We start from the raw sequence: 229,566 nt of genomic DNA on the forward strand, positions 1-229,566 counted from the left end.
GGGGCATCCGGAAGTACCACTCCCCCACCCGCCCGAAGCAGTGGTGCATGAAGGCCACCAGCGCGTCGTCGTCCACGAGGTACCGCCCGTCCTCGCCGGAGGCGTAGACGAACCGGATCTTGGCCAGCGCCACGTACAGCTCCTCGGCCGTCAGCGCCGCCAGCCGGAGCACCGGCCCACCGTTGTTCACCGGCCCGGCGTGATCCATCAGCCCGGGCTCGGCGAAGGCGCGCGCACCCAGCCGCCGACGCAGCGGCACGTGGCTGAAAAGCCCGCTGTGCCCGTCCATGAGGAACTCGGGAGTGCCCCCGAACACGAACCCCAGATGCGGCACTCCCCCGATGATGATGCTCAGGATCTGCTCGTAGTTGGCGTCGCGGGCCTGGGGCGAGGCGAGCCTGAACAGGTTGACCAGCTCGTCCAGGAACACGAGCACCCCGCCGTACCCGGCCATCCGGACGAACCGGCTCATCAGCGCGAGATGGTCGAGCACGGTCGAGTCATCGATGATCGACCGCACGCCGAGCGCCGACCTGGCCTCCGCCGCGGTCGGGTACTCCGCGCGCAGCCAGCGCAGCGCGGCCGACTTGAGGTGCTCGTCGCCCGTGTCGTGGCCGCGCCAGTAGGCCCCGATGACCGCGGCGAAGTCGTGGCCGCCCGGACGTACCTCCAGATGGGCCAGGCGTTCCCTGATCGCCTCGCCGGGGTCGGTGCCCGCCTGGCCGGCCTCGTCGAGCGCGGTGGACAGGAAGCGTTCTACGACGGCGGCGAGCGCGCCGCCGGTGGGTCGGGCGCGGGTGGCCATGCTGCGGGCCAGTTCGGTGTAGAGGGCGCGGGCCTGGCCCTCCTCCGAGTGCAGCCGATGGTCGGCGGTGATGTCGGCGTGCAGGGTGACCAGCCGCTTGTCCAGCGCCACCGAGCGCGCCAGGTGCAGCAGGAACGTCTTGCCCGACCCGTGCTCGCCGATGACGAGCCGGACGGCCGAGCCGCCCACCACGACCCGTTCGATGTCGCCGGTCAGAGCCGCCAGTTCGGCGGTGCGACCGGCCTGGATGTGGCGCTGCCCGATCAGCGGGACCACCCCTGCCCGCAGCGCCTTGAGGACGGCGTCGCGTTCGCGGGCGCGAACGGTCACTTCAGCATCTCCCCCAGCAGTAGCCGGTCGACCAGGATCGGGTCGTCGCCGTCGAGCAGCGGATCGCCCGCGCTCTCGTAGGCGGCCTCGTTGACGCGGTCCATCGCGCCCTCCGGCAGCAGGTGCCAGGCGTCCGCGAGCATCTCGAACTGACCCCGGGTCAGCTGCGGCTGATCGACGGCGGCCAGGGCGCGGACCAGGCCGGAGTGGCGGCTGTCCAGCCCCGCGACCGGGGGCACCGGAGGGGGCGGGGCGGCCGTGGGGAGCGGCTCACCGCCGGCGAGCAGCGAATCGAGCAGCGTCCCCACCCTGGCCGTCTCGACCAGCCTGGCGACGGCGCGCCCGTTGGACACCGTCGGGGCGCTGAGGACGGGCACACCGAAGACGGGCGCTCCCGGAACGACCTGCCGAACAGGCATGTGGAACCCGGACGGGTAAGGCATGTCGGCGCGTGCCGGAGGCACCGGCTGGGCGGGCGCGTTCGGGAAGTACGCCAGCTGGATCGGCGCATGCCGCACGGCGACGTACGGGGAGCCCCCGGTACGCCCGGCCGGCTCGGGATCCCGATCCAGCCCCAGCAGCCAGTGGATCCGGGTGAGCAGTTCGGCCTCGTCCGGCGTGAGGTGCCCGTTGGCGCCGGTGACGTCCCTCAGGAACTCCGCCACATAGCCACGCTCGGACCGGTCGATCTCCTGGACGCGAGCGGCCAGGCCAGCCAGCGGCACATCGGCCGCGAGCACCCACTCCATATGCGCACGCAGCCGGGCCCGCTCACCGGGCGTGAGACTCAGCACCCGCTCGAGATGCTCGCTCAGCCGACGGTACGCGGCCTGACGTGCCTGGTCCCTCGCGTGATCCGGCGGATTCAGCGCGTCCTCGCCCGGGGCTCTCGCGACGGCGGCCAGGTGCAGCAGTACGGTGGCCGCCCGGTACACCTCGGACGCCGCCGCGGTCGGCCCGTCCGGCGCCGCGAACAAGGCCATCACCCCAGCGCCCGGCACCGGACCGCCCAGACGCGGGTCCGGCTCGATCCCCACCCCGGCCCGCCCGAGGATCTGGGCCAGCGCGATGACGTCCTTCCTGGCGGGCTCGGGCGTGGACAGCAGGGCGACGAACTCCTCGGCGGGCACGAGCGCGGTCTCCTGCCCCGCGAGCCCGCCCAGCGCCCACCGCACCGCCCGCCCGGCCCCGCCGGAGCCCAGGTCGAGCAGCTCGGCGGGCAGCAGTGCCTGGGCCCGAACGCTCTGCTTCGCGCCGGGCAGCCGACCCAGGAAGCGGCTGTACGCCTCCAGCGCGGAGCAGCACTCCTCGGCCAGCGCGAACAGCTGCCGGGTGGGCGCGGCGAGCGTGAGCACATCGGGTACGCCCGGCAGCACCGGCGGGGCCCCGGCGAACCCGGAGCTCGCGGGCCGATACTCGAAGGCCAGCTCTTTGGATCCGGGCCGGACGACGAGCCCTTCGCCGTGACGCGCCGCGTACCGCCGCTGGAACAGCGCCCCGAACTCCGCCGGACATCTCGTCGCCGGCGCGCCCGGCCGGTAGGCCGGGTGGCCGCGCAGCCAGGCCAGCGCCCAGTCGGCGGGCACCGGTTCGCCTCGCGCGGCCAGTTCCCCCAGCCGGGCCCGCATCGCGAACGCCGCGCCGGTCACCTCGGGCTCGCACAGAGCGGCCAGCAGCTCCGCGAACGGCCCCGCGTGCCGCTGGAAGGCGTCGTGCCGGGAATAGACGCCGAGAAGGCGGCGCACCTCCTCGTGGATGACCGGCAGCTCCTCTTGGGCCGTGGAGCGGTCCAGGTGCAGGTCGTGTAGCACGCGACGTTCGAGGCCGTAGAAGTAGAGGAAAACGTAGCCGAGGGGGGTCCGCGAATAGCATCGCCCGTCGGCGAGCCAGCTCAGATAGGCGGCCCGCGACGTGGGCGGGAGAGCGGCGTAGCTGGGCCAGCGGTCGAGCCCCTGACCGTCCCAGTCCGGCTGCGTCATGTCCACCGGCAGTTCAGGGTCGATCAGCGACGGCTCCACCGACATTCCGGACGCGGACGGCAGCTCGGAGCCCACGTAGAGCAGGCCGCCGATGATGTTCAGGCCGGCGAGATGGATGGCGCTGCCGGCGGGCAGCCACGGCCCCTCCGGCGACGCGGGTGAGGCGGTCTTGGCCTGGCCGGATGACGCATGGCGGCCACGCGCGCGGTACACCACCGGCCCTCCTCCGCCTCACCACGAAATAGACAGGGATTGCACCCTAACGCCCCTGCCATTGCCCGACATATCGCTCCGGCCCCTCGTTACAATCTTGAATCCCGACCCGCCTGGCCCTTTAGCGGACTGTCCGAAAAACCTTTTCTAACCACCCCGATGACCGGGGTCGGCGGCCATTGGTAATGGAGCTTCCACGACCAGGCGCTTCCCCCGCCAAAACGGCTTACACGCCCGGAGCCGGAGGGTCCGCCAACGGTCCCGACGCGCGCCGAGGACGGCACCGGCGAGACCGCTGACGCAGGGCCGCGCCACGCATCGCCCCGGCCCCTTGACGCAGGGCCGCACCGCGCGCCACCTCACCCCTGCCGACCAGCCGCCTTTTATAGTGGCCGGGTGACCGACGACCAGCACGGACTGGCGATGAGCGGCGCAGGGGGTGCCGCCGCCCGCCACTACGACCAGGCGATCGACGAGCTGCTGCACTTCCGTGTGGAGGTCGACGTCGAGGCTACCGCCGCCCTGGCCGAGGCGCCCGACTTTCCGATGGGCCAGGTCCTGGCCGCCTACCTCGGGCTCCTGACCACGGAGGTGGCGGACGCGCGCGCCGCCAGGCAGCGGTTCGCCGCCTGGCGCGGCCGTACCGGCGCCGCCGGGCTGCTGCCTCGCGAACGCGCGCACGTCGAGGCCGTTCAGGCGCTGCTCGACGGCGACTTCCTGACCTGCGGCAGGCTCCTCGGCGCGATCACCGAGCAGTACCCGCGCGACGCCCTGGCGCTGGCGGCGGGGCACCAGGTCGACTTCTTCACCGGCGACGCCCGCTCGCTGCGCGACAGGATCGGCGGCGCGCTCAACGCCTGGCACGAGGACGACCGGCACTACGGTCACGTGCTCGGGATGTACGCCTTCGGCCTGGAGGAGTCCGGGCACTACGACCGCTCAGAAGACGTGGGACTGCGGGCGGTCGAGCTGAACGCGCGCGACGTCTGGGGCATCCACGCGGTCGTGCACACCTACGAGATGCAGGGCCGGTTCGGCGACGGCATCCGTTACCTGGACGCCCGGCTCGGCGACTGGTCGACCGGCACGTTCTTCAACGTACACACCTGGTGGCACTACGCCCTCTACGCGCTGGAGGCCGGCGACACCGGCCGCGCCCTGGCCATCTACGACGCGGCGCTGGCGGGCGGCCGGGGCTCGATGGAGCTGCTCGACGCCGCCGCGCTGCTGTGGCGGCTGCTCCTGGAGGGCTCCACCCAGCACGAACGCTGGCGGGCGCTGGCCGAGGCGTGGCCCGCCAAGGTGGCCGAGCCGTTCTACGCCTTCAACGACATGCACGCCGTCATGTCGTACGTGGGCGCGGGCCGCGTCGCGGAGGCCGAGAGGCTCATCGCGAGCCGGGAGACCTACCTCTCCGAACACCACCCGAACATCACCAACCACGCCATGACCGCCCGCGTCGGCCTGCCGGTCTGCCGGTCGCTGGTCGCCTTCGGCCGGGGCGACTTCGACGCGGTCGTGGACCTGCTCTATCCGATCAGGCATCGGGTCAACGAGTTCGGCGGCAGCCACGCGCAGCGGGACGCCGTACAGAAGACCCTCCTGGAGGCGGCCCTGCGTGGCGGCCGCAGGGATCTGGCGCGGGTGCTGGTCAGCGAGCGGATCAGCGTGCGGCCGTGCAGCCCGTTCAACTGGCTCAAGCAGGGCGCGCTCGCCGAGGCGCTCGGCGACCGCGCGGCGGCCGCGACGGCCCGCCTCCGAGCCGACGAGCTGACCCGCCGCACCTGACCCTCGGAGGTACGGCTGTCCGCCTCGTGCGGAACTGTCGGTCCCGCGCAGTAGGGTCTCCACCATGGATCGGCAACTCACCCTGATGGCCGTGCACGCCCACCCCGATGACGAATGCCTGAGCACCGGCGGCGTCTTCGCTCGTTATGCCGACGAGGGCATCCGCACGGTCCTGGTCACCTGCACCAACGGCGAGCAGGGCGACGGACCCGGCGGCGTCAAGCCCGGCGACCCCGGCCACGTCGCCGCTGAGGTGGCCGAGCGGCGGCTGGCGGAGCTGCGCGAGTCGGTGGCGCACCTGGGCATCGACCACCTGGAGCTGCTCGGCTACCGCGACTCCGGCATGGACGGCTGGGACACCAACGCGCACCCCGACGCCTTCGCCAACGTGCCCGTCGACCTGGCCGCCGGCCGGCTCGGCGAGCTCATCAAGCAGTATCGCCCGCAGGTCGTGGTCACCTATGACGAGACCGGCGGCAGCGGCTACAACCACCCCGACCACGTCCAGGCCCATCGCATCACGGTCGCCGCCGTCGAGGCGACCGGCGTCGCCGACAAGCTCTACTACACGGCCCTCCCCCGCTCGGCGATGAAGCGCATGTTCGAGCTCGTCCGCAGCAGCGGCATCGACCTGGGCGACTTCGAGCCCTCCGACGACTTCGGCACCCCCGACGAGCTCGTGACCGCCGTCGTCGACGTCGCCCCCTACGTCGAGCGCAAGCTCAAGGCGCTGCGGTCGCACGCGAGCCAGGGCGACAACATCTTCCTGTTCCAGATGCCCGAAGAGGCCCAGCAGCAGGCCTTCTCCGCCGAGGCGTTCACCCGGGTCGTCAATCATGTGACGGCGGCACCGGACCAGGAGGACGACCTGTTCGCGGGGCTGCGCTGACCTGAAAGTCCCCGCCGAGGATGCCGATGTGGACGCTTCCAACTGAGGTCATTGACGAGACAGTGCGCGGGTGAGACCTGCCACGATGGTCGTCGCGAGGATCCGAGATCGGGTCGGCCGCTCGAGCAACCAGGATCCGGCTCAGGAGAGCGTCGGCAGTTCCCCCGACCCCCGGACGATCAGCCGGGTGGGCACCAGCGGCCGCCGGGCGCGGGAGCGGTCGCCGTCCAGGCGGGACAGCACCAGCTCCGCCGCCACCTCCCCGATGGCCGCCGGATCCTGCGCCACGACGGTGAGCGGCGGGTCCAGGACCTCCGCCAGCGGCAGGTCGTCGAACCCCACCAGCGCCACGTCTCGCCGCCCCGCCCGGGCCAGTGCGACCACCGCCCCCATGGAGGCCAGGTTGTTGGCCGCGAACAGGGCCGTGGGCGGGCGGTCGAGGGCGAGCAGGCGCAGGGTGGCCGCGCGGGCCGCCTCCTGGTCGTGGCCCGTCTCCACCAGGGCGCGGTCGAACGGCAGGCCCGCCTGCTCCAGGGCGTCGCGGTAGCCCTGGAAGCGTTCGCGGCGGGTGTAGAGGGTGGCCGGCAGGTCACCGATGAAGCCGATGCGGCGGTGGCCGTACCCGATCAGGTGCTCGATGCCGGCCTGCGCGCCGGCCCGGTTGCCGCTGACCACGCTGTCGGCCGTCAGGCCGACGGCCGGGCGGTCGAGGAAGACGATGGGCAGGCCGGCGACGCGCTCCGTACGCAGATAGCGGTGGTCGCTGCCGGCCGAGGGGACCACGATGAGGGCGCTGACCCGCCGGGCCAGGAAGGTGGCGATCAGGGACTGCTCCAGCTCGGCGGTCTCGCTGGAGGAGCCGACGATGAGGGTCAGGCCGCGGGCCCGGACGGCGTTCTCGATGCCGCCCGCCACCGTGCCGAAGAACGGGTTGCCCATCTCGGGGATGACCAGCCCGATCGCGGCGTCCCTGGCGCCGACCCGCATGTTGCGCGCCATCAGGTTGGGCTGGTAGCCCAGCCTGCGGACCGCGGCCATGACGCGTTCGCGCGTCTCGATGGCCACGGGTCCGTCGTCGTTGAGCACCCGTGAGACGGTCTTGGCGGTGACGCCCACCTCACGGGCCACGTCAGTCATGGTGGGACGCCGCATTTCGACCATGCTAGAGGCCGATCGCCTCCGCCGCGTCCTTGTCCGTCACGACCGACTTGCCCTCCGACACCTGGAGTGCTCCGGTCATGATGGCGACGACCTCGGCCATGCTGTGGTCGCCCGGCTTGATCTGGGCGACGCGGCGGCCGAGCCGCTGGACGTGGATGCGGTCGGCGATCTCGAAGACGTGCGGCATGTTGTGACTGATCAGGACGACGGGCATGCCGCGGTCGCGGACCCGCTTGATCATGTCCAGCACCTGCCCCGACTCCTTGACGCCGAGCGCGGCGGTCGGCTCGTCCATGACCACGACGTGGGAGGCCCACGCCACGGCCCTGGCCACGGCCACACCCTGCCGCTGGCCGCCGGACAGCGACTCGACGGGCTGGGTGAGCGAGCGCAGACCGATCTTCAGGTCGGCCATGTGCTTGGCCGACTCCTCGCGCATCCGCTTCTTGTCGAGCATCCGGAAGATCGCGCCGAGCGGTCCGGGCTTGCGGAGTTCGCGGCCGAGGAACATGTTCGTCGCGATGTCGAGCGAGGCGGCGACGGCGAGCTCCTGGTAGACGGTCTCGATGCCGAGCCGGCGCGCTTCCAGGGGGTCGCGGATGCGGACGGGCTTGCCGTCGAGCAGGATCTCGCCCTCGTCGGGCTGCAACGCGCCGGTCAGCGCCTTGATCAGGCTGGTCTTGCCGGCGCCGTTGTCGCCGATGACGGCGAGCACCTCGCCGGGCATCAGGTCGAAGTCGGCGCCGTCGAGCGCGACCACGTGGCCGTATCGCTTGACCAGGCCGCGGGCCTGGAGCACGGGGGTCATCGGGTCCTCCTGCGGGAGAGCTGGTCGACGGCGACGGCGAGGATCACCAGGATGCCGGTGATGAGCGTCTGGTAAATCGACGGTACGCCCATGAGCTGCAGGCCGTTACGGAAGACCCCCACGATGAGCGCGCCGATCAGCGTGCCGAGCACCAGGCCCCGGCCGCCGAACAGGCTGGTCCCGCCGAGTACGACCGCGGTGATGCTGTCGAGGTTGTCCGTCTGACCGGCCTGCGGGTCGCCCACGCCGGTCCTGGAGACGAGCAGCAGGGCGGCGATGCCGTACACGAGGCCCGCGACGGTGTAGACGCCGATCGTCAGCCGCTGCGTGCGGATGCCGGTCAGCCGCGCGACCTCCTGGCTGTTGCCGAGCGCGTACACGTGCCGGCCCCACGCGGTGTACCCGAGCAGGTAGGCGAAGAGCAGGAACAGCAGGATCGTGAGCAGCGACCCGTAGGTGACGTTCGTGCCGCCGACCCTGAACGTCTGCCCCAGGAAGGTCAGCGCGTTCGGCAGGTCGGTGACCGTCTGGTCCCCGGAGTAGATGTGGGTCAGCGCGAACACCACGTTCAGCATGCCCAGCGTGACGATGAACGGCGGCAGCGAGATCCGGGTCACCAGCAGCCCGTTGGCCAGCCCGAACGCGGCGCAGACGGCGAGTCCGGCGGCGACCGCGAGCAGCGGGGGCAGGCCGCTGCCGACGGCCAGCTTGGTCATCACGATGCCGCCGAACGCCATGATCGCGCCGTTGGACAGGTCGATGCCGGCGGTCAGGATGATGAGCGTCTGGCCGATGGCGAGCGTGCCGACGACCATCACCTGCTGGATGATCAGGGAGAAGTTGCCGCCGGTGAGGAACTGGTCGCTGTTGACCGCGAAGAACACGCAGGCCAGCACGAGCGCGGCCAGCGGTCCCGCCGTCGGTGTGGTGATGATGCGGCGCGGCAGCGTCGCTTCCATGACGGCCATGTCAGCCCCAGCAGTTCGCCAGGCCGAAGGTGGTGTCCTTGGACTCCACTCCCGGAACGGCCTTGTCGGTGATCAGGGTGACGCCGGTGTCGATGTAGCCCTTGGGCTTGGCCCCGCCCTTGGCGAAATCGGCGACGGCCTTGACGCCGTCCTCGGCCATCTTCAGCGGGTACTGCTGCGAGGTCGCGGCGATCTGCCCGCTCTTCACGGCCTTGACGCCGGTGCAGCCGCCGTCCACCGAGACGATCAGCACCTCCTTCTCGCGGCCCTTGGCCTTGAGCGCGGTGTAGGCGCCGAGCGCGGCGGGCTCGTTGATGGTGTAGACGAGGTTGATGTCGGGCGCCTTCTGCAGGCAGTTCTCCATCGCCTCCTGGCCCTTGGACTGGTCACCTCGGGTGTCCTGGGAGCAGGCGATGGACGGGTCGCCGTTGGCGATGCCGAAGCCCTTGAGGAAGCCGTCGTGGCGCAGCTGGCCGACCGTGATGCCGGGGGCCAGGTCCAGCGTGGCGATCTTGGCGGTCTTGCCGGCCATGGCGCCCTTGGCGTACTGGCCGATCAGCTCGCCCGCCTTGAGGTTGTCGGTGGCGAACAGCGCGTCGGTGGCGTCCTGCGGGTCCGTCGGCGTGTCCAGCGCGATCACCACGACGCCGGCGTCCCTGGCCTTCTTGATCGCGGGCACGATCGCCTTGGTGTCGTTGGGCGTGATGAGGATGCCCTTCACCCCGGCCGCGACCATGTTCTCAATGGCAGTGAGCTGGGAGGCGTTGTCACCGTCGAACTTGCCCGCCGCGGTCATCAGCTCCAGACCCGACGTCTTGGCGGCCTGCTGCGCGCCTTCCTTCATCTTGACGAAGAACGGGTTGGTCTCCGTCTTCGTGATCAGCCCGACCTTGTTGGTGCTGGTGGAGGCCTTCTGCTCGTTGCCGCCACAGCCGGTGACGAGGAGCGCGGCGGCCAGAAGTCCGGCCGAGAGCCTAGCAATCATGGTGGCTTCCTATCAGGGATGATTCAATGTCATCGTTGACATATGTCAACGTTGACATTCGCCGTGCTGCGATGATGGACTCCCTTTCTAGAAACGTCAATGCCCCCTGGGTGTAACAAATCTGCAAACATGGCTGAAAGGTTGGCCCTGATGATCGCTGTCCTGGGCGAATGCGTCGCGGACGCCTTCGCCGACCGGCGCCCCGGCGAGCTGGAGCTCCGGGTTCTGCCGGGCGGCGGACCCGCCAACACGGCGGTGGCTCTGGCCCGGCTCGGCACCCCGACGCGGTTCCTGGGGCGCGTGTCGGCGGACGTGTTCGGCGAGCTGTTCCGCGAGCACCTCGCCTCCTCCGGGGTGGACCTGTCGGCCTGCGTGCCGGCCGCCGAGCCGAGCACGCTGGCGGTGGCCTCGCTCGACGAGCGGGGCCAGGCGGCCTACAGCTTCCACGCCGAGGGCACCGCCGACTGGCAGTGGACGGCCGAAGAGCTGGCCGCCGTCGACCCAAGCGGATGGTCCTGCCTGCACACGGGGTCTCTGGCGCTGGTCAGGCAGCCGGGCAGCGCCGCGGTGGAATCGTTCGCGGCGGACGCCCGCGCGCACGCGACGGTCTCGATCGATCCGAACGTACGGCCCAGCCTGGCCGGCCGGGACGCCTACCCGGTGGAGCGGTGGTGCGCGGTGGCCGACATCCTCAAGCTCAGCGACGACGACCTGTCCTTCCTGATGCCGGATCAGCCGTTGGAACGTGCCTGCGACGCCTGGCACGCGGCCGGGGCCAAGCTGATCGTGATCACCCGGGGCGCGGACGGCGCGCTGGTGTCGCTGGACGGGGAGCGCACGACCGTACGGGCGCCCCAGGTCAAGGTCGTCGACACCGTGGGGGCCGGTGACTCCTTCACCGCCGGGCTGCTGCACCGGCTGGGCGTGCGAGGGCTGCTCGGCGGCCGGCTGGACGGGCTGGACCTGGAGACGGCCGCCGACGCCGCCGCCTTCGCGTCCCGGGTGGCGGCGCTGACCTGCTCGGTCGCGGGGGCCAACCCGCCGTGGGCGCACCAGCTCAACGAGACCGCCGGGCGGTGACGTCGTACGGGGCCCGGGAGTACAGAGGATCCGGCCGTACGGACGATCCGGCCCGGCGGCGCGGTCGGTTCAGGAACCGGCGGGCCAGGTGATCTGCCCGGAGTGGTAGTAGTTCACCCCCTGGACGCGCCAGCGCGGCCCCTGGGCGCCGAGCCGCTGCTTGAAGGCGGTCCAGTCGTGCTTGGCGTACGGGGACCAGCCCAGCTCGGCGATGGCGGGCAGGCGCGGGAAGGCCATGTACTCGATGTCGGCCGACGTCCTGATCGTCTCGGTCCACAGCGGCGCCTCCACGCCCAGGACCTGCTGGGCCGGCAGGCCGGTCAGGTAGGCGCCCGGGTTCCAGCCGTAGGCGTCCTTGACCTCGATCAGCCCGGCCCAGTCCTGGCCGAGCGGGGTGCGCCGGTTGTACTTCATGTCGAGGTAGGCGCGGCTGGCCGGGGACATGATGACCTTCCGCCCGGCGCCCGCGACGGCGCTGTCGTCCGGCGTGGTGCCCCAGTACTGGGCGACCGTGGAGGGCAGCGGCGTCGCCTTGACGATGTCGTGCCAGCCGATGACGGTCTTGCCGTGCGCGGCGGCGATGGCCTGCGCCCGGTTCATGAACGCGGCGTAGTCGGCCGGCTTGGTGGAGCTGGCCTCGTCGCCGCCGAGGTGCAGGTAGGGGCCGGGGGTGAGCGCGGCCAGCTCGCCGAGCACCTGGTCGAGGAAGGTGTAGGTGAGCTCCTTCGAGGTGCACAGCGAGCTGAAGCCGACGTCGGTGCCGGTGTAGAGGGGCGGCGCGACGCCGTCGCAGTTCAGCTCGGCGTAGGAGGCCAGGGCGGCGTTCGTGTGCCCTGGCAGGTCGATCTCGGGCACGACCGTGATGTTGCGGGCCGCGGCGTAGGTCACGAGCTCCTGGTACTGGGCCTTGGTGTAGTAGCCGCCCGGATCGCCGCCGACGGCGGTGCTGCCGCCGTAGGTGGCCAGCCTGGGCCAGGAGTCGATGACGATCCGCCAGCCCTGGTCGTCGGAGAGGTGCAGGTGCAGGTAGTTGATCTTGTAGAGGGCGATCTGGTCGATGTACCGCTGGACGGCGGCCAAGGGGAAGAAGTGGCGGGCGACGTCGAGCATGGCGCCGCGATAGGCGTAGCGCGGCGCGTCGGTGATCCGCCCGCCCTGCACGGGCCACGGTCCCGGCTGGACGCTCGCGCTGTCGGCCGCGTACGGCAGCAGCTGCCGCAGCGTCTGCACCCCGTTGAACAGCCCGGCGGCCGCGTTGGCCAGCACGGTGATCCCGGTGGCGGTCACGTCGAGGCGGTAGGCCTCCGCGCCGCCGCTCACGCTGCCCAGCCGCAGCGAGATGCCGCCGGCGGGCGGCGTGGCGACGATCGGCACGGGGTAGCCGGTCGAGCGCCGCAGCTGCCGGGCGAGCTGCTCGCCGACGGCGGGGACGTCGGTGTAGAGGCTGGTGGCCGAGGTGATCCGGTACGTGACTCCCGTGGCGGGCGTCGCGCTGACCGGCGCGGGGAGCACGCCGCCGAAGCTCAGGGGCGCGGCGGCGCGCGCGCTCGGGGAGGCGGAGACCGACGTGGCGACGAGCGCCGCCACCAGGATCAGCACTGTGCGCAGGCTCATGGCCTCACCATACGGACGTGATCCGCGCTAGTAAAGAAACTTTCCAAATAACGCTTGCACGCGCTCGGCCAGTGGTCTTTAAGAGCCTCGCAACCACCGCGCCCAACCATCGGAGAGTCACTAAGCGATATCCACTCGGCCGCCAGACGAGGACAGAGATATGCGACGCCTTCTCGGGGTCATCACCCCGTTAGTCATCGGCCTGCTCTCCGCGGGTCTGGTCGCCGCCGCGCCCGCGACGGCACAGCCCGCGCGGACGGCCGACACACCGCCCGGCCTGAGCGCCTACTACGGCCAGCGGCTCGCCTGGACCCCCTGCAAGCAGGGTTTCCAGTGCGCGAAGCTCAAGGTGCCGCTCGACTACACCAAGCCGTCGGGCAAGCGGATCGAGATCGCCGTGATCAAACTGCCGGCGAAGGGCGCCAAGCGCCTGGGCTCCGTGGTGATCAACTTCGGCGGCCCCGGCGGATCGGGCGTCGACCTGCTGAGAGGCACCGCGAAGGTGAAGTTCACCGCCGCCCTCCGCTCGCGCTTCGACCTGGTCAGCTTCGATCCGCGCGGCGTGGGCGCCTCCACCCCCGTGCGCTGCATGTCCACTCAGGTGGCCGACTGGTATCACTCCGTCGACTACACCCCGGACTCCAAGGCCGAGGTGAAGATGTACAACTACGCGCAGCTGCGGCTCGCGCAGGCGTGTCAGGCCGGCTCCGGCGCGCTCCTGCCCTTCCTGGGCACGCCGAACGCCGCGCGCGACATGGACGTGCTGCGCGCCGGTCTCGGCGAGTCGCGCATGACCTACCTCGGCTTCTCCTACGGCACCCTGCTCGGCGCCACGTACGCCAACCTGTTCCCGGCCAGGGTGCGCGCGATGGTGCTCGACGGCGCCGAGGACCCCACGACGACGGCGACGGAGTTCGGCGCGGGCCAGCAGGACGGCTTCGGCGTGGCCTTCGAGTCCTTCGCGCGGGACTGCTTCACGCACAAGGACTGCCCCTTCAAGAAGCACACGGTCACCGCGGTCACCAAGCAGATGCGCGCCCTGTACGACCGGACCGAGAAGGCGCCGCTGGTCAACACCTACGACGGCAGGCAGGCCACGCAGGCGATCGTGTACACCGGCCTCAACAGCCTCCTGTACGACCAGCGGTCGTGGCCGGCCCTGCGGCAGGCGCTCGGCACGGCCTTCAAGGGCGACGGCACGCTCCTGCTGCAGTACGCCGACCAGTACAACGAGCGCGGCCCCGACGCGACCTACGCCAACATGATGGAGGCGCACGCGGCCATCGACTGCCTCGACCACCCGACCTGGCGGCGAGCGGTGCGCCAGGCCAAGGCGATCGGCTCCGGCAAGGTCGTGGCCAGCGCGTGCGACTTCTGGCCGGTCAGGAGCAAGACGGTCAACAGGGCCATCCACGCCAAGGGCGCGCCGCCCATCCTGGTGGTCGGCACCCTGCGCGATCCCGCCACGCCGTACAAGTGGGCCAAGGCGCTGGCCGCCCAGCTGTCCTCGGGCGTGCTGCTGAGCTTCGACGGCGACGGCCACACCGCCTACGGCACCGGCTCGGCCTGCGTGAACACCTCCGTCGACCGCTACCTGATCACCCGGGTGCCGCCGCGTGACGGGAAGATGTGCCCGAAGATCTGACCCGGCCCCGGTCGTGCGCGACCGGGGTCAGCTACTGTCGTCGTCGCCCTTGGCCGAGCGGTCCATCGCCGGTTGGACGAACCAGGTCCACACGGCCAGCGCGGCGATGACGGCGGCCGTGATCAGCGCCACCGTGCTGTGGAAGAGGTAGTCGACCACCAGCATGGTGGCCGCGGTCATCGAGACGGCCAGGGCCAGCGCCCCGGCGATGCCGTACATGTTGGAGCGGCGGACCAGCATCTCCTTCAGCCCCTGGCGGAAGAGCACCCGGTGCTGGGCGGCCGGGGCGATGTAGCAGATCGACGCGACCGCGGCACTGACCAGCGCCACGTAGAACAGCCGCCGGTCGGCCAGGCTCAGCTTGTCGAACCCCTGCGAGAACGGGACCGTCAGCAGGAACGCGAACAGCACCTGTACGCCCGTCACCGCCACCCGTGCGCTCTGCAGCAGCTCCACGAAGTTGCGATCGGCCCGCTCCTTCTGAGTTTCCCTGTCCGGTTCCATGTGCCTTCATCTACCTAGATCAGGGAATTTCATGCGAAAGTTCGATCTATTCGCGCAAGACCAGCTTTAGGCGAGCAGGCGGGCAGGGGTGATCGGCAGGTCGCGCACGCGGATGCCGGTCGCGTGATAGACCGCGTTGCCGATGGCGGCCGCGGTGCCGACGATGCCGATCTCGCCGATGCCCTTGGTGCCCATCGGGTTGAGGTGCCGGTCGTCCTCCTCGATCCAGGCCGCGTCGATCCGCTCGATGTCCGCGCACACCGGGACGTGGTATTGGGCCAGGTCGTGGTTGCTGAACCCGCCGAACTCGTCGTCGATGACGCTCTCCTCCATCAACGCCATGCCCACGCCCATCGTCATGCCGCCGACGAACTGGGACGTGGCCAGCTGCTCGTCGATGATCCGCCCGGCGGCGAAGATGCCCAGCAGGTGCGACACGCGGATCTCACCGGTGTCCATGTCCACCCGCACCCGGGCGAACTGGGCGCCGAAGGCGTGCCTGGCCAGGTCCTGCTGCGCCTTGAGGGCGTCGGTGGTGTCGGCGGCCCCGTGCTTGCCGTCGCGCAGCGCCTCCTCGCAGGCGGCCACCACGGCCGACCCCCAGGAGGCGGTGCCCATGGAGCCGCCGGCCACCGGGGCCGGGGGCAGATCGCTGTCGCCCAGCTCGATCCGTACCTGGTCGGGCGGGACGCCGAGCGCGGTCGCGGCGATCTTGGTCAGCGCGGTGCGGGCGCCGGTGCCGAGGTCGACGGCGGCCACGCGGACGACATAGCCGCCGTTCTCGACGGTGGCGGTGGCCTGGGACGGGCGCCGGAAGGCCGGGAAGGTGGAGGAGGCGACGCCGGTGCCGATGAGCCAGCGCCCCTGGCGGCGGACACCCGGCGTCGGGTCGCGCCCCTCCCAGCCGAACCGGCGGGCGCCCTCCAGCAGGCAGGCCACCAGGTTGCGGGAGCTGAACGGCAGGCCGCTCTCCGGCTCGGTCTCCGCGTCGTTGAGCACGCGCAGCTCGACGGGGTCCAGGCCGGTGGCGATGGCCAGCTCGTCCATGGCCGACTCCAGCGCGTACATGCCGGGGCATTCGCCCGGGGCGCGCATCCACGACGGGGTGGCGACGTCCAGCCGGACCAGCCGGTGGGCCGTGCGCAGCGCGGGCGTCTCGTACATGGTGCGGGCCGGGGTGGCGGTCTGCTCGGCGAACTCGACCAGCGTCGAGCTCTGCTCGGCGACCTCGTGCTCGACGGCGGTGAGGCGGCCGTCGGCGTCGGCGCCGAGCCGGACCCGCTGGATCGTCGGCGTCCGGTAGCCGGTGACGTCGAAGAGCTGCTGCCGGGTCAGCGCCACCTTCACCGGCCGCCCGACGGCCCGCGCCGCCAGGACGGCGAGCATGGTGCCGGGACGGATGGTGCCCTTGGACCCGAAGCCGCCGCCGATGTGGCGGCACACCACGCGCACCCGCTCGGCGGGCAGGCCGAGCGTCTTGGCGATCATGGCGCGGGCCGTGGACACGCCCTGCGTCGAGTCGTAGACGGTCAGGTCGCCGTCACCGCTCCAGACGGCGAGCGTGGCGTGCGGCTCCATCGGGTTGTTGTGCACGGCCGGGGTCGTGTACGTCACGTCCACGGTGACGGCCGCCTCGGCCAGCCCGGCCGCCAGGTCGCCCTTCTCGGTGTCGGCCGGGTAGAACGGGTTCACCTTCTCCGGCCGGTAGAGCCCGGGATGATCCCCCCGCAGCCGTACGTCGTGCGGGTCCTCCTCGTAGGTGACCCGCACCTCCCGCGCGGCCGCGCGGGCGTTCTCGTAGGTGTCGGCGACGACGGCGGCGACGAACTGCCCCCGGTAGGCGACCTCGCGGCGCTGGAACAGCGCGAGCTCCGGGTCCGCGTCGGGGGCCAGCTCGGGCGGATCCTCGCTGGACAGTACGGCCAGCACGCCCGGCAGGACGAGCGCTCCCGCCGCGTCGATCGAGGTGATGCGCCCCCTGACGATCCCGGCCTGGACCGGGTAGGCGTAGGTGACGCCCTCGATCGGGTATTCGGCCGAGTAGGTCGCGCGGCCGGTGACCTTGTCGTGCCCCTCGATCCTGGTCATGGTGCCAGCTCCAGCAGGGTGCGGACGATGAGGTTGCGGGCCAGTGGCACCTTGTGCGCGTTGCGCGGCAGCGGGCGGGCCTGCTCCAGCTCGGCCTCGGCGGCCCGGGTGAAGCTCTCCTCGCCCGCCGGGGCGCCGCGCAGCGCCCGCTCGGCGCGCTCGCACCGCCACGGGGCGTGCGCCACCGCGCCGAGCGCGATCCGGCAGTCGCGTACGGTCCCGTCCGCCGCGACGTCGAGGGCGGCGGCGATCGACATCAGCGCGAACGCGAACGAGGCGCGCTCGCGGACCTTGCGGTAATGGGAGGCTCCCGGTGGCGGTGCGGGCAGGTGTACGGCGGTGACCAGCTCGCCGGGCTCCACCACGGTGTCGCGCTCGGGCTCGTCCCCGGGCAGCCGGTGCAGCCCCGGCATCGGGATCACCCGGTCGCCGCCGGGCCCGGTGACGTGCACGCGGGCGTCGAGCGCGGCCAGCGCCACCGCCATGTCGGACGGGTGAGTGGCCACGCACGCGGGGGAATGTCCGAGGATGGCGAGGTTGCTGTGGTCGCCGCCGATCGCCGGGCAGCCGGATCCGGGCTGCCGCTTGTTGCACGGTTTGGAGACGTCCTGGAAGTACGGGCAGCGGGTGCGTTGCAGCAGGTTGCCGCCCACGGTCGCCATGTTGCGGATCTGCCCGGACGCCCCGGCCAGCACCGCCCGCGCCAGCATCGGGTAGCGCTCGCGGACCAGCGGGTGGGCGCCGAGGTCGCTGTTGCGCACGGCGGCGCCGACGCGCAGCCCGTCGCCGTCGGGCTCGATCCGGTCGAGCGGCAGCCGGCTCACGTCCACCAGGAACTCGGGCTCGGCCACGCCCAGACGCATGAGGTCGACGAGGTTGGTGCCGCCGCCCAGGTACATCGTGCCGGGCCGGAACCTGGCCACGGCGTCGGCGGGGTCGCCGGCCCGCGCGTACTCGAAGGGTCTCATCGCGCCACCTCCGCGATCGCGGTGACGATGTTCGGGTAGGCGCCGCACCGGCACAGGTTGCCGCTCATCCGCTCGCGGATCTCCTCAGCCGTCAGCGCCGGGTCGCCGGCCAGGTCCTCGGTGACGGCGCTCGGCCCGCCCTCGGCCAGCATCCCGGCGGCCGAGCAGAGCTGGCCGGGGGTGCAGTAACCGCATTGGAAGGCGTCATGCTCGATGAAGGCGGCCTGGAGCGGGTGCGGCCGGTCGCCGTCCGCCAGGCCCTCGACGGTGGTGATGTCCGATCCGTCCTGCGCCACGGCCAGCGCCAGGCAGGCGTTGGCCCGCCGGCCGTCGATCAGCATGGTGCACGCGCCGCACTGGCCGTGATCGCACCCCTTCTTCGAGCCGGTCAGCCCGAGCCGCTCGCGCAGCAGGTCCAGCAGCGAGACGCGCGGGTCCACCTCCACGGTCCGCCGCGAACCGTTGACCCGCAGGGTGATCTCCATAGGCGCTCGCCTACCCGGTGCGCGGACGGCTCAACCTCACGTCGACCTCGTTCCCTTGGTCGGCTCTGCCCGGAGAAAGGCCCGGTGAGAGACTGAAAGGTGACGAAGGGGGACGTCATGATCGAAGTCAAGAGCATCGACAAGCCCGACGAGCGCCGGGACTTCCCGATGGGCCACTTCGAGGTGTGCAACCTGACGGGCCTGAGCTTCGGTGTGGCCACGTTCGAACCCGGATGGCGCTGGTCGGCGTCCATCAAGCCGATCGTCGGCACCGATTCGTGCCAGGTCCACCACAACGGGTTCGTCGTCCGCGGCCGGCTCCGCATCCGGATGGACGACGGCACCGAGGCCGAGATCGGCCCGGGAGAGGTCTTCGTCGCCCCGCCCGGACACGACGCCTGGGTGGTCGGGAACGAGCAGGTGGAGGTGTACGACTTCGCGGGCGGCGCCGCGGAGTACGCCAAGGCCCGGAGCATGTGAACCCTGCTCGCTGCCTCAGCGGGGGTTGCCGGCGCGCCAGGCGACGTAGTCGGCGACCTCCGTGGCGCTAGCGGACCGTGATGACGACCTTCCCCACGACGTGACCCTCTTCCTGGTAGCGGACGGCCGCCGGGATCTCCTCGAACGGGTAGGTGCGGTCGATGATCGGCGTGATCTCGCCGTCCTCGATGAGCCGGGTCAGCGTCAGCAGATTCTGCCGCTTCTGCCCGCAGGTGACCACGTCCGTCATGACCATTCTCTGGGACACGAACGGCGAGGACGCCACCGCCGCGAACACGTGACCGGCGGGTTGGAGCCATCGGCCGGGCGGTCCGCCGATGGCGACGTAGGTGCCCTTGCGGGTCAGCGCCCGACGGCAGGCCGATCCTGAATGGCCTCCCGCGATGTCCAGCAGGAGATCGTGACGCTGCCCGTTCCGGGTGAAGTCCTCTGTGGTGTAGTCGATGACCTCGGTGGCGCCGAGCGACTTGACCAGATCCACGTTCCGCGCGCCGCAGACGGCGGTGACCTCCGCGCCGAGCGCCCGGGCGATCTGCACGGCGAACGTGCCCACCCCGCCCGACGCCCCGTTGACGAGGACCCTCTGCCCGGCCTGGAGACGCCCCTGGTCGCACAGGCCCATCAGGGCGGTGTTGGCCGCCATCGGCACCGCCGCCGCCTGCTCGAACGACAGGTTCCCCGGCTTCGGCGCCAGGTCGCTCTCCCGGACGCACGCGTATTCGGCGAAGCCGCCCTGGTTGGACTGCGCGAAGACCTCGTCGCCGGGGCCGAAGCCCGTCACGTCCTTGCCGACCGCCTCGACCTGCCCCGCCAGGTCGGCGCCCAGGATGCCGATCTTCGGCCCGCGCAGCCCGAGGCTACCGGGCATCAGGCGCGCGATGTACGGCTCGCCTCTCATGTGGTGCCAGTCGTAGGGCTGTACGGAGGTGGCACGCACTCGGACGAGCACCTCGTCGTCGCCGGGGACGGGCTTGTCGATCTCGGTGATGGCCAGGTCGTCGGGTGAGCCGTACGTGCGTAAGACGATCGCCTTCATTGCGGGTGCCTCCGATTCGTACAACGTAAGTCGTACGTCGTAAGGTACTCTTACGGCGTAAGGCGGTCAAGGGCATGGTGAAGCGCCGTGAAGCGCCTTACCCGGCGATCGTGGAGGTCAGGCGGTCTCGCGCATCCTGTCGAGACCGTCGAGGATCAGATCCAGCCCGAACTCGAACTCGGTCTGGTCGTCGCACCACCCCAGCGTGGAGTCGGGGTCGTCGTGGGCGATCTCCCGCAGCATGCCGACGAGGTGGGGCAGTTGCTCGGCCATGGCGTCGAGCATGGCCGCGGATTCGTCACCGGCCCCGTCACCCGGATCGAACATCTCCTGGGTGAACCCCAGAGCCCGGCTTCCCAGGGCGTGCAGCGCGTGGTGGGCCAGGTCGTTGGAGAAGCCACCGTCTCTCATGAGCCCGATCAGGGCATCGAAGTACCGCACGACGGCCGGACGCACGTCGGCACGGGTCTCGAAGACGCGCGGCGCCCAGGGGTGGCGCAGGAAGATCTGGCGGGCGGTCAGGATCCGCTGCCGCACGGCCGTCTTCCAGGCGGCGCCCTTGGAGGGGACGTCGATCCGGCCGACCGCCTCGTTGATCTCGCCGGCGATGACGTCGACGACGCCGTCGAGGACGTCTTCCTTCTTGGCCACGTGGTAGTAGAGCGACATCGCCTCGGCGCCGAGCTCTTCCGCGAGACGGCGCATCGTGAGCGACTCGATGCCGCTTTCGTCGGCGAGCTTGACCGCGGCCCGGAGCACCCGGTCTCTGCTCAACGGGGTGCGGGGCTCGGTCCTTGGTCCGTTCCGGGTGGCCACCTAGATCAACCTCCGCGCCCTATCGTACAAGGTAAGTTTGGGCTCCATCGCTGCCAGGTCAGCGTTCGGCGGCGTACCGGCCGGCCAGCTCGGCGCCGATCCGGGCCAGCTCCGCCTGGACCGACCGCGGCTCGACCACCTCGATCATCGAGCCCCAGCCGGCCAGGTTCCGGGCGATGTCCAGCGGTGTCGGCGCGGCGAGGCGGACCCGGACCCGGCCGTGGTCGAGCTCGCCGTCGGCGTGGCAGTGCCGCCCGAAGTGGGTGCGCAGCACCGGCACGAACCTGGCCTCGATGATCACGGTCGCCCACGTACGCGAACGCCGCCGCTCCACCTCCCCCACGACCTGCTCCCACGCGGCGGCGAGCGTGAAGTCGTCCGGCCGTTCGGCGGCCTGGTCGGTCGGCTCGGCCGCGATGATCCGGTCGAGCCGGAAGGTTCGCTGTCCTCGTTCGGTCCCGGCGATCAGGTACCAGATGTCGTCCTTGTCGACCAGGCCCCACGGGTCGATCAGCCGCTCGGTCCGCTCCCGGGTGCTGCCGGCGTAGGTCAGGCGGACCTTGCGCCGGCGGACCACGGCGGCCTGCAACAGGTCGACCAGCTCCGGGCGGCGGCGATCACGCTCGCCCCACCGGGTGGGGTCGATCATCGTCGCGTCGGCGGCGGCCTCGGCGTCGGCCCGGAAGGTCTGCGGCAGCGCCCGTACGAGCTTGCGCAGCGCCGCCTTGGCCTCACCCGAGACGGCCGCGGCCGGTCCGACGAGCAGGAACAGCGCCTGCGCCTCGGTCGCCGACAGGCCGCTGAGATCGGTACGGGCGCCGCCGACGAGCGACCAGCCGCCGCCGCGGCCGGCCTGCGGATAGACCGGGATGCCCGCCGCGGACAGCGCCTCAAGATCGCGGCGGGCGGTGGCGACGGACACCTCGAGCTCGCCGGCCAGCTCGGCGGCGGTCACCCGGCCACGGCTCTGCATGAGCAGGAGCGTGGCAACCAGGCGGTCAGCGCGCATGTCCCCATCTTCTCCAAAAAAGTGCTCAATTGGTGAGCACTTTAGCTTGGAGGATAGTCCCTAGACACCGACCGAAAGTAGGAAAAACCCATGTTGCGTGGACTCACCACCGTCAGCTTCTTCGCCGACGACATCCCGGCCGCCCGGGACTGGTACACCGAACTGCTCGGCATCGAGCCGTACTTCACGCGCCCGGTCGAGGGGCCGCCCGCGTACGTCGAGTTCCGCCTCGGCGACTACCAGCACGAGCTCGGCATCATCGACAGCCGATTCGCCCCGCACAGCCGGTCCGGCGAGGCCGGCGGCGCGGTGATCTACTGGCACGTGGACGATGTCGAGGCCGCCTTCGAGCGGCTGCTGTCCCTGGGCGCCACCGTGCACGCCAAGCCGGTCGAGCGGGGGCCGGGATTCGTCACCGCGTCCGTGGTCGACCCCTTCGGGAACATCCTCGGCGTGATGTACAACAAGCACTACCTGGAGATCTTGACTCCGCGCCCTACGGGGTCCATCTGATGCTGGGATTGATGCCGCCGGTCCAGTTGAAGGTGGCCATGTTGTCCCACTGGTCGCCGGTGCCGTTGATGTTGGCCGGGTCCCAGCCGTTGCCGGAGATGGCGTACCAGGTCGGTTCCCAGTAGAAGACGCCGATCGCGCCCGCGCCGCGCGCTGTGTTCTGGACCGCGGCGAACTCGTTCGCCTGCCCCGCCCAGGTGGCCGGGTAGCCCGAGCACGGCGCCGAGCCGTTCACCACGTTCCCCTCGCTGTCGGCGTTGGCGGCGGTGAACGGGTAGGCGGTCTCCGCCACGATGACCGGCTTGCCGTAGCGGGTCCTCACGTCGCTGAGCACCGTGGACAGGGTGGACAGGGAGCCGTGCCACATGCAGTAGTACGACAGGGCGGTGATGTCCCACGGCACGCCCTTGGCCCTGATCCCGTCGTAGAACCAGCGGGCGTTGGCGAGGCTGTCGGCGTCCGCGGTGTGGATGATCACCTGGGTGCCGCCGTTGCACGCCTTGGTCGCGTTGTAACCGGCCTTGAGCAGCAGGCTGAGGTTGGTGAAGTCGTTGTTGATGACCTTGCCGTCGTTCCAGAGCATCCCGACGTTGATCTCGTTGCCGATCTGCACGCTGTCGGGTGTGGTGCCCTGCGCCTTGAGGCTGGTGCAGACGTCGTAGGTGTAGTTGTAGACGTCCGTCTGGAGCTGGCCGATGCCGTGACTCGCCCACGCCGCCGGCTTGAACTGCTTGCCCGGGTCGGCCCAGGTGTCCGAATAGTGGAAGTCGATCATCAGGCCGAGCCCCTTGGCCTTGACCGTCCTGGCGTAGGCCAGGACCTTCGCCTTGTTGTTGTAGCCGCTCACCGGGTTGTTCCAGACGCGCAGCCGGACGTAGTTGACGCCGACGCCGGCCAGGATGTCCAGCGGATCGGCGGCCGCCCCGGCGGCGTTGTAGTACTTGGCCCCGAGGTCCAGGCTCCGCTGGAGCGACGAGACGTCGGCGCCGCGCATGGTCAGCGTGGCGGCCGAGGCGGGGGCGGGGTTCACGAGTGCGACGGCGAGCAGCGTCGCCAGCGCGAGGAAGAGCGTGCCCCCGATCCTCCAGGGTCGGTCCAGGTGGTTGACGGCCATCCCGATCTCCTTGCTCAAGAAATGGGTGGGCTCCTCTGTGAACGTTCACAGACACTCTTGAGCATGAGGATAAAGAAGGATCTCGTAGCGGGAAAGAGCGGTCGCCCGGGAATTCACCCTTCGAAGAAGGTCATCTCAACTCCGGATACCGTGCGGCGGACGGAGGTGAACCCGTCCAGCTGGGCGCGCTCCCGTACGGCCTCGCTCAGATAGACCCGCCCGGGCCTGCCGAGATCCTGCGCCATCTTGGAGGCGAGATTCACCGGCGCACCCGCGACGTCCCACCCACCACCCGGCGTCTCCCCCGCCAGCACCGGCCCGGCGGCCACCCCGATCCGGCAGACGATCTCGTGCTCGGCCAGGCCGGCACGCAGGCACCGCGCGAAGCGCACGGCCGGCGCGGCCTCCTCGAACAGGTAGAGGGCCAGCGGTCCGGCGATCTTGATCTCCACGGCGCCCCGCGCGGGCATGAGCGCCAGTCCCGCCTCCCTCAGCACGGCCGACAGGGCCAGCCCTCGCAGCAGCCCGAGCTCAGGCGTCTCGGCCGCGGCGACGCTCCGCTCGACCAGGACCACCGTCCGGTCCTGGAGATGCTCGGCGGCGAGCCGCCCGGCCAACTCGACATCCTCGGGACAGCGCTCCAACCTCAGCAGGTCGGCGTAGAAGGCCGCGGAGTAGGGAATCGGGTAACGCAGGTCCTCGGCCGGGCGGGGGTCGTGCGGCCGATGTGCGGCTGACCGCACATCGGCCTGGCGGGGGCCGTCGAGCACGTGGTAGACGGCGCCGACCAGGCTCTCGGGACCGTCCTTGCGTCGTAGGACGAAGGAGTGACCAGGCGGCAACCGGTCGACGACCGCCCCCGTCACCACGAGCTCCCCACCTTCGGTGTGGTTCTCCGCGATGTCCTCGATCGCGTCGGCCTCCGGGCCGTACAGCCCGCCGGCCAGGCCGTAGAAGCTCCCGCGGTGCGCCCCGATGCCGATCCGTACGCGGCAGGAGCGTTCGATCTCGTCCTGGACCTTCAGCAGGGCAGACAGCAGCACCCCCGCGTCCGCCGATTCCGGGTGGAACATCTGGGCGTTGTCCGCCGCCCACACACCCACCGCCGTACCGCCGATGGCCGTGGTGCGAGCGTGCAGGATCCGCTTGGGCCGGTCGATGAGCGCCAGCACCTCCAGCAGGCCCAGCCGCTGACTGAGCTTCGTCAGCCCGGCCGAGTCGGACACCACGCTGTAACCGCGGGTCGCGTATCGGCCCAGCAGCCGCCGCGCGTCCTCGTGGCTTTGACCGGTGTCACGCCACTGCTCGATCAGGGCCAGGGGCAGACCGGCCGCGGAGCGCGGCTCGGCGTCGAAGGTGCCCGGGATGTACGCGCCCGTGGGGGGTTCGGAAGCCACCCGACCACCGTATATCACTCAACGCGCTCGCATACATGCTCTGCGTGACGACAATGTACGCGGCGCGCCCGGCCGATCGGCTCACCGTTGAGCCGCCTCGAACGACCCGAGCGCGTCGCGCGCCTCATGGGCGGTCAGCCGGTCCTGAGCCGGGTCCCCCGACCGCACCGGCAGCAGGGGAACGACCATGGCGTTTCCCGCGCGGACCTTCGGATGGCGGCGGGCCAGCCGGCTGAGCATCTGGCCGGGTCCCGCCTCCACCAGCACCAAGCCGTCCCGTTGCAGGAGTGCCTCGATCGCCTGCCAGAACAGGACCGGCGTCGCCGCCTGCATCGACCAGAACTCCGGATCCGCCGCCGCCCGCCCGTCCAGCAGCGCGCCGGTGCGTGTCGAGTAGAGCGGGATCCGGGGCGGCCGCGGCTCCAGGGCGGCGAACAGGCCGGTCGTCGCCCGCGCCGGCGCTGCGAGCAGCGAGTTGTGGAACGGCGTCTGTGACGCGACCGGCCGGCAGGTGATGCCCGCTTCCGTCAGCGCCTCGACGGTCGCGGAGAGAGCGGGCCATGGTCCCGAGAGGATCACCTGGCGGGGCGCGTTGTACGCGGCCACCTCCACGCCGCCGGTGAGGAAACGGGCGATGTCCCCTGGCGCGGCGGCGACGGCGAGCATGCCGCCCTGCGGGGCGTCCAGCAGCGGCGCGAGCCGCCGCCAGCACACGCGGGCCGCGGCATCGGGCTCGAAGACGCCCGCGATGACGGCCGCGACCAGCTCGCCGACGCTGTGCCCCAGCACGGCCGAGGGACGTACGCCCCAGCTCCGCACCATGCGGCCGAGCGCGTAACCGACCGCGTACAGCAGCGGCTGCGAACGGAGCGTGGCGTCGACGCCGACCTCCGGCGACTCCGACAGCCAGTCGTCGAGCAGGCTCTGCCCCACCTCGCCCATGGCCCGGCAGGCCCGCACCATCTCCTCGGTGAAGACCGGGTCGTGTTCGAACAGGCCCTTGGCCATCTGTGCCTGCTGCGCTCCCTGCCCGGGGAACAGCAGCGCGACCGGCCGATCCATGGTGAGCCCCCATCCGTCGACGCGCTCTCGCCGACAGGCTGGCGCGCGCCGATCCAGGACGGCTCGCGCGGCGGTTGGGCGTACGTGGGGTTCGGTGGCTCGGCGTACGTGGGGTTCGGTCCAGAATCGAGCCATCCACGACCCCGGGCTTCTACGGTCCTGCACTCATGAGGCTTTTGGTCACCGGCGGGGCCGGGTTCATCGGATCCACCTACGTTCGCGGCCTCCTCGCGGACCCGGACGGAGCGACCGTGACGGTCCTCGACAGCCTCACCTTCTGCGGGAACCTGAGCAATCTGGAGCCCGTCATGGGCGACCCGCGGCTGACGTTCGTCGAGGCGGACATCTGCGACGGCGCCGTCCTCCAGGACCTGCTGCCCGGCCACGACGCGATCGTGCACTTCGCCGCCGAATCCCAGGTGGACCGCTCGATCGCCGACCCGGCCCCCTTCGTGCGCACCAACGTGGTGGGCACTCAGACCCTGCTGGACAAGGCCGTCGAGCACCGGATCGGCAGGTTCCTCCAGGTCTCGACCGACGAGGTGTACGGCTCGATCGCCCACGGGTCGTGGACCGAGGAGTCCCCGATGCGGCCCAACTCGCCGTACGCGGCCAGCAAGGCGGCGGCCGAGCTCCTGGCCCAGGCCTACCACCGGACCTACGGGCTCGACGTGGTGGTGACCCGCTGCTCCAACAACTACGGCCCCTACCAGTTCCCCGACAAGATCATTCCGCTCTTCCTCGCGTGCCTGTTCGAGGGGCGGGAGGTGTCGCTGTACGGCGACGGCGAGCACGCGCGCGACTGGCTGCACGTGGACGACCACTGCGCCGCGCTGCACCTCGTCCTGACGAAGGGACGTCCTGGCGAGGTGTACAACATCGGCGGCGGCACCGAGCTCACCAACAACGAGCTGACGGGGCTCCTGCTGGAGGCCGGCGGAGCGGGGTGGGACCGGGTACGGCGCGTTCGCGACCGGAAGGGGCACGACCGCCGCTACTCGATGAACATCGACAAGATCTCCACCGAGCTCGGCTACACCCCGCGGATCCCCTTCTCCTCCGGCCTGGCCGACACGGTCGCCTGGTATCGGGCCAACGGCCACTGGTGGCGTCCGCTCATGGAACGGGCCGCGCTGCCCATCCCCGTCACCTGACCTAAGGAAGAGAGCATGGCCACTTGGGCGAGCTGGACACCGGCACCGACCAGAATGCGGGGGATCATCCTCGCCGGAGGCAGAGGATCCCGGCTCTGGCCGGTCACCCTGGCCGTCTCCAAGCAGCTCATGCCGATCTTCGACAAGCCCATGATCTACTATCCGCTGTCCACGCTCATGCTGGCGGGGATCAGGGAGATCCTCGTCATCACCACCCCGCACCACCGCACGCACTTCGAGGAGCTGCTCGGCAACGGTGACGGGCTCGGCATCGAGCTGCACTACAAGGAGCAGCCCCATCCGGACGGCGTGGCGCAGTCGCTGGTGCTGGGCGCGGGGTTCGCCGCTCAGCGGCCGGTGGGGCTGATCTGGGGCGACAATCTCTTCTACGGCGACGAGCTGCACCGCGGCCTGCCCGGTCACACCGACCCGCAGGGCGCGCACATCTTCGCGTACGCGGTGCCCGACCCCCGCTCGTTCGGCGTCGTGGAGTTCGACGCGGCGGGCCGGGTCCGTTCGCTGGCCGAGAAGCCCGCCAGGCCGCGCTCGAACTACGCCGTCCCCGGGCTGTACTTCTACGACGAGCAGGCCGTGGCGATCGCCGGGGACCTGCGGCCGGGCAGCACCGGGGAGCTGGAGATCAGCCAGGTGAACCAGGTCTACCTCGATCGCGGGCAGCTCAGCGTGACCCGGCTGGGGCCGGACACCGTGTGGTTCGACACGGGCACGTTCACCTCCATGGCCGCGGCGGCGCGATTCGTCGAGACGACGCGTACGCGGCGGGGGATCAGCGTGGGATGCGTCGAGGAGATCGCCTGGCGGGCCGGGTACATCGACGACAAGCAGCTGGACAAGCACGCGAAGGCGTTCTCCAGGAGCGACTACGGGCACTATCTCCACGCGCTGCTCGACGGCGGGCCGGAGCGGGAGACCCGAGGCCGATGACCGACTGGCTGGTCACCGGTGGCGGCGGAATGCTGGGGCGCGAGCTGCGCGAGGCCCTGGGCGCCGCCGACGCCCGCGTGCTCACCCGGGCCGACCTCGACGTCCTCGACCGGGCGCGGATCGCCGAGACGCTGGACCTGTTGAAGCCGCGCGTCGTGATCAATCTCGCCGCCGACACCCGGGTGGACGAGGCCGAGCTGACGCCCGGCATCGGCCACCGGGTCAACGCCCTGGCGCCCGGCTACCTGGCCGCCGCCTGCGTCCGGGCCGGGGCGGCGCTCGTCCACGTCTCGACGGACTACGTCTTCGACGGCGCACGGCGCACGCCGTACGGGGAGAGTGATCCGGTCGCGCCGCTCATGCGCTACGGCCGGGCGAAGGCCGCCGGCGAAGCCGCGGCACTGCGTGCCGGGGGGCAGGTCTACGTGGTGCGGACCTGCCGCATGTACTCCCGGCACGGGCCCAGCTTCGTCCGCGCCATCGGCTCGCTCCTCAAAGAGCGCGACATCGGCAGGCGGGACGCCAGGGAGCGGGACGCCAGCGGGCCGACCGCCGTCGAGGTCGTCGACAGTCAGGCGAGCGCGCCGGTGTGGGCGCCGTACCTGGCCTCACGGCTGATCGCCCTCGGGCTCCGGCAGCCGGCGCCCGGCCTCTACCACTGCACCAGCGCCGGGAGCGCCACGCTGTACGACTTCGCCCGCGCGATCGCGGCGGAGGTCGGCGCCGACCCGGACCGGATCCGCCCCGTCGGTCACGGCTCACCGCGATACCCGGCGCGGCGCCCGGCGTACAGCGTGCTGGACAACGCCAAGTGGGGCCGGGCCGGGTTGCCGGTGATCCCGGACTGGCGCGACTGCCTGCGCGAGGCCTTCCAGCAGGTGGGAGTGGCCTTGATCGAGGCGTCATAGCGGGATGTTGCCGTGAGCGCCCCGGCGCGGCGGCGCGCCGGCGATGGCACCCGCCAGCGCGCCACGGGTCAGGTCCGGGCGGATGATCTCGTCCACCACGCCCAGCGACCGGGCCCGGTCCAGACCGCCCACGGCCTGCTCGTACCTGGCCACCAGCTTCGCCGACAGAGCCTGGAGCCCTTCCTGCGAGGTGACGGAGGCCAGCTCCCGGCGATGGACGATACGGACCGCCGCCGCGGCGCCCATGACCGCGATCTCCGCTCCCGCCCAGGCGAACACCCTGGTGGCGCCGAGGGCACGGGAGTTCATCGCCACGTACGCGCCGCCGTACGCCTTGCGGGTGATCAGGGTCACCCGGGGCACCGTGGCCTCGGCGAAGGCGTGCAGGAGCTTGGCGCCGCGCCGGACCACGCCCTCCCATTCCTGGGTGACGCCGGGCAGGAAGCCGGGGACGTCGACCACCACGATCAGGGGCACGCCGAACGCATCGCACATGCGGACGAACCGGGCCGCCTTCTCGGCCGACGCCGCGTCCAGGCAGCCGCCCATGCGCAGGGGGTTGTTGGCGATCACGCCGACGCTCCCGCCGCCCAGCTCGCCGAGCGTGGTGGTGATGTTGGGCGCCCACTTGGCGTGCAGTTCCACGCCGGGCTCGTCCAGCAGCCCGTGGACCAGGGGGCGGACGTCGTAGGCGCGCCGCGGCGAGGTGGGCAGGCACGGCGCGAGGTCGGCCTCGGCGACCTCGGTCCGTCGCGCGCCGCCGCGCGCGCCGAGCAGACCGGCCAGCCTGCGCGCCTGTGACAGCGCGGACGTCGTGTCGGGGGCCAGGATGTGGGCCAGCCCGCTGCGCCTGGTGTGCGGATCCGGGCCGCCGAGCGCGGCCATGTCGACGTCCTCGCCGGTCACGGTCCGCACGACGTCGGGGCCGGTGACGAAGACCCTGGCCTGCGGCGTCATGATCACGATGTCGGTGAGCGCCGGGCCGTAGGCGGCGCCGCCCGCCGCCGCGCCCAGGACGACCGAGATCTGCGGGACGACGCCGGAGGCCCGGGTCATGGCGGCGAAGACCGTGCCGACGCCGTGCAGCGAGGCGACGCCCTCGGTGATGCGGGCGCCGCCCGAGTGCCAGATCCCCACGATCGGCAGCCGCTCCCGGAGGGCGGCCTCGTACGCGGCCACGATGGTCCCGCAGCCCGCCAGGCCCAGCGCACCACCCTGGGAACGGGGATCGCTGGCGAACGCGACGGCCGGGGCGGCGCCGATCAGGCCGCGCCCGGCCAGGACGCCGCTGTCGTCGGCCGGGCGCAGCAGGTCCAGGGTGCCCGGCTCGAAGAGCGCCGCCAGCCTGGTCAGGGGATCTCGCTGAACGTCGCCGCCGGTTCTCGTCTCAAGAGAGGTCATAGGTGGCCCAGCGCCACACCGGCCAGGTCGTCCCGGGTGACGGCACGGTGGCGTACCAGCAGCCGTCCGTCCGCCCTGACCAGGGTGTCCTCGCAGACGCAGACGCGGTGCAGCCGGGAGTCGCCGCCGTGCCGCGTGGCGATCACCAGCGCGTAGCATCGCACGCCGATCGTGCCGTCGGGCCGGGGCTCGACCGCGACCATGCCGTGCCAGTGCCGATGCGTCTCTCCCGCCGCCGCGAGGTCCTCGGCCGTCCGGCGCAGCCCGGCGGCGAGCGCGGCCCGGCCCTGGACCGGTTCGGGAAGCGTCGGCGGGGCGAACACCCCGTCGTCGGTGAAGGTCGCGGCCCAGCCCTCGGCGTCACCCGAGTCGAGCAGGTGCAGGTGCGTCGCGTAGAACTGCTGCACCTCCGCGTAGAGGCGCTCGAAGGGAACGTCGGAGGCGGACATGGCATCACCCCATCGATGGTCTGCTTGGTCGGCGCGGCCCACCATGACGCCGCCGACTAGAGCGCCGGTGGAGTCCGGTTCCCATGACGCCCCCGGCCGGAGCGCTGGTGGACGCCCTCGACTACGCCTCAAGCGGGCTCCTAGAGCGCGGCGGCATGCTCCGGCCATCGGACGAAGGAGAGCGTCGCCGTGACAGACAACGCCGTGACAGACGACAAGGTCCACGTGGTAGAGGAAGCGCAACGGGTGCGCGCACCCATGGAGACGGTTTACGGCCTGGTAGCCGATGTGATCGGCTGGACGCAGCACTTCCATCCCGCCGTGCACGCCGAGTACGTCTCGCGGTGCGAGAACGAGGACGTGGTGCGGCAGTGGTCGCTGGCCGGGGAGGACGGTGTCCGCGTCTGGACGGTCCGGCGCCGGCTGGACCCGGCCGGCCGCATCACGTTCGTCCACGAGCCGCCGGCGCCGCCCGCGACGGACGTACGGGGCGAATGGCTGTTCACCACGGACGGGCCGGACGTCACCGAGGTGCGGATGCGTCACGAGTTCCAGGTGGCGGGTGGCGCGCCGGTCGCCGGCCCGATCGCCGAGAACATCCGCGCCAACACCCTGCGGTACCTCGCGGCGCTCGCGGACACGGCGCAGCGTAAGGCCGAGGTGGACGAGCTCACCGTCTCCTTCGAGGACTCCCTGGTGATCGACGGTCCCATCGAGGCGGTCTACGCCTACCTGTACGCCGCGGATCGCTGGCCGGAGCGCATCCCCCATGTGACGCGCCTGGATCTGCGGGAGAGCACGCCCAATGTCCAGTTCTTCGACATGGACACCAAGGCAGCCGACGGATCCATCCACACCACCCGTTCGGTCCGGATCTGCCAGCCGCCCAACCTGATCGTCTACAAGCAGATCCGGCTGCCGGACCAGCTGGACGCGCACACCGGGCACTGGAAGTTCACCCAGACCGCCGAGGGCGTCATCGCCAGCGCCCGCCACACGGCCACGATCAAACGCTCCGCGCTGCCGTTGAAGAGCCCGGGTGAGACGCCCGCGGGTGCCCGCCGGTACGTGCGCAAGGTGCTGAGCGCCAACAGCATGTCGAACCTCCGCCTGGCCAAGCGGTTCGCCGAGGAGCAGGCCGGTGGCTGAGCGGGCGGGCGGACTCCCCCGAGGCCGGATCGACCATCCCCAGGGCCGCGTCGACGTGCTGCTGAGCGAGGCGGCGCTGCGCTCCCCCGCCCGGCCCGCGCTGCGGACGGAGTCGGGGGTGCTCTCCTACCGGGAGCTCGACGACGCCGTGGACCGCTGGGCCGCCTACCTGGGCGAACGCTTCGGCCCGGGGTGCCCGATCGCCGTCTGCACGGTCCTCGACCCCGCCTTCGCGATCGCCTTCTACGCGGTCTCGCGCAGCGGCAACGTCATCGTCACCGTCAACCCGCTGCTCCCCCAGGAGCGCCTGACGCACATGCTCGCCGCCACCGGGGCGCGGGCGGCGTTCGTACCGGCCGAACTGCGCGAGCGGATCGAGGCCGTCCGCGGGAAGCTGCCCGATTTGACGACGCTGATCGTCATCGACGGCCAAGGGGACCCGCCCGGTACGAGCGGCGACCGGCCGGAGGCAGGTCCGCCGGCGGACCTGCCCGGTACGAGCGCCGGTCGGCCGAAGGCGGGTCCGCCGGCGGATCCGGACTCGGTGGCCTGCCTGCAGTTCACCAGCGGGACCACCGGCGCCCCCAAGGCGGTGATGCTCTCCCATCGCAACCTGCTGGTCAACGCCGCCCAGGTGGCCGCGGCCCACCGGCTCAGCGCGAGCGCGATCACGCTCAACCACCTGCCCGCCTACCACCTGATGCACCTCAACTCGGGCGTCCACGCCGGCGTCACCCAGGTGCTGTGCCGCGACCCCGACCCGGTGGCCGCCGTCGAGCAGGCGGCCCGCCACGGGGTCACGCACTTCTACGGCCTTCCCGCCCGCCTGATCCACCTGTCCAGGGACCCGCGGCTGGCCGGGCTGCGGCTGGAGAGCGTGCGCGGCATCTTCTCGGGCGGCGCCGCCCTGCCGGTGGCCGCCGCGAAAGCCCTGTACCGCCAGTTCGGCATCCCCGTCATCCAGGGGTACGGCCTGGCGGAGACCTCTCCCCTCACCCACTGCGACGTGCTGACCGGTCCACGGTGGGGGTCGGTCGGCCCTCCGGTGGCCGCCACCGAATGCCGCGTCGTCGACGTGCGCGACCGGACCCCGCTGCCGCCGGGCTCGCCCGGCGAGGTGGAGGTACGCGGCCCGCAGGTGATGCTGGGCTACCGCGACGCGGACACGCCCGTGCGCGACGGCTGGCTGCCCACCGCGGACATCGGCTACCAGGACGCCGACGGCTGGCTGTTCATCGTCGACCGCATCAAAGACGTGTTCAAGTGCGACAACGAACTCGTCTCCCCCTCCGACCTGGAGCGCCTGCTGGACGAGCACACGGCGGTGCGTGACTGCGTGGTCGTCGACCATCCGGACGACGTCCACGGAGCCGTGGCGCACGCGCTGGTGGTCCTGGCCGAGGAGGAGCGGGACGGCACGCTCCTGGGGATCGCCTCGTCGGTGAACGACCGGCTCCCCTACTACCACCAGATCCGCTACATCCAGCGGGTGCCGGAGATCCCGCGGCCGCCGTCCGGCAAGCTCGAACGCCGGACCTTCCGCGGCTGGATGGATGCCCGCGCGACCTTCATCCCGTTCCCATCTGTGAAAGGAACAGATCATGGTGCTGCTCGTCAACAAGATGACGGTGACCGGTGATCCCGCCGAGTTCCTGCGCATCACCGAGGCGCTGACCGACTTCATGCGCAGGCAGCCGGGCTACATCCGCTACCAGCTCCTGCACTCCCTCAGGAACGAGAACGTCTACGTCGAGATCGCGCTGTGGGACAAGGCGGAGTCGCATCTGAGCGCCGTCCAGAGCGACGGTTTCCGCGAGCGGGTCAGCGGGCTGGGCGCGGTGGCCACCGTCGATCCCGACGTCTACGAAGTGATCCGCGAAGGCGAGACGATCCTGGCCTGACGCCTGGGACGGGTGCGGCCGAGCGAGGGAGACAGACATGCCGACATCGGCGGACGACTATCACGTCCTGGTCGCGGGCGCCGGCCCGGTCGGGCTGACGGCGGCCCACGAGCTGGCCCGGCGCGGCCTGCGGGTGCGGCTGGTGGACGCCCTGCCCGGCCCGGCCACGACGAGCCGGGCGATCGCCACCCATCCCCGCACGCTGGAGATCTACGACCAGATGGGACTCGTCGCCCCCATCCTGGAACGCGGCCAGCGGATCCACGCCTTCACGATCTTCAAGGAGGGCACCCGGCTGGCCCGCCTCGCCGCCGACTACTCGACCATGCCCACCCGCTTCCCGTTCAGCTTCATCATCGAGCAGACGGAGACGGAGGCGGTGCTGCGCAACGAGCTGAGCCGCCAGGGCGTGAAGGTGGAGTGGGGCACCCGCCTGGCCGGCCTGCGCCAGGACGGCGACGCGGTGCGCGCCGAACTGGTCCACCAGGACGGGACCGTGGAGCAGGCCAGAGTGCCCTGGCTCGTGGGATGCGACGGCGGGCACAGCGTGGTGCGCAAGGTGCTCCAGCTGCCGCTGATCGGGGAGTCGTCGGAGACCTGGATGATCGCCGACGCCCAGGTCGACACCGATCTGCCGCGCGACAGCATCTACTGGGTCCACTCCGGGGGCGAGGCGCTGATGCTGGCCCCCATGCGCGAGCAGGGCCGGTGGCGGATGCTCGACACGATCGACGTCGAGCGGGACGTCCCGGCGGCGGAGGCGGCGGCCAGGTTCAGCAGGAAGTTCAGCCGCGGGCTCGGCCGCCGGACCACGGTGTCGGAACCCTCCTGGACCTCGGTGTTCACCTTCCAGCAGCGCATGGTCCCCAGCATGCGGGTGGGCCGTTGTTTCGTGGCCGGCGACGCGGCCCACGTGCACAGCCCCGCCTCGGGGCAGGGGATGAACACCGGCATCCAGGAGGCGTACAACCTGGCGTGGAAGCTGGCGCTCGTCCACCACGGCCACGCGAGCCAGGAGTTGCTCGACACCTACAGCGCCGAGCGGGTGCCCGTCGGCGAGCGGCTGCTCAAGTCGACCAGGACGGCCACGTTCCTGGTCCAGCTCAGGAACTCGCTCGCCGGGCTCATGCTCCCCGTGGTCTTCGGGGTGGTCCGCAACGTGCCCGCGGTGCGGGTGCGGATGCAGCGCAAGATCCTCGGCGGCGTCTCGGGGCTGCGCCTGGAGTATCCCGGCAGCCCACTGACCGTTCCCGCGCCCCACGGCCGCGGGCCGCGACCCGGGCAGCGGCTCACCGAGGCCGCCGCGGGCCGCGGCGCGGGGGGCGAGGCACTGGCGGACGAACTGCGCGAGCTGCGCTGGACGCTGCTGGTCTGGGGGCTGTCACCGCAGGAGACCGAGCTGGCCACCCGCCTCGACGAGCGGCATCGCGCCTGGCTGTCGGTACGGACGCTGACCGGCCGGCCGGACGCGGGCGGCCCGAATCCCCTGCACGACCCGGACGGGCAGGTGCGGGACGGGCTCGGCGAGCGAGGCTGGATCCTCGCCCGGCCCGACGGGTACGTGTGCGCCCGCGGCGAGCCGCTGTCGGAGTCCCGCCTCCGGCCGGCGTTCGCGGTCATCGGGCAGGCGGTCATCGGGCAGGACCCCTGAACAGGCGCGACGTCCCAGGGCCTGACAGCGCCGTGCGCGCCGGTCAGGCCCTCAGCCCGCTTCTGCCGCCCGGTCAGCGCCTCAGCTCGCTTCTGCCGCCCGGTCAGGGCTTCAGCCCGCTTCTGATGCGGTGCCGCGGCGGGGCAGTCCGGCCGCCGTGTAGACCTCGTCGATCAGCCGCATGGTCGCCGCCGCGTCGCCCGGGTCCGTCGCCACCCGGCCCCCGTGCAGCACGGCGTCGGCGAAGGCCCGCAACTGGTAGTGGTAGGAGGGCTCGCCGCGCACCCGCTCGCGGATCGCGCCGCGGCCGGTCCGTACCTCGATGCGGTTGTAGACGTGCGGCATCAGGTAGCCCCGCACGCGCATGGAGCCGCGCTCTCCCGTCACGCGGATCGACATGGCGGGGCGCGGCCGCCATCCCAGTGAGCAGGCGAACCGGCCGCCGGCCCCGGAGGGGAACAGGAGGTCGGCCGTCATCGACCGGTCGACGCCGGGACGGCGCAGGGTGGCGCGGGCGGAGACCACCCTGGGCTCCGCGCCGCCGAGCAGGCGCAGGGCGTGCAGGGCGTAGCAGCCGTTCATCATGGTGGCGCCGCCGCCGAGCGCGAGGCTCGCCACCACGTCGTCGGAGCGCGGGACCGGGAAGCAGTTGGCCGCCTCGACGCGTTCGACGCCGCCCAGGATCCCCTCGTCCAGGAGCTCCATGGCCCGGCCGATGAGAGGGTGGTAGCGGTAGTGCATGGCCTCCATGACCACCAGGCCGCTCTCCGCGGCCTCCTTGGCGATCAGCTCCGCCTCGGCCGCGTTACAGGTGAACGGCTTCTCGCACAGCACGTGCCGCCCGGCCCGCAGGGCGCGCCGGGTCCAGGTGGCGTGGGCGGAGTTGGGCAGGGCGATGTAGACGGCGTCGATGTCCGGATGGTCCAGCAGTTCCTGGTAGCCGGGGAGCCAGGCGGGGATGCCGTGCCGGCGGGCGTACTTCCTGGCCCGCTCCGGATCACGGGCGGCCACCGCCACGACCTCCACCTCGGGGAGCCCGGCGGCCGGCTGGACGAGTGCGTCGGGCGCCACGCGGGCCGCGCCGAGAACGCCGATTCGCAGTGCCTTCACCCGATAAAGTCAACGCCTGCCCACTCGACCGCCGCTGGAGCACGAGATGAGAGAGGTGTGGCATGCGCTGGAAGGTCCACTCCGAGCGGCCTCTGTACACCGACGACTGGCTCCAGATCTCCATGGCCCACGTCGAGCTGCCCGACGGCCGCCATCTCGGCCACCGGCTCATCCGCACCCCGCACGCGGCCGGGGCGGTGGTCCAGGACGCGGGGCGGGTGCTGCTGCTCTGGCGGCACCGGTTCATCACCGGCACCTGGGGGTTCGAGATCCCCATGGGCAAGATCGAGGCCGGCGAGAGCCCCGAGGCGGCGGCGGCGCGGGAGGTCGAGGAGGAGACCGGGTGGCGGCCGGGGCCGCTGCGCAGGCTGGTCGGCGTCGAGACCGCCAACGGGCTGTGCGACTCGCGCCATCACCTCTTCTACGCGGCCGGTGCCACCTACATGGGCCCGCCGAGTGATCCGTCCGAGGCCGAGCGGGTCGAGTGGGTGCCGCTCACCCGGATCCGGGAGATGATCGCCCGCGGTGAGATCGTCAGCGCGCCGACCGCGCTGGGGCTGCTGTACGTGCTGGCCGAGGGCTGTGGTTGCTCCAGCGGCGCTTGACCTGCTCTCGAGATCCCCTTCCTAGGCTCTGCGCGATGGCTAGGAGAGGACCTCGCATGGCGCCCACCGGCAAATGTCTCGTCTATCTGGTCCAGCAAGGTGTTTGGGACATGCCGCTGGAGTCCATGCCGCTGGCTTCGGGATACCTCAAGTCGACCGCGCTCGCCGACCACCGCATCTACCAGAACGCGGAGCTGGAGATCCGGAACTTCCGGGGCGGCACCACGCTGTCCAGCATGGCCAACCAGCTCTTCGAGGACCGGGTCCCCGACATCATCGGATTCTCCGTGCTCGGCTGGAACCATCGGACGTTCGGCGCGCTCGCCGAGACGTTCAAGCAGCTGAACCCCGACGGCTGGGTGGTCTTCGGCGGGACCCACGTCTCCGACCAGGCAGAGCGGACCTTCCGCATGTTTCCCGAGGTGGACGTGGTGGTCAACGGCGAAGGTGAGTTCACCTTCCGCGACCTGCTCGGCGCCTATCTCGACCGCGTGCCGCGGCACGCGCTCGGCGCCATCCCCGGCATCTCCTACCGGGGCCCGGAAGGCGAGGTGGAGACCACCCCGGCGCGCCCGCGGATCGCGGACCTGGAGGAGATCCCCTCGCCGTTCCTGACCGGCTCCATCGAGCTGCTGGACGGGTCCAGCCGGTTCCGCTACGACGTGGCGCTGATGGAGACGAATCGCGGCTGCCCGTACAAGTGCGCGTTCTGCTATTGGGGCGGGGCCGTCGGGCAGAAGGTGCGGGCGTTCTCCCGCGACCGGCTCAGGGCGGAGCTGGAGCTGTTCGCCAAGCTCCAGGTGCACACGATCGTGCTGTGCGACGCCAACTTCGGGTTACTCCCCGGCGATCTGGACTTCGTCGACGATCTCATCGAGATCCGCGGGCGGCACGGCTTTCCGCGCGCCCTGGAGACCTCGTGGGCCAAGAACAAGTCCAAGACCTTCTACGAGATCGTCCGCCGGATGAGCCGGGCCGGGATGCGGAGCTCGTTCACGCTCGCGCTCCAGACGCTGGACCTCGACGCGCTGAAGCTGATGAACCGCCGCAACATGAAGGTGAACGAATGGGAGGACCTGTCGGCCTGGCTCACCGGGGAGGGACTCGACTGCTACGCCGAGCTGATCTGGGGAGCTCCGGGAGAGACCGTCGAGTCGTTCATGCGCGGGTACGACGAGCTGGCCAGGAAGGTCTCCCGGATCGCCTGCTATCCCATGCTCCTCCTGCCCAACACCGACTACACGGACAAGAAACGTGAGTACGGGATCATCTCCATCCGCGGGGACGGCGACGACTTCGAGTACGTGCTGCGCAACAACACCGTCACCTTCGCGGAGAACCAGGAGATGCAGCGGTTCCTGTTCTGGGCCCGGGTGGTGGCCGAGATGGCCGTGCTCCGCTTCACCTGGATCGGCCTGCGCGAGCTGTCCGGGCTCACCCAGTCGCAGGTCCTGCGCAACCTCGGCCGCTGGATCGAACAGGGCGCCGACCCCGTCGCCGAGCCGCTGCGCGCCGCCATGCGCGGCGCGATCGGCGGCACCGGTGACCTGGTGGCGGCCATCGCCTTCCTCTATGCCGACCCCGAGGCCAAGCCCATGCTGGCCCGCTGGTGGGCGGCCTCCGTACGCCCGCTGCTCCACGGCTCCGTCGCCGCCGTCCAGGACGAGATCTTCAGATTCGACCTGCTCACCCAGCCCGTGTGCGGGGGATCGGGCGAACCGGAGGGGCTGACCCTGGCCAGGATCAGGGGCGAGGACTACTACGTCCGCGAGAACGTACGGCTCGCCTACGACGTCCCGGCCATCCTCGCCCGCCTCCGCGCCGGGGAGGAAGCGGATCTGACGCCCCGGGAGACCGTCCTGGACCTCTACTACAGGACCGGCTCGGAGAGCGCGGTGCGCTCCACGAACCACGAGACCATCGTCCACTACATGGGGATGACCAGGCAGCAGGTCATGGACAACGCCGCGGCGGGCACGCCCCGGCCGGCGAGCGCGTCGCCGGGCGACCGGGGCGGTTGCGCCTGACCCCGGCGGCCCGTCAGGCCCGCTCCTCCACCAGGCGCGGGGCCGTCATGCTCGGCACGGTGAGCAGGTTCTGGTGCAGCCGCTGCAGCTCCGGCGAAGGCTCCAGTCCCAGCTCGTCGCGGAGGATGCGCCTGAGGTGCGCGTACGCCTGGAGCGCCTCGGCGCGCCGCCCGCTCCGGCCCAGCACCCAGATGAGCCGCTCGTGGAACCACTCGTTCAGGGGGTTGATGATGACCAGCGATCTGAGGTCGCCGACCACCTCGCGATGGCGGCCAAGCTGGATGTCGCACTCGATGCGCAGCTGCAGCGCCCGGAGGCGCTGTTCCTCCAGCTGGACGCACCACGCCTCCAGGCGCGGCCCGCGCGTCACCCCGAACAGGGGCGGTCCGGTCCACAGGCTCAGCGCCTCGGCGAGCAGGGCGACGGCGCGTTCGGGAACACGCCGCTCCAGCAGGTCGCGCGCCTCCGACACCAGCAGCTCGAACGTCTCGGCGTCGAGCTGGCCCGGCTTGACCTTCAACACGTAGCCGGGCAGCTTCGTGGCCAGCACGTCCTCCCCCGAGGCCGCGATGCCCTCCTTCTCGAAGATCTTCCTGAGCTGGTAGATGTAGGTCTGGGTGGTCGTGATCGCGCTGGACGGGGGCCGGTGCTCCCACAACTCGTCGATGATCGAGTCGATGTGGACGACCTGGTTGCCGTGCATCAGCAGATGTGCCAGCACCTGGCCCACCTTCGGCGCGGTGGGCGTGCAGACCTTCGCGCCCGCAAGGAGGTCGAACCTCCCCAGGACCTTGAAACGAACCACGATAGCCATCCTCTCCCGTATTCAAGAAATCTCGATTTCATACAGGAGACATTCTCTGGTATCAATCTAAAGACTATTGGCGATAAAGTCTTGAAATAGGCTACATGAGCTCTGCGCCGTCGATCGCTGACCACGCGTCACCGCCGGACAATCCGGCAGAGGCGCCGGATACGGGTGAGACTCCGCCTAACCTCGGAGGATAGCGCGCAGGTCAGGCTTGTATTACCAAGGAGACAAGCAAGGCCAACCTCACGGACAGTCGCGGTGGCACCAGATCTTTGATCCCATACCTTTTGTGGCCAAACTATAGAAAGTCCGGCAGGTACGCCGTCATTTCCGCGTACCACGAAAAGATGAGCCCGACTACTGGCCATTACGCTATCCAGGGGAAATGCACTGCCACCACGAGATACGTGGGACGGGGGCGATGGGTCCGATGGTTGCGAGTATCCGGCTGCTCGGCAACGTGGTCGCATGGAACGAGGGCCAGGAGGTGGGGCTCGGTTCGCCCAAGCAGCGGGCGGTACTGTGCGCGCTCGCGATGCGCGCCAACGAGACCGTGGACCGCGAGACGCTCATCGACGCCATCTGGGGTGACTCTCCACCGATCAACGCCGTCAGCAGCCTCTACTCCTACATCTCCGGGCTTCGCCAGGTGCTCGAACCGAACCACGCCCAGCGGGCATCGCGGATCCTGCCCGCCTCCCGCGGCGGCTACCTGCTCGACCTGGCTCGCGAGCGCATCGACGCCCTGCGCTTCAGCGATCTGTGCGGCCGGGCCAGGCGGCTGAGCGAGGCCGGCGACCACGCCCACGCGCTGTCGGCGATCGAGCAGTCCCTGGCCCTGTGGCAGGGCACCGCGCTGGCCGGTGTCGCCGGTCCCTTCGCGGAGATCGAGCGGGCGCGCCTGGGCGAGCTCCGGCTCACCGCCACGGAGGATCGCCTCGAACTGCTCCTGCACCTGGGCCGCCACCATGACGGCGTGGCCGACCTGTGCGGCCTGGTGCGGGAGTTCCCCCTGCGGGAGCGGCTGCGGTGCCTGCTCATGCTGGCCCTGTACCGGGGCGGCCGGCAGGCCGAGGCCCTGGACGTCTTCAGCGACGCGCGGCGGACGCTGATCGAGGAGCTGGGCATCGAGCCCGGATACGAGTTACGCCGCTGCCATCAGGAGGTGCTGGCCGGCTCCCTCCAGCCCGGCGCCACGGCGGCGGCCGACGGCGTTCCCGCGAGCCCCGTCTCCCTCTGCGAGGTCTCCTTCTGCGAGTCGCCGGTCCGGCAGCTGCCCTCCGCCACCCCGGACTTCACCGGGCGGCTGGCCGAGCGCGCGAAGATCATCGAGCTGCTGGACCAGGCGCGCACCGGTTCCGGCGTGCCGATCATCGTGATCGCCGGGGCGCCGGGCACCGGGAAGACCGAGCTGGCCCTCAACGTGGCCCACGAGCTGCGCGACAGATACCCCGGCGGCCAGTTCTACGCGGAGCTGAGAGGCCCGGCCGGGTCGCGCCGCCCCGAGGACGTCCTGTACTCCTGGCTGCGCTCCATGGGAGTCCCGGAGAACATGATCTCCGCGGGCCTGTTCGAGCGGGCGGCGCTGTTCCGGTCGTGGCTCGCGCTGCGGCGCGGCACGCTGATCGTCCTGGACGACGTGACGTCCATGGCGCAGCTGCGCCCGCTCCTGCCGGGCACGGTGGGCGACGCCGTCATCGTCACGGCCGGCACGCGCCTGATGACGCTGGCCGGCTCGCGGACCCTGATGCTGGACGTGCTCCCCCCGTCCGACGCCATCACCATGATCGAGAAGATCACCGGGGAGCAGGCCGCCACCGGTGACCGCACCGCCACCACCGAGCTCGCCCACGCCTGCGGCTACCTGCCGCTGGCCCTGCGCATCGCCGGCGCCAGGCTGGTGGACCGGCCGGACCTGTCGCTGTCGGCGTTCGCCAAGGCGCTGGCCGCCGCGGAGACGCGGCTCGACCTGCTCGAGGCGGGCGACCTGAGCGTCCGCGGCAGCCTGGCCAAGAGCTACGACGCGCTCGGCCCGGCGCAACAGCACGCCTTCCGACTCCTGGGCCTGCTCCAGCGCGACGACTTCGCCTCGTGGGTGATCGCCGCGCTGCTCGGCAAGCGGCACGTCGACGATGTCATCGACGCGCTGGTGAACATGTGCATCCTCATCCCGCTGGGCATCGACGAGGAGGGCTACCGCCGCTACTCCCTGCACTCGCTGCTGCGCGACTACGCGCGAGAGCGGCTCAAGGACGCGCCGGCCGAGGATCTGGAGCACGCGACGGACCGCATGCTGGCCACCTGGGTGGACCACGCCAGAAGGACGCAGTCATGGGCCCGCCGCCTCCCGGACCGCCTGCGCACCGACCCGACCATGGTCAGCGGCCGATGACCACGGTGTACCGATCCGAGGCGGTCCGCACGCTCCGATCCGAGCATGGTCAGCGGCCGATGACCGCCTGAGCGCCCTCAAGGCGGCGCGGCATGCCGTTGAGCTCCAGCCCGCCGTCGACGCTGAGCACCTGGCCGGTCACGTATCCCTCGCCGGGCGTGCCCAGGTGGAGCACCCACGTCGCGATCTCCTCCGCGCGGCCCGGCCGTCCCTGGACGGTGGCCGCGGCGAACATCTCCGTCGCGACGCGCACCTGCTCCGCGGTGAAGCCCTCACGCGGGGCGTCCTGGCTGTCCACCACGCCCGGCGCCACCGCGTTCACCCGGATGCCGAGATAGGCCAGCTCGATCGCCCAGGCGCGGGTGAGGCTCTCCACGGCCGCCTTGGAGGCCGCGTACACCGCTGTGCCAGGTGGCGGCGGCCGGTGGCCCACCACGCTGGAGACCAGGACGATCGTCGCGCCCGGCGAGCGCAGGTCGGGCAGGAGCCGCTGGGTCAGCTGGATGGGGCCGAAGACGTTGGTCTCGAAGATCGCCCGCACCTCCGCCATGCGCAGCGAGTCGATGGGCAGCCGGGTGTTGACGGCGGCGTTGTGCACCAGCACGTCGAGGGTTCCCGGTCCCGAACGTACGGCCCGCGCGATCGTGTCCGCCCCCTCGCCGGTGGTGACGTCGGCGACCACCGGGACGATGGCGGGATGCCCGGCCGCCACGGACAGCAGCGGCTCCAGCCGTCGCCCCACCACGAGAACGGCCGCCGCGTCCCGCCGCGCCGCCTCCAGGGCGACCGCCCGGCCGATGCCCGTGCCGCCGCCGGTCACCAGGACGTGGCGCCCGCCGTACCCGCTGTCCTGCGTGGAACTCATGACAACTCCCCTCCCATGGCAGATGAGACGACGAAGGGTCCTATGACACGTCAGACCCAGCCGATCAGCCGGGTTCGCCGGCTCGCGGCTGGGTCTGTCGCCGGTGGCCGATCGTGTCGGTCTCCGCCGCCACCAGTACTGGCGTCTGTGTGCGCGTTCAGCCTGTGCGCGTTCAGCCTGTGCGCGTGTTCAGTGGTCGCGTGTGTTCAGTGGTCGCGTGTGTTCAGTCGGTGACAGTGACGAACGGCCGGACCGGGAAACTGCCCATGCCCTCCACCGGAGTGGGGACGACGGTGAGCAGCGCGCCGGTCTCCGGGACCTCCTCGATCCTGCGGCTGACGCATTCCAGCAGGTAGATGTCCGCGCCCAGCAGCAGGTTCTGGGCGGGCTTGCTCTGGTCTGTCCCGCTGTCGATGTTCTGCGTGTCCGCGCCGAAGATGCCCGGGTGGATGTCGACGAGCAGCTTGGCCGCGTCGGCGGTCAGGTACGGGGAGTCCTGGAAGAACGCGCCCGTCCCCCAGGAACGCGAGTGACCCGTGTGGAGCAGGACGGCCTTGTCGGTGAGGTCACGTCCTTCGAAGATCTCCGGCCCGATCTCGCGCCCGCCCGGCAGGCTCGCCGTGTCGATCCGGATGACCACGACGGGCACGTCCACGAGGCGCTCGAGTGGCAGGCGCGCGACGTCGGACATGTCGACGTGGAACTGGAACGGCGCGTCGAGGTAGGTTCCCGTGTTGCCCGGCAGGCTGATCTGCGACAGCGCGAACGTCACGCCGGGGCTGAGGAAGGACGCCGACTGCTCGCGAGTGATGTACTCGTTGACCAGGGGCTTGGGCATCCACGGGTGGGTCAGCATCTCGTGGCTAACGGTGTGCCCGATGTCTATCAGGCGCTTGCGACCGGTCATGTTCACTCCCTCTGGGTTCGTGGTCGAGTCTCGCTCTCGCTGTTCGAGTGCTGCTCGACAGGTGCTCGACGCTTCACGGCCGGGCCAGCACCTGCCGGAGCACCTGGTGCAACCGCCTCTTGTGGTCGCCGACGCCACCGACGGAACGCCAGCAGACGACGCCGTCCGGCCGGACCAGCGCGGCGCCGTGAGAGCCCACGCCGTAGGCGTAGCGCCAGCGACCGCCCGGGTCGGTCAGGTCGAGGCCGATCCGGTGGCACGTCAGGCCGCCTTTCAGCCCGGTGGACAGCTCGGCGCACGCCTCGTGCCACCGGTCGCCCGCGGCCGCGTCGGTGAGCAGGACGAAGCGGTCCCCGAACAGGTCCAGGGTGGAGATCCGCCGGGTCCCGTCGAGCAGCTCGACGTGCGGGGCCCGTGTTCCCGGCTGGCCGGTGAGCCGTTCGGCGGGCACGACGGCCTCCTGGCCGGGGTCCTCCCGCACCACCGCGGCGGAGCGGTACCTGAAGCCGAACACCAGCGCCGCCTCGTCGATCAGGCCGCTCTCCGCCGATCCGCCGCCCTCCTTCTCCCGGCCGCGCAGCATGGCCTGCTCCATGGAGATCAGCCCGACCGGGCGGCGCTCGGCCTCATAGGTGTCCAGCAGCCGCTCTCCGGCGTCCGCGCGCAGCACCGCGGCGAGCTTCCACGCCAGATTGTGGACGTCCTGGATGCCGGTGCTCGCGCCGAGCCCGCCGGCGGGCTGCATGACGTGCGCGGCGTCGCCGGCGAAGAGCACGGGCCCCGCGCGGAACCGGTCGGCCACCCAGGAGCCGCTGTGCCAGATCTGGGCCGGCGCGGCTCTCCGCCCGGCCGCGGGCAGCACCTCGATCGCCACCTGCCCGCTGCCGACCGCACCGCGGACCATGGCCGCGCACGCCTCCGCGCTGGTCGCCGCGATCCGCTCACCCTCACCGGGCGGGTACGGGACCATCAGCACCCACTGGTCGGGCAGGCGCAGGGGTGTCAGCACCGACCCCGGCCGGGGATGGTCCACGAAGACCCAGCCGGGCCGGCGCTCGCCCAGCAGCGCCGAGAGGTCCGCGCGGAAGACGATGTTGAGCACCGTGGCGATGTCGCCCGCGCCCGTCTCGCCGACGCCCAGCGTGCGCCTGATCCCGGCCCGGTAGCCGTCCGCGGCCACCAGGTACTTGGCCCGCACCTGGCTCCTCTTCCCGCCCTGGGCCAGCTCGGCTCGTACGCCGTCACTCTCGACGCCGAAGGAGACCAGCTCCGTGCCGTAGCGGACGTTGGCGCCGTGGTCGCGGACGAACTCCTCGATCAGGCTCTCCAGCTCGGGCTGGTCGGCCGCGACCCACCAGCCGACGGGGCTGTGGCTCGCGGCCCTGGCCTCCGCCTCCTCCCTGCGCTGCCAGAAGATCTCCGGCCCGGCCACCGTCTCGGCTCTGACCACCTCGTTGAAGGTGCTCAGCGCCGAGCGGCCGGCGCAGGCCAGCATGGGCTCGGCCAGCCCCAGCGGCCGGAAGAGCTCGATGGTCCTGGGGCTGAAGGCCCGTGCCCGCGGGAGCGGGAGCGGCGCGTCACGCCGCTCCACCAGCATGGGTGAGACGCCCTGGTGCGACAGGAAGGCCGCGGCCGACAGACCGGCCAGACCTCCCCCGACGATCAGAACCTCCACGTCGGCGGCGGGCATGTCCCCTCACCCCCGGCAGACGAACGCGGTGAAGTACCGCTCCGCGCGGAGCTCGACCACCTGCGGGAAGACCCGGTACAGCAGACCCTCGACCTCGGCGCTCGAACGCAGCTGCGTGCGGTAGGCGCCCGTGGCCAGCCGTCCGCCGGAGGCCCGGATCAGCATCGCCGTGCCGAGGAAGGCGGCGGCGCCGAGCAGGTGCTTCAGCTCGCCGTGCCGCAGGCGCTGGAACTCGTGCCAGTGGTCGCCGGTCCAGAAGTTGCCGAGGAACAACCCGCCCGGCCTGACGTACGACCTGAGACTCTCCAGCACCTCCCGCGTGTCCCCCAGGTGGTGGATGGCGTCCACGCACACCACGAGGTCGGCCGTGCCGAGGCCGTGGTCGTCCCAGAAGTCGCCGTGGATCAGCCGCAGGTTGTCGTGGTTGACGCGCTTCCTGGCCATCCGCAGGGCCCGCTCCCCGATGTCGAGCCCGACGAGCTCCTTGACCGGGGTGTGGTCGGCGACCAGGCGGGTGATCTCGCCGGTCCCGCAGCAGAACTCGTACGCCTTCTCCACCTCCGAACCGTGCCGGTCGAGCAGGTCCACGAGCGTCGCCTTCTGCTTGAGCAGCTGACCGGCGATCAGGGGATGGCCCTCGTCCCCGTCTCGGTCCCAGAATCCGCGCTTCGCCCAGTGGGCCGCGCCGTCGGGCGGTATGTCGCCCAGGATCGCCTTGCCCGCGTTGGCCATGAGTTCGGCCAGCATGAAGCCCTCCTTAGAGCCGGGACGGCGGGATGGCCCTACTCGTCCCCGAGATGGATGATGCAGTCGTCGCCGACGATGAGCCGGTGCTTGCCCGAGGTCCGGATGACCCGCGTCCCGCCGCCGATGATCGACCCGTGGACGGCGCGCACTCCGGACAGATGAGCCCCGTCGAGCAGGATCGAATAGCCGACCTCCGAGCGGTGCACGACGCAGTCGGCACCGATGGACGTGGAGGAGGTGATGTCGCTGTCGCGGACCAGCGCGTTGGGGCCGATGTGGACCGGGCCGGTGATCCTCGACCGGATCACCCGGGCGCCGGGCGCCACCGTGACCGCCCCGTGCAGCTCGCTGTCCTCGTCCACCAGCCCCTCGATCGAGCCCTCCGCCCGATCGAGCAGCTCGCTGTTGCAGGCCAGCAGGTCGTCGAGCCGGCCGGTGTCCTTCCAGTACGCCCGGTAGGCCGAGGCCCGTACGTGCGCGCCCTGCTCGATCAGCCACTGGATGGCGTCGGTGATCTCGTGTTCGCCGCGCTCGCTGGCGGGCACGCTGCCGATCGCCTCGTGGACGGCGGGGGTGAAGAAGTAGACGCCCAGCATCGCCAGGTCGAAGCGGCTGCGCCGGTCCTTCTCGAACACCCCGGTCACGCGCCCGTCCGGGCGTACCTCCGCGGTGCCGTAGTCGCTGGGGTTGTCCACCTTGGCGACGGCGATCAGGGCGTCGGGCCGGCCGTCCGCGAACTCCGCGGCCAGGTCGGCGATGCCGCCGGCGAGCATGTTGTCGCCGAGGTACAGCACGAAGTCGTCGTCGCCGAGGAAGTCGCGCGCGATGGCCACGCCGTGGGCCAGGCCCAACGGGGCTTCCTGCCGCAGGTAGGTGACCTCCAGCCCGAAGGCGGCGCCGTCGCCGACCGCGCTCCGGATGCGCTCGGCGTGACTCCCGACGACGACCGCGGTCTCGGTGATCCCCGCCGCGCCGATGTTGCGCAGGCAGTGGAAGAGCACGGGCACGCCCGCGACGGGCACGAGTTGCTTGGGCATCGTGTGGCTCAGCGGCCGCAGTCGCGTGCCCCGGCCGCCGGCGAGCACCACGGCCTTCATGCCGCCGCCCCCCGCGCCGCCAGCCAGGTCTTCCGCACGCCCCATTCGAGCGGGGTACGCGGCCGCCAGCCCAGCGCCCGGCCGGCCAAGCCTGCGTCCAGCCAGACGTCGGGCTGGTCGAAGGGGCGCGCCTCGCACCGCTCGGCGGGCAACGGGCGGCCGGTCGTGCGCCGGAGCACCTCGACGAGCCGGCTGAGCGAGGTCGGCCGGCCCGTGGCGATGTTGAGCACGGCGGGCAGGTCGGGCCGCCGTCCGGTGCGGTGGGCCATCGCGACCTCCTCGTGGATGCGGGTCATGGCCGTTACCAGGTCGTCGATGAAGAGGTAGTCCCGCCTCGGGTCGCCGTACAGCCGCAGCGGCCGGCCGTCCAGCGCGGCCCGGATCCCATGGGCGACCACCCCGAAGCCGGGCACGATCCGCTGGCCGGGGCCGTACACGTTGCTGATCCGCAGGATGACGGGGATCACCCAGTCCGCGGCCAGCAGGTCCTCCTCCAGCGCGCGCTTGATCCGCCCGTAGACGCTGATCGGCCGCAGGGGCGCGTTCTCGGCGTGGGGCGGGGCCGCCGCGGGGTCGTAGAGGCTGCCGCCCGAGCTCGTCAGCACCACGACCGGTGGGCGCGGTGCCGAACGCTGGTGGTCGAGCATCCGCGCGAACGCCGCGCGATCGGCCGCCACGAGATCGGGGCGCCGCTCGGCGATGCCCGGGTTGACGCTGCTGACCAGCCAGAACATGGTGGCCGGCGGCTCGATGGAGGCCGGCGGCACGCGCCTGGTGAGGCTCGACACGGGCACGCCCGCCCGGCTGAGCGCCCGCGTCAGAGCGGCGCCGACGAACCCCTCGGCGCCCGCCACCGCGGCACGTGGCGCGGTCATCCGCGCGGCCAGGCTCGCCCCGAGCGTGGCGGCGTAGGCCTCGGCGCGTCGCCGCCCAGCGAGCTGGGCGGCGAGCGGGGCGCTCCCGATCCGCTGGCTGGCCATCGCACACCTCCGGTTCCGCGCAACGGCCCCCATCCCAGCAGCGGCGACTCAGGGCTCGGCAGAGGATGGCTGGACCCGGCCTTCGAGCGGGTCTTGAACGGGATCGAGTGGGGTGTCGTCACCTTTCCCGCGTCGCCTGGATCGAGGGAGTTGCCGGATGAGATGCGAGAGCCTGTACGTGGCCGCGGTGGCGAGCTGGTTGCCGCCCCCGATGCCCGTCGAGGAGGCGCTGGCCCGAGGTCTTTGCGATCCCGTCGTCGCCGCGCGGACCCGGGCCGTCTCCGTGACCGTGGCCGGCGAGGAGTCGCCGCCGGAGATGGCGGCCCGCGCGGGGCGCCTGGCCGTGGCGCGGGCCGGGGCGGCGGGCCGCTCGGTGTCGCTCGTGCTGCACGCGCGCGTGTACGACCAGGGCCACCACCTGTGGAATCCCGCCTCGTACGTGGAGCGGGCGGTCCTCGGAAACGGCAGCGCCGCGATGGAGATCGGCCAGAGCTCCAACGGCGGGATGGCCGCGCTCGACCTGGCCGCCGCCTACCTCGTGGCCGACCCCGCACGCGCCGCCGTCCTGATCACCGCGGCGGACACGTGGCGGCTGCCCGGCGTGGACCGGTGGCGCAGCGACCGGGGAACGGTGTACGGCGACGGCGCCGCGGCCCTCGTCCTGTCCCGCGAGGCGGGCTTCGCCCGGCTGCGCAGCCTGGCGCTGGTCGCGGACTCCAGCCTCGAAGGGATGCACAGGACCGGCCCCGCCGACGGCCCGGCTCCGATGTATCCCGGCCGCACCGTGGATCTCGACCTGTGCAAGCGGTCGTTCATGGCGCGGGCCGGGCGGTCCGGCACCGTGGCCAGGGCCGCGGCGGGCCAGCGGGCGGCGGTGGAGGGCGCGCTCACCGGCGCCGGGCTCAAGCTCGACGACATCGACTGGTTCGTCCTGCCGCACATGGGACACCGCCGCATGGTCGTCGGCTTCGCCGAGCCGCTCGGCGTCGACCTGGAGCGCACCACCTGGCCGTGGAGCCGCTCCGTCGGGCATCTGGGCGCGGGCGACCAGTTCGCCGGCCTCGCCCACCTGGCGGACACCGGGCGGCTGCGGCCGGGCCTGCGCTGCCTGCTGCTCGGCGTGGGCTCGGGGTTCAGCTGGTCGGCGGCCGTGGTGGAGGTGCTCAGCGAGCCTTCGTGGGCGGCGACATGACCGGCTCGAGCGTTGTTCGAGCGGCCGGTGCGAGCCTGCGTGCGTTCCGCACAACCACCATGGAGGCTGCGTTGCCTTTCCCAGTGAGCCCGACCCATGACGTTTTCACACTGCTCGACATGACCTCCGCTTACCCCAAGGCGCAGTATGTCCGGGCGATGGCCAAACTCGGCCTGGCCGACCTGCTCGCCCCGGGTGCCATGTCGCCCGCCGAACTGGCCAAGGAGCTTTCGGCCGATCTCGAGGCGCTGACCCGTTTCCTGCGGGCCTGCGGAGTGCTGGGGCTGGTCGCCGAGCACACTCCCGGCAGCTTCACGCTCACCGGGCTCGGTGAGCTGCTGAGATCGGACCATCGCCTGCACGCCGTCGCCAGGGCCAACGCCTCGCCCCAGATGTATCGGCCGTACGAGGACATCACGCACACGGTGCTCACGGGGCGGCCCGCGACCGAAGGCGTGCTCGGTATGGGTTTCTGGCAGTTCCTCACCGAGAACCAGGAGGAGGAACGCTACTTCGGCGAGCTGATGTCGTTCGTGTCGGCCGAGTGCGGGGCGGCCGTCGCCGAGCACTACGACCTGTCCGCGTACTCGAAGATCGTCGATGTGGGCGGCGGCCACGGCGCGCTCCTGACGGAGTTGCTCAGGGCCTCGCCGCACGCCTCCGGCGTCGTCTACGACCTGCCGGGCGTCGTCTCGCAGGCCACCAAGAAGCTGGCCGTCACCGACGTGGCCGACCGGATCAGCGTGGTGCCGGGCGACTTCCTCCAGGAGGTCCCGCACGGCGGCGACCTGTACGTGCTCAAGAGCGTCCTGTGCGACTGGGGCGACGGCCCGGCCGCCCGGATCCTGGCCAACATCGCCGAGGCGTGCGACGGGGCGCCGCTGCTGCTGATCGACTGGGCGCTGCCCGACGATCCCCGGCTGGTCGACCGGGACGACCCGCAGCGCGGCATGCTGCCGCTGATGAACTTCTCGGTCATGCTCCAGATCGGCGGCAAGGTGCGCACCCACACCGAATACCGCACGCTGCTGGCCGGAGCCGGGTTCGAGTCGGTCAACACCGTGTCCACCACCGGCTCGCGGATGGGCTGGGACCTGTTCGAGGCCCGCCGTTCATGAGGGCCTGAGCCATCCTCGACCGGACGTCGATGCGAGCGTACTTGTGTGGGCCCATGGGAATCGACACACTCGCCGGCAAGGTGGCCCTGGTAACCGGCGCGAGCAGGGGAATCGGCGCGGCCACCTCCCTCGAACTGGCCGGCCGCGGCGCCGCGGTCGCGGTCAACTACCGCACGTCCGAACAGCACGCGCTGGCCGTGGCCGACCGGATCGAGCGGGCGGGCGGCCGGGCGATCACGGCGCGCGGCGACATCACCTCCTCCACCGACGTGGTGGCCATGGCCGAGGTGGTCGCCCGTGACCTCGGCGAGCCGGACATCCTGGTGCTGAACGCGCACGGGTTCGACGAGGCCATCAGGGAGTTCCCCCTGGACATCGAGCCCGAGACGCTCGTGTCCGTCGTGTCGGGACAGCTCAGAGCCGTGATGCTGCCGGTGCGCGCCTTCGTGCCCGGGATGGTCAAGCGCGGGAGCGGGTCGGTGGTGTTCGTCTCGGCCGTCCTCGCCCGTGATCCCTGGATCCGCTCCATCGCGGCCGGTACGGCGAAGGCCGCCATGGAGGCGGTCGCCAAGTTCCTCAGCAGGTACACCGCTCCGCACGGCGTGCGGGTCAACACCGCGATCGTGGGCGTCACCCGTACCGACGCCGCCGCCCAGGTCCCCAAGGAACGGCTGGCCGAGGCGGTCCGCGACGTGCCCATGGGCCGGATGGGCGAGCCGGAGGAAGTGGCCCGCGCGATCGCGGCGCTGTGCACCGATGACATGTCCTACGTCACCGGCGCCTTCGTACCCACCTGCGGCGGATCGCTGATCCTGTGACGGAGGGGTCGTGAAACTCGGACTGGACGGCAGGATCGCCCTGGTCACGGGCGGTACCGGCGGCATCGGACGAGCGGTCGCGGCGGCGCTGGCCGCCGAGGGCGCGCGGGTGGCCATCACCTACCGCACGGACAGGGAGGGCGCGGAGAAGCTCGCCGCGGAGCTGGACCCGGCCGGGTCGGCGGCGATGGCCCTGCCGTACTCGCTGGAGGAACCGGACAGCCCCGCCGCCGTCCTCGGCCAGGTCGAGCGGCGCTGGTCCGGCGTGGACGTACTGGTCACCTGTGCCATGCGGTGGGGCGTCAGGAGACCGCCAGGCACTCGCTTCGAGGACGTGGCGGCGGCCGAGTGGGAGCCGGTCGTGGCCGAGAACCTGGCTCCCACGATCCGCACCGTGCAGCGGGCCGTTCCCGGCATGCGCGCGAACGGCTGGGGCCGCATCGTGCTGATCTCCTCGCACGTCGCCAGAGACGGTCATCGGGGTCAGGAGTTCTACGCCGCCGCGAAGTCCGGGCTGCACGGCTTCGCGCGGAGCCTGGCGTGGGATCTCGGCCAGTCCGGGATCTTGGTGAACGTGGTCAGTCCCGGGCTGACCGGCACCGATCGGGTGCTGACCGGCCTGCCGGAGCCGATCAGGCAGGGCGAGCTCGCGCGCACGCCGACCGGGCGGCTCAGCTCGCCCGCGGACGTGGCGGCGGTCGTGGCGTTCCTGGCCTCGGCCGCCAACGGCAACGTCACCGGCGAGGTGGTCACCGTGTCCGGCGGCCGATGAACGCCGCCGTGTGAACGCCAGCGTGTGAACGCCAGCGTGTGAACGCCACCGATGAACGACGAGGAAGGTGCCATGACCGACCAACCGTACGGACCCGGCTTCCAGCTGGACCCGTATCCCGTGCTCACCAGGCTGCGGGAGAGCCAGCCGCTGTCCCGCATGACCCATCCGACGCTCGGCGAGTGCCATCTCGCCCTGAGGTATGCCCACGTCCGGTCGCTGGTGGCCGATCCGCGCCTGGTCAAGCCGCTGGAGGAGGGGGACGAGAACTCGCTCAACAGCGCGCCGCCGACCCACACCCGGCTGCGCAAGCTGGTGCAGCAGGGCTTCACCCAGCATCGCCTGGTGGAGGCGTGGCCGCGGATGCAACGCGTCGTGTCGGACCTGCTGGACTCCTTCGCCGGCCGTGAGGTCGTCGAGATGGTGAGCGAGTACGCCAACCCCATGCCGATGGCCGTGATCAACATGATGCTCGGCGTGCCGGAGGCGGATCGCCCGCACGTCATCGAGGTGGCGACGAGCTTCCTGGACGGCGAGGACGAGGAGCGCAGGGCCAAGGCCTACCAGCAGGCCCACGGCTACGTGGTCGAGCTGGTGGCGGCCAAGCGCCGGCGGCCGGGTGACGACGTGGTCTCGGACCTGATCGCCGCCCGGGAGGGCGAGGACCGGCTGAGCGAGGACGAGCTGGTCAGGCTCGTGATGACGCTTCTGGTCAACGGGGTGATCACCACCACGAACGTGATCGGCACGGGCCTGGACCTGCTCCTGCGGCACCCGGACCAGCTGGCGATGCTGCGCGGCGAACCGGACCGCATGGAGGCGGCCGTCGAGGAGATGCTCCGCTTCGAGCCGCCCGTCAGCGCGGTGGTGTGGACCGCGACCGAGCCGATCGACCTGGGGGACGCCAGGATCGGGACGGGTGAGCACGTGGTGACCTCCTTCCAGGGCGCCAACCGGGACCCGCGCCAGTTCGACGACCCCGACCGCTTCGACGCCACCCGCGACCCGAACCCCCACCTGTCGTTCTCGCACGGCATCCACCACTGCCTGGGCGCCGTCCTGGCCAGGATGGAGCTGATCGCGGCGTTCCAGGGGCTGCTGGAGCGCTACCCCGTGCTGGAGCCGGCCGGCGAGCCGCGCTGGCGCGACAGCTACGTGGTCAGGGGCCTGGCGGAGCTCAGCCTTCGGGTGGGCGGAGCGCCGCGGTGAAGGCTGGGGAGTCCGCGGGCCGGCCGACCGGCGCCGAGACCTACACGAGAAAGGTGCTCTTCGCCTACGACGTGTTCGTCCTGGGCGTCATCTGCCCGCTGGTGTGGCGGTGCCCGCGAGCGGTGATGCTGGCGCTCTACAACCGCAACGTCGGCGCCCGGCATCTGGACCTGGGGCCCGGCACCGGCTACTTCCTCCACCGCTGCCGGTTCCCGGTCCCCGACCCGGCCATCACGCTGGTGGACCTCAACACGAACGTGCTGCGCACGGCGGGCGCCCGGCTGGCCCGCCACGAGCCCGACATCCGCCGCGCCGACGTACTGGCCCCCCTCGACCTGGACGGCGAGCCGTACGACTCGGTCGGCATGAACTTCCTGCTGCACTGCCTGCCGGGCGGGATGGAGCGCAAGGCGACGGTGTTCGACCACGTACGGCCGCATCTGCGGCCCGGCGCCCGCGTCTTCGGCAGCACGGTACTGGCGCACGGGGTCCGCCACAGCGGTCCGGCCCGCAAGCTGATCGCCTCCTTCAACGAGGACGAGACCTTCCACAACTCCGGCGACTCGCTCCAGGCGCTCCACACGGAGCTCGGCAGGCGCTTCGCCGACTACCGGATTCAGACACGCGGTTCCGTGGCTCTCTTCGAGGCACGCATGGACGAAAGGGCAGCGGTATGACCCTCCACACCGAGCAGGCGGCCGTGATCGGGCGGGCGCGCGAGATCATCGAGCTGAACAACGCCTACACCCGGTCCAAGGTCCTGCACAGCGCGGTCGAGCTCGGGGTGTTCACCACCCTGGCCGAGGCACCGGCGACGGAGACGGAGCTGCGCGCGGCACTCGGGCTCCACCCCCGGCTCGCCCGGGACTTCCTCGACGCCCTCGTGGGCCTCGGGCTGCTCGAGCGCGAGGACGGCCGCTACCACAACAGCGAACTGGCCAGGGAGCACCTCGTCCCCGGTGTCGCGTTCTTCCTCGGCGGCGTGGTCGCCCGCAGCGCCAGCCACCACTACCGGATGTGGGGCCGGCTGACCGAGGCGCTGCGCGACGGCAAGCCGAAGTCGGAGGGGCTGGGCGGCAGCAACGCGTTCAAGGAGAAGTACTCCGACCCCAACCTGATCAGGCAGCTCCTGGCGCACATGGACTCCTACAACAGCTACACGGGTGTGGAGATCGCCAGGACCGTCGACTGGAGCGGCTACCGCGACTTCGTCGACGCGGGCGGGGCGCGGGGCAACGTGGCCTGCCAGCTCGTACGGCGCTATCCGCACCTCACCGGGACCGTGTTCGAGCTGCCCCCGCTGGAGCCGTACTTCGAGGAGCACGTCCGTAAGCACGACCTGGCCGACCAGCTCTCCTTCGCCGGCGGCGACTTCTTCAGCGACCCGCTGCCCGAGACGGACGTGGTGATCATCGGCCACGTGCTGCACGACTGGCCGGAACAGGCCAGAGCCGAGCTGCTGGCCAAGATCTTCCCCTCGGTGCGGCCCGGCGGCTGCCTGCTGGTCTACGACCAGATGCTCGACGACGAGCACGGCGACGCCCACAACTCGCTGGCCAGCCTCAACGTGCGGCTGGTGCGTGAGGGCGGCTCGGAGTACAGCGCCAAGGAGTGCGGCCAATGGGCGGAGAAGGCGGGTTTCACCGTGCGCGAGGTGATCCCGCTCAACACGATCGCCCATGATCGGCTGCTGGTCGCCGACAAGCGCTGAGTGATGGAGACCGACTTCTGCGTGGTCGGCGGCGGCCCGGCCGGGCTGACCATCGCGCTCCTGCTGCTGCGTTCGGGCGCGCGGGTGACGCTGGTGGAACGGCACCGGCCGGGCTCCAGGGAGTTCCGCGGCGAGATACTCCAGCCGGGCGGCATGGCCCTGCTGGACCAGCTGGGCGTGCTGGCGGGCGCCAAGGCCAAGGGGTGCTTCAGGCTCGACCGCTTCCAGCTCGTCGACCGGGGGCGCCCGCTCCTGGACATCGACTACCGCCGCCTCCCGGCGCCGTACGACCACCTCCTCAGCCTGCCGCAGGAGCATCTGCTGGACGAGCTGCTCGCCCAGTGCGCCGGCGAGGAGGGGTTCACCTGCCTCATGCCCGCGCACGCCAAGGAGCTGATCAGGGAGTCGGGCCGGATCGCCGGCGTGGTGTGCGCGGGCGCCGAGGGGCGGACGGACGTCCTGGCCCACTGCGTGATCGCCGCCGACGGCCGCTACTCCAAGGTCCGGCGCCTGGCCGGCATCGACAACCTCCGGGCCGAGGCGTTCGACCTCGACGTCCTGTGGTTCAAGGTGCCGCTCGCCGGCGGCCGGGAGCCGAACGTGCGGATCTTCCGCGGCCGCGGCAACCCGGTCCTGGCCTACCCGTCCTATCCGGACCAGCTGCAACTGGGGTGGACGCTGCCGCACGGCTCGTACGGGGAGTTCGTCCGGCGGGGGCTGGGCCCGGTGCTCGACGAGGTCTGCGCCGCCGTTCCCCGTTACGCCGAGACGATCAGGGCGCGGATCACGGACCGGCGCCGGCTCAGCCTGCTGGACGTCTTCGCCGCCCGCGCACGGTCGTGGGCGCTGGACGGGCTGCTGCTGATCGGCGACAGCGCCCACACCCACAGCCCGATCGGGGCGCAGGGCATCAACCTGGCCATTCAGGACGCCGTCGTGGCCCACCCGATCCTCATGGAGTCGCTGCGGCAGGGCGACGCCAGTCGCGCCTTCCTCGACCGCTACACCCGGCTGCGCGGCCCCGACATCGACGCGGTGATGAAGATGCAGGTGATGCAGAGCAAGGGGATGCTGTCGCGGGGCCGCCGCGGCGCGGTGGCCCGCCAGGTCATGGCCAGGATCCTGCCGCACACGCCCGTACTCGACCGCATCACCCGGCGGATCGCCCTGGGGAACCCCGGCATCCGCGTGGCCACCGACCATCTCGTGGTGAACCGGTAGCTCGTAGTGAACCCGTCCTGAAAGTAGAACAGCAGGGAGCCAGACATGCGTGTCATCGACCTGTCCTCGCCGATAGACGCCCGCGCGTTCGAACCGGACGAGGTGCGGCACACGATCCTGTCACCCGCAGACGGCGCCCGGCACATGAGCCAGGGCGTCCGCGAGCACCTCGGCGTGGAGTTCGACCCGGCCGTCCTGCCCGATGGGGAGTTCCTGTCGCTGGACACGCTCACCCTCACCTCCCACACCGGCACGCACGTGGACGCCCCGTCGCACTACGGCAGCCGCGCCGCGTACGGCCCGCCCAAGAACGTGGACGAGCTGCCGCTCGACTGGTTCGTCCGCCCCGGCTGCCTGCTGGACGTCAGCGACGTGCCCACCGGAGCGATCGGCGCCGCCCGGATCAAGGCCGAACTGGACCGCGTCGGCTACCAGCTCCAGCCGCTCGACATCGTGCTGATCCGGACCGGCGCCGACCGCTGGGCGGGCACGCGGCGCTACTTCACCGACTTCGCCGGGCTGGCCGGCGACGCCGTCCACCTCCTGCTCGACATGGGGGTCCGGGTCATCGGCACCGACGCGTTCAGCCTGGACGCCCCGTTCGGCCACATCATCGAGCGCTATCACGCCACCGGCGACCCCGCCGTGCTCTGGCCGGCCCACCTCGCCGGGCGGGAGCGGGAGTACTGCCAGATCGAGCGGCTGGCGAACCTGGGCGCGCTGCCCGCCCCGTACGGGTTCACCGTGGTGTGCCCGCCCGTGAAGATCGCACGGGCGGGCGCGGGCTGGACGCGGGCCGTCGCGCTGGTCGACTGATCGGCGCGGGGGCAGGCTCAGGCGCGGGCGAGGGCGCGGGCGGCCAGTTCGCCCGCGATCTGGCCGTAGTCCTTCTGGGCGAGCATCTCTTCACGCAGGCGGGTCGCGGCCGCGCCGTAGCCGGGGTCGTCGAGCACCGCGGCCAGGTCCTTGCCCAATGCGGCCAGAGCGCTCTCGTCGGTGCCGATCTCACGGCCGGCACCGATCTCGGCCAGCTTGGCCGCGCCGATGTACTGGTCGGGCAGCTGCGGGAGGACGAGCTGCGGCACCCCCATCAGGGCGGCGGTCAGCGTCGTACCCCCGCCGCCCTGGTGCACGATGGCGGAGCAGGTGGGCAGCAGCAGGTTCAGCGGCAGCATCTCGACCACCCTGACGTTGCCGGGCACCGCCTCCAGCCTGGCCGCGGCGTTCGGGTTCACCGCGACCACGACCTCGACGTCGGTCCCGGCCAGGGCCTGGAGGATCTGCGGAACGAGGAACAGCTCCTCGCTGCTGACATGGGTGGTGCCGGTGCCCCAGGTCACGCAGACGCGCGGCCCCTCGGGCGGGGCCCACAGCCAGCGGGGCACGCCGCCCGGACCGTTGTACGGCACGTACCGCACGGGCAGCCGCTCCGGCATGTCGACCACCTGGAGGCTGTTGGGGCACGGGTCCACGGTCAGGTCGTCCAGCCCGTCCTCCTCGGCCACGCCGAACCGCCGGAACAGGTCCTGGAAGCCGGGAATCCACTGGCTGTCCAGCCCGGAGGCGCGGACGATGTCCGGGCCCCAGGTGTGGCGGACCGACAGGCTGCCGAGGTGACGGGCCACGACTCCGCCCGCGAACGTACCCGAGTCCCACACCACCACGTCCGGCCGCCAGCAGCGGGCGAACTCGGCGAGTTCGGGGACCATCGTCTCGGTGACCGCGAGCTGGATGCGCTGCATGACCGCGTTGGCGCCGTCCAGGCCCCGGTCACGGGTCTGCTCGTAGCTGCCGAGCGACGCCGTCTGCCCCTGCTCGGGATCGCGCAGCTCGCCCAGGACGGAGCGGTACATCGCGCCGAGGTCGACGTCCGCTCCCACGCGCACCGGCGCCATGCCGGAGGCGACGATCGCCTCGCTCAGCCCTTCCGTGCTGGCCACCCGTACCTCGTGGCCGGCGGCGCGAAAGGCCCACGCCAGGGGGACCATGGGGTAGTAGTGGGTGGGCCAGCCGATCACCGCGAACAGGACGCGCATGGTCAGGCTTCCGCGAGCTGGCGATTGACGAGCTCCACGAACTCCGCGGGGGTGCCGACCGAGGCCAGTTCCCCTTCGGGGATGGCGACGGCCAGTTCCTGGGTGACCCTGCTGGCCGTCTCCATCAGCGCCAGCGAGTCGTAGCCCAGCTCGTCGAAGGTGCTCTGGCTGATGTCGCCGTACAGCTCCGCCGCCTCGTCCTCGCCCGCGCACTCGCGCAGGATGCGCCGCAGGTCGGTGATCGTGAACGTGCCGTTCGTCATGGCGTGCTCCTATCCGAAGGACTGCTCGCGGACCACGATGGCCGCGTTGAAGCCGGGCCGGCCCCTGGCCAGCACGAGCGCGACCCGCACGGCCGCCTTGCGCGGCGTGTCCAGGACGAGGTCGAGATGGTCCTCTTCGACCGGTTCGCCGACATTGACCGTGGGGGGAATGACGTTGTCGCGGATGGCGAGCATGGCGGTCGCGACGTCCAGGACGCCGCCGCCCGAGCCGAGCCGTCCCGTCATGGTCTTGGGCGCCGTGACCGGCACGCCCCGGGGGCCGAACAGCTCGCGCAGGGCCTTGGCCTCGGAGCGGTCGGCGGGCGCCCACCCGGCGGCGTCGGCGAAGACCACGTCCACCTCGCCGGGCGTCACGCCGGCGTCGGCGAGCGCGATCTCGGCCGCCCTCCGCAGCCCGGGCTCACGGCCGCTGCCCTCGGGCGGGTCGAAGGTGGCCCCGTAGCCGGCCAGCTCGGCCAGGAAGCTGCCGGGTAGCCGGGCGACGGCCTGCTCCGCGCTCTCCACGATGAGCATGGCGCCGCCCTCGCCCGGCACGTAGCCGCTGGCGTCGGTGCCGAAGGGCCGGTAGGCGCGCCGCGGGTCGGTGCGGGGGCTCAGCCGGCCGCTCGCGTGGTGGGCGGCCAGGCCGTACGGGCACAGGGAGCTGTCCATGCCGCCGCACACCATGAGCCGGATGCCGCGCCGTACCTGCCGCCGTGCCTGGCCCAGCGCGTCGAGCCCGCCCGCGTGGTCGCTGACGACCACCCCGGACGGGCCGCGCAGGCCCTGCCGGATGGCGAGCTGGCCGGAGTTGACCGCGTAGAACCAGGCGAAGGACATGTAGGCGCTGACGTGCTCAGGACCCTTGCTCCAGAGTTTGCCGAGCTCCCGCTGACCGAAGTCGAACCCGCCGGAGGTGGCCGCGGTCACCACGCCCGCCTCCAGCGCGGGCAGCTCGTCCAGGTCGACCTCCGCGTCGGCCAGCGCGTGCTCGCCGGCGACCAGCGCGAGCTGGGTCATCCGATCCGTCTGCGGGACCAGCCGGCCCGGGATGCGCTCGCGCGGCACGAAGCCGCGGATCTCACCGGCGAGCCCCGACGGGAAGGCGTCGGCCGCGAAGCTGGAGATCGGCCGGATGCCGCTCTCGCCCCGCAGCGTGGCCGCCCAGAACTCCTTGACGCCGAGCCCGTTGGGCGCGGTGATCCCCAGCCCCGACACGACCACGCTGCCTTTCACCGGCGTTCCTCTCGCTCGGGATGGGTGAGCGCCATCGCCGTCTGGAAGCCGCCGAACCCGCTGCCCAGGCAGAGCACGGCCGACATCGGGCAGGACCGGGCCTCGATCGGCACGTAGTCCAGGTCGAGCTCCGGGTCGGGCTCGGTGAGGTTCGCCGTGGGCGGCACGACCCCGGTCTGCAGCGCCAGCGCGGAGGCCAGGACCTCTATCGCGCCGATGGCGCCCAGCGAGTGGCCCACGATGGGCTTGATGGAGCTGACCGGCACCTCGTAGGCGTGCGCGCCGAGCGCGTGCTTGATCGCGGCCGTCTCGTGCCGGTCGTTCTGCTTGGTGCCGGTTCCGTGGGCGTTCACGTAGTCGACGTCGGCGGGCGCCAGCCCGGCCTGCCCGATCGCGGCGCTGATGGCCGCGGCCATCTCCCGGCCGTCCGCGCGCAGACCCGTCATGTGGTAGGCGTTGTTGCGGTTGGCGAAGCCGGCGATCTCGGCGTGGACGCGCGCGCCGCGGCTCAGGGCGCGCTCCCGCTCCTCGAGCACCAGCACCGCGGCTCCCTCGCCCAGCACGAAGCCGGAGCGGCTGCGGTCGAACGGGCGAAGGGCCTGCCGAGGGCGGTCGTTGTCGGGTGAGGTGGCCCTGATCGCGTCGAAGCAGGCGACCGTGATCGGTGAGATGGGCGCGTCGGTGCCGCCCGCGATCACCACGTCCGCCTCACCGTCGCCGATCAGGTGGTAGGCGTGGCCCACCGCGTCGAGCCCCGAGGTGCATCCGGCGGAGACGACCGTGGCCGGGCCCTCGGCGCCGACCAGCCAGGCCACCTCGGCGGCGAACGAGCTGGGCACGAAGAAGTCGTACAGGTGCGGGACGGCGTAGCGCGGATCGACCAGCCACCGCCTGCCCTCGTCGCTCAGTACGAGGTACTCCTCCTCCAGCCGGATCGTGCTGCCCACCGCGGTGCCGATGCTGACCCCGACGCGGGCGGCGAGCTTGGGTTCGACGACCAGGTCCGCGTCCGCCACGGCCTCCTTCGCCGCGACCACCGCGAACTGCGCAGCCCGGTCCAGACGTCTGATCTGCTGGGCGGACAATCCCGCTCGGACCGGGTCGAAGTCGCACTCGGCGGCGATGCGGGAGCGGAACGGCGAGGCGTCGAAGGTGCTGATCGGCCGGATGGCGGAGCACCCGCTCGTCACCGTGTCCCAGAACGCACTCACGCCGATCCCGGCGGGAGCGACGATCCCCGCGCCCGTGATCACCACGCGGCGGTCCATACGCTCTCCCTTCACCGGCCCCCTGCCTTGTTCAGGGTCGCGGCCGTCGATGGTGTACGGCTCAAGTGATGCTGGAGCACAGGACCGACAGCGACGGCTCGGGGCCGTCGAGCGGCGTGGTGACCGCGTACAGGGCGGACCCGTCGGGCGCCCACGCCAGCCCGCGGTCGGCCAGCGTCGTCTGCCCGCCCACCTCGAGGACCGCCACCGGCTCGGCCAGGTCCCGCCGGTACACGCGGACGTCCGCGCCGCCGAGCGAGCGGCGGCCGACGGCCACGTACCGGCCGTCGGGCCGGATCGCGACCGCGTTGGGGTACGGGCCCGCGGCGTAACCGCCGTTCCGTGCCAGTCCGGGCAGGGTGAAGGCGGCGACCCGGTCGTGCGCGGCGCCGACGGCGAGCAGCGCGCCGCCACCCGGCACGAGGACCGCGTCGATGAGGTTGGGGCTCACCTCGTCCGTGGCCCGGCTCAGCCTGAGCACGTCCCCCGTCACCTCGTAGACGTGCACGGCCGACGGGGTGAGGCCGCCCTGGACGGCCAAGAGGACACCGTCGTCCGCCGCAAGTTCCGGAGCCCGCCAGTACCTGGTGGGGTGGGCCTCGGTCCAGAGCCTGCCGGTCAGCGGGTCGAGTCCGCCGATCCGGCCGTTCCAGGTGGTGGGGCCGTGGTAGCCGAACCAGAGCGTGTCCCCGGCCCTGGCCAGCGATTCCGGCTGGGCCTGGCCAGGGAGGTGGTGCCACCTGATCACCCCTAGTCCGGAAATATCCACTTCCGCGATCGCGCCCGCGTGCCGCAGCGCGACGTACAGCGTGCCGCCGTCACGGCTGACGGCCAGCCCGCACGCGCCGGGCAGGCCCTCGATCGCGCGTACGGGCGCGCCGGACAGGTCGAGGACCAGGACCCGGTCCCCGCTCGGACCGGGGCTGACGAACACCCGCTGGGACCGCCCATCGGCGAGCAGCCGGTGGAAGCCGGGAAGATCCAGGTTGTCTGCCATGCGGACCAGCCCAGCACGCCGCGCTCAACCGGCGCTTGAGGGCCGGGCCTTAGCGTCGGCATCTCCGCCGAACCGCCAGGAGATCACCATGTTCGCCGATCATGATCACCGTTACCTTGGGGTCCACGGGGTGGACTGCGGCGCCGGGCTCCGGCTGGAGGTGGACCCGCCGTCGGGCCGGCCGTCGCTGCGCTATGACCCCTTCGTCCATCCGGGACCCGGCTTCGACCTGCTCGTACGCCTGCGCTACCACCGTGACTGGGTGCTGTCCGTCTGCGGCGTTGCGCCGGCGGCGCGGCTGCGACGGCTGCCCTCCGGCGACGTCGCGGTCCCCGACGAGACCGGCACCGACCTGATCTTCCACAAGACGGCGACAGGGTATGAGCCGCCGCCGGAGGTGTACGCGACGCTGCTCGAGGGGACCCGCTGGCGTCTGACCTCGCCCGACGGCCTGCGCCGCGAGTTCGACGCGGACGGCCGGCCCGTCCGCGTCCGCGACCGCAACGGCAACGGACTGGCCTTCGTCTACGACCCGGACGGCCGGTGCGTCTCCGTGACCGACCGCTCGGGCCGGCGGGTGCTCGGCCTGGGCCATGCGGGCGGCCGGATCGTCTGCGTCATCGACCTGCTGGGCCGCCGCCTGGTCCTGCGTCACGACTCGTCGGGCCTGCTGCGCGAGCTCGTGGACGCGGACGGCACCCCCGACGCCAAGCTGATGTCCTTCGGCTACGACGACTCCGAGCGCCTGGTCCGCGTCGTGGATCCGCTGGGCGCCGCCACGGAGCTGCACTACGCCCGGGACGGCGGCCACCGGCTCGCGGGCATCCGCGACCGCTCCGGAAACTGGATCGGCTTCCCCCCGCCCCCGGCCGACACGGCGCAAGCGGCCGACCGCGATCCGGGGACGGAACGCACAGGGGAAGCGCCCACCTGCGATCCGGAGACGGGACGGCCGGTGGCGGCCGGGGGCGCCCGGTTGCGCTGGGCCCGGCACGGCGACGGCCATGACCTGGTCGAATGGGTCACCCCGGGCAACCGCAGGTGGACCTTCGGCCGCGACGAGCGCGGCAACCTCACCGAGGTCCGCGCGGGCGCCTGGCTGCTGGCCCGCCTCGGCTACGACAGCCGGGGCCGGCTGACGAGCCTGGAGGACGCCAAGGGCAACCTGACCAAGTACGCCGGCCACGACGCCAACGGCCTGCCCGGCAGCATCGTCGACCCCTGCGGCCAGGAGACCCGTTACACCTACGACCCGCTGGGCAACCTGCTGAGCACCCTCGACGCCCAAGGAGTCTCACGGCACCAGTGCTATGACCTCTTCCGCCGCCCCCTGGCCCTGGTGTCGGCCAAGGACGCCGCCAACGGGCAGTACGTCATCACCCCGGGTCCCACGTACGACGCCAACGACAACATCGTCCAGCTCACGGCCGGGAACGGCGCGATCACCCTGTTCGAGTACGGTCCGGACGACCGCCCGCGCGCCCTGGTGGCGCCGCCCGACCAGTTCGACGATCCCCCGCGCCGCGTCGAGCCCCTCCCGGAGGAAGCCGCGGACGGCGCCGGCCGGTCCTACGACGCCGACGGGTTGCTGGTCGAGTTCGCCGATGCGGACGGCCGCGTTTTGCGCTTCGACAGGGACGAGCGCGGCCTGGCCCGCACCGTCAGCAGCGACCGCGGCGACCGGCTGGACCTCGGCTACGACCTCGCGGGCCACCCGTCGTCGATCGTGCTGACCCGTGTCGACGGCTCGACCCGGGAGTGGCACTTCGAATGCGACGCCGTCGGCAGGGTGAGCGCGATCCGGTGGTCATTCGACGGCGACACCGTAGAAGACGCGAGCGCGATCCAGCCGCCGCTCAACGGCGACACCGTAGAAGACGCGAGCGCGGGCCGGTGCCCGGTGGGGTCGGGGCGCTGGTTCGCGCGCGACGAGCGGGGCCGGATCGTGGGCAGTGGCCCGTCCGGCGGCCCCGCCGACCGCGAGTACGCCTATCTGGACTCCGGCTGGCTCCTGCGGGTGATCGACCTGGCGGCCGGCGTCTCGACCGTCTACGAGTACAACCAGCTCGGGCAGCCGACGCTGCGGACCGAGACCCGGCGGGACGGCACGCGCCGTACCAGGTCATGGGAGTACTTCTGGGACGGCAAGCTCCGCTCGATCGCGGACGACGCCGACGGGACGCGGCGGGAGTGCCACTACTCCTACGACCCGAGCGGGCGCCTGCTGTCGGCGGCCGAGGAGTTCGCGCCGATCAGCGACACCGGGCTCCCGCGGCTGCCCGCGGACCTGGCCGCATGGGCGCCCGCGCTGCCCGCCGCGCTGCTCGCGCTCGACGCACTCGGCGCGCTCGACGCACTCGGCGCGCTCGACGCACTCGGCGCGCTCGACGCACTCGGCGCGCTCGACGCACTCGGCGGGCTCGGCGGGCTCGGCGGGCTCGGCGGGCTCGGCCAGGGGAGTCTGTCCGACTGCCCGGCCGGATGGCGGATCGACCCGTACACGGTGTGCGGCCTGCCGCCTTTCGGGCAGGCCGCCGCGCTGGCCAACGCCGGTTGGGCCTTCCCGGCCGACCAGCTCAACGGACCGGCGCGGGACTACGCCCTCCTCCTGCCGCTCCGCCACATCCGTCCGTCCGCGCGCACCACCGCCCCGGGGGTGCCGTTACGGCTGCCCGGCCCGTGGGCCGACCCGGGAGCCCCCTACGTGAAGATCGCGGGAGCGGCAAAAGCTATGGGCCAAAAATATCTGACTCCGTAATGTATGGCTGCCAACAAACCTGATATCGTACGACCATGACGTCTGAGCATTCGGCGGAGCCCGACCTCCAACAAGCACCGCTCCCCTATCTGGTGTCGATCGCGGGAAATGTGCTGAACAGCCGTTGGAACGCTCTGTTGAGCCAGGAGCATGGTGTGTCCGTCGCGGGGATGAACGTGCTGCTGGCCCTGAGCCGCGGGTCGGGCACCCACACCGAGATCGCCCGGCGCTGCTGGGTGCACGTCTCCACGCTGACGGGGATCGTGGACACGCTCGCCCGCGATCACCTGGTGGACCGTCTGCGCGACACCGTGGACCGCAGAAAGGTCCTGCTGGTGCTCACGCCGCGAGGCAAGAAGATCATCGAGCGCGTGGGGGGCGTCCTGAGCGAGGCACCCGCGCTCGCCCCCAGCCTGCCCGATCCCGAGCACGAGGCGATCATCCGCAAGTTCCTCATCGACACCATCCTCTTCGACGAACGGGAGGCCACTCGTGCCCGGATCGCAGACACAGACAACGGTGACCGCCGGCAAGGTCGATGACTCAGCAGTCGCCATCGACGCCCTGGTCAAGAGATATCCCGGGGCTCCGGCGAACGCCGTCGACGAGCTCTTCCTGGAGGTCCGCCCAGGAGAGATCTTCGGCCTGTTAGGCCCCAACGGCGCGGGCAAGAGCACCACGATCGGCATCCTCACCACCCGCGTCGTCCCCACCGGCGGCACGGCCACCATCCTGGGCGTGGACGTCGTGGCCCGCCCCGTGGCGGCCCGCCGGCTCCTGGGAGTCGTGCCCCAGGTCAACAACCTCGACCGCTCCCTGAACGCCTGGCAGAACCTGGTCTTCCACGCCGCCTACCACGGCGTGCCGCGCGCGGTCCGCAAGGCCCGGGCCACCGAGCTCATGGAGTCCTTCGGGCTCACCGGGCGGGGCCGCGACAACGTCAACACCTATTCGGGCGGCATGGCCCAGCGCCTGCTGATCGCCCGAGCCCTGATGCACGACCCTCGCGTGCTGTTCCTCGACGAGCCGACGACCGGGCTCGACCCGCAGGCGCGGCTCTTCGTGTGGGATCGGATCCGCGAGCTGCGCGCCGCGGGGGTGACGATCGTCCTGACCACGCACGACATGGACGAGGCCGCCGACCTGTCGGACCGGGTCGGCATCATCGACCACGGCAAGCTGCTCGCGCTCGACACGGTCCACGCGCTCACGCGCGGCCTGGAGGGGAAGAGCATGCTCGACATCACCCTCGCGCAACTCTCCGGACCGGCCGCCCAGGAGCTGCCGGACGTCCTGGCCGGTGTCGACGGCGTCGAACGCGTCGAACGCGTGGAGTCCGCACCCGCCGTACGCGGCGGACCGGGCGGCGCGCCGCCCTTCGGGCCGCCACCCCCGCCGGCCGCCCCCGCCGGGCCCGCTACGAGCGAGACGCGTTTCCGGCTCTACGTGAGCCACGATCCCGCCGCCGTGCTCGGGCCGGTGGCGCAACTGCTGGCCAAGCGCGACTGTCCCATCACCAACGTCCAGATCGGCGAGCCGAGCCTGGAGGACGTCTTCATCACCCTGACCGGGAGGAGCCTGCGATGAGCGTGTCCGCCCAGACGGCCGTCCGCAGGGGCGTCAGCCCGCTGCGCGTGGTCCTCGCGATCCTGTGGCGCGATGCCGTCGTGACGTGGCGCGACATCGTCTCGGTGCTCGCCCAGGTCGTGCTCCAGCCACTCGTCATGCTCTTCATCTTCGTCGGCGTGCTCGGCCGCCTGGCCTACGTCGACCCCTCCTACAACGACGTGCTGCTTCCCGGCGTGGTCGCGATGAGCGGCTTCGTGGCGGCGCTGCAGGCCGTCGCCCTGCCGCTGATGATGGAGTTCGGCTACACCAAGGAGATCGAGGACCGCCTGCTGGCGCCCGTCTCGATCTCCCTGGTCGGGCTGGAGAAGGTGCTGGCGGCGGCGCTGCGCGCGCTGTTCGCGGCCGCGGTCACGCTGCCCGCCGGCATGCTGATCATCCAGGACGCGACGTTCCGGGTCGACGGCCTTCCGCTGCTGGTGCTGTCGATCCTGCTCGGCGGCTGGGCGGCCGGGGCGATCGGGCTGATCATCGGTACGCTGCTGCCGCCCAACAAGGTCGGCATCATGTTCGCCCTCATCATCGCGCCGATGCTGTTCACCGGCGGCACCCAATACCCGTGGCCCTCGCTCGGCAAGCTGCCCTGGTTCCAGGTCCTGACGGCGCTCAATCCGATGACGTACTCGAGCGAGGGAGTGCGGGCGGCGCTGGAGCCGCAGGTGCCGCACATCGAGCCGTGGATCTCGATCGTCGTGCTCATCGGCTCCTGCGTGGTGCTGACCGCCATCGGGATGGTGAGCTTCCGCCGCCGGTCGCTGACCTGAGGACGCCGCCATGACCTCCGTGACCTCCATGACCACCCGCCCCCTGGCCGTCCCGGGCGCCTGGGCGTTCGACCCCGTGCACCACCGCGATCCACGCGGGCGGCTCGTGGTCTGGTACGACGAGCAGGCGCTCGCCGCGGCGACCGGCCACCCGCTGCGCCTGGGCCAGACCAACCACGCGGTCTCCCGCAAGGACACGCTCCGCGGCGTGCACCTGACCCGGCTGCCGCCCGGCCAGGGCAAGTACGTCTACTGTCCGCGCGGCTCGGCGCTCGACGTGGTCGTGGACCTGCGCCCCGGCTCCCCCACCTTCGGGCTGTGGGACGCGTTGCTGCTCAGCGAGTCCAACTGCCGCGCCGTCTACATCTCCGAGGGCCTGGGGCACGCGTACTGGGCGTACGAGGACGACACCACGATCGTGTACCTGTGCTCGGAGCGCTACGACGCGGACAAGGAGGTGGCCGTCCACCCGCTCGATCCCGCGCTCGCCCTGCCGTGGCCGGAGGGCCGCTCTCCCGTCCTGTCCGAGCGCGACGCGCGCGCGCCGAGCCTCGGCGAAGCCGAGCGGGCCGACCTGCTGCCCGGCTTCGCGGCCTGTCTCGAGCACTACGCCCGGCTGCGCACCGACGCGGCCAGTTCGGGCAGCCCGTCGGCCAGGCTCGCGTAGGTTCGCTGCCCCGCCATCTCGTCCCGGAGCCGCTGGGCGGCCGCCGTCATCGAGCGGTCCTCCAGCGCCGTGACCAGGGACTGCCTGATCGCCCCCGGGGACACCTCGTCCACGGGCAGGTGGTGGCCGGCCCCGCTCTCGGCCAGGCGCACGGCGCCGAGCACCTGGTCGGGGAACTCGGGGACGAGCAGCTGGGGGATCCCGGCCAGCGCGGCCGTGAGCATGGTCCCGGGACCGCCCTGGTGCACGATGGCCGAGCAGGACTCGAGCAGGGCGTGCAGCGGCAGCATCTCGGCGACCCGGACGTTCTCCGGCATCGCGGGTAACGCGTCCAGCTCGGTCCTGGTGACCGTCAGCACGATCTCCACGTCCAGGTCGGCGATCGCGTCCACCACCTTGGGCAGCATCTCCACGCCCCGTCCGGTCATCCGCGCGGTGGTGGTACCCCAGGTGACGCACACCCTGGTCCGGTCCTGCCGGTGAACCCAGCCCGGCAGGACCGCCGGGGCCGTATAGGGGACGTAGCGGACGGGCAGGGTCGCGGAGTCCGCGCACACCTGGAGGCTCGGCGGGCACGGATCCACGGTGCGGTCGGCCAGGGACGGATCGGGGCCGAGACCGTACCGGTCGAAGAGCTCGGCGAACTCCGCCACCCACCGTTCCTCGAGCGCGGTGTGCCGGACGATGTCCGGCCCCCAGAGATGCCGGAGCGAGGCGACCCCCAGACGCCGGGCCACGATGGGCGCCGCGTAGGTGCCGGGATCCCAGACGATCACGTCCGGCGACCAGCTCGAGCCGAAGTCCAGGAGGTCGTCGAGCATCGCCTCGGCGATCGCGGCGTGAATCCGCATGACATGCGGCCGCCCGCCCAGCTCCGCGCCTGCCCGCGCGTTCCACCGGGAGAACCTGGCCAGCCGCCCGTCCGACTCGTCCCGCAGCCGGTCCAGCCGCGCGCGGTACATGCCGTTCACGTCCAGGTCCTGGCCCACCACCACCGGTGAGAAGCCCGAAGCCATGATCGTGTCCGCGATCGCGGGCTGGCTGGCGACGCGGACCTCGTGTCCCGCCGCCCGGCAGGCCCAGGCGAAGGGCACCAGCGCGTAGTAGTGCGTGGGCCACGCCCACACCGCGAAGAGGACTCGCATCATCGCCTCCCAGGCTGTCGACCAGCCCGAGGCTGCCCCGCGCCGCTCGAGCGCGGGTCGTCCACCCGTCGAGACGGCCCGCCTACGGTACGGCCAGCACCCGGATCAGGGAGGGTCTCGATGAAGGCGCTCGTCGCCGCGAGCCGGACCGGCAGGAGACTGCGTCAGGTGAGCCCGGCGACCCACCTCCTGCCGCTCGCCAACCGGCCGATCCTGGGCCACGTCCTGGACGAGCTGGCCGCGAGCGACATCACCGACGTCGTGCTGGTCGTCGGGGACCACGCGACGGAGATCCGGCGCGTGCTGGGCGGCGGCTCCCTCTTCGGTGTCGCGGCCTCCTACCTCCATCAGCCCGCCTCCCGTGGCCTGGCCGAGGACGTCCTCGCCGCCCAGCACCTCCTGCACGACGACGGCTTCGTGGTCCACGAAGGCCACACCGTGACGCTCGGCACGCTGCCCACCATGGTCAAGGAATTCCGGGTCACCCGTCCCGAGGCGCTGGTGCTGACGGCGGGGCCGGCGTCCGCCTCCGAGTCGGGCTTCGTCTACGTGGACGACGACGGCGCCGTGCGCCGGGTCGAGGACGGCAGGCACCGGCCCGGCCCGCTCGCCGTCCCGCTGATGGGCGTCTACGCCTTCTCCCCCGTCGTCCTCCAGGCGCTGCACAGCCTGAGGCCCACCTGGGACCGGCGACTGGAGACCACCGATGCGCTGCGCTGGCTGATCGAGCGTGGCTATGCCGTACGAGCGCACGCCTGCCAGGGGTACGCGGCGCAGGTCACCCAGGTGGGGGACCTGCTGGCGGCCAACGCCACCATCCTGGAGACGCTGGGCGGCACGGTCGAGGGCGACGTGGATCCGGCCAGCGTGCTGAACGGGCCGGTGGTCGTCGGCGGCAACGCGCGCGTGGTCAGGAGCCGGGTCAACGGTCCCGCCGTCATCGGGCCGGACTCGGTGGTGGTGGACTGCGTGCTCGGCCCGTACACCAGTCTCGGGCCGGACTGCGCGGTCCTCGACGCCGGCGTGTCACGCTCCGTCCTCCTGCCGGGCGCGCGCATCCGCGCCGCCCGGATCCGCGACTCGGTGGTGGGCGGCGACGCCCTCGTGGAGGGGTACGGAAAGGCGGCCGCGCTGCGGCTGGTGGTCGGCGACAGAGCCCAACTCCTCCTCGAGCGCCCGTCGAGTGAGGACGCCGACACTCAGGCGACCGGCACTCGGACGACCGGGGCCCAGACAGCTGGTATTCGGACGCCGGCCGCCTTCGAGGAGCACGCATGACCACGTTGCCCGCACTGCCGTTCCCGCAGGAGCACCCGCTGGACGTCGCCCCGGAGCTGCTCACGCTCCAGGCCGAGTCGCCCATCAGCAGGATCCGTACGCAGGCGGGTGACGAGGCGTGGCTGGTGACCAGGTACAGCGAGGTGAAGCGGCTGCTGGCCGACGACCGGCTGGGCCGCTCGCACCGCGAGCCGGACAAAGCCTCGCAGATCTACACCAACAGCCTGTTCAACGGGGCGATGGACGGCTTCGACACCGAATTCGAGAACCATCGCCGGTTCCGTTCCCTGCTGCAACCGTACTTCTCCGCCAAGCGCATGCGAGCGCTGCGCCCGCGCGTCGAGGCCCTCGCGGACGAGCTGCTCGACGGGCTCGCCTCGCGGGCCGAGCGGCGCGCGGACCTGCACGCGGAGCTCTCGCTCCCGCTTCCCGTCCTGGTGATCTGCGAGCTGCTCGGAGTGCCGCCGGAGGGCCGGGACCTGTTCACCGGCTGGTCGACCGACATCGCGGACATGCTGGACCTGGAGCGGTCGCGGGCGGCGCTCTTCTCGCTGGTGGGCTACATGCGGGAGCTGGTCAAGGAGAGACGGGAGCACCTGGGCGACGACGTGATCTCCGGATTGTGCGGGGTCGAAGGGGTGGGGGACGATGAGGCGGCCTTCCTCTCCGCCACCCTGCTGTTCGCGGGGCACGAGACGACGACCGTCCGCGTCGACACCGGGGTCATGCTGCTGCTGACCCATCCCGACCAGCGTCAGGCCCTGCTCGAGCGGCCCGGCCTGCTCGACGACGCCGTGGAGGAGATCCTCAGGCACGGCGGTCACGGTGGCGGCGGCATGATCAGATACGCCCGGTCCGACCTGGAGGTCGCCGGGGTGCGGGTACGCGAGGGCGAGGCGGTGCTGCTCGACGCCAACGCCGCCAACTACGACGAGCGGGAGTTCGACTGCCCGCGACGCTTCGACGTGTCGAGGCGCCCCAATCCCCATCTGTCGTTCGGGCACGGCGTGCGCTATTGCATCGGCGCGCCCCTGGCCCGCATCGAGCTGCGAACGGTCTTCGGCCGCCTGTTCTCCCGGCTGCCCGGACTGCGACTGGCGGCGCCCTTGGCCGGCATCCCCAAGCGCGCCGCACTCACCGGCGGTGTGACGGAACTGCCCGTCACCTGGTAAGGAGCGATTCGATGGCAGACATCCGTCCCTTCCGCATCGAGATCCCGCAACAGGACCTGGACGACCTCCAGGAGCGGCTGGCCCGTACCCGCTGGAGCGGCGAGCTGCCGCCGGAACCGGCCGACGAACCAGCACAGACCGGCGCCGTTCCCTCGGGATGGGAGTACGGCATCCCCCTCGCTCCCCTGCGCGAGCTGGTGGCCTACTGGCGCGACGGCTACGACTGGCGCGCGTGGGAGCGGCGCCTGAACGGCCACCCGCAGTTCACCACCGAGATCGACGGCCAGAACCTGCACTTCGTCCACGTGCGATCGGCGAACCCGGGCGCCACCCCGCTGCTCATGATCCACGGGTGGCCCAACACGGTCATGCAGTACGTGGACCTCATCGACGCCCTCGGCGACGCCTTCCACCTGGTCATCCCGTCGCTGCCCGGGTTCGCCTTCTCCGGGCCCACGACGGAGCGGGGCTGGAACCGCCACCGCGTCGCCCGCGCGCTCGCCGAGCTGATGGCGCGGCTGGGCTATGACCGCTACGGCGTCCACGGGAACGACCTGGGCGCCAAGATCGCTCCGGACCTCGGCAGGATCGCGGCCGAGCGGGTCATCGGCGTACACGTGACCCAGGTGTTCTCCTTCCCCACCGGCGACCCGGCCGAGTTCGAGAACCTCACGCAGGAGGAGGCCGGGCAGCTGCGCTTCCAGCAGACCTTCGACACGGGCATGATCGGCTTCGCGGTGATGCAGGAGACGGCGCCGCAGAACGTGGCCCACGCCCTGGCCGACTCCCCCGTCGGCCAGCTGGCCTGGAACTACCAGCTGCTCGCCGGGCTCACCAGAGACCAGATCCTCACCAGCGCGACGATCTACTGGCTGACCAACACCGCCGCCTCGGCCGCCCGGCTGTTCTATGAGGACCACCACACGGAGCACCCGAAGGAGCCGACCAGCGTCCCCCTGGGCTTCGCCAGCTTCGCCTACGACTTCAGGCCGCTGCGGCGCTTCGCCGAACGCGACCACCACGCCATCGTCTCCTGGACAGAGTACGACCGGGGCAGCCACTGGGCACCGCAGGACGCACCCGACCTGCTCGCCGGCGACATCCGGCAGTTCTTCGCCCGCTTCGGGGAAGCCGCTCAGGGCGACGGACCCGGAGGCCGGTGACCGCGCGGCCGATGCTCCGCCGGCTTCGCCGGCTTCGCGGGCGTGTGAGCGCCTGATGGGATGACGTTTACGTCGTGAGCGGCGCGGGCACCGATGGCGAGGGTGATCAGATGCCTCTGCCTCGCAGGTACACACGCTCCACGGACGTGAAGGGCGCTCTGCCGCGCGTGTGGTCGGCCGTGCTGGCGATCGCGCTGGCCTTCGGAAGGGGCTATCTCGACGCCTACGGTCCGGGAGGCTGGGTCGGGGTCCTGCCGGCCCGGACTCGATGACGACCAGCACCTCCGTGGCGAAGCCGGGCGCCACCATCGCGGTCCTCTGGGACCCCACCGGACGAATCACGCCACGCCCGGCACGGCCCGGCGACACCCCGGCCGAGGACTTCCGCGCCGCCGGGCTGGCGGGCGGAGCAGGCGTCCTGCTGGCCCTGCTCGACGCGGTGCTCGACGCCACGGGCTTCCGTGTCAGATTGCCCGGCTGGCTGACCGCGCGGCGCTTCCGGCGACGCCGCTGATCGTCGGTAACCGCTGCGGGGATCCTGCCTTCGTGACAGCCGATCCCCCATTGTGTGATGAAACGATGACAACGCGGTCGGCCTCCGGAATCGCCTGCTTGCCTGATGGTCATGCAAGCGACGAACCTCTCTCCCGCTGTCTCCGCTGACCGTCATCGTGCCGGAGCGTTCCTGGCCATGGCCGTGGCCGTCGCGGTCGGGGCCACGCTCGCGGGGTGCGGCGCTTCCCCCGCTTCCCCCGCCTCCACCGCCTCCACCGGCGATGGACAGGCCGCGGCCGGCGTCAGGGTGTTATGGATGGGCGACTCCATCGCAGGCGCGCAGGCCCCCGCCCTGGAAGCGGCGCTGAAGGCCGGCGGTGTGGCGTTCAAGAACGCCACTTCCGACGGCGGTGGCAACATCGTCGCCGGTGACCATCCGGTGACGGCCATGGGGGCCCGGGACACGTGGAAGACGCTGAAGGCGAACCTCGCCTCCTTCCGGCCGACGGTGATCGCCTACCAGATCACCAGCTACGACTGGGGCGCGGCCCACCAGCAGCTGTCGGCCTACCAGAAGCTCGCCCGAACGGCCAAGGACGCCGGAGCCCGGCTCGTCCTGGTGTCCGCCCCGCCGTTCAAGATCGACGAATTCTTCAAACCGCACGAGAACGCGATCAAGAGCGCGCCCGCGATGGCCGCGAAGGCCGCTCACGCGAGCTACCTGGATGCCTCCGAGCTGTGGGGCGGCGACTACGCCGCCAAGAAGGCCCAGCGCGCCAAGGACGGCATCCACTCCTGCCAGCAGGGGTCGGCGGCCTTCGCCAACTGGTTCGCCAAGCGGCTCGGCAAGCTGGCCGGCTTCACCCCGGCGGCCCCCAGCGTCTGGGCCACCGGGCCGTGGACCGGCGATGAGCGCTTCGCCAAACTCGGCTGCGGCTGATGGTGCCAGCCCCTGGCGGCGAGGGACTGAAGATCCCCGGCCCTCACCGCGCGTACATCGGCGTCTCAGACCATCGCCGCGCGCACATCGGCGCGCTTGATGGGCTGCGCGGGCTCGCTGTCGTCGCGGTCCTGCTGTTTCACGCCGGGTGGATGCGCGGCGGGTTCCTGGGCGTCGACCTGTTCTTCGTCCTGTCCGGCTTTCTGATCACCGGCCTGCTGCTGGAGGATCTCGGCAGCAGCGGCCGTCTCGGCCTGATGGCCTTCTGGGGACGCAGGGCCCGCCGTCTCCTGCCCGCGCTGACCGTCATGGTCATGTCGACGCTGCCGCTGGCCTGGGCGTTCGCCAGGCCGGACATGCTGAGGTTCGCCCTCCAGGACGCGCCATGGGTGGCCGCCCAGAGTGTGAACTGGCACTATGTCCACGAGCAGCTCGGATACTGGGATGCCGCCGGCACCCGCCTGTTCGCCCACCTGTGGAGCATCGGCGTCGAATGGCAGTTCTACCTGGCCTGGCCGCTGTTGGTGGCATTGGCCGGGAAGGGGCCCGGCGGGCAGCGGCGAGTGGCGTTCGTCGCGGTCGCCGGTGCGCTCATCTCGTTGCTGCTCATGATCAGGCTCGGGGCGGCCGTGGACACCACCCGCGCCTACGAGGGCACCGACACCCGGGCCTTCTCCCTCCTGCTCGGCGCGGCCGCCGCCACGGCGCCCGTCCGAGATGCCGTGGCCGGTCTGCCGCGTCTGGTCGTGGATGTGATCTGCGTCCCGCTGCTGTGCGGGCTGTCCGTCTCATGGCTGCTGACCGACGGGGAGAAGGCCCCGGGGCTGTTCCAGGGCGGGATGTTCGCGCACTCCCTGGGCAGCGCCGTGCTGATCGCGCTCCTGGCCCGTACGCCGGACGGCCTGGTCGGCAGGGTGGTCGGCAGCGCCGTACCGCGTCGGCTGGGCGAGCTGTCCTACAGCCTGTACCTGTGGCACTGGCCGGTCTATCTGCTGCTGCCCCGGCCGGTGGCCGGGCTCGACGGCTGGGGCTGGACGATCACCGCGGTCGGACTGTCGCTGCTGGCCGCGCTAGTCTCGAAGGCCGCGGTCGAGGATCCGGTACGACTGCGCGCCCGGTGGGCCACCGGGCGGCGCGGATGGGCGACGCTGGCCGTCGCGGGGATGATGGCGGTGGGGCTGTGGGCGGTGATACCGCGGCCGGAACCCGGCGCCGGGACGGTCGATGTGAGCATGCTGAACCAGCCGTAGCCGGAGAGACCATGCCGAAGAACGAGAGCGAACACATGCCGGGGGTGCTGTGTCGCGTGGCGGCGATCCTTGTCGCGGCGGCGGCGCTGGCGGGCTGCGGGATCACCGACACCGACGCACGCCCCGCCGGTCAGCCGGCCCAAGGCGGCCTGACCGAGAACAGCAACCGTCTGCTGCGGGTGTACTTTGTCACGCCCCAGGGCACCTGGCCGGTGTCCCGGCCGGCATCGGACGGAGACCGGTTGCGACAGGCCATGGACGCGCTGCTCGCCGGGCCCACAGCGGCCGAGCGGGCCCGGGGGCTGATCACGCGGCTGCCGTCGGCGACCCGGCCGATCCGGGCCAGGACGACCGAGGGCCGGGTGGAGCTGCGTTTACCGTGGCTGGTGCGCGACCTGCGGCCGGAGGCGGTGAGCCAGCTGGTGTGTACGGCCGCCGCGGCCCCGGGCATCGGCGCCGACCCGGTCGTCGAGGTGTTCGAGCCCGGCCTGGCGGCCGACCCGTGGCCGGTCAGGTGCGATGAGAGCGGGTCGGCCATCCCGATCGAGCAGGGAGCCCCCTCATGACCCGCGTACTGCTGATAGAAGACGACCCGGCCGTACGCCGGGGCGTGAGCCTCGGCCTGCGCCACCGAGGCCACGAAACCCTGCTGGTCGCGACCGGCGAGGACGGGCTGGCCGAACTCATCGCGAGCGCTCCCGAGATCGTCCTGCTCGACCTGATGCTCCCCGGCATGAGCGGTCTGGAGACGTGCCGCCGTATCCGCGCCTTCAGCCAGGTGCCCATCGTGATCCTTTCCGCGCGCGACGATGACGTGGACGTCGTCGTGGGCCTGGAAGCCGGCGCCGACGACTACGTGATCAAGCCTGCCAGCAGCGAGGTCATCGAAGCCCGCATGCGCGCGGTGCTGCGCCGTACCACCCAGCCCGCCGCCCCCGGCCAGGCCCGCACCACCCACGGCGACCTGCTCATCGACCGGATCGCCTTACGCGTGCTCAAGCACGGTGCGCAACTCGCGCTGGCGCCGACAGAGCTGAAGCTGCTGCTGTTCCTGTCAGCCGCGCCCGAACAGACCTTCAGCCGCCAGCAACTCCTGGAGCAGGTGTGGGAACACAGCTTCCACGGCGACTACCGGCTGGTCGACGCGTGCGTGATGCGGCTGCGGGGCAAAATCGAGGACGACCCTCGCGACCCCCGCTACATCCAGACCGTGCGCGGCTTCGGCTACCGGTTCGGGCCGCTGTGATCCGGCTTCGGTTGCCGGTTCGGGCCGCTTCGATCCGCCCGCCCCTCGCCCGAGGCCTGCGGGCCCAGCTGGTCCTGGTGTTCCTGCTGGTCTCAGCGCTCAGCGCGCTGACCGCCGCCGCGTTCACCTTCCGCCAGGGCCGTACCGCGATCGTGGAACGCGCCCAGGCCGACGCCCTGCAGGAGCTCCGCGCCCACCTCACCGCACGGGCGCCCGACCTGCCCGCCGACCCCGCCGAGGCGGACCTGCGTACGCTGGCGCGGCAACTGGACCGCGCGGCGGGCACGCGCGGCGGGCGCACCGCCCTGTCCTATCGCGGCGGCCCGCTCATCACCGCCGGGGCACAGGCGCCGCCGCTGCCCGCGCAACTGCGCGCCCAAGCGGCCTCGGCGACCACCGCGCTGGCCCAGCGCTTCCACCACGCCCAGACGCCCTGGCTGGCCGTGGCCCTTCCCGTCATCGCCGCCGCACGCCCGGACAATCCCCCGCCGCTCATCGTCTACGCCTCCTTCTCCCTGGCCTCCCAGCAGCAGGACGTGGACACCCTGGCGGCCGCCGCCCGCTCCGGGGCCCTCCCCGTCGCCCTGGCCTCCATCGTCCTCGCGCTGCTGGCCGCGCGCAGACTGCTGCGACCGGTCCGGCAGTTACGGACGGCCGCCGAGCGGATGGCGGGAGGCCGTCTGGACACCCGCGTGAACGTCACCGGCGACGACGAACTCGCCGACCTCGGCCGCACCTTCAACACGATGGCGGCCACGCTCCAAGCCGACGCGGCCGCGCTGCGTGCCATGGAAGCGCGGGCGCGCCGGTTCGCCGCCGACGTCTCCCACGAGTTGCGTACGCCGCTGGCGGCCATGGCCGCCGTGACGGAGGTCCTCGACGCCGACGCCGCCTCCGGCCGCCTCGCGCCCCTCACCGCCGAAGCGCTGCACCTGGTCTCCGACGAGACACGCAAGCTCACCCGCCTGGTCGAGGACCTGATCGAGGTATCACGCTTCGACGCCGGTGCCGCCGTACTGAACCTCGACGAGGTCGACCTGGGCGAGTTCATCGCCAAGACGCTCGCGCTGCGGCACTGGCAGGACCGGGTCCGTATCGATGTGCCCTCAGGGCTGCGCGCCCGCCTCGACCCGCGCCGCGTCGATGTCATCCTCGCCAACCTCGCGGGCAACGCGCTGCGGCACGGCGGCGCGGCGGTGTCGGTGCTCATCCAGGTTCGGGCCGGTATCGACCAGATCACCATTGCCGTCTCCGACGACGGGCCCGGCATCCCCGCCGACCTTCTGCCCCACGTCTTCGACCGCTTCACCAAGGCCGACGCCGCCCGTACCCGAACCGACGGCAGCGGTCTGGGCCTGGCCATCGCCACCGAGAACGCGCGCCTGCACGGCGGCACCCTCACCGCAGCCAACGCGCCCCACGGCGGAGCCATCCTGACCCTCACCCTGCCTCGCCACCCACCATGAGGAGCGCGGCAGCGAGCGTGTAGTCGCCCGTCTCCTCTAACTGCTCCTGGGCGACCGTTCGTTTGAACGCCGGCGTAAACGCCTGCCAGATGCCGCCGTGAACGACCTCGGATTCGTCGACGATCTCGCAACCCAATTCCCGGAGCGCACCCTTGACTCGGTTCAGCGTCACATCGGTGGCGGCCGAGGGAAGGTAGACGATCGCCAGGGCCTCATGGCTTTCGGGACATCGGAGGTCCGCGATGCGCAGCCGACCATATGTCCGCCACAGCAGGTCCTGCAGTCGCCGCTCGATCAACGACCATCCCGCCACCGACTCGGCAGGCTTGAGGTATGTACGGTCGGCGAGCGGTTCCTGGTGGAGTGGCATGAGGCTCGTGCTCCCATCACGCGGTCCGATCGCGAAAGCCTCCTCGATGTCAGGCGGACGCGGCACGGGCAACTAACACTTCGTGGAAGTCGTCGCGGATCTCCTGCTCGGAGGTCAACGTGGGCGCAGGTCGTCTTGGTCGCGGCGTTCGGTCCGGACTTCGCCTTCCACCACGTAACCGACTACGCCGCTCCATCGCCCTTCGCCCGAGCGGTGCCACTCGAGGAGGAGCCCCGGTAGCCACTGCGCTCCGTGCCGAACGCTGCAGGGCTTGGCACCTGGCGGTACGTAATCCGGGAAACACAGGATGCAGGCCCCCCGCCCAGCCGACTCGGCGTCTCGCAGGGTGACCGGCAAGGGATCATGGATCTGCTGGCCGAATCGTAAGGCCTTTCGTTGCCCTTCCAGTAAGGCCGAACAGTCCGGTTGACGGTGAAAGACCGAGCCGCCCTTCGTGACGTAGACCATTTTGGTGAGGCCCCGCGGGATCGGCGCGCAGTCAGCGCATCGGCCCAGGATGAGTTCATGGATGCAGCGCTCGTCCGTCATTTCATCAGCGCCTCCCAAGATCGTCCGCCTGTCCAAGATAATCTCGTTCGCCCATACGTCCCGTCATTCCGCATCACTTACGGAATGACGGTGAACGACGCCGCCGGACCGGAGTTTCCAGAACGCCAAGATCAACACTTGTCAGCTGTATATGTTGTCACCCTCCAAAAGCAGGCGTTGCCAAACATGGCTTTCGCACGGCTGGACGGTCAACGACGTCAGTCCGCGGGTCCAATTCGAGGCCATGACCGAGTGGGCCTGCTCGCCAAGTGCGAAGGCCCCTTGGAGGACTCCGCAGCGTTGGCACCCGTTCGACAAGTACGAGTCGCCCCGGGTCTTACTGGCACGGATTTGGATGCTTCGCGTCAAGTCTGTTGGCCCGGCGCGCTGAAGTAGACCACGCGCGACTTCGAGGGCGTCACCTTGTTCAGCTCCCACTGCTGCCCGGTAACCCTTGGCCGCCCGTGCGGGATGCAGCACGACGACGCTCGTCGTCTGAGCGGCGCACTACCAGCAGGCGCGTGTCAGGCCGAACACTTCAAGATCAAGAGTCGGCTCGCAGCCTGGAGCCGGCCCGTTCGGGACCGGTAGCGGATCTTCGCCACGCGCGTCACGATGATCCGCATCGGAGCACACGGAACAATGGACAAGCCAACCTTTGTCGCCCTTGACGAGTTCCCCGCCCTTGGCCAACACCCCGACCGAGCAGCTCGCGCAATGACCCGGAAACTTGTTGGGTCGTACTCCGGAGCGCGTACGGGCGGTTTCTTGGGCGTTTGTGACCGCAGGTTGGTTACTGCCTGCTCCGGATCGTTCTGCATCCTGCGGCCGGGCCGCGGTCGCAGCGCTGACGGCGCCGGCGGTCGGAGCTCGCTCTGTTCGTGCTCGCGCCATGATCTGCTTGACTCGGGCGCAGGAGGCGCGACTCGTGATCCGCATCATGAGATCTGTGGGCCCGCTGTCGGTGAAGAGGTTGAGCGAGCCATGCCAAAGGATCTCATCATCGATGATCAGCACCTTCTCATGCATGTGGGCGTGTGCGATGAGAGCCCAGTCCCCTCGTAGAAGTATCCGACCTTGTCTGAGGCACCCGCCACCGTGTCAATGATGATCAGCGGCCGCTGGCTGCCCTGAAACCGATGGACCGTGTCGACGAGTCCGTCGAAGGAAGCGCCGAAACGGTCGGTGATGCTTCTCTGCAAGGCCGTTACCTGGTCCCGGTACGGAGCGATCACCGCGATGTTGTCTGTCGGCGGTCCCTCGCTGCGTCCTTGATACGCCGGGAGGACGGCGTCAGCCTGCAAGCCGCGAATCAGCTCGTGGATGACCGCCTCGTGGATCGCGTTGGCCTTGTGACCGTGGCGGGTTGGCTGGGGAGCCAGTGCTTTGCGTTGTTCACTTGTGTCGACCAGGATCAGCGGGCTCTCGATCAGGGGCGACGCCCGCAAACCGCTTTTATCGTCGCGACCAGTGATCAGGGGGCGTCAGGATAGGCAACGGTGTTGACCACCGCGCAGATGGCTGGGCGCATGCGGTACTGCTCCACGAGCGCGACGAGCCGATCGTCTCTACGGACCGAACCGGACGCGTCGACCAATCCAGCGGCGTGAAAGACGTCGCGGTCCATCCATTCGCGGGAGTGCGCTTGGTCCTGCGGACTGGCACGGCGATCTCCCGACCCCTTCGTCACCGCCGGAAGCTGTCGGAAGTCACCTGCGACCACGACCCGCCGCCCGGCGAGTCCGGCGATGTACCAAGCCGAGGGCAGGTCGACCATGCCCGCCTCGTCGATGACGACCACATCAACGGTATCGAGGAGTTTGCGTGACTGAACGGCCTTGGCCACCGTCGTTCCCAGGACCCGACAGCGACTACGAACAGCATCGCCGATCTTCGACAGTTGCTCATCGATCCCTTTCTGCTTCTCCGCCAGTTGCGTCGCGGCCCCTCTGAGGACCTCTAGCGGAGGCAGCCCGTTCAGCTGGTGTTGCGCCTCCCGGAGCGCTGGTTCGACCACGGCCAGCTCTTTGGCCGCAACCTTCTCGTCGCGACCGCTGGCTTGGAGGCGTTGACGCAGCTGCGCCTCTACGGCCTGGTCATTCGCGATCTTCCTGCGCAGCTCATCAAGGCGAAGCTGTTTACGGTGCGCGAAGATTCCGGCAGGAATTCCGATCTCATCGGCGTCACGCTGATCCTTCTCTATCTGAGCGTGAATTGTCCGGAGACCTCCAGCCAGTCGCTCGGACTCCTGGCCGCTGTTCGCGATTACGCTCTGAAGGCGGTTGCGCTCCTGGGCGAGTACCGTCGCTCGCTCGTGGAGATCCACCGCTGCTTGGATCTGAGCCAGGCGTTCAGCGATCTCCTCTCGCTGGCGGTACAGCGCGGCCGATAGGCGTTCAGCGATCCGCTTGGGCATCACGGCGTCGCCGAACTTTTCCGCCAGCGATTTGACTGCCAGGTCCCCGGCTCGCTGCACCAATCCGTCGCCAAAGCCCGCTTCTGCCGACAGCAGCTCGCAAATCCGCTCCAATGCCTGGTCGACGGCGACATTCGTGGGGGCGACGAACAGCACCCTATGACCCTGTCGGTAGCACCCCTCGATGATGCGACTGACGACCTTGGTCTTCCCCGTTCGAGGACCGAACAGCCGGGCGAAGAACGCCTTTTCCTGGGGGATCTCCATGCAGACGCCAGCCGCCCAGCATCGCGCCGATGCGTGCAGCTTCCTCACCGGTTCACTCCCGCCCGGGGCAAACTGTGACGAGTATCCGATGGCACACACCTATGAGGGCGCGTACACCAGCGGCGGCGACTACCCCGCCGACTTCTCCGTCGAATGGGTGAGTGAGACCCAGAACAGCAGCGCTGGCGGTAAGTTCGGCAGCTTCGCTAACAACCAACGCCTGCTGGACAAGGACCCGTTTTACGTCCTCCCCGACATGAATTCCTAACTCCGGAAAGGTCTTCTCCCCATGACCGGCACCGCACCGTCGTCCTATCGGGCGAACGTCTGGCTGTCCTACCACCAGGTGCAGATCCGAGATGCGAACGAGCTGGGTCCGCAGTTGCCGGAGCGTTGGGACAACGGCTTGATCGCAGTGGCGGATGAGCCGGATGGCGCGACGATTCTCACGGGCATCTCCATCGGTGCCGTTGACGTCACGGTGCAACTGGCCGAGGGGCCTCCGCCTCTCGACCTGGACAGCTGGGAGGAGATCGTCGAGGTCTCCATCGAATCCACCAGCGGATCACTCATCGTTTGCGGCTCGACGGAGACCTCCCTAAATTGCCGAACCTCGCCTGACAGGGGATGGGCTTCTACCGGCTTCGGGTACACGCGCGAGGGCGTGACACCAACCCGGACGGCTCGGCCGGCGCCACCCCGGTTGAGCACTATCTGATCGCCTCGTGACAGGCGGAACCCCAGCCGGACATGCCCTTTAAGTACGCTGACGTGTTCGGCGCAGGGATCCGCCAGCGGCACGGCGCCTAGCCGGCGTAGGTGCGCAGCGCGGCCAACACGATCTGCGCGGTGCTGACATTGCCGTCGCGGGCTCGGATGCGCCCAAGCAGGCGGCGCCAGTTAAAGAAGCTGACTAGCGCCTTCGTCTTCGCCCTGTCAAAGGGGGACAAGGAACACAAGATCCCTATGTCCCGATGGGTTGCGGAGTACCTGCGCGCACATCGACGTCAACGAGCCGCGGCCGTGCACAGACCCGGCTCTTACTCTCCGTGTCTATGCTCACATGCCGTCTCCGTCGCACGACCGCGTCCGCGACGCCATCGACCGGCAGTTCCGGTACCTCGAACTTCCTGAGACAGACCTGGGACAGAACTGAGGTCCGCGCACTGGCGAGGGAGCGGTGAAGAGCGGCGTGCCGCGCTGACGGTTCTGCGGTTACGCCACCCCCTTTGACGTGCGAAGTCCTCAGCGAACGGGCAGGCCGGTAACCGCCCTGCCGATGATCAACCGCTGGATCTCCGACGTACCCTCGAAAATGGTGTAGATCTTGGCATCCCGGTGGAAGCGTTCCACCGGATGTTCCCGCGTATACCCCGCCCCGCCCAGGATCTGGATCGCCTGCTCCGTCACCCACACCGCCGTCTCCCCCGCCACCAGTTTCGACATCGAGCCCTCCGCCTGCCCGAACTGCCGGCCCATTCGGGCCATCCAGGCCGCGCGCCAGGTGAGCAGGCGGGCCGTGTCCACGCGGGTCGCCATGTCGGCGAGGAGGAAGGCGATCGCCTGGTTCTCGCCGATCTTGCGGCCGAACTGCTCGCGTTCCCGCGCGTAGTCCCTGGCGTACTCGAAGGCGGCCCTGGCGATGCCGACGGCCATCGCGGCCACCGAGGGGCGGGTGGTTTCGAAGGTGCGCATCGCCGCCTGCTCGCCGGCGCGTCCGCCGTTGCGGACGCGGGCGAGGCGGGCGTCGAGTTTGTCCTTGCCGCCGAGGAGGCAGGAGCCGGGAACGCGGACGTCGTCCAGGACGACCTCGGCGGTGTGGGAGGCGCGGATGCCGTGTTTGCGGAACTTCTGCCCCATCGACAGGCCGGGGGTGCCGGGTGGGATGACGAAGGTGGCCTGGCCTCGGGTGCCCAGCGACGGTTCGACGGAGGCGACGACCACGTGGACGTTCGCGATGCCGCCGTTGGTGGCCCAGGTCTTGACGCCGTTCAGGATCCAGTCGCCTCCGGAGTACACGGCACGCGTACGGATCGAGCCGACGTCGGAGCCCGCGTCCGGTTCCGAGGCGCAGAAGGCGCCCAGCTTGACGTCGTTCTCCGTGCCGAACATCTGCGGGAGCCACTCCCCCATCTGCTCCGGCGTGCCGTTCGCGGACAGGGCGGCGGCGGCCAGGCCGGTGCCGACGATGGACAGGCCGATGCCCGCGTCGCCCCAGAAGATCTCCTCGAACGCCACCGGCAGCGCCAGGCCGCTCTCCTCGAACCACTGGGTGGCGAAGAAGTCGAGCGAGTACAGGCCGATCTTGGCGGCCTCCTGGATGACGGGCCAGGGGGTCTCTTCGCGTTCGTCCCACTCCGCGCCTGCTGGGCGGATCACGTCGCGGGCGAACGTATGCACCCAGTCCCGCACCTCGGCGACGTCATCACTTAACTCCGGACAGAAGCCGCCCATGCTGTTACTCCCTGAAAAATCCCGCCAAACACCCAAGACCACACTCACGGAACGGCCACACCCAGCCGGCCGTTACCACTGGTAACACCCTACCGGCCAGTAGCCCGTCACCGGAAGCCCGCCATGGCCAGTGCCGCTCGTCAGCGGCCGCGGGACAGGGTCGAGGCCAGTACGGCCGCGGCGGCCAAGGCCATCGCGATCGCCAGGCCGTACATGAGCGGCCCGAACCCGCCGAACGCGGCGGCCACCTGCGGGCCGACGCTGCCACCGACGGCCAGGGCGAAGGAGAACAGCGCCAGCGCCGTGCCACGCGCTCGTCCCGCCCGCGCGGAGACCGCTTCGTTGAGGCTCGGCAGGCCACCGGTGATCGAGGCGACATAGACGGCGAGCAGGAGCACCAGCCCGAGCGCGGCGGCGGCCGTCCAGCCGATGACGGCCAGCGCGACGGCCCCCGCGAACAGCAGCGACACGGCCCGCGTGGTCGCCGGGATCCGGCCCAGCCAGGGCATGAGCAGCGGTACGAGCACGATCGAGGGCAGGCCGCCGGCGCGCAGGAGGAGCAGTTCGCTCGGCGACGCCATGCCGTAGATCTGCAATCCCGTGTAGACGGCCACGAACCCGACCATCAGCACGATCGTCGCGACGTACCGCAGCAGCAGCACCCGGTCGAACAGCAGCCCCGGCACCGACCGGTACACCGACAGCAGCGACCCCGACCCCTCGCGCGGCAGGTCGGGCAGCATGACGGCGCGCAGCCCGAGCGCGGCCAGCGCGAACCCGGCCGCCGACAGCCCGAACAGCCCCCGCCAGCCGAGCACACTCACCAGCAGCTGGGCGGCGACCTGCAGAACTACGGCCGAGGCGAGGAACGCGCCGGTCACCGCGGCGATCGCCACGACCCGGCGTCTTGGCTCGACCCGCTCGGCCAGGTACGCCATGCCCGCCGGCGGGAACATCGCCACGGCCACCCCTTGCAGCGCCCGCAGGACGAAGGCCGCCTCCGGCGAGGGGCTCAACGCCACCAGCGCGGTGGTGACGGCGGCCAGCGGCAGTCCCAGCAGGAGCAGCCGCCTGCGCCCGAACCGGTCGGACAACGGACCGAACACCAGGAAGCCAACGCCGTATCCGACGCCGAAGGCGGTGACCAACCAGGTCAAGGCGCCGGTGGACGCGCCCCAACCGGCCGCCATGTCATGCAGAAGCGGGATCACGACGTACAGCTGGCCGCTGACCAGGATCGCGGTGAGCACAAAGGCCACCATCGTCCGCCCGAACCGCGCGACAGCCGGGGTGGGTTCGGCCCGCACGCGTTCACGGGCGACGACAGTCGAAAAGGGACCCACAGCGTCGCGGGGAACCGACGTCGGCGCGGCTCGATCGCAAGTGGCCGGCGCCGGACGCGGGCTTGGGCGGGCGGCGCGACGGCCGTGGATCACACGAGGAAAGGAGATAGCCATGTGCCGGGACGGTAGCCAACCAACTAGTTGGATGTCAACCAGGCAGTTGGATTGCAACCAACCAGTTGGTCATGGCAAGATGGACACCATGGCACCCAAGGTCTCGACCGCCGCCACCCGAGCCGCCCTGCTGGAGGCCGCGCGGGGGGAGTTCGCCGCGTACGGCGTCGCGGGCGCCCGCGTGGATCGCATCGCCGAGCGCGCGGGCGTCAACAAGGAGCGCATCTACGGCCATTTCGGCAGCAAGGAGAAGCTGTTCGACGCCGTCATCACCGAGGCGCTCGACGACCTGACCGCGCGGATCGCGCTACCGGGCGCCGATCCGGCCGACTACGTGGCCAAGCTGACCGACTACTATCACGAGCACCCCGACCTGGTGCGCCTGCTGATGTGGGAGGCGCTCAACTACCGCGGCCAGGACCTGCTGCCCGGTCAGGAGGCCCGCGTCGAGCGCTGCGCGCGCAAGACGGCCTCGCTCGCCGAGGGCCGGGGCGAGGAGCCGGACGCGGCGACGGCGCGCAGGTTGTTCTTGCTGACGGGGCTGGCGTTGTTCCAGTCGATGATGCCGCAGCTCGCGCGCATCATCCTGGGCGAGGACGCCGACTCCCCCGCAGGCCGCCGCGCCCTCCGCGACCAAGCCGCCGCCATGGCCGAGCACCGCGACAAGACGGCCCCCGTTACCTGAAGCGGCGCAGGCGCAGGCTGTTGCTCACCACGAACACGCTGGAGAACGCCATCGCCGCACCCGCGATCATCGGGTTGAGCAGCCCGAGCGCCGCCAGCGGCAGGGCGGCCACGTTGTAGGCGCCGCGTCGGTGCCGGTGCCCATGGCCGGCCCGAGGCCGGCCACAGGACGCGCGGGTCAAGCCGCCGATCGAGAGCTAGACGGCGTTGCCGTCGGCGAGGGAGATCATCACCGCTCCTAGGCGCAGAGTTTCGTCACTGGTTCGCCACCTCGTAGCCGGCCTCCTTGACGGCGGCGACGATCTTCGCCTCGTCGATCAGGTCCTCGCTGTCCACGGTCAGCAGTCCGCTGGCCAGGTCCACCTCCACGGCGGTGACTCCGGCGACCTCGCCGACCTCTTCCTTGACCGAGCTCACGCAGTGGCCGCAGGTCATACCCTTGACGGTGTAGGTGGCGGTGCTCATATCGATCAACCTTCCGGGTCAGGAACGAACAAGTCGGGCGATGGCGTCACTGGCCTCTTTGACCTTGGCCTGGGCCTCGGGACCGCCCTGGAGGGTGGCTTCGGCGACGCAGTGACTCAGGTGCTCTTCGAGCAGGGACAGGGCGAACGACTGCAGGGCGCTGGTGGCCGCCGAGACCTGCGTGAGGATGTCGATGCAGTATTTGTCGTCCTCGACCATCCGCTGCAGCCCACGCACCTGGCCTTCGACTCGGCGCAACCGCCGCTGGTGGTCCTGCTTGTTGTCGGTGTAGCCGGCCATTCGCCGCTCCTCTCCCGCGCTCCGCTGTGGATGTTACTATACCCCCCTACCCTATTGTTGCCGGACGCTACCGCCAGTTCGCGGGCGGGCCGGACGGGGTGCGGTGCAGGGCCGCCACAGCACCGCCAGTGTGTACGCGCACAGCACGGCGAAACCGGCCCAGCCAGGCAGCGGATAGTGCCCGGCGGACGGCGCGTAGTGCGCGACCACCTGCGGATACTCCACCGCCGTCTGCTGGACGGCGAAGCCCGCCGCCGGGGTGAGCCGCAGCAGCCATCGCGACACGGCGTCGGGCAGCAGCGGGAGCGCGGCCACCGTGTAGGGCACGGCGACGAGCGCCAGCGCGAGCAGGATCGCCGCCCAGCCGCGCCGCAGCAGGACCCCGAGCCCGTACGCCAGCACACCGCACAGTGCGAGCACCGCCGCGAGGCCGAAGACGACCCGGACGCCGGTCACCGGTGACATCGGCTGCAAGTTGACGCCCTTACCGGTCAGGATCGCGAAGCCGAGTGCCACCGCCACGCCGACGGCGACGAGCCCGGCCACGAAGATCGCGCCGCCGGCCACCACGGCCCGCGCGGCCAGGACCGGGCGGGAGGCGGGCGTGCCGGACCGGGCGCCGAACCGGGCGGCCACGACCAGGATGATGATCAGTGCGATCACCAGACCGAACAGCGTGGTCGTGACGGTCATGCCGCCCTCGCTCGGGCCGATGTCGCCGGTCCCGCTCACGGTGATGACGCCGTCCTTCTCGACCGCGCCGGAGGCGGTGTGGTACTTCTCCCAGTCGGTGTGGTTCATCCCGCCGACGGACTCGCTGCGCCACTTGCCGCCGGCCGCGCCCGCCGGGTTCGCGTCACCGGCCGCGTCCGTCACGTCGACGTGGTCGAAGACCCCGGTGGCCTGCGTGAACCGGACCTCCTCGATGGCACCGCCGAGTCCGACCTCCCGTAACGTGAGGTCGCCGGGTGAGGTGGCGAACAGTCCGGCCCGCACCGTCTCCGGCAGGCCCGCCAGGCGTACCGTGCCGACCGTCTGCCAGCTCCGGCCGTCGGCGGACTCCGCACCGGTGATGGTGTCCCCGGATCGCGTCAGCCGCAGCCAGCGCGGGGATCCCGGCGACAGGCCGCCCGCGCTCCCGGCGATGTCGTGCCGGTAGCCGTCCTGCATCCGTACGCCGTGGTGGCCGGTCATCATGAGCGCCGCGTACGAGGAGCCCTGCCGGACGCCGTCCTTGATGATGATCCCGGCCTTCGCCCACGGCACCAGGCCGGAGACGATCTGGTCGTGGTTCGGCGGAGGGTAGGTGATCGTGCCGGTCATCGAGGTCATCCGCACGGTGATGACACCGTTCGGGCCGAGGTCGCGGTGGTGGAACCAGAACTGGTCATTGACGATCGAGCCGTCCGCGGCGGTCGGAGCGACCGGGCAGGGATCGCCGCAGTCGACCGTGGAGCTGAAGACCAGGCCCAGGGCGATCACGACGAGGACCGCCACCGCCAGGGCGATCAGGCGGCCGGGACGGCGGAAGGCCGTCCATTCCCGGTGGAGGAGTTGAGTGCTCAGCATGCGCTCGTTCTATGAGCGCGGGCCTAACATCGCCCGAACCGGGCCTGTCATACCGTTGTTAGGTCCGTTCGGGCATGCTGGAGGCGTGATCAGGCTGCGTAAGGGGACGGTGGGGGCCCGGTTCACGATCTTGTACGCCGGGGTTTTCCTGCTGTCGGGCATCGTGCTGCTGGCCCTGACCTTCGTGTTGTCCGACACCGAGGTCGCCTCCGTGGGACCGCCCCCGCCGGGCGGCGACGGCATGACCGGGGCGCAGCGGCACATTCTCCAGTTGCAGCGGCAACTGGGCGACACGGAGGCGAACCAGTCCCGGCAGCTGCTGGTCGGCTCCCTGCTCGCGCTGGTGGTGATGGCGATCGTGTCCCTGCTGGTCGGCCGGGCGCTGGCCCGCCGGGTGCTGCGCCCGCTGCGGCTGATCACCGCGGCGACCCGGCGCATCTCCGCCGACAACCTGGACCGGCGGCTGGCCGTCAGCGGCCCGGCCGATGAGGTGAAGGACCTCGCCGACACCATCGACGGCCTCCTGGAACGGCTGGAGGCGTCGTTCGCCGCCCAGCGCCGGTTCGTCGCCAACGCCTCGCACGAGCTGCGGACCCCGCTGGCGACCATGCGGGCGTCACTGGACGTCGCGGTCGCCAAGCCCGGCGTGCCGACGCAGACGCTCGTCGTGGGTGATCGGCTGCGTACCCAGCTGGACCAGGTGGATCAACTGCTCGACGGCTTCCTGGTGCTGGCCAGGGCCCAGCACGGCGCCCTGGCCGCGGTCGCCGTCGTCGACCTGGACGATCTGGTCACCCGGGCGCTGACCGACCATTCCGCCGCGATCGCGGCGAAGGGGCTGGACGTGACCACGCGGCTGCGAGCCGCGGGCACCCGGGGCGATCCCGCGCTGCTCTCCCGGATGGTGCAGAACGTGATCGACAACGCCGTGGCGCACAACGAGGAGAGCGGCTGGATCAGCGCCGAGACCCTCCGGGAGGGCGCCGAGGTCCGGCTCGTCGTGCGGACCGGCGGACGCGTACTGGACCAGCGGGACGTGGACCGGCTCGCGCGGCCCTTCGAACGGCTCGGCGCCGACCGCACCGGCTCCGAGAACGGCTCCGGCCTCGGGCTGTCCATCGTGGCGGCGATCGCGGCGGCGCACGGCGGCCGGCTCGACCTGCTCGCCCGGCCGCAGGGCGGCCTTGAGGTCTCGATCGCGCTGCCGGCCGGGGCGACGGCATGAGGATCATGGTGGTCGAGGACGCGCGGCCGCTCGCCGAGGTCGTCGCCGAGGGGCTGCGCGATCAGGGGATGGCGGTCGACATCACCTACGACGGGCTGAGCGCCGCCGCCAAGCTGGAGCTCACGGAGTACGACGTGGTGGTCCTGGACCGCGATCTGCCCGGCCTGCACGGCGACACGCTGTGCCAGATGATCTGCGAGCGGCCGGACCGCCCGATGGTGCTGATGCTGACCGCGGCCGGGGCGCCCGGCGACCGGGTCAGCGGTCTGACCCTCGGCGCGGACGACTACCTCGCCAAGCCGTTCCACTTCCCGGAGCTGGTCCTGCGCGTCCAGGCGCTGGCCCGCCGCAGGCCGGACGCGCGCCCGCGGACCCTGCGCGCCGCCGGGATCGAGCTGGACCCGATCCACCGGACCGCCGTACGCGACGGGCGGCAGCTGAGCCTTTCGGTGAAGGAGTTCGCCCTGCTGCAGGCGCTGCTGCGGGCGAGCCCCGGCTTCCTCAGCGCCGAGGAGCTGCTGGAGCGGGTCTGGGACGAGAACGCCGACCCGTTCACCAACACCGTGACCGTGACCATCGGGCGGCTGCGCCGCAAGCTCGGCGAACCACCGGTCATCACCACCACCCCCGGCGTGGGCTATCGGCTCGCCTAGATCACGGCGGCGTGCCGTTCCAGGAAGGTGTAGACGTCGGCCTCGTCCACTCCCGGGAACGACCCCGGCGGGAGGGCGGCCAGGACGTGTGAGTTGGCGCGGGCCGACGGCCAGGCGTAGCCCTCCCAGCGTTCGGCCAGCTCAGTGGGCGGGCGGCGGCAGCAGTCGCCGGTCGGGCAGTTGGATTTGGTGCGGTTGGTGGTCTCCCTGCCCCGGAACCACCGCGACTCCCTGAACGGCACCCCGAGCGTGATCGCGAAGTCCCGCTCCCGCGACGGGTCCACGTGCGCGACGCAGAAGTAGGTGCCGGTGGGCGAGTCGGAGTACTGGTAGAACACCGAGAACCGGTCCGGCGAGGAGAACACCTGGCGGCCCGACCACTGCAGGCACATCCGCTGCCCCTCGATCGCCCCCTGCTCGTCGGCGGGGAAGACGATCCCGTCGTTCTCGTACGCCTTGTAGATCGTGCCGCCCGCGTCGTTGCGGACGAAGTGGCAGACCAGATCGAGGTGGTGGGTGGCCAGGTTCGTGAAGCGGTGGGCGGCCATCTCATAGGACACCGCGAACACATCACGCAGGTCCTCCACCGACAGCGCCCGGTCCGACTTGGCCTCCTGAAGGTAGAGGGCCGCGGCCTTCTCCGGTACGAGCACGGCGGCGGCGAAGTAGTTGGCCTCGGTGCGCTGACGCAGGAAGTCGGCGAAGTCGCGCGGCTTGCCGTGGCCGAGCGCGAGGTGGCCGAGGGTCTGCAGCAGGATGGTCCGAGGGGTGTGCATGCCGAGTTGCTCGTGCTTGACGTAGATGCGGCGGTTGCGGAGGTCGGTGATGGAGCGTACGGATCTGGGGAGGTCCTGGGCCGTGTGCACCGTGAAACCGAAATGGGTGACCAGGCCCTGGACCGTGCTCTGGGACAGGGCGCCGGTGCGGTAGCCGACCGAGTTCAGCGCCTCGGCGGCGGCCTTCTCGATCTCGGGGAAGTAGTTGCCGACCTCGCGCTGCCGGCGTCTCAGCTCGGCATTCGCGGCCCTGGCCTCTTCCGGGGTGGCGGTGCCTCGCGCCTGCCTGGCGCGCAGCTCTCCGTACAGGCCGAGGAGGTGTTCGAGCACGTCGTTCGGCACGCGGGCGGAGACCTTGAGCCGGGGCAAGCCGAGGCTCGCGTAGATCGGATCGCGCTGAGCCTCCTCCAGGGCGATCTCGAGCTGGGCGCGGCGGTTCGGCGGCTGACGGCGCAGCAGCTCCTCGACGGGGACGCCCAGCGCGGCCGCCAGCGACTTGAGCAGAGTGAGCTTCGGTTCGCGCTTGCCGTTCTCGAGCAGCGACAGCTGACTGGGCGCCCTGCTGACCCGCGTCCCCAGGTCGGAGAGGGTCAGGCCACGCTGTTTGCGCAGGTGACGAAGGCGTTGCCCAAACGCGATGAGATCAAGCTCCTGCGTCAAAGACAGCGGTTCTTCGCCTAGCAAGGACGCCATGCGAGCATCTTAGACAGAAATTCCGGCCATTTTCTAGACATCGGAGGTCGGAGTGCCGGGAGTGCCGCAGACTCCCGGAAGCCCATCACATTGGTCTAGTCCATATGGAAAACTTGCCGTTTATTCCTCGCTTAACAACGGACCAACCTTCATATTTCGCGAAATTTGCTGCTTCTTCTGCTTGATGGAGGCTATTGAGCCATGTCGGCCCGGGCACAGACTCGGCACAGGCCCCAGGGGACGACAAAGGAGTGAAAAATGAACGATCGCCTCAAGGGAGCTGCTGAGCAGCTGCAGGACGAATGGGACAACGACCCTCGCTGGGCGGGCGTCGAACGCACCTACAGCGCCGAGGACGTGATCCGGCTACGCGGGAGCGTCCAGGAGGAGCACACGCTGGCCCGGCGCGGCGCCGAGCGGTTGTGGAGCTTGCTGCGGAGCGAGGACTACGTGCACGCGCTGGGCGCGCTCACCGGCAACCAGGCGGTGCAGCAGGTGAAGGCCGGGCTGCAGGCCATCTACCTGTCCGGCTGGCAGGTCGCGGCCGACGCGAACCTGGGCGGCCAGACCTACCCCGACCAGAGCCTGTACCCGGCGAACTCCGTGCCCGCCGTCGTGCGCCGGATCAACAACGCGTTGCTGCGGGCCGACCAGATCACCTGGTCGGAGGGCCTCCAGGACGCCCCGCACTGGCTGGCGCCGATCGTGGCGGACGCCGAGGCGGGGTTCGGCGGCGTGCTCAACGCCTTCGAACTCATGAAGGGCATGATCGCCGCGGGTGCGGCGGGCGTGCACTGGGAGGACCAGCTCGCCTCCGAGAAGAAGTGCGGCCACCTGGGCGGCAAGGTGCTGATCCCGACCGGCCAGCACGTCAAGACGCTGAACGCCGCCCGCCTGGCCGCCGACGTGGCCGGGGTCCCGACTCTGATCATCGCGCGGACCGACGCCCAGGCCGCGACGCTCCTGACCAGCGACGTGGACCCCCGCGACCAGGCCTTCGCCACCGGCGAGCGGACCGCCGAGGGCTTCTACCGGGTCCGCAACGGCGTCCAGGCGTGCATCGCGCGCGGCCTGGCCTACTCACCGCACTCCGACCTGCTCTGGATGGAGACCGGTACGCCCGACCTCGACGTGGCCCGCGAGTTCGCCGAGGCGATCAAGGCCGAGTACCCCGACCAGATGCTCGCCTACAACTGCTCACCGTCGTTCAACTGGAAGAAGCACCTGGACGACTCCACGATCGCCAAGTTCCAGCGGGAGCTGGGGCACATGGGGTACAAGTTCCAGTTCATCACGCTGGCCGGTTTCCACTCGCTGAACTACTCGATGTTCAACCTGGCTCAGGGGTACGCCTCGGACGGCATGACGGCGTACGTGGACCTGCAGGAGGCGGAGTTCGCGGCCGAGTCGCGCGGCTACACCGCCACCCGCCACCAGCGCGAGGTCGGCACCGGCTACTTCGACCTGATCAGCACCGCCATCGCCCCCGACTCCTCGACGACCGCGCTGCGCGGCTCCACCGAGGAAGAGCAGTTCAGCCACTAGATCCGCTGATCTCGCCGGCCACCTCCAGGGCATGGGATGGTTCCCCCGGCGATGGGCCGCGCCAGTCTCTCCCCCCGGCCTGGCGCGGCCCACTTTCGTGCGCACCGTCCGCTCTGGGAACCGGACGAACCCGAGCACCGGGAGATCCGCATGATCACCTCTTGCCGGCACACTTGGCCGCCACTCTGGAATCGAGCGAGCAGGAAACTCGGCTCGTAGCCGCACGGCTGGACGTCGGACTCGCCGTAACGGGTCGCCGTAATAAGCCCGTCGCCGAGCAGGTCCGCGGATAGCAGGCGAACCGGCCCGGCTCGTGAGCGACGCGCACCAGCGGCGCGTCAGCCGTCCGGTAGGTGAGCCTGCCGATGACGAACCGCTCGGGGCCGTCTTCACGCCACAGGGGAAGGTCCGGGTGGGTTGGCTTGATCGTGAGCATGCCGGTGCCCAGCGTCGGTAGGGCGCGTTTTCGTTGAGACACGCCAATGTCAAAACTGCGCGAAAACGTGGGCTCGTACGGCAAGGCCCCGTATCGTGCCAGGTAGAGGGCCTTCTCCTACTGGATCCACCCCGGACGGCGTCCACTGCGCATGCCGCGCATGGAGCCTGCTTCGGATGGGGTTCTTCGTCGGATAGGAGTTGGTTCGAATGGACCTGCAACGTGCGCTTCTTATAGCGCTCGCGATAGTCGCCTCCACCAGCATCGCGACTGCTCTTATGCTCGCGGACGGCTCCACGTGGCCCGCCGCACTCCTAACTGGCCTCGCCGCCGGCGGCGCCGTTTTGTGGGGGCTGCTCGGCTGTTTCAGGCGCCACCCATAGACGCAAGGACGGGACCCGGCCGCGCCAGACGTCCCCCGGCCTGGCGCGGCCACCTCATGCTGTGATCATTTCCTGCTGTACCAGAGGGTGACCGCCTTGAGTTCCGTCGCGGGCCCCTCGGCCAGGACGCGCTTGGTCTTGCCGTCCAGGCCGGCCAGGACCAGCCGGGTGGTGCCTGCCTTGGTGACCGTGGTGAGAAAGTGCTCGGAGTCCAGCCAGCCGTTGAAGGTCGTGCTCTTGTCGCTCGGTATGACGGCTCGCCTGGCGCCGGTCGTCGCGTCCCACAGGCAGATGCCCTTGAGCGTGCCTGGGCAGACGGTGGCGAATACCGTGGCGGTTCCTGTGCCGATGCGCACCGTGGCGGTGCCCACGTTCATCAGGTCGCCCTTGTCGCGGAACGTGCGGACCACCGTGCCGTCCAGCCCGACGAAAGAGATCGCGCCGTCCCTCTCCTGGCGCATCAGCGTCGAGGCGTCCGGCCCCCAGGAATAGCCGCCCTTGCGGCCGCCGGGCGTCAGGCGGGACCGGACGCTCTTGGTGGCGGCGTCCACGATCACGAATCCCGCCGTGTTCTGCGAGCCCGGCCTGCCGTTGGAGAACGTCATGAGCAGGTGACGGCCGTCGGCGTTCCACCTTGCGTCCAGCGTGTTGCCGGGTTTGTCCGCGGTGCGGAGTTCGACGTCCTCGCCGGTGGCCGTCGTGACCAGTCTGATCGTGTTGTAGTCGGTCCGGGTCAGCGTGGTGATGGACAGGGCGGCCACGTAGGCACCGTACGGCGAGACTGTCGGCTGTTGGAAATTCCCGAAATACTGGAATTTGCCGGTCTTGGCGTCGCGGACATAGGCGGGAGAGCCCTCACCCCGCCGCACGGTCCCGTAGGCGGAGTTGACCCAGACGGGGTCGGCGGGGTTCTCGTGCAACGTGATCTTCGTACCGGGGACCTTTGCCGTGGTGGTCGAGGTCGTGGGCAGCACTTCGTCGGCCGTCGCCGCGCCGGACGGCGTCGAGGACGGGACACCGGTCTGGGCGGTGGCTGGGGCTCCGGTCGCTGGGACGCCGGTCCCTCCGATGCTGGTCCCTGGGGTGCCGGTTCCTGTGGCGCCCCGGACGGTCGTACCGGCCTGCTTGATCGCGACGGCCACCCCCGCGACCGCCACCAGCACCGCGGCGGTACCGATCAGCGCCAGCCGCCGCCCGGAGCGCCGACCCGGAACCAGCGTCGACGGGGACGGCCCAGAGGGCCCACCAGAGGCCGGCGGCACCGAATGCGACACCGACGGCGATCCCGCGGACGGGACCCCAGGCGATGAGGCGACAGCGGGTGGAGCGGCAGCAGGTGGGGCGGCGGATTTGGTGCCCTCGGTGAGCAGGCCCTGGGGTGGGACCGGATGGCCGAGCAGGGTGAGCAGTGCTCGGGCGGCCGTGGGCCGGGCGGCGGGGTCCTTGGCCAGGCAGCGGGCCACCAGGTCGCGCAGGTCGCCGCGCAGGTCGCCGAGGTCGGGTTCCGCGGACAGGATCCGGTTCAGTACGGACGGCAGGTCTCCCGAGCCGAACGGCGGCTTGCCGGAAGCCGCGCACACCACCGTGGCCGCCCAGGCGAACAGGTCCGCGGGCGGCCCGGCGCCGGCGCCGCCGAACTGCTCCGGAGCCATGTACGGCGGCGTGCCCGCCAGATGCTCGCCGGTGAGCTCGCTGGAGTCCAGCGCCCGGGAGATGCCGAAGTCGATCACCCGGGGACCGTCCCTGCCGAGCAGTACGTTGCCCGGTTTGAGGTCCCGGTGCACCACCCCGGCCTGGTGGATGGCGGTCAGCGCGGTCAGACTGCCGATCGCCAGACGGCGCAGCTCGGCCGGCCGCAGCGGGCCCCGCTCCGCGAGCACCCTGGCGAGGGAGGGGCCGTCGACGTACTCGCTGATGACGTACGGCACGCCGTTCAGTTCGCCGGTCGCCAGCACCGTCGCCGTACAGAACGCCTTGACCCGTCGCGCGAGCTCGATCTCCTTGGCGAACCCGGCCCGCCCCTCCTCCCCGGCCGCGTACGTCAGCAGCTTGATCGCGACCCGCTCCCCCGCCGCCGACTCGCCGAGGTAGACGACCCCCTGACCGCCCTGGCCGAGCCGGCCCGCGACGCGGTACGACCCCACCTGGGCGGGGTCGCCCGCGAGCAAGGGGTGCGGTTCCATGGTCACGGGGCCTTGGGTGCGAACTGCCGGGCGCTGTTGTTCGGGGCGACGTCCGCGAGGACGCGCTTGACCTTGCCCAGGAAGTCCACGATCTCGACGTGGGCTCTCTTCTTCTTGGCGGACTCCTGCACGAGGATGTTGTCCTCGTTGAACCAGCCGAGCACGTAGGAGTCGTCCTTGACGCCGGGCACGGTGGCCGTGCGGTCACCGGTCGTGGCGTCCCAGATGCAGATCTCCTTGTTGTTGGGACAGACCGTCATGAACTGCTTGCCTGACGGGGAGTACCAGGAGACGTCACGGGGCCTGCCCACCCAGTGCATGCTGCGGATGACCTTGCCCGACATGTCGTACGTCTCGATGCCCTGGCTCTTGGTGGCGCTGTAACCTCTGGCGATCTTGCCATCCGGGGTGAACGCGAAGGGCAGGCTGCTGGCGTCCTCGTACTGCGCTTCCACGACGGTGGCCGTCCGCGCCTGGACGTCGATGACCGCGAAACCCGTGATCAACGACCGCTTGGCGTTCGTGACCGACAACAGCAGCCGCCTGCCGTCCCGCGACCAGGCTGGGGACCAGGTCTGCGCGGGCTTCTTCACCGTGTTGACGGTGAAGGACTCCTTGGTGTCCAGGTTGGTGAAGCGCACCTGGTCCATGTCGGAGCTCTGGAACTTGACCCACGGGTTGAGCGCCACCCAGTCGCCCGTCGGTGACAGGCGCGGCTCCTCGGCCATGCCGACCTCCTTGAACTGGCCGGATCTGTCCCTGGCGAACGCCTTGTACGGGCTCTTGACCTGGAGGTAGGCGGCCAGCCGTACGGGGTCGGTGGAGTTCTCGTGCAGGATGGCGTCGATGTCGGGGAGCTTGACGTCCTTGTCGGCCTTGGGCGCGACGCTGGCGACCGGCGCGCTGGTCACGCTGGGGGTGATCGGGGGCGCGGCGGTGATGACCGAGGTGGGCGCGCTCGACGCGGCCCCGGAGCGTACGGGACCGGCGCCGCCGGGAGTGGAGCCTCCGGGGGTGGAGCCGCCGGGAGTGGAGCCGCCGGAACTGGTCGAACGGGGTGCGGACGGGCCGGAGACCGCCACGAGCCGCTGACCGGTCAGCGCGTAGACGCCGACGCCCGACACCAACGCCCCGGCGACGAACGCGGCCACGGCGATCAGCGCCGCCCGGCCCCGCCGCACCGGCAGAGTCGCCACGACACCGTCCGGCCCCTGTCTGTCCGGCCCGTGCCCACCCGGCGCCTGCCCGGCCGAAGCCTGCGGCTCCGGCGCCTGTCCGGCCGCCCCCTGCTCTGCCGCCCCCCACTCTGCCGACCTCTGCCACTCCGGTGCTTGCCCGGCCGACGACGTCCGTTGTGGCGACGGCGACGATTCCGGCGATGACGACGGCGGCAACTGGGACGGGGGCGACTGCGAGGAGGGCGGCCGCATGGCCGACGGCTGCGAGTGTGGCGGCGAATCCGGAGATGGCGGCTGCGGCTGCGAGTCAGGCGGTAGTCGAGGCGGCGGCAGGTTGTACGGCAGCCCGGACGGTGGCGGCAGCCGGGCGGTCAGGAAGCTGGTCTCCCCGACCAGCCGCAGCAGCACGTCGCTCGACGTGGGACGCGAGGCGGGATCCTTCGATAAGCAGGCCAGCACCAGATCGCGCAGGTCGCCGAGGTCGGGCAGGTCGGGCTCGCCGTTGGTGATCCGGTTGACCGTGCCCGCCATCGAGCCGCCGTCGAAGGGAGAGCGGCCGGACGCCGCCGACACCAGCGTCGCCGCCCACGAGAACAGGTCGGCCGGCGGTTCGGCCGCGGCCCCGCCGAGCCGTTCGGGCGCGGTGAAGGCGGGCACGTCCACCTTGCGGGTCGTGGCGGACGCCGTGCCCGCAATCGCCCGGCCGATGCCGAAGTTGATCAGCCGCGGGCCGTCGGGGCCGAGCACCACGTTGCCCGGCCGGATGTCGCCGTGGACGACGTTCGCCTGGTGGATGGCCACCAGCGCGGTGACGGTCCCGACGGCGAGCCGGTGCAGCGCCGTGTTCCGCAACCGGGTGCCGGACGCGGTCGTCCGCTCCAGCGTGGGGCCGTCGATGTACTCGCTCACCACGTACGGCCGGCCGTCGTGCAGTCCGGATCCGAGTACCTGGGCCGTACAGAAGGCGGAGACCTCCTGGAAGGGCTCGATCAGGCGCAGGAAGCGCTCCTGGTCGATCTCCGGGTGCAGCAGCTTCACCACGACAAGCTCCGCCACCGACGACGACGGCGGCGCCGATTCATCCGTTCCGGCGGGGTTCGGCGTGCCGACGAAGACGTCCGGGCTCAGCCGTCCGATCAGCCGGTACACACCCACCTGGACGGGCTCTTCCTCGCGCAGCGGTTCGAACTCCGGCATCCGGATTTCTCCTCCCGGCACAACCAGGCCGTAGATCACCGATTATGGTGACTTGTCGCCGGGATTTGCAGGGGTTGCCAGCTATCCGGGGCTCAGGAGGAGACGGTGGCCGGAGCGGTGACCGTTTCCGATACCGATGGGGTGATCGACGGGTCCGGTGACTCGCCTGGCCCGTCCTGCGGGATCGTGGTGATGGACGCCGACGGCTGCGGGCAGTCGCGCCGGGCCGAGCCGCCGCGTCTCTTTCCCGCAGGGCCGGCACAACCGCCGCCCGTGTCCGTGTCGCCCGGTTCGCCCGGTCCGTACGTGGCCGGCGGATGCCAAGCGGTCTTCCGCTCGGGCGACGGGTCGAGCACGATGACCGGGGCTGTCGTACGGGCCCGGGTGGCGGACACCGGCGGCGAGGTGATCGCCGTGCCCGCGACGGTGGCCGGGACGCTGGTCAAGGGGGTGACCGCGGGGCGCCTGGTGGAGTCGGCGGTCTCGTACGGCTGGACGGCGGGCTGGTTCTCCGGCACCGGAGAGGGGCCGCCGACACTCAGGCCGCTGCCGCCCGACGCCGCGATCACGGTGACGGCCGCGATGGAGACCGTGGCCAGCGCCGCGAAGGTGGCGTGCGACAGGTGCGCCCCGGCCTTGGCCCTGCGCCCGCGCTTCGGCGCGGTCGCCGCCTCCTCGCCGGTCCCGGGCACAAGCCGCACCCCATCGCCGGCCCCGAGCCCGAGCCGCACCCCATCGCCGGCCCCGAGCGCGAGCCGTACCTCTTCGCCGGTCTCGGGCGCGAGCCGCAACCTGCCCGCTCCCGGCGGATAGGGCACGGGCGTCCAGATCTCCGCGAGTACCCCCGCCACCGCGGCCCGCAGGTCCCACGGATCGCCCACGCCCCCGGCGGCGAGCAGGACGCGTAACAGGTCGGCGGCCCCGGGCCGGTCGCCGGGCGCCTTGGCCAGCGCCGCCTCGACCGCGGGCCGCAGCAGGGCGGGCACGCCCTCCACGCGCGGCGCCTCGAACAGGATGCGGCGGGTCAGCACGTCGGCCTCGCCGCCGCCGAACGGATGGTGCCCCGTGGCGGCGAACGCCACCAGGCAGCCCCACGCGAACACGTCCGACGCGGGCACGGCGGCCCCGCCGGTCAGCCGCTCGGGCGCCACCCAGCCCGGACTGCCCATGACCTGTCCCGCCTGCGTGTGCGCCGCCAGCGTGTCGACGTCGCGGGCGATGCCGAAGTCGATCACCCGCGGCCCGTCCTCGGACAGCAGCACGTTGCCCGGCTTGAGGTCCCGGTGGACCAGGCCCGCGTCGTGCACGGCGACCAGCGCCGCCGCCACGCCGAGCCCGGCCCCGTAGGCCAGGTCGGGCGTGAGCGGGCCGCGCGCCATCACGACCTGGGACAGGGCAGGGCCTGGAATGTACTCGGTGACCAGGTACGGGCGGTCCCGGTCGGTGCCGTCCTCGATCACCGCTGCGGTGCAGAAGGGTACGATTCGCCGCGAAAATGCGACTTCCTCCGCGAAACGGGCTCGCAACGTGGGATCGTTGAGGTGTACCGCGTGCGGCGTCTTCAGCGCCACCAGACCGCCCCGCGGATGTTCGGCCAGATACACCACCCCCATGCCGCCGATGCCGAGGCGGCCGAGGAGCAGGTATCTGCCGATGATGACCGGGTCGCCCACCGTAAGCGGTCGCACGCCTGGAGGCATGTCGCTCGCACCACGCGCCATCGGTTCTCCGCTCGCTGTCTGGGACACGGCCAAAGCACACTGTCGTCCCATCCGAGCGGGGTTTCCGCATGGTTTTCACAAGGGGTATCGGAGGTAAGGCGGTCGTGCCTCCAAGGTAAGTAAGCGGTGTGACTCGATGGCCTGAAGTGGCGTTTTACAAAGAACCGGCCTAGCCGAGCGCTGCGGCCTCCTCGGCCTCGACCTGGCGGTTCCAGTCGCGCTTCGCGGCCCGCCAGCCCTCGTCGTCGGCGCCGAGCCGCCAGTAGCCGGAGATCGACAGCTGCTCCATCGGCACCTTGCGCTCGACCCGGAGGTGGCGCCGCAGCTCCTTGACGAACCCCGCCTCGCCGTGGACGAACGCGTGCAGGTCACCGTCGGGGAACTCCAGCTCGCGCACCGCCTTCACCAGCGCCGCACCGACGGGAGCGCCGCCGCGGTGCAGCCAGACCAGCCGCGTGTCACCCGAGACCCGCAGCTTCTGCTCCTCCTCCGGCCCGTCGACCTCGATGAAGGCGTAGGCGGTGGCGCCGTCGGGCAGCGCCTCCAGGGCGGCCGCGATCGCCGGGAGCGCGCTCTCGTCACCGACGAGCAGATGCCAGCCCGCCTCCGGACGCGGCGCGTAGGCGCCGCCGGGGCCGAGCATGAACAGCTCGTCACCGGGCACGGCCCGCGCCGCCCACGGCCCGGCGATGCCCTCCTCGCCGTGATAGACGAAGTCGAGCGTCATCTCCCCGGCGTCGGGGTCCCAGGCTCGTACGGTGTAGCTGCGCAGCCGCGGCCAGACCTCCCGCGGCATGGTCTCGCGGACGTGCTGAACGTTGAACGGGACCGGATAGTCGACCCCCTCGTGCGGGAAGACGAGCTTGACGTAGTGATCGGTGAGACCCGAGGTGGCGAAGTCCCGCAGATCCTCACCACCGACCACGACACGGATCATGTGCGGCGTGATCCGCTCCGTACGTATCACTACGCCGCGATGGTGGTCTCTGGGCTTGTCAGCCATCGGAACACTCCTCGAAATATTAGGTATGCCTAACCTACACCCTGATCCCCGATCCGGTCAGGGCGAGCGGCCACGGGTAACGACGAAGACGTGATTCCTGCACACCATTCACTCGCCGCGACCCATCCAGCATCGCATCACGACGACCACCCTGGACCCCACGGGGTCAGGCCGCGTCCTCCAGCGAGGCCGACCGCACCCCCGCGACCGCGGCGAAGAACCTCGTCATGTGCCGGAAGGCCAGCCTGCCCTCGGGCAGCACGTCGGCCAGGATCGGGAACACGTGCGGCATCCGCCGCCACTCCTCGTACGTCACCGGCACCCCCGCCAGCCTGGCCTTGACCGCCACGCGCCGGGCCTCGTCCCGGAGCACCTCCGTCGAGCCGGTGACGATCATGAGCGGCGGCAGGCCGGTGAAGTCGCCGAGCACGGGCGACACGAGGGGGTCGCGCGGGTCCAGGCCGAAGGTCCAGCGCCGGGCCAGCCAGCGGATGCGACTGGCCGACAGCATCGGGTCCTGCCAGCGGTTCGCGCGCTTGGGCAGGTCCGTCAGGTCGGCCCAGGGCGACAGGCAGACGGCGGCGGCCGGAAGTGGCAGGCCGCGGTCGCGCAGGGCGAGCAGGGTGGCGAGCGTGAGGTGCCCGCCCGCCGAATCGCCGCCGAACAGGACGTCCTCGGGGGCGTACCCGCGCTTCAGCAGACAGTCGTAGGCCTCCAGCGCGTCGCTCAGGGAGTCGGCCAGCTTGTGGACCGGCCCCTGGCGGTAGTCGAGGGCGAGCACCGGACGGCGGGCCGCGACGGACAGGCGCCAGGTGATCGGCCGGTGCGTCCGGGGCGAGCAGGAGAAGTAGCCGCCGCCGTGGAAGTACAACAGCACCTTGCCCTCGTCGGGCGCCGCGCCCGCGCGTACCCACTCCCCGCCGCACGCGGAGAAGGCGGCCGGCTCGACGTCCACGTGGCCGGGCGGCCGTAACGGCACCAGCCGCCCCAGCTCGCCGAGCCGGGCGGCGCAGTCGATCGTCACGGGGTGGCGCATCAGGAGGTGAGAGGCCGGCTTGAGAGTCCCGCGCATCAGACCGGTGACCGCGCGAGCCTGCCAGCTCAGTGGATAGTCGGGAGCGACGTCCCTGTCCAAGTCCATATATCCCTCCGATGAATCTCCTTCCCCCTAGAACATCGCTCTACTCGCAAGTAAGTATCTCCTCGCTTACGGGACTATTTCGGCGACGTGTCACACCCGGCAGGCGCGTCGTTTATCGCGTTGCGGACCGCCGACCGGAAAGCAGATAATTCAAGGCTTCCATCGGCTGACCCGCGTGCGGGTCCAGGCACGGCTGGTCACCGTGCCATCACTCTCCGGAGGTGCACAACCATACCCCTCTATGCCCGGCTGGTCCGGTACGGCTTCCGCAAGCACGCCACCTACGTCTGGGCCGCGATCGCGGGCGCCTTCACCAACAGCGTCTTCGGCATCCTTCGCGCCTACATCCTCATCGCCCTCTGGCAGGCCAGGCCCGGCCTGGCCGGCTACGACGTCACCCAGGCCGTCACGTTCTGCTTCATCACCCAGGCCCTCATCGGCCCGATGCAGCTGTTCGGCACGGGCCTGGCCATCCCCGAGCGGATCCGCAGCGGCGACATCGCGCTCGACCTCGTCCGCCCCGCCTCGCTTCTGCTCTGGCACCTCGCGGAGGACCTGGGCCGGGCCGGCTACCTGGCGCTGGCGCGCGGCCTCCCGCCGATGCTGCTGGGCGCCGCCGTGTTCGGCGTCGTCCACCCCACGGAGCCGGGGCAGTGGCTCGCCTTCCTCGTCAGCTTCCTGACCGCCGTGATCGTCAGCTTCGCCTGGCGCTACCTGGTCTCGCTGTCGGCCTGCTGGCTGATCGACGACCGTGGCGTGCTGACATTCTCGCTGGTGCTCACCACGCTGTTCAGCGGGATGATGCTGCCGCTCAGCCTGTTCCCCGGCGTGCTCGGCGACCTGGCCAGGGCGCTGCCGTGGGCCGCGATGGTCCAGGCACCCACCGACCTCTACCTCGGCAAGGCGCCCGTCCTGGAGACCCTGGCCTTCCAGAGCTGCTGGGCCGCCGCGCTGCTCGTCGCCGGTGCGTTCGGCACGCGGGCGATCCGCCACAAGGTGGTGATCCAGGGTGGTTAGGACGTATTTCCTGCTGGCCTGGACCTGGACCCGCGCCGCGATGGCCTACCCGGCCTCGTTCGCCCTCACGACCGTGCTCGGCCTGTTCGTGGCGGGCACGGACGTGGCGGTGATCCTCATCATCTTCGCCAACACCACCTCCCTGGCCGGCTTCTCCCGCGAGGAGACGCTCTTCCTGTACGGCACGGCGAACCTGGCCTTCTGCCTGTGCGACCTGTTCGTCAGCAACATCGACCGGATCAGCCAGCACATCAAGGCGGGCACGTTCGACACCATCCTGATCAGGCCCGTGAACGCCTGGATCCAGCTGGCGGCCGACCGTTTCCTGCCGACCCGTGTCGGCCGCATCCTGCTGGCGGCGGCCGTGCTCGGCTACGCGATCAGGGCCCTCGACCTCGACTCCGGGCGGCTGTGGATGGTCCCCGTCATGATCGCGTCGGGAGTGGTCATCTTCGGGGCGCTCTGGACGCTGGCCGGGGCGCTGCAGTTCGTGCTGACCGACGCGCCCGAGGTGACCAACGCCTTCACCTACGGCAGCGGCCAGCTCACCCAGTACCCGTTCGCCATCTACGGCCGCGACCTGGTGCGCGGGGTGACCTACGTGCTGCCGCTGGCCTTCATCAACTGGCAGCCCGCCCTCTACGTGCTGGACCGGGACGACCCCTTCGGCACGCCGGGCTTCATGCGCTTCCTCGGGCCGGTCGCGGCCCTGGTCCTCGCCCTGCTCGCCGGGTTCGCCTGGCGCCTGGGCATCCGGCACTACAGATCCACGGGGAGTTAGGGATGATCGAGCTCGACCAGGCCGGGCGCTCGTTCAAGGTGCGCAGGAGCCTCAAGCTCAAGGGGAACATCGTGCATGCCGTACGCGACCTGTCGTTCACCGTGGCGCCGGGCGAGTTCGTCGGCTACCTCGGCCCCAACGGCGCCGGCAAGTCCACCACGATCAAGATGCTGTGCGGCATCCTGACCCCCACGTCAGGCCGGGTACGGGTGGCCGGGCTCGACCCCTCGCGCAAGCGCACGACGCTGGCTCGGCGCATCGGCGTGGTGTTCGGGCAGCGTACGACGTTGTGGTGGGACCTTCCGCTGCGGGACAGCTTCGAGCTGATCCGGCTCCTTTACAAAGTAGATCGCAAGGTCTTCAAGACGCGCCTCGACGAGCTGACCGAGACGCTCGACCTGGGGAGCTTCACCCGCACGCCGGTACGTCAGCTCAGCCTGGGCCAGCGCATGCGCGGCGACCTGGCCGCCGCGCTGCTGCACGCGCCCGACGTGCTGGTGCTCGATGAGCCGACGATCGGGCTCGACGTAGTCAGCAAGTCGAGCATCCGGACGTTCCTGCGCCGGCTCAACGCCGAGCAGGGCACGACCGTGCTGCTGACCACGCATGACCTGGGCGACATCGAACGGCTCTGCCGCCGGGTCATGCTGATCGACCACGGGCGGCTGGCCTTCGACGGCACACTCGACGAGCTGATGGCCACGGCGCCCGAGCAGTCCACGATCGAGGACGTGGTCACCCACCTCTACACCGGCAGCCGGTGAGAGGACGACGATCAGTAATAGCCGCCCTGGGGGCTCTCCTCGTAGTCCTCATCCTCGTCCTCGTGCCGCCGCGACCAGCGGGACGGCATCAGCACCGGGATGAACAGGGCGACCCCGAGCAGGGCGAACACGCCCGTGGTCAGCAGCAGCTTGTCGCCGGCGCCGACGTCCCTGACGATCTGGTTCACCGACGGCTCGGCGGGGATCAGGGAGATCGCCCGGTTCACGTCGAGGGAGTAGACCACGGTCCAGGCCAGCAGCACCATCGAGGGCACGAACGTGGCCATCGGCGAGACCCGGCCCGCCACCACGAGTCCCACGACCAGCCCGACCGCCGCCATCGCGCCGAGGGCGATCCACATCTTCTGCCCGCCCACGGGGTTGGCCGAGGCACTGGATAACGCCTGCTGGACGGCCCAGCCGCCGCCGCCCAGCACCGCTGCGGTCACCACGACTCCGATGAGCAATCCTGCAAAGTGCCGCAACGTTCTCACCTCAATGTCAACGTGTTCGGCACGACCCTAGCGACAATTGCCGCAAATCGACCAGGCATTGCGCGGCTTGAGAGGAGCGGTCTCCCCGAACCCTGCCCGCGTGAGAGCATGTGACACACCCATGCGCGCGGAACTTCCCCTCAGACTCGCGCGGACGGCCGCCTTCGCCGCCGTCTGCGTGGGGCTCGCCGCGCTCGCGCACGCGATGGGCGGCGGCTCGGTCCCCGCGCCGCACACGGCCGCGCTCGGCCTCGGCGCCGTGCTGCTGCCGGCCCTGGCGCTGAGCGCCCGGGAGCGCTCAGCCGCGACGATCAACCTCGCGCTGCTGTCCGCCCAGTTCGGGCTCCATGAGCTGTTCGGCGCCGACAGCACCGCCTACGTCATCTCGCACCCGCACGGCCGCGGGCTCGGCCAGGCCATCGGCATGCTGCTGGCCCACCTGACGGCCACGCTGATCACGGGGTGGTGGCTGGCGCGCGGCGAGGGCGCGCTGTGGGCGCTGCTGCATCGCCTCGGTCACCGTCTGGCGCTGCTGCGCCCGGTCGCCGTGCCCGCCGTGCGGCCGGCCGTCGCGATGGTGATCGTACGGATCGTCCCGGTCGATCCGCTGCTCCTGCACTGTGTCGCCAGGCGTGGTCCTCCACTGCCCGCCTGATCCTCTGACACCTTTTTCGATCCCCGCTCATCCCAGTGGAGCTGCATCATGTCCGTCATGCGTCGTACGGCCACGGTCCTGGCCGCCGCCACCGCCATCACCGCCGGCCTCGCCCTCCCCGCGCTGGCCCATGTCTCGATCAATCCGGGCACCGCCGAGCAGGGCGGCTTCAGCAAGGTCGCCTTCCGGGTGCCCAACGAGCGCGACGACGCCTCGACCGTCAAGGTCGAGGTCTCCTTCCCCACCGACCACCCGCTGGCGTTCGTCTCGGTCAAGCCGGTACCGGGGTGGAGCGTCAAGGTCACCGAGGGCAAGCTGCCCAAGCCCGTCAAGACCGAGTACGGCGATCTGAAGGAGGCCGTCACCAAGGTCGTCTGGTCCGGCGGGAAGATCGGTAAGGGCGAGTTCCAGGAGTTCGAGGTGTCCATGGGGCAGTTGCCCACGGACACCGATCAGCTCGCGTTCCCGACGACGCAGACCTACTCCGGCGGCGAGGTGGTCAAGTGGGCGGACGCCCTGAAGGCGGACGGCAGCGAGGCGGAGCATCCGGCTCCGACGCTCAAGCTGACCCCCGCGACCGCGTCCGACTCGCACCACGCCGGCTCCCCGTCGGCCGCCGCGCCGGCGTCGGCCTCCGCTGACGGCACGGCGGCGGCCCCGTCGGTCAGCAAGGTAGCGGCCGACTCGTCCTCGGACGGCACCGCGCGCCTGCTGGGCGGCGCCGGGCTCGTGGTGGGCGTCATCGGCATCGTGATCGCCGCCCTGGCGCTGCGCCGCCGCCCGTCCTGACGCACGGGCGGCTTGGGCGGCTCAAACGCTTGGGCGGCTCTCGGCTGATAGTGGACCGCCGAGACGGTCCGGGTCGGATCTCACCGGCCCGGACCGCTCAGGAGGTGATGTCCTTGCCCGAGAAGCGGGCCCACGCGATGGAACCGAACAGCAGGATGTACGCCCCGAAGACCAGCAGCCCCTGACTGAGACCCGCGAAGTCGACCGGACTGCGCAGCACCGCGTCGAACTTGGTCCACCAGCTGGGCAGCAGGTAGGGCGTGATCGCCTCGAGCTGCGGAATGGCCCTGAGCACCTGGGTGACGATGACCAGGATCATCGTCGCCGCGATGGCGCCGATGGACACCTCGGTGAACGTCGACAGGGCCACCGCCACGGCCGCCAGGGCCGCCATGCCCGCGCCTACGTACCCGACGGTGATGAGAATCCGCAGCAGGCCTTCGGCCACCGAGATGGTGCTGCCCGACAGCAGCGTCACCGGCCCCACCGGGAACAGGACAAGCCCGGTGACCAGCGCCGACAGCGCCACCACGACGGTGGTCGCGTAGCCGAACACCACCGCGTTGAGGTACTTCACGACCAGCAGCCTCGTCCGGCCGGCGGGCGCGGCGAGCAGGTAGCGCAGCGTCCCCGCGCCCGCCTCGCCCGCGATCGAGTCGCCGCCGACCACGCTGACCGCGATCGGCATCAGCAGCAGCACCAGGAAGGAGAAGGAGGCGAAGGTCAGCATGAGGCTGTTGCCCGCGACGGAGCCGATGAGCCCGCCGACCGCCTCGTCGGCGCTGGCGATGCGCAGCGCGATGCCGATCAGCACCGGCACGCACGCCACGACGGCCAGCATCACCTGGTTGCGTGGCCGCCGGAACGTCAGGCCGAGCTCCGAGCCGAGCAGCCGCCAGAACGCCGACGCCAGCCGCACCGGCGGCCCGGCCGGCCCGGCCGGCTCGGATGAACCGGGCACCGAGGACGGCCGCCGCTCGGCGGTGCGCATCGTCTCGGTCACCGGCACCAGCCCCGGCGTCCGGCGCTCCTGCGTCTCAGCCGTCGACATCGAATCCCTCCCCTGTCAGTCCCACGAACACGTCCTCCAGGCTCGGCCGTACGACGGCCAGCCCGCGCACGGCGACGCCCTCCCGTACCAGCGCCGCGTTGATGTCCTCGGGCGCGTGCGCGCCCAGGTCCGCCGTCACCGCCGCGACGCCCACGTCAGGCGTGCGCACGTCGGCCAGGCCGAGCGTGCCGAGCACCCGCGCCGCGTCGGCGACGTCCGGTGTCTCGACCCTGACGCGGGTGGTGAGGCCGCCGTTGAGCGAGGCGATCGTGCCCTGGGCGACCAGGTTGCCGGCGCGCATGATCGCGGCGTGCGTGCACATCTGCTCGACCTCGGTCAGCAGGTGTGAGGAGACGAAGACCGTGGTGCCGTCGGCGGCGATCTCCTTGACCAGCGCGCGCACCTCGCGGGTGCCCTGCGGGTCGAGCCCGTTGGTGGGCTCGTCGAGTATGAGCAGCTCACGGGGTCCGAGCAGGGCGGCGGCGATGGCCAGGCGCTGGCGCATGCCGAGTGAGTAGTTGCGGAAGCGCTTGCCCGCGGCCGCCGACAGGCCGACCCGCTCCAGGGCCTCGGCGACCCGCTTCTTCGCGGTGCCGCCGGGGGCGGTGGGATCGGCGGCGTCGAAGCGGTACAGGTTCGCCTCGCCCGACAGGTAGGGGTAGAACGCCGGCCCCTCGACCAGCGCCCCCACCCGGGGCAGTGCGTCCGCCAGGGGCAGGCCGAGCACGGAGTACTCGCCGGCCGTGGGCGCCACCAGGCCGAGCAGCATGCGGATCGTGGTGGTCTTGCCCGAGCCGTTGGGCCCGAGGAAGCCGAAGACCGATCCGCGCGGCACGGTCAGGTCCAGTGCGTCGACCGCGACCTGGCCGCCGCGGAAGCGCTTGGTCAGGCCCTGGGTGACGATCGCCGAGTCGCCGGAGGGCGGGGCCGCCCCGAAGGGCGCCCCCGCTTCGTGCGTGACAACGGTCACTTGGTGCCCGCCGCCTTGGTGATCTCCTCCGGCGTGACCGCGCCGACCAGCAGCCGGCCGTCGTCGGTCAGCAGCGCGGTGACGAGCTTGGTCTTGATCAGCTTGCCCGAGCCCCACGTGCCGCTGACCGGGGTGGCCGACTTGAGCACGTTGTCGATCAGCGCGCTCGGGTCGGTGCCCTCCGCGCCGCCCTTCCACGGCTTGTGGGACTGGCCGTCCGCCGGGGTCTGCTCCGGCTTGGCCGTCAGATCCTCCAGCGAGGCGGGCAGGACGGCGACGCTGGTCCAGCCGGAGCCGACGACCTTCACGCCCTCGGCCCTCTTTTCGGCGCTCTCCTTGGCCTTGTCCGCCTGCTGTTCGGTGTTGTCGCCGCCGATCGTCTGCTCCTTCACCTTGGCCCCCGCGGGCGGGGTGAAGGTGAAGTTCTCGGCCGCCGGCGGCGTGAACGTCACCTGGGTGAAGCCGACCTGGAAGGCCGGTTCGGCCGAGCCCTTGGCGTAGACCTGGACCTGCAACGGCACGTACGTCTCACCGTCGAGCGCCAGCCGCACCTCCTGGACCAGCGAGCCCTCGTCCTTGGGGGCGAGCACGAGCTGGTAGGCGGAACGGCCGGCCACCTGGGCGTTGTTGGTCACCCGGATGGCGGTGTGCTCGCCGGCCTTGGCCAGCAGCTTCTCCGCCACCTGCTGCGGGGTCACATCGGCCGGCCCCGGCGTGGGCGTGGCGTGCCGCGCCCCGGCGTCGCCCGCCATCTTGATCTTGGTGGCGGTGTTGTCGCCGCTGTCCCAGTACCAGGCCTGGTCGCCGTTGACGATCAGGTTGGACTCGTCGAACTGCGTCGGCATGGCGACCCTCATCTTGTCGCCGCCGCCGTACCAGACCTTCACCTCGTGCGAGCCGGACAGCAGGCTCAGCGGCGACGCGCCGCCCATGTCCGGCAGTGCGGGCAGACCCAGCGACGCGGTCTGCTGAACGGTGCCGGACATGGGCGGCGGGGCCTTGTCCTTGGTGGCCGCCGCGGCGTCGGCGAGCAACTGCTGCGCCGTACGCTCGGGTAGCACGGGCTCGCCGCTCACCGCGGCGATGACCGGGCCGGCCCCTATCGCTCCGGCGATCACAGCCGCGGCCGCGATCGGAACTCCCCATCTCACGAACGTGCCTCTGCGCATCTCACTCCTTAACGGTATGTCGATGACCAGAGCCTGCGGCATGCATCCTTAGGCGAGCCTGAGACCAGCTGAGACGGCTCTCAGCGCGGACGCGTTTCCGCCGGTAGAAGCGCTGCTTCCCGTGTGGACTCAACCCAACGTAGTTGGACGGTTTGGTCGTTGTGGGGATGTCCCCGAAGTTCCACGCGGAAGCGGGACCTTCTGGCTGAGCCCGAAACCTCCGCGATGCGATCAGAACTTTCGTCTAGGACGGCTTCCCGATCGTGTACCGGGGGGATTCCCCTCGAATGGGGATGGGGCGTCCGCTTCCCCTCTCAACGATCGCGTGGTGATCTTCTCGATGAGGATGCGCAGGATTTTCTTCCGGTCCTCCTGATTGGTGGTGGGCGCGTGCCAGATCCGCGGCAGTACAAAGCAATCAGGGCTCCGCCCGCCAAGGGCGGTCCTCCCAAAGGCCCGCAGCGAACAGGGCGTGCGAGACCTGCCGCGCATCGAGCCGGATGACCACCTCGCCGCCCTCGGACTCCGTAAGGTCGCCCGCGGCCAGACCGATGAGAGCGAGCTCACCGGCCAGCAACCTCATGAGCCAATCCTCGAAATCCTCGTCCGGCAGCTCCTCGTCCTCGTCCCGGAACCACGCCGCACGAGCCCTGCCGATCAGCTCCGCAGGCAGGCGAACCGTCACGGGCGGCAACTGCGCCCGCACCTGGCAGCCTATCTCCGCCAGATCACGGCTGTCCTTCCGGAATCGCTCCTCCGCTGTGGACCCCTCCATGCGGACCTCTCTTACTTCTTGAATCGCTTGTCGGTGAGCAGCTTACGCAGCGTGGTGTCCTTCCCCGCCTTCGCCGCCTTCAGCGCCTCTTCAACCGTCATCTCCAAGTACTCGCTCGGCATGACCGACTTGATGCTCCCCTTCCGGAAATTCGCCATGAAGTTCGACACCGTCATCGTGCGATTCTGAACGATGTCGCTGTCGGCGTTGAGCGAGTTCTTCGCGGCGAATCGTTCATCGGCCCGCCTGGCGGCTGCGGCCGCCTCGTCTGCTTTGTCGGCGCCGGGCGGACAGTTGTGGACGAGGATTTCCCTCTCGCCTGCCGCGACGTGATAGGTGCGGACGTTCTCAACGGCGAGGTTGTGGATGAGCGTGTTCTTGCTGAGGAACCGGACCGCGAGGACAGGCACGGCATCACCAGTGACATCACGCAACTTCACGCCACGGTGAAGGTTTGCGGCATTCGCCCAGTACTCGCGGCCAACCACCCAAAAGAGGTGCTCGGCTGTCGCGGTCACCGTTCCGGTTTCCTTACCTCGGTTGCCGTCGGTGTCGACGGTGATTTCCACGAGTTGCTTGCTGCCCTGGCTGCTGATGGTCGCGAGAACGGTTTCTGGCGTCGTTCTTCCCGTGCGCGGGTCGGTCGCGAGAACCCGGTCGCTTATTTTCACCTGCTCGATGGGCTTGCGAGTGCCGTCGGCCATGAGCACTTGAGTACCGGGTACGAAGCTGTTGCATTCCTTGACGGCTTGCTGAACATTTTTTTCAGCGGCTTGGACGCGCTTTTTGGAATCAAGATAGCGGTCCAGAGCACGCGTGGCGCGTCCACCCTTATCGAGGATTTTCTTGCCGATTTTTACTGCCTTGCTCCACTTCCATGGAGGGGCATACTTGACTGCGAGCTTGCCTGCCAGGCCGCCAACCAAGGACCCAAGGATATTAAGAGCGGTATCGCCACAGGCTGACAAGTCTCCTGTGGTGAAGCACTTGATTCCAGCCGTGATACCGAGTTCATCTGCAGCGATCTTGGCGAGGTCGAAGAGCGCGTCCATGAACTGCTGCCAGTACCGCTCGGCCTCCGCCTTCTCACGTGCCAACTGGTCCTGAGCGCACTTGACCTTGTTCTTCTTCCTCTCGCACTCGGCCTGAGCATTGTTGTCGCATTCCGCCTGGGTGTCGCAGGTCGGAGCGAGCCCGGTGGGGTCCGAATACCCAATGGGGTTGTTACCCGCGTAGCTGTACGGGTTGGCCCACTGCGGCCTCCGTAGATCCAGCAGCGCATCGGCGGAGATGAACTTGCCAATGCCGGCGTCGTAGAAACGGGCGGACAGGTAGACGAGGTCAGTACTGGCGTCCTCGGTCTTACCAAGGAACCCAAGATCGGTGAAGGGCAGTTCATCCCGGCCGCGTTGGTCACCGAAGGGGAAATAGCGCTGACGACGAACTTGTCCGGTGGTGTCGTCGATGGACATCTGGTTGCTGCCGTGCAGCCCGGCGGCCATCCAGGACAAGGTTCCCGACGCGCGCGTCGCTACCTGGCTGCCGTCGCCTGCCTCGTAGTAACGGGTGCCCATCACCTGACCGTTGACGAGGCGAAGCTCCATTGAGCCCAGGTAGAGAGTTGTGCCGTCTGGATCGCGGCGGATCAGGCGTTCACCGTCAGCGTCGTAGACGTTGCTGGTGGATTTTCCGTCGATGGTCGCCTGTTCCACCTGCCCCAGGGCGTTCCATGTGAAGGTGCCATTCACCCCGCCGACAGTGCGGTTGGTCAGTTGACCAGCGTTGTCGTATCTATAGCTGTTGGTTTCATTGGGGCGGTTGATGCTGGTCACCGCGTTCGGCCGGACGGCCGATGCGCCGGGGACCGGGTAGGTGTAGGTGCTGGTCTGCCCCTTGTCGGTGACGCTGGTGATGTTGCCGACCGCGTCGTACTTGTAAGACTGGTTGTACGGGTCGAGCCCGAGGCTGTCGGATGTCCCGCTCGCGCACGAGTCCTTGGTGGTGGTCCACGCCCCGGTTAACCGGTACAGCCCGTCGTAGTTGAAGCATTCCGACTGCCCGGCCGTCTGCCCCGGTACCGCTGAGGCGGCGTCCAGGATGCGGGTGATCTGCCCGGCCAGGTCGTAGGTGTAGCGGTCGTCCTGCACAACCTGCGGTGAGCTGGTGTCGGACTTGACCGTAGTGTTCATCTGCGACAACCAGCCGGTCTTGGCGTCCCACGTCAGATTGCGTTTGACCTGCCCGGTCGCGCCGTACTGCCGCTCGATCAACCGGCCGGTCGGCGAATACCCGGTGGACTTGACGTAGGTGAAGCCACCATCCCAGTCCGAGGTCAGCCCGTTCACCAGCCCCTGATCCGTGAGTGTGGTGGTGAGCGTTTCCTTCGGCAGCCCTCCGGCAGCGGGCATGGTGTACGTGGCGACTCCGCCACCGGGGTGGTAATTCACGGAGAACTGGTAGTCGCCGGCCAGCGCATCTTCCGCCTCAGGAACGGAAAGCACAGACCCAGTCGGCCGCCCTAGGCTGTCATACCCTGTCACTCGATCGACATAGGCGTTTCCGTTGTGGAAACGCGTAGCTGAGGTCAGTTGTCCCTTGGCCAAGGTGTCGTAGACCCATTCGGCCAGTTTCGTGCCCGTGCGCGGTTCACCCTGCCAAATGGCGGTCTTCCGGCCGAGATCGTCGTAGCTGAAGGAGACCTTGGTGCCGTTCCCGTCCACGGTCCAAGCCAGTCGACCTGCGGCGTCGTAGCCCTGGCTGGACGAGCCGGCGTCTGGGTCGGTCGCCGCGATCCGCTGTCCGCGCAGATCGTAGGTGAACGTGCGCACGTTGCCATTGGCGTCGATCTGTTTCGTCAGGCGGCCGTCGATGTCGTACTCGTACCGCGTGTCGTAGTGGGTGGCGCTGTCCACCCACTCCTCCGCCTTGGTCACCCGGTCACCTGCATCAACATGGGAGACCGTCTTACCGCCCACAGGCGGGGTCGTCTCGGTACGGTCCCCGAAGTAGGTGGTGGTACTACGACGCAACTCGGTGGTCGTGGACATGTCGATTTGAGCGGTCGCCCTGCCCAGCCCGTCGTAAACGCTGGTGGACCACTGGGGCAGCGAGGTCAATGCCGGGTTGAGCAGGCCTGCCCCCGGCTGCGCGGTGTTGTGCACCGCCCCGCTGGTGGCTGCGGTGAACCCGCGCGCGTCATAGGTGGTCACCGAGACGATGCGGCCTCCGGCAGGGGACGGGGCCTGTGTCTCCCGGCTCCTGCCGAAGCCGTCATCGTAGGAGTAGGTGGTCAGATATTTGGCCGAGGTTCCGTTGCCTGAGACAAGTCGTGAAATGGTGGTGCGCGCCGGGCCGGTGACTTTCCCGGCAGAGTCGGCGGGGATCTGGTACACCGCTGACGCCGCGGGAGTCCCGCCGCTCTTGGGCTGCAGAGCCGTCCAAAGTGTGGTGGTACGGCTTAGCGCGTCGTAATCGATGTTCACATCGTTGCCGTTGGCGTCACGCAAGCCGACGACTGCGCCGTGCTCGTAGGAGGTCCACGTGGTAGTGGCATGCCCGAGCGGGTTTGTCGCGGTGACGCCGTTGATCGGATGGCCCGTTGGCGGGTTATAAACCGTCGTAACAGTCTTACCCAGCGGGTCGGTTCCCGAGGTCTCACGCCCATAGCTGTCAAAGGTGGCTTTGACACTCGTGTAGTCCGTAGGACTGGCGTAGGTGCGGGTCTCGGTGGTGTTGCCCCGGGTCGGCGTGTTGCCTGTCTCGCTGGTGGCGCTGTCGTAGAGCGTGACTTGCTTGCCCAAGAAGGCGCCCGCAGTGCAGTCATCTCCCGTGCGGCGTTCGGTCACAGCCGGATAGCTGATCATCCACGCGCCGTCGGCGGCATTCCGTGCGTAGGTGGTGCTGGTACAGGTGTTGTCGGCAGCGTTGCCGGTCTCGCCGTAGTCGTTGATCTTTGTTGGGAGCCCATCGGCGTTGTAGGTGGTGGCACTGGTCACATACCGCCAGCCCGAGCTGACCTTTTCCCGTTCTACCTGCCGTACCGCCAGAGCGCGGTAGGGATGGTCGTGGCCACTGGCCGACGTTCCGGTCTGTTCGATGCGGTAGTCCTGGCGGGAGGAGGCTTCCTCCGCGAGCCCGGCGGGTTCACGGCCGCTGTTGGGGCAAGCGCCCAGCAAGGTCCACACCGCGTCCACACCCGGCTCACCGTAGGCGCTGCGGGAAGCCTCCCATTGCTGGTTCTTATGGCTGACCCGCGCTCCGGCGGGGTACGAGAACCGGTTGCTGTCCCAGGCGGGATAGGCACACTGATAGATCGGCTCGGCCGTGCTGGTGGCACGGAAGGTCTGCTCCTGCGCCGTCTCACCGGCCAGTCGGTTGTCGTCGTTGACGGTGTTGCCGTCGAAGTCGGTCACAGTCTGGTCGGGCTGTGGACCGTCGACCAGTTGTTCGCCGTACAGACCTCGATAAAAGGTGCTGCGGGTGATCGAAAGCCTTTGAGGGTCATTAGCCGTGGTGTAACCCTTGGTGACCTCCACGGTGCGGTATCCGCGGTAGTCGGTCCATTCGCCACCCCAGCAGCTCAGGATTCCCACCGGGTCTGAGCATCCGAGCGAATCACGGTGCTCGACCCAGGTCAGGCCGCTGAAGCAGTACCATTCGCCGCCCGACTCCCAGCAGTCATTTCGGTCATAACCCACAGTGCGGTCGTATCGGCCGCGCACGAACGCCGAACCGCCCAGGTAGCGGTAGCGGGTCCACATATCCGGTGAGCCGCCGACCAGGTCTTTTTCAACGACCTGAGCGACAAGCCACTTGTTGTAAACGGACCCGACGTGCTCATACGACTCGTTCGGGGGCACCCCGACCGGATTCAGCCCCTCGTAGACCCAGAAGCAGTCGTAGGTCGCTGCGGTCCGCGATCGTTCGAAGGAGAGGTTCTCAGGGTCGGGGCAGCCGGTGGGCTGGGTGTAGCGGACCTCGATCCGGCCTCCCATGCCATTGTCGACAGCCGCGATCCGCAGCAAACGATACTCGCCGTAGAAGTCTTCGTCGTAACCGACGCGGTTGGCCAGCTCGACACCGGTGAAGCGGGCGGGTGGCAGGGGGATGTCCGGGCCGTTACCGGCCAGGCCCACCTGCCGAATGCTGTCGATCCACCCCAGCTCCGGAATCCGGGCGAGCTCCAGTCGCGATACGTCGCTCCACGCGGCAGCCGGGTTCCACGCCTGGGTGGTGATGGTGTTCAGCCAGCGAGTGGTGAAGAATGACGGGCTGTTCCCGCACTTGACCTCAGGGCAGATCAGATCGTCCGGACGGCCGAACTGGCCCTGCAACGGCCGGTCGGTCATGGCGAACACCAGGCGTCCAGTCGGCGCAGAACCACTGACATGAATGTTGGACCCGTAGGCGATCTCAGCCAGGTAGCCGCCGCGATCGTAGCGAACCACGTTGTCGCTCACCTGACCGCAGGACGAGGAGCCGGCGAAGATGCAGTAGGAGTTCTGCTCGACGGTGTAGCTGTAGTCGACGACGTTACCCTTGGGATCGGTTTCCCGATCGAGCATCCACCGGTACGGCGCAGTACAGAACGCCCGCAGATCGTCGTAGGCCTCATACTTGTCGTAGCACGGCTCGCCCTCGTCGGGCTCGATGTAGCCGAACTGCCAGCTGGCGTCCCGCCGGTAACCGAACCGGTAACTCGTACCTTCCTGGGTGGTGATCTGCCAGAAGGGCAGGCCGGACGGCGCGCCTGTGGCGATCTGCTGGATCTTCCATCCCAGATCCGGCGTGGTCTTCCACCCCCCCGTGCCGGTGTCCTTGACCACCGTCACGGACCGACCGCCCACCGACAGCGTGATGTCCCCGGCATTACACGGATGCGAGCCGAACGAATGCAGGTCGCAGCGCTTGTACCGCTGTTCGATGAACCCCGTCCCGGTCAGGCTCCATCCCAGGCCCACTGCCCCGGCCTGATTGTTGGAGTTCGAGGTCAGCCCGTCAATCGAGGAGGACGAATAATTCAGTGAAACCTCAGGGACGAATCCCGAGGGCGACGGCGGCATCCGCAACGGGTAGGAGTAGGTGAAATCTCCCGCTGACAGGCCCACGGTCCACGTCCCGGCCGGGTTCAAGTCGGTGGCCGCGAACGATCCGGTGCCGTCATCCGCCGTAGCTGCGGGCGTGCTGGACACCACATACACCGTGTCCGCCTCCGCCATGCCCTTGACAGGCGCGGCAATGATGGCGGCGGTAAGCGTGCCAGTTTTCACATCGTTACCGACGGGGACCGGCCGCCACATGGCACGGGCTCTCTTCAGGCACTGAGGGGACGGAGTCTTCTCCAGCGCACAGGCAGGCTGGGGAAACAGCGCCAGACGAGAGGCGAATCCGCCCCCGTGCGCGTCCTTGAAGCCTGAATAGTCCACGGCCACGGTAATGAAGCCAGGATCACCGGCACCGTCAGACCGCGTCGCCCGTACAGCGGTCCCCACGCCGCCCAGCCGCTGAGCCGTCGCATGGTCGAAGGTTTGGATGCGCACCCGCGCAGGACGTCCCTCACCAGGCTGGCCTTGCGGTAACGGCTTCCGTTGCTCCGGTTTCTTGGCTGGCTTCTGCTGCTTGCGTGGGTTGCCCACCTTGAGCGGCTGGTCGGTCTCCCTCTTGGCAGCGATGGGATCAAGACCCGTATGCCCTGACACAGGTGGCCCAATACGGACTGCAAGTCCCGGCACCGCGACCGGGGCGCCAGTCGAGGCCACAGCCACCTCAGCCTCACCCGCGCGGGGCCATACGGGCGGCTTTGGCTTATTCAAACGCGTCCGATCTTCGTCGCCGACTAGTGCAGCCGGCGTCGGGGCCTTCCGGCCCGCAACACTTATCTCCTCATGGCGGTTCAGTTCAGCAGCGTTCGCCTGAGGCATCTGGAGCTGTGGAACCCACCCACTGGACATAAGCAACGCAGCAACAGTTGCGAATACGACCGTCATAAACCGCACGCTCACCAACGAACACTCCAGAAAGACAGCACGTAAAGGAGTCAGACCCGATCCACAAAGGCGAACAGACTAGAAATACCCGTAAAGATCATGTCGCAGCAGACATAGATCCGTAAAGATCTCTTACGCGAAGCAATTCCGACACCTTGCTCGCACAGCAGACCAAAGATGATGACGTTGCATGTCAGAACCACCAGGCTCGCACCAGCAAAGGCGTTAGTGTGATGCAAATCACTCATTTTATGCTCGACGCATACAACTGGTACGGGTGTAGCTCGTCCTGAGTGAGTTTCTGAGCTGGGCTTTTATGGCCGCGACTGTTTGATCGGGGAACCGCCCTCTACCGTGGGTGCAGGCGTGTGAGGCGGTGGTGACGGGGGGTTCGTTGCTGGAGGAGTTGGCGCGGCGGGAGGCTGTGGTCCTGCAACGGATTGAGGAGATCCGGGAGCAGATCGCCGCTTTGGAGTCACGGCTGGAGGCCGAGCAGGACCGGTTGTCAGCGCGGGCCGCGTCGCTGACGCATGATCAGCTGGAGGAAACCATCGCCGAGCAGGGGCGTGAGCTGCTGCGCCAGCTCCTGCAGGCGCACCTGGACCTACGGGCGTGGCGTGAGCAGCAGGCGGTTCTGGCCGCCCGCCGCGACGGCGCCGGGCTGGCCGCGCCTGACGGCGTGGTGCGCCGACGGGTCGAGATGGGGCATCACCGTCTGCTGGCCACCGTGGTCGGGACGGTGACGGTCACCCGGTGTGCCTGGCGCGCTCCGGCAGTTCGCAACGTCTATCCGGCGGATGCGGCGTTGTCGCTGCCGGCGGTGCGGCACTCGGCCGGGCTGGCCAAGCTGGCGGTGGCCGAGACGGTGCGTGGCTCGTTCGACACCGCGTACGCGGCGATCAGCGCGCGCTGCGGCCAGGTGATCGGCAAACGGCAGATCGAACACCTCGTGGCCCATGTGTTGCCGGACACTCGTTGCGTCCATGACGGCGCCACTCGTGATGGGCATGTAGATTCCGGCATTTCAGGCAGTGGTCGGAGGTGTGCGCGCGAGCCCGTGGACACCCTGTCACCGTGATGCTCATGATGGAGAACACGTCGTCAAACCGGTGAGGCTCACGGTCATGCGGAAGATTCGTGGGCATGCTGTCGCCGGGTTGCGGGCAGGTGGCAGCGACGGGTGGCGGTTTGATCAGCTTCCGCGAGGGGCGATGAGCAGGTGGCCGCCCGCGATCATGGCCATGATCGACCAGAGTGGCGTCTCATGCAGACTCAGAACGCGGGCCGCGCCGATCGCGGCAGCGATCAGTGCGTTGAGGGCTTCGGCCAGGCGGGATCCGAGAGGCTTGAGGGCGCAGGCATCTGGGGGAACCGGACCAGCGCGATGTTCGCCTGCACCCCCGCGCGGCCTCGGCGTCCAGAACCACGATCACAGCGGTCCTCATCCGATCAGCCTCGCCCGCAGACTCGGCCGGGCGACAGGGGGAAGCGGTGCTGCGGTCGGCCCGACCCTACCCACCGCTCATGATTGCCCGGCCGGAACGAGCAAGCCCGACAGCATGTCCATGACTACGAACGCCCACATGGTCCCCCACCAGGCCGTACGCCCCTCATGCTCACCCCTGTGTCGCTCGGCGTGGTCTACGACGCCGAACCCGCGCCCCGGCGCCCCCACGATGTGATCGCCGCCCCGGGCAGACGAGCCGGGCAGTGCCGACCGCGGGCCAGACCACGCGCGGAGCGCAAGTGGCTGTGCGGCTCCATCATCACCGACCCCGGTACTGTGATCGCCAAGGTCTTCGACCACGCCGAGACCCGCGACCCCACGCACGCCCGTCCCTGGGTCGTACTCGTCGACGGAGCCCCGCCACCAGCTCAATCTGATCGACGCCGAGGCCGCCCGCCGCGACATCAGCGTGCACATTGTCATCGACTTCGTCCATGTGATCGAAAAGTTGTGGGCTGGGGGATCGCATGGCGGCCGGGCGGTCTAGGTGCGGCCGGTGATACGCCGCCGCAGCCAGCGCAGGCCGTTGACGAGAGGGTCGTAGATCAAGACCATCGCGACGGTGGCCAGCGTGCCGACGACGGCAGTGACTATCACGGTCAGCGCGTAGATTTCGCTGCTAGACATTCTCGCGCCGCAGCTCGGACACGTGCACTACCAAGGCCCGGGCAAAGGTGAACGCCAGCGTGTGCAGGTCGTCCCGTGGGACGTCCCGCAGGACCGGCTGACGACCCGGGGATACGACCAGGCCTTTCACCCCCCACGCGCAATAATCGCCCGAACTGTACACATGGGCCTCGCGGCGCAAGTACGGGCATACGGTGATCGCTTCCGGCAGGCAGCCTCGACAGATGGGCGGCTTGCTGAGGCGTCCAGAAGCGGCAGGCGGCTCAACGTGGAAAACCCACGTGAGGAGCCCAGTGTCCGGGTCGGAAGCCGGCCCCTGACACACCTGGCAGAGTCTGCTCAGCATGCATTCCTTCTGCCGCAACGTGTGAAGCTCGTCGTACAGGACTTTCCCGCGGCGGAGCGTCTTCTGCCGGGCCCACATCACGCCCATGTCCCAGTCGCTCGACGTGGGGTCGGTGTAGGACAGCCGCACCCCACTCGATGACCATGTATCCCTGATGAAGGTGAGGTTGAGCGCGACGGTCTCCTCGCTGTAGGCGGTGACGTACGGCACGACTGCCTGAGCGGCGATCACCATGGATCCCCCGTCTGGAACGGCAACTCCTGCGGGGACGTGACCCATGGCAGAGGTGCCGGCTTGGGCCGGACATTCGGGCGCGGTCCGGGGATCCTGCGGGGCGCGGCGGCGGCGCCTGGGACGGTGTCGCCGCCGCGCCCGTTGGATGCCTGGCGTGCAACGCGGTGACGCGCGCCAGACGGGCTCGATGACATCAGCGGCTCCCGACCGCCTGCCGCCATGTACACGCGATGGCGAGCCCGGTGCCGACGATGAGCGCCTGCCGGTCAGTCTGCGCAGTGCGCACGCGGCCGGAGTCCAGGTGGGTGACGAAGAACGCGCCGTCGCCGAACTTCACGATCTCGCAGTCGGGGACGTACGGAGCCGGTTCGGAAGCATTGGCCATGGCGTCGAAGCTATCACATGTACGTACAGGCAAACAGACTGTATATGTGTCTATGCATACACGCGTACAAGATAACAATATGTCTGTGTGTCTATACCCTCACCTCTGTGGAGATCAATGTGCGCTCGCACGTACCCGTCTACATCCAGGTCGCTACCGGCCTGCGCGAAATGATCAGCACTGGCGAATTGGCCGCCGGCCACGTCTTCCCGGGCGAACACGCGATGGCGCAGGAGTACGGAGTCGGGCGCGAGGCCGTGCGCAAAGCTCTCGGCGTACTGCGCCAGGAAGGTCTCGTCGCAACCAAGCGCGGCGAAGCCTCCTACGTCCGGGCCCAGCCGGAGCGGCGCCGCATCGAGTTGGAACCAGGCGCCCGCGCCTGGTTCCGGCAGACCACGCCAGACGAGCGGATCGACCTCGGCATCGACGAGGGCGTCGGCCTGGTGGTGGTCGAGCGGGACGGCGAGGAGACCCGGCTGCTGCCAGCCGATGAGGTGGTCCTGACCGCGAAGAGACACAAGGCTCGCCAGAGCTGAGGAAGACGCGGACGGGACCAGTGACGGCGCACCGGCCCGCGCTGTGTCAGGTGGGATACCCCGGTCTATAGGTACCTATGCGGCCGCGTGCGCCCTCTTGCGCACGGGGGGACATTCCTTAGGCGAGTCTGAGACCAGCTGAGACGCCTCTCAGCCCTCTCAGCGTTGTCTCAGGGGAGGAACGGGAGAATCGCCACATGAGAGTACTTGTCGTCGAGGATGAGCGGCGGATGGCGGCCGCGCTGCAGCGGGGGCTCCAGGCCGAGGGCTTCGCCGTGGACCTCGCCCACGACGGCGAGCAGGGACTGCACGCGGCCAGGCACGGCGACTACGACATCGTGGTGCTCGACATCATGCTGCCCCGGCTGTCGGGCTACAACGTGTGCAAGCAGTTGCGCGCCGAGGAGAACTGGGTGCCGATCCTGATGCTCTCCGCCAAGGACGGCGAATACGACATGGCCGACGGCCTCGATCTGGGCGCCGACGACTACCTGACCAAGCCCTTCTCGTACGTGGTGCTGGTGGCCAGGCTCCGCGCGCTGCTGCGGCGCGACTCCGGGCGGCGGCCCGCCGTGCTGACGGCGGGCGATCTGACGCTGGACCCCGCGCGGCGCAGGGTGGAGCGGGGTGAGCAGGTGATCGAGCTGACGCCCAGGGAGTTCGCGCTGCTGGAATATCTGCTGCGCCGGCGCGACGAGGTGGTGTCGAAGTCGGAGATCCTGGAGCACGTGTGGGACACCTTCGACACCGACCCGAACGTGGTGGAGGTCTACGTGGGCTATCTGCGGCGCAAGGTCGACGTCCCGTTCGGCAGGAACGCGCTGCAGACCGTGCGGGGCGCGGGCTACCGGCTGGCGGGCGACGGTGGCTGACTCGCCGCTGCTGTGGTGGCGCCGCCAGGGGCTGCGTTTCCGGCTGACGGTCGTGGCCGCCGCCGTCCTCGCGCTCGCGCTGGCCATCTCGGCGTCGGTGCTGCTGACCGTCCTGGACCGGGCCCTCATCGGCACCGTGGACGACTCGACCCGGCAGCAGGCTCAGACCGTGCGGGTGCAGGCCGACGCGGGCACGCTGACCAGCCCGATCGCCACCCACGACGGCACGATCGTGCAGGTGATCGACGAGGCGGGCCGCATCACGGACGTCACCTACGGCGCCGACCGGCTGGTCCCGCTGCTGGACGCGCGGGAGCGGGCCGAGGTGCTGCGCGACGGCCAGGCCACCTTCCTGGACGGCCGGCCCTTCGCGATCTCGGGGCCGCTGCGCGTGGTGGTCATCAGCGCCGACCACGGCAGGACCGTGGTCGCGGCACGGCCCATCGGCGAGATCCAGACCAGCCTCGGGACGGCCGGCCGGGTGCTGCTGGTCGGCACGCCGATGCTCATCGTGGCGCTGGCCGTGGCCAGCTGGGTGGTCATCGGCCGGACGCTGCGGCCGATCGCCGCGCTGCGCAGGGGCGCCGCCGAGATCACGCACACCGCCAGGTCGCGCCGGCTGCCGGTGCCCGAGTCGCGTGACGAGGTGCACTCGCTGGCCACCACGCTCAACGACATGCTGGCCCGGCTGGAGGAGGCCGAGCAGCGTCAGCGGGCGCTGGTCTCCGACGCCGCGCACGAGCTGCGCAGCCCGCTGGCCAGCATCCGGCTGCAGCTGGAGGTGGCGCTCGGCCATCCGGAGGGCCAGGACTGGCCGGAGACGGCCGAGGGCGTGATGGAGGACGCGATGCGGCTGTCCAGGCTCGCCGAGGACCTGCTGGCGCTGGCCCGCCTGGACGAGCGCGGCGGCGTGCCGGCCAGGCGCGAGCCGGTCGATCTCGACGAGGTGGTGCGCCAGACAGTCGACAGGTACGGGGAGGCCCGGCTGACCGTGTGCGATCCCGTCGTGGTCCGCGGCGACGCGCTGGACCTGAGCCGGGTGCTGACGAACCTGGTGGACAACGCCGTGCGGCACACCTCGTCGAAGGTGGAGGTGGCGCTGACCGCCGACGGGGTGCTGACGGTGACCGACGACGGGCCCGGCATTCCCGAGCAGGATCGCGAGCGGGTTTTCAACCGGTTCACCCGGCTGGACTCGGGCCGCAGCCGCGACGAAGGCGGCGCTGGGCTGGGCCTGGCCATCGTCCGGGAGACCGTGCGGGCGCACGGGGGCGGGGTGCATCTGGAGGACGCCGCACCGGGGCTGCGTGCGGTCGTACGACTACCTGTGGCGAGATGAGGAGGGGGTTCGCGCACGGGGGTTCGTGCGGGGTTCGTGCGGGGGGTTCGTGAGGGGGTGAGTCCTCGCTTCCGGCCGGGCGCGGCGGCGGCCGAAGGCGATGTGCTCAGGACGGGTCAGGCGGCGCTGCCCTTTTCGGCGGCGGCCAGAAAGTCCTGGGCGATCAGCGGCAGGCGGCGACGGGCGTGCACGACGGCGATGACGCGGCGGACCGCGGGTTCCAGCGAGCGCACCACGAGGCCCGCCCGGCCGGCCTGTTCGGCCATGCCGCGGTACCACAGCAGTGACGCCTGGCCGGTCCGTACGGCGTTGAGCCAGCCGTTGCGCTCGTCGGTTTCGAGCACCACGACCGGGCTGACGGCGTACTTGCCGAACATCGCGTCGAGTTCCCTGCGCCGGACGCTGCCCCGTGCGGGCAGGGCCAGGCGCATCCCGTCGAGCTTGCCCATGGGTACGGGATTGGGCAGTTCGAGGCCGGGTGGGGAGATCAGCACGATCTCCTGGCGTTCGAGCGGATGGGTGATCAGATCGGTGGGTACGGGGAGATCGGTCAGGCCGAGGTCGGCCCGCTGATCCCTGATGGCGTTGACGACGGCGTCACGGCCGTCACAACGGACGATGTGCACGCGGACACCTGGGTGCTCGGCGGTGTAGGCGGGCAGCAGCCGTCCGGCCAGGCCGGGTTCGAGGCTGGGGGTGGAGGCGATGCGGAGCTCCGCCTCCCCTGTGCTGCCGTGGTTGGACAGGCTCTCGATCTCGTGTACGGCATCAAGAGCCTCCCTTGCCAGTTTGACCACCCGCCGGCCTTGTGCGGTGACGACGACACCGCGTCCGGACCTGGCGAAGAGCGTCATGCCGAGTTCCCGTTCCAGATCGCGGATCGCGCGCGACAGCGCAGGTTGCGCGATATACAGCGATCTGGCCGCGTCGGTCATGGTGCGGTGCTCCGCAGTCGCGACCACGTAGCGGAGCTGCTGGAGGTTCATGTCAAAGAAGCTAGGACACCAGCTGCCGTGCGGTCCGGGACATAGCAGAGATCACCTCGAATGATTTCGGACCGTAGCCGGGCACCGCGACTTCTGTGACGGGTGATAAATCGGTATGCTTCTGCCCCAAATTCGGCAAATGTCCAACCAGTGACGCACCAAGTCACTCTTTACGGACAACCGAGTAAAGGGGGATACACGGTGACAGGCAACGGGCAGCATCCACCCCCGCCTCAGGGGCCAGGTCAGCCGCAGCGGCCACCGTCGCGGCCGTGGCCGCCGCCGGGTCACCGTCAGCCGCAGTCCCAGGGTTACGGTCATCCGGGGCAGCAGCCACCTCCCCCGCCAGGACCGGTCTATCCGCCGCCTCCGCCGGGGCCCGTCTACCCGCAGGGGCCGGTGCATCCCCCGCAGGGCCAGCCGTACGGGGCGCCGCCTCAGGGGCAGCCGTACCCGCCCCAGGGGCAGCCGTACCCGCCAAGCGGGCAAGGGCAGCCGTATCCGCCGGGCGGGCCGTATGGGCCGCCACAGGGCGGCTCCTGGCATCCTCAGCAGCCGCCTCCTCCCCCGCGTCCGCCCATGCCGCCGGGGCCGTGGGGGCCGCCGCCGCGGAAGAAGTCGGGCATGGGGGTGGTCGGCATCCTCGGGGCGGTGTTCGGCTCGATGGCGGCGCTGTTCGTGCTGCTCGTGATCGCCGCGGCGATGCTCAAGGGCTCGTCGAGGCCCGACACGACCACGCCGGTCGCCATCCCCTCGTACACCTACGACGACGACCGGACCCCGTCCCCGTCACCGTCCGAGTCGCGGAGTGAGACCCGGTCGAGCGAGCCGACGGCGACGCGGTCCGCCGAGCCCGAGACACCGACCCGGCCCACGCTGAACACGAGCACGAGGAACAACACCCTCTACCGGGTCGGCACCCTGCCCAGGGTGAGCTGCCCGGCGGGTGGCGCGAGCATCTTCAGCCACAGCCAGCTCAAGGCGCTGATCCTGAAGACCGGCAGGTGCATGGACCGGGCCTGGGGGCCGATCATGCAGAGGCAGGGCATCCGGTTCACGCCGCCGAGCTACTCGATCGTGGCCACGCGCGGCAGGGGCGCCTGCGGCGACTATCCGTCGCCGGGGAGCATGGTGCCGTACTACTGCCCGCGCAACAACACCATCTACGCCTCCACCTCGGCCATGGCCAGAGGCAACGGCAACGCCCGCGGGTACGGGGAGATCATCTCCTGGCACGGCGGGATCATCAGCATGCTGGCCCACGAGTACGGGCACCACGTCCAGAACATCTCGGGCGTCATGGACTCCTGGTGGAAGCAGACGGTGGACTCCAGCAGCCGGAGCGGCAAGCTGGCGCTGAGCAGGAAGCTGGAGCTCCAGGCGACCTGCTTCGGCGGCATGTGGATGCGGTCGGTGGCCGCGTCCTACCCGGTCAACACCGCGAACCGCGCCCGCCTCTTCGCCTTCTACGGGCAGGTGGGCGACTACCCCGGATATCCCCGCGACCACGGCAACAGAGTGAACAACAACCGGTGGTTCCGTCAGGGCTGGGAGAGGAACCAGGCCTACCAGTGCAACACCTGGATGGCGGCTTCGTCGACGACCTCCTGATGTCATGGCCTGTTCATCTCAGGTTGGGTACATGTCTTGGATGTCCCTATATGGGAGCTAGACTCCTGGCAATCTTGTGCCCTACGGGGTGTAAAAACCATGGCTTTCGCCAGGTAGGCGTGTGAAGGAGCCGGTGTGAGCAAGCGCGATGGGGTGGACACCGCGCCCGAGGGCAGAAAACGGCGCGCTCCCCGCCGCTCGGGCACAGGGTCCGAAACCGGACCAGGAGAGGGTTCGGACGCCGGCCGTACCGGCGAACCGCCGGACGCGGACGACACCCCGCAGAACCGCGCCCCCGCCGACGGCTCATCACAGGACGACCCCACAGACGGCTCACCGCGGAACGGCGCCCCCACGGGCAAGGGCGCTCGCGGTCCCGCGCCCTCCGGCGCCGGGCGGCCCAAGTCTCGGCCGCGGGCGGGCTCGGGGGCGCCGCAGTTCGCCAAGCCGCTCTCCACGGGCGGTCTGCTCGGCTGGACATTGCTGTCCGCCATCGTCCCCGGCGTCGCTCACCTGCGCGCCGGGCGGCGTCGTACCGGCCTGATCCTGCTCGGCGCGTACGTGATGCTGCTGCTGGCCGGGCTGGCGTTCTGGCTGACGCGCAACAACGACAACCTCGCCCAATTGGTCGGCGCCGACATGCAGATGACGGTCATCGTCATCGCCGCCGTGCTCGCATTGGCCTGGTTCGCCGTCATCGTGCTGTCGTACGTGGCGCTCGGCCCCAACCGGCTGCACCAGCAGGGTCAGATCGTCTCGGGCATCGTGGTCGGCGTGCTCTGCGTCTCGGTCATGGCCCCCTTCGCCTTCATCGCGAACACCGTGCTGACCTTCCGCGACGCGTCCCAGAAGATCTTCATCCCCCTCGCCCAGAGCACTGACCCGAGTATCGCGCCGATCAAGAAGAACGATCCCTGGAACGGCAAGAACCGGGTGAACTTCCTGCTGATCGGCGGCGACGCGGCCGGCGACCGTACCGGTGTGCGCACCGACAGCATGACGATCGCCAGCGTGGACATCGCGACGGGCAAGACGGTCCTGTTCAGCCTGCCGCGCAACCTGCAGCACGTGCACTTCCCGACGACCTCGCCGCTGCGCAAGCAGTTCCCCAACGGCTTCATGGCGGAACTGCCCAACGGCGGCCTGCTCAACGAGGTCTGGCAGTACGCCACTGAGAACCCGCAGATCATGGGCGGCAAGAACAGGGGCCCGCGCGCGCTGATGGACGCCATCGGCTACACGCTCAACCTGAAGATCGACTACTACGCCATGATGAACATGTACGGCTTCGCGGACCTGGTCGACGCCATCGGCGGCCTCAAGATCCGCGTCGAGCGCGACATCAAGTGGGGCGGCCACTTCGGCACCGCGGGCACGATCAAGGCGGGTTACAAGAAGCTGACCGGCGAGCAGGCCCTGTGGTACGGCCGGTCGCGGGTGGACAGCGACGACTTCTCGCGCATGGCCCGCCAGCGCTGCGTCATCGGCGCGTTCGCGCAGCAGGCGACGCCCGACAAGATCCTGTTGAACTTCGGCAAGATCGCCGAGGCGACGAAGCGCCTCGCGCAGACGAACATCCCGCAGGAGCTGCTCGAGCCGCTCGTGGCGCTGGCCCTCAAGGTGAAGAGCGCCAAGATCACCAGCTTGCAGTTCGTGCCGCCGGAGTTCCTGTCGGGGCGTCCCGACTGGCTCAAGATCCGGCGGGCCGCGAAGAAGGCGATCGACGACTCGACCCGCCCGGCCCGGAGCGCGCAGGCGGCTGACGTCACGTCCTCGCCCGACACGCCCACGACCAAGCCGACCCGTTCGTTCGTCGCCGCCAAGCCGACTCAGACGCCCACCCAGAACAGCCAGAAGGGCGCCAAGAGCCTGTCGGAGCTCTGCGGGCTGTAAGCCCCCGCCCCGCCCGTTGTTTCTCCGGTCGCACCCACCCGGTGCGGCCGGAGAGCGCTACTGGGTCACTGGGTCGCGAGGGACAGGAGCCGGCGCAGGTAGGTGACCTGCTCGGGGTCGCCGGTGACCGACACCTCGCCGCCCCTGCCCCACACCCAGCGCAGCAACTCGTCGGGCGCCCCCGACACGACGGTCCGCGCCTGGTCGACCGCCTTGTCCGCGGCCTCGTCCGTGACGGTGACCTCGGTGGGCGTGGCCCGTACGAGCCAGGCGCGCTCTCCGCTGACGACCGCGATCGCCCCCTCGAGGTCGGGGCGCACGGCCTCGGCGAAACTCTCGGGATAGTGGGCGAACTCGTGCGCGAGCATCACCTTGAGCCCCTCGTCCACCCCGTCGAGGGCCAGGTCGTCGGCGGCGGGCGTGACGGGCAGGCCGGCCGCGAGCTCGGCGTCGACGCGGTGGATCACCGTCTCCTGGGCCATGCGCCTGATCCAGAACCCGACGGTCTGGTCGGGGTCGTACCAGGTGAGCGCGTATTCCTCCGGGGCCCTCGCGGCGAACTCCGCCATCAGCTCGGCATAGGCCCGGTCGAGCACCGCGAACGGCTCCTCACCGGACAGATCGGGCGGCCACGGCGTCGGCCACTCCCCGCGCAGTATCGTCTCCGCCTTGTGCAGGTAGACCTCTGTGATGTGCGCGACCAGATCGGCGGCGGTCCACCCCGGACAGCTCGGCACGGGCGCCGCGTCCGGCGCGGCGGAGGCCGCGGCTCTGAGCAGGCCGTATTCGTCGGCCAGGCAGGCCAGCAAGCGAGGGGCATCCATGGGACCCACCCAACCACGCATCCCCGGCACACGGCATCGCATTAAAACCGGCGGCGTGTCGCTGTGAACGACCGGCGGATCGAACAGGCGCCCCCACAGCGCCCGTTCCTCTCCCGCTCCGGCGGCTAGGTGCTAGGCGGCGCTACCGGGCCCGCTCCCCGCGAACAGACCGCCCCGCCGTACGGCCGGCATCCTGGGACGCCGGTACGGCAACGCGAACCACGTCGCCTTCCCGATACGCCCCGGACTGGTGACGTACTTCTGCGGATGACATCCCCAGAAGCCCTCGGAGAGCGCGGCGACGATGCACAGCCCCCGCCCGCGCTCGGCATCGGCGTCGACCACACGGGCCACCGGCAGCGGCGGACCGCAGTCCACCACCATGCACACGATCTCCTCGGGATCGGCATGAAGCACCAGCTCATAGGGTGCCTCTCCATACAGAAAGGCATTTGTCACCAATTCGCTGGCCATGAGCACGGCGTCATCGACGAGATCGGGACTCAGTTCCAGTCCGGTCAGCGCGTCACGGACGACCGTTCGGGCATACCGGACGGCCTGCACGTCTTCGCGCAGGGGCCAGGCATGCTGGGTGTGTGTTCGCGGGACGGATCGCAGTGGGGTCATGGCTTCTCCTTCCGCGTTCAACTGTCGAAACGTGTACGGAAGAGAGGTCAAAAAAGGCGGATCTTGAAAAATCGTTTTTCGCCGGACCCACCGCGCACCACGACCCACCGCGCACCGCAACCCGCCGCACATGGGGGTGACGTCCGGCAAGCCCTGACCCCCAGCCGCAGCCGGCCCCCGTCCGATCGGCGCATGGCCCGCGCCGACCCCCTTTCGCCGCGCTGACTCCTTCCACAAGGACATGTCAGCCCCACGCCAGCGATACGAAAGCCGAAGCGGCGAGCATGATGTCCGCAGCCTCGAAATCCCTTGGAGATTCGCGACAAAAGGAGGGTCGCATTGAGAACGACAGCACGGTTACTCGCGATGACGACACTGGTCGCAGGCATGGCGCTCATCACGGCGCCCGCGGACGCCGCCACGGGAACACTGATTCTTTCCACCAGCCCCGCCGGGCAAAGAATCGTGTATAACAATCCCACGGCCGGTTGTTACAGCAGCACATCAGCCTTCAACAATGTCACAAATCGCACGAATGTCGCCGTCACCGTTTACCAAGGAACGCACTGCCAGGGACCGTCCCTCATCATCGCTCCGGGTACGAGTCCCGTGCCGGTCGGAGACCGTTTCAGCGTCTCCGTCCCCGCTTAAGGGTTTCCGATCCAGAAGAAGGGATGAAATATGCACAATCGCATGGCAAGGCGAATAGCCGTCGGCGTGGTCGGCCTGGGCCTGGCGCTGACTCCCGTGGTCCCCGCATTCGCGGCGCAGAGCAGCTCGGCGGGCCGGCAAGTGGCGGGCCCCGCGCAGGTGGAGAGCCACCAGGAATGGGGCGGCTGGTATTCCAGCCTCGACAGCTGCGCCGAAGTCGGCCGGGCATACGTTCACCAAAACGGCGCTAGAGGATTCACCTGCCGGCCCCTCAACGGCCAATGGGCCCTCTGGATCGTCTACGACCCCTCCCCCTGATCTTCGATCCGATGAATCAAACTCAGGAGAGAACAGTGCGAACGATCAAGAAAGCCGCGACGACGCTCGCGATCACGGCCGCGCTCGCCGCCGCCGGCATGACACTGGCCGCGCCCACGTGGGCGGACAGCGCTCCGTCCGCCGCGCAGGCGAACGCCGTTCCGGGAGTCTGGTACATCTTCAATTTCTATCCGGACGAGGGCACCTGCGAGGCGCAGCGCAGATGGGGCGCCAGTCAGGGCTGGTGGACCTGGGACCATTCGGCCTGTGCGACCAATGGGCGGGACTGGGCGCTGTTCCTCTACTACGACTCGGCCCCTTCGGCGAAGCAGGAGCCTCTTCTTCCCGAGGGTTGGCACCGAGCCTGATTGCTCGGCGAAATAAGAGATAGCGGGAAAAGGTGCCTTCTAATCTGTTTGGCGGCGACTTGCTGGGGTCGCAGCGAAGACAGAGCGGAAGGCACCTTTTCGTAGCGGAATTCGGGCGCTGGCGCGCGGTGACAGTGCGTGGTCAGCCAAGGCTCCGATGATGGCGGACCGCGAGGCGGTCCTGCAGCCGGGCGTGGCGGAACAACGTGGTACGCCGGAGATAGCCACAACACCCAGGAGTGGAGCGAGGCAGCCGTTGTCGGGAAGTACTGCGTCGGCGGCTGGAAGAACGGCCAGCGCATCGGGTTCCCGTGTTTGAGCGTCCAGTAGGCGTACCGTACCTGTGATCATCAAGCGCCTGCCTCGCCGGCCGCGGGGCAGGCGCTTCCGCGCGTCCGGCGGGACCGCGGGCGCCGATCGTGCACGCACTCGGTTGATCGCTACGTGCGGGCGTGCGGGCGGAGGGTGGCGAGCCAGCGGTGAAGGAGGCCGGCGAAGGCCTGGGGGCGTTCCAGATGCAGGAAATGCCCGGTGCCGTCCCACGTGACCATCTGTGACCCGGAAGGTGCGGGGATCGAGGACTCCCACGCGGCCGGCTCGCTCAGCGAGCGGACGCAGAGGACCGGGCGGGTGCGCCTGGCCAGGTAGCGGCGCGTCGCGGGACGGGCGCCGAACGCGTCCGGGCCCAGGTACATGCCCTCATAGCAGGCGGCCAGCACGTGGCCGGGAGTGGCGAGCAGCTGGGCGCGTACGTCGGCGGGCAGGGTGTCGAACTGGCGGACGGCGGCCGCCGCGCCCCTGGCCCGCAGGGCGGCCAGCCGTTTGGCGAACAGCCGCTCCTCGGCGGCGTCCGCACCGTAGGCGGGATCGACGACCACCAGCGCGGAGACATGTTCGGGGTGCTCCACCGCCAGGGCGGTGACGACCTGGGCACCCATCGAGTGCCCCACGGCGACGACCGGTCCGGCGTCGAGGCGGTCGAGCAGGGCCACGAGGTCCTCCGCCAGGTCGGTAGGCCGGTAGCCGTCCACGGGCGCCGGTGACCCGCCGTGCCCGCGCAGGTCGGCGGCGATCACCCGGTGACCCGGCTGGAGCGCGTCGGCGATGGGCGCCCACGTACGGGCGTGACCGCCCCAGCCGTGTACGAGCAGCAGGGTCTCGCCCTCGCCGCGATCGGTGTGGCACAGCGCGATGGGGGCCATCAGCGTGAGCCCTGGCGGATCATGGGACGCCCTCCCTAGAAAGCGCTTTCCCGTCATCTTAGGCGCTGCCGGCTGAGGTTGGCCTCCTGGACACCGTCGGCGTACGCGTCGCGGCCCGCACCATCGACATTCACCGGCCGCCCGCGCGGCCGCGAGAGGCGTCGGAGTGATCATGTAGGTTCCTGGCATGCATGGTGACGACGATGAAACCGACGACGGTACGGATGCGTCGACGACGGAACGCGCATTCTTACGGGAGCAGATCGAACTCGCAGTTCTCGGCGGTTTTGACGATGAATATGACATAGAGGACTGGCTAGAGGACGAGACGACCGACGAAGATCTGCTGGAGGAGCTGAAGGCGTACGCGGAAGAGCTGTTCCGGCAGGAGCAGGCGCGTGAGGACACCTGGCGCACCCCCACCGTGAACGACGCCATCGACCAGGCCTTCGAGGAGCTGAACGAGCGCGGCGTCGTCGCGTTGCAGAACGCGGGTTTCACGATGTCCGACGGTTGGACCGACGCGCTCGAAGCCGCCTCGGAGTTGCCGGAGAAGCCCCGCGGCGCGGTCTTCTATCACGGCCAGGACCTCGAGTACGGGATCCAGGGCAACGGGCTGATGCTGGCGTTCGGAGCTTTCGAGGACGACGACGCGAAGAGCGATGCGGCGAGCGCCGCCATCGCACGAGAGGTGTGCGACACCCTCACCGCTCATGGAGTCGAGGCCAAGTGGGACGGCTCCGTCAACTCGCGCATCGACATCGCGCCGTTCCCGTGGCGAAAGCGCCGCTGGACCGATGCCCCTTGATCCTCAGCCCGCTGCACAGGGGTGGTCTTTCTCCCGGATATAACGCCATCCCCCCTGGATCTGCGGAAAGGCGGCTAATGCGGCACTCTTGTCACCTGACGTGCAGCAAAATGTGACCAACGCACGTGTCCGTCCTATCGGGGTGAGGGTGAGGGTCTTGACTATCTCGGTGCCGGCGGCTCCGGAGGCCGCTGGGACGCTGCGCTACCCGGCCGGCTCCCTGGTGATCCTGACCGGCCTGCCCGGCGCGGGCAAGAGCACGCTGTTGCGCCGCCTGTACGCCCTGGACGGCACGGAGAGCCGCCCGGTCGTGGCGGGCGCGGTGGTGGTGATCGACTCGGCGCAGTCACGCCTGCGGTGGAGCACGAGTCTGGGCTGGGCGCCCAAACCGGTGCGTACCGCGGTGGTGTTCACGACGCACGTGTGGCGTATCGGCCGGGCGTTGCGGGGCGGAAGCGCGGTGATCGCGCACAATCGCGGCTGCGGGTCCGCCGTGTTGCACGGATTCGCCTGGCTGGCGCGCCGGGCGGAGGTCCCGTTCCACCTGCTGCTGCTCGACGCCCCTCCCGCGGACGCGCTGGCCGGGCAGCAGGCCAGGGGGCGGGTCGTGGCGACGCGAACGTTCGCGCTGCACCATCGCCGCTGGGAGGCGCTGCTGGGCCGGGTCCGGGCCGGCCGTACCCGCCCGGCGACCGGCGCGCACGTCCTGGACCGGCCGACCGCCGACCTCCTGGAAGGCATCCACTTCGACGGGCCTGTCCCCCGCTGACCGCACGACGCGCCGCACCTGGCCCTGCGGCTAGAGCCCTGGGGCTCTCACGAGACCCACCACCTGCCTTGAGGCTCCCACGAGACCCACCACCTGCCTTGGGGCTCCCACGAGACCCACCCCCTGCGGGCGCTGCCCGAACACCACCCCCTGAAGGACCCTCCCGTGACCAACATCCCCGGCACCGTGCTGCTGGCCGGCGTCGTCGGCTCCACCGCCTACGGCTTGGCCGGGCCTGACTCCGACGTCGACCGGCTCGGCATCTTCGCCACCCCCACGCTGGCCATGGTCGGTCTGTCCCGGCCCAAGGACAGCATCGTCCACACGAACCCCGACCAGACGCTCCACGAGGTGGGCAAGTGGTGCTCCCTCGCGCTGAGTGGCAATCCGACCGTGATGGAGCTGGTGTGGCTGCCCGACGACCTGTACGAGACCCGTACCTCGCTCGGTGACCAGCTGATCGCCATCCGGGCCGCGTTCCTTTCCGGCCCGCGCGTCCGCGACGCCTACCTCGGGTACGCCACCCAGCAGTTCCAGCGCCTCGACCGGCGCGGCGACGGCTCGTTCTCGGCCGACACCCGCAAGCGGACCAGCAAGCACGCCCGCCACCTCGCCCGCCTCCTGCACCAGGGACGCGAGCTGTACGAGACCGGCCACCTGCCGATCCGGCTCCCCGACCCCGAGGCGATCCACGCCTTCGGCGAAAGGGTCGCGGCAGGCAGCACCCAGGAGGCCCACGACCTCCTGACGGCCACCGAGAAGGCGTTCGACACCATGCGCACGCCGCTGCCGGCCCAGCCCGACGCCGCCACGGTCGAAGCATGGCTGCGCGAGGTCCGCATCGCCCACTGGAACCCACCGGCCGACCGCTGACCGCCCTGCCACGGACCACGCTCGTGCCGTACCGGCGTGCTTGGTCCAGCGCCGCGACAGAGGTATGGGCCGGACGCACATGTGCGCGTCCGGGAATTCTGGTGCATGCCACATATCAGGCCGTTCGCCCGGAACGTACCGTCACGGGCAATCGCCAGGCGTGTGAACCACGGAGTCGCCGATGTTTCCACTCCCCAGCCGAGCCGTCGTCAGAGCCGTGACGGCACTCGTCCTCATCCTCGCCGTACTCGCCGTCGCGCGCCCGTCCCGGGCGGCCTCCCTGACGAAGGTCACGGAGTTCGGCTCGAACCCGGGCGCCCTGAACATGTGGGTCTACCGCCCCGACGGCCTGCCCGCGGCCTCCCCCGCCGTCGTCGCCCTGCACGGCTGTACGCAGAGCGCCAACACCTACTACACCAACTCCGGCTGGCGGAAGTTCGCCGACCTGTACGGCTTCGCGCTGATCTTCCCCGAGGCCACCACCCCGCCGTCGAACTGTTTCCAGTGGTTCCAGGAAGGCGACATCGGGCGCGGCCAGGGCGAGGCGCTGTCCATCGCCCAGATGGTGTCGTACGCGACGAGCACCTACCAGCTCGACCCCGGTCGCATCTCCATCACCGGCCTGTCCGCGGGCGGCGCGATGACCGCGGTCATGGTCGCGGCGTACCCGGAGCTGTTCGACGCGGCCTCCGTCGTCGCGGGGCTGCCGTACCGCTGCTCCCCACCCGCCTCGACCAGCACCTGCATGAACGGCCCGGTCACCAAGACCCCCAAGGACTGGGGAGCCCTGGTGCGCGGCGCGTACCCCGGCTACACCGGGCCGCGGCCGAGGATCTCGATCTGGCACGGCCAGGCCGACTACGTGGTCAACAAGGCCAACGGCGGCGAGCTCAGGGACCAGTTCACCGACGTGCTCGGCCTGTCACAGGCTCCCGCCTCGACGAGGAGCCTGCCCGGCGGCACCACGATGGAGACGTACGGCGGCGGCGAGGTCCGCTTCTACCGGATCGACGGTATGGGGCACGGCACGCCGGTCGATCCGGGCGGCGCCGCGGAGCAGTGCGGCACGGCGGGCGCCTATTTCCTCGACACCATCTGCTCGGCCTCCTACGACACCCACTTCTTCGGCCTCGACACGGGATCACCGCCGACCCCCACGCCGACGCCCACCCCCACCCCGTCGCCGCAGCCCTGCTTCACCGCCACCAACTACGCGCACACCCAGGCGGGCCGAGCCCACCAGTCCGGCGGCTACACCTACGCCAACGGCTCCGGCCAGGCGATGGGCCTGTGGAACACGTTCGTGACCACGACCTTGCGGCAGACGGGACCGAACTACTACGAGGTGGCCGGCACCACCTGCCAGGTCAGAGGGAGCGGCTGATCATCAGGCACTGAAGGAGAAGCGCCCGCCGCCGTTCTACGGCGGACGGCGTGCGACGACCTGGCGGTCCGCCCGTGCATCGGCGATGCTGTGACGCGTGCACTACGTGTCCAGAGTGCCGCGACCGCCGCTGGACGGGCTGATCGAAGGCGGAGAGCATCACGCCTGAGCAGATCCGTGGCCAGGGGCCGTTGAGGTCCAGGGAAAGGTTCGCCACGGAAGGCTGGATCCATCAGGAGCGCGACGACCGCCACCCCGGCCGGCAGCAGGGCTTCGTCATCGAGGCTCAGGACCCGCCGGAAGACCATCGGCCCAGCGTAGCCGGGCTGATGGTCATCTCCTTGAGGACCTCAGCGCCCGCCGGTCACCGTAACGCGCGACCTCATGAGCCGTACGTCAGGCGGCGTAGCGCGGTCTCGGCCGGTCCCCGGCGTCCGCGGAAGGCCGCGGCCAGTGCCACGGTGGTCAGCCAGACAGCCACGGCGATCCCTGAGGCGGCGGCGTCCCCCACCTTGGCGCCGAGACCGCCCGTGTACGGCGCGAACACCGCCACGAAGATCACCGACTGCAGCAGGTAGCAAGTGAGCGACCACTGCCCGCACGCGACCAGGGCGGAGACCACCGGTCCGGGGGTCCCGCGCCGCATCCGGCCCACGACGAGCCCGATGACGGCCGCGTACCCTAGGCCGCCGGCGATGCCGGTCAGGCTGTGCAGCACGTACGCGGCCACGGAGAGCGCCATCGAGGGCGCCCAGACCCGCGTGTCCACGAGCGTCAACGGCACCCCGCCGACGACCGCCGCACCCACGCCCATGACCGCGATCCGGGAGAGCAGCGGCCGATGGGCGGCCGGCTCCTCGAGCAGCTGCCGGCGGGCCGCCCAGATGCCGAGCAGGAACGCCGACACGACGCTCACCGCGAAGTACGTGGGCGTCATCCCCGACCAGCCGATCAGCCTCATCACCAGCGCCTCGGCCGGGTCAGCCAGGGCGGCGGGCGTGTCGCCCTTGGGGGCGGAGACGGTGAGCAGGCCGAACGCGGCGAGTATGACGACGTGCAGAACCAGCCCGACGCCGGCGGCCCACAGCAGGGCCCGGTCCTGGCGCCGGACGAACCCGATGAGGACGAGTCCCACCAGCCCGTACGCGCCCAGGATGTCTCCGAAGAACAGCAGCAGGGAGTGGCAGAACCCGAACGCCAGCAGCCACAGGCTCCTGCGGCGCAGCACCCGCCGCGTCTCCGGCCAGCTCCTGCCCGCGGTGAGCTGCCGGTTGGCCAGGTGGGCAAGGCCGTAGCCGAACAGGGCTGCGAACATGGGCAGCGCCCGCCCGTCCACCAGCAGGATCTGGATCCCGGCGACCAGCCTGTCGACGAGGCCGCCGTCGAGGGCGTAGCCGCGGAAGCCGGTCTGGTGGCCGGACAGGTACATGTGCGCGTGGGCGACGGCGATGAGCAGCAGCATGAGGCCCCGCGCGAGGTCGGGGGCGAGCGCGCGGCCAGTAAGCGGCACGGCTCCCTGCGCACGTGCAGGGGCAGGCGGGGCTAAGGACATGACTCTCCTAAGGAAGGGATGCACGGGCTGGGCCGTGCGTTACGTGCTCCTGGCGCTTGGTACATCAATCCGCGTCAAGGGCCGCTGCGGCGTCCATCGGCGGAGCCGCCGGCTCCGAGCGCCGCCCAGCGCCGGTCCGGCGCCGGGCGCGACCGCGCTCCACCAGCCACCATTCCACGATCATCAAGGGGACGGTCCAGCCAAGCCAGGTCGTCACCCCGGCCGACGCCTTGATCACCTCCTGCATGTCGCTGCCGTAGGTCGTCTCGAACTCGGGCAGGAAAATGAGGAACATCACCATGCCCCAGATGCGGTTGGTGATGATCGAGGCGGTCAGCGCGAAGCTGCGCAGCATCCACCGGCGGTGATCGGCGTACCTGTGCTGACGGACCATGCGAAATCCGGTGACGGTGAACAGGATCCACAGCGTCGCGAGCAGCATGTTGCTGACTCGCGCGCCATCGCCGTATGGGGTGGCCGCGCCCACGACGAAGCCGGCGAGGCCGCCTGGTACTGCTCCGCCGAAGATGTATACGCGTCCGATCCTGCGGTGTGCGACCGGGTGACGCTCCCGGAACCAGGGCCAGACCTGCAGGCCGCAGGTCAGCAACGCCACCGAGGAGAACAGTACGTGCGCGGCCAGGAAGGGATAGTAGGCAGGAAAGCCTTCCGGCGGCGGCACGCGAGACAAGGCCGGATCGAGCGAGGTATAGGGCGGAATGGAGAACGCGAGGAAGCCGAGCACCACCAGCATCAGCGGCACGACCCAGGGGCGCTTCCACAGTCGCGGCTTCTGTACGGCAGGCGGCGTGGGGTGCTGTGCTGGTCTGGCTAAATCAGTCATGCCCGGAGTTTGAGGTCGGGCGCTGACCGCTCACCTACCGCGCACTTACCGGCGGCATACCGTGTCGGCTTGCGGCCGGACGCCGTGCGCGAACCGCCGACTGACGGCGCGGGCGGGGGCTCCTCGCCGCCGCGATCATCTGCCGGCGACGCCTCGTTCGAGCAGCCGCGCTGCTGCCGCAGCCGTGATAATCGACGCATGCGCTTCCAGATCCTCGGGCCCACCATCGCGCTGAGCGAAGACGGCGAGCCCGTCGCGCTCGGCGGCCCCCGGGCGCGGGCCCTGCTCACGCTGCTCGCCCTGCAGGCCGGGCGCATCGTAAAGGCGGAGCAACTGGTGGCGGGCATGTACGGCGCTCGTCCCCCGGAGGGCGTGTCCAACGCGCTGCAGTCGCAGGTGTCCCGGCTGCGCCGATCGCTGGGCAGAGACCTGGTGGAGTTCCACCCGGCTGGATACCGGCTGATCGCCGACCCGCAGGACGTGGACGCGAGGCGATTCGAGCAGCTCGCGAGGGCGGGCGGACACGCGCTGGCGGACGGCGACCCGGACCGGGCGGCCACGCTGCTGCGGGAGGCGCTGGAGTTGTGGCGGGGCGCTCCGCTGGCCGACGCCCCGCACGCCGAGGCCGCCGCGACGGCGTTGGAGGAGCTGCGGCTGGCGGCCGTCGAGGACCGGGTGCAAGCCGATCTGGACCTGGGCCGACACCGGGAGCTGGTCGCCGAGCTGAGCCGGCTCATCGCCGCCCACCCGCTGCAGGAGCGGTTGCGGGCCCAGCTCATGCGCGCTCTCTACGGCAGCGGCCGCCAAGCCGAGGCGCTGACCGTCTACGACGAGGCCAGGAAGATCCTGGACGAGGAGCTCGGCGTCGAGCCGGGCCCCGAGCTGGCCGCCGCGCACCTGGCCGTGCTGCGGGCCGACCCGTCGTTGGGCGCGTCCGCGCCACGCACGGCCGTTCAACGGCACGGGCTGCGGGCGCAGCTCACCAGCTTCGTCGGCCGCGCCGAGGAGCTCGCCCAGGTCGGCGCGAGCCTGCGGGCCGTCAGGCTGGTCACGTTGATCGGCCCGGGCGGCGCGGGCAAGACACGGCTCGCGATCGAGGCGGCCGAGCAGGAGCCGGGGGACCTCTGCTTCGTGCCGCTCGCGCCGGTCTCCGACGTCGCGGATGTGCCCAGGGCCGTGCTGGCCGCACTCGGCATTCGCGACGCCCTGCGCACACCGCCGACGGGACCGGTCATGGAGCCGGTCGCGCGGCTGGTCACCGCGCTAGCCGCCCGGGAGCTGCTGCTGGTGCTGGACAACTGCGAGCACCTCGTCGCGGCCACCGCCGAGCTGGCCGACGTGCTGCTGGCCGCCTGTCCGGGGCTGCGGGTGCTGGTGACCGGGCGTGAGGCTCTGGGCATCACCGGCGAGGCGATCCTGCCCGTGGCGCCGCTGCGGCTGCCGCCGCCCGAAGCGGACGACCCGCTGGACTATCCGGCCGTGCGGCTGTTCGCCGACCGGGCCGCGGCCGTCCGGCCGGGCTTCGCCGTGGACGCGGGCAATGCCGCCGAGGTGGTGCGGATCTGCCGGGCGCTGGACGGGCTGCCGCTGGCCATCGAGCTGGCGACGGCGCGGCTGCGTACGCTGTCGGTGTCCGATGTGGCGGCGCGGCTGGACGACCGATTTCGGTTGCTGACGCGCGGCAGCCGTACGGCGCTGCCCCGCCACCAGACGTTGCGCGCGGTCGTCGCGTGGAGCTGGGACCTGCTGGACGAGGACGAACAGCGGCTGGCCAGGCGGCTGACCGTGTTCGTGGGCGGCGCGCGGCCCGACGCCGCCGAGCGGGTGTGTGGCCTGCCGGAGGAGGTGCTGTTCTCGCTGGCGGAGAAGTCGCTGGTGGAGTTCGTGGGCGGGCGCTACCGGATGCTGGAGACCATCCAGGCGTTCTGCGCGGAGCGGCTGGCCGAGTCCGGCGAGGTGGAGGCGATGCGGGAGGCGCATGCCGCGCACTACCTGGACCTGGTCGTCGCGGCCGACGCGCGGCTGCGCACCCGCAAGCAGCTGGAGTGGCTGGCCAAACTGGACGAGGAGAGCGACGATCTCAGCGCGGCGGTGCGCTGGGCGACCGAATCAGGGCGGCTGGAGACGGCGCTGCGGCTGCTGGCGCACAGCGCCTGCTACTGGTGGATGCGCGGCAACCGCACCGCCACCGCCGCTCTGGCCGACGCGGTGCTGATCAGGCTGGGCTCACACCGGTTCGATGGCATGGAGGAGGAGTACGTCATGTGCGTGCTCGTCACCGCCTGGGCCGGAGAGATCGACGACGAGCTGCGTGCCCATCTGCAGGAGGTCCGCGAGTTGCTTCCACTGACCTACGTCCCGCAGCGTGTCGAGTTCCTGATGATGCTGCTGTCGATGTTCACGGGACCGCCCGACGACTTCGCGCAGGCCTACGGAGAGGTCATGCGGAAGTCCGCCAGTCTTGCCCCGTGGCAGGCGGCGCTGGCCATGGCCGGCTCGGCGTTCGTGCTCGATGTGCTCGGCGACGTGGCGCGGGCCGTGGACCATTTTGAGCGGAGCCTGGCGGCGTTCAAGGCCATCGGCGAGCGCTGGGGCACCGTGCTGGTGCTGTCTGGGCTCGGTTCCCTGCACCAGAAGCAGGGCGACCACCGCAGAGCCCACGCCCTGGCCGGTGAAGCGCTGGCGATGGCACGCGAGCTGGGCGCCGGGACGGAGATCGCCGAGGCGCTGTGCCGGCGGGGCGACGCCCTGCTGAGCCTGGGCGATCCGGCGGGCGCGGGGGCCGATTACGAGCTGGCCGCCGAGCTGTCGCGCAGATACAGCTCCATGGAGACGATGGCCTGGGCGTATCTCGGCATGGGAGAGGTGAAGCTGTCACGCGGCGACGTGGCGGAGGCGCGCGCCCTCCTCACCCGGGCCCGTAACGAGTGCCCGGCGGAGTGGTACAGCACCGAGGACACCCGCACGCGCATTGACGCCGCGCTGACCGAGATCAGCCGGATGGTCAGCGAACGATAGACGCGGTCATGGTGGCGCCCTCTGGACAGTGGACGCCATGGACCAGGTCGGCCAGACCTGCCATGCCGACCTGGACGACTGGCACGCCACCCACCCCACCACGAGAGACGCGCTCTTCGTGACCTTTTTTGTTCTGTTGAAGCGCTGCAGCGAGAGGATCGCGGACAACCTTAGGAGCGGCTGCTTCCGATCCTCTTCCATATCTCTTCTGTCAGGTACGGAGCGGCGGGCGGTGGATCTCGCGCGAGCGCATGCGCAGCGGCGGCGGGTGGATGAGGCGGCGGCTCAGTCGCCGGCGGCCACACCCTTCGTCTCGATCCCCGAGACGCTGCGGGTTTCGGGGACGCAGGCGACCGCGCCACCGACTGACGACCGCGGCGCCCACCACCGGGCCGGACGCGTCGCATTCGGAGTGGCGGGTTGTAACGTCGGCTCATGGCGATCACTGATGAGACGATCACACGGCTGCGGAGCATGGCGGCCGCTGGCGATCCCCAGGCCGCGCTGAAGCTGGGGAGGCTGCTGTGCTTGACGGCGTCGGACCCGGCGGAGCCTGGCGACGGCGCCCCGAGCTGGCCCGAGGAGCGCTGGCTGCGCGCCGCCGTGGAGGCATGTCCCGATGACATCGAGGCTTTGACCCTGCTGACGGGGCGTCTGGCCCAGCAGATCTCCTACTGGGAGGCCACGCTGGACATGAACCCCGACGCCATGGCGGAGTACGGGCAGGACGAGGATTCCGTCAAACGGCTGCAGACCGAGGCGGAGGAGCTGTATGCCCGGATACGCGCGGCCGGCCCCCTCGGCCACGCGGAGGCTGGATTGGACGAGATGGCCGTCCTACTCGGTGTGAGCGGCAAGCCCGCCGCGGAGGCGACGTACAGCTTCTATGTGCTGGAGGATGAGGCATGGAGCGGATCTGTACGGCACTTCGCGGCCATAGTCGCGTGCGACGCCGACGAGATGCGCTGGGCCTGCGATAAGTGGCTCGCGCTGTCCGAGGGCGGTTTCGGCATCCTCACCCTGACCGCGCATGTGGACGGCGCCGAAGTGAGCTCGATCGACCTCGGTCAGTACCTCGTCGACGGGGTCGTGGATTGGGACGCCATCGCCGTGCCCGACCTTTCCGGTCCCCGACTGCCGGCGGGACTACCCGTCCCCGGCCGTGGGCTGTGCTACGGCTTCTCCGGCGGAGCCGAATAGCGCACCCCGTCCGGCATCTGGCACGGCCACATGGCGAGGCGCCGCCGGCCGCGTGGGCGGCCGGTGACGAGGTCTACGGAGGCGTGAGCGTGTCCCGGAAATCCGGCTCAGGCGGCGCCGGCTGGCCACGGCGGAGAACAGTGGGATCGCCGCACCCGTTGCCACCAGCCCCTGCTGGCAACTCTCCGCCGCGTCAGCGTTGACCGCACTCGCCGCGTTCGCCCTACGGGTGACCTACGGTCATGCCAGCGGCCCTGACGCTCCCGACCTCATGAAGGTGAATAGGGCCGGAGGTCGTCCGCTCAACTTTCAGCCCTGATCCAAGGCGTACCTCAGATAGAAATCGGGCTTGGCGAGGAAACGTCGCCAGTGGTCCACCAATTGGAGCTTTTCCCAGTCGGTGGTTCGGATGCCGTGGTCACTCGGAGCCACGAGAAGCGGGTGAATGCGTCGCACTTGAGTGCGATGTCCTCAGCAAGGAGGTCCTCAGCGTCGATCGCCCAACCACGGTTGCCGACTCTAGGCATGGTCCCAGGCTGTGGTGAAGAGCTGGAAGGCGTAGTCGTACATCAGACCGGGGCGGGGCGCCACAATGCAGGGCGAGTCTCGGCCGTGGGTCGCCCGACGGTAGAGCGTGAGGAAGGCAACGCGATCGGTGATCACTATTCGGTGGAGGTTGGGGAGATTGTAGCGGCGCAGCTCGATGTTGTCCCTCTCAACGGCGACCTCCCTGATGTATTCGGCGTTGATGTCGACCTGCTCGGCCAGCATTCCGCGGGAGAAACCAGGGTCGATACGCCGGATCTCGTCCTCGCGCCACTCCAGCCATGACGCGGAGGGATGGTTGGTATCGGGAAGCAGTACGTGAACGAACTCCAGGCGGCGTCCTTCGTCCTCCCACAGGGCCACGAACCCATCGCGGGTGAGTTCATTCCCTCGGCCTGCGAGCACCCGCACCCAGCGGGCTTTGTCGAGTTCCGATGTGAGATCTTCGGCGGCGACGCGCTGTCGCGGATGCACCCGAGAGATTCCCAAGCCGGTGAATCTGGACAGAAGCAGGATCGGCCAGAAGCGCACGCGAGGTGACAGCGCCATACCGCCCACAACGGCGAGCGCGGTGGCGACGAGCGAACTCACCACCCCGATTACGAACTCTCCCATTGGGGCTTCCCGTCAGGCGTGAGATGGGAGGTAGGGGATTAGGGCTCGCAGTACCTCTGCGGCGTTCCGGGCGGCCGTTTTCTGCAGGACGTCATTCTTTTCTTTGTTCGAATAGTCGGAGATTCCGCGGATCACTACCCATCCGCGCAGCTGAGCCAGATTGCCACGCTCGTGGAATGCCTGAGCCAGACCGCCGGCTTCCATATCAACCACGGAGACCTTGTCATTGTAGTGTTTGAGATATTTCTTAATTTCGGACCCAGCGTCCGCGATAACGGCGTCACCGGTTCCGACGATGCAGGAGATGACGTGAAATTCTCCCTCTCCGCTTGCGAATCGTGCCGGTTCGCCGTAGTCGACGAAGAAGCTGTTCACGGCGTTTCCCACGATGGCCGGTGTCTCGCGGTCCTCGCCTCTGCGCTGGGTGCCGTCGGCCGTTTCCTTTCGGAGATCGTAGTAGACGGCCCTCGTTGCTATGGCGACGTCGCCCGTGGAGACGTCCGGCTGGAATCCGCCGCCGATTCCGACAAGTGCGACGACCGCCGGCCGGAACGTCTCCCTGAGATTCTCGAAGGCGGCCATTGTCGATCGTTGGCCCTGGCCCAGCGATCGAGTCATCGCCACTCTGGTGGTCACGCCTCGGAGGTCGATGGTGCCGCACCAGAAGGGAATCCCGTTCACGGGGGCACGGTCGAGTTTGAGGGTATCTATGACCGCCCTGGCCTCCGATTCTTTGATTGTTATCACGCCGATGTCTGCGCGCCTACCGACCACGCCCTCGGTCGGGTGGTGGTGGACGACCGTGGCGCCGTCGCCGATCGCGGTGCCACTGATGGTCATAGGTCCGCCCTGATTGATTATTCCGCTGTTCTTGAACTGATCGTTCATGCGTGGCCTCCTCCTGATGCGCTGCCGAAGTTCTCAGGTAGATCGAGCCTCATCGCGTTGCTGCCGACTGCGGAGTTGTTTACATTCATCGACTCGCCGAAGTTCATGATCCCAGTATTGATGATGCTGGTAGCGCGTTCCTCGAACTCCGAGATGTCTACCTTTTTTTCGCGCAGGAACTCGGTCGCTGTCTTCAGCAGTCGATCCTCTATGAGCTTCACGTGGTCGGAGATGAGCGTGCGGTCGAGTTGGGCCGTCTCCCACGACATGCGCTTTTCTTCGCGCACACTCAGCTTTGCTCCGATCTTCACACGGCGTTTGGGATAGAGAACGCGGCTTCGCCGCGCTCGAAAGGCCCCGAGCAGGATGGCCGGGACGTGGATGAGACGCCACGTCTGCATGATGTCGCTCGGAAGTTCGGTAAGAGTTTGGACCGCTGCCCGGAGTATGGCAGCGAATCCGTCCTCGCCGTACTCGTCGAGGATGTGATACTCGTCCGGCGTCCGCGTCAGCGCACAGGCAGCGAAGTCGAGGCTGAGCGCACGCCCTTTGACCGTGGTCCGAAGGAACACGGTGGTGACCAGCTCACCGGATACCGATGTACGGATCTCGAGGAAGTGATGGAATCGGTCGAACGGCCGATCAATGATCTCGTCAATTTCGTGCGTAGCAGGCTCGCCTTGTAGCCAGCCGCGCCCTTGGTCGACATCGGCCTCCGCTATATAGATACGGTCTGCTTTTCCGAAATCCGGAAGGCTGGTGGCGTCATCCTGTCCGTCGAGCCGTTGCATCTCGTCCTTCAAATAGGCGACCAACTCATGTGCCCTGAACGGGAGAGGGTCAAATTCCCGATCGGCTATGCTGCCTTCACCTATCTGCATCAAATGGATGTTGAGCGGCGGGTTCCAGCGATGAGTAAGCCTCCCGGCTCCGACGAATGGCTTATGTGAGTCGTCGAGCGCCAGGAAGTCGCGGAAGTTCTCCGGCTCCGGCTCCTCCTTCGGGGCCCTGCGGTAGACGACGAACGTGTGGTGCTGCTGTTCGTTGATCGCCCGGTATCGGTGGCTGTTCGGCGAGGGCAGCCGGCCCTTGGCCGTTTGGTGCAGCGCGCCGCGCTGGGCGGCGCCGCAGCCGCACGCGACGAGAACCGTCAACATCCCCATGATCGCTGTTTGCCGCAGCAACTGGGAGAGCGGAATGCCCGCCATGACGGAGATCATGGGAACGGCGACAACCAATGCACCGCTGCCGATACAGGCAAGCTTCAAGGAGCGGAGGTGCTCGGCGAGATCGTTCGACTCGCTGTTCCAGCGGACACGTCGCAAGAACCGGTCCGCGCGCTCTTTTGCCTTCAGCGGTAGAGCGACCAGTGCGCTTCTAACGGCGACCGCAGCAGACCAGCACAGGCCGAACAACGCCGTCGCGGCGGCGGTCGCGGCCGGGGCCCATGCGATGCCACCCAGGAGGACCGCGAGGAGCAGCAACCACTTCAGCGTCTCCAGGAGCCACGCCCGCCAGGCGTGCGCTACGACCGGCACCAGATCGAAGCCGTAGGAGGGCGCCACCATGTGCTTGGAGTCGTTGTAGACCCGGCGGATCACCATCTCGCGGAAGTCGCGGTCAAGGTAGACGCCAGCACAGAGGTACCGCGTCGCTTTCGAATCGGCTGCCCCCGCGCCGTTCTCGAGACGTACCGTGCGCGATTGGGCCATGAGCCCCCCCGGTAGTCATTTAGGTAAACATGACCATAAGTGCGTCACGACTTAGAGTCAACTAGACCTTTAATAGGGGTATGGCAATGAGCAAGACAGTCCACCAACGCCGCCCGCCCGCCTCCCTGACCGCAGCCGTGGACCTAGTGATCTTCACCGTGCGCGATGGCCGACTTCATGTTCTGCTGATCGAACGCGGCAACATGCCCTACCGTGGCGAAGCGGCGCTTCCAGGCGGGTTCGTCCGCGATGGCGAGGCGCTGGACGCGGCAGCCAGACGAGAACTACGAGAAGAAACCGGAGTCGCCGACGACAGCCTGCACCTGGAACAACTGCACGCTTACGGGGACCCCGGCCGCGACCCGCGTGGACGAATCATCTCCATCGCCTACCTGGCACTAGGCCCCGATTTACCCATGCCTCAGGCGGGAACCGACGCGTCGGCCGCCCACTGGACCCCGGTCTCCTCCATCCTCGACGGCCAGATCACACTCGCCTTCGATCACGAGAAGATCCTTCGTGACGGACTGGAGCGGGCCAGATCCCAGCTTGAGCACACCACGATCGCCACAGCCTTCTGCATGGAGCCCTTCACCATCGCCGACCTGCGCCAAATCTACGAGGCGGTATGGGGCCTCCCCCTCGATCCCAGCAACTTCCGCCGCAAGGTCATGAAGACAGAAGGCTTCGTCATACCCATAGGTGAACGACGGCTCCCCGACGTAGGCCGCCCAGCCGGCCTGTTCCGCCGAGGACTCGCCGAGACACTCACGCCACCGTTGACGAGATCCGGCAGCGTCGACCTAATGTGAGAGGTGCTGCTAAGGGCGCCGGTCGATCTCTCGCCGTTCGCTGTCACTGATAGGCCAGCTCATGCCGCCCGCAGCCGGAGGCTGATCGGCGAAGGCCAGAACGACCCTCGTAGATTTGGGTCATCTCCGATACTCTCCGTGGCCACCTGCGGAAACCTGTCGATCAGGAGCCTGAGCAGGGGTTACGGTTGCGACTGGCTCGCGTTGTTTCTCACTGCTCTCGGTCATCCCACGGAACAGCGACGGAACAGGACAGGAGGTTGCTCATGGCGATCCCGAAGAAGGGCTCGCGGCTCATCACCGTCGACGGCACCATCTTCCGCTGGCGCGTCCGTCGTAAACCTACCTATTGCCAGGGGAACAGCAGGGGCCCGATGACGTTCGCGGTCGAAGTAGCCGACGTGTCGGGTCGCGCACTTCTAGTAGGGGGATCCGCGGCAAGCGGCAACGCCTACGAGCTTGCACTCACTGATGAGGACCTGACCGAGCTGATGAACGGCCAACCGCCTGCCTACGACGTCTCTTTCATGCGGAGATAGCTTTCTGCGCGACCAGCACCACCGTCCGCCTCCTTTCAGGCGGAGCAATCACCCTGCTCGGCTGGTCGAGACCATGGTCAGGCGCCTGTGGACAGTGGCGCGGACGCGTCGGCGTGTGGGGGATGTTGCCGTCAGTGCTGCTGTCAATCCTCGGGCCATCGACGGCGCCACAGCAGACACGGGCCCGTGATCAGGGCGTTGCTCGCCTCAAGCTCTGCGGCACTGCCCGTCCATGGATCTGGGTTCTGGGCGGTGTCTGGCTCTACGACGCTTTCTTGGAGAGCACGACCGTGGACTACATGTCTTCGGCAGGTCGGTGCCCCACAAGAGTGAGTTCGCACCTGCCGTCCATGCCGGACTGGTCAAGGTCGGCAAGGGCTGTGCAGGCGAAGCCCGCCTTGGTAGGGCGTCCGAGCGGAGCGAGGCCCTTCAGGGGCCGGGGCTCTGGCCCGACTGGAAGCAACGCCTGAGCCCCCAACGCGCGAAGCGCCCACAAGCGAAGCCCGTTGTGCGCCGAAGGCGCCCCCAGAAGAACGCCCGGAGCGAAGCGGAGGCCCTTTTGAGCCACGCTCGCCGGTGTCAAGTACCGGCCAGAAGCGCGCGGCGGAAGCCTTACCGCCCGTAGCGTTGTGACTGCTTCGGGTGGGGAGGTGACGGGCGTGATCGAGGGTGAGTCGGACCTGCCCGACCCCCGGCGGGTCCGTACCCGGCAGGACTTCGCACGGGAGCTGACGCTGCTGCGTGAACGGTCGGGGATGACGGTCCGGCAGGTGGCGGTCAAGATCGGTGTCGGTGGCGCGCACAGCACGATCGGCGACTGGTTCGCCGGGCGCGGGCTGCCGTCCACGGCCCTGCGCGATCTGTTGGTACGGCTGCTGACCGTGTGCGGGGTGGACGATCCCGGCATGCTCGAGCAGTGGTTACGCGCCTGGCTGCGGGTTCGCCGGGCGCCCGGTCGCCGTCCGGCGGGGGCGGAGCCGTACAAGGGGCTGGCGAGCTTCGGGCCTGAGGACGCCGACTGGTTCTTCGGGCGCGAGGCCCTGACTGGCCTGCTGCTCGACCGGCTGGACGGGCTGCGCGCCGCGGGCGGTGGGGTGCAGGTGGTCGTGGGGGCGTCCGGGGCGGGGAAGTCGTCACTGCTGCGCGCCGGACTGATTCCCGCTCTCGCGGCGGGGCGGCTGCCGGGGGTGGCGCTGTGGCCGGAGCCGCTGTTCACGCCCGGATCCCACCCGCTGTACGAGCTGGCCGCCCGTCTGACGCCCGTCACGACGGCCACCGAGCAGCCCGTCACGACGGCCCCCGGGCCGTCCGGCGCCACAACCCCCGGGCCGTCCGGCGCCACAACCCCCGGACCCTCCAGCGCCACGGTCGGTGGGCTGGTGGCGGCGATGCGGGCCGAACCGGGCCGGTGTGGCGAGCCGCTGCGGCCCGCGCCCGGCGATCCGGCGCCGGTGCTGGTCGTCGACCAGTTCGAGGAGGTCTTCAGCGCGTGCGCCGACGAGGGCGAGCGGCAGGCGTTCATCGGCGCCCTGTGCGCGGCGGCCGACGCCGGTGCGCTGGTCGTGGTGGGCTTGCGGGCCGACTTCTACGGCCAGCTGCTCCGCCACCCCCGCCTCGTCGAGGCGGTGCAGGCCGGTCAGGTCGCGGTCGGCCCGATGAGCGCGGCCGAGCTGCGCGCGGCGATCGTGGAGCCCGCGCGCAAGGCGAAACTGGAGCTGGAAGAGGGCCTGGTCGAACTGCTCCTGCGCGATGTGGCACCCCCCGGCGGGCAAGCTCGCGATGTCGCACCCCCTGGCGGGCAAGTGCGCGGTGTGGCACCCCCTGGCGGGCAGCAGGGCGCGGCGCACGAGGCCGGGGTGTTGCCGCTGCTGTCCCACGCCCTGTACGCCACCTGGTCCCGCAGCCAGGGCAGACGCCTGACGATCAACGACTATCGCGCGGCCGGCGGGATCGACGGCGCCGTGGCGGCCAGTGCGAGCAAGGTGTACGACGAGCTCGGGCCGCGGGAGCGGGAGCAGGCTCGCCGGTTGTTCCTCAGCCTGGTCCACGTGGCCGCCGACACCGCCGACACGCGCCGCCGGATGGTCACCGCCAACTGCTGGCCGAGGGTGGGGAGGAGGAGGCCGCGCGGCGCGAGGACGTACTCGACAGGTTCGTCGCACAGCGGCTGATCACGGCCGACGTGGACACCGTGGAGTCAGCCACGAAGCCCTGCTGACGGCTTGGCCGCAGCTGCGCGCGTGGTTGGACATCGACCGTTCGGGGCTGGTCGTGGGGCGGCGGCTGGCCGAGGCCGCCGCCACCTGGCACCGCGAGCACCGGGACCCGGCGGCGTTGTACCGGGGCACCCGCCTGGCCGCCGCGCGGGAATGGGTCGGCAGTGCGATGACCGCCGCCGACATGAGCCCGCTGGCGCGCGAGTTCCTCGACGCGTCCGTACGGCGGGAGCTGGAGGAGCAGCGGGCCGCGCGGCGCGGCACCCGGCGGCTGCACCGGCTGGTCGCCGGTCTGGTCGCGCTGTTCGTCCTCACGGCCGCGGCGGGCGTCGTCGCGGTCAGGAGCCAGCGCGACACCCAGGAGCAGCGCGACATGGCCCTGGCGGGGAACGCCGCCAAGGAGGCCGCCGGGCTGCGCGCCGAACCAGAAATGGCACCTCGTGGCACGCAACGACGGGTACTACGAGTTCTTGAACGTGGGGACCAACAAGTGCCTCGACGCCCGCTTCGTCGAGGAGTGGACGGACATCTACCAGTGGGGTTGCCACCACGGCGGCGAGCAGCTCTGGTGGATCGACGTCTGAGCGCGGGGGCGGGCGGGATCGGACGGCGCCGTACGATCCCGCCCGATGGGCCGAGCGACGAACTCCCCAGAAATCCCGAGGCTGACGATGGTCAGGAGGGGGTCATCGCCGGTGTGAGTGCCTGCGCGGGTTGGGCGACGGCCAGCTTGCGGGCCAGGCGCAGCCGGTACGCGTCCAGCACCACGGCGACCAGGATCACCAGCCCGGTGATGATCTGACGTTCGAAGTCGGAGACGCCCATGAGCAGCAGCCCGTTGGTGAGCACGCCGAGCAGACATGCCCCGAGGAACGTACCGACCATGGAGCCGCGCCCGCCCATCAGGCTGGCTCCGCCGATGACCACGGCGGCGATCGCGTTGAGCTCGTAGCCCTGGCCCAGGATAGGGCTGGCGATGTTGAGCCTGGCCATGTACAGGATGGCCGCGATGCCCACGGTCAATCCGGCGATCATGAAGGCGGCGATCTTGATGCGGGAGGTCTTGTGGCCGGACAGGCGGACGGCTTCCTCATTGTTGCCGGTGGCGTAGATCAGCCGCCCGAAGACGGTGCGCGACAGTACGAACCAGCCGGCCCCTGCCAGCAGCAGCGCCACCCAGAACACGGCGGGGATGCCGATGAGCGTGAGGGTCCCGAAGTCGTTGAGCGCGGCGGGCAGGTTGTAGATGGTGGCCGCGTCGGTGTACCGCTCGGCGCCGCCGCGCGCGATGTTGAGCATGGCCAGGGTGACGATGAACGACGGTACCCGCCACTGTTCTGACACGAACCCGTTGACCCAGCCGACCACGCCGCCGACGAGCACACTCACCAGGATCCCGCCGACCAGCGTCATGGCGGAGCCGGATCCGGCCATCATGGTGCCCGACACGACCGCGCACAACGCCATCGCCGAGCCGACCGAAAGATCGATGCCGCCGACCAGGATCACGAACGTCATGCCCACGGCGAGCACGGTGTTCAGGGTGATCTGGGTCATGATGTTGCGTAGGTTCTGCTCGGTCGCGAAGTTCGGTGCGAGGATGACGAAGAAGCCCGCGAGCACTACCAGGGCGACGCCGATGCCGGCCTCGCCGAGCACGAGCCTTTTGATCATTGTGTTTCACCGTTCTTGAGGTAGCCCGAGTAGGCCAGCGTGAGGATGTGCTCGGCGTCGAAGTCCGCCCGGGCGACCTCGCCGGCGATCTTGCCGCGGGAGAAGACCAGGACGCGGTCGCAGATGCCCATCAGCTCCGGCAGGTCCGAGGAGACGACGAGCAGGGCCTTGCCTTCCGCGGCCAGGCCGAGCAGCAGCTCGTGGATCTCGTACTTGGCGCCGACATCGATGCCGCGGGTGGGCTCGTCCACGATCAGGATGTCGGATCCGGCGTTGAGCCACTTGGCCAGCACGACCTTCTGCTGGTTTCCGCCCGACAGGGTGCGCACGTGCTGGTCGACGCCCGCGGAGCGCAGGTGCAGGCGCCGCCCGAGGCCCTCGGCGAGCGAGCGTTCCTGGCCGAAGCGCACCAGGAATCCGCGCAGCTTGGCGAGCGTGACGTTGGCGCTGATCGGCAGGTCGAGGACCAGGCCCTGCGACTTGCGGTCCTCGGTGAGCAGGCTGATGCCGTGCCGTACCGCGTCCTGGGGGTGCCGGATGTGCACCTTCTTGCCGTAAAGTTCGATATTTTCGGACAAGGAGGGGTCGGCGCCGAAGACCGCGCGCATCGCCTCGGTACGGCCGGAGCCGACCAGCCCGGCCAGGCCCACGACCTCGCCACGCCGTACCGAGAAGGAGAGCGGCCCTTCGAAGCCCGCGACCTTGAGCTCGCGCACCTTCAGCGCCACCTCGCCCAGCTCCGTCGATGGCTTGGCCGGGAACTCCTGCGCCAGGTCGCGCCCCACCATCAACTTGACCAGGTCGGGCGCGGTCACGCCGGCCATCTCGCGGGTCTCGATGCTGCGCCCGTTGCGCAGCACGGTGACCCGGTCGGCCAGCTCCAGCACCTCCTGCAGGTGGTGGGAGATGTAGACGATGGCCACGCCGCGCTCACGCAACGCCCGCAGGATGCCGAACAGGCGTCCCGACTCGCGCGAGGTGAGCGTCGCGGTCGGCTCGTCCATGATCAGCAGTTTGCAGTCGGTGGAGATCGCCTTCGCGATCTCCACCAGCTGCATCTGCGCGATGCCGAGCCGCTCGACCAGGGTGTCGGGCGACACCTCCAGACCGATCTCGGTCAACAGCCGCGCGGCGTCCGCGCGCAGCCGCTTCCTGTCGACGACGCCCGCCGTGCGCGGCAGCGCGCGCAGGAACAGGTTCTCCGCCACGGTGAGGTACGGCAGCAGCGCCAGCTCCTGGTGGACCACCGAGATCCCGGCGGCCAGAGCGTCGGCCGCGCTGCCGGGAGTGTACGGCGCGCCGTCGAAGGTCATCGTGCCGGCGTCCGGCGCGTGGATCCCGGCCAGGGCCTTGACCAGCGTGGACTTGCCCGCCCCGTTCTCTCCCACGAGGGCGTGGATCTCGCCCGCGCGGATGTCGAGGTCGACCCCGTCGAGCGCCACCACACCGGGGAAGCGCTTGACGAGGCCGCTGACGGTCATCATCCGAGGTTGTCCTTCGTGATGAGCTTGATCTCGGTCTTCTGCCAGCCGCTGAAGTTCTCGCCGGCGATCATCTTCATGGCGTAGTCGATGCCGTTGGAGGCCTGCTGCGCCCCGTACTGGTCCAGGGTGGACACGACGCTGCCGTCCTTGACGTACTGGGCGATGGCCGGGATGTTGTCGAACGCGGCGACCTTGATCTGGTCCTTCTTGCCCTGCTCCTCGATCGCCTTCAGCGCGCCGAGCGCCATGTTGTCGTTGCCGGCCAGCACACCCTTGATGTTCGGGTGCCCGGTGAGCATGTTGCCGAAGACGGTGTGCGCCTCGTCGGTCTCCCAGTGCGCGGTCTTGGAGTCGACGAGCTTGAGTCCGCCCGCCTTGATCGCGTCCTCGAAGCCGGCCTTGCGCTGGGCGGCGTTGGCCGCGCCGGGGTTGCCCTCCAGGATGACGACCTCGGCGCCCTTGCCGACGGCCTTGGCCAGCTCCATGCCCGACTGCTTGGCACCCTCGCGGTTGTCGGGGCCGACGAAAGGCACCTTGTCGCCGATGCCGGCGGCCTTCATCGCGCCCTCGTCGAGCTGGACGTCGATGTTGACGACCTTCACGCCCGCGTCGACGGCGCGCTTGATCGGCGCGATCAGCGCGCGCGAGTCGGCGGGGGCGATCACGACCGCCTTGGCCTGCTGGGTGACGCACTTCTCGACGGCGGCGACCTGGTTGTCGATGTCGGTCTCGTTCTGGATGCCGACCACGCTGAGCGTGAGGTCGCCGCGCTTGGCGGCGTGCTCCTCGGCGCCCTTCTGCATCTGCTGGAAGAACTCGTTGGCCAGCGACTTCATCACCAGGCAGACGCTCGGCTTCTCACCAGGCTTGGGGGCGGCGGCGGGCTCGGCGGTGGTGCCGCCCTCCTTGCCGCAGGCGGTCAGCGCGAGTGCCAGACCGGCCACGACGACGATCTTCTTGTACATGTGGTGTTTCTCCTTCAGAAGGGAACGCCCGCTTGGAGGACGACGTTCGCGTACGGCGTCGCCTCGCCGGTCCGCACGACTGCGCGGGCCCGGCCGGTGAGCTGTTTGAGATGGGTGTGGGGGATGCGTTCTGTTCTTGTCAGCACGCCATCGAGGAAGCCGGGCGGCGACTCCTCGGCGACGTAGGCGGTCTCGACGACGAGCTCGCCGAGCACCGCTTCCAGTACGGGCAGGAAGGCAGGCTCGCCCCTGCGCCAGACGAGGTCGACCGTCTCGACGCCGGGCGGGACGGGCAGGCCGGGGTCGGCCACCACGATGAGGTCGGTGTGTCCCACCGCGGACAGGATGTGCAGCAGGCGGGGATGCCAGAGGCCGTCATGACGCACGGCCGAGCAACTCCAGCTCACGCATCGTCGACCCCGCCGACCGGGTCGGGGCAGCCACAGGAACCGCGCCTGATCAGAGCGGCGGACAGGACGACACGCTCGCCGCCCGATGAGTCACCGATCTGTGCCACCAGCAGCTCCACCGCGCGCCTGCCCAGTACTTCGATCGGCTGGCGCATGGTGGTGAGCGCGGGCACGGTGTAGGAGGAGGCGGCGATGCCGTCGAACGAGCACAGCGCGACGTCGCCGGGCACGCTCAGCCCCAGCTCGGCCGCGGCGCGCATGACGCCGATCGCCTGCTCGTCGCTGGTCACGAAGAGCGCGGTGGGCCGGTCCTCCAGTGACAGCAGCTGGTGGCCGCCGAGGTAGCCCTGCCGCCGCCCGAACGGGCCGTGGACCAGCGGCATCGAGGCCGGGTCGAGGCCGGCTTCGGCCAGCGCCCGCGACCAGCCGGCGACCCGCTCGACGGTCGGATGGATGCTCTTCGGCCCCGCCACGCAGCCGATACGCCGCTGCCCGTGCGCGAGCAGGTGGCCGGTCGCCTCGTACGCGCCGCCCTCGTTGTCGAGAAGCAGGTGGCTTGCCGGGGTGTCGTCGAGCTCGCGGTCGAGCACGATGCACGGCACCCTGGAAGCGGCGAGCTGGGACCGCCAGGCGTGCGGGCCGTGGGCAGGAATCAGGATCAACCCATCCACCTGGCGGTCGATCAGGGTCCGCACGTAGGCGGCCTCGCGATCGTCGTCGTCCATCGCGTTGCCGAGCAGCAGCGTCAGGCCGTGCTCGAACGCGACGTCCTCGATCTCGCGGGCGAGCTCGGCGAAGAAGGGGTTGGCGTTGTCGGGGACGACAAGCCCGATCGTGTGCGTACGGCTCATGCGCAACGAGCGGGCGACGGCGTTCGGCCGGTAGCCCAGCTCATCGATCGCGCGCAGCACCCGTTCGCGGGTGTGCGGCGCGACATTCCTCGGCCCGTTGTTGAGCACGTAGCTGACGACAGCCTCTGAGGTGCCGGCCAGCCGCGCCACATCGCGGCGTGTGACCACTACGCAAGTCCCATCTACTCGTGTTGATGCAGTATTCGGCTAGGGATTCCGCAGGAGCAACACGTGTAGATAGGACGTTATAAAGGTGTTATCGCAAGATTCCAGGACGATCACGGATAGCCGCCTGAGGTTGTGCGCCGGCCTGCCGATGCCGCACATCGCATCCTGTTCCGTACGGCAGCGCGCGGAGCCTGCGCAGGTCAGACGGTTCTGGGACCTGCCGATGACGCCCGGATCCAGGCCGGCTTCGCCGAGGGCCGGTGCGTAGGCAACCCGATCCGTAGGTATTTCGATCTGCTCTGGGCGCTCAGGCAGTGGCCATTTTCCGGATGCGCGGATGGTTCTCCAGTGCCCACCGCATGGTCTTCGGCGGGCGGCCGAGCAGGGTTTCCAGCTGGTCGGTGACGCCGCGGTACCCTCCGCCGCCGATCAGCCGGGTCAGGGTCTTGATGTGTTCCGCGGTGTGCGGATGCTCGGCCAGGGCGGTGTCCACGTAGGTCTCGTTCCAGGTTTCGACCTCTTCGGGAATGTAGGTGACCGGGCGTCCCAGCACGGCCGCGAAGTCCTCCGCGAAAGCGTGCATGTCCTTCAGTTCCGGACCGTTGAGCTCGTAGGACTTGGAGATGTGCGGCGCCGGGTCGGCCAGGATCTTCGCGCACACCTCCGCCACGTCGTAACCCGCGATGGGCGCGAGCCGGTGGTCGCCGAAGGGCAGGCGCAGTTCGCCCTTGCTCAGCGGTTCCAGCGCCAGCCAGGTCAGCAGGGGGTTCTCGACGAACATGGCCCCCCGGATGTTGACGGTCGGCAGGCCGGACCACTCCAGCACCCGCTCGGCGATCCAGTGGGCCCGCTGCTGCGGCGACCAGTCCGCGACGAGTCCGCCGAGCCAGGCCCGCCGCTCTTCGTCCGGTGCGGTCATCTTCTCGAACGTCATGAACGACTGCTCGTACTCGGAGATGTTGACGAAGACCTCGATGTCGCCCTGGGCCCGCGCCGCCGCGGCCATCAGGCTGACGGCGTCGGTGTAGTACGGCGACAGGCTCATGCTGAAGTAGATGCGTCGGCAGCCCTTCAGCGCGGCGCTCACGTCGGCGATGTTGAGCAGGTCACCGACGAAGACCTCGGCCCCGGCCTGGCGCAGCGCGTACGCGCGTTCGTCGTCCCGTCGCACGAACGCGCGCACCGGGTGGCCTTGGTCGAGCAGCATCTCGACCATCGTTCTGCTCACACCACCGATATGGCCGGCGGCTCCGGTGATCAGGATGGGATTGCGTTCTGGCATCGGTGTGTCCTTTGTCGGGTTGGGTTGGGTTGAGTCAGCTGTTCAGCGGTGTCATCGGGGCGCCGGGCCGTCGATGCGGGTGAGGAAGTCGAGGAGTGCGGCGTTGACCTCGGCGGGACGCTCCTGCTGCGTCCAATGCCCGCAACCCGGCAGCACCACCGGGCCGTGCAGCCGGGGCGCGAGGGCGCCCAGCGGATTGCCCGGCCCGCCCCGGCCACGCAGAAGATCGCTCAGCGAGCTGCCCCCGTCCGGGCCGCGCAGCGAGGTGACCATGTCACGGTCTCCCACCACGTACAGCGCGGGGACGTCGATCCCACGCCCACGGAAAGGCGCGAGCAGTTCGTTGTTGCGTTCGATGTTGCGGTACCAGTTGAAGGCTCCGGTGAAGGCCTGCTCGCCGTGCGGGGCGAAGTCCTCGGCGTACGCCTGGATGTCCTCCTCCGTCAGCCAGGCCGGCAGAGTGGGCGAGGCCGGCATGGTGTCCAGCAGGCCCAGACCGTCGGGTACGACCAACGGGCGAGGTTGCGTGCTGAGCGGGTTGTCGCCTGAGGCACCGACCAGGAGGCGGCGGAAGGACTCCGGGATGTCCTTGGCGAACTCCGCGTCGGCCACTCCCGGCTGCTGGAAGTAGATCTGGTAGAAGCCCTCGCCGTACTGGCCGCGGGTGATCGAGGGCGGGACCATCCCGCCGGGCAGGATCGGCGGAATGCTGAGCCCGGCCACCGCGCGGACCTTGTCCGGGCGCAGCATCGCCGCGGTCCAGGCGACGGGTGCGCCCCAGTCGTGACCCACGACGACCGCCTGCTCCTCCCCCAGTTCCTCGATCAGGGCGATCACGTCGCCGACGAGGTGGAGCAGGGTGTAGGAGGAGACGTCCGGCGGCTGCTCACTGCGGGCATAGCCGCGCTGGTCGGGGGCGACGACCCGGTATCCGGCCGCCGCCAGCGCCCCGAACTGGTGACGCCAGGAGTACCAGCTCTCCGGCCAGCCGTGCAGCAGCAGGACCAGCGGCCCCTGCCCCTGCTCGGCGATGTGCAGCCTGACCCCGTTCACGTCGACGAAGCGGTGGGTGAGCGTACTTTCCACAAGGATCTCCTTGACATCGGTGAGCGCGTGCTACTGCTTCAGCTGCGCGTACAGGGTTTCCACGTCAGCCGACAGCTGCGACTTGACCCAGCGGCTGATGTCGTCGGCCAGCACCTCATGCGCTCCCGCCTCGATGCCGTCGAGCGCGGCCACAGCGACGTCACGGGGGTCGGCCTTGGGCGCGTCGACACCCGCCGCCATAGCGGTGTCCACATAGGCCACGTGCAGACCGGTCACCGCGATGCCGCGCGGCCGCAACCGCAGGCGCAGAGAGTTGGTCTGCGACCACAGGGCGGCCTTGGAGGCGCCGTAGGCCGTTTCGTCGGCCAGCCAGGACCGGGCGGAGTGGACGTTGAGGATGTGACCCCCGCCGTTGCGCTCGATGATCGGCACGAAGGCCCGGGTGACCAGCAGCGGCCCGTAGAAGTTGGTCTCCATATCCCGGCGGACGTCCTCCATCGAGGAGTCGAGATACGAGGCACGGACCGAGGCGCCGGCATTGTTGATCAGGATGGTGACGTCCTGAGCCTGCTCGGCGGCCGCCACCACGGACGCCGGATCGGTGACCTCCAGCGCCAGCGGAACGGCACGGGGGTGGGTCACCGTGCGCGGGTCACGGGCCGTGGCGTAGACCTTGCCCGCGCCGCGCGCGTAGAGCTCCTCGACCAGCATCTTGCCGATACCCCGGCCGCCTCCGGTGACGAGAACGTTGGCGCCCTTGATTGCTGTCACGACTGCCTCCACAACGAGAAACCGATCGGTTTTCTTCACGATAAACCGATCGGTTTCCTCATGCAAACGCAGGTGAGCCAAACCATCACCATGTGAGCGGTTTGGAAGCCGCCGCTTGACCAGGCCCTCTCCAGATCCGCGGGCCCGGCTCCTCGGAACCGTCAGGATGCCGACAGCCCGGAACCGTGGAGGAACGGGAAGGAGCGCCGGACACTCTGCGGGCGGGGCTTGGCAATCCGTCGGCGGATCGGGTCACGGTTCGGGCTTTTCGGTCGTCGCACCCCGGGTGGAGGGGGAGGGGGCCTTGATCCAGGAGGCGAGGATGCGGAGTTTGTCGTGGGTTGGGGAGCCGGGTTCGGCGGACCACATGGTCAGATGCTGGTCGGGGTCGCCGGCCCAGTGGAAGCTGTCCCAGTCGACGGTGAGGTCGCCGAGCTCGGGGTGGCGGATGGTCTTGGTGCCGAACTCCTGCCGAGTGACGTTGCGGGCCGCCCACCAGCGGCGGAACTGCGGGCTGGACAGGGAGAGCTCTCCGACGAGAGCGGTGAGGCGTGGGTCGGTGGGGTTGTCGACGGCTTGCATGCGCAGCAGCGCGACGCTGGTGCGGGCCATGCTCTCCCAGTCTTCGTAGTAGTCCTTCATCCGCGGGTCGGTGAACATCATCCGGACGTAGTTGCGCTCGTGCGGGGCCATCTTGTCGACGTCGATCAGGAGCGCCGCGGCCAAGGGGTTCCAGGCGAGGATGTCGAGGTACTTGCCGACCACGAATGCCGGGACGTCGGTCAGTTGGTCGAGGAGCCGCTGTATCTGGGGTCGCACCGGTTTCGGCCGACGCTGCGGGGAGGTGCGCCGATCAGCCTGCTGTGCGAGTCCCTCGACGTAGACGCGCTGATCCGGGGTGAGACGCAGCGTGTGAGCGATGGCTTGGAGGACAGGTTCCGAGGGTGCGAGGCGTCCCTGCTCGATGCGGGTGTAGTAGTCCTGGCTGATCGCCGCCCCGGCTGCGACCTCCTCCCGTCGCAGGCCGGCGACACGACGCGTCCCCGGCTCTCCCGGGGGCAGCCCCAGGTCGGCGGGATTGAGCTCGCTTCTGCGCGCCTTGAGGAACTGTCCCAGCTCTTCCAGATGTGGGTTCTTCACGATCATGGCTCTCGCTGCTTGGAAGGCCCCACGTCGGGGACGGGTTGTCCTCGACGTGGGGCCGCTTGTCGATCAGGCTGGTTCCCGCGGGTGTCAGGCAGCCGGTTGCTCGGCCAGATGGGTGCGGAAGAACCGGGTCACATTCGCGACGGCGTTGTCGATCTGTACCGGCGAGTCGTAGTAGTCGTAGTGGTTCCCGTCGGCCCACACGAGTTCCTTCTCCCCCTTGATGCCCTCATAGAGCTTCTTGGCCTGGTCCGGGAAGGCGCACCCGTCAGAGTGGACGACCATCGTCGGAGTCGTGATGGCGGCTGCCTGGCTGATGGGGTCGAACTCCAGGAACTCCCGCAGGCCCATGAGCGCCGCTTCGTTTCGGTAGGAGGGGACGCTGCCCCGCGCCTGTTCAGGTAGTAGTCGTAGGAACCGGCCGCACCGTAGTTCACCGCCGCCTGGTCGACTTCGCTGTAGGCGGGGACGGTGTCCACCTCACCGGCCTCCTGGTACTTGCGCCGGGAGTCCGCGGCATGCGCCTTGCGCCGGGCGAGCCCCTCCTCGCCGTACAGCAGGTTGTCCTCGGCCAGGCCCGGACCGGCCGGCTCCACCTGCCGCAGGTCCAGGCATACCAGCTCGGCGCGGCGCAGTCCGGTGCCGGACAGCAGATAGACGGCGCCGCTCTGGCCGATAACTCAAGCCACCGAGGCCAGCAGGTCGGCCACGACCTCTGGCCGCTCCAGTGCGATGAAGTGGCCCGCTCTCGGCACCTGCGTGAAATCGGCGGCAGGCAGCAGCTTCTTGTTGGCTTCCCGGTCCGACCGCCGGGACCAGTCCATGTCCCCGTAGAGGAGGTGAATGGGAGCCTTGACCGCGGAGTAGCGCGCGCGGGCCGCGATGAGGCTGGGCAGGCTCTGGTACACGGCCCGGGCCACGGTCGGATAACCGGGCCGGCCGCTTACCCGCAGGAGCTCGTCCACGTAGTCCGCCCGCAAAGCGCTCTTGTCCACCAGGCCACCCCGCAGAACCCTGCGGAGGACGGGCTTAGGATCCACCCCGGCGACCACCGGGCCCACCCCCGGAGTGAGAACACCGCCGACCACCATACGAGCGAGAAGGCTGGACCGGGCGATTCCGCCGCGGAAGTCGTACGCATTCACCGCGACGACGCGCCGTACCCGCTCCGGCAGATCGGCCGCGGCGGTCAGGGCGAGCACCGCCCCCATGGACTCCCCGACCAATGTCACGTCATGGAGGTCGAGTTCGGTGAGGAGCCGTTCGACGCCCGCGCGCATCGCCGGCTCCTGGTACGACGCACCAGGCACGATCTCGGAGTAGCCCATCCCCGGTAGATCGAGGGCGTACACGGTGTACAGGTGCGAGATCATTGGGATGAGGACGCGGAAATGCTCGGCCTGCGTTCGCACGGTGTGCAGCAGGACCAGGGGAGCACCCGTGCCCGCTTTGAGGTAACGCAGCGTTCCCTCAAGGCTGTGGCGCCCTCCGCGCGGGGCGATGGTGTGGCTGGTGGTCCCCGGAATGCGGATCGTGGGACGCGCCCCTTGACTGGGCATATCGCCGACTCCTTAGGGCGGGCAGGCGTCAGCCGGCCAGCTGGTTGAGCTTGCGGATCTGCTTGTCGAAGACTCGGGCAGGAGCGATGCGGCGCAGTGTGCTGGCGCGTCCGGCCATGGCGGTTTGTCGCCATCCCGAACTCCCCAGCTCAGCAGAAAACCGATCGGTTTCCATCACTGTAAACCGATCGGTTTTCACGTGCAAGCTAAAGAAGGCGATGCGTCAGCGCACGCCTGCCGCATCGAGCAGGGTGACCACGGTGGGCGCGATAAGCCCTGTCAGGTTGTCGGCTCCGATTCCCGCGCGAGCACTGGCGCCGTCGAAGACCACGCTGAGCTGCCGGGCCAGCTGATCCGGGTCTCTCGCCCCACCCTGTTCGGCCTCGGCGCGGAAAAAGGCCATCAGGTTCGCCTTGACCCGGTGCGCCACCCGGCTCGCCGGGTGGCTCTGGTCCTTGAGCTCGATCTGCACCGCCAGGTACCGACAACCTCGGAACTCGGGCGCACCCGCCTGCAGCTCCACCTGCTCGAAGACGTGCAGGATCCGCTCGCGGGGCGAACGGCCATCGCCCGCCGCGGGCAGAAGCTTCGCCACGAAGGCAGAGGAACCCTGCTCCAGGCTCGCTGCCAGCAGTTCGTCCTTGCTCTCGAACAGCTGATACATGGAGCGCTTCGACACCCCCGCCGCCTTGCACAGCGCCTCGACGCCGATGCCGACACCGTCTCGGTAGGTGAGCGTCGCCGCCGCCTCCAACAGCCGCTCTCGGGAACTCGACTTCGCCTCGATGGTCATACTGCGAGGATAACGTGGTCCCGACGAAATGAAAACCGATCGGTTTACGAAGGCGTTTCCAGGCGATACCCGACACGCGGGCCTCGGGGTCGAGGACGTAGGGGGCCACACCGCTGACGCTTCCGGCCTGATAGGTCTGGGCGCCCTGCGACATCTCGGCCTCGTTGCAGCCCTCGAAGTACCGGCCGCCGACGCCTTGGCGGAAAGGGCTTTGGGATGCCGAAGCCGGCGACCTCCTGGGCCAGGGAGTCCGACAGCCCCTCGATAACGCACCGGGTCAGGAGGATGCGGGGCGTCGCGTCGGGGGCTGCCAGCCGCCGGTGACTTCTTTGACGGGTTTGTGGGGGAAACGGCGCTGGGCGTATTCCTGCGCGTGCGAGCCCGGCAGGACGTAGAGGGTTTCCTCCTTGTCCTGCAGCGGCCGCAGCACGGTGTCCATGAAGGTCTTGCGGTCCTCCAGGTACGGGCCCAGGACGTCCTCGCCGCCGGGGCAGACAGCCAGGCAGTAGCCGGACTTGTAGCCGGGCGGAGCGGTCAGGCTCTGCCACATCGAGGCGCTCTCGGAATCGGTGACCCGGGAACGGTAGTCGGTGGCGTCCTGGCTGTCGGCCACGGTCTGCGCCCAGTCGGTGAACCCGCTCATGAACTCACGGTAGTTATGCGTGGTGCAGGCGAAGAAGTCGAAGTCTCCGTCCTTGCCGATGGCGCCGACCGGGCAGGCGGCGACGCACAACTTGCAGTCGATGCACGGGTTGTACTCCAGCGCCTGCCCGTACCCGCTCACCTGGGCATCCACCAGGACGGTGGCCAGCAGCACGAAGCTACCGAACTTCGGGTGGATGACGTTGCGGTGCAGGCCCATCACGCCGAGCCCCGCGGCCACCGCGACGGTCTTATGCGCGCACCGCCGATTTGCCTCTGACACTGATGTGAGGTCTTAACGTGGCCAGGGTGGCCTATGGCGTTCCCGGCTGTATGGCTCGGAGCGGCCACCACATAGAGGGAGGAATCGGCGATGACGGCTCTGGGAATCATCGGAAGCGGAAACATCGGCTCGGCGGTCGCCCGGCTGGCGGTGGCGGCGGACATCGACGTGGTCATCGCCAACTCGCGTGGCCCGCAGAGCCTGGCAGCTCTGGTCGAGGAACTGGGGTCGCGAGCCACGGCAGGCACCGTGGAGCAGGCCGCCCGCGCCGGCGAGGCGACCTTGCTCAGCATCCCGCTGACCGCCTACACCTCGGTACCCGCTGAACTGCTGCGAGGCCGGACCGTGCTGGACACCGGCAACTACTACCCCTCCCGCGATGGCCGGATCGCCGAACTCGACTCCGAGAAGGTGACCACGACCGAGCTGGCCCAGCAGCTCCTGCCCGACGCCCTACTGGTGAAGGCCTTCAACAACATCCTGGCCCACCACATCCCCCTGCTCGCCCGCCCCGCCGGAGCCCCGGACCGCAGCGCCCTGCCCCTCGCCGGCGACGACCCCGCCGCGAAGGCCCGGGCGGCGCGGCTGATCGAGCGGCTCGGCTTCGACACCGTCGACGCCGGAACCCTCGCCGAGAGCTGGCGCTTCGAGCCCGAATCCGGCGCCTACACCCAGATCTACCTCGCCGACCCCGACGTACCCGTCGAGCGCATCCTCCAAGCCCCCGCCGCGCCACTGCCGGCCGACAAGCTACGTACCGCATTGCAGGCGAGCCACCGTGTGAAGGTCGCCGACCGCACCTTCTAAAAGCTCACACCGAAACCTCCATCGGAGAAACGGCGGAGGCGCCTGGTCTGTCTGGCGTGCCGCGGCGAAGCCGCCGGGTCATGCGGGCAACGCGAAACCACCTCCAGTGGCTCGAGGGGCGCGCCGCTAGACTGAGACCTGACATCCGTGTGAGGGGCAAGCAGGGATGGAGGTGGCCGTGCGGATCGGTGATCTCGCACAGCGGACCGGGGCCAGCGTGCGCTCCCTGCGCTACTACGAGGAGCAGGGCATGCTCGCCAGCCAGCGCAGTGCGAGCGGGCAGCGCCACTACGGCGAGGACGCTGTGTGCCGCGTGCTCTTGATCAAACAGTTCTTCGCCGTCGGAATGACCGGCAAGGTCATCGCCGCGCTGCTGCCGCACGTCAAGGACTCCGGGGAGCGCTGCCCTCCGGCGGTACTACGCCAGCTCACCGCGGAGCGCGACCGCATCGACGCCCAGTCGGACGAGCTCGCCCGCACCCGACAGACCCTGGACGCTCTGATCAGGACCACGGAGGAGGCCATGCGTGGCGCCCCACCCATGAACACCACCTGACCGCCATCCGATCAGGCCCGCCGCCTTGCGAGGGCTGACCGACCTTCACGTTCCACCCCGGCCACGTAGCCAGACCCGCAACAGCGCTGATCACCTGCAGGACGACAATTGCGCGAAACTCCATCCGTACGGGCGCGGCCGAGCTGACGGTGGATACGGACAGAGTTGGTGCGCGAGAGAATCCGCCCGCAGTATCGCCGCTACGGCCAGGGCGTGTATCGGAAGTTCTAGGTTGGCTCAGGTGAGCATGCGGGGGTGGAACTATCGGTACGTGGGACCGGCCGATCTTAAGGCCGCGGTCCGGCCTGGCAGCGGCGGCTGCCGGATCGGCTCGGCGGCTGATTTCGACAGCTGGGTCGCCGAGCGTTCTGCGGCGGAGCTGGTTGAGCCGTTCACCTTTGTGGTCGGCGCGGACGGCGTTCTTCGGCTGGCGCCACGACGAAGTGAGCATGTGGCCTGTGCGGGCGGGCGATCGGTCCTGAGCGCCGGCGAGATCAGCTTCACCCGCGAGGCGGGCAGATGGGTCGTGGGCGATGTCAGCAACCATTCAACCGGGTACTGCCCGGACGTTAACTCCTGGTCGTCGCTCGCCCAGGCGCTCGATCGTGTAGGGCTCGGGCGTCCGTCCAGTTTCACGCACGAAGTGGTGTTCCGACGCTGTCCTGGGTGCCAGGAGCACAACATCGTGCGCGAGAGCGACTTCGTCTGCGTCTTCTGCGGCAGTGATCTGCCCGAGAAGTGGAACGTGGACCTGCTGATGGAGAGCGGTGGGTCATAGCCACTCGTTGATGGCCGCTACGAGAACGCTCGTCTCATAGCGGACCGCCAACTTGTCGTATCTCGCGGCCACGACGCGATGCCTCTTGAGGCGGTTGGTGCCTTATTCCACGGCGTGCCGCTCGCGATAGTCGACCGGCTCGAACTTCGGCGGGCGGCCGCGGGCACGGGCGATGGTGGAGTCGACGTTGATGTCCCAGGTGATCAGGTACTTGCGTCGGCCTGGGTCTGCGGCGCGGTGAAGGTCCGCTGCCAGGTGACCCGCCCCCGTACGACTGCTGCCCGCCTTCGACAACGCCCTGCTTGGCCACGCCGACCGGCAAGAATGTCTCCTACAGCAGCCCGGCCGGCACCGGTCCGTCGGCCGTGCTCTGACCGTTCTGGGTGGTGGGCGTAGATAGGGTGGTAGCGCACACCTTCGCTTGTTGGGGTGCGTGTGCTGATCGGGCTGCTTGGGCTCGCGTATCTGGGCAGGACGGAGGCGCGTGGGCGTCGATATGCGGCAAGCGTCGGACGTCGATCACGTGGCGGGCGAGGCGAGGCCGAAGAAGCTGCTGTTGCGTGCGCTCGCGGGCGAGCGCACCGAGCGACCACCGATCTGGCTCATGCGGCAGGCAGGACGCTACCTGCCGGAGTACCACGACGTCCGCGAGGCTGCGGGCGGGATGGTGGGGCTGTGCAATTCGCCCGAGCATGCGGTCGAGGTCACCTTGCAACCGCTCCGCCGCTTCACGCTCGACGCCGCGATCCTGTTCGCGGATCTTCCCCAGATCGCGGCGGCGTTGGGGCAGACCCTGGAGTACCGGGTCGGTGACGGCCCCGTCCTCACACCCCCGATCCGTTCGGCTTCGGACATCACCGAGTTCTTGAGCTCGTCCCGCTTGCACGAAGAACTGGCCCCGATCTATGAGACCGTCAGACGACTCACTCGCGCGTTGCCTGACGAGGTCGCATTGATCGGCTATGCCGGTGCGCCGTGGACGGTCGCGACTTACATGGTCGAAGGGCGCGGCGGCGCCAGCTCAGAGCACTCCGTCGTCAAGCAGTGGGCGCTGAGCGATCCGGAGGGGTTCCAACCCCTGATCGACCTGCTCACGGCGGCCACCATCGAGTTCTTGGACCGTCAGATTCAGGCGGGTGCCGAAGCGATCCAACTCTTCGAGAGCTGGGCCGGAATACTCCCCTACCCGCTGTTCCAGCGTTGGTGCGTCACGCCGGTTGCCGCCATCGTCGCGGCGCTGAAGGCGAAGCATCCGAGTGTTCCCATCATCGCCTTTCCGCGCGGCGCGGGGCTTGCCTACAACGGCTTCGCCGAGGCGACCGGCGTGGACTGCGTCGGGCTCGACTCGACAGTGCCTGTGGAGTGGGCCGCGCAGAAGGTGCAGCAGGAGCTCGGCCGGTGCGTGCAGGGCAACCTCGACCCTCAGCTCCTGGTCGCGGGCGGGCCCGCACTCCACGCGGAAACAGACCGCATCCTGAACGCGCTCAGTGGTGGCCCGTTCGTGTTCAATCTCGGACACGGAATCGTCAAGACCACACCTCCCGAGCATGTGGCCGCTCTCGCCCAGCAGGTACGGTCCTGGTCCGCGGCTTTGACGCAGTAGAGAGCCTGAACAGGTCGGCGTCGGCTAGAAGGAAGCCAGTTGGCGAGCAGTGCCGGGTCAGTCGGTGCCTGGCCGCCGACGGTCAGCCGCATGGGTACCGACACGTCGCGGAGCTGCTCGCAAGTCGGCTTTCCCGAAGAATGCCGTGAGTACGGCGATGCCCTAGCCAGCTTTGTCCAGGCTCGTAAGCTGCGGCCGATCAGGTTCTGCGTGAGATGACCATGATGTATTCGCAGGGAGCGTTCGTTCGGTTGGCGAAGTCGTGGTCCGCGTCGGCTTGGAAGAACAGGGAGTCGCCTGTGTGCAGGGTCTCGCTGATCCCGCCGATCGCGACGTCCACGTTCCCACGCTCCAATTCGATCAGCCGAACGTGTCCTGGGAGCTCGACGGCAACCAGTCCCAGGCCCGCGCCGCACGAGCGGCCCTCCTCCAACAACTGACCCAACCACACCACTTCGTAGCCGGCGCCCACCTCGACTCACCCGGAATCGCCCGCGTAACCCCCTCCGGCGACGGTTACGCGCTGGAATACCTCGCACCACCGATCGGCTGATCGAGCCTGTCGGCTCCGGGCCGCGCCGGCCTGCGCTGAGACCGGGCCGAGAGCTCGTTGTCAGTGGTCGGGAGGACACTGGCGTCGTGAAGACGTTCTCCTCCACCACCGCCAGTTCACGCGAGCCTTTCCCTGTCTGGGTCGATTCGATGGGCGGCCCGCTGATAGCCGTGCCCGTTTCCGCGCTGGCCCAGTGGCGTGGTTGCACAGAGTCGGGGATGGTCATCGGCGACGGGGACGTTCTGGACGACTACGACCGCGCCTGCGGGGTGGAGGGTCTGGCGGGAGTGGTTGCTGTCGGCGAGGAGGGCGCCCGCGGACTTGTCCTGGCGGATGAGCCCGCCAGCAGCTGCTATCTGCCGGAACACCGAGCGTTCGTTCGCTGGCTGGGTGCCAACTGCGAGGCCGCTCTGATTGCCGCAGCCCAGGCGGTGCTCGCCGACCCCACCACCGTGTGGGAAGTCTGCGGCGTCTGGGAAACGGACGGCCCGGCGGTGCTCATTGACTCCGTGACGGCCGGAGCCGAGCTGGGCGTCGAGTTCCCGGACGGCGAAGGCCTGCCGGAGCAGGCCCCCGTCCCGCTCGGCCCCGGCAGCTGGATGGTCCGCGCCGTCTACGCCTCACCCATCGAGGACACCTCGGTGGGCGTGATCCAACTTCTGCCTCAGCCATCGAACTGACCGAGGTGCTCCCTCGGTGGGGAGGGGATCAGGACGGCATACCCCGGTGGACCGCCGCCGAGCGCCGGGCAATGAGGTTGTCGAGGTGGGCAAGTTTCACCTCTCGCTCCGCCTGCCGCCTCAGTACTGTGACTTCGCATGACCGACACCGAGCTCGAGATCACCGCGGACCTGGTCCGCGAGTTGCTGCAGGAGCAACATCCAGACCTTGCGGGGCTGGCCATCCGCGAGGTGGTGGGCGGTTGGGGCAACCAAATGTGGCGCCTCGGGGACGAGTTGGCCGTGCGCATGCAGCGCATGGACCCCACCGGGGAGCTCCAGCTCAAGGAGCGGCGGTGGCTACCCGTGCTGGCCCCGCGCCTGCCGCTCCCGGTGCCGACCCCGGTGCGGTTCGGCGAACCGTCCGAGCGCTTCCCCAAGCACTGGACCGTGATGACGTGGGTTCCCGGCGAGCCGCTGGACCACGCCTCGATCAGCCGCGGCGCCCACGCGGCCGACACTTTGGCGGGTTTCCTCCAGGCGCTCCATGTGGAGGCGCCCGCCGAGGCGCCGATCGCTACGGATCGCGGTGCCCATCCCAGGAACTGCACGGTCGGCTTCGAGACCTTCTTCCAGGCCGTTGCCCTCGACGACATCGCGGCCGACGTCCGGGACGTCTGGGACGACGCCGTCGCGGCCAACGCGTGGGAGGGCCCGCCGGTGTGGGTGCACGGCGACCTCCATCCCGCGAACGTCGTCGTCTCGGACGGAACGCTGTCGGGCATCATCGACTTCGGTGACCTGTTCGCCGGCGATCCGGCATGGGACCTCGCCGCCGCATGGGTGCTGCTCCCCGCGGGCACGGCCGCACGGTTCTTCGACATGTACGCGCACGCGGACGAGGCGGCGATCCGGCGCGCCCGCGGGCTGGCCGCTATGAAGAGCCTCTTCCTGATGCTCATGGGGCAGAACGGAGACCGGGGCCTTCCCGGCGGCAAGCCGCGCTGGGGACCCGCAGGCCGAGCGGCACTGGATCGTGTTCTGAAGGGCGTTTGACGCACACTTCATGCTCGGCCTCAGCGATGCGGGCAATGAGGTTGTCGCGGATCTCCTGCGGCCGGCCGCGCCGGGCCGGGTCCGGCCGGAGGAGCGCGGCGAGGCGATGCCTGCCCGGCTGATCGGCACTCAGCTGGTCGAGGCCTCCACCGAGACGCATCGGTGGAGCACGCGCGGTCACACCGACGGCGTGAGCTGGCCGGCGTTCCGGCCGGACGGCCGCGCGCTGGCCACCGCCAGCCTCGACGCCACGACCCGGCTGTGGGATCTGTCCGTACCCGGCCGCCCGGTCCCGCTGGCCGCCCTCACCGGCCACACCCAGAACGTCTTCAGAGCGCCCGAGTAGACCAAGATCAGCCAGCGGCAACGCCTGACCCAGCACGCCCAGGCCCGCTGGCCCGTTCTGGCCGCTGTCAGCGTGCGCTACCGAGGCGTGCTCGCCGATATCGACGGGCACCTCAGCGAGGGGACGATCCTGCCGCTGTACCGGCTGCGATACAACGGCTCGGCGAGCATCTGAGGCTTCGCGATCTACCTGGCCAGCCGCGACGGATACGAAGACAACATCCTGCCCAGCGGCCTACCCGCCGGCAGCCCCGAAGAAGCCCTCGACTGCGTCTGCGGCCTCTACCGCAACGACCTCACCGGCTGGTCCCTACGCCCGACGAATTAACGGCGCGGACCACTTAGGCATCCGTAAGAGCACGGCCCGCGGGCACCACAGCGGCGACGGCTCTAATCCTGGCCTCAGGTTGATCGGGGAGAATGAGCGGCAAAAGCATCGACTGGAAGGGGGCGGGCCGGCGTGCGGATCATGATCGCGGATGATGACGCGGCCATCCGTGAGTCGCTAGAGCGGGTGCTCCAGGTCGAGGGTTACGACACCAGCACCGCCGCCAACGGTCTCGCCGTGCTCGACGGGGTCGATGGGGCCGGCGGTGACACGCTGGATCTGCTGATCCTCGACGTGATGATGCCCCGCCTCGGCGGGTTGGAGACTTGCCGGCGGTTGCGGGCCGCGGGTCGGGATCTGCCGGTGCTGATGCTGACCGCCCGTGACCAGGTCTCCGACCGGGTCGCGGGGCTGGACGCGGGCGCCGACGACTACCTGCCCAAGCCGTTCGCCACCGAGGAGTTGCTGGCCCGGGTGCGGGCCCTGCTGCGCCGGCGCACGCCGACCGACGGGGAGTCGCAGATCCTGTCGTTCGCCGACGTCCGGCTCGATCCTGACAGATTCGAGGCGTGGCGGGGCGGGCGGCCGCTGCGCCTGACCCGGACCGAGTTCTCCATGCTGCAGGTCCTCGTGCGCAACGCGACCCGGGTCTTGACCCACGACGTGCTGTTCGAGACGATCTGGGGCTTCGACATGAGCACCACCAGCAACAACCTCCAGGTATACGTGAGCTACCTGCGCCGCAAGATGGAGGCCGAGGGTGAGCCGCGATTGATCTTCACGCTGCGCGGCCTGGGATACACGTTGCGGGAGACTCCTCCGTGAGCAGCCCCGCTGGCCGGGAACCGCGCCGGCTGACCCGATGGTGGCGCCGGCGGTCCCTGCGGACCAGGCTGACGGTGATCGCGGCGACGGCCATCGCGGTCAGCGTGTTCCTGGCCTTCCAGGTGGCCAGCGAGCTACTGGACTGGGAGCTGCGGCACACCGCCGAGAATCAGCTACGCGCCGACTCCCGCGTCCTGGCGACGAACGCGAAGCGCGCCGGTCTGGCGCAGGTCCGGCTACCGCCGTATCCCGGATCCGGTCGGCTGGTGCGGGTCATCCTGCCCGACGGCTCGACCCGGACGCCGGCCGGCCAACCCGCGCTGCCCCCCGTCAGCAAGCGCGCCGGGCGCGTGGCGCAGGGCGCGTCGGCCGGCCTGATGGAGTCGCACGACAGCGACGACGACGGCTACCTCATCTACACGCTGCGGGCGGGCGACGGCGCGGTCCAGGTGGCCCGCGTCGCCGACGACAGCCCGATCAACCAGTTCGGGTTGGGCATGCTGCTGATCGGGCTGCTCTGCGTTGTCTGCGGCGCCCTTGTCGGGCGGACCGTGGCGCGGACCGGACTGGCACCGATCGACCGGCTGACCGCCGCCGCGGTACGTGTCGCGCACACCCGGGATCTCGACGCCGACATCCCGGATGAGGGCGGTGGGGAGATCCGGCGGCTGATCCAGTCGATCAACGACATGCTCGCCGCCCTCCGGGACTCCCGGCGGGCCCAGCGGCTGCTCGCCGAGGACGCCGCCCACGAGCTCAAGACCCCGCTCACCAGCCTGCGCCTCAACGTCGAGCTGCTGATCCGGCTCGATCGGCGCGGCAACCTGGACAGCGCACTGCCGGCGGAGAGCCGGACCCGGCTGCTCAACGATCTCGGCGCCCAGGTGGCCGAGTTGAGCACCCTTGCCGCCGAGCTGACCGACCTGGCGCGCGGTGACGTCAGCGACGAGAGCACCGAGCTGCTCGACCTCGCCGACGTGGTGGTGGCCGCCGCGACCCGGGCGCGTTCCCGGGTGCCCGACATCGAGATCGCGCTCGACGTGACCTCCGTGTGGGTGAGCGGGCGTCCCGCTGCGCTCCAACGGGCGGTGCTCAACCTCATCGACAACGCCGGCAAATGGTCCCCCGCGGACCAGCCGGTCCAGGTCCGGCTCCATGCCGAGGGCGCGTCGGCGGTGCTCGAGGTCGACGACGCCGGGCCGGGCATCGACGCCGCCGACGTACCGCGGGTGTTCGACCGGTTCTACCGCGCCGACAGCGCCCGGGCGTTACCGGGATCCGGTCTGGGGCTGTCGATCGTGCAGCGGGTCGTCGACGCCCACGGCGGCCGGGCCACCGTCGCCCGCTCCGCACGCGGTGGCGCGCTGCTTCAGGTCGACCTTCCGGCCGCGGCCCCGCCCGCCCCGATCGCGCGGCTCACTGCCGGGGAGGACACCGCGGTGCGCTGACCCGCCCCGGCGGCGGCGCAGGACAAGGGACGGCGGCCCTCGGGCAATGGCCCCGCGCGGCCCACCGTCGGGGCAGGACACCGCGATGCGCCGACCCCAGCCCTGGCGCGTGGCGCAGGACCAAAGGGCGGCGGCCGTCGGGCCCGTGAAAAGATCCGGGACGGGCCTGGGTCGCCGTCCCGGATCTCGTCCGTGCCGCCGCGCTCACCGTTGCAGCGCAGGCTCCTCATCGTCATCGTCCACGAGCGGCCGTTGACCGTCCGGCAGCTCCACCGGTCGGGACAGTCGGCTCGGCCACCACATCCGCCGGCCGATCAGCAGGGTGAGGGCGGGCACCAGGACCGACCGCACCAGCAAGGCGTCGAGCAGCACGCCGAAGGCGACGAGCCCGCGGACGGTGCTGCCCGTGCCGTCGCAGCCGACGAGGTACCGTGCGCTGAGTTCCCGCACGGCCTGCCAGAGCAGCCACCCGCCCGCGCACCGCGGTAGCGGCAGCCCTGTGAGGACGCCACGGAGCCGTTCGACCTCGATCCAGCCCTTGTTCAGCGCGTCGACCCGCGCGGTCAGGCAGGCATAGAAGTCGGTTCTGAGCTGGGAGTTTGACTCCCGTCCATCGCCGACGGACTTTCGTGGGCGTGTCAGTTGCGACGGGCCTTGATTCTCGTGCGGGTGTCGAACGGCGCTCCGGAGAGTAGTACCGTCGTACCGCCTCCCTCCCGAGGATGACGACCGCAGTACGACGAAATAGGACGGAATCAGGCCTAGCGTTCAGGCCATGACGAAACCTGATAGTCCACTGCGGAGGTTCGGGGTGGCCACCATGGCGCTGGCGACGGCGTTCGCTGTCGCCGCCTGCGGGTCGGGCGCCGACAACAGTGCGGTGCCCGCCGCGGCCGGCTCGCACAGCGCGCACGCGGGCGGGTCGTCGGCTCCACCGCAGCCGCTGCGCGCCGGCGAGCGGTTCGTCGACCTGAAGATGGCCGAGGCCTACACGCCCGCGCCGCCGGAGGGCGGCGGCACGGACGAGTACCGGTGCCAGGTGATCGATCCGGGCCTGACCAAGGCGGCGTTCCTGACCGGGACTCAGGTCACGCCGGAGAACGTCGCCATCGCGCACCACGCCATCGTGTACGCGGTGCCGCCGGGCGGCGCTGCCGCGGTGCGCGACCAGGACGCGAAGACCCCCGGCCTCGGCTGGCAGTGTTTCGGCGGGACCGGCGTGAAAGGCGCCGAAGTGGAAGAGGGGGAAGCGGCGTGGGTGGACACCTGGGCGCCGGGCGCCACGGAGACGCTGTTCACCCAGGACGCCGGCTTCAAGCTGGAGCCGGGCAGCCTGATCGTCCTCCAGCTCCACTACAACCTGCTCGCGACCGACGGCAAGCCGGCCGGGTCGGACCGCTCGGCGGTGCGGCTGCGGCTGACGGACGGCACGCCGCAGACCCGGGAACTCGACACGTTGCCGCTCGACGCGCCGACCGACCTGCCCTGCGCCGCCGACGAGTCGGGTCCGCTGTGTGACCGGGCGGCCTCGATCGCGGACGTGACGAAGCGGTTCGGGCCGGAGGTCGGCGGCACCGCGGACGAGCAGCTGGAGGAGTGTGGCCAGAGCGCGCCGAAGCCCGGTAACACCCAGACCTGCGACCACAAGGTGGAGGCGCCGATGACGCTGTTCGCCGGTTTCGGCCACATGCACCTGCTCGGGCGGGCCATCAAGGTCGAACTCAACCCGGGCACGCCGAACGCCAAGGTCGTGCTGGACGTGCCGCGGTTCGACTTCGACAGCCAGCGGCTGGTGAAGCTGCCGTCGCCGGTGGAGATCGGTCCGGGGGACACGCTGCGGGTGACGTGTACGCACGACGCGGGGCTGCGCAAACAGCTGCCGCAGCTGAGCAAGCTGCCGCCCCGCTACGTGGTGTGGGGCGACGGCACCAGCGACGAGATGTGCACGGGCATCATGACGGTCTCCCCCCGCAAGTCCTGACGAAGCGTCGAAGGTGTGTGAGCTCACTGCGGTCAACAAGCCGAAAAACAGCTCTGAGCTCACACGCGTCCGCACTGAACTCACACCCGTGCGGCATCGTGGCGGTCGGACGGGCGGTGCCGTGGGCGGCTGCACGCGGACCCGGCAGCGGAGCGGTCGATCACGCGGAGCGGATCGGCCCGGAGCGGTTGCGGCTGGGAACTACGGTCGCGCCCCCGACGGACGCGCGAGATGAAGCGCTAATCGGCAGGGTGAGTCTCAGGTCGTAGGCGAGGATGACGGCCTGGATCCGGTCCCGTGCGCCGATCTTGGCGAGGACCCGCCCGACGTGGGTCTTCACCGTCGACTCCGACAGCGTGAACCGTTGCGCGATCTCGCCGTTGGTGAGGCCGTGGCCGATGGCGACGAGGATCTCGCGCTCGCGGCCGGTCAGGGAGTCCAGCCGGGGATCCTCCCGCACGGGCCCGCAGAGGTCATCGTCGAGCCGGTCGGCGAACGCGTCGAGCAGCCGCCGAGTCAGCGCCGGCGCGATCACCGCGTCCCCGGCGGCGACGGCCCGGATGCCGGCGAGCAGCTCCTCCGGGCGGGTGTCCTCGAGCAGGAAACCGCTCGCCCCGGCCCGCAGCACGGCGAGCGCGTACCGGTCCACGTCGAACGTCGTCAGCACCAGGATCCGCGAACGCCCACCGGCGGCGACGATGCGCCGGGTGGCCTCGATCCCGTTGACGCCCGGCATGCGGATGTCCATCAGCACCACGTCGGGATGCAGCTCGGTGGTCCACCGAACGGCCTCGGCGCCGTTCTCGGCCTCGCCGACGATCTCGGTGTCGGGGGTGCTCTCCAGCAGCATGCGAAACCCGAAGCGCTGCAGCGGCTGGGCGTTCACCACAAGCACAGAGATCATGAATGGCTGCCTTTCAGGGTCGTGTGGACGGTCCAGCCGCCGTCCGGTGCGGGGCCGGCGCTGACCGTGCCGCCGTAGAGCGCGGCGCGTTCGGCCATGCTGGCGAGGCCGAGACCCGCGTCGCCCGGCGATGCCTCTTCATACCGAGCGGACCTGAGACGACTGTTAAAACGGCGCTCAGGCCGGTTGGCCGCCAGCGCGGGTTCGTCGTCGGGCGGACCGCTGTCGTGCACGACGATGTGGACCCGGCAGGAGTCGGCCGCCAGGCTCAGGTCGACGGTGGTGCGCGGGCCGGCGTGCTTGAGGGCGTCGGTCAGGGCCTCCTGCACGATGCGGTAGGCGGCCAGCTGCACGCCGAGGTCCAGCCGATCGTGGTGCGCTTGTCCAGTACGGGGCACATGCTTGTGCGCCTGGAGCCTCACCAGCTCCTAGAAGCATGGCAAGCTGTATCGGCGGTCTTCCACATGGTCGTAGATAGCGCGCAACCAGGGCTCACGAGCCGCCGGTAGCCGCGCCAGCGTGCTGAGGAACACGCCTACATCAGGTCTGAAGGGCCTCCATGGCAGCCGTGGTGGCGGATCGTCGCGCCGGACAATGTCGGGCATCCCTGCCGTCGCGAGGGTAAGACGCCGATCGTCATTGAAGGCCATGTACATCCACACGTCAGCCGCCAGCGGCACCACCCCTCCCGCGCCGCACGGCCACACCTCGCCGCTTTGCGGATGCCAGGGCACCAGGGCGATATCCGCGGTCACGCCGGACAGGCCTGGCCCGGCCAAGACGAGGTTCCGTGCCGACGGGCCTGCGGGGAGCAGCGTGTCGAGCGCCTTGCGAAAAGCCTCGGCGACCGGTCCGTCAGGGACGGCAATCCGCTGGCCGCCCGACAACGCCAACAGGCGTGCCAACGCCACCGCGACCGCTGCTTCCCACCGCGGGTTCCACCATCCGGGCTGCTCAATGGGTGGTGTGTCCGGATAGGCCGCCCGCAGCGCCTCCCAGCCGACCACCGTACAAGCGGGGCCATCGACGCAGACAGGTCGCACGGCACTCGGATCCAGCCACACCACCTGCCAGAACCCGCAGTCATCAATGCGGGTCGCCACCGCACGCCCGCACTCCACACACGCGAGGTTGGCGCCGCTCCGGCCGTCCAGGCCACAGCAGCAGCCATCACACCGCTCTCGGATGAGAACGGTTCCGCGGACATCGCCCGGCGCGACCCCGATGATCCCCGGGGGCCCGTACGGCAGGGAATACACCTGTAGGTACACGCCACCGGCTGCCGCCTCCTCCACGCCCGCCTCGTCCCCGACCCGCCATGGCGGGTCGGAGGCTTGGGAATGCACCGCGTACGTTCCGGGCTCGAGAAGCGCGGGGAGCAAGTCGTGGCCGTACTTCTGATCGGTGTGGTCGGGAAGTGCGACCCGTGACACCCTCGCGGTCAAAACAGCACCGCACCCCACACATGCGAAAACGACCAAGTGCCCCTCTCACGCCTCAACGATTCGATAGCAGCCTCTGATCTGTGGTAGCGCAGGGCAGAGGCATCAGCTGGTCCAAGTGCATGGAGTCGCCGGAAAAGCACATCATTGCGGCCTGCTCGCACGAATGTCCATGACCCTGGGATCTGTGCGGTGTCTGGCTCTGGGACGCCTTCATGGAGAGCACGGCCGTGTACTACATGTCTTCGGCAGGTCGACGCCCCACAATCGTGAGTTCGCACACCTGCCGTCCATCCCAGGCCGGCCAAGGTCGGCAAGGGTCGTCCAGGCGCCGCCTAGCCGATGCCGACCACCCGTGCCCATGCGGGCGGCGTGTCCGGCACGTAGTCGGGGTCGCTCTCGTACGACGGCTTGGGCCGGGCGAACAGCCCCACCACCACGCGGGACGCCGGCCGTTCACGCGGCCACGGGGTCTGCCCGTCGGTCAGGACCACGATGACGTCCGGCCGCGGGCCCGCCCGCAGCGCCTTGGCGATTCCCGCACGCAGGTCCGTGCCGCCGCCGCCCACCAGCGTCATCCCCTCGGCCCGGCACAGCAGTTGCGCGACCCGGGCCGCCGCGTCGCAGGACAGTACGCTGACCAGGTCGCGCCGGCCGCCCACGGCGCGGACGATCGCGGCGACCTCCAGCAACGCGCTCCCCAGTTCGGCGTCGCTGACCGACGCGGAGGTGTCGATGACCACGCTGATCCGCGGCGGCCTGCGCCGCAGGCTCGGCAGGATGACGCCGGGCAGGCCGGCCGAGCGACGCGGCGGCCTGCCGTAGGTGTAGTCCTCGCCCACGCCGGGTCCTGACGCCGCCGAGCGGATGGCCGTGCCGAGCAGTTCCCGCCACGGCTGCGGCGGGTGGAATGCCTCCTCCGCCCACCGCCGCCATCCCTTCGGCGCGTTCCCCGGATGGGCGTTGATGCCCTGCGCCACCCGGAACCGGACCGCTTCCCGCTCGTGGTCGCTGAGCCCGTTCGCGCCGTCCGGCCCGAGATCCCACTCCCGTTCGAGTCCGTCGGCGCCGCTGCCGCAGTCCAGCCAGACCAGACCCTGCGTGGACGGCCCAAGGCGAAACTGGCGCAGATAGTCCTCCATGAGCTCGCCTTCGCACAGCCCCAGCATCTTCGGTTGGACGGCGTCCTCGGGCCGGGCCAGCCCGTCACCGTACACGTCGTCGTTGATCTCGAGGTCGGCGGCGATGTTCATGCGCAGCCGCTCTCCCCGTCCTGTGAGCTCCCGCTCCTGGGCGACCCGGTCGCTGCGGCCGTGATGGTCGCGCAGCAGGTGGGAGACCTCGTGCACCCACACGCTCGCCAGCTCCGCCACGGGGGTCCGCGCGACGAACGCCGGTGAGACGTAGCACCGCCAGTGCCGATCCACGGCCATCGTTGGTACGGACCGCGACTCCATCGGGTGCAGCGCGAACAGCGCCGTCGCCAGATAGGGCCGGGCTCGCGCGGCGTACAACCGGGCGGTGAAGAGCTTCTCAAGGTCCATCAGCCCGCCACCCGCGCCGCGACCTCATCCGCCTTCCTGCCCAAGGAGACCACCCCGGCGAGCCTCTCGATCGAGGCCGGAACCTTCCAGTCCGCGCGGCGCAGCGCGGCGAGCGTGGAGGCGGGCACGACCACCAGGTCCGGGGCGCCGGTCTCCAGCGCTCGCACCAGCAGCTCCCATGCCGCGTCCCACCGGCCCTTGTCCGGCCGCTTCCGTACCGCCGCGACCACACCGTCAAGTACGGCCTGGCGCAGGTCACCCCGCTGGGGCAGCTCGGCTGTCGCCGGGTCGGCCAGCAGCGCCTCGGGGTCGGGGAGGTCCATCCGATCCATGGCGGCCAGCAGCTCCAGCCCGGGCCCGTCTCCCACCGTGCCTCTGACCAGCAAGGACAGCACGTCCTTGGACGCGTCGGCCGCGGTGGCGAAGGCGGTCAGGCACAACGCCATCTCCCAGCTGCGAGGTGATGGCCACGGGCCACCCCGGTGCGCCTCGTTGTTCGGCAGCCGGTGCACGAGATCGGGGCGGGCGGTGAGAAGCCCGCACACCGCACGCCGGGCGAACGTCACCGCCTCCGGCAGTCGCTCCGGGTCGAGCCACGGCAGGCTCGCGCGCGGCCAGGTTCCGCCGAGGCCGCGTACGACGACGTCGTGATCGTGACGCCACTGCAGGTGGACGAACCGGTTCGCGAGCGGCGGGCTCAGCTCCCAGCCGTCGGCGGCGGAGGAACGCGGGTTGGCGGCCGCCACGATCCGGACACCCGCCGGGAGCCGCAGGGCCCCGACCCGCCGTTCCAGAACCAGACGGAGCAGGGCGGCCTGCACGGCGGGCGGTGCCGTGGACAGCTCGTCCAGGAAGAGTAGCCCCCGGCCCGCGCGGGCCAGACGTACGGCCCAATCCGGCGGCGCCATCGGGACGCCCTGCACGGCGGGGTCGTCACCGACCACCGGCAGGCCGGAGAAGTCGGACGGCTCGTGCACGCTGGCGATCACCGTCGTGAGCGGTAGGCCGAGCGCCTCGGCGAGTTGCTGCAGCGCCGCGGTCTTGCCGATCCCCGGCTCCCCCCACAGCAGGACGGGCAGGTCGGCCGCCACCGCCAGGGTCAGGGCCTCCAGCTGCGTGTCGGTACGTGGCTCCGTGGTGGTGTCGCGGAGCAGGGACAACAGATCGCCGGCGACTTCAAGGCGCGAGGCGTGAACAGACGAAAGCATGATGTATCACCTTGGAGGTCTAGGAAAGCGTCAGCGGAATGTGCCGTAGCGCGGGCGCGACCGGCCGATACCGGGGCGGCGGACCTGTCGCTCGGCCGGTCCCGACCCCGATCCGAGCCCGGCACGGAACAGTCCGTGGTCGATCCGCCGCCGCGCCGCCTCTTCCAGCACGTCGCGCAGCGCGCCCTCGGGCAGCCGCGCACCAGGTCCGAGGAGACCGTCGACGGTGGCCTGAGCACCGGCGGCGTCGCCGTGGTCCAGCCGCGCGCGGACGTCGAGGAGGCACTCCGGGGCGCGGTGGGCCTCATCGATCAGCTGCAAACAGGGCAACGGGGTGCCGGTCAACTCGGCCAGCAGCTTCTCGCGCCGGATCTCGGCCGCGTCGTGATCCAGGGCGACCAGCACGCCGTTCACGAGCGCGACCCTGTGCTGGGCGCCGCCGCACTCGACCATGTGCGGCCCGTTCTCGCTCTGGTGGCCGTGTGGCGTGGTGTGCGGCGAACGGCCGGGGAGGAGCGCCGCCGCGACGAGCGGGTGCAGCCTGTCGGGCTCGATCAGCCCGGCACGCAGCAACGCCAGGTCGGGCAGCACCCAGGTCGCCGCGTCAGGCAAGATCGGCGGCGGCGCGGGTCCTTCGTCGCCGGCCCGGGAGGCGTCCACATCGAGGATCACCTGACGTCGCCCGCCGACCCGGACGGCGACCGTACCCCCGTCCTGTCCCTCGGCACGGAGCAGCAACCGGGCCTCGGCGGGCCACCGATCGACGGCCCAGCCTTGTGCGTGCGGCGCCGTTTCGGAACGCGCACGCAGCTCGCCGGCCCTGCGCGCATCCCACAGGTGGTGATGCAGATCGAGGCGGAAACGTCGATTCGGATGAGGGTGCGGATGCGGCCCGGACCGGGAACCGTCCCACAGCGCCAGGCTGATCCGCTGGCCGGCATCCGCCCAGGCCGGCGGGGTCCTGGCCACGAGGTGAACCGGGTTGTCGCTCTCGTGGTACCGGGCCAGCGAGAGGGTCAGGCCCGGACGTATCAGTCCGTTGGGGGCGATCCTTGGCATGTGCCAGCGCAGCAGGTCAGGCGCCAGGTGGCGGAGGTCGCTCCGGAGGTGGGCGGCCAGTTCCTGGCCGTGGAGGCGCGCTATGCGGCGCGGATTGAGATCGACGTCCACGTGTGCTGCCGCGCACGCCGCTGCCCAGTCTCCGGTGGTACGGCGGGCGGTCGCTGACTCGATCATGGGGGGCGGCACGGCGAACTCGCGCACACGCAGCCAGAGGGTTAGGCGGGGATCCTCGTTCGGGGTCGAGTGCGGCATCAGCACTCACCTTGCGCGAACGGGTCCCCCAATCTGATGCAGGAGGTATTCATCGTGATCAGCGTAGCGTCTTCCGGTCCGCGCGAGAAGAGCGGCTCTGACAGGAGCGGTCCTGATCGTGCCCGTCGTGGCACTGCGCCGCTCAAAATTCCCGGCGCCACGGTGAGCGCCGTCAAGACAACCCTCTCCCCCAGCCCGTGGAAGCACCTCCGCCAACCGGAATTCATGGTCACCGTCGTCAGGTCCGGCTCGCTCGTCCTGGAGACCTTCACTGACGGCAGCGACGGTGGCGTGGAGACGACCGCCAATGCCTTCACGGTGGCGGACTGGCAGCGCGACTCGGGAGGCGTCCTACTGGTTACCTGACGTTGGGCCGGAGGTCCAGCTGTGGTCGTGGCTGGGCCAGGCAGACGATCGCGGGGATCGGGAAGAGCATGAGGTAGAGGTTCGGCAGCCACCAGGTCAGTGAGAAGTCGCCGCGCAGGGTCCAAAACGCGATCGCCATCAAGCCGGACGCCATGGTGAGCACGAGCGAGACCAGCATCAGGCCTGGACCCGACCGCGACGCTCGGCGCAGGAGGTACAGGCTGGTCAGGCCGGTGGCGCTGGCCAGCAGGTCGATCCAGAGAAACGACCAGTTCCAGTCGGCCATCACCGGGTTGGTGTAGTCGGCGAACGCCCATTCGGGCGGGATCGCCCCCAGCCCGGTGATGGTGAAGTAGACGACGAACGCCAGATCCGTGACCAGCATCAACGCTTTAGTGGCGCGTAGCACGGTCAATCGCCTCCATCAGGTAGCGCCTGGTGTGTTCGTGCAGTGCCGCGTCTGGTTCGCCGAGTCCCAGAAGCCTGGCCGCCCACCAGCCGTCGATGGCCAGCCGTACCGCCGTCGCCGCGGCCGGATCGATGCCGTCGTCGGTCAGTCTGTCCTGCCAAGCAGCGAACCGCTCTCTCAGCGGCGCAAGGCCTGCCGGGTCCACGAGCACCGCGGCCAGCAGCGCGGCGGTCACCCGGTCGGCCGGAGCGTTGGTCGCGGTGTGATGTTCGGGGATCGTCGCGTTCAGGTAAGCGCGCAGGAAGTCGCCCGGCTCGGCACCCACCTCGGCCAGTGCCTGGTCGAATGCCTTGATCAGCCGGTCGACCATGCCGGCGACCAGTGCCTGCTTGGTAGGGAAGTGGTAGAACAAGCCGCCCTTGGACACGCCTGCCTGCCGGGCCACCGCTTCCAGGGTCAAGGCCTCGGCCCCCTTGGACAGCAGCACCTCGGCCGCGGCGTCGAGCAGTCGCTCTTTCGAACTGGGACGTGACACGAGAGAAACTATACCGGCCAACCGGTACAGTTTGCTCGTGTGGAGGTGGCCAGCGGCGCCCATGGTGAGACCTGGGGCGCAGGGACCATTTCCTCACGTGCCGGTCCTCGAGCACTGCGCCATGCGATGACGTGTGTCACCGATCTCCACTGGTGAGGCATCCGCTTGGGCGCCTCGGCAGCCGATCGCCCAGCCGCCCCGCCTACGGTGAGCAACCGAGTTGGCATCGTTACGTCGGCGAGTTGGGTTGTGGGAGGGTCCGGCTGTTGTCGTACATGCCGGGGACCCGCCATGACGAAGCTTTCGCCGGTTCATCAGGCGTCTCCCGAACAACCTCATAAGGTGCGCAGGGCCGCAGGTCCTCCGCTCAACAACTCAGTCCTGATCCAAGACATACCTCGCAGCCGTTGCTGCAGCCACTTCCCGACGACCACTTCGAGACCGGCCGGGTGTTTCACCTGCGCGTGGATCGCCGCTCGCAGATCACCGTCCGCTCCATCCGATATTCGGTGCCCCTGCGACCGATCGGTCACCCGGTCCGGGTCTTGCTCCACGCCTCTCATCTGGTCATTTACCACAAAGGCGCGGAAGTCGCCCGGCATGAGCGGCTGATCACCAAGACCGGCTCGCGCCTGGAGGTAGATCACTTCCTGGAAGTACTGCTGCGCAAACCCGGTGCACTGCACGGAGCGACCGCCTTGGACCAAGCCCGCCAGGGCGGCAAATCCACCCCCGTGCACGACGCATGGTGGTCGGGCCGTCCGCAAAGCGCACGGCGACGCCGACGGCACCAGAGCACTGATCGAGGTGGCGCTGCTGCACCGCGCCATGGCCCACGAGCACGTCGTCGCCGGAATCGCCACCGCGTTGCAGGTGGGCGCGCTGACCTCCGACGTGGTCGCTGTCGAAGCACGCAAGGCCGCCCACAGCGACCCGCAGCCCACCCTCGCCGAGCTGGCGGCGCGCCCGGCCGGAACACCGGTGCAGTTGCCCGAGGACATCGCCTCCTTGACTCAGCACCGACTGGCCACACTGCCGATCGGCACCCGGCCGCTGCCCTCGGTGGCCGCCTACGACGAGTTGCTGCCCAGCCGCCGTGCTCCTGCACCGCCTGCTATCGGCCAGGGAGACGCATGACCACCACCCATCAGCGAGGCCTGCCGCCGACGCGGCCATCGACCAGGCCTGCCGGCTCCTGCGGCTGCCGACCCTTCGCGGCCAGTTCGTCGCTACCGCCGACGCCGCCGAACGCGAGCACGCGCAGCATCGCCGCGCTGCTCGGCCCGAACCCCCGCGTGATCGCTGTCGAGATCTGGGCCAAGCTGTTATGGGCGGGCCTGAACCTCGACCAGGAAGATCTGCCGCAGACCAGGTCGGGCACTTCTATCCGATCGAGCTCGTCCGCGCCATCACCGTGACCTGGCTGTTCAGCGGGCTGCGCAGCGACGAGATCGCCCGGCTGCGCCTGGGATGCATCCGCTGGCAGCACCAGAACGCCCCGATCCACGGCGACTCCGACCAGGTCCTGGCCCGCGACGCGATCTGCCTCCTGGACGTTCCCACGCACAAGACCGGAACCGCGTTCACCAAGCCCGTCGATCCAATCCTGGGGCGGGCCATCGACGCCTGGCAGGACGTCCGCCCCGGCCAGCCGCTCTTCGTCGACCGCCGCACCGGCGAGCAGGTGAACCTGCTGTTCGCCTTCCGTGCCCGCCGCATCTCCTCCTCCTACATCAACAACACCGTCATCCCCATGCTCTGCCGCAAGGCCGGCGTCCCGGCTGCCGACGTCCGCGGGAACATCACCAGCCATCGGGCCCGCTCGACCATCGCCAGCCAGCTTTACAACGCCAAGGAGCCAATGACGCTGTTCGAGCTGCAAGCCTGGCTCGGGCACCGCTCCCCGCAGTCCACCCAGTACTACGCAAAGATCACCCCGGCGACGCCGACGCGGGCCTACACCGACGCCGGATACTTCGAACGCAACGTCCGCACCATCGAGGTGCTCATCGATCGGGACGCGGTGGAGGGCGGAGCCACGGCCGCCGGAGAGCCCTGGCAGTACTACGACCTGGGACACGGGTTCTGCAACTACACATTCTTCGAACAATGCCCGCACCGGATGGCCTGCGCCAAGTGCGACTTCTACACCCCCAAGGACTCCTCCAAGGCCCTGCTCCTGGAGGCCAAGGACAACCTGCAGCGCATGCTCGCCACCGTCCCGCTCACCGACGACGAACGCGCCGCGGTCGACGACGGCCAGGCTGCCCTGGACCGGCTGCTCGGCCAGCTCGCCGACGTTGCCACCCCCGCCGGGCCCACTCCCCAGCAGATCAGTGCTGCGGTCCAGGCAACCCTGCTACCGGTATCGAGATCAACCAGAGGCTGACCTAGTCAGGCCGCACACCACAGCCCAGTGGATGCCGCACGAACTCTGGAGGGGCATCGCCGAGATCGATGCTGTTCTCATCGAGAGCGTTGGCGATGTGGAAGCGGCCCACGTCGAAGACGAACTCGACAGCGATAGTGCCGCCCGCTATGTCGTGACGCGACGATGGATGCCACTTGAGCAGAGCGACCTCTCGCAGTTCCTGGCCGACGAACGGCTCAAGCCGTTCGTCGGCGCTCGACCACACCGGGGTGAGCTCGTCATACTCCTCCCAGCCGCTGATCGCAGCCGTCGTGTCGATGGTGTTCCAGCCGATCGACAGCTCATCGAACTTCCAATGGCACACCTCTACATGAACACCGCCGAAGTCCAAGACGACGGGGCAGTCAGCGAACCAGTCCCCGTCCTCGACGAAACGCACCAGGGCGAATCCCGTCAGGCGCCGACCACCAAGCGCGGCCAGTCTCGGTCCGTGTTCCCCTCGAACGGCTTCAAGTCCGACGAGAAAGGTCGGCTCGAAGCCGGAGATACCCATCACGACAGGCGATTGTCCAGGTTCATCGCGGCACCGGCCAGTCCATATCGCACTGCCGAGCCGTAGTGCCACGCTTGACAGATCAGATTCCACATAATGATGCGGTTCACGTGTCCTTCGACCGGGGCGGAGCTGTAAGGCAGAGTGAGCCCTTTTCATCCTGAGTAGCGGCCTTCTTCCACGAGCTGCAGCACGAGGATCGCCTGCACGAGCGCGGTCGTGCGATGCGGACAACAGCGCAGTCTGGTGAGCACCTTCCAGGACTTCAAGGTCGCGACGGCACGTTCACCGATAGCTCTGATGCGGGCGTGGGCGCGGTTGACGTCCCGCTGTCCGCGTGACAGCCAGGGCCGATGGCGATGCCGTTTGAACGGCGTGCGGATCGTACCGCCCGCACCCTGGTAGCCCTTGTCCGCGAAGGTCTTCACGCCGGCGCTGGTCAAGGCGTCGATCAGGCCGACCGTGCGAGCGGCGGTCACGTCGTGGGTGGCGCCCGGCAGCGCGGGCGAGGCCCACACCAGCCGGCCTGCGGGGTCGGCCAGTAGTTGCACGTTCATTCCGTGCTGCTTGTGTTTGCCGCTGTAGTACGGCCGCTCGTCGGCGAGGCGGTCGATGGGAATGAGGGTGCCGTCCAGGATAGTGTAGGCCAGCCGGGACGCTCGCTCGACGGCGGCGTGACGTCGTCGGCCAGCGCGGCCAGGAGATCGACGGCTTCGCGAATGTAGCGCCAGGCTGTGGTGGCGCCGATGGCCAAGCCGCCGGCCAGGCGGGCATAGGTATCGCCATTGCGCAGGTGGGCCAGGACCAGCAGGGCTTGCCGGGCCGGGTCTAACTTCCGCCATCGGGAACGGCGTTCGGCACGCCGGGTGCGGATGAGCTCGGCCAGGCGGATCAGGGCGCGACGCTCCGGCAACACCCATCTCCGCAGGTTGCCGGGCCGGGGAGGGCCTTCCCAGTTCCCGCCGCCACTATCGATGCGTTCCGCGCTCCATACGCCGGGGAGTCCCTGACAGCTGCGCTTCCAGGATCTTCACCGCGTCCATGGCCTTCACCCCGATTTCGAGAGGCTCGGCACTCCCTCGTCCCACCGAAGGCGGGCTGAGTAACGACGCCGCAGGCTTCGCTTCATGCTACGGACCGCAGCATCGCTCCCCCTTACAGGGCTTTTGACGCTGGGCTTCGACCCCGCCCGTTTCCAGACGAAACCGCCAGCCTGCTACCGGGCCTCCTAGCAGCTACCCGGACCGGACTTCCACCCGGCAAGCGACGACGAGCTTACGAACAGCAAGATCCACCGCTACGTCACGGCTTCACCTCCTGCTCTGCTGAGCGCACGGAAAAAGCTCAATGAAGATAGATATATGCCCCTTGCCAGTTCTGACCGTGAAAGCTTCGGTAGTACTTGATTTTGGTTAGGTCGTTATACATGGCGACTATCCGACTTGCTCTTGTGTCGCGGGAGAGGGCGGGTCTGCCTACCAAGTTTGGCCATTCAATGATAACCGGCGTCCAGGATCCCGTGGTGTTCGGCTTCCACCAGAAGGTAACTTCGCCGTTGGGAGCCTGAGAGACTATGGACGAGGTGGTGCCATCGTTCGCGAGCTGCGGGTCTGCGACGCCGATACTGCCGGACGGCGCAACAGGAGTCATGAACCAGCGTTGGGTCCCATGCAGGTTGCGGTAATAGCGCAGGCCGTTTGCAGAGTCTCGGACGACGATTGCAGTCGCGGTACTATCGCGGGCCATCGACGCGTCCGAGGTGATAACGCCATCCTGCTCGACCTGATCGCCTGACCAGCCAGCGTCCTGATCGCGTTTCCAGTAGTAGTACAGGCTGTTGTCTTGACTCCGTACGGCGATGGCCGTGGTTGTCCCGCTGCGGACCAACGAAGGGTTCCCCCAGGCGTGCGTCACACTAGTCCCTGCGACGAGTTCCCGGTTCCAGGTTTGACTTCCGTGAACGTTGGTGTATATGTGCACTTCTCCATTCGGAGCTGTTGCAGCGACGATGGTCCTGGTGCCGTCACGCACGATGGCTGGACTTCCAGTGGTTGTGTTGCTCCCAGCCACCATGTCCCAGCCCCACGATGGATTGCCGTGCTCATTCCAGTAGACGTACAGACTACGATCTGGCCCTTGAGCGGCGATGCCCGTTCCTGCGTTGTCTCGGGCGATGGTGGGGTCCGAGTAGGCGCCTGGACCAGGCACATCCGACTTAGTCCAGCTCCCGATGGGATCACTGTCGAGGTTGTAGGCAAACCACAGATCAATGCCGTACCTGAAAGCGATGGCGGTGGCTCCAGCTCCATTGACTATGGGTGAGGTGCCCTAGATCTTCCGGACAGCTCCCCAGCTAGGGTTGGGGTGACCGGAAGGAAGTCGCAGTTGGCACGGCGTAAGGGGCCTTACTCCCAAGCGTTCAAGGACGAGGCCGTCCGCATGGTGCTGGACGGGGATCGTCCGGTGTCGCATGTCGCCCGGGAGTTGGACATCCACGACACCACCCTGCATAACTGGGTGAATGCGTGGCGGCGGGAGCACGGGGGCGATATCCCGGCCGTTCCCGCGAAAAAGGCCGGGGAGAAAACCGAGCGGGAGCTCGAGCTGGAGCGGGAGAATCGCAAGCTCCGCGAGGAAGTCGCCTTCCTGAAAAAAGCAGCTGCCTTCTTCGCGGCCGAGAATCGGTGACGGCCAAGTACGAGCTGATCGACGCGGAGAAGGCCAACTACACGATTATTGACATGTGCCGGTGGCTGCATGTGTCACGGTCGGGCTTCTATGAATGGCGGAGCCGTCCGATGTCGGCGACTGCGGAACGGCGTGAACGGCTGAAAGCAAGAATCGGCATCGTTTTCGACGACAATCATGAGACGTATGGCTATCGGCGTGTCCATGCGGAGCTGCTGCGCCAGGGTGAGGAGGTGAGCGTGGAGACGATCCGGCTGTTGATGCGCGAGCTGGGTCTGGTCGCCTGCCAGCCGGCACCGTGGCGGCCGGTCACCACCGACGCCGACGAACATCATCGGATCCCGGACCTGGTGGAGCGGGACTTCACCGCTGAGGCGCCGGGGACCAAGTTCGTCGGGGACATCACCTACATCCCGACGTGGGAGGGATTTCTCTATCTCGCGACGGTCATCGACTGCTGCACCAAGAAGGTGGTCGGCTGGGCGATGGCCGATCATTTCAAGACGCCGCTCATTGAGGCAGCCATGGACATGGCTGCAGTCAATACATCTATCGCAGAGCAAGCCATTTTCCATTCAGACCGCGGTTCGAACTACACCTCGGAGGCGTTCGCCAGGAAACTCGTGAAGATGGGGATGCGGCAATCGGTTGGCCGGACGGGCGTGTGCTGGGACAACGCGATGGCCGAATCATTCTTTTCCGCGCTGAAGAATGAGTGGCTGAGCAGGTTCACGTTCGCCACCCGCGATAAAGCGCGTCGTCAGGTTGTCCGTTACATCGAAGGGTTCTATAATCGAAAGCGCCTGCACTCGGGACTCGGCTATCGGACTCCACAAGAAGTTGAGGACCAGCACCTGACGCTGCAATCCGCAGCGTAGGGCAAGACCGCCAGACGCTGTCCGGAATCTCTGGGGCCCCTCAGGGCTGCGGGGGGACAGCGAGGGCAGCAGTACTCGGCGCGATGGCAGCGACGAGTGTTAATGCGACACACACGGTGATACACCGGCGGAGACATCCCACGGAAACCCCTTCACGAAGAGTGCTTGGTCGGATGCGGTTCGCGCTTGCTGGTGTGAAGCTACCGCAGTACGTGGTGATCGATCTACCCACGGACGAAAGACAGGTACTGCGGTGGAATTCGGGGCAGCACTAATTGAGCATCGTGTAGTCACCGATCAGAAGAGGACGCGCCCTGCACATCGAGGTCGATCTCAATGCGTAGGATTTTCGGGTCCCGTGCGCGGGAGGTCTCCATCCACTCCTGGACGGGTTCCGTGTGTTCTCCCGCGCTGTGGCGAGGCCGATGCCGTGGTTGAGCCCGCCGCAAACGCATTCGCAGTGGGCCTCGTAAGCGTCGTAGCAGCGGGCGTCACACCATTGCGTCCGCCCACCGGGTCGTATCACCGCAAGGAGCGTGGCCACTAAACCTCTTCGAAGCCGAACAGTGGGTCCTGGCCGGCAGCTGCGAACTTCGCGGCCCGGGTGCGGGCCCGCGTCTGGGCGGGGTGGTCCTTGCCGTAGTGCAGGTGACAGCCCTGGCGCGTGGCGCGCAGGTTGGCTCTGTCACGGTGCTCCGGCACCGGCGGTCAGGATGACCTCGCTGCCAGTGCCGTAGGCGCGCTGCCCATGCTGGTTGGGGCAGCGGCTGACGTGGGTGCCTCGGCCGCACTATCTAAGGCATTCGCACCGCCACTCGGCGTCTTCCTCCACCGCGAGATCACGGGCCAGTCGGCCGGGCAGCGGTTGCGATTCTCTGGCCTGATCGGCACCTCCTACTCCGTTGTCTCGGTCAGGTCGTCCAGGATGCCGGACAGGGTGTCGGAGGTGGCCAGCACGTCGCGGGCCTTTGACCCCTAGCTTGGGCCGACCACGCCCCGGGATTCGAGCAGGCCCATGAGCCGTCCGGCCTTGGCGAAACCGATGCGCAGCTTGCGCTGGAGCATGGACGTGGACCCGAAATCGCTGGTGACGACGAGCTCCGCGGCTTGGAGGAAGAGGTCCAGGTCGTCGCCGATCTCCTTGTCGATCTCGCGTCGGGCGGGCGCGGCTGCGACATCCTCGCGGTAGTCAGCTTGGGCCTGCGCCTTGCAGTGGGTGACGATCTCGACGATCTCCTTCTCCGACACGTACGCGTTCTGGATGCGGATGGGCTCGCTGGCCCCCATGGGGACGAACAGCGCGTCACCCTGGCCGACGAGCTTGTCGGCGCCCGGCTGGTCGAGGATGACCCGCGAGTCGGTGAGGCTCGACACGGCGAAGGCCAGCCGCGAGGGCACGTTCGCCTTGATCAGGCCGGTGACCACGTCGACGGAGGGCCGCTGCGTGGCGATGACCAGGTGAATGCCGGCCGCGCGGGCCAGCTGCGTGATGCGCACCTCGTCCGGGGTGGCCCGCATGAGGATGGAGGTGATCAGCCCGTTGACGCACACCGACTTGCCGGCGCCGGTGGCGCCCGCGATGAGCAGGTGGGGCATCTTGGCGAGGTTCACGACGATGGTGCGGCCCTCGACGTCCTTCCCGAGGCCGACGATCATCGGGTGGTGGTCGGTCTGCGCCACTTGGGCCCGCAGCACGTCGCCGAGCGCGACGAGGTCCTTGTCCGCGTTCGGGATCTCCACGCCGATCGCCGACTTCCCCGGGATTGGGGACAGGATGCGCACGTCGTCGAACTTGACCGCGTAGGCGATGTTCTTCGTGAGAGCGGTGACCTTCTTGTCCCGTTTCGGTTGATGCTTTACATCCCTTCGGCTGACCTGTGTTCCTGGGTGATCGGTGGCGATCATCTGGGAGGCCAGGTTGGCGCTCGATGAGCCTTGATGATCTTGGATTGCGCTTGAGCGAATTGCTCAGGGTCGAGCCGCGTTTGCTCCTACCGTGCGCGACCTGAGAGTAGGGCCTGCCATGTGACCTCTCCCTCTCGCATGCTCATGCGATGGGTTTCGCAGATCTTCCCGGTGCTCGAGTCGGTGCGGCGGAGAAGGGTTTGGCCGCCGGCGGCGCACAGTTCGAAAGCGACGTCAGCGCAGTGGCAGGTCCAGGCGAGTGCTCTGTGCCGCGGCTCGTTGCGGGGGCTGAGCCAGACCAATCGGACGCAGCTCGGCTGCGGCGGTGGAAGGTGTGGGGCCAGGCAGTCGGTCATGCGGCCGGGTTCGCGGATGCGAGATGTAGGAGTACCCAGACGGTGCGGCCGGCCTCGTCGCCGTGGACGCCCCAGCGGATGGCCAGGGTCTCCACCAGGTGCAGACCGCGCCCGCTCTGGTCGTCGTCTTCGGCATGGCGCAGGTGTGGAGTGGTGGGGCTGCCTTCGTCGAAGACGGCGAGGATCAGGAGAGTGCTTCCTGCGTGAAGCGTGACGCCGAATCGTCCGCCGGTGTGTCCGCTGCGGGTGTGTCGGACGGCATTGGTGGCCAGTTCGGAGACGATCAGCTGGGCGGTGTCGGCTTCAGGGCGGTCGCCGAGGCAGCTGGCGACGAACTGGCGTGCCTGGCGGATCTGGTCTTTTGTGCCGGGGAAGTTGCGGCACCACCGGTGGATCTCTCTAGGACTGTTCAGCGTTGGGGACATTGCAGCTTCCTCGCGTTCGTGCAGGTCAGAGCACCGCCAATCGCTATCGGTACTTAAAGTACTTGTGCTATACTTCAAGTACAAGCGACTTGATGTACTTGCGCCGCACAATAAGTACTGGTCGAGTAAAGAAACCGGGATGCCAGACGGTGACGGCGACCCCAGGAGGGTGCACATGTTCGGACTAATGGTCCGTTTCACCTGTAAGGACGAGGCGAGCGCGGCGGCATTCGACACGCTCGTCGGTGAGACAATCGAGGCGATCCGCCAGCATGAGCCCGGAACGATCGTGTACGCCTCGCACCGGGTGGACGGTCAGCCGCTCCAGCGGGTCTTCTACGAGCTGTACCGGGACCGCGACGCCTTCGACACCCACGAGCAGACCGAGCACACCAGGCGCTTCCTGGCGGCTCGCGACGAGTTGCTCGCCACGGTTGAAGTCGACTGGCTGGAACTGCAGAGCGGGAAGGGCACGACGCCGTGAGCATGGAGTATCAGCGGGCGCTCGGACGGCGTATCGCCCAGGAGCGTAAGCGGCGGGGTCTGTCGCAAGCCGAGTTGGCGCGACTGGTGGATCGGTCGGTGGCCTGGATCTCCCAGGTAGAGCGTGGCGTTCGCAAGGTTGATCGCATGTCGGTGCTGGAGAAGGTCGCCGAGACGCTCGATGTGCCGCTGTCGGAGTTGGCGGCCGAGGCGCCGGTGGTCGCGGCCACGAGTGAGGAGGCACCCGGCACGGCCGGGCTACGCCTGGTGCTGTCCGGCATCCACTCGCTGCAGGCGATGTTGCACGCGACCCCAGTGCCGGCCACCGAGCAGCTCAAACCGCAGGTAGATCACGCGTGGGAGCTGACGCACGCAAGCCGCTATGTCGAGCTGACCGAGTTGCTCCGCGGACTCCTCCCCACCTTGGAGAACGCGGTCCGGTCCGCCCCAGCAGAGCAGCAGCAGGAGTTGTTCGAGCTGCTGGCGGTGACCTATCAGGCATGCTCGGCATCGCTGGCCAAGCTGGGCGAGCCGGATGCGGCGTGGGTCGCGGCGGATCGGGCCATCAACGCGGCCGAACGTGCGAGTAACCCGTTGATGATGGCGGCCGGGGCGTTCCGGTTGGGGTTCGTCTTCTTGGGTGCGCGTTCCTTCGATCAGGCGGAGGAGACGGCGCGGACCTCTGCTGAGGCACTGTGGTTTCTGACCGGTCAGGGCAATGTGGAGGCGATGTCACTGTGGGGTGGGCTGACCTTGCAGCGGGCGGTGGCCGCCTCCCGACTGAATCAAGCCGATATGGCCTACGAGCACCTGTCGCGAGCCCGTGAGATGGCGGCGCGGGTTGGCGAAGGGCGCAACGACTACAACACCGAGTTCGGACCGGCCAATGTCGCCCTGCATGAGGTGGCCGTGGCGGTGGAAGTGGGCGACGCCGGTCACGCGCTGCGCGTCGGAGCCGCAGTAGACGCCTCGACGCTGTCGGCAGAGCGGCGGGCGCGGCTCGCCGTTGATCTGGCTCGCGCGCATGCGCAGCGTCGTCAGGTTGATGAGGCGGTGGCCCAGTTGCTAGAGGCCGAACGCATCACGCCGGAGCAGATCCGTAACCATCGGATCGTGCGGCAACTCGCGTCGGATCTGTTGTCGATGCAGGATCCGGCATCGACTGAGCTGCGAGAACTGGCAGACCGAGTGGGTGCCTAGAAACCACCGCTGCGGCGGATGGCAAATCTACGAACGTCCAAGGCCTGGGATCTGGGCAGCGTCTCGCTCTACGACGCTCCTTGTAGAGCACGACCGTGGACTACACAATCGCGAGTTCGCACCTGCTGTCTGTCTCGGGTCGGCCACGGTCAACAAGGGCCGTGCAGGCGAAGCCTGCCTGGGAGGGGCGTCCGAGCGGAGCGAGGCCCTACAGGGGTCGGGGCTTTGGCCCGACTGGAAGCAACGCCTGAGCCCTGAAAGCGCGAAGCGCCCCCAAGCGAAGCCCGTTGTGCGCCGAAGGCGCCCCCCAAAAAAAGAACGCCCGGAGCGAAGCGGAGGCCCTTTTGGCGGGGCGGGCATCAGACGGGCAACCACCGAATCGGGTAACGGGTGGGCGCGAGGCAGGTCAGGGTCAGCGGGCCAGGTCGCGGCTGATCACCAGGCGTTGGATCTGGTTCGTGCCCTCGAAGATCTGCATGATTTTGGCCTCGCGCATGTACCGCTCCACCCGAAACTCACGCGTGTACCCATACCCCCCGAACACCTGCACCGCGTCCGTCGTCACCTTCATCGCGGCGTCCGTGGCCACCAGCTTGGCGACGCTGGCCTGTCGCCCGTACGGACGGCCGGCGTCGCGGCGGCGGGCCGCGTCCAGGTATGTGGCGCGGGCGCTGTCCACGGCCGCGGCCATGTCCGCGAGCAGGAAGCCCAGGCCCTGGTGGTCGATGATTTTGCGGCCGAAGGTCTGGCGTTCCTTGGCGTAGGCGACGGAGGCGTCCAGGGCGGCCTGGGCGAGGCCGGTCGCGCAGGCGGCGATGCCGAGGCGGCCGGAGTCGAGGGCGCTGAAGGCGATGGGCAGGCCCTGGCCCTCTTCGCCGAGCAGGCGGTCGGTCTCGATGACGGCGCCGTCCCAGTGCGCGCTGGTGGTGGGGATGGCGTGCAGGCCCATCTTCTCCTCCGGGCGGCCGAAGGTCAGGCCGTCGGCGGCGCCGGGGGCCAGGAAGCAGGAGATGCCGCGGCTGCCCTGGCCCGTGCGGGCGAACAGGGCGTAGAAGTCGGCCTTGCCGCCGTGGGTGATCCACGCCTTGTTGCCGGTGATCCGGTAGCCGTTCTCGACCTTCTCCGCCTTGCAGGTGAGGGCGGCGGCGTCGGATCCGGCCTGGGGTTCGGACAGGCTGTAGCCGCCGACGAGCCGGCCCGCCAGCATGTCGGGCAGCCAGCGTTCGCGCTGCTCGGGCGTGCCGTAGGTGGCCACGGGGAAGCAGGCCAGGGTGTGCACGCTGGTGGCCACCGCGACGGCGGCCCAGCGGGCCGCCAGTTCCTCCAGCACCTGCAGATAGACCTCGTACGGCTGGCCGCCGCCGCCGAACTCCTCCGGGTACGGCAGGCCGAGCAGTCCGGCGGCGCCGAGCGTGGCGAACAGGCCCTCCGGATAGGTCTCGGCGCGCTCGTGCTCATCGACCCGGCTCGCCAGCTCTTTGTCGGCGATGTCCCGGGTGAGGGCGATGAGGTCCTCGGCGTCCTGGGTGGGCAGCAGGCGGTCGACGGTCACGTTCTCTCCAGAGGGCTGGGCAGCAAGCGGTCGACGGTCACGTTCTCTCCAGAGAGCGGGGTCCGGTGGGCTCGCTCAGCTGCGCGAGGGCGGTCCTGGCGCGGTCGCGGAACTCCGCGACCCGCGCGAGCTTGATGTCCTCATACCCGCGAACCGCCTCCGGCAGCGCCGCGATCGCGGCCACGGCGTCGGCGGTCGCCGGGCTCAGCCGGGCGAGAGCGTCACGCATCAGATCACGGTACTCGGTGATGATCGCCCGCTCGACGCGGCGTACTCCTGCGTACCCGAACACGTCGAACGGCGTGCCCCGCAGGAACCTGGCGGCGCGCAGCACGCGGAAGACGACGTTCGCCGAGCGGCGCAGCCTGATCTTGCGCTTCATGCCCAGCGCGCGCAGCAGCGGCGGGTGCAGCAGCACCGACACGGTGGCGTCAGCGCCGTACTCCCGCTCCCGCCTGGCTCGCTCGGCCGGGTCCAGGTGCAGCCGGGCGACCTCGTACTCGTCCTTGTAGGCCATGAGCTTGTGCAGTCCCTTGGCGTAGGCGAGGGCGATCGGCGCGGCGGCCTCCTCCCCCGCGCGGTCGGCGGCGAGCGCGGCCACGCGGCGCACGTCCTCGGCGTACCGGGCGGCGTAGGCCGCGTCGCGGTAGCCGGTCAGGTCGGCGATCCGTGTGGCCAGGGCCTGCTCGAACGTCTCTGCCTGCGGAGCGGGGGTCTCCACGGCGGCCAGCACCGCCAGGCGGTCGATGACGGCGGCCCGGCCCCAGCGGAAGGCCGCGAGGTTCTGCTCGGCCGCGGCCCCGTTGAGCCGGATGGCCCGCTCGACGGCCTCGGCGGACACCGGCACGCAGCCGTGCTGGAACGCGGCGCCCACGAGCAGCATGTTGGCGGGCATGTGGTCGCCGAACAGCGCCTCGGCGAGCCCGTGGGCGTCGAGGTAGAGATTGTCGGCGCCGCGGGTGGCCGACTCGACGCGGGTGATCGCGTCGGCGGGCGAGTCCGGTACGGTGACGCGGCCGGTCACCATCGCGGCGGTCGGCACGACGGCGCTGCTGACCACGGCGACGGTACGCTCCGGCGCGGCGACCGCCAGGTTCGCCTCGGCCGCCGCGCCGAGCAGGTCGAAGCCGATCAGTACGTCGGCGGTGCCGTGCGACGCCTTCGGGGAGCCGGCGATCGGGTGCGGGGAGATACGGACGTCGCTGACGACCGGGCCGCCCTTCTGCGCCAGCCCGGTCTGTTCGAGGCCGGCCGCGTACAGGCCGTCGAGGTGGGCCGCCATCTGCAGGATCTGCGAGACCGTCACGACGCCCGTGCCGCCGATGCCGGGCATCCGCAGCAACACCTCACGGCCGGGGAAGCGGGTGGCCGGCTCGGTGAGTTCCACCGGGACCGATCGTGGTCCGTGCTCTCCCGAGAGCTCCGGGACCGGCCGTGGCCCACGATCCCCCGGGAGTGCCTGGACCGGCCGTGCTCCCCGCTCCCCCGGGAGCTCCGGAGCCGGCCGCGGCCGCTTGGTGCCCGGCTTGACCAGCAGGAACGATGGGCAGTCGCCCTTGAGGCAGCTCAGGTCGGAATTGCAGGACGGCTGGTGGATGCGGGTCTTGCGGCCGTACACGGTCTCGACGGGCTGCACCGACAGGCAGGTCGACACCTCGCCGCAGTCGCCGCAGCCCTCGCAGACCCGCTCGTTGACCACGACCTTCTCCACCGGGACGGGCAGTTTGCCGCGCTTGCGCAGGCGGCGTTCGTCGGCCGCGCACCGGTCGTCGTGGATGAGCACGCTCACCCCGTCGAGCTCGGCCAGCTCCTTCTCGGCCGCCGCCAGCTCGTCGCGGTGCCGTACGGTGGCGATCGGCGCGAGCCGGACGCCCCGGTAGGTCTCCGGTTCGGGGGTGGTGATCACGATCCGGCGGACCCCCTCGGCGGCCAGTGAGCGCGTCAGCGCGGGCACGTCGAGCCGGCCCTCCGCGCGCTGGCCGCCGGTCATGGCGACGGCGTCGTTGTAGAGCAGCTTGTACGTGATCGGCACCCCGGCCGCGACGGCGGCCCGGACGGCCAGCGAGCCGGAGTGGTGGAAGGTGCCGTCGCCGAGGTTCTGCACGAAGTGGCGGTCATCGGTGAAGGGGGCCAGGCCGATCCACTGGGCGCCCTCGCCGCCCATCTGGGTGAGGCCGACCTGGTTGCCGCGTCCGGCGCCGTCCAGGGCGATCATGGCGTGGCAGCCGATGCCGACGCCGACCAGCGTGCTGTCCGACGTGCGGGTGGAGGTGTTGTGCGGGCAGCCCGAGCAGAAGTACGGCGTGCGCGCGGCGACCACCGGCAGCAGGCGGCGCGGCTTCGTCTTCCGGGCGGGGGCCAGGTGAACGGTGGTCCGCGGCAGCGTGTCGGCGAAGGTGGCCAGCGCCTTGGCCACGTCCTCCGCGCCGAGCGTGCCGCGAGCGGTGAGCAACTCGCGCCCGACGACGGCGGGGGTGCGGGCGGCGTCGTACAGCGCCTGCTTCAGCTGCCCCTCCAGGAACGGCACCTTGTCCTCCACCACGAGCACCCGGTCGAGGCCCGCGGTCATGGCGGCCAGGTCGGCGGGCGCCAGCGGGTACGGCATGCCGAGCCGGATCAGCCGCAGCCCCAGGTCCTCGATCGCCGCCTCGTCCAGCCCGAGGTCGGCCAGCGCCCTGCGTACCACCGCGAAGGACGCGCCCGAGGCGACGATGCCCAGGCGGGCGCGCGACGAGCCGGCCACCACCCGGTTCAGGCCGTGCGCGCGGGCGTACTCGCGGGCCACGTCGAGCCGCCGGGTCAGCATGTCGTGCTCGGCGTCCAGCGCGGCCGGACCGACCAGGGCGGCCGGGGTGGGCCGGCTCGGGTGGTCCGGGGCCGGGATGCCGTCACGCAGCGAGCCGAGGTCGACGGTGGCCGACGCGTCCGCCAGGTCCGCGACGATCTTCAGGCCCGTCCACAGGCCGCTGGCGCGCGAGAGGGCGACCGCGTGCAGCCCGAACTCGATGATCTCCGCCACCGAGCCCGGCGCGAGCAGCGGCACGCACAGGCTCTGGCACATCGGCTCGCAGGTGCTCGGCACGGTCGAGGACTTGCTGCCGGGGTCGTCGCCGATCCAGGCCACCGCGCCGCCGAGCGCGGCGGTGCCGGCCAGGTTGCCGTGCCGGATGGCGTCGGCGGCCCGGTCGAGGCCGGGGCTCTTGCCGTACCAGAAGCCGGTCACGCCGTCGTGCCGCCGGCCCGGCAGGCGCTCCAGGAGCTGGGTCCCCGCCACGGCGGTGGCGGCCAGTTCCTCGTTGAGCGCCGGCCGGACGACCACGCCCGCGGGGTCGAGCAGCCGGGCGGCCCGGCCCATCTCCAGGTCGACGCCGGCCAGCGGCGAGCCCGGGTAGCCGGAGACGAACACGCGCGTGTCCAGCCCGCGTTCCTGGTCCAGGCGGCGCTGTTCGAGCGTCAGCCGGACGAGGGCCTGCAGGCCCGACATGAGCACGCGACCGTCCTCAGCCGTGTACTTGTCGTCGAGGGTGACGCTCACGCGGGCCTCCCAGGGGTTCGTGGAGACCCCAGCACAGCAACGTGAGCGGGCATCGCGCAAGTATCGGCCAAGAAGACACGACAAAGACGCAAAACCTTTGCGGCCTGCGCCTCTTTCGCTAGGGTTCTTTCCACCAAAAGCCGAGGAGTGCCCACATGACAGAAATAGATGATATTGATCATCGGCTGTTGCGTCTGCTGCGCGAGGACGGGCGCCGCACCTTCTCCGACATGGCGGGCACGATCGGCCTTTCCGTGGCCGCGGTCAAGCGCCGGGTGGACCGGCTCAAAGAGCTCGGCGTCATCACCGGTTTCAGCGTGCAGATCGACTACGCGAAGCTCGGATGGGGCATCGAGGCGTTCACCGAGCTGCGTTACGCGGGCACGACCCCGGTGAGCGAGATCGTCCGCACGGCGACCGACGTGGCGGAGGTTCAGGCCGTTTTCACCATCGCCGGCGACCCCGACGCGCTGATCCACGTACGGGCCCGCGACCTCGGTCATCTCCAGCAGGTCATCGATCACCTGCGCCGCGCCGGGAACGTCACGGGCACCAAAACGCTGTTGGTGCTGGGCTCGTGGACCCGCGACGCACTGACGCCGCGACCGCCCCGGATAGCGGGAATGAAATAGCTCGCTATGCAATTAGCCGAGCTTTCTTTGTCCTGGCTATCCACCGCCCCAGGGGTGCGCCGGACAACGGCACCATACGCTACAGTACTCATTGTCTTCTCGCCTCTGAATTCGGAGCACCAGCATGGCCAAGCAAATTCAAGAGATCTTCCTTGACGACCTCGACGGATCCGCCTTGTCGTCCGAGAACACAATCAGGTTCGGCCTCGACGGCTTTGCCTACGAGATCGACCTGTCGGATAAGAACGAGGAGAAGTTGCGCAAAGCCCTTGCCCCGTTCCTGGTCAAGGCGCGTCAGGTCCGCAAGGAGCGTGGTGGTAAGGTCCGTCGCGGAGTCGGCTCGGCACGCTCGGTCAGCCGCGACAAGTCCACCGAAATTCGCCAGTGGGCGAAGCAGGCGGGACTACCGGTGAGCGAGCGCGGACGTATCGCCGCGACCATCGTGGAGCAGTACGAGGCGGCGCACTGAGATTGCCGCTCCGGCAATCACCGCGGCGATAATGACCGGCACCTCCTGAATTCGAAATGCGCCCGCCCATCGGCCTTTGGCCGCCGCGACGGCGGGTGCGCGGCGGGAGGATGGCGATCAGAGTCGGCCGGCTGCCTTTAAGGCCGTACGGCCCGCCGGTCCAGGCGAGGGGACCGGTGGCGCAGCCGTTAGCCGACGTTGCCCAGACACTCCAGATTCGCTCCGAATGTCCAATCCGCCTGACCGCTTGACCAAAGCCCCCCAGGCAACCCCTCAGGCGCGGGTCGACTCCCGCAGCACCAGGCTGCACGGCATCCGCCGTACCCCGCCCTGGTGCGGTACGCCGCCGATCACGTCCAGCAGGTGCGTGGCGGCCGCGCGCCCGATCTCCCCGAGGTTCATGTCGACCGTGGTGAGCGGGGGCCGTGAGCCCAGCGCCATCGGCGCCCAGTTGTCGAAGCCCACCAGCGCCACGTCGTCGGGGATGCGCCGGCCACGATCCCTGAGCGTCTCGGCGACCCCTCGGGCGATCTGGTCGCTGCCGCAGAACACCGCGTCGACGTCCGGCTGGGTGCGGAGCAGGATGTCGGCGCCCTGCCGCCCCCACTCCTCCGACCACTCCCCGAACAGCGTCTCGCCCGCCGCCGTCGCCCCCGCCTCCGCCAGAGCGTCGGCGAACCCCGTCGCGCGCGTCCGCGCGGCCAGGAAGCGCTGCGGCCCGGTGATGTGGCCGACCCGCCGCCGCCCGGTGGCCAGCAGATGCCGTACGGCCAGGAGGCTCCCGCCCAGGTCGTCGGGGATCACCGAGAAGTCGGCGGGCTCCGTCGACTGGGTCATGGCGTAGACGACCGGGACGGGCAGGCCGGTGCCGATGCTCGGCCGGGGCTCGGTACGCCGGCCGGTGACGATGATGCCCTCCACCCGCCGGGCCAGCAGGCGCTCGACGTAGTGCTGCTCCCTGATCGGGTCGTCGCGCGTGTCGCACATGAACACCGAGATCTGGCCGGCGCCCAGCGCGTCCTCGGCGCCGAGCATGACCGGGATGCTGAAGCGCCCGAAGCTGTCGCACGTCACCAGGCCGACGGTGAAGGTACGGCCGTGCAGCAGGCCCTGGGCGAGCTTGTTCGGCCGGAACTCCAGGCGCTCGGCGGCGGCGATCACCCGTGCCCTGGTCTCCTCGCGCAGCCGGCCCTGGCCGTTGAGCGCCTTGGACGCCGTGCCGATCGACACTCCGGCGGCCGCGGCCACCTCACGGATGGTCACTGCGCGCTGGGAAAATTCAGACAACCGGTTTCCCTCCCTCGACATCCTGGTCACGGTCCAACTACCCAGAGGGTTGACCAGTGATGTGTAACACCTTACTGTTCGCCAAGGAAAGCCTATTCCCCATGTGCGAGGAGTTCGATGGACCAGGCCTGCGGCCCTGCCGTACCGACCGCAGCATCCAAGGCCGTGCAGCGGCCGCTGGGCATCCACGACGTCGTGATCACGGGTGGTCCGTTCGGGCGGTGGCAGAGCGTCAACCGCGCGGCGAGCATCCCGCTCGGGCTGGAGCAGATGGAAGAGGCGGGCAGCCTGCCCAACCTGCGGCTGGCCGGAGCCGGCGCGGCGGGCGAGGGCGAGTTCCGCGGCTACCGCTTCCAGGACTCCGACCTGTACAAGCAGCTCGAGGCCGTCGCCTGGGAGCACGCCAGGCGCCCGTCGGCGGAGTACCCGGAGTTCGTCGAGCAGGCGGCCGAGGTGCTCAAGCGCGCTCAGCGGCCCGACGGCTACCTCAACTCCCACTACCAGGTCGTCAAACCGGACAAGATCTACGCCGAGCTTGAGTACAGCCACGAGATGTACTGCGCGGGCCACCTGTTCCAGGCCGCCGTCGCCGCCACCCGCGCGGGCACCGGCGCGGAACTGCTCGCGGTCGCCCGGAAGTTCGCCGACCATCTGGCGGAGGTCTTCCTGCGCGGCGGAAACGACGGCATCGACGGGCACGCCGAGGTCGAGACCGCGCTGGTGGAGCTCTACCGGGTCACCGGCGAGCGTTCCTACCTGGACCTGGCCGCGAAGCTGATCGACAACAGGGGCAAGGGGCTCATCCGCGACAGCGGGCTCGGCATCCTGTACGCCCAGGACCACCTGCCGGTCAGGGAGGCGGACACGGCGGTCGGCCACGCGGTGCGCCAGCTGTACCTGGAGGCGGGCATCGTCGACGTCTACCTGGAGACCGGCGACGAGTCGCTGCTGGAGTGCTCGATCCGGCGCTGGGAGGACCTGGTCGCCACCAAGACCCACCTGACCGGGGGCATGGGCAGCCGCCACTCCGACGAGGCGTTCGGCGACCGCTGGGAGCTGCCGCCGGATCGCGCCTACAACGAGAGCTGCGCGGCCATCGCCAGCATCCACTGGAACTGGCGGCTGCTCCTGGCCACCGGCCACGGCCGCTACGCCGACCTGATCGAGCGCACGCTCTACAACGCCTTCGCCGCCTCGACCTCGGCCGACGGCATCCGCTTCTTCTATGTCAACCCGCTCCAGCGCAGGGACGACCACGTCGAAGGAGCCTACGCCGGTCGGCGGCGCGAGTGGTTCGCCTGCGCCTGCTGCCCGCCGAACATCATGCGGCTCATTTCCTCCCTCGGCGGCTACATCGCGACGTCCGCCGCGAACACCCTGCTCGTCCACCAGTACATGCCGGGGACCGTCACCGACGGCGAACTCACGCTGGCCGTCGCCACCGACTACCCCTGGAACGGCCGCGTCACGTTCACCGTGGAGCGCGCGCCCGGCACCCCGTGGTCGCTGGCGCTGCGGGTGCCCGCGTGGAGCGCCTCCACCATGGTGACGGTCGGCGGCGAGTCTGCGGTGGCCGTACCGGACGAGCGCGGCTATGTCGTGCTGACCCGCGAGTGGCGGGCGGGCGACACTGTCGAGCTGGAGCTGGACATGGCGCCCCGGCTCGTCCACCCGCACCGCCGCGTCGACGCCGTCAGGGGCTGCGTCGCCGTGGAGCGCGGGCCGCTCGTTTACTGCTTCGAGCAGGCCGACCAGTCCGAAGGCGTGGACCTTCCGGATCTGGCGCTGCCCGCGGGCGCCGAACTGCGCGTCCTGGACAAGGACGACCTCGACGGCGTCGGGCGCACCGTCCTGATCGAGGTGGACGCCCAAGTCGTTTCTCAGCCGGTGGGCGGCCTGCCGTACACCACCACACCCCCCGGGGAGCTCTCGACCGGCTCCCGCGTGACCGCCACGGCGATCCCCTACTACCAGTGGGACAACCGCGACGGCCGCGGGATGCGGGTCTGGATCCCCCTCGCGTAAAGGAATCACCCCATGAATAGACGTGACCTCTTCAAGATCGGCGGTCTCGCGGCGCTCGGCGCGGCGGCGGCCGCGTGCGGGAGCGGCGCAGGCGGCAGCTCGAGCGGCGCCAAGCAGCTGCAGTTCATGTACTGGGGCTCCACCTTCGAGCAGAAGGCCGTGGAGAAGATGCTCAGGCAGTTCGAGCAGAAGAAGCCGGGCGTCAAGGTCAAGGCGCTGTTCACCCCCGACGAGTACGACGTCAAGCTCAACACCCTGGTGGCCAGCGGCCGGGTGCCGGACGTCGGCTATGTGCCGATGGCGATGTCCTTCCGCTTGGCCGAGCAGGGCAAGCTGGTCGATCTGTTTCCTTACTTGAAGAAATATCCGCAGCTGGCCGGCTATCTGCCGGATGCCTACCTCTGGTACGGCCAGGACAAGCTCCACGGCGTGGCCACGGCGAACGAGGTCGAGCTGCTCTGGTACAGCAAGCAGGCCATCGCCGATGCCGGCATCGCTCCCCCGCCGGCCGACGCCGCCTCCGCCTGGACGTGGGACCAGATGGTGCAGAACGCCTACAAACTCACCATCGACCAGAACGGCAAGCATCCCGACGAGTCAGGCTTCGACCCGAAGCAGATCAAGCAGTTCGGCATCTCCAGCAGCATCACCTACGGCGCGGCCTGGTACGGCTTCCTGCGCGGCAACGGCGGCGACTTCGCCGACGAGGCCGGCAAGCGGTGCCTGCTCGACTCACCCGAGGCGATCAAGGTGTTCCAGAACTTGCAGGATCTCATCTACAAGCACCGGGTCATGCCCGGCCCAGGGCAGCTCGCCGCTACCGGCGACGACGTGCCCGGCACGAACATCCTGCTCAAGACCAAGCGCGTGGCCATGGTGGTCGACGGCCACTGGTCACTGCTCGACATGAACGAGAGCAAGACCGACTTCGGCCTCGGTGTGCTGCCCAAATACGCGGAGCCGTTCACCGCCACCCAGGTGGCGGGCGCGTCGGCGGTGTTCGCCGGGACCAAGCACGTGGAGGAGGCCGTCGAGCTGTTCGCCTTCCACAACGACCCGCGCTACGTCGACCTGTACAAGCAGGGCCTGTGGATGCCGCAGGAGAAGAAGTACTACGAGGACCAGGCGTCCATCGACTCCTGGATCAAGAACGACCAGCACCCGCCGGAGTTCAGGACCGCGGTCGTCGACTTCGCGCGCGACCACGGCGTGCCCGTGTTCGGCAACCGGGTCAAGAACATGTCCGTGATCAGCAGCGACGTGCTCGCCCCCGCCCTGCAGGAGATCGAGTCCGGCAAGCGCCCGGCGGGTGAGATCCTCAAGGCGGTCGCCCCCAAGATCACCGGGATGCTGCAGGGCTGGCAGCACACGCAGGCGCTCTGATGCGCAGGTTCGAGACGCGGTGGGGCATCCTCATGGCGTTGCCGGCCATCCTCGGGTTCGCCATCTTCACGCTCGGCCCGATGATCGCCTCGTTCTTCTTCAGCCTGACCGACTGGCAGATCGGCGGCAGCCCGTCGTTCGTCGGCCTGGACAACTACTCCAGGATGGCCAACGACGAGCTGTTCTGGAAGTCGCTGAGCGCCACGACGTACTACACGCTCGGCGCGGTGCCGCTCACGCTGATCGTCAGCTTCGCGGTCGCGATGCTGCTCAACCAGAAGGCGCGCGGCCTGTCGCTCTGGCGGACGATCTTCTATCTGCCGACGCTGGTCCCGGCGATCGCCAACGTGGTGCTCTGGATCTGGATCTTCAATCCGGACTTCGGGCTGCTCAACTCGCTGCTGCGCCAGGCCGGGCTGCCGACCTCGCAGTGGGTCTACAGCGAGGAGATGGCGATCCCGTCGCTGATCATCATGAGCACCTGGGGCTTCGGCAACACCATGGTGATCTTCCTGGCCGGGCTGCAGGGCGTGCCGCGTCACCTGTACGAGGCGGTGTCGATCGACGGGGGCGGCCCGTTGCGCCGCTTCTGGCACGTGACGCTGCCGATGATGACGCCCACCATCTTCTACAACCTGGTGGTCGGCGTGGTCGGCACCTTCCAGGTGTTCAACCAGGCGTACGTGATGACCGAGGGCGGGCCCAACCACGCCACGCTCTTCTACGTCTACTACCTCTTCCGCAAGGCCTTCACCGAGAGCGAGATGGGCTACGCCAGCGCGCTCGCCTGGGTGCTTTTCATGATCATCATGGTGGTGACGTTCCTGATGTTCCGCAACGCCCGCCGCTGGGTCTACTACGAGATGGCAGGTGCCCGATGACCACGCTGGCGGCGCGGGAGAGGACCCGCGCGAAGGGCGTGGCGCCGACCCAGGGCCTGCGGCGGCCGCGCAGGTACGGCAGGGCGCTGCTGTACGTGGCGCTGGCCGCGGGCGCGATCCCGACGCTGCTGCCGTTCGTCTGGCTGGTGCGCAGCGCGCTGATGACCGACAGCCAGATGTTCGTCGCGCCGCCGGAGTGGATCCCGCGCCCGTTCCAGTGGTCGAACTTCGGCGAGGCGCTCACCGCCCAGCCGTTCGGCCTCTACCTTCTCAACACGGTGATCATCGCGGTGATCTGCGTGCTCGGCACGGTGTTCACCTGCTCGGTGGCCGCCTTCAGCTTCTCCCGGCTGCGGTGGAAGGGGCGCGACGTCGTCTTCGCGCTGCTGTTGACCGGCGTCATGCTGCCGTACGCGGTGACGATCATCCCGACCTTCGTCATGTGGCAGGAGCTGGGCGCGCTGAACACCTTCGTCCCGCTCACCGTGCCCGCCTGGTTCGCCGGGGCGGGCGGCGGGGTGTTCAACGTGTTCCTGCTGCGGCAGTTCTTCCTGACGATCCCCTTCGAGCTCGACGAGGCCGCCTACATCGACGGGGCGTCGCCGTGGCGGGTGTACTGGACGATCGTCATGCCGCTGTCCAAGCCGGCCATCATCGTGGTCACCATCTTCACCTTCATCGGCACCTGGAACGACTTCCTCGGCCCGCTGCTCTACCTGCAGGACGAGGAGAAGTACACGCTCTCGCTCGGGCTGGCCTCGTTCCAGAGCGTCTTCATCACGCAGTGGGGCTACCTGATGGCGGCCTCGGCGGCCGTCATCGTGCCCATCGTGGCCCTGTTCTTCTTCCTCCAGCGCTACTTCATCGAGGGAGTCACGCTCACCGGCATCAAGAACTGAGAGGTGTCACATCATGAAGCGATTAACCGTCGCGCTCCTGCTGCTGAGCTCCTTGTTCGTCGGAGTGCAACCAGCGCACGCCCTGTCCGCCGCCCAGGTCGTCGACATGTTCGGCAGAACGGTCAACACCTACGGCGTCAAGCTGGTCGACTGGGAGGGCTACCTGGCCAACCCGTACATCCAGCTGACCGTCAAACCCCCGCAGGACGCCCAGTTCCCCGTCACGATCGACCTCAAGGCCGAGGGCACCTCCCGGCTGATGATGGACTTGCCCAGCCAGCTGACCGCGACGGGCGCCACCAAGACGCTGACGTTCGCGAACGCGTCGGAGCAGAAGACGTTCAAGCTGGAGATCGCCTCCAAGCGCGGCGCGGGCCAGGACGAGACGCACACGCTGCGGCTGGCGATCAGGGACGGCGGCGGCGCGACGTTCCAGCAGTCGATGCCGATCCGGGTCCAGCAGGACGAGAAGACCGCCCTGCAGCCGACGATCCCGATCAACTTCGACTACCGCTATGACACGGTCACCGGTTACTTCTCCAACCCGGCCTTCAGGACCGCCGCCGAGGAGGCCGTCAAGGACTGGTTCAGGTTCTTCGACGTGACGCCCTTCGACACGGTGGCGGCCGGGGCGGAGAACAACCACCTGCCGGGCAACGACTGGCAGAACGAGATCACGGTCACCAACAACGCGGCCTACAACGGCATGTACGTCTTCTTCCGCGGCATCCAGTCGCCCTACTCGACCGGCTACCCCGCCGCCAACGGCAAGTACTTCACCAGGAACGGCCAGCAGGTCGCGGGCCCGCTCCACCGCTCCACCGCGATGATCTTCGAGTATGACGAGGCGAACAAGCAGCTGTTCACCTCCCTGGCCGACGAGGACTGGTACAAGACCGACATCGCCGGCTCGGTCCTCGACGTGGAGGGCCTGGTCATGCACGAGTACGGCCACGCCGTCGCCTTCCACAGCGACTGGGCCGGGATGCGCTCCTACGTGAGCGGCGGCGGCAACGACCCGGACGTCGTCGACTACATGGGCTACGCCGTGCCGCTCGACAGCAGCTACCACATCCCCGGCGACCAGCGTAACTGGGACCGGCTGAGCGGGCAGAGCGGCGGCTGGACGCACTACTTCCCCACCCGCAGGTGGATGCTCACCAAGCTCGCCCTGCTGGTGGCCGAGAACGCGGGCTGGAAGCTGAACCGCAACCTGACCCCGTTCCTCAAGCCCGCCATCACCACCACCTCCCTGCCGCAGGCCACGCCCGGCCAGAGCTACACGCAGACGCTCGCCGCCAAGGGCGGGGTGCCGTTCTACGACTGGCAGGTCACCAGCGGCTCGCTGCCCGCCGGGCTCAGCCTCGACCGCTTCACCGGCGCGATCAGCGGCACGCCCACGACGGCCGGGACCTCGACCTTCACCGTGCAACTGCGTGACTACGACAGCAGGAGCACGCCGGTGACCAAGTCGTTCCAGCTCCAGGTCGGCGGCGGCGGTCCCACGCCCGTCAACCTGGCCACGAGCGCGACGCCGTCCGCGTCGTACACCTCGCCCTGGGAGAGCATCGCGGCGATCAACGACGGCATCGACCCGCCGAGCTCCAACGACACCGTCAACCGGCGCTGGGGCACCTGGCCCAACACCGGCGCGCAGTGGGCCGAGCTGACCTGGCCGGCCGCGCAGACGATCCGGTCTGCGGACGTGTACTTCTTCGACGACAACGACGGCGTGCGCCTGCCGGCCTCCTGGAAGCTGCAGTACTGGAACGGCACCGCGTACGTCGACATCCCGGGCACCTACCCGACCGCGCTCAACGCCTACAACCACGTGACGTTCACCGGTGTGAACACCACCAAACTCAGGGTCGCGCTCCAGAGCGGCCAGGCATCCGTCGGACTGCTGGAAGTGAAGGCATTCGCTTGAGAAGAAAGAGCGCTCAGTGAGAAAGATCGGCGTCGTTACCGTCCTGGCCGGGCTCGTGGGCGCGCTCTCCGTGCCCACGCCCGGCCTGGCGGCCCGCCAGGCGGCCCCGGCCCTGGACGTGTTCGACATCTTCTACCGCAACGTCAACGACCATGGCGTCCGGCTCGTGGACTGGCAGGGCTACCTGGCCAACCCCTACATCGAGCTGACCGTGCGGGCCCCGAAGGTGGCGGGCATCGCCTATCCGCTGACCGTCGACCTCAAGGCCGAGGGCACCTCCCGGCTGATGCTCAACATGCCGAGCGAGCTCACCGCGACCGGCGCGACCAAGTCCTTCACGCTCACCGGCCCGGCCGACCGCGAGGTCGTCCGGCTGGCCATCCACTCCAAGCAGGGCCCCGGTCAGGACGAGCGGCACAAGTGGGTCATGAAGACCACCGACGCGACCGGCGCCACGATCACCCAGACGATGCCGATCACGGTCCAGCAGGACGAGAAGACCGCCCTGCGGCCGACGATCCCCATCGACTTCGACTACCGCTACGACACGATCACCCGCTACTTCTCCGACCCGGGCGTGCGCAAGGCCGCCGAGACGGCGGTACGGAACTGGTTCGCCTTCTTCGACCTCAAGCCGTTCGACACCGTCCCCGCCGGGGACGAGGTCAACAAGCTGCCGGGCGACGACTGGCAGAACGAGGTCGAGGCCACCAACGCCAAGCCGTACAACGGCATGTACGTCTTCTTCCGCGGCATCCAGACGCCCTACTCGACCGGCTACCCGACCATCAACGGCAAGTTCCACACCCAGAACGGCAAGCCCACCCCCTACCACCGCTCGACCAGCATGATCCTGGAGTACGACGAGCAGCTGATGAAGCTGGTCAGCTCGCTGGCCGACGAGGACTGGTATAAGACCGACCTCGGCCAGGTCATCGACGTGCACGGCCTGGTCATGCACGAGTACGGCCACGCCGTCGCCTTCCACAGCGATTGGGCGGGCATGGCGAAGTACGTCGAGAGCATGGGCGACAAGAGCAAGGGCAGGGACGACCAGGAGGTCATCGACTATCAGGGCTACCCGGTCCCGCTCGACACCAGCTATCACGTGCCCGGTGACGAGCCGTACTGGGACCGGCTCAGCGGCCAGAGCGGCGGCTGGCGCCACGTCTTCCCGACCCGGCAGTGGGAGCTGACCAAGCTGACGCTGCTGATCGCGGAGAACGCCGGCTGGAAGCTGAACAAGAAGCTGACCCCCTTCCTCAAGCCCTCGATCGAGTCCGCCTCGGTCAAGACCGGCAAGGCGGGCGCCGCCTACGACCAGCGGCTCCAGGCCAAGGGGGGCGTGCCCTTCTACGACTGGCAGGTCACCGGCGGCGCGCTGCCCGAAGGGCTGGCCCTCGACCGGTTCACCGGCGCGATCACCGGCAAGCCCGCCGCGGCGGGCACCTTCTCCTTCACCGTGCAGCTCAGGGACTACGACAAGCTCAGCACGCCCGTCACCCGCGACTACAAACTCACCGTCAACGCGTGAGTAGGGCGGCGGCCTCGCGTGGCCGCCGCCCTACTTCACGGAGGTTCAGCGCCCGTAACGGCTCTTCAGGTGCCGCCACCAGTCGCGGAGCATCCAGGCGTCGAAGTCGGTGATCGAGGTCGCGCTGCCGGCCTTCATCAGGAAGCAGCACACCCCCGTCGGAGTCCAGTCGTAGAAGTCATCCAGACCGAACGAATGGCCCATCTCGTGCAGCAGGATGTGCACGTTGTCGGTGTTGAGGTTGCTCATGTAGTACTCGCTGCCGATGCGCTGACCCCAGTCACCGCCCGCGCCACCGCCGAAGCCCGCGGTGAGCCACAGCGACATGTCGTAGTGGTGGGACGCGCCACCAGGACAGTTCGGGTAATTGCCGCTCTGGTTGAAGAAGCGCCCGCACGGCTCGGCGCACTGCGGCGCGTTCTCGCGGATGTTGTTGACGTAGATGTCGACCGAGTTGTCGCTCCACTGGAGCTGGGCGCGGTCGCGCACGGCCCAGCCGACGACCTTGACCGGCACGTTGGTGTAGGGCCAGTTGTTGTGCCCGGCCATCACGTCCATCCACTTCTTGAACTGCCTGGCCAGCGTCGCGTGGATCTGGTCACGCTGGGCGGCGGTCACCGTGGCGGAGCTGTCCCAGCGCACGCAGTAGTTGATCGAGCCGCCGTTGGCCATGACCTGGTCCCAGCCGTAGTTGCGGAAGCCGTACAGGTTGGGGTACGTGCTCTCGACGTGCGACCAGACCTCGTTGAGCGGCGTGACCAGGTTGGCGGGCGGGTTCCAGGTGCTCGGGCTGCCGCCGCCGCCCGGGTCGTTGGTGAACGCCTTGACCTCCAGCAGCCCGACCGAGCCCTGGCCGCTCTGCAGGAGTACGCGCAGCCGCGTGGTGCTCACCTGGCCGAACGTCACCTTGTTGTAGGCGTTGATCGCCGTGGGGTAGCCGGTCGCGTTCGGCACGTCGTTGTAGGCGCTGCCGGTCCAGTACTGCAGCTTCCACGAGGCGGGGACGCGTACGCCGCCGTTGTCGTCGAAGAAGTACACCTGGGCGACCCTGAGCGTCTGCGCCTGGGCCCAGGTCAGCTCGGCCCACTGCTGGCCGGTGTTGGGCCAGGTGCCCCAGCGGCGGTTGACGGTGTCGTTGGAGCTCGGCGGGTCGATGTTGTCGTTGATCGCCGCGACGCTCTCCCACGAGGAGGTGTACGAGGCGCTCGGGGTCGCCGTCGTGGCCAGGTTGACCTCGGCGGCCACGGCGGGACCCGCGGGGACGAGAAAGAAGCTGAGTAACAGGATCGGGAGGAATGCTATACGTTTCATCGCGGTACCTGCCATTCGAGGACGCCGGTCGAGAAGCCGGTCTTCGAGGTGACGCTCAGCCGGAGCCTGGTCGTCGAGACCGCCGTGAACGTCGTGGTGTTGAAGGTGTTGGCCGCCGTTCCGCAGGCCGACTGTCCGGGCACGTCCACGTACGCGCTGCCGTTCCAGTACTGGACCTTGCAGGAGGCGGGCAGGTCGATGCCCTGGTCATCGTCGAACCAGTAGACGCCGACCCGGTTGACGCTCTGCGCGGACGGCCACTGGTACTCCAGCCACTCGGTGCCCTGGTGGCTCCAGTTGCCGTAGGCGCCGTGGCTGTGGTCGGCCGAGTTGGCCGGGGTGAAGCCGTCGTTGACCGCGCCGAGTGTCTCCCACGGCGAGACGTAGGAGGTGGACGCCGTCGCGCTGAGCGCCAGGTTGCCGGGGTTGGCGGGACCCGTCGTCTGCACGACCTTCTGCATGGTGCCGTCGGCGTTCCAGTAGAGCTTGTCGAGCGTCACCGAGCGGCGGAAGTTGCCACCTCCCGGGCTGGCCGCGTTGTGGTAGACCATGTACCACTGGCCCTTGAACTCGATGATCGCCGGGTGGTTGGTGGTCGAGGAGACCTGGTCCAGCACCACTCCCCGGTGCGTCCACGGTCCCAGCGGGTTGCTCGCGGTGGCGTAGCGGATGCACGCGTAGCCGGGCGCGGAGCAGGCCGAGTCGTTGGCGGAGTAGGCGAGGTAGTAGGTGCCGTTGCGCTTGAACATCCAGGGGGCCTCCCAGAAGTTCGACACGCCGCTCGGGGTGACCACGCCGCCGTCGAGGTTGATCATGTCGGGCTTGAGCTTGGCGGCGCGCAGGCCGTAGTAGGAGCCCCAGTAGATGTAGGCCTGACCGTCGTCGTCGGTGAAGACGGTCGGGTCGATGTTGAGCGGCGAGGAGCCCGGGGTGCTGTCGCTGATCAGCGGGCCGCCCTTGGCGTCGTGGAAGGGGCCGAGCGGGCTGTCGCCGACCGCCACGCCGATGTCCATCCAGCCGGCGCCGTTGCCGTTGACGGGGGCGTACCAGTAGTACTTGCCGTTGCGCGGCTCGACCTCACCCGCCCACGCGTCGGCGCCCGCCCATGGGAAGTCTGAAAGTTTCAGCTTCGCGCCCTGGTCCGTCCAGGTCGTCGCGTCGCCGGAAGTGAAGACGTGCCAGTCCCGCATGACGAAGTTCGTGCCGCCAGCGGGCGCTTCGTCGTGCCCCGTGTAGAGGTACATCGTGTCGCCGACCACCAGCGCGGCCGGATCGGCGGTATAGATGGACGTGGTGATCGGCGCGGCGGCGGGCGCCGGGACTGCGGTGATGAGGACCAGGCCGGCGGCGGCCGCCACGGCCAGGGTCATGGATTTCAGACGTCTCATGTCAGGGCACTCCTCGTCTGAGCTAGCGATTGCTTGGTTAGCGCTAACATTTTCGATCCCGGATCTGTGCGGTCGGCGGGGCGTTGTCGAGTGTTAGCGATACCACCAAGGTCGTCAAGGCCCAATGTTTACCGCGATGGTCTTGCGGCTAATCGATAGGTTGCTATCGTTTCTTGTCAGGGTATTTCGTGACGACCAGTCATTCTGGGGGATGTATGAGCGACATCTCAACGCTGCCTCTTTACATGCGGCGGACGGAGTTCAATCCCGCCACCGAGCTGGCGCAGCTGCGGGAGAAGGAAGGGATCACCCGCGTCACCACGTCGTTCGGCGTCGAGGCCTGGCTGGTGACCCGCTATGCCGACACGCGCGCGGTGCTGGGCGACGCCGAGCGGTTCAGCAACGCCCGTCAGACCATCTTCCAGCCACCCGGCGCGACGGAGGAGGAGCTCAAGGTGCTCCGCGCCGGCAACCTGCTCTCCTTCGACCCGCCCGAGCACAGCCGGCTGCGCCGGTTCCTGACGCCGGAGTTCACCCTCCGCCGGATGCGGCGGCTGGAGCCGCGGATCAAGGACATCGTCGAGGAGCACCTCGACGCCATGGAACGAGCCGGCTCACCCGTCGACCTGGTGTCGTCGTTCGCCCTGCCGATCCCGTCGCTGGTGATCTGCGAACTGCTCGGCGTGCCGTACGCCCACCGCGCCGACTTCCAGCGCAGGACCGGCCGGCTGCTCGACGTGTCGCTGCCCATGGACGAGCGCCTCAAGCTGCAGCAGGAGTCGCGCGCGTACATGACCGAGCTGGTCGAGGGCATCCAGGCCGACCCCGGCGAGGAACTGCTGGGCATGCTGGTGCGCGAGCACGGCGACGACCTGACCACGAACGAGCTGATCGGCATCGGCAACCTCCTGCTGATCGCCGGGCACGAGACCACCTCCAACATGCTCGGCCTGGGCACACTCGCCCTGCTCCGGCAGCCGGACCAGCTGGACCTGCTCAAGAAGGAGCCCGAGCGGATCGAGGCCACCGTGGAGGAGCTGATGCGCTGGCTCAGCATTCTCCATGCCAGCATCGGCAGGGTGTGCACCACGGAGACCGAGGTGGCCGGTCAGACGATCCAGCCCGGCGACCTGGTGATGTGCTCGCTGCCCCTCGCCAACCGCGACCCCGCCTTCATGGACGAGGCCGACGAGCTGGACATCACCCGCGGCGCGCCCGGCCACCTCGCCTTCGGTCACGGCGTGCACCACTGCCTGGGCGCGCCGCTGGCCCGGATGGAGATGCGGATCGCCTTCCAGGCCCTTTTCCAGCGCTTCCCCGGCCTGCGTACCGTCGCGCCCATCGCGGACTTCCGCTCCTTCCACGTCGTGTACGGGCTGGCGTCGCTCGAGGTGGCCTGGTAACGCTGCCATGGAGTGACGGCGTGGATGCTGCTAGCGTTCGGCATGTGCCAGAGCAGCGACGTCGTGCGGACGCACTGCGTAACTCCGACAGGATCGTCAGGGCGGCGATCACCGCCCTGCACGAGTCGGGCACGGCCGTCCCGCTGGAGGAGATCGCCCGCCGCGCCGGAGTCGGCATCGCCACCGTCTACCGGCGCTTCGGCGACCGCGACGGCGTGATCCTGGCCTGCTTCGAGACCTACTTCGCCGAGGAGATCGAGCCGGTCCTCCAGGCCGCCCGCGTGGCCGCCGACCCCCGGCAGGGGCTGGCCGACGCGCTGACGGCCGTGGTCGACACGCTGTCCGGCCACCGGGCGCTCCTGTCGGCCGCGAAGGAGGCGGGGGCGTTCACGATCGGCATCGCCGAGCGGTTCATGGGGCCGCTCGGCGACGTGCTGGCCGCCGCCCGGGAGCGCGGGCTGGTCCGCGACGACCTGCTGGTCCGCGACCTGGCGGCGATCGTGGTGATGGCGCTGGCGACGACCCTCCACCACGGGGCCGACTCCGACGACCGCGCCGACCGGCGGCGCTACCTGGCGCTCCTGCTCGACGGCACCCGCCCGTCGGGCGTGCCGCTCCCCCGCCCGTCCACCGTCAACCTCTTCGCCCACGAGTCGACGGACCGCTGCCCGGCCAAGGGCGCCACCCGCCACCACCACCGCTGACCCAAGGACCTGGCTCTGCGGTCAGGTGCGCCCCGGGTCAGGCGGGGGACCCCATGTGCGGTCAGGTGCTCGCGCGGACCGTCAGACGGGGGACCAGCAGGGTCGCGGGCGGCACCGGGCGGCCCGCGAGCTTGTCCATCAGCAGCCCGACGGCCTCCCTGCCGACCTCCTCGGCCGGGATCAGCACCGAGGTGAGCCGGGCGGGCTCGGCCACGTCGTCCGGGCAGATCGCCACCACCGCGAGGTCCTGCGGCACCTTGCGGCCCAGCTGCCGCAGCGAGCTCAGCACGTGGTTGACGGCCGCCTCGTTGTGCACGACCAGCCCCGAAAGGCCGGGCCGGGCCGCCAGCAGCCCGCTCACGGTGGCGTGGACCTCCTCGAAGCCCTCCTCGCACGGCAGCGCCGTACCGTCGAGCCCGTGCTCGGCCAGGGCGGCGGTGAAGCCTTCCAGCGTACGGCGGGCGAAGCCCGTCCCCCGCTCGTAGACCACCGCCGGCGCCCCGAGCAGGACCACCTCGTGGTGCCCGCGCTCGGCCAGGTGCGCCACGCACAGCGCCCCGGCTGCGGCGAAGTCGAGGTCGACACAGGTCACCCCGGCGGCGTCGGCGGGGAAGCCGATCAGCACGCTGGGCTCGGCGAGCCGGCGCAGCAGCGGGACTCTGGGGTCGTCGAGCTCGACGTCCATCAGCACCAGGCCGTCCACCAGCGCGCTGGCGGCGGCCCGGCGCAGCCCGTCGAGGCCCTCGTCGGCGGTCAGGAGCAGCACGTCGTGGTCGAAGTGGCGGGCGGCGGTGACCACCGAGGTGGCGAAACGCATCAGCACCGGCACGTGCATGCCGGCCCGCAGGGGCAGCACCAGCGCGATCACGTTGGCCCGCTTGCTGGCCAGCGCCCTGGCGCCGGCGTTGGGGTGGTAGCCGAGCGTCCGCACGCTGTCGAGCACCCGCCGCCGGGTGTCCGCCGAGATCGCCCGCTTGCCGCTGAGCACGTAGGAGACCGTGCTCACCGCCACACCCGCGTGCCGCGCCACCTCGACGATGGTGACCGCCCTACCGGTCGCGTGCCCGTCCTCAGCTCGCGCGTCCGCCGCGTGCCCGTCCGTTATGCGGCGTTCCGTCATGTGGTGGTCCGTCCGGTGCCGGCGTGGTCTCGGTCCATGCGGCTTCGGCCCGTTCGTCCCCGGTCGGCGCGTACGGCGGCGGGCGATCGGGGGGCCGCTCGATCGGTGCCGGTCAGTTCCAGCCTGCCCAGCGTGATGCCCACGTTCTCGAACACGACATAAAGATCGTGCACCCCCGAGGCTTCCGCAAGCTCGCCCGAGGACGCCGCCGGAGCGTAGCGCCCGGCCGGGGGTACGGGGATGGCGCCCAACGTGGGGCCGTGGAGGAGGTCGTCCAGCCGGAGCGTGACGACCCCGCCCTCGGTGCTCGCGGCCTCGATCAGGCACGACGCGGCCCCGGTGAGCTCGACGTCGCGGAACAGGATCCACGCCCCCTCGGCCTCGGAGCGCACGGCGTCGCCCGATACCTTGGCCGCGTCGACGAAGGCGACCGCGTCGTAGGCGTCGTGGTCCGCCGCGGCCAGGGCACCCCGCCGGGGTGGGATGGTCTCCCCCTCGATGTGGAAGGCCGCGCTCAGCCGCAGGTCGGTGGCGCTGCGGCCGACCATGAGCTGGTGCGGCGCGTCCTCGACGGCGAAGCCGCCGCGCGTCACGTCCCAGAAGGCCAGGTCCCGCACGGGGAAGGTGAGCGTGACGGCCCGGCTCTCACCGGGCGCCAGCCGTACCCGCTCGAAGCCCCGCAACCGGCGCAGTGGCTGCTTGACCCGGGAACGCCGCTGGTGGGTGTAGAACTGCACGACCTCGGTGCCGGCCCGCGAGCCGGTGTTGGTGACCGTGACCGTGGCGGTGACGGTCCCCCCGTCGACCGCGACGTTGAGGCCCGAGTAGTCGTAGGTGGTGTAGCCGAGGCCGTGGCCGAAGGGGTACAGCGGAGTGCCCCGGTAATAGAGATAGGTGGCGTCCGTGGCGATGATGTCGTAGTCGAGCAGGTCGGGCAGCTCGCTGGCCGAGCGGTACCAGGTCTGGGTGAGCCGCCCCTGCGGGTCGGCGTCGCCGAACAGCACGTCGGCCAGCGCGTGGCCGTACTCCTGGCCGCCGTGCGAGGACCACAGCACCGCGGGCACGTCCGGGTCCGACCAGGTGACGGGGTAGCCGCTGGTGATCACCATGACCGTGCGCGGGTTGGCCGCCCGTACCGCCCGGACGACCGCGTCCTGGGCGGGGGCCAGGGCCAGGTCCGTACGGTCCTCGGTCTCGCGGCCGTTGACCAGCGGATGATCGCCCACCACCACGACCGCCACGTCCGCGGTGGCCGCCAGTGCCGCCGCCGCCGCGGCGCCGCTCTCGACGACCTCCACCGTCAGCCACGTGGCGGCGTCGGCGTCGTCCACCAGCCTGAAGACCCCGTCGGCGGACAGACCGATGTAGCGGCCCGTGGAGATGTGGCGCAGGACGACGGCGCCGCGGGTGCGCTGTTCCAGCCGGAAGGTCTGGCGCACCTCCCAGCCGTTCGGGCCGGGCTGGTCGTTGACCAGGACGCCGCCGTCGTCCACGGACAGGAAGCGGCCGGTCGCGACCGCGCGGAAGGCGAAGGCCCCGCCGCCCCAGTCGAACAGGTCGAAGCGGCCCCCCGGCGTCCCGATGCCCAGGGGTCCGCCGTCGAGCCCGGCCACCACGGGGCCCGCGTCGGCGGTCAGCGTGACGCGGTCGACGGCCTCGCAGAAGACCGTCTCGCAGCGCTCGGCCAGACCGGTGCGGGCGGTCACCTCGTACGGCAGCGTGCCGCTGTACCAGTCCTCCAGCAGGGTGTCGCCGAGCTGGCCGAGCACCGCGATCCGGCGGCAGGCGGCCGGTGCCAGGGGCAGCAGGCCGTCGTTCTTCAGGAGCACGATCGAGCGGGCGGCCGCCTCGCGGGCCAGCGCCTGGTGCTCGGGGCAGTTGACGACCGCCTCGGTGATGTCGTCGTACGGCGTGGCGGGGTCGAACTCGCCGAGCCGGAAGCGGATCGACAGCGTGTGGCGTACGGCGGTGTCGAGGTCCGCCTCGCTCAGCAGGCCGCGTTCCAGCGCCTCGCGCAGGTGGCCGAGGGTGGCCTCGGCCCGGTCGTCGTCCTGGGTGAAGCTGTCGAGCCCGGCCCGTACGGCGTGCGCGTACGCCTCGGCCGGGTCGTCGTAGTACCCCTGCAGCCCGGTGAGGTTGCCGGGTGCGTAGGCGTCGCTGACCACGAGCAGGTCGTCCGGCGCCCAGGCGCGCAGCACCTGCCCGATCAGCGGGCTGAGGTGCGCCGGGCGGCCGTTGACCAGGTTGTAGGAGGGCATGACCGCGACTGCGGCACCGCTCTCCAGAGCGGGCCGGTAGGCGGGCAACTCGTACTCGTGCAGGACCCGCGGCGGCAGGTTGCTGGAGGTGACGCAGCGGTAGGTCTCGTTGTTGTAGCCGAGGAAGTGCTTGAGGGTAGGCGCGGTCCGCATCACGGGAGCGCTCCCACGAAGCCCGCGCGCATAGGCCGTGGCCATGACGCCGGTCAGCAACGGATCTTCGGAGTAGCCCTCCTCGTTGCGGCCCCAGCGCGGATCGCGCAACAGGTTGACCACGGGGGCCCACACGTTGCGCCCGGCGCCGGACGGGTCCTTGTGGTGGAAGGCCAGGACCTCCTCGCCCGCCGCCTCCCCCACCCTGCGGACCAGCTCCGGGTCCCAGGTCGAGGCCAGCCCCACGGCCTGCGGGAACACCGTCGCCGGACCCAGCCAGGCCAGGCCGTGCAGGGCCTCGGTGCCGGTACGGAAGGCGCCCACGCCGAGCCGCTCGACCGGCGCCTGGTACTGGTGGAGCAGTGCGAGCTTCTCGGTCACGGTCAGCCGGGCCTGCAGATCGGCGATCCGCTCGGCGAGGGGGAGGTCCGGGTCGCGGAACGGTTCGTTCATGGAGCCACCTTCTGAGAGCGTCGAAACGCTTCGACTAGCGGGGGGAGCGCGCTTCGAGTCTCTGTCGAAGCGCTTCGATAGCCGGTCCAGAAAAACCCCGCCCGTTACACGAGTGTTTCGAACGGAGTTCTTCTGAAGGGTGCACGCGTGTGCGAGCGGGGTCAAGAGATTCGCGGCAATCTTCCTGAATCGATGGAGTCGAGCACCCGGGCGGCTCCGCCGAGCGCGGCCGCGTCGTAGCCGAGGGACGAGATCACCACCTGGCAGCCGCCGGCTTCCGGCGCGATGGTGCGCTCGCGCACCTCGGCCTCCACGGCGGGCAGCAGCCAGGGCGCCAGCGGCACGTAGTAGCCCCCGAGGATCACCACCTGGGGGTTGAGCAGGTTGGCCAGGATGGCCACCCCGCGGCCGAGGTCGCGGCCCACGCCGCGCAGCAGGCCCAGGGTGTGGGCGTCACCCGCGCGGGCCCGCCGGACGACCTCCTCGATCTCCAGTTCCACCTCGACCGGTGAGGGCGAGAGGTGCTCCAGGACCGCGCCGATGCCGGCCACCGCTTCCAGGCAGCCGGTCCGGCCGCACCGGCACTCCGGCCCCAGCGGGTCGATCTGGATGTGGCCGATCTCGCCGCTGTAGCCGCGCCCGCCACGGCGCAGCCGGCCGTCCAGGATCACACCGGCGCCCACGCCCATCTCGCCGGTGAGGTAGACCAGGTCGGTGACCGCCCCGTGGGGGCCGAAGCGGTGCTCGGCCAGGGCGCCGAGGTTGGCGTCGTTGTCGGCCTGGATGGGGAAGCCGGGGTCGCGCAGCGCCTTGGCGAGGTCGCCGCTGACGTCGGTGTCGAGCCAGCCGAGGTTGGGCGCGACCCGCACCACGCCCTGTCCGTCGACCAGGCCCGGCACCGCCACGGTCAGGCCGAGGATCTGCTTGTCCTCCTTGGCCATGCGGTTGACCACCCGCCGGACGATCGCGGCGACGGCGGCCACCGAGCCGGGGAAGGCGCGCCGCCACGACAGCAGCCGCTCCCCCGCCAGGTCGACGGCGACGGCCGTCACGTAGTCGACGTTGATCTCCAGCCCGATCGCCGCGTACGGCGAGCCGTCCAGCACCAGCATCGTGGCCGGCCTCCCCACCCGGTTCTCGGTCAGGCCGGTCTCGCGGACGAGCCGCCTGTCGATCAGGTCGGCGACCAGGCTCGACACGGTCGCCTTGTTCAGGCCCGTGGAGGCCGCGATGTCGGCCCGCGAGCACGGCGCGTGCTCGCGGACGAAACGCAGCACGACGGCCAGGTTGGTGGCCCGCACGTCGGCGAAGTCGGCCGGCTGCGGGTCGGTCGATGAGGTGATCAAAGTCTGTCCCGTCCGTCAGGCCGTCGCGGGCGATCATGCCGCGGTACCAGTGTGCGCTGTCCCCCGGGGTCCCCACGCCCGGCGTCCCCCCACCCAGTGTCCCCACACCGTCGGCGAGAGCCGCGCGGGCCCCCAGGAACGGCGGGCAGGGAGCCGTCAGCGAATCTCATCTCACTCCCGACATCAATCTGTGACCGGCGCCACACCTTGTGGTCAGCATCGCCTCGGGTTTAGTTTGTTTGGTCATTAGACGAACTAATTCTAGCCCGTAGACCTCCCCTTCCGACACCCCCTCACCCTGCCCCGACCAACGAAGGGAGCCGTCGTGACACCGTCGATGACTCGCCGAGGATTTCTCGGCCTGGCCGGTCTGACCACCCTCGCCGCCTGCTCCGCCCCGACCGGGACCCGGCCCGGCTCGAGCGGCGCGACCGCGGCCGCCGCGGACAAGCTGACCCAGCTCACGCCGGCGTACGTCGAGTTCGCCGGCGTCAAGCCCGACCTGGCCGGCACGGTCTCCAACCTGCCGGGCGTGCCGGGCATCGCCGGCGGCTTCACCACCTACCCGGCCGCCCCCACCGCGGCGCTCACCCAGAAGGCGGGTAAGGGCGGCACCTACAAGGCGATGACCCCGCTGTGGGGCCCGCCGCCGCCCGGGTTGCCGGGCAACACCTACTTCCAGGCGGTCAACGCCGACATCGGCGCGACGGTCGAGTTCCAGATCGCCGACGGCAACACCTACGCCGACAAGGCGATCGCCCGGCTGGCCTCCGGCGACCTGCCCGACATCTTCGCCCTCCCGAGCTGGGAGATCGACAAGATGGCGGACTTCAACACCGCCGTGGACAAGGCGTTCGAGGACCTCACGCCGTATCTGCAAGGCGACAAGGTGAAGCCGTACCCGCTGCTGGCCAACCTGCCGACCCCCGCGTGGGAGTGGTCGGTGTGGAACGGCAAGCTGATGGCGATCCCCTACCCCACAGAGCCCTTCCCGTACGCCCTGCTCTACCGCAAGGACCTGTTCGACAAGAACGGCTGGAACCAGAACCCCAAGACCGCCGACGAGCTCTACCAGCTCGGCAAGACGATCACCGACGCGAAGGCCAAGCGCTGGGCGTTCGGCGACATCCACGAGATGGCCTGGCCCATCTTCGGCGTCCCGCAGGACTGGCGCTACGCCGGCGGCAAGCTGACGCACAAGTACGAGACGCCGGAGTTCGAGGAGATGCTGGCCTGGATGCGCAAGCTCTTCGCCGAGGGGCTCATCCATCCGAGCGTCGCCGGCAGCAAGGGCGCCAACGAGAAGGACCTGATCGGCGCGGGCCAGATCACCATCTACAAGGACGGCCTCGGCGGCTGGAAGGAGCTGCTCCAGCAGCACACCGGCAAGAACCCCGACTTCGCGCTGGGCGTCTTCCCGCTGTTCGCCCATGACGGCGGCACGCCGATCATGTATCACAACAACGCGGCGGGCATGTTCACCTTCATCAAGAAGGGGCTGCCGAAGGAGAAGATGGAGGAGATCCTGTCCATCCTCAACTGGTGCGCCGCCCCGTACGGGACCAAGGAGTACGAGCTCTCCAACTTCGGGATCAAGGGCAAGCACTTCACCCTCGACGCCAAGGGCATCCCGCAGAGCACCGACCTGGGCCGCAAGGAGGTCGCCTACACCTACGGCTTCCTGGGCGGCCGTCCCCTCTACGTGGACTGGCCCTTCCCCGAGGCGGCCAAGGCCAACATCGACTGGCAGAACGCCTCCTTCAAGTACATCGAGAAGACGCCGTTCGACGGGATCAGGATCCAGCGGCCGTCGAAGTACTCGGGCCTGCAGGTGCCGACCGAGGACAAGTTCACCGACATCATGCGCGGCCGCCGCCCGGTCAGTGACGCCAAGCAGATCGCGACGGAGTGGCGGCGCGACGGCGGCGACGAGGCACGCGAGTTCTACATGAAGGTCCTGCGGGACAATGGCCGCGCCTGACCACATCGCGGTCGAGCGGGCAACGGACGCCGGGCCGGCGGGAGACCTGCCCTCTCCCGCCGGCTCGGGCATCACACAGACACGGGTCCGGATCAAGCAGGGCTCGCTGCGGGCCCGGTTCCGGCGCGACTGGCAGCTGCTGCTCATGACCGTGCCGGCGATCGGGCTGCTGCTCCTGTTCCACTACGTGCCGCTGCTCGGCAACGTGATCGCCTTCCAGGACTACTCCCCCTACGTCGGCGTCAAGGACAGCCCGTGGGTGGGGATGTCGAACTTCCAGTGGCTGATGTTCGACCAGAGCTTCTGGGACGCGACGCTCAACACGCTGTCGATCACCACGTTCCAGCTGATCTTCTACTTCCCGCTGCCGATCCTGCTGGCCATCCTGCTCGACAGCGTCGTACGGCCCCGCCTGCGGCTGTTCATCCAGGGCATCGTGTACATGCCGCACTTCTTCTCCTGGGTCCTGGTCGTCACCCTGTTCCAGCAGATGTTCGGCGGCGCGGGACTGCTCGCGCAGATCCTGCGCGACCACGGCTTCGCGGGCGTGGACATCATGACAAATCCGGACACGTTTATTCTGCTGGTCACCGCCGAGACGGTCTGGAAGGACGCCGGCTGGGGGACGATCATCTTCCTCGCGGCGCTGGCCGCCATCAACCCCCACCTCTACGAGGCCGCCGCCGTGGACGGCGCCTCCCGCTGGCGGCGGCTGTGGCACATCACGCTGCCCGGCCTGCGCCCGGTGTTCGTGCTGCTGCTGATCCTGCGGCTGGGCGACGCGCTCAACGTCGGCTTCGAGCAGTTCTTCCTGCAGCGCGACGCCGTCGGCCGCGACGCCGCCGAGGTGCTCGACACGTTCATGTACTGGCGCACGCTGCTGACCGGCGAGTGGAGCTACGGCGCGGCGGCGGGCCTGGTCAAGGGCGTGGCCGGGCTGATCCTGATCCTCATAGCCAACAAGGTCGCCCACCGTTTCGGCGAGCAGGGAATCTACAAACGATCATGACTATGCCTGTCTGGGCCGAGCGGCCCACCCGGTTCGGCGCGAGCGTCAAGGGGCTGGTGCTGGCCCTCATCGTGGCCGCCGTGCTGTTCCCGATCTACATGGTCGTGCTGACCAGCCTGTCCACGCAGGAGGCGGTGTCGAAGGCGGGTGGCCTGGTCACCGTGCCGGGCGAGCTGTCCTTCGCCGCCTACGAGCAGCTGTTCGCGGGCGGGGTGGTGACCCGGTCGATCGGGGTGAGCCTCGGGGTGACCGTGGTCGGGACCCTGCTCAGCCTCACGGTCACCGTCCTGGCGGCCTACGGGCTGTCGCGGCCCGGCTCGCTGCTGCACCGGCCGATGCTGTTCCTCGTGCTGCTGACCTTCCTGTTCGGGCCGGGCATGATCCCGAGCTACCTGCTGGTCAGCTCGCTGGGGCTGATCGACTCGTACTGGGCGCTGATCCTGCCGACCGCCGTCACCGCGTTCAACCTGGTCGTCATGCGGGCCTTCTTCATGAACATCCCAGAAGAGGTCACCGACAGCGCGCGGATCGACGGGGCGAGCGAGTTCCGCATCCTGTGGCGGATCGTGCTGCCCATGTCCAAGGGCGTCACGGCGGTGATCGGGCTGTTCTACGCGGTCGGCTACTGGAACGCCTTCTTCAACGCCACCCTCTATCTCAACGACAGCACCAAGTGGCCGCTGCAGGTGGTGCTGCGGCAGTTCGTGCTTCAGGGGCAGTCGATGTTCGTCGGGCAGACGGGTGACACCGCGGTCGGCGGGCACGCGCTGCCGCCGAGCCTGGCGATCCAGATGGCCATCGTGACGCTGGCGCTCATCCCGGTGCTGGTCATCTACCCCTTCGTGCAGAAGCACTTCACGAAGGGCGTCATCATCGGCGCAGTCAAGGGCTGACGAAGGACCGGCAAGGGCTGACCGAGGGAGAGTCCTCTCCCTCGGTCAGCCCTCCTGTTGTCAGGCGGGGGTGCAGGTGACCGTGGCGGGCGGGTCGTTGCTGCTCGTCCAGTTGCCCGTGAAGCCGAACGTGGTGCTCGCGCCCGGATCCAGCGCGCCGTTGTAGCTGACGTTGGTGACCTTGACGGCGGCGCCGGTCTGGGTGTGGGCGCCGTTCCAGAGCTGGGTGATGGTCTGGCCGTTGGGGAAGGTCCAGCCGACCGTCCATCCGGTGATGGCGACGGTGCCGGAGTTCTTCACCGTCACCCCGGCCTGGAAGCCGCCCTGCCACTGGCCGCTGGGCGCGTAGGTCGCCGCGCACGACTTGCCCGGAACCGGCGTCGGCGTGGGCGTCGGGGTGGGCGTGGGAGTCGGGGTCGGGGTCGGGGTGGGCGTCGGAGTCGGGGTGGGGGTCGGGTTGGGGCCGGTACGGTCGCCGTAGATGATGCCGCGGCCGTTGGTGCCGAGGTAGACGCGGCCGTACACACGGGGGTCACCGGTGAGCGCCTCGCCCATGTTGGCGTACTGGTGCCGGTCGTCGTTGATCCGCACCCACGAGGCGCCCGCGTCGTCGGAGCGGAACAACCCGTGCACGCCGTCGATCTGGCCGACCAGGTAGATCGCCATGTACGAGCCGCCGGGGGCCGCCTTGCCGAAGCCGACGTTCTCGGCCGCTGTGACGTTGGCGAGCTTGGTGAAGGTGGCGCCGGAGTCGGTCGAGCGCCACAGGCCGTAGGTGCCCGCGGGGTCGTACTTGCCGGTCGACGGGGCGCCGCCGGCGAGCCAGATGTGGCCCTCCTTGCCGGGCACGACCTTGAACTTGACGGTGGCGCTGCCAGTGGGCAGCCCGGTGGCGGCGGACTGGGTGAAGGTGGCGCCCGCGTTGGTGCTGACGTAGAACTTGCCGCCGGAGTAGCCGTAGAACTTGTTCGGGTTGACCCGGTCGGAGCGCACCTGCGCCTGGGCCGGGATGCCCGAGGCGGCGGTCCAGGAGCTGCCCGAGTCGGTCGAGCGGCTCACCGCCCCGCCGGTCGGCGACCACACCGTGGTGCCGGCGTTGGCCGAGATCGCGACGCTGCCGCCCTGGGTGACCCCGCCCGGCTCGCTGCTGGCCTGCCACCAGTTGGCGCCTCCGTTGGAGGAGAACCCGATGCGGGTCACCCCGGCCGTGTCGTTGTCACCGGCGCGGACCATGTTCGACGGGCTGAGCTCGGCGTAGTCCATGCTCCTGGTGGTGACGAGGTTGGGCTGGGTGTACATCATCGGCGGCACCGCGTCGAGGTTGCTGTGCACGAAGCCGCCGATGTCGCCGACCGCCGAGAGCAGGGGCGCCCCGGTCGGCGGGCTGATCAGGTCGAGGACCGCGGTCTCCTCCAGCCCCTCGATGAACGGCTTGATCGTGATCTTGCCGCCGGCGGCGTCCCACTGCTTGAGGTTGGCGGTGCCGTAGATGGTGGCGCCGGTGCCGTACAGCAGCCGGTTGGAGTCGAACGGGTCGATCTCCATCGCCTCGGTCATCCAGCCGAGCTTGGGCGTGATCTCAGGAGGCTGCGGGTTGCCCATGGCCAGCCACGGATGGGAGGAGACGTCCTGGGTGTAGCGGAAGGTCCGGTTGGGGTAGCCGTTCCAGTCCCAGATCCGCGTCCAGGTGGCGCCGCTGTCGGTGCTGCGGAACATGATGTTGTCCGGCCACCACGATACCTGGCTGGCGACCATGATCGTGCTCGGGTTCTGGCGGTCGATGGTCATGCCGCTGAAGCCGTAGTAGCGGTCGGCGTCGGGGGTCGGGGTGATCTCGGTCCAGGTGCCGGTGGCGGTGGCGTAGCGCCACACCTCGCCGTCCTCGCCCACGTACGGCCCGCCGGTGTTGCCGGTGGCCAGGTAGAGGTAGCCGTTGACGGCGTCGAGCACGCCCTTGTGCGGGATGTAGCCGGTCGGCTGGCCGGCCACCCGGCTCCAGGTGACGCCGCCGTCGGTGGAACGGTAGACGTTGTTGTCCTTGTCGGCCACCCCGGCGTAGATCGTCTTGGTGGCGGTGCCGGCCGAACCGGTGCGCGGGTCGAAGGTGATCCAGGGGATGCCCTGGGTCATCGTGTTGTAGTTGTACTGGGTGTCGTTCGGGTCCTGGGCGAAGTTGCCGACGTTCGGGAAGCTCGTGACCTTGGCCCAGGTGACGCCGTAGTCGGTGCTCTTCCACAGGCCGTTCTTGTTGGCGGTGCCGTAGAAGAGGATGTTGTTCTTGTTCGGGTCGATGACCAGGCGCTCGCCCATGCCGCGGCCCGGCATGTTGCCGAAGCCCTTGAACGGCAGCTCGGTGGCCGCCCAGGTGTTGCCCCGGTCGGTGGAGCGCAGGATCGCGCCGTTGTTGGCGTCCCAGTCGTTGGTGTACATGCCGGTGGCGACGTAGACCCGGTTCGGGTCGACGGGGTCGGTGGCGACGCTGACGCCGCCGACCCAGCTCCACTTGTCCCAGCCGATGCCGTCGAGCAGCGGCGTCCACTTGGTCTTGTCCCAGCGGTAGACGCCACCGATGTCGGTCCGGGCGTAGATGAGGTCCTTCTCCTTCTGGTTGAAGACGATGCCGGGGACGAAGCCGCCGCCGCCGATCTTCACTCCCTTGAAGGCGTACGGATCCGCGGCGACGGCGCCGACCGGCGCCATCCGCACCACCACCATCGCCACGGCGATGGCAGCCACCGCGAGCAGGCTGAACAACCTTCTTCGCATGAGCGGTTTCCCTCTCCGGGGCCGAAGGCCCCACAGCAGCAGATGACCGCCATGCACGACCGGGTACAGGACCCTGCCGTCGCCGCTCCAGCGCACATGGTCGCGAGGTCCCCGAACCCTCACTCAGAGGCTCACACAGCCTCCGAGCAAGGTCAATAGTTTGGTTATTAACCAAACTTACTTGGTGAGGGTCAGGTCCTTGATCCGCAGGTCGCCCTTGAAGACCAGGTAGAGATCCCGGATCCCGCCGGCGCGGGACAGCGTCGCCGACGTGGTGCCGTACTGGTAGATGCCGCCGGTGGCCGGGACCGCGACGGTGGCCAGCAGCGCGCCCGACGGGGAGCCCGCGCGGACCTCGAAGGAGCCGCCCGCCACCGAGGACACGCCCGCGGTGATGCCGGTGAGCCCGCCGCGCAGGTCGGTGTCGGCGAACTTCAGCCAGTCGCCCGTGACCGCCCCGATCGCCTCACCGCTCGCCTTCGAGGTGTCGACCAGGTCCACGCCGGAGTAGTCGTCGAAGTCGATCGCCCGGGTGCTCCTGGTCAGGTCACGGGGCGGGATCCGCTCGCCGCTCACCTGGAAGGTCGCGCGCTGCCTGATGGCCGAGGAGGAGCCGCCGACCAGGACGTCGTGGGCGGCCGACTCCACGGTCCACTTGCCGCGGGTGACGTCCCACAGGGCCAGGTCGGCCTTCTTGACGGTCAGCTTCACCGTACGGCTCTCGCCGGGGCGCAGCGTGAGGCGGGTGAAGCCGCGCAGCTGCTTGACCGGCTGGGTGACGCGCGAGCTCTGCTGGTGGGTGTAGAGCTGGACGACCTCGTCACCGGCCCGCGACCCCGTGTTGGTGACCTTGACGGTGACGTCGTAGGAGTCGCCGCGCGGGGTCACCTTCAGGCCCTGGTAGCCGAAAGTGGTGTAGCTGAGGCCGTGGCCGAAGGCGTAGCGCGGGTCGCCCCGGTGATAGAGGTAGGTCATCCCGGTCTTGGTGAGGTCGTAGTCCAGGATGTCCGGCAGGTCGTCGGAGCGGTACCACGTCTGGGTGAGCCGGCCCGCCGGGTTGCGGTCGCCGAAGAGCACGTCGGCCACGGCGTGCCCGGTCTCGGCGCCCGCGTGGGTGGTCCAGAGCAGGGCCGGGGTGTCCACGTTCATGGTGGTCGGGTAGCTGTCCTCCAGGACGACCACGGTGTTGGGGTTGGCCGCCCGCACGGCCTTGATCAGCTCCTGCTGGCCCTGGCCGAGCGCGAGGGTGGAGCGGTCGTGGTTCTCGCGGCCGTAGACGAACGGGTTGCTGCCGACCACGACCACCGCCGCGTCGGCGCCCTTGGCCGCCGCCGCCGCGGTCTTGGCGCCGCTCTGGACGACCTCCCTGGCGAAGTGCGCCGCGGCGGCCTTCGTCCCGGTGCCGAGCGTGCCGTCCGCGCCGACGGTCACGTAGTGCTCGGGGAAGGGCCACCAGCCCTCGTTGACCTCGTAGCCGACGTACTGGATCAGGTACGTGCCGTCCGCCTGGCCCTCCAGCCGGAACTGCTGCTGGACGAACCAGCCGCCGGGGACGTCGGAGTTGGTGACGTACGGCCCGAAGTTGCCGGTCAGCAGCTTGCCGTTGCCCACGTTGCGCAGGGTCGAGACGTCGCCGGTCCAGTCGGTCTGGTCCCAGGTCGAGGCGCCGCCGGGCGCGGTGTCGGAGACGACGACGCTCTGGCCCGTGGTGCCGGTCGCGGTGACGTACTTGCCGCTGGCCAGGTCCTTGAGGGCGATCCGGTCCAGCGCGTCGGCGCCGGTCACCGCCGCCCGCGCGCCGAGCCGTTCCTTGATGCCGGCCAGCGGGGTCACCTGGTAGGGCATGGTGCCGCCGTACCAGTCGCTGAAGAGGGTGTCCTGCAGCGGCCCGAGCACCGCGACCTTCTTCAGGCCTGGCGAGAGCGGCAGCGTCTTGCCGGAGTTCTCCAGCAGGACCATCGCCTCGCCCGCGGTCTGCCGGTTGAGCCGCTGGTTCGCCGCCGAGTTGATCACGTCCTTGGTGATCTTCGCGTACGGTCCGCCGTCGGGGTCGAGCTGGCCGAGCCGGATCCTGATCGACAGCACGTGCCGCACGGCCCGGTCGATGTCGGCCTCGGTGATCAGCCCTTGGGAGAGGGCGGACTTGATGTTCGCTGTCATGAGGGAGGGGTCGTCGTTGTTGACCGTGAAGCTGTCCAGGCCGGCCTTGAGCGTCGCGGCGACGGCCTCGGGCTTGGTGTCGTAGTAGTGCTCGTACTCCTGCAGCGCGTCCGGCGCCCAGGCGTCGCTCACGTTGTAGAGGTCCTTGGTCGTCCACGAGCGGACGACCGCGTCGAGGTCGGGGTTGACGGTGTTCGGCCGTCCGTTGACCAGGTTGTAGGAGGCCATCACGCCGGTGGCGGCGTCGTTGGTGATGGCCGGCTTGAAGGCGGCCTCGTCGTACTCGTGCTTGATCCTCGGCCGCAGGTTGGAGGAGGTCAGGCCGCGCAGATACTCGTTGTTGTTGGCCAGGTAGTGCTTGAGCACCGGAGCGGTCTTGAGGTAGACGGGGTCGTCGCCGGACAGCCCCTTGCCGTAGGCGGTGGAGATGGCGCCGGTCAGCAGCGGGTCCTCCGAGTAGCCCTCCTCGTTGCGGCCCCAGCGCGGGTCGCGCAGCAGGTTGACCACCGGCGCCCACACCTGGGTGCCCCACAGGACCGGGTCGATGGCGTTGTAACCGCGCACCTCGTCGCCCACGGCCGAGCCGACCCGCTTGATCAGCTCCGGGTCCCAGGTGCTGGCCAGGCCGACCGCCTGCGGGAAGACGGTGCCGCTGGCCAGCTTCTGAGTCCAGGCGTCGTTGTGGTCGTTGGACCAGGCGACGCCGTGCAGCGCCTCGGTCCCGGCCTTGAAGTACGGCAGGCCGAGCCTGGGGATCGCCGGCTGCGACTGGTGCAGCAGCGAGATCTTCTCGTCGAGGGTGAGCCGGCCCAGGAGGTCGCCGACGCGCTGGTCGAGCGGCACGGCCGGGTCCTGGTACGGCAGGACCGTCGCGGCATGGCCGGGCGCGGCGTTGACGGGCGCCGCGCCCATGGTGACCGCCAGCAAGGCGGCCGCCAGGAATCGCTTCATTCGGGAGCTCCTACTTGATGGCGCCGACCGTGATGCCCCTGGTCAGCGTCCGCTGGAAGATGAGGAAGAACGCGACGGCCGGGACGATGCCGAGCAGCGCCGAGGCGCTGGACATGGTGGCGTCCATGTACTTCTCGCCCTGCAGCACGCCGAGGGCGACCGGCACCGTCTGGGTGTCGTTGGAGACCAGGAAGATGAGCGGAAGGAAGAACTCGTTCCAGGTCCAGATGAAGAAGAAGATCACCAGGACCGACAGCGTGGGCCTGCTGATCGGGACGACGATCCGCCACAGCGCCAGGAACCGCCCCGCGCCGTCCATCCGCGCCGCCTCGAGGATCTCCTTCGGGAACTGGCCGAGCACGGCGCTGAGCAGGT

General features: G+C 69.7%; 204 protein-coding genes and 4 pseudogenes (2 of these 208 cut by a window edge). 100 read left to right on the forward strand and 108 right to left on the reverse strand.

What is annotated here, in order from left to right:
* Both AB0B61_RS19475 and AB0B61_RS19480 read right to left on the reverse strand, forming a co-directional pair.
* Positions 1–1,135, reverse strand: partial view of an ATP-binding protein gene (locus tag AB0B61_RS19475; protein WP_358433337.1) — the 5' portion only. It extends 125 nt beyond the left edge of the window; only the first 1,135 of its 1,260 coding nucleotides appear in the window; the start codon lies at positions 1,133–1,135; its stop codon lies beyond the left edge, outside the window.
* Positions 1,132–3,330, reverse strand: coding sequence for a TerB N-terminal domain-containing protein (locus tag AB0B61_RS19480; RefSeq protein ID WP_358433340.1), 2,199 nt, complete (start codon positions 3,328–3,330; stop codon positions 1,132–1,134). The genes AB0B61_RS19475 and AB0B61_RS19480 overlap by 4 nt, the downstream gene beginning before the upstream one ends.
* A 393-nt stretch (positions 3,331–3,723) precedes the next feature.
* Here AB0B61_RS19480 and AB0B61_RS19485 point away from each other — a divergent pair, with 393 nt between their 5' ends.
* A complete protein-coding gene (locus AB0B61_RS19485) occupies positions 3,724–5,115 on the forward strand; it encodes a tetratricopeptide repeat protein (RefSeq protein ID WP_358433343.1) in 1,392 nt (463 codons plus the stop codon).
* Between the two features lie 64 nt (positions 5,116–5,179).
* A complete protein-coding gene (locus AB0B61_RS19490) occupies positions 5,180–6,004 on the forward strand; it encodes a PIG-L family deacetylase (protein ID WP_358433346.1) in 825 nt (274 codons plus the stop codon).
* Between the two features lie 141 nt (positions 6,005–6,145).
* Here AB0B61_RS19490 and AB0B61_RS19495 read toward each other — a convergent pair whose 3' ends face one another.
* Genes AB0B61_RS19495 through AB0B61_RS19510 form a run of 4 tightly spaced genes read right to left on the reverse strand, consistent with a single transcriptional unit; the run spans position 6,146 to position 9,926 of the window.
* Positions 6,146–7,156, reverse strand: coding sequence for a LacI family DNA-binding transcriptional regulator (locus AB0B61_RS19495; RefSeq protein ID WP_358433349.1), 1,011 nt, complete (start codon positions 7,154–7,156; stop codon positions 6,146–6,148).
* Positions 7,157–7,166: 10 nt separating this feature from the next.
* On the reverse strand, positions 7,167–7,973 hold the full coding sequence (locus AB0B61_RS19500; RefSeq protein ID WP_358433351.1) for an ATP-binding cassette domain-containing protein: 807 nt from the start codon (positions 7,971–7,973) through the stop codon (positions 7,167–7,169).
* Positions 7,970–8,932, reverse strand: coding sequence for an ABC transporter permease (locus tag AB0B61_RS19505; protein ID WP_358433354.1), 963 nt, complete (start codon positions 8,930–8,932; stop codon positions 7,970–7,972). The genes AB0B61_RS19500 and AB0B61_RS19505 overlap by 4 nt, the downstream gene beginning before the upstream one ends.
* Positions 8,933–8,942: 10 nt before the next feature.
* Positions 8,943–9,926: a sugar ABC transporter substrate-binding protein gene (locus AB0B61_RS19510; RefSeq protein WP_358433357.1), complete on the reverse strand. Its 984-nt coding sequence runs from the start codon at positions 9,924–9,926 to the stop codon at positions 8,943–8,945.
* Positions 9,927–10,076: 150 nt separating this feature from the next.
* Here AB0B61_RS19510 and AB0B61_RS19515 point away from each other — a divergent pair, with 150 nt between their 5' ends.
* Complete coding sequence (locus AB0B61_RS19515) at positions 10,077–11,006, forward strand: carbohydrate kinase (RefSeq protein WP_358433359.1); 930 nt, start codon at positions 10,077–10,079, stop codon at positions 11,004–11,006.
* A gap of 69 nt (positions 11,007–11,075) precedes the next feature.
* On the opposite strand, the gene AB0B61_RS19520 is transcribed toward AB0B61_RS19515, so the two are convergent.
* Entirely contained in the window at positions 11,076–12,620 is a 1,545-nt protein-coding gene (locus AB0B61_RS19520) for a beta-N-acetylhexosaminidase (protein WP_358433362.1), read from the reverse strand.
* Positions 12,621–12,780: 160 nt separating this feature from the next.
* On the opposite strand from AB0B61_RS19520, the gene AB0B61_RS19525 reads away from it, so the two are divergent.
* Positions 12,781–14,265 (forward strand): alpha/beta hydrolase, encoded by a 1,485-nt coding sequence (locus tag AB0B61_RS19525; protein ID WP_358433365.1) that lies wholly within the window; start codon positions 12,781–12,783, stop codon positions 14,263–14,265.
* A 27-nt stretch (positions 14,266–14,292) separates the two neighbouring features.
* Here the strand turns inward: AB0B61_RS19525 and AB0B61_RS19530 are convergent, their stop codons facing one another.
* The 4 genes from AB0B61_RS19530 to AB0B61_RS19545 all read right to left on the reverse strand — a co-directional run bounded on the left by AB0B61_RS19530 (position 14,293) and on the right by AB0B61_RS19545 (position 18,310).
* Positions 14,293–14,769 carry a DUF6328 family protein gene (locus tag AB0B61_RS19530; RefSeq protein ID WP_358433368.1) on the reverse strand — a complete coding sequence of 159 codons (477 nt, stop codon included), beginning with the start codon at positions 14,767–14,769 and terminating at the stop codon, positions 14,293–14,295.
* Positions 14,770–14,835: 66 nt separating this feature from the next.
* On the reverse strand, positions 14,836–16,857 hold the full coding sequence (locus AB0B61_RS19535; protein ID WP_358433370.1) for a xanthine dehydrogenase family protein molybdopterin-binding subunit: 2,022 nt from the start codon (positions 16,855–16,857) through the stop codon (positions 14,836–14,838).
* Positions 16,854–17,825 (reverse strand): xanthine dehydrogenase family protein subunit M, encoded by a 972-nt coding sequence (locus AB0B61_RS19540; RefSeq protein WP_358433373.1) that lies wholly within the window; start codon positions 17,823–17,825, stop codon positions 16,854–16,856. The genes AB0B61_RS19535 and AB0B61_RS19540 overlap by 4 nt, the downstream gene beginning before the upstream one ends.
* Positions 17,822–18,310, reverse strand: a complete 489-nt coding sequence (locus AB0B61_RS19545) for a 2Fe-2S iron-sulfur cluster-binding protein (protein WP_358433375.1) — start codon at positions 18,308–18,310, stop codon at positions 17,822–17,824. Before AB0B61_RS19545 ends, AB0B61_RS19540 begins: the two co-directional genes overlap by 4 nt.
* A gap of 117 nt (positions 18,311–18,427) precedes the next feature.
* Here AB0B61_RS19545 and AB0B61_RS19550 point away from each other — a divergent pair, with 117 nt between their 5' ends.
* Positions 18,428–18,790 carry a cupin domain-containing protein gene (locus tag AB0B61_RS19550; RefSeq protein WP_358433377.1) on the forward strand — a complete coding sequence of 121 codons (363 nt, stop codon included), beginning with the start codon at positions 18,428–18,430 and terminating at the stop codon, positions 18,788–18,790.
* Between the two features lie 67 nt (positions 18,791–18,857).
* Here the strand turns inward: AB0B61_RS19550 and AB0B61_RS19555 are convergent, their stop codons facing one another.
* From AB0B61_RS19555 to AB0B61_RS19565, 3 genes are all read right to left on the reverse strand, one after another.
* A complete protein-coding gene (locus tag AB0B61_RS19555) occupies positions 18,858–19,847 on the reverse strand; it encodes an NAD(P)-dependent alcohol dehydrogenase (RefSeq protein WP_358433379.1) in 990 nt (329 codons plus the stop codon).
* A 117-nt stretch (positions 19,848–19,964) separates the two neighbouring features.
* Entirely contained in the window at positions 19,965–20,663 is a 699-nt protein-coding gene (locus AB0B61_RS19560; RefSeq protein WP_358433382.1) for a TetR/AcrR family transcriptional regulator C-terminal domain-containing protein, read from the reverse strand.
* Between the two features lie 58 nt (positions 20,664–20,721).
* Positions 20,722–21,672, reverse strand: a complete 951-nt coding sequence (locus AB0B61_RS19565; RefSeq protein WP_358433384.1) for a WYL domain-containing protein — start codon at positions 21,670–21,672, stop codon at positions 20,722–20,724.
* Positions 21,673–21,762: 90 nt separating this feature from the next.
* Between AB0B61_RS19565 and AB0B61_RS19570 the strand changes: the two genes are divergently transcribed.
* Positions 21,763–22,185, forward strand: a complete 423-nt coding sequence (locus AB0B61_RS19570; RefSeq protein WP_358433387.1) for a VOC family protein — start codon at positions 21,763–21,765, stop codon at positions 22,183–22,185.
* On the opposite strand, the gene AB0B61_RS19575 is transcribed toward AB0B61_RS19570, so the two are convergent.
* From AB0B61_RS19575 to AB0B61_RS19585, 3 genes are all read right to left on the reverse strand, one after another.
* Positions 22,169–23,317 carry a glycosyl hydrolase 53 family protein gene (locus AB0B61_RS19575; protein WP_358433390.1) on the reverse strand — a complete coding sequence of 383 codons (1,149 nt, stop codon included), beginning with the start codon at positions 23,315–23,317 and terminating at the stop codon, positions 22,169–22,171. The two genes, AB0B61_RS19570 and AB0B61_RS19575, sit on opposite strands and share 17 nt — an antisense overlap.
* 95 nt (positions 23,318–23,412) lie before the next feature.
* Complete coding sequence (locus tag AB0B61_RS19580; protein ID WP_358433393.1) at positions 23,413–24,696, reverse strand: adenylate/guanylate cyclase domain-containing protein; 1,284 nt, start codon at positions 24,694–24,696, stop codon at positions 23,413–23,415.
* A gap of 81 nt (positions 24,697–24,777) precedes the next feature.
* Complete coding sequence (locus AB0B61_RS19585) at positions 24,778–25,758, reverse strand: acyltransferase domain-containing protein (RefSeq protein WP_358433396.1); 981 nt, start codon at positions 25,756–25,758, stop codon at positions 24,778–24,780.
* Positions 25,759–25,925: 167 nt separating this feature from the next.
* Between AB0B61_RS19585 and rfbB the strand changes: the two genes are divergently transcribed.
* From rfbB to rfbD, 3 genes are read left to right on the forward strand one after another with little or no spacing between them, the layout of a single operon-like run.
* Positions 25,926–26,912, forward strand: a complete 987-nt coding sequence (rfbB, locus tag AB0B61_RS19590) for a dTDP-glucose 4,6-dehydratase (RefSeq protein ID WP_358433399.1) — start codon at positions 25,926–25,928, stop codon at positions 26,910–26,912.
* Positions 26,913–26,966: 54 nt separating this feature from the next.
* Positions 26,967–27,857 (forward strand): glucose-1-phosphate thymidylyltransferase RfbA, encoded by an 891-nt coding sequence (gene rfbA, locus AB0B61_RS19595; protein ID WP_358433896.1) that lies wholly within the window; start codon positions 26,967–26,969, stop codon positions 27,855–27,857.
* Complete coding sequence (gene rfbD, locus AB0B61_RS19600) at positions 27,854–28,765, forward strand: dTDP-4-dehydrorhamnose reductase (RefSeq protein WP_358433402.1); 912 nt, start codon at positions 27,854–27,856, stop codon at positions 28,763–28,765. The genes rfbA and rfbD overlap by 4 nt, the downstream gene beginning before the upstream one ends.
* Here rfbD and AB0B61_RS19605 read toward each other — a convergent pair.
* Together AB0B61_RS19605 and AB0B61_RS19610 are read right to left on the reverse strand one after the other, a co-directional pair.
* The gene (locus AB0B61_RS19605) at positions 28,760–30,166 is read right to left on the reverse strand and encodes a carboxyl transferase domain-containing protein (protein WP_358433405.1); all 1,407 of its coding nucleotides are present in this window, start codon (positions 30,164–30,166) and stop codon (positions 28,760–28,762) included. The genes rfbD and AB0B61_RS19605 overlap by 6 nt on opposite strands.
* The gene (locus AB0B61_RS19610) at positions 30,163–30,615 is read right to left on the reverse strand and encodes a nuclear transport factor 2 family protein (protein WP_358433408.1); all 453 of its coding nucleotides are present in this window, start codon (positions 30,613–30,615) and stop codon (positions 30,163–30,165) included. The genes AB0B61_RS19605 and AB0B61_RS19610 overlap by 4 nt, the downstream gene beginning before the upstream one ends.
* Positions 30,616–30,804: 189 nt before the next feature.
* Between AB0B61_RS19610 and AB0B61_RS19615 the strand changes: the two genes are divergently transcribed.
* From AB0B61_RS19615 to AB0B61_RS19630, 4 genes are read left to right on the forward strand one after another with little or no spacing between them, the layout of a single operon-like run.
* Positions 30,805–31,764 carry an aromatase/cyclase gene (locus tag AB0B61_RS19615; RefSeq protein ID WP_358433410.1) on the forward strand — a complete coding sequence of 320 codons (960 nt, stop codon included), beginning with the start codon at positions 30,805–30,807 and terminating at the stop codon, positions 31,762–31,764.
* Positions 31,757–33,403, forward strand: a complete 1,647-nt coding sequence (locus AB0B61_RS19620) for a class I adenylate-forming enzyme family protein (protein ID WP_358433413.1) — start codon at positions 31,757–31,759, stop codon at positions 33,401–33,403. Before AB0B61_RS19615 ends, AB0B61_RS19620 begins: the two co-directional genes overlap by 8 nt.
* Positions 33,366–33,665, forward strand: a complete 300-nt coding sequence (locus tag AB0B61_RS19625) for an antibiotic biosynthesis monooxygenase family protein (RefSeq protein WP_358433416.1) — start codon at positions 33,366–33,368, stop codon at positions 33,663–33,665. The genes AB0B61_RS19620 and AB0B61_RS19625 overlap by 38 nt, the downstream gene beginning before the upstream one ends.
* A 37-nt stretch (positions 33,666–33,702) precedes the next feature.
* Positions 33,703–35,316: an FAD-dependent oxidoreductase gene (locus AB0B61_RS19630; RefSeq protein WP_358433419.1), complete on the forward strand. Its 1,614-nt coding sequence runs from the start codon at positions 33,703–33,705 to the stop codon at positions 35,314–35,316.
* 111 nt (positions 35,317–35,427) lie between these two features.
* On the opposite strand, the gene AB0B61_RS19635 is transcribed toward AB0B61_RS19630, so the two are convergent.
* Positions 35,428–36,426, reverse strand: coding sequence for a Gfo/Idh/MocA family oxidoreductase (locus AB0B61_RS19635; protein ID WP_358433422.1), 999 nt, complete (start codon positions 36,424–36,426; stop codon positions 35,428–35,430).
* A 62-nt stretch (positions 36,427–36,488) separates the two neighbouring features.
* On the opposite strand from AB0B61_RS19635, the gene AB0B61_RS19640 reads away from it, so the two are divergent.
* Both AB0B61_RS19640 and AB0B61_RS19645 read left to right on the forward strand, forming a co-directional pair.
* On the forward strand, positions 36,489–37,031 hold the full coding sequence (locus AB0B61_RS19640) for an NUDIX hydrolase (RefSeq protein ID WP_358433425.1): 543 nt from the start codon (positions 36,489–36,491) through the stop codon (positions 37,029–37,031).
* A 56-nt stretch (positions 37,032–37,087) separates the two neighbouring features.
* Positions 37,088–39,058 carry a KedN5 family methylcobalamin-dependent radical SAM C-methyltransferase gene (locus AB0B61_RS19645; RefSeq protein WP_358433427.1) on the forward strand — a complete coding sequence of 657 codons (1,971 nt, stop codon included), beginning with the start codon at positions 37,088–37,090 and terminating at the stop codon, positions 39,056–39,058.
* Between the two features lie 13 nt (positions 39,059–39,071).
* On the opposite strand, the gene AB0B61_RS19650 is transcribed toward AB0B61_RS19645, so the two are convergent.
* Positions 39,072–39,863: an AfsR/SARP family transcriptional regulator gene (locus AB0B61_RS19650; RefSeq protein ID WP_358433430.1), complete on the reverse strand. Its 792-nt coding sequence runs from the start codon at positions 39,861–39,863 to the stop codon at positions 39,072–39,074.
* A gap of 436 nt (positions 39,864–40,299) precedes the next feature.
* On the opposite strand from AB0B61_RS19650, the gene AB0B61_RS19655 reads away from it, so the two are divergent.
* Positions 40,300–42,261, forward strand: a complete 1,962-nt coding sequence (locus AB0B61_RS19655) for a BTAD domain-containing putative transcriptional regulator (RefSeq protein ID WP_358433433.1) — start codon at positions 40,300–40,302, stop codon at positions 42,259–42,261.
* A gap of 49 nt (positions 42,262–42,310) precedes the next feature.
* Here AB0B61_RS19655 and AB0B61_RS19660 read toward each other — a convergent pair whose 3' ends face one another.
* The 6 genes from AB0B61_RS19660 to AB0B61_RS19685 all read right to left on the reverse strand — a co-directional run bounded on the left by AB0B61_RS19660 (position 42,311) and on the right by AB0B61_RS19685 (position 48,547).
* Positions 42,311–43,126, reverse strand: coding sequence for an SDR family oxidoreductase (locus AB0B61_RS19660; protein WP_358433435.1), 816 nt, complete (start codon positions 43,124–43,126; stop codon positions 42,311–42,313).
* A gap of 223 nt (positions 43,127–43,349) precedes the next feature.
* Positions 43,350–44,033 carry a cyclase family protein gene (locus AB0B61_RS19665; protein ID WP_358433438.1) on the reverse strand — a complete coding sequence of 228 codons (684 nt, stop codon included), beginning with the start codon at positions 44,031–44,033 and terminating at the stop codon, positions 43,350–43,352.
* Positions 44,034–44,106: 73 nt separating this feature from the next.
* Complete coding sequence (locus AB0B61_RS19670) at positions 44,107–45,723, reverse strand: FAD-dependent monooxygenase (RefSeq protein WP_358433441.1); 1,617 nt, start codon at positions 45,721–45,723, stop codon at positions 44,107–44,109.
* Positions 45,724–45,729: 6 nt separating this feature from the next.
* The gene (locus AB0B61_RS19675; protein WP_358433444.1) at positions 45,730–46,470 is read right to left on the reverse strand and encodes a class I SAM-dependent methyltransferase; all 741 of its coding nucleotides are present in this window, start codon (positions 46,468–46,470) and stop codon (positions 45,730–45,732) included.
* A 35-nt stretch (positions 46,471–46,505) separates the two neighbouring features.
* The gene (locus AB0B61_RS19680; protein ID WP_358433446.1) at positions 46,506–47,612 is read right to left on the reverse strand and encodes a glucose-1-phosphate thymidylyltransferase; all 1,107 of its coding nucleotides are present in this window, start codon (positions 47,610–47,612) and stop codon (positions 46,506–46,508) included.
* The gene (locus AB0B61_RS19685) at positions 47,564–48,547 is read right to left on the reverse strand and encodes an NAD-dependent epimerase/dehydratase family protein (RefSeq protein WP_358433449.1); all 984 of its coding nucleotides are present in this window, start codon (positions 48,545–48,547) and stop codon (positions 47,564–47,566) included. Before AB0B61_RS19685 ends, AB0B61_RS19680 begins: the two co-directional genes overlap by 49 nt.
* 157 nt (positions 48,548–48,704) lie before the next feature.
* Here AB0B61_RS19685 and AB0B61_RS19690 point away from each other — a divergent pair, with 157 nt between their 5' ends.
* The 9 genes from AB0B61_RS19690 (at position 48,705) to AB0B61_RS19730 (ending at position 57,404) form a co-directional block, all read left to right on the forward strand.
* Positions 48,705–49,739, forward strand: a complete 1,035-nt coding sequence (locus tag AB0B61_RS19690; protein ID WP_358433452.1) for a ketoacyl-ACP synthase III family protein — start codon at positions 48,705–48,707, stop codon at positions 49,737–49,739.
* Positions 49,740–49,858: 119 nt separating this feature from the next.
* Complete coding sequence (locus AB0B61_RS19695; RefSeq protein WP_358433454.1) at positions 49,859–50,857, forward strand: methyltransferase; 999 nt, start codon at positions 49,859–49,861, stop codon at positions 50,855–50,857.
* Positions 50,858–50,910: 53 nt separating this feature from the next.
* Positions 50,911–51,675, forward strand: a complete 765-nt coding sequence (locus AB0B61_RS19700) for an SDR family oxidoreductase (protein ID WP_358433457.1) — start codon at positions 50,911–50,913, stop codon at positions 51,673–51,675.
* A 10-nt stretch (positions 51,676–51,685) separates the two neighbouring features.
* A complete protein-coding gene (locus AB0B61_RS19705; protein ID WP_358433460.1) occupies positions 51,686–52,447 on the forward strand; it encodes an SDR family NAD(P)-dependent oxidoreductase in 762 nt (253 codons plus the stop codon).
* A 72-nt stretch (positions 52,448–52,519) separates the two neighbouring features.
* Positions 52,520–53,656, forward strand: coding sequence for a cytochrome P450 (locus tag AB0B61_RS19710; RefSeq protein WP_358433463.1), 1,137 nt, complete (start codon positions 52,520–52,522; stop codon positions 53,654–53,656).
* Positions 53,653–54,333: a class I SAM-dependent methyltransferase gene (locus AB0B61_RS19715; protein WP_358433466.1), complete on the forward strand. Its 681-nt coding sequence runs from the start codon at positions 53,653–53,655 to the stop codon at positions 54,331–54,333. The genes AB0B61_RS19710 and AB0B61_RS19715 overlap by 4 nt, the downstream gene beginning before the upstream one ends.
* Complete coding sequence (locus AB0B61_RS19720) at positions 54,330–55,367, forward strand: methyltransferase (RefSeq protein WP_358433468.1); 1,038 nt, start codon at positions 54,330–54,332, stop codon at positions 55,365–55,367. Before AB0B61_RS19715 ends, AB0B61_RS19720 begins: the two co-directional genes overlap by 4 nt.
* A gap of 3 nt (positions 55,368–55,370) precedes the next feature.
* Positions 55,371–56,588: an FAD-dependent oxidoreductase gene (locus tag AB0B61_RS19725; protein WP_358433471.1), complete on the forward strand. Its 1,218-nt coding sequence runs from the start codon at positions 55,371–55,373 to the stop codon at positions 56,586–56,588.
* 45 nt (positions 56,589–56,633) lie between these two features.
* A complete protein-coding gene (locus AB0B61_RS19730; RefSeq protein WP_358433473.1) occupies positions 56,634–57,404 on the forward strand; it encodes a cyclase family protein in 771 nt (256 codons plus the stop codon).
* A gap of 17 nt (positions 57,405–57,421) precedes the next feature.
* Here AB0B61_RS19730 and AB0B61_RS19735 read toward each other — a convergent pair whose 3' ends face one another.
* The 5 genes from AB0B61_RS19735 to AB0B61_RS19755 form a co-directional block, all read right to left on the reverse strand.
* Positions 57,422–58,624 (reverse strand): nucleotide disphospho-sugar-binding domain-containing protein, encoded by a 1,203-nt coding sequence (locus AB0B61_RS19735; RefSeq protein ID WP_358433476.1) that lies wholly within the window; start codon positions 58,622–58,624, stop codon positions 57,422–57,424.
* Between the two features lie 2 nt (positions 58,625–58,626).
* On the reverse strand, positions 58,627–58,887 hold the full coding sequence (locus AB0B61_RS19740; protein ID WP_358433479.1) for an acyl carrier protein: 261 nt from the start codon (positions 58,885–58,887) through the stop codon (positions 58,627–58,629).
* Between the two features lie 9 nt (positions 58,888–58,896).
* A complete protein-coding gene (locus AB0B61_RS19745; RefSeq protein ID WP_358433482.1) occupies positions 58,897–60,123 on the reverse strand; it encodes a ketosynthase chain-length factor in 1,227 nt (408 codons plus the stop codon).
* Positions 60,120–61,391: a beta-ketoacyl-[acyl-carrier-protein] synthase family protein gene (locus AB0B61_RS19750; protein ID WP_358433485.1), complete on the reverse strand. Its 1,272-nt coding sequence runs from the start codon at positions 61,389–61,391 to the stop codon at positions 60,120–60,122. Before AB0B61_RS19750 ends, AB0B61_RS19745 begins: the two co-directional genes overlap by 4 nt.
* Positions 61,392–61,452: 61 nt before the next feature.
* Entirely contained in the window at positions 61,453–62,388 is a 936-nt protein-coding gene (locus AB0B61_RS19755; protein WP_358433487.1) for a hypothetical protein, read from the reverse strand.
* 88 nt (positions 62,389–62,476) lie between these two features.
* On the opposite strand from AB0B61_RS19755, the gene AB0B61_RS19760 reads away from it, so the two are divergent.
* From AB0B61_RS19760 to rfbC, 5 genes are read left to right on the forward strand one after another with little or no spacing between them, the layout of a single operon-like run.
* Entirely contained in the window at positions 62,477–65,146 is a 2,670-nt protein-coding gene (locus AB0B61_RS19760) for a hypothetical protein (protein ID WP_358433490.1), read from the forward strand.
* 35 nt (positions 65,147–65,181) lie between these two features.
* Positions 65,182–65,688 carry a MarR family transcriptional regulator gene (locus AB0B61_RS19765; RefSeq protein WP_358433493.1) on the forward strand — a complete coding sequence of 169 codons (507 nt, stop codon included), beginning with the start codon at positions 65,182–65,184 and terminating at the stop codon, positions 65,686–65,688.
* Positions 65,666–66,733 (forward strand): ATP-binding cassette domain-containing protein, encoded by a 1,068-nt coding sequence (locus tag AB0B61_RS19770; RefSeq protein WP_358433496.1) that lies wholly within the window; start codon positions 65,666–65,668, stop codon positions 66,731–66,733. The genes AB0B61_RS19765 and AB0B61_RS19770 overlap by 23 nt, the downstream gene beginning before the upstream one ends.
* On the forward strand, positions 66,730–67,536 hold the full coding sequence (locus AB0B61_RS19775) for an ABC transporter permease (protein WP_358433499.1): 807 nt from the start codon (positions 66,730–66,732) through the stop codon (positions 67,534–67,536). Before AB0B61_RS19770 ends, AB0B61_RS19775 begins: the two co-directional genes overlap by 4 nt.
* A 10-nt stretch (positions 67,537–67,546) precedes the next feature.
* Positions 67,547–68,203 (forward strand): dTDP-4-dehydrorhamnose 3,5-epimerase, encoded by a 657-nt coding sequence (gene rfbC, locus AB0B61_RS19780; RefSeq protein ID WP_358433501.1) that lies wholly within the window; start codon positions 67,547–67,549, stop codon positions 68,201–68,203.
* Here rfbC and AB0B61_RS19785 read toward each other — a convergent pair.
* Positions 68,143–69,351, reverse strand: a complete 1,209-nt coding sequence (locus tag AB0B61_RS19785; protein WP_358433504.1) for a nucleotide disphospho-sugar-binding domain-containing protein — start codon at positions 69,349–69,351, stop codon at positions 68,143–68,145. The two genes, rfbC and AB0B61_RS19785, sit on opposite strands and share 61 nt — an antisense overlap.
* Before the next feature lie 117 nt (positions 69,352–69,468).
* Here AB0B61_RS19785 and AB0B61_RS19790 point away from each other — a divergent pair, with 117 nt between their 5' ends.
* From AB0B61_RS19790 to AB0B61_RS19835, 10 genes are all read left to right on the forward strand, one after another.
* Positions 69,469–70,626 carry a sugar phosphate nucleotidyltransferase gene (locus tag AB0B61_RS19790; RefSeq protein ID WP_358433507.1) on the forward strand — a complete coding sequence of 386 codons (1,158 nt, stop codon included), beginning with the start codon at positions 69,469–69,471 and terminating at the stop codon, positions 70,624–70,626.
* Entirely contained in the window at positions 70,623–71,798 is a 1,176-nt protein-coding gene (locus AB0B61_RS19795) for a cytochrome P450 (protein ID WP_358433510.1), read from the forward strand. Before AB0B61_RS19790 ends, AB0B61_RS19795 begins: the two co-directional genes overlap by 4 nt.
* A gap of 11 nt (positions 71,799–71,809) precedes the next feature.
* Entirely contained in the window at positions 71,810–72,961 is a 1,152-nt protein-coding gene (locus AB0B61_RS19800) for an epoxide hydrolase family protein (RefSeq protein ID WP_358433513.1), read from the forward strand.
* 146 nt (positions 72,962–73,107) lie between these two features.
* Positions 73,108–73,233, forward strand: a complete 126-nt coding sequence (locus AB0B61_RS19805; RefSeq protein ID WP_358433516.1) for a hypothetical protein — start codon at positions 73,108–73,110, stop codon at positions 73,231–73,233.
* Positions 73,230–73,475 carry a hypothetical protein gene (locus AB0B61_RS19810; RefSeq protein WP_358433519.1) on the forward strand — a complete coding sequence of 82 codons (246 nt, stop codon included), beginning with the start codon at positions 73,230–73,232 and terminating at the stop codon, positions 73,473–73,475. Before AB0B61_RS19805 ends, AB0B61_RS19810 begins: the two co-directional genes overlap by 4 nt.
* A 111-nt stretch (positions 73,476–73,586) precedes the next feature.
* Positions 73,587–74,396 (forward strand): SGNH/GDSL hydrolase family protein, encoded by an 810-nt coding sequence (locus AB0B61_RS19815; protein ID WP_358433521.1) that lies wholly within the window; start codon positions 73,587–73,589, stop codon positions 74,394–74,396.
* Positions 74,396–75,646, forward strand: coding sequence for an acyltransferase (locus AB0B61_RS19820; protein WP_358433524.1), 1,251 nt, complete (start codon positions 74,396–74,398; stop codon positions 75,644–75,646). The genes AB0B61_RS19815 and AB0B61_RS19820 overlap by 1 nt, the downstream gene beginning before the upstream one ends.
* 11 nt (positions 75,647–75,657) lie before the next feature.
* The gene (locus AB0B61_RS19825) at positions 75,658–76,212 is read left to right on the forward strand and encodes a GerMN domain-containing protein (RefSeq protein WP_358433526.1); all 555 of its coding nucleotides are present in this window, start codon (positions 75,658–75,660) and stop codon (positions 76,210–76,212) included.
* Positions 76,209–76,892 carry a response regulator transcription factor gene (locus AB0B61_RS19830; protein WP_358433529.1) on the forward strand — a complete coding sequence of 228 codons (684 nt, stop codon included), beginning with the start codon at positions 76,209–76,211 and terminating at the stop codon, positions 76,890–76,892. The genes AB0B61_RS19825 and AB0B61_RS19830 overlap by 4 nt, the downstream gene beginning before the upstream one ends.
* Positions 76,893–76,903: 11 nt before the next feature.
* The gene (locus AB0B61_RS19835) at positions 76,904–78,358 is read left to right on the forward strand and encodes an ATP-binding protein (protein ID WP_358433532.1); all 1,455 of its coding nucleotides are present in this window, start codon (positions 76,904–76,906) and stop codon (positions 78,356–78,358) included.
* On the opposite strand, the gene AB0B61_RS19840 is transcribed toward AB0B61_RS19835, so the two are convergent.
* The 3 genes from AB0B61_RS19840 to AB0B61_RS19850 form a co-directional block, all read right to left on the reverse strand.
* Entirely contained in the window at positions 78,333–78,728 is a 396-nt protein-coding gene (locus tag AB0B61_RS19840) for a hypothetical protein (RefSeq protein ID WP_358433534.1), read from the reverse strand. The two genes, AB0B61_RS19835 and AB0B61_RS19840, sit on opposite strands and share 26 nt — an antisense overlap.
* A gap of 1,559 nt (positions 78,729–80,287) precedes the next feature.
* Positions 80,288–80,725 (reverse strand): AAA domain-containing protein, encoded by a 438-nt coding sequence (locus tag AB0B61_RS19845; RefSeq protein ID WP_358433537.1) that lies wholly within the window; start codon positions 80,723–80,725, stop codon positions 80,288–80,290.
* A 26-nt stretch (positions 80,726–80,751) separates the two neighbouring features.
* Positions 80,752–81,960 carry an AAA domain-containing protein gene (locus AB0B61_RS19850; protein ID WP_358433540.1) on the reverse strand — a complete coding sequence of 403 codons (1,209 nt, stop codon included), beginning with the start codon at positions 81,958–81,960 and terminating at the stop codon, positions 80,752–80,754.
* Here AB0B61_RS19850 and AB0B61_RS19855 point away from each other — a divergent pair.
* Entirely contained in the window at positions 81,959–82,228 is a 270-nt protein-coding gene (locus tag AB0B61_RS19855) for a hypothetical protein (RefSeq protein WP_358433543.1), read from the forward strand. The two genes, AB0B61_RS19850 and AB0B61_RS19855, sit on opposite strands and share 2 nt — an antisense overlap.
* A 21-nt stretch (positions 82,229–82,249) precedes the next feature.
* A complete protein-coding gene (locus AB0B61_RS19860; protein WP_358433546.1) occupies positions 82,250–82,678 on the forward strand; it encodes a hypothetical protein in 429 nt (142 codons plus the stop codon).
* A 527-nt stretch (positions 82,679–83,205) separates the two neighbouring features.
* Here AB0B61_RS19860 and AB0B61_RS19865 read toward each other — a convergent pair.
* Together AB0B61_RS19865 and AB0B61_RS19870 are read right to left on the reverse strand one after the other, a co-directional pair.
* Positions 83,206–84,414: an acyl-CoA dehydrogenase family protein gene (locus AB0B61_RS19865; RefSeq protein WP_358433549.1), complete on the reverse strand. Its 1,209-nt coding sequence runs from the start codon at positions 84,412–84,414 to the stop codon at positions 83,206–83,208.
* Positions 84,415–84,554: 140 nt separating this feature from the next.
* Positions 84,555–85,664, reverse strand: coding sequence for an MFS transporter (locus tag AB0B61_RS19870; RefSeq protein ID WP_358433552.1), 1,110 nt, complete (start codon positions 85,662–85,664; stop codon positions 84,555–84,557).
* A gap of 295 nt (positions 85,665–85,959) precedes the next feature.
* On the opposite strand from AB0B61_RS19870, the gene AB0B61_RS19875 reads away from it, so the two are divergent.
* Positions 85,960–86,556, forward strand: coding sequence for a TetR family transcriptional regulator (locus AB0B61_RS19875; protein ID WP_358433555.1), 597 nt, complete (start codon positions 85,960–85,962; stop codon positions 86,554–86,556).
* Here AB0B61_RS19875 and AB0B61_RS19880 read toward each other — a convergent pair.
* The 4 genes from AB0B61_RS19880 to AB0B61_RS19895 form a co-directional block, all read right to left on the reverse strand.
* Complete coding sequence (locus tag AB0B61_RS19880; protein WP_358433914.1) at positions 86,549–86,737, reverse strand: hypothetical protein; 189 nt, start codon at positions 86,735–86,737, stop codon at positions 86,549–86,551. The genes AB0B61_RS19875 and AB0B61_RS19880 overlap by 8 nt on opposite strands.
* A gap of 73 nt (positions 86,738–86,810) precedes the next feature.
* A complete protein-coding gene (locus AB0B61_RS19885; protein WP_358433558.1) occupies positions 86,811–87,020 on the reverse strand; it encodes a cation transporter in 210 nt (69 codons plus the stop codon).
* Between the two features lie 18 nt (positions 87,021–87,038).
* Entirely contained in the window at positions 87,039–87,320 is a 282-nt protein-coding gene (locus AB0B61_RS19890) for a metal-sensitive transcriptional regulator (RefSeq protein ID WP_357957372.1), read from the reverse strand.
* 51 nt (positions 87,321–87,371) lie between these two features.
* Entirely contained in the window at positions 87,372–88,889 is a 1,518-nt protein-coding gene (locus AB0B61_RS19895; RefSeq protein ID WP_358433560.1) for a hypothetical protein, read from the reverse strand.
* Positions 88,890–88,974: 85 nt separating this feature from the next.
* Here AB0B61_RS19895 and AB0B61_RS19900 point away from each other — a divergent pair, with 85 nt between their 5' ends.
* Together AB0B61_RS19900 and AB0B61_RS19905 are read left to right on the forward strand one after the other, a co-directional pair.
* Entirely contained in the window at positions 88,975–90,114 is a 1,140-nt protein-coding gene (locus AB0B61_RS19900) for a HAMP domain-containing sensor histidine kinase (protein WP_358433563.1), read from the forward strand.
* Positions 90,111–90,767, forward strand: coding sequence for a response regulator transcription factor (locus tag AB0B61_RS19905; RefSeq protein WP_358433566.1), 657 nt, complete (start codon positions 90,111–90,113; stop codon positions 90,765–90,767). Before AB0B61_RS19900 ends, AB0B61_RS19905 begins: the two co-directional genes overlap by 4 nt.
* Here the strand turns inward: AB0B61_RS19905 and AB0B61_RS19910 are convergent.
* Positions 90,764–92,203 (reverse strand): helix-turn-helix domain-containing protein, encoded by a 1,440-nt coding sequence (locus AB0B61_RS19910; RefSeq protein ID WP_358433899.1) that lies wholly within the window; start codon positions 92,201–92,203, stop codon positions 90,764–90,766. The genes AB0B61_RS19905 and AB0B61_RS19910 overlap by 4 nt on opposite strands.
* 291 nt (positions 92,204–92,494) lie before the next feature.
* Here AB0B61_RS19910 and aceA point away from each other — a divergent pair, with 291 nt between their 5' ends.
* A complete protein-coding gene (gene aceA, locus AB0B61_RS19915; protein WP_358433569.1) occupies positions 92,495–93,781 on the forward strand; it encodes an isocitrate lyase in 1,287 nt (428 codons plus the stop codon).
* Between the two features lie 884 nt (positions 93,782–94,665).
* Here the strand turns inward: aceA and AB0B61_RS19920 are convergent.
* The 5 genes from AB0B61_RS19920 to AB0B61_RS19940 form a co-directional block, all read right to left on the reverse strand.
* On the reverse strand, positions 94,666–96,783 hold the full coding sequence (locus AB0B61_RS19920; protein WP_358433902.1) for a protein kinase: 2,118 nt from the start codon (positions 96,781–96,783) through the stop codon (positions 94,666–94,668).
* A gap of 2 nt (positions 96,784–96,785) precedes the next feature.
* On the reverse strand, positions 96,786–99,158 hold the full coding sequence (locus AB0B61_RS19925) for a protein kinase (protein WP_358433572.1): 2,373 nt from the start codon (positions 99,156–99,158) through the stop codon (positions 96,786–96,788).
* Between the two features lie 92 nt (positions 99,159–99,250).
* Positions 99,251–100,846 (reverse strand): protein kinase, encoded by a 1,596-nt coding sequence (locus AB0B61_RS19930; RefSeq protein ID WP_358433575.1) that lies wholly within the window; start codon positions 100,844–100,846, stop codon positions 99,251–99,253.
* 202 nt (positions 100,847–101,048) lie between these two features.
* On the reverse strand, positions 101,049–101,882 hold the full coding sequence (locus AB0B61_RS19935; RefSeq protein ID WP_358433578.1) for a siderophore-interacting protein: 834 nt from the start codon (positions 101,880–101,882) through the stop codon (positions 101,049–101,051).
* 166 nt (positions 101,883–102,048) lie between these two features.
* Positions 102,049–103,023, reverse strand: coding sequence for an alpha/beta hydrolase (locus tag AB0B61_RS19940; protein ID WP_358433581.1), 975 nt, complete (start codon positions 103,021–103,023; stop codon positions 102,049–102,051).
* A gap of 87 nt (positions 103,024–103,110) precedes the next feature.
* Here AB0B61_RS19940 and AB0B61_RS19945 point away from each other — a divergent pair, with 87 nt between their 5' ends.
* The 3 genes from AB0B61_RS19945 to AB0B61_RS19955 are packed head-to-tail and all read left to right on the forward strand — an operon-like array spanning position 103,111 to position 105,585.
* Entirely contained in the window at positions 103,111–104,040 is a 930-nt protein-coding gene (locus tag AB0B61_RS19945; protein ID WP_358433584.1) for an ABC-2 family transporter protein, read from the forward strand.
* Positions 104,033–104,821, forward strand: coding sequence for an ABC-2 family transporter protein (locus AB0B61_RS19950; RefSeq protein WP_358433587.1), 789 nt, complete (start codon positions 104,033–104,035; stop codon positions 104,819–104,821). The genes AB0B61_RS19945 and AB0B61_RS19950 overlap by 8 nt, the downstream gene beginning before the upstream one ends.
* A gap of 2 nt (positions 104,822–104,823) precedes the next feature.
* Positions 104,824–105,585 (forward strand): ATP-binding cassette domain-containing protein, encoded by a 762-nt coding sequence (locus AB0B61_RS19955; protein ID WP_358433590.1) that lies wholly within the window; start codon positions 104,824–104,826, stop codon positions 105,583–105,585.
* Between the two features lie 11 nt (positions 105,586–105,596).
* Here AB0B61_RS19955 and AB0B61_RS19960 read toward each other — a convergent pair whose 3' ends face one another.
* Complete coding sequence (locus AB0B61_RS19960) at positions 105,597–106,070, reverse strand: hypothetical protein (protein WP_358433593.1); 474 nt, start codon at positions 106,068–106,070, stop codon at positions 105,597–105,599.
* Positions 106,071–106,200: 130 nt separating this feature from the next.
* Between AB0B61_RS19960 and AB0B61_RS19965 the strand changes: the two genes are divergently transcribed.
* The gene (locus tag AB0B61_RS19965) at positions 106,201–106,734 is read left to right on the forward strand and encodes an MFS transporter (protein ID WP_358433596.1); all 534 of its coding nucleotides are present in this window, start codon (positions 106,201–106,203) and stop codon (positions 106,732–106,734) included.
* Between the two features lie 48 nt (positions 106,735–106,782).
* Positions 106,783–107,523: a YcnI family protein gene (locus tag AB0B61_RS19970; protein WP_358433598.1), complete on the forward strand. Its 741-nt coding sequence runs from the start codon at positions 106,783–106,785 to the stop codon at positions 107,521–107,523.
* Between the two features lie 97 nt (positions 107,524–107,620).
* Here AB0B61_RS19970 and AB0B61_RS19975 read toward each other — a convergent pair whose 3' ends face one another.
* From AB0B61_RS19975 to AB0B61_RS19995, 5 genes are all read right to left on the reverse strand, one after another.
* On the reverse strand, positions 107,621–108,574 hold the full coding sequence (locus tag AB0B61_RS19975) for an ABC transporter permease (protein WP_358433600.1): 954 nt from the start codon (positions 108,572–108,574) through the stop codon (positions 107,621–107,623).
* Positions 108,561–109,544 carry an ABC transporter ATP-binding protein gene (locus tag AB0B61_RS19980; RefSeq protein WP_358433603.1) on the reverse strand — a complete coding sequence of 328 codons (984 nt, stop codon included), beginning with the start codon at positions 109,542–109,544 and terminating at the stop codon, positions 108,561–108,563. Before AB0B61_RS19980 ends, AB0B61_RS19975 begins: the two co-directional genes overlap by 14 nt.
* Positions 109,541–110,713 (reverse strand): DUF2092 domain-containing protein, encoded by a 1,173-nt coding sequence (locus tag AB0B61_RS19985; protein WP_358433606.1) that lies wholly within the window; start codon positions 110,711–110,713, stop codon positions 109,541–109,543. Before AB0B61_RS19985 ends, AB0B61_RS19980 begins: the two co-directional genes overlap by 4 nt.
* A 418-nt stretch (positions 110,714–111,131) precedes the next feature.
* A complete protein-coding gene (locus AB0B61_RS19990) occupies positions 111,132–111,488 on the reverse strand; it encodes a hypothetical protein (protein ID WP_358433609.1) in 357 nt (118 codons plus the stop codon).
* A gap of 11 nt (positions 111,489–111,499) precedes the next feature.
* The gene (locus tag AB0B61_RS19995; protein WP_358433612.1) at positions 111,500–118,027 is read right to left on the reverse strand and encodes an RHS repeat-associated core domain-containing protein; all 6,528 of its coding nucleotides are present in this window, start codon (positions 118,025–118,027) and stop codon (positions 111,500–111,502) included.
* A gap of 841 nt (positions 118,028–118,868) precedes the next feature.
* Here AB0B61_RS19995 and AB0B61_RS20000 point away from each other — a divergent pair.
* The gene (locus tag AB0B61_RS20000; protein ID WP_358433614.1) at positions 118,869–119,552 is read left to right on the forward strand and encodes a hypothetical protein; all 684 of its coding nucleotides are present in this window, start codon (positions 118,869–118,871) and stop codon (positions 119,550–119,552) included.
* Between the two features lie 912 nt (positions 119,553–120,464).
* On the opposite strand, the gene AB0B61_RS20005 is transcribed toward AB0B61_RS20000, so the two are convergent.
* From AB0B61_RS20005 to AB0B61_RS20015, 3 genes are all read right to left on the reverse strand, one after another.
* The gene (locus AB0B61_RS20005; protein WP_358433616.1) at positions 120,465–120,608 is read right to left on the reverse strand and encodes a hypothetical protein; all 144 of its coding nucleotides are present in this window, start codon (positions 120,606–120,608) and stop codon (positions 120,465–120,467) included.
* The gene (locus tag AB0B61_RS20010; RefSeq protein ID WP_358433619.1) at positions 120,601–121,188 is read right to left on the reverse strand and encodes a hypothetical protein; all 588 of its coding nucleotides are present in this window, start codon (positions 121,186–121,188) and stop codon (positions 120,601–120,603) included. Before AB0B61_RS20010 ends, AB0B61_RS20005 begins: the two co-directional genes overlap by 8 nt.
* A gap of 193 nt (positions 121,189–121,381) precedes the next feature.
* Entirely contained in the window at positions 121,382–121,573 is a 192-nt protein-coding gene (locus AB0B61_RS20015) for a hypothetical protein (RefSeq protein WP_358433622.1), read from the reverse strand.
* Positions 121,574–121,680: 107 nt separating this feature from the next.
* Here AB0B61_RS20015 and AB0B61_RS20020 point away from each other — a divergent pair, with 107 nt between their 5' ends.
* The 3 genes from AB0B61_RS20020 (at position 121,681) to AB0B61_RS20030 (ending at position 124,320) form a co-directional block, all read left to right on the forward strand.
* Complete coding sequence (locus AB0B61_RS20020; protein WP_358433625.1) at positions 121,681–122,109, forward strand: GntR family transcriptional regulator; 429 nt, start codon at positions 121,681–121,683, stop codon at positions 122,107–122,109.
* Positions 122,110–122,306: 197 nt separating this feature from the next.
* Positions 122,307–122,981: a response regulator transcription factor gene (locus tag AB0B61_RS20025; protein ID WP_358433628.1), complete on the forward strand. Its 675-nt coding sequence runs from the start codon at positions 122,307–122,309 to the stop codon at positions 122,979–122,981.
* Positions 122,974–124,320: an ATP-binding protein gene (locus tag AB0B61_RS20030; protein WP_358433631.1), complete on the forward strand. Its 1,347-nt coding sequence runs from the start codon at positions 122,974–122,976 to the stop codon at positions 124,318–124,320. The genes AB0B61_RS20025 and AB0B61_RS20030 overlap by 8 nt, the downstream gene beginning before the upstream one ends.
* A 116-nt stretch (positions 124,321–124,436) precedes the next feature.
* On the opposite strand, the gene AB0B61_RS20035 is transcribed toward AB0B61_RS20030, so the two are convergent.
* A complete protein-coding gene (locus tag AB0B61_RS20035) occupies positions 124,437–125,306 on the reverse strand; it encodes a LysR family transcriptional regulator (RefSeq protein ID WP_358433634.1) in 870 nt (289 codons plus the stop codon).
* A 624-nt stretch (positions 125,307–125,930) separates the two neighbouring features.
* Between AB0B61_RS20035 and AB0B61_RS20040 the strand changes: the two genes are divergently transcribed.
* Together AB0B61_RS20040 and AB0B61_RS20045 are read left to right on the forward strand one after the other, a co-directional pair.
* On the forward strand, positions 125,931–126,917 hold the full coding sequence (locus tag AB0B61_RS20040; RefSeq protein WP_358433637.1) for a neutral zinc metallopeptidase: 987 nt from the start codon (positions 125,931–125,933) through the stop codon (positions 126,915–126,917).
* 135 nt (positions 126,918–127,052) lie between these two features.
* Positions 127,053–128,810, forward strand: coding sequence for an LCP family protein (locus AB0B61_RS20045; RefSeq protein WP_358433640.1), 1,758 nt, complete (start codon positions 127,053–127,055; stop codon positions 128,808–128,810).
* A 65-nt stretch (positions 128,811–128,875) separates the two neighbouring features.
* Here AB0B61_RS20045 and AB0B61_RS20050 read toward each other — a convergent pair whose 3' ends face one another.
* Positions 128,876–129,634, reverse strand: coding sequence for a maleylpyruvate isomerase family mycothiol-dependent enzyme (locus tag AB0B61_RS20050; RefSeq protein WP_358433643.1), 759 nt, complete (start codon positions 129,632–129,634; stop codon positions 128,876–128,878).
* A gap of 132 nt (positions 129,635–129,766) precedes the next feature.
* Positions 129,767–130,261, reverse strand: a complete 495-nt coding sequence (locus tag AB0B61_RS20055; protein WP_358433646.1) for an ATP-binding protein — start codon at positions 130,259–130,261, stop codon at positions 129,767–129,769.
* Positions 130,262–130,954: 693 nt separating this feature from the next.
* Between AB0B61_RS20055 and AB0B61_RS20060 the strand changes: the two genes are divergently transcribed.
* Both AB0B61_RS20060 and AB0B61_RS20065 read left to right on the forward strand, forming a co-directional pair.
* Complete coding sequence (locus tag AB0B61_RS20060; RefSeq protein ID WP_358433649.1) at positions 130,955–131,230, forward strand: hypothetical protein; 276 nt, start codon at positions 130,955–130,957, stop codon at positions 131,228–131,230.
* A 35-nt stretch (positions 131,231–131,265) separates the two neighbouring features.
* Entirely contained in the window at positions 131,266–131,598 is a 333-nt protein-coding gene (locus tag AB0B61_RS20065) for a hypothetical protein (protein ID WP_358433652.1), read from the forward strand.
* Positions 131,599–132,038: 440 nt separating this feature from the next.
* Here the strand turns inward: AB0B61_RS20065 and AB0B61_RS20070 are convergent, their stop codons facing one another.
* A complete protein-coding gene (locus AB0B61_RS20070; protein ID WP_358433654.1) occupies positions 132,039–132,800 on the reverse strand; it encodes an alpha/beta hydrolase in 762 nt (253 codons plus the stop codon).
* 187 nt (positions 132,801–132,987) lie between these two features.
* On the opposite strand from AB0B61_RS20070, the gene AB0B61_RS20075 reads away from it, so the two are divergent.
* The 4 genes from AB0B61_RS20075 (at position 132,988) to AB0B61_RS20090 (ending at position 136,634) form a co-directional block, all read left to right on the forward strand.
* Positions 132,988–133,608 (forward strand): hypothetical protein, encoded by a 621-nt coding sequence (locus AB0B61_RS20075; RefSeq protein WP_358433656.1) that lies wholly within the window; start codon positions 132,988–132,990, stop codon positions 133,606–133,608.
* A 157-nt stretch (positions 133,609–133,765) separates the two neighbouring features.
* Positions 133,766–134,377, forward strand: coding sequence for an AAA family ATPase (locus AB0B61_RS20080; protein ID WP_358433659.1), 612 nt, complete (start codon positions 133,766–133,768; stop codon positions 134,375–134,377).
* Between the two features lie 165 nt (positions 134,378–134,542).
* Complete coding sequence (locus AB0B61_RS20085; RefSeq protein WP_358433661.1) at positions 134,543–135,250, forward strand: nucleotidyltransferase domain-containing protein; 708 nt, start codon at positions 134,543–134,545, stop codon at positions 135,248–135,250.
* A 217-nt stretch (positions 135,251–135,467) separates the two neighbouring features.
* Positions 135,468–136,634: a PHB depolymerase family esterase gene (locus tag AB0B61_RS20090; RefSeq protein WP_358433664.1), complete on the forward strand. Its 1,167-nt coding sequence runs from the start codon at positions 135,468–135,470 to the stop codon at positions 136,632–136,634.
* A gap of 382 nt (positions 136,635–137,016) precedes the next feature.
* On the opposite strand, the gene AB0B61_RS20095 is transcribed toward AB0B61_RS20090, so the two are convergent.
* Together AB0B61_RS20095 and AB0B61_RS20100 are read right to left on the reverse strand one after the other, a co-directional pair.
* Positions 137,017–138,144 carry a DUF418 domain-containing protein gene (locus tag AB0B61_RS20095; protein WP_358433666.1) on the reverse strand — a complete coding sequence of 376 codons (1,128 nt, stop codon included), beginning with the start codon at positions 138,142–138,144 and terminating at the stop codon, positions 137,017–137,019.
* Between the two features lie 106 nt (positions 138,145–138,250).
* Positions 138,251–138,940, reverse strand: a complete 690-nt coding sequence (locus AB0B61_RS20100) for a DUF2306 domain-containing protein (protein WP_358433669.1) — start codon at positions 138,938–138,940, stop codon at positions 138,251–138,253.
* Positions 138,941–139,228: 288 nt separating this feature from the next.
* Here AB0B61_RS20100 and AB0B61_RS20105 point away from each other — a divergent pair, with 288 nt between their 5' ends.
* Both AB0B61_RS20105 and AB0B61_RS20110 read left to right on the forward strand, forming a co-directional pair.
* Positions 139,229–142,048 carry a BTAD domain-containing putative transcriptional regulator gene (locus tag AB0B61_RS20105; RefSeq protein ID WP_358433671.1) on the forward strand — a complete coding sequence of 940 codons (2,820 nt, stop codon included), beginning with the start codon at positions 139,229–139,231 and terminating at the stop codon, positions 142,046–142,048.
* 435 nt (positions 142,049–142,483) lie between these two features.
* A complete protein-coding gene (locus AB0B61_RS20110; RefSeq protein ID WP_358433673.1) occupies positions 142,484–143,248 on the forward strand; it encodes a hypothetical protein in 765 nt (254 codons plus the stop codon).
* A 519-nt stretch (positions 143,249–143,767) separates the two neighbouring features.
* On the opposite strand, the gene AB0B61_RS20115 is transcribed toward AB0B61_RS20110, so the two are convergent.
* Genes AB0B61_RS20115 through AB0B61_RS20125 form a run of 3 tightly spaced genes read right to left on the reverse strand, consistent with a single transcriptional unit; the run spans position 143,768 to position 147,009 of the window.
* On the reverse strand, positions 143,768–144,409 hold the full coding sequence (locus tag AB0B61_RS20115) for a hypothetical protein (protein ID WP_358433676.1): 642 nt from the start codon (positions 144,407–144,409) through the stop codon (positions 143,768–143,770).
* Between the two features lie 12 nt (positions 144,410–144,421).
* The gene (locus tag AB0B61_RS20120; protein ID WP_358433679.1) at positions 144,422–145,297 is read right to left on the reverse strand and encodes a hypothetical protein; all 876 of its coding nucleotides are present in this window, start codon (positions 145,295–145,297) and stop codon (positions 144,422–144,424) included.
* A complete protein-coding gene (locus AB0B61_RS20125; protein ID WP_358433682.1) occupies positions 145,294–147,009 on the reverse strand; it encodes a hypothetical protein in 1,716 nt (571 codons plus the stop codon). The genes AB0B61_RS20120 and AB0B61_RS20125 overlap by 4 nt, the downstream gene beginning before the upstream one ends.
* A gap of 86 nt (positions 147,010–147,095) precedes the next feature.
* On the opposite strand from AB0B61_RS20125, the gene AB0B61_RS20130 reads away from it, so the two are divergent.
* From AB0B61_RS20130 to AB0B61_RS20150, 5 genes and pseudogenes are all read left to right on the forward strand, one after another.
* Positions 147,096–147,821, forward strand: a complete 726-nt coding sequence (locus AB0B61_RS20130) for an NUDIX domain-containing protein (protein WP_358433685.1) — start codon at positions 147,096–147,098, stop codon at positions 147,819–147,821.
* A gap of 266 nt (positions 147,822–148,087) precedes the next feature.
* Positions 148,088–148,360 (forward strand): hypothetical protein, encoded by a 273-nt coding sequence (locus tag AB0B61_RS20135; RefSeq protein WP_358433687.1) that lies wholly within the window; start codon positions 148,088–148,090, stop codon positions 148,358–148,360.
* A gap of 659 nt (positions 148,361–149,019) precedes the next feature.
* Entirely contained in the window at positions 149,020–150,531 is a 1,512-nt protein-coding gene (locus AB0B61_RS20140) for a helix-turn-helix transcriptional regulator (RefSeq protein WP_358433690.1), read from the forward strand.
* Positions 150,532–150,565: 34 nt separating this feature from the next.
* Positions 150,566–150,676 (forward strand): annotated as a pseudogene (locus AB0B61_RS20145) (hypothetical protein); the annotation flags it as partial.
* A 376-nt stretch (positions 150,677–151,052) separates the two neighbouring features.
* Entirely contained in the window at positions 151,053–151,160 is a 108-nt protein-coding gene (locus AB0B61_RS20150; protein WP_358433905.1) for a hypothetical protein, read from the forward strand.
* Positions 151,161–151,251: 91 nt separating this feature from the next.
* On the opposite strand, the gene AB0B61_RS20155 is transcribed toward AB0B61_RS20150, so the two are convergent.
* From AB0B61_RS20155 to AB0B61_RS20220, 14 genes are all read right to left on the reverse strand, one after another.
* A complete protein-coding gene (locus tag AB0B61_RS20155; RefSeq protein WP_358433693.1) occupies positions 151,252–152,250 on the reverse strand; it encodes an ABC transporter permease in 999 nt (332 codons plus the stop codon).
* Positions 152,247–153,734: a sugar ABC transporter ATP-binding protein gene (locus AB0B61_RS20160; RefSeq protein ID WP_358433696.1), complete on the reverse strand. Its 1,488-nt coding sequence runs from the start codon at positions 153,732–153,734 to the stop codon at positions 152,247–152,249. Before AB0B61_RS20160 ends, AB0B61_RS20155 begins: the two co-directional genes overlap by 4 nt.
* On the reverse strand, positions 153,731–154,699 hold the full coding sequence (locus tag AB0B61_RS20165) for a sugar ABC transporter substrate-binding protein (protein ID WP_358433699.1): 969 nt from the start codon (positions 154,697–154,699) through the stop codon (positions 153,731–153,733). The genes AB0B61_RS20160 and AB0B61_RS20165 overlap by 4 nt, the downstream gene beginning before the upstream one ends.
* Before the next feature lie 14 nt (positions 154,700–154,713).
* Positions 154,714–155,085 carry an RbsD/FucU domain-containing protein gene (locus AB0B61_RS20170; RefSeq protein WP_358433702.1) on the reverse strand — a complete coding sequence of 124 codons (372 nt, stop codon included), beginning with the start codon at positions 155,083–155,085 and terminating at the stop codon, positions 154,714–154,716.
* Between the two features lie 17 nt (positions 155,086–155,102).
* A complete protein-coding gene (locus AB0B61_RS20175; protein WP_358433705.1) occupies positions 155,103–156,128 on the reverse strand; it encodes a LacI family DNA-binding transcriptional regulator in 1,026 nt (341 codons plus the stop codon).
* Between the two features lie 307 nt (positions 156,129–156,435).
* Entirely contained in the window at positions 156,436–157,410 is a 975-nt protein-coding gene (locus AB0B61_RS20180) for an NmrA family NAD(P)-binding protein (protein WP_358433708.1), read from the reverse strand.
* A 51-nt stretch (positions 157,411–157,461) separates the two neighbouring features.
* Positions 157,462–158,496, reverse strand: a complete 1,035-nt coding sequence (locus AB0B61_RS20185; protein ID WP_358433711.1) for an alpha/beta hydrolase — start codon at positions 158,494–158,496, stop codon at positions 157,462–157,464.
* A 30-nt stretch (positions 158,497–158,526) separates the two neighbouring features.
* Positions 158,527–159,228 (reverse strand): SDR family oxidoreductase, encoded by a 702-nt coding sequence (locus tag AB0B61_RS20190; RefSeq protein ID WP_358433714.1) that lies wholly within the window; start codon positions 159,226–159,228, stop codon positions 158,527–158,529.
* A 252-nt stretch (positions 159,229–159,480) separates the two neighbouring features.
* Positions 159,481–160,374, reverse strand: coding sequence for a helix-turn-helix domain-containing protein (locus AB0B61_RS20195; protein WP_358433717.1), 894 nt, complete (start codon positions 160,372–160,374; stop codon positions 159,481–159,483).
* 87 nt (positions 160,375–160,461) lie between these two features.
* A complete protein-coding gene (locus AB0B61_RS20200) occupies positions 160,462–160,725 on the reverse strand; it encodes a hypothetical protein (RefSeq protein ID WP_358433720.1) in 264 nt (87 codons plus the stop codon).
* Between the two features lie 329 nt (positions 160,726–161,054).
* Entirely contained in the window at positions 161,055–161,933 is an 879-nt protein-coding gene (locus AB0B61_RS20205; RefSeq protein ID WP_358433723.1) for an alpha/beta hydrolase, read from the reverse strand.
* Positions 161,934–161,961: 28 nt separating this feature from the next.
* Positions 161,962–162,132, reverse strand: coding sequence for a hypothetical protein (locus tag AB0B61_RS20210; RefSeq protein ID WP_358433726.1), 171 nt, complete (start codon positions 162,130–162,132; stop codon positions 161,962–161,964).
* Positions 162,133–162,156: 24 nt separating this feature from the next.
* A complete protein-coding gene (locus tag AB0B61_RS20215; protein ID WP_358433729.1) occupies positions 162,157–162,726 on the reverse strand; it encodes a TetR/AcrR family transcriptional regulator in 570 nt (189 codons plus the stop codon).
* 277 nt (positions 162,727–163,003) lie between these two features.
* Complete coding sequence (locus AB0B61_RS20220) at positions 163,004–163,609, reverse strand: 4Fe-4S binding protein (RefSeq protein ID WP_358433732.1); 606 nt, start codon at positions 163,607–163,609, stop codon at positions 163,004–163,006.
* Positions 163,610–163,741: 132 nt separating this feature from the next.
* On the opposite strand from AB0B61_RS20220, the gene AB0B61_RS20225 reads away from it, so the two are divergent.
* The 3 genes from AB0B61_RS20225 (at position 163,742) to AB0B61_RS20235 (ending at position 165,792) form a co-directional block, all read left to right on the forward strand.
* The gene (locus AB0B61_RS20225) at positions 163,742–164,458 is read left to right on the forward strand and encodes an NADPH-dependent F420 reductase (protein ID WP_358433735.1); all 717 of its coding nucleotides are present in this window, start codon (positions 163,742–163,744) and stop codon (positions 164,456–164,458) included.
* 178 nt (positions 164,459–164,636) lie between these two features.
* A complete protein-coding gene (locus AB0B61_RS20230) occupies positions 164,637–165,014 on the forward strand; it encodes a MerR family transcriptional regulator (RefSeq protein ID WP_358433738.1) in 378 nt (125 codons plus the stop codon).
* Positions 165,015–165,285: 271 nt separating this feature from the next.
* Entirely contained in the window at positions 165,286–165,792 is a 507-nt protein-coding gene (locus tag AB0B61_RS20235) for a hypothetical protein (RefSeq protein WP_358433741.1), read from the forward strand.
* Positions 165,793–165,894: 102 nt separating this feature from the next.
* Here AB0B61_RS20235 and AB0B61_RS20240 read toward each other — a convergent pair whose 3' ends face one another.
* Positions 165,895–166,086 (reverse strand): hypothetical protein, encoded by a 192-nt coding sequence (locus AB0B61_RS20240; RefSeq protein WP_358433744.1) that lies wholly within the window; start codon positions 166,084–166,086, stop codon positions 165,895–165,897.
* A 190-nt stretch (positions 166,087–166,276) separates the two neighbouring features.
* On the opposite strand from AB0B61_RS20240, the gene hemE reads away from it, so the two are divergent.
* Positions 166,277–167,395, forward strand: coding sequence for a uroporphyrinogen decarboxylase (hemE, locus tag AB0B61_RS20245; RefSeq protein WP_358433747.1), 1,119 nt, complete (start codon positions 166,277–166,279; stop codon positions 167,393–167,395).
* Between the two features lie 199 nt (positions 167,396–167,594).
* Here the strand turns inward: hemE and AB0B61_RS20250 are convergent, their stop codons facing one another.
* Positions 167,595–167,735 carry a cupin domain-containing protein gene (locus AB0B61_RS20250; protein ID WP_358433907.1) on the reverse strand — a complete coding sequence of 47 codons (141 nt, stop codon included), beginning with the start codon at positions 167,733–167,735 and terminating at the stop codon, positions 167,595–167,597.
* Here AB0B61_RS20250 and AB0B61_RS20255 point away from each other — a divergent pair.
* From AB0B61_RS20255 to AB0B61_RS20280, 6 genes are all read left to right on the forward strand, one after another.
* Positions 167,697–167,948, forward strand: a complete 252-nt coding sequence (locus tag AB0B61_RS20255) for a hypothetical protein (RefSeq protein ID WP_358433917.1) — start codon at positions 167,697–167,699, stop codon at positions 167,946–167,948. The two genes, AB0B61_RS20250 and AB0B61_RS20255, sit on opposite strands and share 39 nt — an antisense overlap.
* Positions 167,949–168,034: 86 nt before the next feature.
* Positions 168,035–168,628, forward strand: coding sequence for an Imm21 family immunity protein (locus AB0B61_RS20260; RefSeq protein WP_358433750.1), 594 nt, complete (start codon positions 168,035–168,037; stop codon positions 168,626–168,628).
* A 138-nt stretch (positions 168,629–168,766) separates the two neighbouring features.
* A complete protein-coding gene (locus AB0B61_RS20265) occupies positions 168,767–169,663 on the forward strand; it encodes an aminoglycoside phosphotransferase family protein (protein ID WP_358433752.1) in 897 nt (298 codons plus the stop codon).
* A gap of 10 nt (positions 169,664–169,673) precedes the next feature.
* Positions 169,674–170,009: a hypothetical protein gene (locus AB0B61_RS20270; RefSeq protein ID WP_358433755.1), complete on the forward strand. Its 336-nt coding sequence runs from the start codon at positions 169,674–169,676 to the stop codon at positions 170,007–170,009.
* A gap of 459 nt (positions 170,010–170,468) precedes the next feature.
* On the forward strand, positions 170,469–171,161 hold the full coding sequence (locus tag AB0B61_RS20275; protein WP_358433758.1) for a response regulator transcription factor: 693 nt from the start codon (positions 170,469–170,471) through the stop codon (positions 171,159–171,161).
* Positions 171,158–172,609 carry a HAMP domain-containing sensor histidine kinase gene (locus AB0B61_RS20280; RefSeq protein WP_358433761.1) on the forward strand — a complete coding sequence of 484 codons (1,452 nt, stop codon included), beginning with the start codon at positions 171,158–171,160 and terminating at the stop codon, positions 172,607–172,609. The genes AB0B61_RS20275 and AB0B61_RS20280 overlap by 4 nt, the downstream gene beginning before the upstream one ends.
* A gap of 204 nt (positions 172,610–172,813) precedes the next feature.
* Here the strand turns inward: AB0B61_RS20280 and AB0B61_RS20285 are convergent.
* Positions 172,814–172,996, reverse strand: a pseudogene (locus AB0B61_RS20285) (MMPL family transporter); the annotation flags it as partial.
* Between the two features lie 388 nt (positions 172,997–173,384).
* Here AB0B61_RS20285 and AB0B61_RS20290 point away from each other — a divergent pair.
* On the forward strand, positions 173,385–174,590 hold the full coding sequence (locus AB0B61_RS20290; RefSeq protein ID WP_358433764.1) for a monooxygenase: 1,206 nt from the start codon (positions 173,385–173,387) through the stop codon (positions 174,588–174,590).
* Positions 174,591–174,750: 160 nt separating this feature from the next.
* Here AB0B61_RS20290 and AB0B61_RS20295 read toward each other — a convergent pair whose 3' ends face one another.
* The 6 genes from AB0B61_RS20295 to AB0B61_RS20320 form a co-directional block, all read right to left on the reverse strand.
* Positions 174,751–175,494, reverse strand: coding sequence for a response regulator transcription factor (locus AB0B61_RS20295; RefSeq protein WP_358433766.1), 744 nt, complete (start codon positions 175,492–175,494; stop codon positions 174,751–174,753).
* Entirely contained in the window at positions 175,491–175,916 is a 426-nt protein-coding gene (locus AB0B61_RS20300) for an ATP-binding protein (RefSeq protein WP_358433769.1), read from the reverse strand. Before AB0B61_RS20300 ends, AB0B61_RS20295 begins: the two co-directional genes overlap by 4 nt.
* A 6-nt stretch (positions 175,917–175,922) precedes the next feature.
* Positions 175,923–176,597 (reverse strand): hypothetical protein, encoded by a 675-nt coding sequence (locus tag AB0B61_RS20305; RefSeq protein ID WP_358433772.1) that lies wholly within the window; start codon positions 176,595–176,597, stop codon positions 175,923–175,925.
* Between the two features lie 674 nt (positions 176,598–177,271).
* Positions 177,272–178,480, reverse strand: coding sequence for a VWA-like domain-containing protein (locus AB0B61_RS20310; RefSeq protein ID WP_358433775.1), 1,209 nt, complete (start codon positions 178,478–178,480; stop codon positions 177,272–177,274).
* Positions 178,480–179,688 (reverse strand): MoxR family ATPase, encoded by a 1,209-nt coding sequence (locus AB0B61_RS20315; RefSeq protein WP_358433778.1) that lies wholly within the window; start codon positions 179,686–179,688, stop codon positions 178,480–178,482. Before AB0B61_RS20315 ends, AB0B61_RS20310 begins: the two co-directional genes overlap by 1 nt.
* A gap of 30 nt (positions 179,689–179,718) precedes the next feature.
* The gene (locus AB0B61_RS20320) at positions 179,719–181,002 is read right to left on the reverse strand and encodes a hypothetical protein (protein WP_358433781.1); all 1,284 of its coding nucleotides are present in this window, start codon (positions 181,000–181,002) and stop codon (positions 179,719–179,721) included.
* 54 nt (positions 181,003–181,056) lie between these two features.
* Between AB0B61_RS20320 and AB0B61_RS20325 the strand changes: the two genes are divergently transcribed.
* Positions 181,057–181,368, forward strand: coding sequence for a hypothetical protein (locus AB0B61_RS20325; RefSeq protein WP_358433783.1), 312 nt, complete (start codon positions 181,057–181,059; stop codon positions 181,366–181,368).
* Here the strand turns inward: AB0B61_RS20325 and AB0B61_RS20330 are convergent.
* Together AB0B61_RS20330 and AB0B61_RS20335 are read right to left on the reverse strand one after the other, a co-directional pair.
* Complete coding sequence (locus AB0B61_RS20330; protein WP_358433786.1) at positions 181,361–181,753, reverse strand: DUF5360 family protein; 393 nt, start codon at positions 181,751–181,753, stop codon at positions 181,361–181,363. The two genes, AB0B61_RS20325 and AB0B61_RS20330, sit on opposite strands and share 8 nt — an antisense overlap.
* 7 nt (positions 181,754–181,760) lie before the next feature.
* The gene (locus tag AB0B61_RS20335) at positions 181,761–182,312 is read right to left on the reverse strand and encodes a TetR/AcrR family transcriptional regulator (protein ID WP_358433789.1); all 552 of its coding nucleotides are present in this window, start codon (positions 182,310–182,312) and stop codon (positions 181,761–181,763) included.
* Positions 182,313–182,987: 675 nt separating this feature from the next.
* On the opposite strand from AB0B61_RS20335, the gene AB0B61_RS20340 reads away from it, so the two are divergent.
* Both AB0B61_RS20340 and AB0B61_RS20345 read left to right on the forward strand, forming a co-directional pair.
* Positions 182,988–183,449, forward strand: coding sequence for a hypothetical protein (locus tag AB0B61_RS20340; protein WP_358433792.1), 462 nt, complete (start codon positions 182,988–182,990; stop codon positions 183,447–183,449).
* Between the two features lie 190 nt (positions 183,450–183,639).
* A complete protein-coding gene (locus AB0B61_RS20345; protein ID WP_358433795.1) occupies positions 183,640–184,701 on the forward strand; it encodes a tyrosine-type recombinase/integrase in 1,062 nt (353 codons plus the stop codon).
* 1 nt (position 184,702) lies between these two features.
* Here AB0B61_RS20345 and AB0B61_RS20350 read toward each other — a convergent pair whose 3' ends face one another.
* The 3 genes and pseudogenes from AB0B61_RS20350 to AB0B61_RS20360 form a co-directional block, all read right to left on the reverse strand.
* Positions 184,703–185,239 (reverse strand): hypothetical protein, encoded by a 537-nt coding sequence (locus AB0B61_RS20350; protein WP_358433797.1) that lies wholly within the window; start codon positions 185,237–185,239, stop codon positions 184,703–184,705.
* A 152-nt stretch (positions 185,240–185,391) separates the two neighbouring features.
* Positions 185,392–186,131 (reverse strand): annotated as a pseudogene (locus AB0B61_RS20355) (transposase family protein).
* 449 nt (positions 186,132–186,580) lie between these two features.
* A complete protein-coding gene (locus tag AB0B61_RS20360; RefSeq protein ID WP_358433800.1) occupies positions 186,581–187,150 on the reverse strand; it encodes a hypothetical protein in 570 nt (189 codons plus the stop codon).
* Between the two features lie 525 nt (positions 187,151–187,675).
* Here AB0B61_RS20360 and AB0B61_RS20365 point away from each other — a divergent pair.
* Positions 187,676–188,802 (forward strand): IS3 family transposase gene (locus AB0B61_RS20365; RefSeq protein ID WP_358433909.1). Its coding sequence is split into 2 segments (ribosomal slippage): positions 187,676–187,886 and positions 187,886–188,802, totalling 1,128 coding nucleotides; the frame shifts between segments, so codons are not numbered across the junction.
* Between the two features lie 543 nt (positions 188,803–189,345).
* Here AB0B61_RS20365 and AB0B61_RS20370 read toward each other — a convergent pair.
* The 3 genes and pseudogenes from AB0B61_RS20370 to AB0B61_RS20380 all read right to left on the reverse strand — a co-directional run bounded on the left by AB0B61_RS20370 (position 189,346) and on the right by AB0B61_RS20380 (position 191,488).
* On the reverse strand, positions 189,346–189,504 hold the full coding sequence (locus AB0B61_RS20370) for a hypothetical protein (protein ID WP_358433803.1): 159 nt from the start codon (positions 189,502–189,504) through the stop codon (positions 189,346–189,348).
* A 192-nt stretch (positions 189,505–189,696) separates the two neighbouring features.
* A pseudogene (locus tag AB0B61_RS20375) lies at positions 189,697–190,677 on the reverse strand (DNA translocase FtsK); the annotation flags it as partial.
* Positions 190,678–191,059: 382 nt separating this feature from the next.
* Positions 191,060–191,488, reverse strand: a complete 429-nt coding sequence (locus AB0B61_RS20380) for an ATP-binding protein (RefSeq protein ID WP_358433806.1) — start codon at positions 191,486–191,488, stop codon at positions 191,060–191,062.
* A 175-nt stretch (positions 191,489–191,663) separates the two neighbouring features.
* Between AB0B61_RS20380 and AB0B61_RS20385 the strand changes: the two genes are divergently transcribed.
* The gene (locus tag AB0B61_RS20385; protein WP_358433809.1) at positions 191,664–191,972 is read left to right on the forward strand and encodes an antibiotic biosynthesis monooxygenase; all 309 of its coding nucleotides are present in this window, start codon (positions 191,664–191,666) and stop codon (positions 191,970–191,972) included.
* A 2-nt stretch (positions 191,973–191,974) separates the two neighbouring features.
* Complete coding sequence (locus AB0B61_RS20390) at positions 191,975–193,171, forward strand: helix-turn-helix transcriptional regulator (protein WP_358433912.1); 1,197 nt, start codon at positions 191,975–191,977, stop codon at positions 193,169–193,171.
* 412 nt (positions 193,172–193,583) lie between these two features.
* On the opposite strand, the gene AB0B61_RS20395 is transcribed toward AB0B61_RS20390, so the two are convergent.
* Positions 193,584–194,723, reverse strand: a complete 1,140-nt coding sequence (locus AB0B61_RS20395) for an acyl-CoA dehydrogenase family protein (protein ID WP_358433812.1) — start codon at positions 194,721–194,723, stop codon at positions 193,584–193,586.
* Between the two features lie 37 nt (positions 194,724–194,760).
* The gene (locus tag AB0B61_RS20400; RefSeq protein WP_358433815.1) at positions 194,761–198,342 is read right to left on the reverse strand and encodes an indolepyruvate ferredoxin oxidoreductase family protein; all 3,582 of its coding nucleotides are present in this window, start codon (positions 198,340–198,342) and stop codon (positions 194,761–194,763) included.
* A gap of 71 nt (positions 198,343–198,413) precedes the next feature.
* Here AB0B61_RS20400 and AB0B61_RS20405 point away from each other — a divergent pair, with 71 nt between their 5' ends.
* Entirely contained in the window at positions 198,414–198,890 is a 477-nt protein-coding gene (locus AB0B61_RS20405) for an Lrp/AsnC family transcriptional regulator (protein ID WP_357645884.1), read from the forward strand.
* A 124-nt stretch (positions 198,891–199,014) separates the two neighbouring features.
* Positions 199,015–199,359 (forward strand): Lsr2 family protein, encoded by a 345-nt coding sequence (locus AB0B61_RS20410; protein WP_214643165.1) that lies wholly within the window; start codon positions 199,015–199,017, stop codon positions 199,357–199,359.
* A 273-nt stretch (positions 199,360–199,632) separates the two neighbouring features.
* On the opposite strand, the gene AB0B61_RS20415 is transcribed toward AB0B61_RS20410, so the two are convergent.
* The gene (locus AB0B61_RS20415; protein WP_358433818.1) at positions 199,633–200,622 is read right to left on the reverse strand and encodes a LacI family DNA-binding transcriptional regulator; all 990 of its coding nucleotides are present in this window, start codon (positions 200,620–200,622) and stop codon (positions 199,633–199,635) included.
* Positions 200,623–200,763: 141 nt separating this feature from the next.
* Between AB0B61_RS20415 and AB0B61_RS20420 the strand changes: the two genes are divergently transcribed.
* Genes AB0B61_RS20420 through AB0B61_RS20445 form a run of 6 tightly spaced genes read left to right on the forward strand, consistent with a single transcriptional unit; the run spans position 200,764 to position 209,295 of the window.
* The gene (locus AB0B61_RS20420; RefSeq protein ID WP_358433821.1) at positions 200,764–202,671 is read left to right on the forward strand and encodes a beta-L-arabinofuranosidase domain-containing protein; all 1,908 of its coding nucleotides are present in this window, start codon (positions 200,764–200,766) and stop codon (positions 202,669–202,671) included.
* Positions 202,672–202,683: 12 nt separating this feature from the next.
* Positions 202,684–204,054 (forward strand): extracellular solute-binding protein, encoded by a 1,371-nt coding sequence (locus AB0B61_RS20425; protein ID WP_358433824.1) that lies wholly within the window; start codon positions 202,684–202,686, stop codon positions 204,052–204,054.
* The gene (locus tag AB0B61_RS20430; protein WP_358433826.1) at positions 204,054–204,935 is read left to right on the forward strand and encodes a sugar ABC transporter permease; all 882 of its coding nucleotides are present in this window, start codon (positions 204,054–204,056) and stop codon (positions 204,933–204,935) included. Before AB0B61_RS20425 ends, AB0B61_RS20430 begins: the two co-directional genes overlap by 1 nt.
* Positions 204,932–205,834, forward strand: coding sequence for a carbohydrate ABC transporter permease (locus tag AB0B61_RS20435; RefSeq protein ID WP_358433829.1), 903 nt, complete (start codon positions 204,932–204,934; stop codon positions 205,832–205,834). Before AB0B61_RS20430 ends, AB0B61_RS20435 begins: the two co-directional genes overlap by 4 nt.
* A gap of 13 nt (positions 205,835–205,847) precedes the next feature.
* On the forward strand, positions 205,848–207,761 hold the full coding sequence (locus AB0B61_RS20440) for an Ig domain-containing protein (RefSeq protein WP_358433832.1): 1,914 nt from the start codon (positions 205,848–205,850) through the stop codon (positions 207,759–207,761).
* Between the two features lie 16 nt (positions 207,762–207,777).
* Positions 207,778–209,295: an Ig domain-containing protein gene (locus AB0B61_RS20445; RefSeq protein ID WP_358433835.1), complete on the forward strand. Its 1,518-nt coding sequence runs from the start codon at positions 207,778–207,780 to the stop codon at positions 209,293–209,295.
* 45 nt (positions 209,296–209,340) lie between these two features.
* Here the strand turns inward: AB0B61_RS20445 and AB0B61_RS20450 are convergent, their stop codons facing one another.
* Positions 209,341–210,606 carry a hypothetical protein gene (locus AB0B61_RS20450; protein WP_358433837.1) on the reverse strand — a complete coding sequence of 422 codons (1,266 nt, stop codon included), beginning with the start codon at positions 210,604–210,606 and terminating at the stop codon, positions 209,341–209,343.
* Positions 210,603–211,994: a glycoside hydrolase family 43 protein gene (locus tag AB0B61_RS20455; RefSeq protein ID WP_358433839.1), complete on the reverse strand. Its 1,392-nt coding sequence runs from the start codon at positions 211,992–211,994 to the stop codon at positions 210,603–210,605. Before AB0B61_RS20455 ends, AB0B61_RS20450 begins: the two co-directional genes overlap by 4 nt.
* Positions 211,995–212,209: 215 nt before the next feature.
* On the opposite strand from AB0B61_RS20455, the gene AB0B61_RS20460 reads away from it, so the two are divergent.
* Entirely contained in the window at positions 212,210–213,397 is a 1,188-nt protein-coding gene (locus AB0B61_RS20460) for a cytochrome P450 (RefSeq protein ID WP_358433842.1), read from the forward strand.
* A 44-nt stretch (positions 213,398–213,441) separates the two neighbouring features.
* Entirely contained in the window at positions 213,442–214,101 is a 660-nt protein-coding gene (locus AB0B61_RS20465; protein WP_358433844.1) for a TetR/AcrR family transcriptional regulator, read from the forward strand.
* A 61-nt stretch (positions 214,102–214,162) separates the two neighbouring features.
* On the opposite strand, the gene AB0B61_RS20470 is transcribed toward AB0B61_RS20465, so the two are convergent.
* The 3 genes from AB0B61_RS20470 to AB0B61_RS20480 all read right to left on the reverse strand — a co-directional run bounded on the left by AB0B61_RS20470 (position 214,163) and on the right by AB0B61_RS20480 (position 219,431).
* Positions 214,163–215,221: a LacI family DNA-binding transcriptional regulator gene (locus tag AB0B61_RS20470; protein WP_358433847.1), complete on the reverse strand. Its 1,059-nt coding sequence runs from the start codon at positions 215,219–215,221 to the stop codon at positions 214,163–214,165.
* Entirely contained in the window at positions 215,218–218,085 is a 2,868-nt protein-coding gene (locus tag AB0B61_RS20475; RefSeq protein ID WP_358433849.1) for a glycoside hydrolase family 3 C-terminal domain-containing protein, read from the reverse strand. Before AB0B61_RS20475 ends, AB0B61_RS20470 begins: the two co-directional genes overlap by 4 nt.
* Positions 218,086–218,246: 161 nt before the next feature.
* On the reverse strand, positions 218,247–219,431 hold the full coding sequence (locus AB0B61_RS20480; protein WP_358433852.1) for an ROK family transcriptional regulator: 1,185 nt from the start codon (positions 219,429–219,431) through the stop codon (positions 218,247–218,249).
* A 325-nt stretch (positions 219,432–219,756) separates the two neighbouring features.
* On the opposite strand from AB0B61_RS20480, the gene AB0B61_RS20485 reads away from it, so the two are divergent.
* The 3 genes from AB0B61_RS20485 to AB0B61_RS20495 are packed head-to-tail and all read left to right on the forward strand — an operon-like array spanning position 219,757 to position 223,314.
* Complete coding sequence (locus AB0B61_RS20485; RefSeq protein WP_358433855.1) at positions 219,757–221,412, forward strand: extracellular solute-binding protein; 1,656 nt, start codon at positions 219,757–219,759, stop codon at positions 221,410–221,412.
* Positions 221,399–222,421: an ABC transporter permease subunit gene (locus AB0B61_RS20490; RefSeq protein WP_358433857.1), complete on the forward strand. Its 1,023-nt coding sequence runs from the start codon at positions 221,399–221,401 to the stop codon at positions 222,419–222,421. The genes AB0B61_RS20485 and AB0B61_RS20490 overlap by 14 nt, the downstream gene beginning before the upstream one ends.
* A 2-nt stretch (positions 222,422–222,423) precedes the next feature.
* Entirely contained in the window at positions 222,424–223,314 is an 891-nt protein-coding gene (locus AB0B61_RS20495) for a carbohydrate ABC transporter permease (RefSeq protein WP_358433860.1), read from the forward strand.
* 60 nt (positions 223,315–223,374) lie between these two features.
* On the opposite strand, the gene AB0B61_RS20500 is transcribed toward AB0B61_RS20495, so the two are convergent.
* From AB0B61_RS20500 to AB0B61_RS20510, 3 genes are all read right to left on the reverse strand, one after another.
* Positions 223,375–226,080: a cellulose binding domain-containing protein gene (locus AB0B61_RS20500; protein ID WP_358433862.1), complete on the reverse strand. Its 2,706-nt coding sequence runs from the start codon at positions 226,078–226,080 to the stop codon at positions 223,375–223,377.
* A 177-nt stretch (positions 226,081–226,257) separates the two neighbouring features.
* Positions 226,258–229,191 (reverse strand): glycoside hydrolase family 3 C-terminal domain-containing protein, encoded by a 2,934-nt coding sequence (locus AB0B61_RS20505; protein ID WP_358433864.1) that lies wholly within the window; start codon positions 229,189–229,191, stop codon positions 226,258–226,260.
* Between the two features lie 10 nt (positions 229,192–229,201).
* Positions 229,202–229,566, reverse strand: partial view of a carbohydrate ABC transporter permease gene (locus tag AB0B61_RS20510; RefSeq protein WP_358433867.1) — the end only. It continues 448 nt past the right edge of the window; the window shows 365 of its 813 coding nt (coding positions 449–813); its start codon lies off the right edge, out of view; the stop codon is at positions 229,202–229,204.

Origin of the sequence: Nonomuraea sp. NPDC049158, from assembly GCF_040648335.1 — a bacterium.
Lineage (GTDB): Bacteria > Actinomycetota > Actinomycetes > Streptosporangiales > Streptosporangiaceae > Nonomuraea.

Bases quoted from the DNA above. Each gene is read 5' to 3' on its own strand.
- AB0B61_RS19490 (WP_358433346.1), top strand. From the start codon at position 5,180: ATGGATCGGCAACTCACCCTGATGGCCGTGCACGCCCACCCCGATGAC.
- AB0B61_RS19495 (WP_358433349.1), bottom strand. From the start codon at position 7,156: ATGCGGCGTCCCACCATGACTGACGTGGCCCGTGAGGTGGGCGTCACC.
- AB0B61_RS19500 (WP_358433351.1), bottom strand. From the start codon at position 7,973: ATGACCCCCGTGCTCCAGGCCCGCGGCCTGGTCAAGCGATACGGCCAC.
- AB0B61_RS19505 (WP_358433354.1), bottom strand. From the start codon at position 8,932: ATGGAAGCGACGCTGCCGCGCCGCATCATCACCACACCGACGGCGGGA.
- AB0B61_RS19510 (WP_358433357.1), bottom strand. From the start codon at position 9,926: ATGATTGCTAGGCTCTCGGCCGGACTTCTGGCCGCCGCGCTCCTCGTC.
- AB0B61_RS19515 (WP_358433359.1), top strand. From the start codon at position 10,077: ATGATCGCTGTCCTGGGCGAATGCGTCGCGGACGCCTTCGCCGACCGG.
- AB0B61_RS19520 (WP_358433362.1), bottom strand. From the start codon at position 12,620: ATGAGCCTGCGCACAGTGCTGATCCTGGTGGCGGCGCTCGTCGCCACG.
- AB0B61_RS19525 (WP_358433365.1), top strand. From the start codon at position 12,781: ATGCGACGCCTTCTCGGGGTCATCACCCCGTTAGTCATCGGCCTGCTC.
- AB0B61_RS19530 (WP_358433368.1), bottom strand. From the start codon at position 14,769: ATGGAACCGGACAGGGAAACTCAGAAGGAGCGGGCCGATCGCAACTTC.
- AB0B61_RS19535 (WP_358433370.1), bottom strand. From the start codon at position 16,857: ATGACCAGGATCGAGGGGCACGACAAGGTCACCGGCCGCGCGACCTAC.
- AB0B61_RS19540 (WP_358433373.1), bottom strand. From the start codon at position 17,825: ATGAGACCCTTCGAGTACGCGCGGGCCGGCGACCCCGCCGACGCCGTG.
- AB0B61_RS19545 (WP_358433375.1), bottom strand. From the start codon at position 18,310: ATGGAGATCACCCTGCGGGTCAACGGTTCGCGGCGGACCGTGGAGGTG.
- AB0B61_RS19550 (WP_358433377.1), top strand. From the start codon at position 18,428: ATGATCGAAGTCAAGAGCATCGACAAGCCCGACGAGCGCCGGGACTTC.
- AB0B61_RS19555 (WP_358433379.1), bottom strand. From the start codon at position 19,847: ATGAAGGCGATCGTCTTACGCACGTACGGCTCACCCGACGACCTGGCC.
- AB0B61_RS19565 (WP_358433384.1), bottom strand. From the start codon at position 21,672: ATGCGCGCTGACCGCCTGGTTGCCACGCTCCTGCTCATGCAGAGCCGT.
- AB0B61_RS19570 (WP_358433387.1), top strand. From the start codon at position 21,763: ATGTTGCGTGGACTCACCACCGTCAGCTTCTTCGCCGACGACATCCCG.
- AB0B61_RS19585 (WP_358433396.1), bottom strand. From the start codon at position 25,758: ATGGATCGGCCGGTCGCGCTGCTGTTCCCCGGGCAGGGAGCGCAGCAG.
- rfbB (WP_358433399.1), top strand. From the start codon at position 25,926: ATGAGGCTTTTGGTCACCGGCGGGGCCGGGTTCATCGGATCCACCTAC.
- rfbA (WP_358433896.1), top strand. From the start codon at position 26,967: ATGCGGGGGATCATCCTCGCCGGAGGCAGAGGATCCCGGCTCTGGCCG.
- rfbD (WP_358433402.1), top strand. From the start codon at position 27,854: ATGACCGACTGGCTGGTCACCGGTGGCGGCGGAATGCTGGGGCGCGAG.
- AB0B61_RS19605 (WP_358433405.1), bottom strand. From the start codon at position 30,166: ATGACCTCTCTTGAGACGAGAACCGGCGGCGACGTTCAGCGAGATCCC.
- AB0B61_RS19610 (WP_358433408.1), bottom strand. From the start codon at position 30,615: ATGTCCGCCTCCGACGTTCCCTTCGAGCGCCTCTACGCGGAGGTGCAG.
- AB0B61_RS19625 (WP_358433416.1), top strand. From the start codon at position 33,366: ATGGTGCTGCTCGTCAACAAGATGACGGTGACCGGTGATCCCGCCGAG.
- AB0B61_RS19630 (WP_358433419.1), top strand. From the start codon at position 33,703: ATGCCGACATCGGCGGACGACTATCACGTCCTGGTCGCGGGCGCCGGC.
- AB0B61_RS19640 (WP_358433425.1), top strand. From the start codon at position 36,489: ATGCGCTGGAAGGTCCACTCCGAGCGGCCTCTGTACACCGACGACTGG.
- AB0B61_RS19645 (WP_358433427.1), top strand. From the start codon at position 37,088: ATGGCGCCCACCGGCAAATGTCTCGTCTATCTGGTCCAGCAAGGTGTT.
- AB0B61_RS19655 (WP_358433433.1), top strand. From the start codon at position 40,300: ATGGTTGCGAGTATCCGGCTGCTCGGCAACGTGGTCGCATGGAACGAG.
- AB0B61_RS19660 (WP_358433435.1), bottom strand. From the start codon at position 43,126: ATGAGTTCCACGCAGGACAGCGGGTACGGCGGGCGCCACGTCCTGGTG.
- AB0B61_RS19665 (WP_358433438.1), bottom strand. From the start codon at position 44,033: ATGACCGGTCGCAAGCGCCTGATAGACATCGGGCACACCGTTAGCCAC.
- AB0B61_RS19670 (WP_358433441.1), bottom strand. From the start codon at position 45,723: ATGCCCGCCGCCGACGTGGAGGTTCTGATCGTCGGGGGAGGTCTGGCC.
- AB0B61_RS19675 (WP_358433444.1), bottom strand. From the start codon at position 46,470: ATGCTGGCCGAACTCATGGCCAACGCGGGCAAGGCGATCCTGGGCGAC.
- AB0B61_RS19680 (WP_358433446.1), bottom strand. From the start codon at position 47,612: ATGGGGCGTGCGGAAGACCTGGCTGGCGGCGCGGGGGGCGGCGGCATG.
- AB0B61_RS19685 (WP_358433449.1), bottom strand. From the start codon at position 48,547: ATGGCCAGCCAGCGGATCGGGAGCGCCCCGCTCGCCGCCCAGCTCGCT.
- AB0B61_RS19690 (WP_358433452.1), top strand. From the start codon at position 48,705: ATGAGATGCGAGAGCCTGTACGTGGCCGCGGTGGCGAGCTGGTTGCCG.
- AB0B61_RS19695 (WP_358433454.1), top strand. From the start codon at position 49,859: ATGACCTCCGCTTACCCCAAGGCGCAGTATGTCCGGGCGATGGCCAAA.
- AB0B61_RS19700 (WP_358433457.1), top strand. From the start codon at position 50,911: ATGGGAATCGACACACTCGCCGGCAAGGTGGCCCTGGTAACCGGCGCG.
- AB0B61_RS19710 (WP_358433463.1), top strand. From the start codon at position 52,520: ATGACCGACCAACCGTACGGACCCGGCTTCCAGCTGGACCCGTATCCC.
- AB0B61_RS19720 (WP_358433468.1), top strand. From the start codon at position 54,330: ATGACCCTCCACACCGAGCAGGCGGCCGTGATCGGGCGGGCGCGCGAG.
- AB0B61_RS19725 (WP_358433471.1), top strand. From the start codon at position 55,371: ATGGAGACCGACTTCTGCGTGGTCGGCGGCGGCCCGGCCGGGCTGACC.
- AB0B61_RS19730 (WP_358433473.1), top strand. From the start codon at position 56,634: ATGCGTGTCATCGACCTGTCCTCGCCGATAGACGCCCGCGCGTTCGAA.
- AB0B61_RS19735 (WP_358433476.1), bottom strand. From the start codon at position 58,624: ATGCGCGTCCTGTTCGCGGTGATCGGCTGGCCCACCCACTACTACCCC.
- AB0B61_RS19740 (WP_358433479.1), bottom strand. From the start codon at position 58,887: ATGACGAACGGCACGTTCACGATCACCGACCTGCGGCGCATCCTGCGC.
- AB0B61_RS19750 (WP_358433485.1), bottom strand. From the start codon at position 61,391: ATGGACCGCCGCGTGGTGATCACGGGCGCGGGGATCGTCGCTCCCGCC.
- AB0B61_RS19755 (WP_358433487.1), bottom strand. From the start codon at position 62,388: ATGGCAGACAACCTGGATCTTCCCGGCTTCCACCGGCTGCTCGCCGAT.
- AB0B61_RS19760 (WP_358433490.1), top strand. From the start codon at position 62,477: ATGTTCGCCGATCATGATCACCGTTACCTTGGGGTCCACGGGGTGGAC.
- AB0B61_RS19765 (WP_358433493.1), top strand. From the start codon at position 65,182: ATGACGTCTGAGCATTCGGCGGAGCCCGACCTCCAACAAGCACCGCTC.
- AB0B61_RS19775 (WP_358433499.1), top strand. From the start codon at position 66,730: ATGAGCGTGTCCGCCCAGACGGCCGTCCGCAGGGGCGTCAGCCCGCTG.
- rfbC (WP_358433501.1), top strand. From the start codon at position 67,547: ATGACCTCCGTGACCTCCATGACCACCCGCCCCCTGGCCGTCCCGGGC.
- AB0B61_RS19785 (WP_358433504.1), bottom strand. From the start codon at position 69,351: ATGATGCGAGTCCTCTTCGCGGTGTGGGCGTGGCCCACGCACTACTAC.
- AB0B61_RS19790 (WP_358433507.1), top strand. From the start codon at position 69,469: ATGAAGGCGCTCGTCGCCGCGAGCCGGACCGGCAGGAGACTGCGTCAG.
- AB0B61_RS19795 (WP_358433510.1), top strand. From the start codon at position 70,623: ATGACCACGTTGCCCGCACTGCCGTTCCCGCAGGAGCACCCGCTGGAC.
- AB0B61_RS19800 (WP_358433513.1), top strand. From the start codon at position 71,810: ATGGCAGACATCCGTCCCTTCCGCATCGAGATCCCGCAACAGGACCTG.
- AB0B61_RS19810 (WP_358433519.1), top strand. From the start codon at position 73,230: ATGACGACCAGCACCTCCGTGGCGAAGCCGGGCGCCACCATCGCGGTC.
- AB0B61_RS19815 (WP_358433521.1), top strand. From the start codon at position 73,587: ATGCAAGCGACGAACCTCTCTCCCGCTGTCTCCGCTGACCGTCATCGT.
- AB0B61_RS19820 (WP_358433524.1), top strand. From the start codon at position 74,396: ATGGTGCCAGCCCCTGGCGGCGAGGGACTGAAGATCCCCGGCCCTCAC.
- AB0B61_RS19825 (WP_358433526.1), top strand. From the start codon at position 75,658: ATGCCGAAGAACGAGAGCGAACACATGCCGGGGGTGCTGTGTCGCGTG.
- AB0B61_RS19830 (WP_358433529.1), top strand. From the start codon at position 76,209: ATGACCCGCGTACTGCTGATAGAAGACGACCCGGCCGTACGCCGGGGC.
- AB0B61_RS19840 (WP_358433534.1), bottom strand. From the start codon at position 78,728: ATGCCACTCCACCAGGAACCGCTCGCCGACCGTACATACCTCAAGCCT.
- AB0B61_RS19855 (WP_358433543.1), top strand. From the start codon at position 81,959: ATGCAGACGCCAGCCGCCCAGCATCGCGCCGATGCGTGCAGCTTCCTC.
- AB0B61_RS19850 (WP_358433540.1), bottom strand. From the start codon at position 81,960: ATGGAGATCCCCCAGGAAAAGGCGTTCTTCGCCCGGCTGTTCGGTCCT.
- AB0B61_RS19860 (WP_358433546.1), top strand. From the start codon at position 82,250: ATGACCGGCACCGCACCGTCGTCCTATCGGGCGAACGTCTGGCTGTCC.
- AB0B61_RS19865 (WP_358433549.1), bottom strand. From the start codon at position 84,414: ATGGGCGGCTTCTGTCCGGAGTTAAGTGATGACGTCGCCGAGGTGCGG.
- AB0B61_RS19875 (WP_358433555.1), top strand. From the start codon at position 85,960: ATGGCACCCAAGGTCTCGACCGCCGCCACCCGAGCCGCCCTGCTGGAG.
- AB0B61_RS19885 (WP_358433558.1), bottom strand. From the start codon at position 87,020: ATGAGCACCGCCACCTACACCGTCAAGGGTATGACCTGCGGCCACTGC.
- AB0B61_RS19890 (WP_357957372.1), bottom strand. From the start codon at position 87,320: ATGGCCGGCTACACCGACAACAAGCAGGACCACCAGCGGCGGTTGCGC.
- AB0B61_RS19895 (WP_358433560.1), bottom strand. From the start codon at position 88,889: ATGCTGAGCACTCAACTCCTCCACCGGGAATGGACGGCCTTCCGCCGT.
- AB0B61_RS19905 (WP_358433566.1), top strand. From the start codon at position 90,111: ATGAGGATCATGGTGGTCGAGGACGCGCGGCCGCTCGCCGAGGTCGTC.
- aceA (WP_358433569.1), top strand. From the start codon at position 92,495: ATGAACGATCGCCTCAAGGGAGCTGCTGAGCAGCTGCAGGACGAATGG.
- AB0B61_RS19920 (WP_358433902.1), bottom strand. From the start codon at position 96,783: ATGGAACCGCACCCCTTGCTCGCGGGCGACCCCGCCCAGGTGGGGTCG.
- AB0B61_RS19925 (WP_358433572.1), bottom strand. From the start codon at position 99,158: ATGCCGGAGTTCGAACCGCTGCGCGAGGAAGAGCCCGTCCAGGTGGGT.
- AB0B61_RS19935 (WP_358433578.1), bottom strand. From the start codon at position 101,882: ATGGCTGACAAGCCCAGAGACCACCATCGCGGCGTAGTGATACGTACG.
- AB0B61_RS19940 (WP_358433581.1), bottom strand. From the start codon at position 103,023: ATGGACTTGGACAGGGACGTCGCTCCCGACTATCCACTGAGCTGGCAG.
- AB0B61_RS19955 (WP_358433590.1), top strand. From the start codon at position 104,824: ATGATCGAGCTCGACCAGGCCGGGCGCTCGTTCAAGGTGCGCAGGAGC.
- AB0B61_RS19965 (WP_358433596.1), top strand. From the start codon at position 106,201: ATGCGCGCGGAACTTCCCCTCAGACTCGCGCGGACGGCCGCCTTCGCC.
- AB0B61_RS19970 (WP_358433598.1), top strand. From the start codon at position 106,783: ATGTCCGTCATGCGTCGTACGGCCACGGTCCTGGCCGCCGCCACCGCC.
- AB0B61_RS19975 (WP_358433600.1), bottom strand. From the start codon at position 108,574: ATGTCGACGGCTGAGACGCAGGAGCGCCGGACGCCGGGGCTGGTGCCG.
- AB0B61_RS19985 (WP_358433606.1), bottom strand. From the start codon at position 110,713: ATGCGCAGAGGCACGTTCGTGAGATGGGGAGTTCCGATCGCGGCCGCG.
- AB0B61_RS19990 (WP_358433609.1), bottom strand. From the start codon at position 111,488: ATGGAGGGGTCCACAGCGGAGGAGCGATTCCGGAAGGACAGCCGTGAT.
- AB0B61_RS20005 (WP_358433616.1), bottom strand. From the start codon at position 120,608: ATGTCTAGCAGCGAAATCTACGCGCTGACCGTGATAGTCACTGCCGTC.
- AB0B61_RS20010 (WP_358433619.1), bottom strand. From the start codon at position 121,188: ATGGTGATCGCCGCTCAGGCAGTCGTGCCGTACGTCACCGCCTACAGC.
- AB0B61_RS20015 (WP_358433622.1), bottom strand. From the start codon at position 121,573: ATGGCCAATGCTTCCGAACCGGCTCCGTACGTCCCCGACTGCGAGATC.
- AB0B61_RS20025 (WP_358433628.1), top strand. From the start codon at position 122,307: ATGAGAGTACTTGTCGTCGAGGATGAGCGGCGGATGGCGGCCGCGCTG.
- AB0B61_RS20035 (WP_358433634.1), bottom strand. From the start codon at position 125,306: ATGAACCTCCAGCAGCTCCGCTACGTGGTCGCGACTGCGGAGCACCGC.
- AB0B61_RS20040 (WP_358433637.1), top strand. From the start codon at position 125,931: ATGGGGGTGGTCGGCATCCTCGGGGCGGTGTTCGGCTCGATGGCGGCG.
- AB0B61_RS20050 (WP_358433643.1), bottom strand. From the start codon at position 129,634: ATGGATGCCCCTCGCTTGCTGGCCTGCCTGGCCGACGAATACGGCCTG.
- AB0B61_RS20055 (WP_358433646.1), bottom strand. From the start codon at position 130,261: ATGACCCCACTGCGATCCGTCCCGCGAACACACACCCAGCATGCCTGG.
- AB0B61_RS20060 (WP_358433649.1), top strand. From the start codon at position 130,955: ATGGCAAGGCGAATAGCCGTCGGCGTGGTCGGCCTGGGCCTGGCGCTG.
- AB0B61_RS20070 (WP_358433654.1), bottom strand. From the start codon at position 132,800: ATGGCCCCCATCGCGCTGTGCCACACCGATCGCGGCGAGGGCGAGACC.
- AB0B61_RS20075 (WP_358433656.1), top strand. From the start codon at position 132,988: ATGCATGGTGACGACGATGAAACCGACGACGGTACGGATGCGTCGACG.
- AB0B61_RS20100 (WP_358433669.1), bottom strand. From the start codon at position 138,940: ATGCTGGTGGTGCTCGGCTTCCTCGCGTTCTCCATTCCGCCCTATACC.
- AB0B61_RS20105 (WP_358433671.1), top strand. From the start codon at position 139,229: ATGCGCTTCCAGATCCTCGGGCCCACCATCGCGCTGAGCGAAGACGGC.
- AB0B61_RS20110 (WP_358433673.1), top strand. From the start codon at position 142,484: ATGGCGATCACTGATGAGACGATCACACGGCTGCGGAGCATGGCGGCC.
- AB0B61_RS20115 (WP_358433676.1), bottom strand. From the start codon at position 144,409: ATGGGAGAGTTCGTAATCGGGGTGGTGAGTTCGCTCGTCGCCACCGCG.
- AB0B61_RS20120 (WP_358433679.1), bottom strand. From the start codon at position 145,297: ATGAACGATCAGTTCAAGAACAGCGGAATAATCAATCAGGGCGGACCT.
- AB0B61_RS20125 (WP_358433682.1), bottom strand. From the start codon at position 147,009: ATGGCCCAATCGCGCACGGTACGTCTCGAGAACGGCGCGGGGGCAGCC.
- AB0B61_RS20130 (WP_358433685.1), top strand. From the start codon at position 147,096: ATGAGCAAGACAGTCCACCAACGCCGCCCGCCCGCCTCCCTGACCGCA.
- AB0B61_RS20135 (WP_358433687.1), top strand. From the start codon at position 148,088: ATGGCGATCCCGAAGAAGGGCTCGCGGCTCATCACCGTCGACGGCACC.
- AB0B61_RS20155 (WP_358433693.1), bottom strand. From the start codon at position 152,250: ATGATCAAAAGGCTCGTGCTCGGCGAGGCCGGCATCGGCGTCGCCCTG.
- AB0B61_RS20160 (WP_358433696.1), bottom strand. From the start codon at position 153,734: ATGATGACCGTCAGCGGCCTCGTCAAGCGCTTCCCCGGTGTGGTGGCG.
- AB0B61_RS20165 (WP_358433699.1), bottom strand. From the start codon at position 154,699: ATGTACAAGAAGATCGTCGTCGTGGCCGGTCTGGCACTCGCGCTGACC.
- AB0B61_RS20180 (WP_358433708.1), bottom strand. From the start codon at position 157,410: ATGCCAGAACGCAATCCCATCCTGATCACCGGAGCCGCCGGCCATATC.
- AB0B61_RS20195 (WP_358433717.1), bottom strand. From the start codon at position 160,374: ATGATCGTGAAGAACCCACATCTGGAAGAGCTGGGACAGTTCCTCAAG.
- AB0B61_RS20200 (WP_358433720.1), bottom strand. From the start codon at position 160,725: ATGGGCCTGCGGGAGTTCCTGGAGTTCGACCCCATCAGCCAGGCAGCC.
- AB0B61_RS20205 (WP_358433723.1), bottom strand. From the start codon at position 161,933: ATGCCCAGTCAAGGGGCGCGTCCCACGATCCGCATTCCGGGGACCACC.
- AB0B61_RS20215 (WP_358433729.1), bottom strand. From the start codon at position 162,726: ATGACCATCGAGGCGAAGTCGAGTTCCCGAGAGCGGCTGTTGGAGGCG.
- AB0B61_RS20225 (WP_358433735.1), top strand. From the start codon at position 163,742: ATGACGGCTCTGGGAATCATCGGAAGCGGAAACATCGGCTCGGCGGTC.
- AB0B61_RS20265 (WP_358433752.1), top strand. From the start codon at position 168,767: ATGACCGACACCGAGCTCGAGATCACCGCGGACCTGGTCCGCGAGTTG.
- AB0B61_RS20270 (WP_358433755.1), top strand. From the start codon at position 169,674: ATGCTCGGCCTCAGCGATGCGGGCAATGAGGTTGTCGCGGATCTCCTG.
- AB0B61_RS20290 (WP_358433764.1), top strand. From the start codon at position 173,385: ATGACGAAACCTGATAGTCCACTGCGGAGGTTCGGGGTGGCCACCATG.
- AB0B61_RS20295 (WP_358433766.1), bottom strand. From the start codon at position 175,494: ATGATCTCTGTGCTTGTGGTGAACGCCCAGCCGCTGCAGCGCTTCGGG.
- AB0B61_RS20310 (WP_358433775.1), bottom strand. From the start codon at position 178,480: ATGGACCTTGAGAAGCTCTTCACCGCCCGGTTGTACGCCGCGCGAGCC.
- AB0B61_RS20315 (WP_358433778.1), bottom strand. From the start codon at position 179,688: ATGCTTTCGTCTGTTCACGCCTCGCGCCTTGAAGTCGCCGGCGATCTG.
- AB0B61_RS20320 (WP_358433781.1), bottom strand. From the start codon at position 181,002: ATGCCGCACTCGACCCCGAACGAGGATCCCCGCCTAACCCTCTGGCTG.
- AB0B61_RS20330 (WP_358433786.1), bottom strand. From the start codon at position 181,753: ATGCTGGTCACGGATCTGGCGTTCGTCGTCTACTTCACCATCACCGGG.
- AB0B61_RS20345 (WP_358433795.1), top strand. From the start codon at position 183,640: ATGGGCGGGCCTGAACCTCGACCAGGAAGATCTGCCGCAGACCAGGTC.
- AB0B61_RS20380 (WP_358433806.1), bottom strand. From the start codon at position 191,488: ATGTCCCCAACGCTGAACAGTCCTAGAGAGATCCACCGGTGGTGCCGC.
- AB0B61_RS20385 (WP_358433809.1), top strand. From the start codon at position 191,664: ATGTTCGGACTAATGGTCCGTTTCACCTGTAAGGACGAGGCGAGCGCG.
- AB0B61_RS20390 (WP_358433912.1), top strand. From the start codon at position 191,975: ATGGAGTATCAGCGGGCGCTCGGACGGCGTATCGCCCAGGAGCGTAAG.
- AB0B61_RS20405 (WP_357645884.1), top strand. From the start codon at position 198,414: ATGACAGAAATAGATGATATTGATCATCGGCTGTTGCGTCTGCTGCGC.
- AB0B61_RS20410 (WP_214643165.1), top strand. From the start codon at position 199,015: ATGGCCAAGCAAATTCAAGAGATCTTCCTTGACGACCTCGACGGATCC.
- AB0B61_RS20420 (WP_358433821.1), top strand. From the start codon at position 200,764: ATGGACCAGGCCTGCGGCCCTGCCGTACCGACCGCAGCATCCAAGGCC.
- AB0B61_RS20425 (WP_358433824.1), top strand. From the start codon at position 202,684: ATGAATAGACGTGACCTCTTCAAGATCGGCGGTCTCGCGGCGCTCGGC.
- AB0B61_RS20430 (WP_358433826.1), top strand. From the start codon at position 204,054: ATGCGCAGGTTCGAGACGCGGTGGGGCATCCTCATGGCGTTGCCGGCC.
- AB0B61_RS20435 (WP_358433829.1), top strand. From the start codon at position 204,932: ATGACCACGCTGGCGGCGCGGGAGAGGACCCGCGCGAAGGGCGTGGCG.
- AB0B61_RS20440 (WP_358433832.1), top strand. From the start codon at position 205,848: ATGAAGCGATTAACCGTCGCGCTCCTGCTGCTGAGCTCCTTGTTCGTC.
- AB0B61_RS20450 (WP_358433837.1), bottom strand. From the start codon at position 210,606: ATGAAACGTATAGCATTCCTCCCGATCCTGTTACTCAGCTTCTTTCTC.
- AB0B61_RS20455 (WP_358433839.1), bottom strand. From the start codon at position 211,994: ATGAGACGTCTGAAATCCATGACCCTGGCCGTGGCGGCCGCCGCCGGC.
- AB0B61_RS20460 (WP_358433842.1), top strand. From the start codon at position 212,210: ATGAGCGACATCTCAACGCTGCCTCTTTACATGCGGCGGACGGAGTTC.
- AB0B61_RS20470 (WP_358433847.1), bottom strand. From the start codon at position 215,221: ATGACGGAACGCCGCATAACGGACGGGCACGCGGCGGACGCGCGAGCT.
- AB0B61_RS20475 (WP_358433849.1), bottom strand. From the start codon at position 218,085: ATGAACGAACCGTTCCGCGACCCGGACCTCCCCCTCGCCGAGCGGATC.
- AB0B61_RS20490 (WP_358433857.1), top strand. From the start codon at position 221,399: ATGGCCGCGCCTGACCACATCGCGGTCGAGCGGGCAACGGACGCCGGG.
- AB0B61_RS20495 (WP_358433860.1), top strand. From the start codon at position 222,424: ATGCCTGTCTGGGCCGAGCGGCCCACCCGGTTCGGCGCGAGCGTCAAG.
- AB0B61_RS20500 (WP_358433862.1), bottom strand. From the start codon at position 226,080: ATGCGAAGAAGGTTGTTCAGCCTGCTCGCGGTGGCTGCCATCGCCGTG.
- AB0B61_RS20505 (WP_358433864.1), bottom strand. From the start codon at position 229,191: ATGAAGCGATTCCTGGCGGCCGCCTTGCTGGCGGTCACCATGGGCGCG.